Annotated in this window: 217 protein-coding genes and 1 pseudogene (2 of these 218 cut by a window edge); 94 read left to right on the forward strand and 124 right to left on the reverse strand. The window is 71.1% G+C overall.

Annotated features, from left to right (window positions below; translation table 11 throughout):
* Positions 1-2354, reverse strand: the 5' portion of a protein-coding gene (locus tag OHA89_RS14170) for an AfsR/SARP family transcriptional regulator (RefSeq protein ID WP_406366293.1). The gene continues 958 nt to the left of window position 1, outside the view; the window shows 2354 of its 3312 coding nt (coding positions 1-2354); it begins with the start codon at positions 2352-2354; the stop codon falls past the left edge of the window.
* Between the two features lie 140 nt (positions 2355-2494).
* Here OHA89_RS14170 and OHA89_RS14175 point away from each other — a divergent pair, with 140 nt between their 5' ends.
* Entirely contained in the window at positions 2495-3172 is a 678-nt protein-coding gene (locus tag OHA89_RS14175; protein WP_266615157.1) for a response regulator transcription factor, read from the forward strand.
* 49 nt (positions 3173-3221) lie between these two features.
* On the opposite strand, the gene OHA89_RS14180 is transcribed toward OHA89_RS14175, so the two are convergent.
* The 10 genes from OHA89_RS14180 to OHA89_RS14225 form a co-directional block, all read right to left on the reverse strand.
* Positions 3222-4988 (reverse strand): ABC transporter ATP-binding protein, encoded by a 1767-nt coding sequence (locus OHA89_RS14180; protein ID WP_406366295.1) that lies wholly within the window; start codon positions 4986-4988, stop codon positions 3222-3224.
* On the reverse strand, positions 4985-8179 hold the full coding sequence (locus OHA89_RS14185) for a lantibiotic dehydratase (RefSeq protein WP_406366297.1): 3195 nt from the start codon (positions 8177-8179) through the stop codon (positions 4985-4987). The genes OHA89_RS14180 and OHA89_RS14185 overlap by 4 nt, the downstream gene beginning before the upstream one ends.
* Positions 8180-8204: 25 nt before the next feature.
* On the reverse strand, positions 8205-9521 hold the full coding sequence (locus tag OHA89_RS14190; RefSeq protein WP_266615161.1) for a lanthionine synthetase C family protein: 1317 nt from the start codon (positions 9519-9521) through the stop codon (positions 8205-8207).
* Positions 9518-10618: a sulfotransferase domain-containing protein gene (locus tag OHA89_RS14195; RefSeq protein ID WP_322975527.1), complete on the reverse strand. Its 1101-nt coding sequence runs from the start codon at positions 10616-10618 to the stop codon at positions 9518-9520. The genes OHA89_RS14190 and OHA89_RS14195 overlap by 4 nt, the downstream gene beginning before the upstream one ends.
* Complete coding sequence (locus OHA89_RS14200) at positions 10563-10757, reverse strand: FDLD family class I lanthipeptide (protein WP_257554339.1); 195 nt, start codon at positions 10755-10757, stop codon at positions 10563-10565. Before OHA89_RS14200 ends, OHA89_RS14195 begins: the two co-directional genes overlap by 56 nt.
* 100 nt (positions 10758-10857) lie before the next feature.
* A complete protein-coding gene (locus OHA89_RS14205; RefSeq protein ID WP_353962583.1) occupies positions 10858-11049 on the reverse strand; it encodes an FDLD family class I lanthipeptide in 192 nt (63 codons plus the stop codon).
* 100 nt (positions 11050-11149) lie between these two features.
* Complete coding sequence (locus OHA89_RS14210) at positions 11150-12625, reverse strand: aKG-HExxH-type peptide beta-hydroxylase (protein WP_266615163.1); 1476 nt, start codon at positions 12623-12625, stop codon at positions 11150-11152.
* A gap of 84 nt (positions 12626-12709) precedes the next feature.
* Positions 12710-12847: a hypothetical protein gene (locus OHA89_RS14215; protein WP_257554341.1), complete on the reverse strand. Its 138-nt coding sequence runs from the start codon at positions 12845-12847 to the stop codon at positions 12710-12712.
* A gap of 202 nt (positions 12848-13049) precedes the next feature.
* On the reverse strand, positions 13050-14954 hold the full coding sequence (gene typA, locus OHA89_RS14220; protein ID WP_266615165.1) for a translational GTPase TypA: 1905 nt from the start codon (positions 14952-14954) through the stop codon (positions 13050-13052).
* A gap of 346 nt (positions 14955-15300) precedes the next feature.
* On the reverse strand, positions 15301-17661 hold the full coding sequence (locus OHA89_RS14225) for an ABC transporter family substrate-binding protein (protein WP_266615167.1): 2361 nt from the start codon (positions 17659-17661) through the stop codon (positions 15301-15303).
* A 349-nt stretch (positions 17662-18010) separates the two neighbouring features.
* Between OHA89_RS14225 and OHA89_RS14230 the strand changes: the two genes are divergently transcribed.
* The 6 genes from OHA89_RS14230 (at position 18011) to OHA89_RS14255 (ending at position 24769) form a co-directional block, all read left to right on the forward strand.
* The gene (locus OHA89_RS14230) at positions 18011-18244 is read left to right on the forward strand and encodes a hypothetical protein (RefSeq protein WP_257554345.1); all 234 of its coding nucleotides are present in this window, start codon (positions 18011-18013) and stop codon (positions 18242-18244) included.
* A gap of 102 nt (positions 18245-18346) precedes the next feature.
* Positions 18347-19171 (forward strand): hypothetical protein, encoded by an 825-nt coding sequence (locus OHA89_RS14235; RefSeq protein WP_266615169.1) that lies wholly within the window; start codon positions 18347-18349, stop codon positions 19169-19171.
* Between the two features lies 1 nt (position 19172).
* Complete coding sequence (locus OHA89_RS14240; protein ID WP_266615171.1) at positions 19173-21089, forward strand: fumarate reductase/succinate dehydrogenase flavoprotein subunit; 1917 nt, start codon at positions 19173-19175, stop codon at positions 21087-21089.
* Complete coding sequence (locus tag OHA89_RS14245) at positions 21086-21862, forward strand: succinate dehydrogenase/fumarate reductase iron-sulfur subunit (RefSeq protein WP_266943286.1); 777 nt, start codon at positions 21086-21088, stop codon at positions 21860-21862. The genes OHA89_RS14240 and OHA89_RS14245 overlap by 4 nt, the downstream gene beginning before the upstream one ends.
* A 51-nt stretch (positions 21863-21913) precedes the next feature.
* The gene (locus OHA89_RS14250; protein ID WP_406366301.1) at positions 21914-24013 is read left to right on the forward strand and encodes a TPM domain-containing protein; all 2100 of its coding nucleotides are present in this window, start codon (positions 21914-21916) and stop codon (positions 24011-24013) included.
* Positions 24014-24055: 42 nt separating this feature from the next.
* Positions 24056-24769, forward strand: a complete 714-nt coding sequence (locus tag OHA89_RS14255) for a PspA/IM30 family protein (protein ID WP_215146033.1) — start codon at positions 24056-24058, stop codon at positions 24767-24769.
* A gap of 39 nt (positions 24770-24808) precedes the next feature.
* Here OHA89_RS14255 and OHA89_RS14260 read toward each other — a convergent pair whose 3' ends face one another.
* The 7 genes from OHA89_RS14260 to OHA89_RS14290 form a co-directional block, all read right to left on the reverse strand.
* Positions 24809-27421: a SpoIIE family protein phosphatase gene (locus OHA89_RS14260; protein ID WP_406368493.1), complete on the reverse strand. Its 2613-nt coding sequence runs from the start codon at positions 27419-27421 to the stop codon at positions 24809-24811.
* A 158-nt stretch (positions 27422-27579) separates the two neighbouring features.
* Positions 27580-28008, reverse strand: coding sequence for an ATP-binding protein (locus tag OHA89_RS14265; protein ID WP_215146031.1), 429 nt, complete (start codon positions 28006-28008; stop codon positions 27580-27582).
* Positions 28009-28162: 154 nt separating this feature from the next.
* Positions 28163-28597, reverse strand: coding sequence for a (deoxy)nucleoside triphosphate pyrophosphohydrolase (locus tag OHA89_RS14270; RefSeq protein ID WP_215146028.1), 435 nt, complete (start codon positions 28595-28597; stop codon positions 28163-28165).
* Between the two features lie 28 nt (positions 28598-28625).
* Complete coding sequence (locus tag OHA89_RS14275) at positions 28626-28811, reverse strand: SPOR domain-containing protein (protein WP_069921775.1); 186 nt, start codon at positions 28809-28811, stop codon at positions 28626-28628.
* A 409-nt stretch (positions 28812-29220) separates the two neighbouring features.
* Positions 29221-29973, reverse strand: a complete 753-nt coding sequence (locus OHA89_RS14280; protein WP_257554354.1) for a GntR family transcriptional regulator — start codon at positions 29971-29973, stop codon at positions 29221-29223.
* Between the two features lie 137 nt (positions 29974-30110).
* Complete coding sequence (locus OHA89_RS14285) at positions 30111-31283, reverse strand: DUF4190 domain-containing protein (protein ID WP_406366303.1); 1173 nt, start codon at positions 31281-31283, stop codon at positions 30111-30113.
* Between the two features lie 140 nt (positions 31284-31423).
* Entirely contained in the window at positions 31424-32995 is a 1572-nt protein-coding gene (locus OHA89_RS14290; protein WP_215146022.1) for a S8 family peptidase, read from the reverse strand.
* A 223-nt stretch (positions 32996-33218) separates the two neighbouring features.
* Between OHA89_RS14290 and OHA89_RS14295 the strand changes: the two genes are divergently transcribed.
* The 3 genes from OHA89_RS14295 to OHA89_RS14305 all read left to right on the forward strand — a co-directional run bounded on the left by OHA89_RS14295 (position 33219) and on the right by OHA89_RS14305 (position 36142).
* On the forward strand, positions 33219-34316 hold the full coding sequence (locus OHA89_RS14295) for a pyridoxal-phosphate dependent enzyme (RefSeq protein WP_406366304.1): 1098 nt from the start codon (positions 33219-33221) through the stop codon (positions 34314-34316).
* 74 nt (positions 34317-34390) lie between these two features.
* On the forward strand, positions 34391-35194 hold the full coding sequence (locus OHA89_RS14300; protein WP_406366305.1) for an isocitrate lyase/phosphoenolpyruvate mutase family protein: 804 nt from the start codon (positions 34391-34393) through the stop codon (positions 35192-35194).
* A 12-nt stretch (positions 35195-35206) separates the two neighbouring features.
* Entirely contained in the window at positions 35207-36142 is a 936-nt protein-coding gene (locus OHA89_RS14305) for an EamA family transporter (RefSeq protein ID WP_266615181.1), read from the forward strand.
* A gap of 53 nt (positions 36143-36195) precedes the next feature.
* On the opposite strand, the gene OHA89_RS14310 is transcribed toward OHA89_RS14305, so the two are convergent.
* From OHA89_RS14310 to OHA89_RS14325, 4 genes are all read right to left on the reverse strand, one after another.
* Positions 36196-36960 (reverse strand): serine protease, encoded by a 765-nt coding sequence (locus OHA89_RS14310; protein ID WP_266615183.1) that lies wholly within the window; start codon positions 36958-36960, stop codon positions 36196-36198.
* Between the two features lie 23 nt (positions 36961-36983).
* A complete protein-coding gene (locus OHA89_RS14315) occupies positions 36984-38099 on the reverse strand; it encodes an esterase family protein (protein WP_266615185.1) in 1116 nt (371 codons plus the stop codon).
* Positions 38100-38249: 150 nt separating this feature from the next.
* Positions 38250-39413: an esterase family protein gene (locus tag OHA89_RS14320; protein WP_266615187.1), complete on the reverse strand. Its 1164-nt coding sequence runs from the start codon at positions 39411-39413 to the stop codon at positions 38250-38252.
* Between the two features lie 185 nt (positions 39414-39598).
* The gene (locus OHA89_RS14325; protein ID WP_257554362.1) at positions 39599-40036 is read right to left on the reverse strand and encodes a MarR family winged helix-turn-helix transcriptional regulator; all 438 of its coding nucleotides are present in this window, start codon (positions 40034-40036) and stop codon (positions 39599-39601) included.
* An 82-nt stretch (positions 40037-40118) separates the two neighbouring features.
* Between OHA89_RS14325 and OHA89_RS14330 the strand changes: the two genes are divergently transcribed.
* The 5 genes from OHA89_RS14330 to OHA89_RS14350 all read left to right on the forward strand — a co-directional run bounded on the left by OHA89_RS14330 (position 40119) and on the right by OHA89_RS14350 (position 43921).
* Complete coding sequence (locus OHA89_RS14330) at positions 40119-41096, forward strand: SMP-30/gluconolactonase/LRE family protein (protein ID WP_266615191.1); 978 nt, start codon at positions 40119-40121, stop codon at positions 41094-41096.
* Positions 41097-41242: 146 nt separating this feature from the next.
* Positions 41243-41629 (forward strand): CPCC family cysteine-rich protein, encoded by a 387-nt coding sequence (locus OHA89_RS14335; protein WP_406366306.1) that lies wholly within the window; start codon positions 41243-41245, stop codon positions 41627-41629.
* Entirely contained in the window at positions 41626-42357 is a 732-nt protein-coding gene (locus tag OHA89_RS14340; RefSeq protein WP_406366307.1) for a HEAT repeat domain-containing protein, read from the forward strand. Before OHA89_RS14335 ends, OHA89_RS14340 begins: the two co-directional genes overlap by 4 nt.
* A 3-nt stretch (positions 42358-42360) precedes the next feature.
* Entirely contained in the window at positions 42361-42993 is a 633-nt protein-coding gene (locus OHA89_RS14345) for a DUF6000 family protein (RefSeq protein ID WP_406368495.1), read from the forward strand.
* A 313-nt stretch (positions 42994-43306) separates the two neighbouring features.
* Positions 43307-43921, forward strand: coding sequence for an antibiotic biosynthesis monooxygenase (locus OHA89_RS14350; protein ID WP_406366308.1), 615 nt, complete (start codon positions 43307-43309; stop codon positions 43919-43921).
* Between the two features lie 160 nt (positions 43922-44081).
* On the opposite strand, the gene ychF is transcribed toward OHA89_RS14350, so the two are convergent.
* The gene (ychF, locus tag OHA89_RS14355) at positions 44082-45170 is read right to left on the reverse strand and encodes a redox-regulated ATPase YchF (protein ID WP_257554378.1); all 1089 of its coding nucleotides are present in this window, start codon (positions 45168-45170) and stop codon (positions 44082-44084) included.
* A gap of 212 nt (positions 45171-45382) precedes the next feature.
* Between ychF and OHA89_RS14360 the strand changes: the two genes are divergently transcribed.
* Entirely contained in the window at positions 45383-45823 is a 441-nt protein-coding gene (locus tag OHA89_RS14360) for a DUF6542 domain-containing protein (protein ID WP_406366309.1), read from the forward strand.
* On the opposite strand, the gene ppgK is transcribed toward OHA89_RS14360, so the two are convergent.
* Positions 45820-46593: a polyphosphate--glucose phosphotransferase gene (gene ppgK / locus OHA89_RS14365; RefSeq protein ID WP_322975528.1), complete on the reverse strand. Its 774-nt coding sequence runs from the start codon at positions 46591-46593 to the stop codon at positions 45820-45822. The two genes, OHA89_RS14360 and ppgK, sit on opposite strands and share 4 nt — an antisense overlap.
* A 21-nt stretch (positions 46594-46614) precedes the next feature.
* Complete coding sequence (locus OHA89_RS14370; protein WP_257554382.1) at positions 46615-47607, reverse strand: 4-hydroxy-3-methylbut-2-enyl diphosphate reductase; 993 nt, start codon at positions 47605-47607, stop codon at positions 46615-46617.
* Positions 47608-47693: 86 nt separating this feature from the next.
* Here OHA89_RS14370 and OHA89_RS14375 point away from each other — a divergent pair, with 86 nt between their 5' ends.
* From OHA89_RS14375 to OHA89_RS14390, 4 genes are all read left to right on the forward strand, one after another.
* The gene (locus tag OHA89_RS14375) at positions 47694-49100 is read left to right on the forward strand and encodes an APC family permease (RefSeq protein ID WP_266615205.1); all 1407 of its coding nucleotides are present in this window, start codon (positions 47694-47696) and stop codon (positions 49098-49100) included.
* A gap of 33 nt (positions 49101-49133) precedes the next feature.
* Positions 49134-50348, forward strand: coding sequence for an exodeoxyribonuclease VII large subunit (xseA, locus tag OHA89_RS14380; protein ID WP_257554384.1), 1215 nt, complete (start codon positions 49134-49136; stop codon positions 50346-50348).
* Between the two features lie 68 nt (positions 50349-50416).
* Positions 50417-50638, forward strand: coding sequence for an exodeoxyribonuclease VII small subunit (locus OHA89_RS14385; RefSeq protein WP_215145994.1), 222 nt, complete (start codon positions 50417-50419; stop codon positions 50636-50638).
* A 97-nt stretch (positions 50639-50735) separates the two neighbouring features.
* Positions 50736-51326, forward strand: coding sequence for a malonic semialdehyde reductase (locus OHA89_RS14390; protein ID WP_257554386.1), 591 nt, complete (start codon positions 50736-50738; stop codon positions 51324-51326).
* Between the two features lie 132 nt (positions 51327-51458).
* Here OHA89_RS14390 and OHA89_RS14395 read toward each other — a convergent pair whose 3' ends face one another.
* Entirely contained in the window at positions 51459-51986 is a 528-nt protein-coding gene (locus OHA89_RS14395) for a DUF4245 domain-containing protein (RefSeq protein WP_251064910.1), read from the reverse strand.
* 225 nt (positions 51987-52211) lie between these two features.
* Between OHA89_RS14395 and glpX the strand changes: the two genes are divergently transcribed.
* A complete protein-coding gene (gene glpX / locus OHA89_RS14400; protein WP_215145988.1) occupies positions 52212-53243 on the forward strand; it encodes a class II fructose-bisphosphatase in 1032 nt (343 codons plus the stop codon).
* A 109-nt stretch (positions 53244-53352) separates the two neighbouring features.
* Here the strand turns inward: glpX and OHA89_RS14405 are convergent, their stop codons facing one another.
* Positions 53353-53721: a WhiB family transcriptional regulator gene (locus OHA89_RS14405; protein ID WP_266615208.1), complete on the reverse strand. Its 369-nt coding sequence runs from the start codon at positions 53719-53721 to the stop codon at positions 53353-53355.
* Between the two features lie 134 nt (positions 53722-53855).
* The gene (locus tag OHA89_RS14410) at positions 53856-54536 is read right to left on the reverse strand and encodes a DUF1707 domain-containing protein (RefSeq protein WP_257554394.1); all 681 of its coding nucleotides are present in this window, start codon (positions 54534-54536) and stop codon (positions 53856-53858) included.
* A gap of 160 nt (positions 54537-54696) precedes the next feature.
* On the opposite strand from OHA89_RS14410, the gene OHA89_RS14415 reads away from it, so the two are divergent.
* From OHA89_RS14415 to OHA89_RS14425, 3 genes are all read left to right on the forward strand, one after another.
* Positions 54697-56361 (forward strand): fumarate hydratase, encoded by a 1665-nt coding sequence (locus OHA89_RS14415; protein WP_266615209.1) that lies wholly within the window; start codon positions 54697-54699, stop codon positions 56359-56361.
* Positions 56362-56499: 138 nt separating this feature from the next.
* Positions 56500-57111, forward strand: a complete 612-nt coding sequence (locus OHA89_RS14420) for a hypothetical protein (protein WP_266615211.1) — start codon at positions 56500-56502, stop codon at positions 57109-57111.
* Positions 57112-57228: 117 nt separating this feature from the next.
* Positions 57229-57999 carry a glycerophosphodiester phosphodiesterase family protein gene (locus OHA89_RS14425; RefSeq protein WP_266615213.1) on the forward strand — a complete coding sequence of 257 codons (771 nt, stop codon included), beginning with the start codon at positions 57229-57231 and terminating at the stop codon, positions 57997-57999.
* A 56-nt stretch (positions 58000-58055) separates the two neighbouring features.
* Here the strand turns inward: OHA89_RS14425 and OHA89_RS14430 are convergent, their stop codons facing one another.
* A complete protein-coding gene (locus OHA89_RS14430; protein ID WP_215145971.1) occupies positions 58056-59594 on the reverse strand; it encodes a ricin-type beta-trefoil lectin domain protein in 1539 nt (512 codons plus the stop codon).
* 108 nt (positions 59595-59702) lie between these two features.
* Between OHA89_RS14430 and OHA89_RS14435 the strand changes: the two genes are divergently transcribed.
* The 4 genes from OHA89_RS14435 (at position 59703) to OHA89_RS14450 (ending at position 65900) form a co-directional block, all read left to right on the forward strand.
* Entirely contained in the window at positions 59703-61106 is a 1404-nt protein-coding gene (locus OHA89_RS14435; protein WP_266615217.1) for an aspartate ammonia-lyase, read from the forward strand.
* 102 nt (positions 61107-61208) lie between these two features.
* On the forward strand, positions 61209-61916 hold the full coding sequence (locus OHA89_RS14440; RefSeq protein ID WP_257554411.1) for a DUF402 domain-containing protein: 708 nt from the start codon (positions 61209-61211) through the stop codon (positions 61914-61916).
* Between the two features lie 663 nt (positions 61917-62579).
* Entirely contained in the window at positions 62580-64397 is a 1818-nt protein-coding gene (locus OHA89_RS14445; RefSeq protein ID WP_406368498.1) for a SpoIIE family protein phosphatase, read from the forward strand.
* A 39-nt stretch (positions 64398-64436) separates the two neighbouring features.
* A complete protein-coding gene (locus OHA89_RS14450; protein WP_406366311.1) occupies positions 64437-65900 on the forward strand; it encodes a catalase in 1464 nt (487 codons plus the stop codon).
* Positions 65901-65965: 65 nt separating this feature from the next.
* Here OHA89_RS14450 and OHA89_RS14455 read toward each other — a convergent pair whose 3' ends face one another.
* Entirely contained in the window at positions 65966-68239 is a 2274-nt protein-coding gene (locus OHA89_RS14455; protein ID WP_266615222.1) for a transglycosylase domain-containing protein, read from the reverse strand.
* 229 nt (positions 68240-68468) lie between these two features.
* Between OHA89_RS14455 and OHA89_RS14460 the strand changes: the two genes are divergently transcribed.
* From OHA89_RS14460 to OHA89_RS14480, 5 genes are all read left to right on the forward strand, one after another.
* On the forward strand, positions 68469-69377 hold the full coding sequence (locus tag OHA89_RS14460; RefSeq protein WP_257554418.1) for an SPFH domain-containing protein: 909 nt from the start codon (positions 68469-68471) through the stop codon (positions 69375-69377).
* A complete protein-coding gene (locus tag OHA89_RS14465) occupies positions 69374-69607 on the forward strand; it encodes a hypothetical protein (RefSeq protein WP_215148762.1) in 234 nt (77 codons plus the stop codon). The genes OHA89_RS14460 and OHA89_RS14465 overlap by 4 nt, the downstream gene beginning before the upstream one ends.
* Before the next feature lie 90 nt (positions 69608-69697).
* Positions 69698-70222 (forward strand): PadR family transcriptional regulator, encoded by a 525-nt coding sequence (locus OHA89_RS14470; RefSeq protein WP_215148760.1) that lies wholly within the window; start codon positions 69698-69700, stop codon positions 70220-70222.
* Positions 70219-70905 carry an ABC transporter ATP-binding protein gene (locus OHA89_RS14475; protein ID WP_266615226.1) on the forward strand — a complete coding sequence of 229 codons (687 nt, stop codon included), beginning with the start codon at positions 70219-70221 and terminating at the stop codon, positions 70903-70905. The genes OHA89_RS14470 and OHA89_RS14475 overlap by 4 nt, the downstream gene beginning before the upstream one ends.
* Positions 70902-73241, forward strand: a complete 2340-nt coding sequence (locus OHA89_RS14480; protein ID WP_406366314.1) for an ABC transporter permease — start codon at positions 70902-70904, stop codon at positions 73239-73241. The genes OHA89_RS14475 and OHA89_RS14480 overlap by 4 nt, the downstream gene beginning before the upstream one ends.
* A 26-nt stretch (positions 73242-73267) precedes the next feature.
* Here the strand turns inward: OHA89_RS14480 and OHA89_RS14485 are convergent, their stop codons facing one another.
* Positions 73268-74215 (reverse strand): hydrogen peroxide-inducible genes activator, encoded by a 948-nt coding sequence (locus OHA89_RS14485; protein WP_215148754.1) that lies wholly within the window; start codon positions 74213-74215, stop codon positions 73268-73270.
* A 134-nt stretch (positions 74216-74349) separates the two neighbouring features.
* On the opposite strand from OHA89_RS14485, the gene OHA89_RS14490 reads away from it, so the two are divergent.
* Both OHA89_RS14490 and OHA89_RS14495 read left to right on the forward strand, forming a co-directional pair.
* Complete coding sequence (locus tag OHA89_RS14490; RefSeq protein WP_215148752.1) at positions 74350-74904, forward strand: peroxiredoxin; 555 nt, start codon at positions 74350-74352, stop codon at positions 74902-74904.
* A gap of 3 nt (positions 74905-74907) precedes the next feature.
* Positions 74908-75447 (forward strand): alkyl hydroperoxide reductase, encoded by a 540-nt coding sequence (locus OHA89_RS14495; RefSeq protein ID WP_406366317.1) that lies wholly within the window; start codon positions 74908-74910, stop codon positions 75445-75447.
* 60 nt (positions 75448-75507) lie between these two features.
* On the opposite strand, the gene OHA89_RS14500 is transcribed toward OHA89_RS14495, so the two are convergent.
* The 5 genes from OHA89_RS14500 to OHA89_RS14520 all read right to left on the reverse strand — a co-directional run bounded on the left by OHA89_RS14500 (position 75508) and on the right by OHA89_RS14520 (position 81197).
* Entirely contained in the window at positions 75508-76179 is a 672-nt protein-coding gene (locus OHA89_RS14500; RefSeq protein WP_266615233.1) for a hypothetical protein, read from the reverse strand.
* Positions 76163-77509 carry an AI-2E family transporter gene (locus OHA89_RS14505; protein WP_266615235.1) on the reverse strand — a complete coding sequence of 449 codons (1347 nt, stop codon included), beginning with the start codon at positions 77507-77509 and terminating at the stop codon, positions 76163-76165. Before OHA89_RS14505 ends, OHA89_RS14500 begins: the two co-directional genes overlap by 17 nt.
* A gap of 117 nt (positions 77510-77626) precedes the next feature.
* Complete coding sequence (locus OHA89_RS14510; RefSeq protein WP_215148746.1) at positions 77627-78322, reverse strand: transglycosylase SLT domain-containing protein; 696 nt, start codon at positions 78320-78322, stop codon at positions 77627-77629.
* 434 nt (positions 78323-78756) lie between these two features.
* Positions 78757-80073: a PhoH family protein gene (locus OHA89_RS14515; RefSeq protein WP_257554439.1), complete on the reverse strand. Its 1317-nt coding sequence runs from the start codon at positions 80071-80073 to the stop codon at positions 78757-78759.
* Positions 80074-80435: 362 nt separating this feature from the next.
* Entirely contained in the window at positions 80436-81197 is a 762-nt protein-coding gene (locus tag OHA89_RS14520) for an isoprenyl transferase (RefSeq protein ID WP_215148743.1), read from the reverse strand.
* 125 nt (positions 81198-81322) lie between these two features.
* Between OHA89_RS14520 and mgrA the strand changes: the two genes are divergently transcribed.
* Positions 81323-82360 (forward strand): L-glyceraldehyde 3-phosphate reductase, encoded by a 1038-nt coding sequence (mgrA, locus tag OHA89_RS14525; RefSeq protein ID WP_266615236.1) that lies wholly within the window; start codon positions 81323-81325, stop codon positions 82358-82360.
* A 131-nt stretch (positions 82361-82491) separates the two neighbouring features.
* On the opposite strand, the gene OHA89_RS14530 is transcribed toward mgrA, so the two are convergent.
* Positions 82492-83223 carry a prepilin peptidase gene (locus tag OHA89_RS14530; RefSeq protein WP_406366319.1) on the reverse strand — a complete coding sequence of 244 codons (732 nt, stop codon included), beginning with the start codon at positions 83221-83223 and terminating at the stop codon, positions 82492-82494.
* A gap of 89 nt (positions 83224-83312) precedes the next feature.
* Here OHA89_RS14530 and OHA89_RS14535 point away from each other — a divergent pair, with 89 nt between their 5' ends.
* The 3 genes from OHA89_RS14535 to OHA89_RS14545 all read left to right on the forward strand — a co-directional run bounded on the left by OHA89_RS14535 (position 83313) and on the right by OHA89_RS14545 (position 85930).
* Complete coding sequence (locus OHA89_RS14535) at positions 83313-83711, forward strand: DUF192 domain-containing protein (protein WP_266615238.1); 399 nt, start codon at positions 83313-83315, stop codon at positions 83709-83711.
* Between the two features lie 58 nt (positions 83712-83769).
* Complete coding sequence (locus OHA89_RS14540; protein ID WP_215148735.1) at positions 83770-84384, forward strand: SMI1/KNR4 family protein; 615 nt, start codon at positions 83770-83772, stop codon at positions 84382-84384.
* A 265-nt stretch (positions 84385-84649) separates the two neighbouring features.
* Positions 84650-85930 carry an extracellular solute-binding protein gene (locus tag OHA89_RS14545; RefSeq protein WP_257554444.1) on the forward strand — a complete coding sequence of 427 codons (1281 nt, stop codon included), beginning with the start codon at positions 84650-84652 and terminating at the stop codon, positions 85928-85930.
* 192 nt (positions 85931-86122) lie between these two features.
* On the opposite strand, the gene OHA89_RS14550 is transcribed toward OHA89_RS14545, so the two are convergent.
* From OHA89_RS14550 to OHA89_RS14565, 4 genes are all read right to left on the reverse strand, one after another.
* Positions 86123-86752, reverse strand: a complete 630-nt coding sequence (locus OHA89_RS14550) for a hypothetical protein (RefSeq protein WP_266615240.1) — start codon at positions 86750-86752, stop codon at positions 86123-86125.
* Positions 86753-86851: 99 nt separating this feature from the next.
* Positions 86852-87178: a nuclear transport factor 2 family protein gene (locus tag OHA89_RS14555; RefSeq protein WP_257554446.1), complete on the reverse strand. Its 327-nt coding sequence runs from the start codon at positions 87176-87178 to the stop codon at positions 86852-86854.
* 118 nt (positions 87179-87296) lie between these two features.
* Complete coding sequence (locus OHA89_RS14560; protein WP_406366323.1) at positions 87297-88136, reverse strand: polysaccharide deacetylase family protein; 840 nt, start codon at positions 88134-88136, stop codon at positions 87297-87299.
* Positions 88137-88328: 192 nt separating this feature from the next.
* Positions 88329-89933 (reverse strand): MDR family MFS transporter, encoded by a 1605-nt coding sequence (locus OHA89_RS14565; RefSeq protein WP_406366324.1) that lies wholly within the window; start codon positions 89931-89933, stop codon positions 88329-88331.
* 141 nt (positions 89934-90074) lie between these two features.
* Here OHA89_RS14565 and OHA89_RS14570 point away from each other — a divergent pair, with 141 nt between their 5' ends.
* On the forward strand, positions 90075-90653 hold the full coding sequence (locus OHA89_RS14570) for a TetR/AcrR family transcriptional regulator (protein ID WP_406366326.1): 579 nt from the start codon (positions 90075-90077) through the stop codon (positions 90651-90653).
* A gap of 21 nt (positions 90654-90674) precedes the next feature.
* Here the strand turns inward: OHA89_RS14570 and OHA89_RS14575 are convergent, their stop codons facing one another.
* Positions 90675-91100 carry a nuclear transport factor 2 family protein gene (locus OHA89_RS14575; protein ID WP_406366327.1) on the reverse strand — a complete coding sequence of 142 codons (426 nt, stop codon included), beginning with the start codon at positions 91098-91100 and terminating at the stop codon, positions 90675-90677.
* Between the two features lie 96 nt (positions 91101-91196).
* On the opposite strand from OHA89_RS14575, the gene OHA89_RS14580 reads away from it, so the two are divergent.
* The 3 genes from OHA89_RS14580 (at position 91197) to OHA89_RS14590 (ending at position 92959) form a co-directional block, all read left to right on the forward strand.
* Positions 91197-91739 (forward strand): TetR/AcrR family transcriptional regulator, encoded by a 543-nt coding sequence (locus tag OHA89_RS14580; RefSeq protein ID WP_406366329.1) that lies wholly within the window; start codon positions 91197-91199, stop codon positions 91737-91739.
* A gap of 223 nt (positions 91740-91962) precedes the next feature.
* On the forward strand, positions 91963-92541 hold the full coding sequence (locus OHA89_RS14585; RefSeq protein WP_266607814.1) for a Uma2 family endonuclease: 579 nt from the start codon (positions 91963-91965) through the stop codon (positions 92539-92541).
* A gap of 136 nt (positions 92542-92677) precedes the next feature.
* Positions 92678-92959: a hypothetical protein gene (locus OHA89_RS14590; protein WP_257554451.1), complete on the forward strand. Its 282-nt coding sequence runs from the start codon at positions 92678-92680 to the stop codon at positions 92957-92959.
* A gap of 10 nt (positions 92960-92969) precedes the next feature.
* Here the strand turns inward: OHA89_RS14590 and OHA89_RS14595 are convergent, their stop codons facing one another.
* The 9 genes from OHA89_RS14595 to OHA89_RS14635 form a co-directional block, all read right to left on the reverse strand.
* Entirely contained in the window at positions 92970-93701 is a 732-nt protein-coding gene (locus OHA89_RS14595) for a hypothetical protein (RefSeq protein WP_406366331.1), read from the reverse strand.
* A 92-nt stretch (positions 93702-93793) separates the two neighbouring features.
* On the reverse strand, positions 93794-94444 hold the full coding sequence (locus OHA89_RS14600) for a hypothetical protein (RefSeq protein WP_406366333.1): 651 nt from the start codon (positions 94442-94444) through the stop codon (positions 93794-93796).
* 68 nt (positions 94445-94512) lie between these two features.
* Positions 94513-95076 (reverse strand): type VII secretion system-associated protein, encoded by a 564-nt coding sequence (locus tag OHA89_RS14605; RefSeq protein ID WP_266607819.1) that lies wholly within the window; start codon positions 95074-95076, stop codon positions 94513-94515.
* Complete coding sequence (locus tag OHA89_RS14610; protein ID WP_406366334.1) at positions 95069-95491, reverse strand: hypothetical protein; 423 nt, start codon at positions 95489-95491, stop codon at positions 95069-95071. The genes OHA89_RS14605 and OHA89_RS14610 overlap by 8 nt, the downstream gene beginning before the upstream one ends.
* Positions 95481-97772 (reverse strand): hypothetical protein, encoded by a 2292-nt coding sequence (locus tag OHA89_RS14615; protein WP_406366335.1) that lies wholly within the window; start codon positions 97770-97772, stop codon positions 95481-95483. The genes OHA89_RS14610 and OHA89_RS14615 overlap by 11 nt, the downstream gene beginning before the upstream one ends.
* Positions 97769-98218, reverse strand: a complete 450-nt coding sequence (locus OHA89_RS14620) for a DUF6507 family protein (protein WP_266607825.1) — start codon at positions 98216-98218, stop codon at positions 97769-97771. The genes OHA89_RS14615 and OHA89_RS14620 overlap by 4 nt, the downstream gene beginning before the upstream one ends.
* A 48-nt stretch (positions 98219-98266) precedes the next feature.
* Entirely contained in the window at positions 98267-98578 is a 312-nt protein-coding gene (locus OHA89_RS14625) for a pore-forming ESAT-6 family protein (RefSeq protein ID WP_266607827.1), read from the reverse strand.
* Positions 98579-98635: 57 nt separating this feature from the next.
* Positions 98636-98968: a hypothetical protein gene (locus OHA89_RS14630; RefSeq protein WP_266607829.1), complete on the reverse strand. Its 333-nt coding sequence runs from the start codon at positions 98966-98968 to the stop codon at positions 98636-98638.
* Between the two features lie 127 nt (positions 98969-99095).
* Positions 99096-99590: an ATP-binding protein gene (locus tag OHA89_RS14635; RefSeq protein WP_266607831.1), complete on the reverse strand. Its 495-nt coding sequence runs from the start codon at positions 99588-99590 to the stop codon at positions 99096-99098.
* A 258-nt stretch (positions 99591-99848) separates the two neighbouring features.
* Here OHA89_RS14635 and OHA89_RS14640 point away from each other — a divergent pair, with 258 nt between their 5' ends.
* A complete protein-coding gene (locus OHA89_RS14640; protein ID WP_266607833.1) occupies positions 99849-100700 on the forward strand; it encodes a helix-turn-helix transcriptional regulator in 852 nt (283 codons plus the stop codon).
* A 10-nt stretch (positions 100701-100710) separates the two neighbouring features.
* A complete protein-coding gene (locus OHA89_RS14645) occupies positions 100711-100908 on the forward strand; it encodes a hypothetical protein (RefSeq protein ID WP_406366338.1) in 198 nt (65 codons plus the stop codon).
* A gap of 19 nt (positions 100909-100927) precedes the next feature.
* Here the strand turns inward: OHA89_RS14645 and OHA89_RS14650 are convergent, their stop codons facing one another.
* The 13 genes from OHA89_RS14650 to OHA89_RS14710 form a co-directional block, all read right to left on the reverse strand.
* Positions 100928-101566: an OmpA family protein gene (locus OHA89_RS14650; RefSeq protein ID WP_266607837.1), complete on the reverse strand. Its 639-nt coding sequence runs from the start codon at positions 101564-101566 to the stop codon at positions 100928-100930.
* Between the two features lie 4 nt (positions 101567-101570).
* On the reverse strand, positions 101571-101930 hold the full coding sequence (locus OHA89_RS14655) for a hypothetical protein (protein WP_406366339.1): 360 nt from the start codon (positions 101928-101930) through the stop codon (positions 101571-101573).
* A gap of 259 nt (positions 101931-102189) precedes the next feature.
* On the reverse strand, positions 102190-102801 hold the full coding sequence (locus OHA89_RS14660; RefSeq protein WP_406366341.1) for a pilus assembly protein TadG-related protein: 612 nt from the start codon (positions 102799-102801) through the stop codon (positions 102190-102192).
* Positions 102798-102998, reverse strand: coding sequence for a hypothetical protein (locus OHA89_RS14665; RefSeq protein ID WP_406366343.1), 201 nt, complete (start codon positions 102996-102998; stop codon positions 102798-102800). Before OHA89_RS14665 ends, OHA89_RS14660 begins: the two co-directional genes overlap by 4 nt.
* Before the next feature lie 110 nt (positions 102999-103108).
* Positions 103109-103795 carry a response regulator transcription factor gene (locus OHA89_RS14670; protein ID WP_266607845.1) on the reverse strand — a complete coding sequence of 229 codons (687 nt, stop codon included), beginning with the start codon at positions 103793-103795 and terminating at the stop codon, positions 103109-103111.
* Between the two features lie 3 nt (positions 103796-103798).
* Positions 103799-104689: a DUF5936 domain-containing protein gene (locus tag OHA89_RS14675; RefSeq protein WP_266612260.1), complete on the reverse strand. Its 891-nt coding sequence runs from the start codon at positions 104687-104689 to the stop codon at positions 103799-103801.
* 16 nt (positions 104690-104705) lie between these two features.
* The gene (locus OHA89_RS14680) at positions 104706-105644 is read right to left on the reverse strand and encodes a type II secretion system F family protein (protein ID WP_266607847.1); all 939 of its coding nucleotides are present in this window, start codon (positions 105642-105644) and stop codon (positions 104706-104708) included.
* Complete coding sequence (locus OHA89_RS14685) at positions 105641-107002, reverse strand: CpaF family protein (protein WP_266607849.1); 1362 nt, start codon at positions 107000-107002, stop codon at positions 105641-105643. Before OHA89_RS14685 ends, OHA89_RS14680 begins: the two co-directional genes overlap by 4 nt.
* Before the next feature lie 2 nt (positions 107003-107004).
* A complete protein-coding gene (locus OHA89_RS14690; RefSeq protein ID WP_266607851.1) occupies positions 107005-107379 on the reverse strand; it encodes a TadE/TadG family type IV pilus assembly protein in 375 nt (124 codons plus the stop codon).
* A 1-nt stretch (position 107380) separates the two neighbouring features.
* Positions 107381-107746: a TadE/TadG family type IV pilus assembly protein gene (locus tag OHA89_RS14695; protein ID WP_266607853.1), complete on the reverse strand. Its 366-nt coding sequence runs from the start codon at positions 107744-107746 to the stop codon at positions 107381-107383.
* Between the two features lie 3 nt (positions 107747-107749).
* Positions 107750-109015, reverse strand: a complete 1266-nt coding sequence (locus tag OHA89_RS14700; protein WP_266607855.1) for an AAA family ATPase — start codon at positions 109013-109015, stop codon at positions 107750-107752.
* 10 nt (positions 109016-109025) lie between these two features.
* Positions 109026-109727 carry a Flp pilus assembly protein CpaB gene (gene cpaB, locus OHA89_RS14705; RefSeq protein ID WP_215150076.1) on the reverse strand — a complete coding sequence of 234 codons (702 nt, stop codon included), beginning with the start codon at positions 109725-109727 and terminating at the stop codon, positions 109026-109028.
* An 8-nt stretch (positions 109728-109735) separates the two neighbouring features.
* Complete coding sequence (locus OHA89_RS14710) at positions 109736-110611, reverse strand: hypothetical protein (RefSeq protein WP_266607859.1); 876 nt, start codon at positions 110609-110611, stop codon at positions 109736-109738.
* 350 nt (positions 110612-110961) lie between these two features.
* Between OHA89_RS14710 and OHA89_RS14715 the strand changes: the two genes are divergently transcribed.
* Positions 110962-112656, forward strand: a complete 1695-nt coding sequence (locus OHA89_RS14715; RefSeq protein WP_406366346.1) for a chitinase — start codon at positions 110962-110964, stop codon at positions 112654-112656.
* Positions 112657-112781: 125 nt separating this feature from the next.
* Positions 112782-114116, forward strand: a complete 1335-nt coding sequence (locus tag OHA89_RS14720) for a M14 family metallopeptidase (protein WP_215150082.1) — start codon at positions 112782-112784, stop codon at positions 114114-114116.
* 72 nt (positions 114117-114188) lie between these two features.
* On the opposite strand, the gene OHA89_RS14725 is transcribed toward OHA89_RS14720, so the two are convergent.
* Both OHA89_RS14725 and OHA89_RS14730 read right to left on the reverse strand, forming a co-directional pair.
* Positions 114189-114599, reverse strand: a complete 411-nt coding sequence (locus tag OHA89_RS14725; protein ID WP_266607865.1) for a RidA family protein — start codon at positions 114597-114599, stop codon at positions 114189-114191.
* A complete protein-coding gene (locus tag OHA89_RS14730) occupies positions 114596-115375 on the reverse strand; it encodes an IclR family transcriptional regulator (protein WP_406366349.1) in 780 nt (259 codons plus the stop codon). Before OHA89_RS14730 ends, OHA89_RS14725 begins: the two co-directional genes overlap by 4 nt.
* 274 nt (positions 115376-115649) lie before the next feature.
* Here OHA89_RS14730 and OHA89_RS14735 point away from each other — a divergent pair, with 274 nt between their 5' ends.
* The 5 genes from OHA89_RS14735 to OHA89_RS14755 all read left to right on the forward strand — a co-directional run bounded on the left by OHA89_RS14735 (position 115650) and on the right by OHA89_RS14755 (position 120516).
* Positions 115650-116936 carry an amino acid deaminase gene (locus OHA89_RS14735; RefSeq protein ID WP_257554477.1) on the forward strand — a complete coding sequence of 429 codons (1287 nt, stop codon included), beginning with the start codon at positions 115650-115652 and terminating at the stop codon, positions 116934-116936.
* A gap of 9 nt (positions 116937-116945) precedes the next feature.
* Positions 116946-118556 (forward strand): amidohydrolase family protein, encoded by a 1611-nt coding sequence (locus tag OHA89_RS14740; RefSeq protein WP_406366350.1) that lies wholly within the window; start codon positions 116946-116948, stop codon positions 118554-118556.
* 22 nt (positions 118557-118578) lie between these two features.
* Entirely contained in the window at positions 118579-119589 is a 1011-nt protein-coding gene (locus OHA89_RS14745; RefSeq protein WP_266607872.1) for a YdcF family protein, read from the forward strand.
* 100 nt (positions 119590-119689) lie between these two features.
* Positions 119690-119875: a hypothetical protein gene (locus OHA89_RS14750; protein ID WP_257554480.1), complete on the forward strand. Its 186-nt coding sequence runs from the start codon at positions 119690-119692 to the stop codon at positions 119873-119875.
* 194 nt (positions 119876-120069) lie between these two features.
* Entirely contained in the window at positions 120070-120516 is a 447-nt protein-coding gene (locus tag OHA89_RS14755; RefSeq protein ID WP_266607874.1) for a nitroreductase/quinone reductase family protein, read from the forward strand.
* A 63-nt stretch (positions 120517-120579) separates the two neighbouring features.
* On the opposite strand, the gene OHA89_RS14760 is transcribed toward OHA89_RS14755, so the two are convergent.
* From OHA89_RS14760 to OHA89_RS14770, 3 genes are all read right to left on the reverse strand, one after another.
* On the reverse strand, positions 120580-120933 hold the full coding sequence (locus OHA89_RS14760; protein WP_266607876.1) for a hypothetical protein: 354 nt from the start codon (positions 120931-120933) through the stop codon (positions 120580-120582).
* Between the two features lie 370 nt (positions 120934-121303).
* Complete coding sequence (locus tag OHA89_RS14765; protein ID WP_215148310.1) at positions 121304-121780, reverse strand: macro domain-containing protein; 477 nt, start codon at positions 121778-121780, stop codon at positions 121304-121306.
* A gap of 456 nt (positions 121781-122236) precedes the next feature.
* Positions 122237-123220 carry an aldo/keto reductase gene (locus OHA89_RS14770; protein ID WP_257554482.1) on the reverse strand — a complete coding sequence of 328 codons (984 nt, stop codon included), beginning with the start codon at positions 123218-123220 and terminating at the stop codon, positions 122237-122239.
* 97 nt (positions 123221-123317) lie between these two features.
* Here OHA89_RS14770 and OHA89_RS14775 point away from each other — a divergent pair, with 97 nt between their 5' ends.
* Positions 123318-123875 (forward strand): TetR family transcriptional regulator, encoded by a 558-nt coding sequence (locus OHA89_RS14775; RefSeq protein ID WP_266607881.1) that lies wholly within the window; start codon positions 123318-123320, stop codon positions 123873-123875.
* Between the two features lie 419 nt (positions 123876-124294).
* Here OHA89_RS14775 and OHA89_RS14780 read toward each other — a convergent pair whose 3' ends face one another.
* A complete protein-coding gene (locus tag OHA89_RS14780) occupies positions 124295-124507 on the reverse strand; it encodes a hypothetical protein (protein ID WP_266607883.1) in 213 nt (70 codons plus the stop codon).
* A 349-nt stretch (positions 124508-124856) separates the two neighbouring features.
* On the opposite strand from OHA89_RS14780, the gene OHA89_RS14785 reads away from it, so the two are divergent.
* Entirely contained in the window at positions 124857-126068 is a 1212-nt protein-coding gene (locus OHA89_RS14785; RefSeq protein WP_266607885.1) for a pyridoxal phosphate-dependent aminotransferase, read from the forward strand.
* A 111-nt stretch (positions 126069-126179) separates the two neighbouring features.
* Positions 126180-126599, forward strand: a complete 420-nt coding sequence (locus OHA89_RS14790) for a hypothetical protein (protein ID WP_215148315.1) — start codon at positions 126180-126182, stop codon at positions 126597-126599.
* Between the two features lie 81 nt (positions 126600-126680).
* Here the strand turns inward: OHA89_RS14790 and OHA89_RS14795 are convergent, their stop codons facing one another.
* Positions 126681-127103, reverse strand: a complete 423-nt coding sequence (locus OHA89_RS14795; RefSeq protein WP_406366351.1) for a hypothetical protein — start codon at positions 127101-127103, stop codon at positions 126681-126683.
* A gap of 143 nt (positions 127104-127246) precedes the next feature.
* On the opposite strand from OHA89_RS14795, the gene OHA89_RS14800 reads away from it, so the two are divergent.
* Genes OHA89_RS14800 through OHA89_RS14815 form a run of 4 tightly spaced genes read left to right on the forward strand, consistent with a single transcriptional unit; the run spans position 127247 to position 131781 of the window.
* On the forward strand, positions 127247-128338 hold the full coding sequence (locus OHA89_RS14800) for a substrate-binding domain-containing protein (protein ID WP_257554488.1): 1092 nt from the start codon (positions 127247-127249) through the stop codon (positions 128336-128338).
* The gene (locus OHA89_RS14805; RefSeq protein ID WP_257554489.1) at positions 128335-129537 is read left to right on the forward strand and encodes a toxic anion resistance protein; all 1203 of its coding nucleotides are present in this window, start codon (positions 128335-128337) and stop codon (positions 129535-129537) included. The genes OHA89_RS14800 and OHA89_RS14805 overlap by 4 nt, the downstream gene beginning before the upstream one ends.
* Positions 129534-131150: a substrate-binding and vWA domain-containing protein gene (locus OHA89_RS14810; RefSeq protein ID WP_406366352.1), complete on the forward strand. Its 1617-nt coding sequence runs from the start codon at positions 129534-129536 to the stop codon at positions 131148-131150. Before OHA89_RS14805 ends, OHA89_RS14810 begins: the two co-directional genes overlap by 4 nt.
* Positions 131137-131781 carry a hypothetical protein gene (locus tag OHA89_RS14815; protein WP_266607893.1) on the forward strand — a complete coding sequence of 215 codons (645 nt, stop codon included), beginning with the start codon at positions 131137-131139 and terminating at the stop codon, positions 131779-131781. Before OHA89_RS14810 ends, OHA89_RS14815 begins: the two co-directional genes overlap by 14 nt.
* Before the next feature lie 110 nt (positions 131782-131891).
* Here OHA89_RS14815 and OHA89_RS14820 read toward each other — a convergent pair whose 3' ends face one another.
* A complete protein-coding gene (locus tag OHA89_RS14820) occupies positions 131892-133715 on the reverse strand; it encodes a phosphoenolpyruvate carboxykinase (GTP) (protein WP_215148321.1) in 1824 nt (607 codons plus the stop codon).
* 220 nt (positions 133716-133935) lie between these two features.
* Between OHA89_RS14820 and OHA89_RS14825 the strand changes: the two genes are divergently transcribed.
* A complete protein-coding gene (locus OHA89_RS14825) occupies positions 133936-134610 on the forward strand; it encodes a hemolysin III family protein (protein WP_374199329.1) in 675 nt (224 codons plus the stop codon).
* A 75-nt stretch (positions 134611-134685) separates the two neighbouring features.
* Here the strand turns inward: OHA89_RS14825 and OHA89_RS14830 are convergent, their stop codons facing one another.
* The 7 genes from OHA89_RS14830 to OHA89_RS14860 all read right to left on the reverse strand — a co-directional run bounded on the left by OHA89_RS14830 (position 134686) and on the right by OHA89_RS14860 (position 146079).
* Positions 134686-137118, reverse strand: coding sequence for a galactose oxidase-like domain-containing protein (locus tag OHA89_RS14830; protein ID WP_406366354.1), 2433 nt, complete (start codon positions 137116-137118; stop codon positions 134686-134688).
* Positions 137119-137141: 23 nt separating this feature from the next.
* Positions 137142-138332, reverse strand: coding sequence for a glycosyltransferase family 2 protein (locus tag OHA89_RS14835; RefSeq protein ID WP_266607895.1), 1191 nt, complete (start codon positions 138330-138332; stop codon positions 137142-137144).
* 6 nt (positions 138333-138338) lie between these two features.
* Positions 138339-140048 (reverse strand): glycosyltransferase family 39 protein, encoded by a 1710-nt coding sequence (locus tag OHA89_RS14840; protein WP_266607896.1) that lies wholly within the window; start codon positions 140046-140048, stop codon positions 138339-138341.
* Between the two features lie 190 nt (positions 140049-140238).
* Positions 140239-141537 carry a glycosyltransferase gene (locus OHA89_RS14845; protein ID WP_266607897.1) on the reverse strand — a complete coding sequence of 433 codons (1299 nt, stop codon included), beginning with the start codon at positions 141535-141537 and terminating at the stop codon, positions 140239-140241.
* A gap of 256 nt (positions 141538-141793) precedes the next feature.
* Complete coding sequence (locus OHA89_RS14850; RefSeq protein ID WP_266607898.1) at positions 141794-143848, reverse strand: thioredoxin domain-containing protein; 2055 nt, start codon at positions 143846-143848, stop codon at positions 141794-141796.
* A gap of 47 nt (positions 143849-143895) precedes the next feature.
* Positions 143896-145230 carry a recombinase family protein gene (locus OHA89_RS14855; protein ID WP_406366355.1) on the reverse strand — a complete coding sequence of 445 codons (1335 nt, stop codon included), beginning with the start codon at positions 145228-145230 and terminating at the stop codon, positions 143896-143898.
* Between the two features lie 72 nt (positions 145231-145302).
* Entirely contained in the window at positions 145303-146079 is a 777-nt protein-coding gene (locus OHA89_RS14860; protein ID WP_406366357.1) for a DUF4344 domain-containing metallopeptidase, read from the reverse strand.
* A 156-nt stretch (positions 146080-146235) separates the two neighbouring features.
* On the opposite strand from OHA89_RS14860, the gene OHA89_RS14865 reads away from it, so the two are divergent.
* Positions 146236-149460: a tetratricopeptide repeat protein gene (locus tag OHA89_RS14865; protein ID WP_266607901.1), complete on the forward strand. Its 3225-nt coding sequence runs from the start codon at positions 146236-146238 to the stop codon at positions 149458-149460.
* A 55-nt stretch (positions 149461-149515) separates the two neighbouring features.
* Here OHA89_RS14865 and OHA89_RS14870 read toward each other — a convergent pair whose 3' ends face one another.
* Positions 149516-149743 carry a hypothetical protein gene (locus tag OHA89_RS14870; RefSeq protein WP_215148330.1) on the reverse strand — a complete coding sequence of 76 codons (228 nt, stop codon included), beginning with the start codon at positions 149741-149743 and terminating at the stop codon, positions 149516-149518.
* 2 nt (positions 149744-149745) lie between these two features.
* The gene (gene mca, locus OHA89_RS14875; protein WP_215148331.1) at positions 149746-150627 is read right to left on the reverse strand and encodes a mycothiol conjugate amidase Mca; all 882 of its coding nucleotides are present in this window, start codon (positions 150625-150627) and stop codon (positions 149746-149748) included.
* A 120-nt stretch (positions 150628-150747) separates the two neighbouring features.
* On the opposite strand from mca, the gene OHA89_RS14880 reads away from it, so the two are divergent.
* The gene (locus OHA89_RS14880; protein ID WP_257554497.1) at positions 150748-151155 is read left to right on the forward strand and encodes a DUF4307 domain-containing protein; all 408 of its coding nucleotides are present in this window, start codon (positions 150748-150750) and stop codon (positions 151153-151155) included.
* 145 nt (positions 151156-151300) lie between these two features.
* Complete coding sequence (gene greA / locus OHA89_RS14885) at positions 151301-151798, forward strand: transcription elongation factor GreA (protein WP_215148333.1); 498 nt, start codon at positions 151301-151303, stop codon at positions 151796-151798.
* Positions 151799-151899: 101 nt separating this feature from the next.
* On the opposite strand, the gene OHA89_RS14890 is transcribed toward greA, so the two are convergent.
* From OHA89_RS14890 to ilvA, 3 genes are all read right to left on the reverse strand, one after another.
* The gene (locus OHA89_RS14890; protein WP_251065286.1) at positions 151900-152691 is read right to left on the reverse strand and encodes an ABC transporter permease; all 792 of its coding nucleotides are present in this window, start codon (positions 152689-152691) and stop codon (positions 151900-151902) included.
* Between the two features lie 89 nt (positions 152692-152780).
* On the reverse strand, positions 152781-153803 hold the full coding sequence (locus OHA89_RS14895) for an ATP-binding cassette domain-containing protein (RefSeq protein WP_215148335.1): 1023 nt from the start codon (positions 153801-153803) through the stop codon (positions 152781-152783).
* 131 nt (positions 153804-153934) lie between these two features.
* Positions 153935-155167 (reverse strand): threonine ammonia-lyase, encoded by a 1233-nt coding sequence (gene ilvA / locus OHA89_RS14900; RefSeq protein ID WP_266607905.1) that lies wholly within the window; start codon positions 155165-155167, stop codon positions 153935-153937.
* Between the two features lie 338 nt (positions 155168-155505).
* On the opposite strand from ilvA, the gene OHA89_RS14905 reads away from it, so the two are divergent.
* The 3 genes from OHA89_RS14905 to OHA89_RS14915 are packed head-to-tail and all read left to right on the forward strand — an operon-like array spanning position 155506 to position 156727.
* Positions 155506-156027, forward strand: a complete 522-nt coding sequence (locus OHA89_RS14905; protein WP_215148339.1) for a MarR family winged helix-turn-helix transcriptional regulator — start codon at positions 155506-155508, stop codon at positions 156025-156027.
* Between the two features lie 41 nt (positions 156028-156068).
* Positions 156069-156476: a sigma factor-like helix-turn-helix DNA-binding protein gene (locus OHA89_RS14910; protein WP_215148341.1), complete on the forward strand. Its 408-nt coding sequence runs from the start codon at positions 156069-156071 to the stop codon at positions 156474-156476.
* Positions 156473-156727, forward strand: a complete 255-nt coding sequence (locus OHA89_RS14915; protein ID WP_266607909.1) for a hypothetical protein — start codon at positions 156473-156475, stop codon at positions 156725-156727. The genes OHA89_RS14910 and OHA89_RS14915 overlap by 4 nt, the downstream gene beginning before the upstream one ends.
* Positions 156728-156754: 27 nt before the next feature.
* On the opposite strand, the gene OHA89_RS14920 is transcribed toward OHA89_RS14915, so the two are convergent.
* The gene (locus OHA89_RS14920; protein ID WP_257554501.1) at positions 156755-157912 is read right to left on the reverse strand and encodes a cystathionine gamma-synthase; all 1158 of its coding nucleotides are present in this window, start codon (positions 157910-157912) and stop codon (positions 156755-156757) included.
* Positions 157913-158009: 97 nt separating this feature from the next.
* On the opposite strand from OHA89_RS14920, the gene OHA89_RS14925 reads away from it, so the two are divergent.
* The 3 genes from OHA89_RS14925 to OHA89_RS14935 all read left to right on the forward strand — a co-directional run bounded on the left by OHA89_RS14925 (position 158010) and on the right by OHA89_RS14935 (position 160396).
* A complete protein-coding gene (locus OHA89_RS14925; RefSeq protein WP_257554502.1) occupies positions 158010-159116 on the forward strand; it encodes a hypothetical protein in 1107 nt (368 codons plus the stop codon).
* Between the two features lie 117 nt (positions 159117-159233).
* Positions 159234-159896, forward strand: coding sequence for a peptide-methionine (S)-S-oxide reductase MsrA (gene msrA / locus OHA89_RS14930; protein ID WP_406366361.1), 663 nt, complete (start codon positions 159234-159236; stop codon positions 159894-159896).
* A gap of 146 nt (positions 159897-160042) precedes the next feature.
* The gene (locus OHA89_RS14935) at positions 160043-160396 is read left to right on the forward strand and encodes a hypothetical protein (RefSeq protein WP_406368501.1); all 354 of its coding nucleotides are present in this window, start codon (positions 160043-160045) and stop codon (positions 160394-160396) included.
* A gap of 112 nt (positions 160397-160508) precedes the next feature.
* Here the strand turns inward: OHA89_RS14935 and OHA89_RS14940 are convergent, their stop codons facing one another.
* A complete protein-coding gene (locus tag OHA89_RS14940; protein WP_266607914.1) occupies positions 160509-161564 on the reverse strand; it encodes an NAD(P)-dependent alcohol dehydrogenase in 1056 nt (351 codons plus the stop codon).
* A gap of 162 nt (positions 161565-161726) precedes the next feature.
* Between OHA89_RS14940 and OHA89_RS14945 the strand changes: the two genes are divergently transcribed.
* Complete coding sequence (locus tag OHA89_RS14945) at positions 161727-162662, forward strand: helix-turn-helix transcriptional regulator (protein ID WP_406366363.1); 936 nt, start codon at positions 161727-161729, stop codon at positions 162660-162662.
* Here the strand turns inward: OHA89_RS14945 and OHA89_RS14950 are convergent.
* The 5 genes from OHA89_RS14950 to OHA89_RS14970 form a co-directional block, all read right to left on the reverse strand.
* Entirely contained in the window at positions 162652-163614 is a 963-nt protein-coding gene (locus OHA89_RS14950) for a GNAT family N-acetyltransferase (protein WP_406366364.1), read from the reverse strand. The two genes, OHA89_RS14945 and OHA89_RS14950, sit on opposite strands and share 11 nt — an antisense overlap.
* A 33-nt stretch (positions 163615-163647) precedes the next feature.
* The gene (locus tag OHA89_RS14955; protein ID WP_215148356.1) at positions 163648-164325 is read right to left on the reverse strand and encodes an ABC transporter ATP-binding protein; all 678 of its coding nucleotides are present in this window, start codon (positions 164323-164325) and stop codon (positions 163648-163650) included.
* A gap of 103 nt (positions 164326-164428) precedes the next feature.
* Positions 164429-165925 (reverse strand): ABC transporter permease, encoded by a 1497-nt coding sequence (locus OHA89_RS14960; RefSeq protein WP_266607920.1) that lies wholly within the window; start codon positions 165923-165925, stop codon positions 164429-164431.
* 143 nt (positions 165926-166068) lie between these two features.
* On the reverse strand, positions 166069-167337 hold the full coding sequence (locus OHA89_RS14965; RefSeq protein WP_215148360.1) for an Ig-like domain-containing protein: 1269 nt from the start codon (positions 167335-167337) through the stop codon (positions 166069-166071).
* 133 nt (positions 167338-167470) lie between these two features.
* Positions 167471-167755: a hypothetical protein gene (locus tag OHA89_RS14970; protein ID WP_257554509.1), complete on the reverse strand. Its 285-nt coding sequence runs from the start codon at positions 167753-167755 to the stop codon at positions 167471-167473.
* A 164-nt stretch (positions 167756-167919) separates the two neighbouring features.
* Here OHA89_RS14970 and OHA89_RS14975 point away from each other — a divergent pair, with 164 nt between their 5' ends.
* Positions 167920-168234 (forward strand): hypothetical protein, encoded by a 315-nt coding sequence (locus OHA89_RS14975; protein WP_266607923.1) that lies wholly within the window; start codon positions 167920-167922, stop codon positions 168232-168234.
* A 62-nt stretch (positions 168235-168296) separates the two neighbouring features.
* Here OHA89_RS14975 and hutH read toward each other — a convergent pair whose 3' ends face one another.
* The 5 genes from hutH to OHA89_RS15000 form a co-directional block, all read right to left on the reverse strand.
* Positions 168297-169838 carry a histidine ammonia-lyase gene (gene hutH / locus OHA89_RS14980; RefSeq protein ID WP_257559342.1) on the reverse strand — a complete coding sequence of 514 codons (1542 nt, stop codon included), beginning with the start codon at positions 169836-169838 and terminating at the stop codon, positions 168297-168299.
* A gap of 98 nt (positions 169839-169936) precedes the next feature.
* Positions 169937-171052 (reverse strand): diguanylate cyclase domain-containing protein, encoded by a 1116-nt coding sequence (locus OHA89_RS14985; protein ID WP_406366365.1) that lies wholly within the window; start codon positions 171050-171052, stop codon positions 169937-169939.
* Positions 171053-171161: 109 nt separating this feature from the next.
* A complete protein-coding gene (locus OHA89_RS14990) occupies positions 171162-171977 on the reverse strand; it encodes an enoyl-CoA hydratase/isomerase family protein (RefSeq protein ID WP_266607927.1) in 816 nt (271 codons plus the stop codon).
* 27 nt (positions 171978-172004) lie between these two features.
* Positions 172005-173156: an adenylate/guanylate cyclase domain-containing protein gene (locus tag OHA89_RS14995; protein ID WP_215148369.1), complete on the reverse strand. Its 1152-nt coding sequence runs from the start codon at positions 173154-173156 to the stop codon at positions 172005-172007.
* A gap of 131 nt (positions 173157-173287) precedes the next feature.
* A complete protein-coding gene (locus OHA89_RS15000) occupies positions 173288-174154 on the reverse strand; it encodes a biotin--[acetyl-CoA-carboxylase] ligase (protein WP_266607930.1) in 867 nt (288 codons plus the stop codon).
* 131 nt (positions 174155-174285) lie between these two features.
* On the opposite strand from OHA89_RS15000, the gene OHA89_RS15005 reads away from it, so the two are divergent.
* From OHA89_RS15005 to OHA89_RS15020, 4 genes are all read left to right on the forward strand, one after another.
* Positions 174286-175872 (forward strand): acyl-CoA carboxylase subunit beta, encoded by a 1587-nt coding sequence (locus OHA89_RS15005; RefSeq protein WP_257554516.1) that lies wholly within the window; start codon positions 174286-174288, stop codon positions 175870-175872.
* A gap of 18 nt (positions 175873-175890) precedes the next feature.
* Positions 175891-176100: an acyl-CoA carboxylase epsilon subunit gene (locus tag OHA89_RS15010; protein ID WP_215148375.1), complete on the forward strand. Its 210-nt coding sequence runs from the start codon at positions 175891-175893 to the stop codon at positions 176098-176100.
* 92 nt (positions 176101-176192) lie between these two features.
* Entirely contained in the window at positions 176193-176327 is a 135-nt protein-coding gene (gene mmpB, locus OHA89_RS15015; RefSeq protein ID WP_266607932.1) for a morphogenic membrane protein MmpB, read from the forward strand.
* Positions 176328-176430: 103 nt separating this feature from the next.
* Entirely contained in the window at positions 176431-177045 is a 615-nt protein-coding gene (locus OHA89_RS15020) for a nucleoside triphosphate pyrophosphatase (protein ID WP_215148377.1), read from the forward strand.
* On the opposite strand, the gene OHA89_RS15025 is transcribed toward OHA89_RS15020, so the two are convergent.
* Complete coding sequence (locus OHA89_RS15025; protein ID WP_257554520.1) at positions 177026-177478, reverse strand: hypothetical protein; 453 nt, start codon at positions 177476-177478, stop codon at positions 177026-177028. The two genes, OHA89_RS15020 and OHA89_RS15025, sit on opposite strands and share 20 nt — an antisense overlap.
* A 375-nt stretch (positions 177479-177853) precedes the next feature.
* Here OHA89_RS15025 and OHA89_RS15030 point away from each other — a divergent pair, with 375 nt between their 5' ends.
* On the forward strand, positions 177854-179614 hold the full coding sequence (locus OHA89_RS15030) for a biotin carboxylase N-terminal domain-containing protein (protein ID WP_266607936.1): 1761 nt from the start codon (positions 177854-177856) through the stop codon (positions 179612-179614).
* Between the two features lie 67 nt (positions 179615-179681).
* On the opposite strand, the gene OHA89_RS15035 is transcribed toward OHA89_RS15030, so the two are convergent.
* Positions 179682-180635, reverse strand: coding sequence for a DeoR/GlpR family DNA-binding transcription regulator (locus tag OHA89_RS15035; RefSeq protein WP_215148383.1), 954 nt, complete (start codon positions 180633-180635; stop codon positions 179682-179684).
* 165 nt (positions 180636-180800) lie between these two features.
* Complete coding sequence (locus tag OHA89_RS15040) at positions 180801-182240, reverse strand: NAD(P)H-quinone dehydrogenase (RefSeq protein ID WP_215148385.1); 1440 nt, start codon at positions 182238-182240, stop codon at positions 180801-180803.
* Positions 182241-182413: 173 nt separating this feature from the next.
* Between OHA89_RS15040 and OHA89_RS15045 the strand changes: the two genes are divergently transcribed.
* The 3 genes from OHA89_RS15045 to OHA89_RS15055 all read left to right on the forward strand — a co-directional run bounded on the left by OHA89_RS15045 (position 182414) and on the right by OHA89_RS15055 (position 185496).
* Positions 182414-182851, forward strand: a complete 438-nt coding sequence (locus tag OHA89_RS15045) for a gamma-glutamylcyclotransferase (RefSeq protein ID WP_215148387.1) — start codon at positions 182414-182416, stop codon at positions 182849-182851.
* A 156-nt stretch (positions 182852-183007) separates the two neighbouring features.
* A complete protein-coding gene (locus OHA89_RS15050; RefSeq protein WP_215148388.1) occupies positions 183008-183814 on the forward strand; it encodes a purine-nucleoside phosphorylase in 807 nt (268 codons plus the stop codon).
* A 35-nt stretch (positions 183815-183849) separates the two neighbouring features.
* Positions 183850-185496, forward strand: a complete 1647-nt coding sequence (locus OHA89_RS15055) for a phospho-sugar mutase (protein ID WP_257554526.1) — start codon at positions 183850-183852, stop codon at positions 185494-185496.
* A 121-nt stretch (positions 185497-185617) separates the two neighbouring features.
* Here the strand turns inward: OHA89_RS15055 and OHA89_RS15060 are convergent, their stop codons facing one another.
* The 3 genes from OHA89_RS15060 to afsQ1 are packed head-to-tail and all read right to left on the reverse strand — an operon-like array spanning position 185618 to position 188398.
* Complete coding sequence (locus OHA89_RS15060) at positions 185618-186256, reverse strand: hypothetical protein (protein ID WP_266607940.1); 639 nt, start codon at positions 186254-186256, stop codon at positions 185618-185620.
* A complete protein-coding gene (locus OHA89_RS15065) occupies positions 186240-187724 on the reverse strand; it encodes a HAMP domain-containing sensor histidine kinase (RefSeq protein ID WP_257554530.1) in 1485 nt (494 codons plus the stop codon). Before OHA89_RS15065 ends, OHA89_RS15060 begins: the two co-directional genes overlap by 17 nt.
* A complete protein-coding gene (gene afsQ1 / locus OHA89_RS15070) occupies positions 187721-188398 on the reverse strand; it encodes a two-component system response regulator AfsQ1 (RefSeq protein WP_063783935.1) in 678 nt (225 codons plus the stop codon). Before afsQ1 ends, OHA89_RS15065 begins: the two co-directional genes overlap by 4 nt.
* Before the next feature lie 193 nt (positions 188399-188591).
* On the opposite strand from afsQ1, the gene OHA89_RS15075 reads away from it, so the two are divergent.
* Entirely contained in the window at positions 188592-189287 is a 696-nt protein-coding gene (locus OHA89_RS15075; protein WP_215148396.1) for a SigE family RNA polymerase sigma factor, read from the forward strand.
* 134 nt (positions 189288-189421) lie between these two features.
* Here the strand turns inward: OHA89_RS15075 and OHA89_RS15080 are convergent, their stop codons facing one another.
* Positions 189422-190123, reverse strand: a complete 702-nt coding sequence (locus OHA89_RS15080; protein WP_266612265.1) for a uridine kinase — start codon at positions 190121-190123, stop codon at positions 189422-189424.
* A gap of 55 nt (positions 190124-190178) precedes the next feature.
* On the opposite strand from OHA89_RS15080, the gene OHA89_RS15085 reads away from it, so the two are divergent.
* Positions 190179-190523 carry a hypothetical protein gene (locus tag OHA89_RS15085; RefSeq protein WP_215148398.1) on the forward strand — a complete coding sequence of 115 codons (345 nt, stop codon included), beginning with the start codon at positions 190179-190181 and terminating at the stop codon, positions 190521-190523.
* Positions 190524-190618: 95 nt separating this feature from the next.
* Here OHA89_RS15085 and OHA89_RS15090 read toward each other — a convergent pair whose 3' ends face one another.
* Genes OHA89_RS15090 through deoC form a run of 3 tightly spaced genes read right to left on the reverse strand, consistent with a single transcriptional unit; the run spans position 190619 to position 193915 of the window.
* A complete protein-coding gene (locus OHA89_RS15090; protein ID WP_266607944.1) occupies positions 190619-191518 on the reverse strand; it encodes an aldehyde dehydrogenase in 900 nt (299 codons plus the stop codon).
* The gene (locus OHA89_RS15095) at positions 191511-192947 is read right to left on the reverse strand and encodes an aldehyde dehydrogenase family protein (protein WP_215148402.1); all 1437 of its coding nucleotides are present in this window, start codon (positions 192945-192947) and stop codon (positions 191511-191513) included. The genes OHA89_RS15090 and OHA89_RS15095 overlap by 8 nt, the downstream gene beginning before the upstream one ends.
* A gap of 5 nt (positions 192948-192952) precedes the next feature.
* The gene (gene deoC, locus OHA89_RS15100) at positions 192953-193915 is read right to left on the reverse strand and encodes a deoxyribose-phosphate aldolase (protein ID WP_406368504.1); all 963 of its coding nucleotides are present in this window, start codon (positions 193913-193915) and stop codon (positions 192953-192955) included.
* Between the two features lie 266 nt (positions 193916-194181).
* Between deoC and OHA89_RS15105 the strand changes: the two genes are divergently transcribed.
* The 5 genes from OHA89_RS15105 (at position 194182) to OHA89_RS15125 (ending at position 197222) form a co-directional block, all read left to right on the forward strand.
* The gene (locus tag OHA89_RS15105; RefSeq protein WP_266607946.1) at positions 194182-194871 is read left to right on the forward strand and encodes a hypothetical protein; all 690 of its coding nucleotides are present in this window, start codon (positions 194182-194184) and stop codon (positions 194869-194871) included.
* Between the two features lie 79 nt (positions 194872-194950).
* Entirely contained in the window at positions 194951-195598 is a 648-nt protein-coding gene (locus tag OHA89_RS15110; protein WP_266607948.1) for a class F sortase, read from the forward strand.
* Between the two features lie 25 nt (positions 195599-195623).
* Positions 195624-196268, forward strand: a complete 645-nt coding sequence (locus OHA89_RS15115; RefSeq protein WP_266607950.1) for a PH domain-containing protein — start codon at positions 195624-195626, stop codon at positions 196266-196268.
* Positions 196269-196393: 125 nt separating this feature from the next.
* On the forward strand, positions 196394-196966 hold the full coding sequence (locus OHA89_RS15120) for a VanZ family protein (RefSeq protein WP_266607952.1): 573 nt from the start codon (positions 196394-196396) through the stop codon (positions 196964-196966).
* Positions 196967-197021: 55 nt separating this feature from the next.
* Positions 197022-197222, forward strand: a complete 201-nt coding sequence (locus OHA89_RS15125; protein ID WP_215149346.1) for a PspC domain-containing protein — start codon at positions 197022-197024, stop codon at positions 197220-197222.
* A gap of 7 nt (positions 197223-197229) precedes the next feature.
* Here the strand turns inward: OHA89_RS15125 and OHA89_RS15130 are convergent, their stop codons facing one another.
* The 3 genes from OHA89_RS15130 to OHA89_RS15140 form a co-directional block, all read right to left on the reverse strand.
* Positions 197230-197994, reverse strand: coding sequence for a hypothetical protein (locus OHA89_RS15130; protein WP_266607957.1), 765 nt, complete (start codon positions 197992-197994; stop codon positions 197230-197232).
* Between the two features lie 127 nt (positions 197995-198121).
* Entirely contained in the window at positions 198122-198373 is a 252-nt protein-coding gene (locus tag OHA89_RS15135; protein WP_257554549.1) for a hypothetical protein, read from the reverse strand.
* A gap of 139 nt (positions 198374-198512) precedes the next feature.
* A complete protein-coding gene (locus OHA89_RS15140) occupies positions 198513-199661 on the reverse strand; it encodes an adenosine deaminase (RefSeq protein WP_266607959.1) in 1149 nt (382 codons plus the stop codon).
* A gap of 113 nt (positions 199662-199774) precedes the next feature.
* Here OHA89_RS15140 and OHA89_RS15145 point away from each other — a divergent pair, with 113 nt between their 5' ends.
* A complete protein-coding gene (locus OHA89_RS15145) occupies positions 199775-200509 on the forward strand; it encodes an alpha/beta hydrolase (RefSeq protein WP_266607961.1) in 735 nt (244 codons plus the stop codon).
* Between the two features lie 65 nt (positions 200510-200574).
* Entirely contained in the window at positions 200575-200946 is a 372-nt protein-coding gene (locus OHA89_RS15150) for a cupin domain-containing protein (RefSeq protein WP_257554562.1), read from the forward strand.
* Here OHA89_RS15150 and OHA89_RS15155 read toward each other — a convergent pair.
* The gene (locus OHA89_RS15155; RefSeq protein ID WP_266607963.1) at positions 200922-202139 is read right to left on the reverse strand and encodes an ATP-grasp domain-containing protein; all 1218 of its coding nucleotides are present in this window, start codon (positions 202137-202139) and stop codon (positions 200922-200924) included. The two genes, OHA89_RS15150 and OHA89_RS15155, sit on opposite strands and share 25 nt — an antisense overlap.
* Before the next feature lie 173 nt (positions 202140-202312).
* Between OHA89_RS15155 and OHA89_RS15160 the strand changes: the two genes are divergently transcribed.
* Positions 202313-203329, forward strand: coding sequence for a helix-turn-helix transcriptional regulator (locus OHA89_RS15160; RefSeq protein ID WP_257554565.1), 1017 nt, complete (start codon positions 202313-202315; stop codon positions 203327-203329).
* 8 nt (positions 203330-203337) lie between these two features.
* Here OHA89_RS15160 and OHA89_RS15165 read toward each other — a convergent pair whose 3' ends face one another.
* Positions 203338-204276, reverse strand: a complete 939-nt coding sequence (locus tag OHA89_RS15165; RefSeq protein ID WP_215149354.1) for a LysR family transcriptional regulator — start codon at positions 204274-204276, stop codon at positions 203338-203340.
* 98 nt (positions 204277-204374) lie between these two features.
* On the opposite strand from OHA89_RS15165, the gene OHA89_RS15170 reads away from it, so the two are divergent.
* The 3 genes from OHA89_RS15170 (at position 204375) to OHA89_RS15180 (ending at position 207629) form a co-directional block, all read left to right on the forward strand.
* Complete coding sequence (locus tag OHA89_RS15170; protein ID WP_406366372.1) at positions 204375-205667, forward strand: MFS transporter; 1293 nt, start codon at positions 204375-204377, stop codon at positions 205665-205667.
* A gap of 139 nt (positions 205668-205806) precedes the next feature.
* Entirely contained in the window at positions 205807-206499 is a 693-nt protein-coding gene (locus OHA89_RS15175) for a L,D-transpeptidase family protein (RefSeq protein ID WP_406366374.1), read from the forward strand.
* Positions 206500-206630: 131 nt separating this feature from the next.
* Positions 206631-207629 (forward strand): sigma-70 family RNA polymerase sigma factor, encoded by a 999-nt coding sequence (locus OHA89_RS15180; RefSeq protein WP_257554572.1) that lies wholly within the window; start codon positions 206631-206633, stop codon positions 207627-207629.
* On the opposite strand, the gene OHA89_RS15185 is transcribed toward OHA89_RS15180, so the two are convergent.
* From OHA89_RS15185 to OHA89_RS15240, 12 genes and pseudogenes are all read right to left on the reverse strand, one after another.
* Complete coding sequence (locus OHA89_RS15185; protein ID WP_406366376.1) at positions 207525-207866, reverse strand: STAS domain-containing protein; 342 nt, start codon at positions 207864-207866, stop codon at positions 207525-207527. The two genes, OHA89_RS15180 and OHA89_RS15185, sit on opposite strands and share 105 nt — an antisense overlap.
* A 139-nt stretch (positions 207867-208005) precedes the next feature.
* Positions 208006-209283 carry a thymidine phosphorylase gene (locus OHA89_RS15190; RefSeq protein ID WP_215149359.1) on the reverse strand — a complete coding sequence of 426 codons (1278 nt, stop codon included), beginning with the start codon at positions 209281-209283 and terminating at the stop codon, positions 208006-208008.
* 90 nt (positions 209284-209373) lie between these two features.
* A complete protein-coding gene (locus OHA89_RS15195) occupies positions 209374-209781 on the reverse strand; it encodes a cytidine deaminase (RefSeq protein ID WP_215149360.1) in 408 nt (135 codons plus the stop codon).
* On the reverse strand, positions 209778-211043 hold the full coding sequence (locus OHA89_RS15200) for an ABC transporter permease (RefSeq protein ID WP_266607978.1): 1266 nt from the start codon (positions 211041-211043) through the stop codon (positions 209778-209780). The genes OHA89_RS15195 and OHA89_RS15200 overlap by 4 nt, the downstream gene beginning before the upstream one ends.
* Positions 211040-212155, reverse strand: a complete 1116-nt coding sequence (locus OHA89_RS15205) for an ABC transporter permease (RefSeq protein WP_215149362.1) — start codon at positions 212153-212155, stop codon at positions 211040-211042. The genes OHA89_RS15200 and OHA89_RS15205 overlap by 4 nt, the downstream gene beginning before the upstream one ends.
* Complete coding sequence (locus OHA89_RS15210; protein ID WP_266612267.1) at positions 212152-213819, reverse strand: ABC transporter ATP-binding protein; 1668 nt, start codon at positions 213817-213819, stop codon at positions 212152-212154. Before OHA89_RS15210 ends, OHA89_RS15205 begins: the two co-directional genes overlap by 4 nt.
* Positions 213820-214049: 230 nt before the next feature.
* On the reverse strand, positions 214050-215102 hold the full coding sequence (locus OHA89_RS15215) for a BMP family protein (protein WP_266607981.1): 1053 nt from the start codon (positions 215100-215102) through the stop codon (positions 214050-214052).
* A 240-nt stretch (positions 215103-215342) separates the two neighbouring features.
* On the reverse strand, positions 215343-216587 hold the full coding sequence (locus OHA89_RS15220) for an amidohydrolase (RefSeq protein WP_215149380.1): 1245 nt from the start codon (positions 216585-216587) through the stop codon (positions 215343-215345).
* A gap of 137 nt (positions 216588-216724) precedes the next feature.
* Positions 216725-217894 carry a hypothetical protein gene (locus OHA89_RS15225; protein ID WP_266607983.1) on the reverse strand — a complete coding sequence of 390 codons (1170 nt, stop codon included), beginning with the start codon at positions 217892-217894 and terminating at the stop codon, positions 216725-216727.
* Between the two features lie 62 nt (positions 217895-217956).
* Complete coding sequence (locus OHA89_RS15230; RefSeq protein ID WP_257559347.1) at positions 217957-218865, reverse strand: N-acetylneuraminate synthase family protein; 909 nt, start codon at positions 218863-218865, stop codon at positions 217957-217959.
* 399 nt (positions 218866-219264) lie between these two features.
* A pseudogene (locus OHA89_RS15235) lies at positions 219265-219642 on the reverse strand (cytidylyltransferase domain-containing protein); the annotation flags it as partial.
* On the reverse strand, positions 219639-220940 hold the full coding sequence (locus tag OHA89_RS15240; protein ID WP_266607985.1) for a DUF6716 putative glycosyltransferase: 1302 nt from the start codon (positions 220938-220940) through the stop codon (positions 219639-219641). The gene OHA89_RS15240 and the pseudogene OHA89_RS15235, both read right to left, overlap by 4 nt.
* Positions 220941-221116: 176 nt before the next feature.
* Here OHA89_RS15240 and OHA89_RS15245 point away from each other — a divergent pair, with 176 nt between their 5' ends.
* Together OHA89_RS15245 and OHA89_RS15250 are read left to right on the forward strand one after the other, a co-directional pair.
* On the forward strand, positions 221117-222100 hold the full coding sequence (locus OHA89_RS15245; RefSeq protein WP_257554587.1) for a glycosyltransferase family 2 protein: 984 nt from the start codon (positions 221117-221119) through the stop codon (positions 222098-222100).
* A complete protein-coding gene (locus OHA89_RS15250) occupies positions 222100-223434 on the forward strand; it encodes an alpha-2,8-polysialyltransferase family protein (protein ID WP_257554589.1) in 1335 nt (444 codons plus the stop codon). Before OHA89_RS15245 ends, OHA89_RS15250 begins: the two co-directional genes overlap by 1 nt.
* A 20-nt stretch (positions 223435-223454) precedes the next feature.
* On the opposite strand, the gene leuE is transcribed toward OHA89_RS15250, so the two are convergent.
* On the reverse strand, positions 223455-223805 hold the 3' portion of the coding sequence (leuE, locus tag OHA89_RS15255; protein ID WP_257554591.1) for a leucine efflux protein LeuE. It continues 300 nt past the right edge of the window; the window shows 351 of its 651 coding nt (coding positions 301-651); the start codon falls outside the window, past its right edge; it ends in the stop codon at positions 223455-223457.

Here is a 223805-nt window from a genome sequence, read left to right on the forward strand (position 1 = left end):
CAGAGGCTGTTGTGGGCGGAGCTCTGGCCCTGCGTCGATCCGGTCGCACGGTAGAGCTCCAGGGCCCGGTGGTCATGGACCATGGACCTGTCGTAGTCGCTCTGGTTCAGGTACGCGCTCGACAGGCTGCGGTGTGCGGCCGCCTGGCCGGCCAGGTTCCCGTCCGCCTCGGCCGCGGCGAGGCCCGCCGTCCCGACGGCGAGCCAGTCGACCGCGTAGGCCCGCCGCATCATGTACGGGCGCAGGGCATCGGCCAGGGTCCACGCGAGCTGCCGCGGACCGTGTTCCGCGGCGCGCTGCACCAGGGCCACGGCGTTCGGCCGTTCCGCGTCCATCCACTCCAGGGCCTCACCGGCGCCGTCGAAGCCGAGCGCCTCGCCGGCGGCCTCCACGGGCAGGCGCACGGTCTCGGGCTGCAGCAGCCGCACGGCGTTGTCGGTGCTCCCCAGGTACCAGGAGTGCAGCCGGTCCAGGGCGGCCGCCTGCCTCTCCTCCCCCTCCTGTTCCCGGACCCGTTCCACGGCATAGGCGCGCAGCAGATCGTGAAAGGTGAACCGGCCGGGCGCGTGCTCCTCCAGCAGGTGGCTCCGGACCAGCTCCTCCAGCAGCCGGGCGGCGGCGGGGAGCTCCGCACCGGCCAGCGCCGCGGCGGCCCGCAGCGGGACGTCGCAACCGGGGACCATCCCGAAGAGACGGAACATCCGGGCGGCGGCCGGCGAGAGCGTGGCGAAGGACATGTCGAGCACTGCGCGGACGGCGGTCCCCTCGTCCCCCGGAACCTGCAGTGCCCCCAGCCGGTCCCCGGCCAGCCGGGCCGCCTGGTCGGCGAGGGACCGGTCCGGGTGGACGGCCAGGTCGGCCGCCGTGATCGCGACGGCGAGCGGCAGGTAGGCGCAGGCGGCCGTGAGGACGGCGGCCGCCTCGGGCTCTGCATGGACCCTGGCCGCACCGATGATGTTGAGCAGTACTTCCTCGGCCTCGCCGGGTTCCAGTGTCCGCAGCGGCAGTGGAGCCGCGCCTTCCCGTGCGACGAGGCCGGCCAGCGAGTCCCGGCTGGTGACGAGGACCAGGCACTCCGAGCTGCCCGGGAAGAGCGGGCGGACCTGATCTGCGCAGCGCGCGTTGTCCAGGACGACGAGCATCCGCTTTCCCGCGCACAGGGAGCGGTAGAGCGCCGCCGCCCGGTCCTCCTCCACCGGGATGTGCTGAGCCGGCACGCCGAAGGCCTGGAGGAAGCCGCCGAGCGCGTCGATGGACCGCAGCGGCCGGCCCGCATCGTGACCGCGGAGGTTGACGTAGAGCTGTCCGTCCGGGAAGGCGTCCCGTCTGCGATGGCCCCAGTGGACCGCGAGGGCCGTCTTCCCCGCGCCGCCCTGCCCGGTGATCAGCCCGATCCGCACCACCCCAGAAGGCACGGTTCCGGCGGCCGGCAGCATCGCGTCGAGCCGGCGCAGTACGTCCGCTCGCCCGGCGAAGGCCGGTGTGGATCCGGGCAGTTGGGCGGGCGGCGCCTGCCCCGACAGCTGCCCGGACGCCGCGCCCGCGGAGCGCCCTGCGGCCCGCGACGCGCCCGGCTCGGTCCGCGGCGCGCGCGGCTCCAGGAGTTCCGGGTCGCCGGCCAGGACGCGCCGGTGCAAGGCGGCCAGCTCCGGGCCGGGCTCCAGTCCCAGGTCGTGGACCAGCTGGGCGCGCGCCTGCTGGTAGGCGGTGAGCGCGTCGCCCCGGCGGCCCGAGCGGTACAGGGCGAGCATCAGCTGGCCGTGCAGCCGCTCCCGCAGCGGATGGCCCACGATCGCGGACTGGACGTCGATGATGACGTCCGCATGACGGCCCAGCCGCAGATCCGCCTGGACCCGGTTCTCGAAGGCGACCATCCGGGATTCGTTCAGCCGGGGCGCCTCGACCTGGGTCAGCCGGTCCGCGCGGCTCCCCGCCAGGGCCTCCCCCTGCCACAGTGCCAGCGCCGCCCGCAGCCGCGCCGACGCAGTGGCGTCGTCCCCGCGCTCCGACGCCTCGGCCGCACCACGGGTCAGCAGCTCGAACTCCCGTAGATCCAGCACTCCGTGGTCCAGCCGGAGCACGTACCCGCCGGGCTGGGTCGCCAGTACCTCACCGTCGGCGCGGCAACCGTGCAGGGCGTGGCGCAGCCGCTTGACGTAGTTCTGCAGTGTGGTGCGGGCCGTCGAGGGGGGCTCGCCGCCCCAGATCCCGTCGATCAGCTCCTCGGCCGGAACCGGACGGTCGGCGTTCAGCAGGAGCAGGGCGAGCAGATCGCGCTCCTTCGGAGCCGTGATCGCTATGGACTCGCCCGCGCGCCGGACGTCCAACGGCCCCAGGACCCGATAGTGGAACAACCCGCACCCCTCCCCCCAACGCCCGAACGGGCGTTGGGGGGAGCCTACGGGAACGCCTCGCTCATGCCTCGCTAGTAATCCGCTAGTGCCGCCCTCGCATGCTGACGCCACGTTGACCGCGCTACACCGGAGTTGCATTCATGACCAAGTCTGCGCCCGATCAGAACATTCTTCGTGTCGCCCTCGTGGAACGCCATCCGCTGCTGCGGGCGGGCATCCGTTCGGCACTCGACAGCGCGGGGGGCATCGAGGTCGTCGCGGAGGCCGGGGAGTTCGACCACGTGGTGCCCCTGGTACTGAGCGCCGCTCCCGATGTGGTCCTGATGGATCTGGATCTGCCCGGTTCCGCCTCTGTGGAGGTGTGCAGAACGCTGGTCCGCGATGCCGGGGTGAGGGGGATCCTGGGCATGACGGGCCACGGGGACGACGAGAGGCTGCTGCGGGCGGCCCTGATGGCCGGGGTCCGCGGGTACGTGTCGAAGTCGGCGGGGGCCGCCGAGATGATCGGCGCGGTGCACATGGTGGGCAACGGCTTCATGGTCGCCAGCGACAGCGCGGCCCGGCTGGTCACAGGCCTGTTGCGGGCGCCCGGCCGGGCCGCGGAGCACGATCCGCTGCCGATGCTGACCCGGCGCGAGCGGGAGATCCTGGACCTCGTGGCCCGGGGGTACGACAACCGCCGGATCGCCCGTGCCCTGACCCTGGCCGAGAAGACCGTACGCAACCACGTCTCGGCCGTCTTCGCGAAGATCGGCGTCAACTGCCGGGCGCAGGCGGTGGTGTACGGGCGTGAGGCGGGCATGGGCCTGACGGCCTGAGGTCCGTTGCGGCGGCGGGCGGGGCCGGGCGGGCCGGGGGGCGGCCTGGTCAGTGGTACCCGGCGGCCTGGAGGTCGAACAGGGAGGCGTACAGGCCGTCGGCGGCCATCAGCTCGTCGTGCGAGCCCTCTTCGAGGACCCGGCCGCCGTCCAGCACCACGATGTGGTCGGCGGTACGGACGGCGGAGAAGCGGTGCGCCACCAGCAGCGAGGTGGCCCGGGTGTGGACGCTGCGCAGTACGTCGAACACCTCGGCTTCCGCGGCGGCGTCGATGGCTGCCGTGGGCTCGTCGAGGATCATGATCGGAGCCCTGCGGACCACCGCCCGGGCCAGGGCCACCTTCTGCCACTGGCCGCCGGAGAGCTGGTGCCCGCCGGGGAACCAGCGGCCGAGCTGGGCGTCGAGTCCGCGCGGGAGCCCGGCCAGGAAGTCACGGACTCCGGCCGTCTCGGCGGCTTCCCACAGCAGCTGGTCGTCGTCCAGGGCGGACACCCTGCCGAAGCCGATGTTCTCCCGGACCGGCGCCTCGTACTGCTGGTAGTCCTGGAAGATCACCCCGATGCTGTCCCGGAGCTCGCTCAGCGCGTAGTGCGTGAGGGGCCTGCCGTCGAGCAGGATCCGGCCGCCGGTCGGCTCGTAGAACCGGGTGAGGAGCTTGAGCAGGGTCGACTTGCCCGCGCCGTTCCTTCCGACGAGTGCCACGCACGCTCCCGCCGGCACCGTGAAGGACACGCCTTCGAGTACCGCCCGCTCGTCCCCCGGGTAACGGAATGAGACGTTCTGGAACTCGATTCCCCGTCGCAGCACGGTCGGTACGGGCAGTCCGTCCGGCTCGGACGGTTCCTCCGCCATGTCCAGGAAGGCGAACAGGTGGCTCAGGAAGAGGCAGTTCTCGTAGAGCTGCACGCCGCTCGCGAACAGGCCCCGCACCGAGGCCTGGATCAGCGTGACGCCCGCGATGTATCCGGCGAGGACGCCCACCTGGCCGGTGCCCAGCGCCGAACGCACGGCCAGCAGGATCGCCACCGCGGTCGTCCCCGCGCTGAGCAGGCCGAACAGCGCGCTGAACAGGGCCCTGCGGTGCTCGATGCGCCGGTCGGTCGCGTGGAACTCGTCGACCAGGGTCCGCGACCGGCCGAGCAGCAGCGGCACCAGGCCGAACAGCCGGGTTTCCTTGTAGGTCTGGTCGTTGGTGAGCAGGTGCTCCAGGTAGGTGAGCCGCCGGCGTCCCTCCGACCGGGCGTGCTCCACCGCGTGGGTACGCCGGCTGAAGTACAGGCTCACCAGCGCGGCGGGCACCGGGGCGAGGCAGATGGCCAGGGCCACCGGCACGCTCGTCCCCAGCAGAACCGCTCCGACCGACAGGAAGGACACCGCCGCGGAGCCCACCGCGATCAGGTGCGTGAAGACCTGGAGGGGCCGGAACGCGGACTCCCGGGTGGCGCGTTGCAGGCGGTCGTAGGTATCCGGGTCCTCGAACTGGCGCAGGGACAGCCGGGCCGACTTCTCCATGACCGACAGCCCGACCGCCTCCGGCAGCCGGCTGCGCAGCAGGGCCTGCTGGTGGTCCTGGAACACCGCGAGGAAGTGGCTCACCACGGCCACACCCGCCAGACACCCGCCCGCCGTGAGCGCCGGTGCGGTTCCCGTCCCCCGGCTCACCGCGTCCACCACGGCCTGGACCATCCGCGCGGTGAAGTACACCTGGACCGCGGGGAGGAGCGCCGAGAGCAGGGAGATCACGGACACCGACAGCACCTGGCGGGGGCTGATCCCCCACAGCAGGCGCAGGGCCCGCACCCCCAGCCGGCTCACCGCCGCCCGCCCGCCGCGGGACGGCCCTGGACGGCGCGCAGCGCTAGCGCCCTCAGATGCCCGCACCGGACCTCGCGCTCCCGGTCGAGGCCCTGAAGCCGGATGGACTGCATGTGGGCGAGGCTCCCGAGGATCTCGCGCTCCGTGCCGATCAGCCGGCCGGACTCGGCGAGGCTCCGCACGAGCCGTCCCGCGTCCGCCACCGCGACCGCCTGCACGGCGAGCACCGTGCCCAGCGCGTCCGCCCACTCGCGTGCGAGCGGGTCCGGGCGTTCGTCCCACGGCGCGATCAGGTCGCACAGCGTGCGGCGCACGGTGCGGAACCGTTCACGGGTGGCCGACGGGATCTCCTTCCCAGCGAGGCCGTGGCCTCCGTCGGGGGCGGCGCCCCACTGCCGGTGGAGCGCGTCCAGTGCGTACGCGCCGACGATGTCGGCGTCCAGGCCGGGACGGCTGCGGAGCAGGCCCAGCAGCGCGGTCGCCATGTCGCTGCCCGCTTCGAAGACCGCCTCGGCGGCGTCCATCACGAGCGGACCCCCGTACCGCTCGGTCTCCCGGTCGTAGGAGACGACCGCCAGGTCCGCGGCCAGCCCCGCGTCGACCAGCCCCTTCGCCCAGCCGACGAGCCGGACCAGCGGCGCCGAGGCGTCGGCCCCGGGTGCCCGCCTCACGCGTATCCGCAGGTGCGGGTGGGGGTCGCCGTAGCGGATGAAGAACCACCGGTCGATCAGGCCCTCCTCGCGCAGCCCCCGGATGAGCTCCGGAAGGCCGCCACTGAGGATGTCCTCGTGCCGGGCGGCCGCCGCGTAGAGCTTCACGTGGGCCCAGTCGCCGCCGGCGGTCTGGCGCTTGGCACGGGCGGGGTCGGCGGCCAGTTCGCGGGCGGCCAGGGCCGCGGCCGGGGAGACGACCGGGACCGGCGTTTCCACCGCCGTCTTCCTGGCCAGCAGGGGGACGACGATCTCGTTCGCGTACGAGCGGCCGTCCGCGTCGCGCAGCCAGGACGGCTGGGCGGGATCGGCGACCGACTCCTCGAGCACCAGGGCGCCGGGGCCACCGGGTCCGTAGGAGGTACGCAGGGCACGCTGGAGCTCGTCCACGCACAGCGGGTTCTCCAGGTCGAGGAGGATCCGGTGGTCGAACAGGCTCAGGTGGACCCAGCGGGGCACCTGCCAGGTCTGCCGCCATTGCCCGAACGCGTCGAAGAAGGCCTCGCGGTCCACGGCCGCGGCGTCGGCGCAGCCGTCGGGGAATCCCGGGACGTCGGAGCCGAACAGCCAGCGGGCCGGCTTGAGTACGATCCGTCCCCTGGTCACCCGCGGCAGGAACGGCGCCCGCTCCATGGCGCCCCAGGAGAACTCGGCGAGGGGGGCCCAGCCGTCCTCCGAAGCCTCCAGCAGGAACCGGCACACGTTGGGCGCGCTGCCCCAGTTGACGAGGTGGCTCTGGGTCACGTGCAGTTGCCTGTCGAGGCGAGCCGACCGCAGGTAGAAGCGGTCGGGAGTCGCCCCCACCAGTACATCGGAGAGGTCTATCTGCTGTACGTCGCCTCCTGTGGGCGAGGCGTTGACGCAGATCTCGTAGCGGCGAACCGGCGGGTGAACGGCGACGTTTCCTCGCCGCCCCTCCAGCTGGGCGTAGTTGAGCTCGGCGAAGACCGTGGCGGTGCAGAGCTCCTCCTCGGCCGTGGCGTACTCCTGTAGCAGCTTCTGGAAGTTCTCGCCGAGCAGGTCGAAGAACCGCCCCCCGAAGCGGCCGCCGTCCCGCATGGGGCCCGTGCTGAGCACGAACTTCCAGTCTCCGCCGTCCAGTTGTCCCCGCGATCCCGCGACGACCTGCCCCATAATGTCCAGCGACGGACGGGCGTCCGGGCCCGAGCCCCCGTCGTCCCGAGGCTGCCACGCCTTGAGAAAGGCATCCGTGATCTCCACTTCACGCTTCCCTTGGTGGAGCGCTGCGGCAGCGAGGGCGGCCAGTGCCTCCTCCTGCTCCCGCCGGTCCTTCCTCGGGGAAGGAGTCAGGGGCAGTTCGCGGGGCGGATACCTGTACGTCTCGGGTGCGTCAAGGCCGGTCTCGGGATTCAGCAGGTCCAGGACGGGGACCTCCGCCCCCACGCCATAGCGCTCGAGGAATTCCCTGTGGTACACGGCGAGATGGTGCAGCCGGGGTGTCTGCTGCCCCAGTCGCAGCAGCACGTCGGCAGCCTCGGCGGCGGCGTCGGCCACCTGCGAGTGGAGGGTGGTGCCCCTCAGGTCGAGCCGTGCGTCCGCGTGGAACGGGCTTTGTGTGTGGCCGGGCACCACCACCCGCTGGTGGTCGTACAGCTCCGCCAGCAGTCGGCTGCCTTCCTCGGGCGGGGCCTGGTCCGCTGCCGCGGCGAGCTGCCGGGTGCGGCGCAGGGCCCGGCGGTAGCGGCCGGCGCCGGCGAGGCCTTCGATGCGGTCGAGGACCGCCTGCTCGGGACAGGGGTGGGTCAGGGCGGGGCGGAGGTCACTCGTCAGCATGCCCAGGTCCCACAACTGGTCCATCAGGGCCTTGATCTTCGCCGGCGGCGCCGCCGGGAACTCCCCCGCCAGCGCGGCGATCAGCTCTGACCAGCGCGGCCGGGCGGCGGCTCGGGCCAGGACGGCATCGACGGCCCGGGTGGCGCGGACGCTGCTCGACTGCTGGTCCGCCGTGACCGATGTCTGAGCCACGGCCAGCGTGATGCGGTCGCCGGTGCGCTGGAGCAGCGGGTTCAGTCCGACCGTCAGCTCGCCCCGCAGCTCCGGATCGCCCTCCATCTCCTTGACCAGTGCCATGAGCCACCCCATGTCCGCGCGGGTCCTGCCGGCCGCCGGGTGTTCACCGGTCCGCGCCAGCGTGGTGGCTTCGCCGAACTCCCCCGCCTCCACCTGCGCGAACAGACCGTACGGGGTGGGCCGGGAGCTCATTCGGGACAGGTAGCGCAGCAGTGAGCAATGCATCCGGTCGGCGGCGCGGCTGTCGGCCCCGGGGGCGCTCTTCTCCAGCTCCTCCGCAAGGCTGTGGCTGGCCACGCGCACGGCCTGTCGGACCAGGGGCTGCTCCCCCAGCGTCCAGAGGTGATCGCGGGCACCCCGGCCCCGGCCGTCGAGTGCCTCGACGTACGGGTCGACCGGCAGCGCCGGCGAGCGGACCAGGAAGAATCCGGCAGGGGTGTACAGACTCATGGGGTCACTTTCTTCCGCAGGTGGTTCAGGCGATGAGCAGGGCGCGTTGCCACCGCCGTCGGGGGGCGGGCGCGGACACGGTCCACAGCACGGCGGCAACACCGGCCGCACCGCACAGGAAGTCCGGGTTGTCGATCCGAAGGTCGGGCATCTCGAGGTTCTGCACCCCGAAGGCCAGGTCCTCGGAGCAGTGCGCGAGCAGCCGCTCCGTCAGTACGGGGAGCGCGGCCCTGGCCTGGACGCTGTCCGTCGTACGGGCGAAGACCTCACAGACCGCCAGCAGGCCCGCCAGGCCGTGGCAGATCGTGGGCGACAGGGTGTGGATGTGCTCTTCGGACCGTCGCAGCGCCGCTTCGAACGCCGCGACGGCGTAGGCCCGCAGTTCCTCGTCCTCCAGGGCGTCGGCCGCGATGAGCAGGGCGGCGGCGATCCCCGGCGCTCCGTAGCACCAGGCTGTCCTGGCGGGGTGCCGGGCCTGGGTGCGCCTGCCTTCGGGGTCCATCGCTATGCCGCTCGGCCAGTCGATCCCGAAGCCGTCCTCGACGGCGGCGGACGACAGCAGGGCGATCCCGTTGCCGATCGCCTCGCGCAGGCCGGGGCGGCGGTAGCCGGCTCGCCAGGCCAGGGACAGCGCGGCGAGCGGGCCGGGGATGCCGTGGGCGAGGCCCAGGTTGATGTACCCGTGCGGATACTCCTCCAGGTCCCTGGGAAGCAGCGGGTAGTCCTCGGGCGGGACGACCCAGCGGGACTCCGCCTCCGCCGGGGCGGGGGTGCAGAGCCGCACCAGCTCGTCGACGAGTCCGTGGACGCCGTCCCGCAGTGCGGCATCCGGTCCGGGCACGGACAGCAGGTAGCCGAGGGTGCCCGCCGCTCCCTGTAGCGCGTCGTACTCGGCGATGCTCGCATGGGAGCCGACAGCCGGCTTGTCCCGAGCGCCCAGCTGGTCGGCGAGGCGGGTGTGCAGGCTGTCGAGCGGTCGCTGGTAGCGCTGGTCGCCCGCGGCGAACTCCGAAAGTGCGAGGGCCAGGCCGGCCGACCCGCCGACGATGCCATGGCCGAACAGCGGCCTGTCGTGGGTGCTCCGCACCGCTCGGGTCAGCGTCCCGTGTGCGGCCCGGCGCCAGTGGTCACCGGATTCCGGGTCGGCCTCCGAGGCCAGGCGCAGCACCATCGCGATCCCGGCGTCACCGGCGAGCAGCGAGCTGGCGCGCCGCGCTCCCGAAGTGTTGGGGTCTGCGGTCGACGCGGCCACGCGGTCGGCGACGTACCCGGCATCGGCGAGGCGCGAGGCGATCAGGTGTGCGGTGCGGCGTACCTGCCCGGCGAGGGGGCCGGTGATCACTGTCCGGCCTCCCGCGCGTAGCCGAAGCTGTCGAGGAGGTGGCCGAACCTGGCCTCGAACCGCTCCACGTGCGCGGGGGAGAAGGACTCCCGCCAGCGTCCGGTACGGCCCTTGTTGAGCGTGAAGGACTGCGGGTTGAAGAGGCGGTCGACGACGGACTCGGGGTCGACGTCGTGGTCCAGCCAGTCCGCGACGCGCCCCACCGCGGCCAGCTGCGCCGCGCGGCTCCCGCCGCCCTGCGGGCCGACGAGATCCTCGAAGGAGACGTGGCAGACGTTCGGGTGGTGCAGAAAGCTGATGGCGGACTCGAAGTCGGACAGCAGCGGCATCTGCGGATCGGACAGCGCGTAGTCCAGCTTCTTCCCGTAGTCCTCGATCGACTCCAGGACCGGACCGAAGATGGCCGACTCCGGGTACCTCATGAACTTGAGCCCGTTGTTCCGGGAGAAGAAGTCCACGAGCGAGACGAGGACGTCCCTGGGGTCCCGGTAGTTCAGGATCACCTTGGGGGAGCCGGTGTTCACCCACTCGGCCAGGAACGAGCTGTCCATCCGCCAGACGTCCACCGAGTGGAAGATCCAGCTCACGCCGGCCGGGGTACTGGAAAACGGAGCGGTCCAGATCTCGGGGCGCATCTTCGGGCCGAAGCGTGCCTCCGGAGCCATCGCCTCGACATGGGCCAGCGGCGCCACGGCCAGGCGGGTCTGCCACGCCCAGGCCAGCTGGAGCCAGACCTCGTCCGTGGTACGGATGAAGGCGTCCCGGTCCCGCTCGTGGTCGAGTGCTTCGAATTCGGCGGGGTCGAGGAACTTCTCCGCCATCTCGAGCCGCTCGCGGATACTGAAGGCCGGGCGCCCCGCGCTCGGCGGTACCGGCTCACCGTAGATCCTGTAGCCGAGGTGCACGAGCAGTTCCTGCACCAGGTGGGTTCCGCTTTTCCGCGGAGATATGACGAAGACCCGCTCGCTTGACACTTCAGGCCGCCCTTTCACATGAGTACGGCGGCCTGCCCTGAAAGGGCAGGCCGCCTCCCGATCATTGTCAGCAGACAGCGCAGGTAATGAGCGTTGCCTCCTGGTCGCAGCAGTACGAGGCACACGTGCCCTTGCACGAGTACCAGTTGCTGAACCCGCCCTCGATGGACGGGATGTCCGAGCTCACCGCGATGCGCACATCGAGGTCGAAGTCATCGAGGCCGTGGTCCTGGACGACGGGCTCCACCAAAGAAACCGACATGTTTTCTCCCATGAGTTGATTGGGGCCGAATGGAACGAGATGATTTTCTCTCGCCATCCGTCCCGGATTCCTGATGCAAATGTCCCGACCGTGTCCCGATTCAGCAAAAACAGTGGGAGTACATAATGGGCTGCGAAACGCATTGCATGCCACACGTGCCCTTGCAGGAGTACCAGTTGCTGAAGCCGGCCTCGATGGGCGCCATGTCCGAACTCACCGCGATGCGCACATCGAGATCGAACTCATCGAGGCCGAACTCCCGGACGACCGGATCTACCAGAGAAACTGACACGTTTCCCCCTCGCAATTGGGGCCGAATGAATCGAGACGATCATCTCCCGGATTCCGTCCCGGATACCTGATCCAGATGTCCCGACTGCGTCCCGGCTTTTTCACTGCAAGAGCCCGGCCGCCGTCAATTCGGAAAGGCAGGCGTCGACCTGGGTGCGCGCGGAATCGGAATCCAGTCCTGCCCTGCGCCCGTATTCATCCCGTACGGATCCCACGTCTCGGCCGTCGCACAGCGAATAGATCAGCCATGAGCGTGCGTTGAGCCAGTGCATCGCGGCGGTGTCCGTGTTCACCACGAGCAGTTCCCCCCGCTCGGGCAGCGGCCGGGCCATCGCGCAGGCGGTACGGCCTACCACCACGCCCTCCGGCACGGCGGGCGGCTGCGCCGGGGCCACGCCTGCCACCCCCGTGGGCGGCGTGATCCCGGAGTCCTCGTGCACCAGGTGCAGCGCGTCGAGCAGCCAGCTCAGGAACCGCCGGCCGTCGGCCGTCAGGCGCCCTTCCGGCAGGCCGAGGGCGTACTCGGCCAGGTAGCGGGCCCGCTCCAGGCTCGTCCCGTAGGTGCCGTTCCGGGCCGCCTCGGTGTCCGGGCTCACCGCGTCGATGACCTCCCCCGACGGCGGATCGCCGAACTCCGCCCGGAGCGTGTCGTCCGCGTGCCGGGCGGCCTCCTGGAACACCAGCATGTGGACGTAGAAGTGGAGCGCGACGAGCACCCGTACGAGCCGCCATTGCGTCTGCCGCCACGGGATGGGCACCGACAGGTCCGCGTCCTTCAGCAGCGCGCCCGAGCGCAGCGCGTCGAAGAGCTTGAGGTGGACGCCCTCGTGCAGGAGGGTCTCGGCGGCCGTCCACGGGTCGTCGAGGCGCTCCGGGGCCATCAGGATGGCCGACGGGAGGGGGTCGCCGCCCGAGAGCGACTGCAGCGGGCCGTCCGCCGACTCCCCCCGGGTGAAGCCGACGACGGAGACGTGCCGCAGCACGCTGGGGCCGACCTGCGGCAGCAGCCGCGTGAGCAGGTCGGCTCCCCGGGTCAGCGCTCGGCACATCTCCGGGGTCGGTATGACGGGATCCGCGGCCGGACCGCCTTCGATGCTGCCGTCGTAGAGCCGGCGCAGCCGGGCCGACAGGTCCCCCGGCACCCGGTCGGCCGGGCTCATCTCGGTCCACAGCCAGGCGGGCCCCTGCTCCGGCCACGGCCTGACGTGCGGGGTGGCCATCCGCTCGCACGGCCCCAGGCCGTCCGGGTCGAGCGGCAGGCGGGCGGCCAGTTCGGCGAGGCCGAGGGCGCCGGAATGGCCGTTCTCCAGCTTGGCCATGTCGTCCTCGAAGGCGTTGCGCAGGACCGGGTCGCCGAGCAGCGGTAGCAGCTGCTCGCGGCTCAGCAGGGAGAGCCGCCGCAACGCGTCCGGGTGGCGGGCGTCCTTCTGCGCCAGCAGCTGGAGGCCGAGGACGAAGCGGGCCACGTTGCGTTCTCCGATGGCCCCGGAATCACCGAATCGGCCGTCGGCGACCAGCAGTCCGTCCGCGCGGCCGATTTTCTCTCGGGAGGAATCACGTGATGCTACAAGCGACATCGAAAACACCGTCCGGTACGGAGTGCGGGAAAAAGGGAACCGGGGGGCGCCCGGAACTGGCACCCCCCGGCTGGATGTCACGCCTCAGGCGGCGGCGGGACCGGCCCAGTAGGCGGGAACCCAGGCGCGCTCCTCGCCGGAATCCCGCCCGATCTGCGGGACGCTCTCGGCTGCCAGCCAGTTCTGCGCGATGGCCGGGAATTCGATCTCCAACTGCGGCATCAGCTTCTCCTCTCGTCCACTCCCTCTGGAATGGACTTCGTCAGGATGTCCGAATCCGGTCCTGACCTTCATGAGGCGGCTGTCCCGTACTTGTCCCGATACCGGGAAGAAATCCCGGAAGCAGGGGAAGCGGACGCGAAAAAGCCCGGCCCCGCACGGAATCCGTGCGGGGCCGGGCTTTGAACCGCTTACGCGGCTGTGACTACTTGCCGGACTTGGCGCGCGACGCGGTGCGCGAGCGGTCCTTCTGGTCCAAGACGACCTTGCGGATGCGGACGGCCTCCGGGGTCACCTCGACGCACTCGTCGTCGCGGCAGAACTCCAGGGACTGCTCCAGGGAGAGCTTGCGGGGCGGCACCACGTTCTCGGTGTTGTCCGCGGAAGCCGCACGCATGTTGGTGAGCTTCTTCTCCTTGGTGATGTTCACGTCCATGTCGTCGGAGCGCGAGTTCTCGCCGACGATCATGCCCTCGTACACCTCGGTGCCGGGGTCGGTGAACAGGACGCCGCGCTCCTGCAGGTTGATCATCGCGAACGGCGTGACCGAACCGGCGCGGTCCGCGACGAGCGAACCGTTGTTACGGGTGACCAGCGGGCCGAACCACGGCTCGTGACCCTCGTGGATCGAGTGGGCGATGCCGGTGCCGCGCGTGCCCGTGAGGAACTCCGTACGGAAGCCGATGAGGCCGCGGGACGGGACGACGAACTCCATGCGGACCCAGCCGGAGCCGTGGTTCGACATGTTGTCCATGCGGCCCTTGCGGACGCCCATGAGCTGCGTGACCGCGCCCATGTGCTCCTCGGGGACGTCGATCGTCATGCGCTCGACGGGCTCGTGGACCTTGCCGTCGACCTCCTGGGTGACGACCTGCGGCTTGCCGATGGTCAGCTCGAAGCCCTCGCGGCGCATCTGCTCGACCAGGATGGCGAGCGCGAGCTCACCACGGCCCTGGACCTCCCAGGCGTCGGGACGCTCGGTGTCGAGGACGCGGAGCGAGACGTTACCGACCAGCTCGCGGTCCAGACGGTCCTTGACCTGGCGGGCGGTGACCTTGCGGTCCTTGACCGCGGACTTGGCGTCCGCGCCCTTGCCGCTGCCGCCGCGGCCGACCATCGGGGAGGTGTTCGTACCGATGGTCATGGAGATCGCCGGCTCGTCCACCGAGATCAGCGGCAGGGCGATCGGGTTCTCCGGGTCGGCCAGGGTCTCGCCGATCATGATGTCGGGGAAACCGGCGACCGCGCAGATGTCACCCGGGCCCGCCACCTCGGCCGGCTTGCGGGTGAGCGCCTCGGTCATCATCAGCTCGGTGATGCGGACGTTGGAGATCGTGCCGTCACGCTTGATCCACGCGACGGTCTGACCCTTGCGCAGCTCGCCCTGCTCGACGCGGACGAGCGCGATGCGGCCGAGGAAGTTGTCGGCGTCCAGGTTGGTGACGTGGGCCTGGAGGGGCGCCTCGTCGTCGTACACCGGGGCGGGGACGTGCTCGAGGATCGTGGAGAAGAACGGCTCGAGGTTGGTGCTGTCCGCCGGGACGGTGCCGTCCTCGGGCTTGGTCAGCGAGGCCACGCCGTCACGGCCGCAGGCGTAGACGATCGGGAACTCGATCTGGTCCTCGTCCGCGTCCAGGTCCAGGAAGAGGTCGTACGTCTCGTTGACGACCTCGTCGATCCGGGAGTCCGGGCGGTCGGTCTTGTTGATGCAGAGGATGACCGGCATCTTCGCCTGCAGAGCCTTGCGCAGGACGAAGCGGGTCTGGGGCAGCGGACCCTCCGAGGCGTCCACCAGCAGAACGACGGCGTCCACCATCGACAGACCGCGCTCGACCTCACCACCGAAGTCGGCGTGGCCGGGGGTGTCGATGATGTTGATCGTGATCGGGGCCCCGCCGTCCTTGGGGTGATACTTCACCGCCGTGTTCTTGGCGAGGATCGTGATGCCCTTCTCACGCTCCAGGTCGTTCGAGTCCATCATGCGGTCGTCGAGGTGCTGGTGGGCGGCGAAGGCACCGGCCTGCTTGAGCATGGCATCGACGATGGTCGTCTTGCCATGGTCGACGTGGGCGACGATGGCGACGTTACGGATGTCGTGGCGCGTGGGCACTTCGGCGCTTCTCCCGGGATCGTGGATGGCGTCGCGTACGGCCTGGCACGCGCGCCTCGACCGGGCGAAAACCTGCCACGGCCTTACCCCATGGTACGTCGCGCGGCGGGAACCGCCCGCCGGGGGGTCTGTCAAGAGGCCGGACGAATGAGGACGGCCGGGTGCGGGGTGGGGTGCACCGGCCGTTGGTCCTGCCGGAAATCATGCGGGTCAACGGGTATCCACGACCTTGCCCGCCGGGGATCCGGCGGGCAAGGGACTTGAGTCACATCTGAGCTTGGAAGCCAAGGGTCAACCTGACAGGCCCCCCTTTGTCACCACTTCTTCGCCCACTCTCCTTCTGCGGCTACTGCTTCTTGTTCTTGGCCGTCGGGGGCTTCTTCCAGCCGATGTCCTGGAAGCGGGGAGCCCCGAGTCCGAAGGCGCCGGCGTTGGCCAGGGCCGGCTTGACGGCCACCAGCTCCGGGCGCTGGTAGAGGGGGACCGAGCCGGCGGCGGCCCAGATCCTGGCGTCCGCCTTGCGCATCAGCTCACGGGACTGCTCCTCGTCCAGCTCGCCGGCCGCCTGGTCGAAAAGCTGGTCGATGTGGTCGGTGCCGACCCGCGTGTAGTTCTGTTCGACGAGGAGCGAGCCGTCCGCGGCCGGCTCCGGCTTGGCGAAGATCGGCCGGGCGTCGGTGGCCGGGTAGGCGGTCGCGGGCCAGGAGTAGAGCGCCAGGTCGTACTGGCCCGAGGCGATGTGGTCCTTGAAGAAGCTCTCGTCGGCCACCTTCTTGATCTCGGTGTTCACCCCGACCTTCCGGAGCATCTGGGCGATCCGCTCGCCGACCGAGCGCAGGGCCTCCGATCCGGGGCCCGCCGGGAGCACGAAGCGCAGGTTGAGCGCCTTGCCGTCCTTGGCGAGCATGGCGCCGGAGGTACGGGTGGCCTGCTTGGCCGGGGGCGCGGTGCCCTTGGCGGGATCGGCCGGCTCGGCTGCCTCGCCGTCCTTGCCGTCCTTGCCGTCGTCGACGCTGCCCGCCGCGGCGGCCTGGGCACGGAGGAAGGCCTCCTGCCGGGCCGCGAACGGCGCCGGGGCGAGCACCGGGGAGGGCCGGTTCCGGGCCGCGCCGGGGGCGTCCGGGGCAAAGGCGTCGGCATCGACGATCTCGCCGTCGGGGCCGTACTGCGCCCCCTCGGGGAGGGCGCCGTGCGTACCGCCGTGGTCGCCGTTGCGCTCGTCGTCCTGGCCCACGATGTAGAGGCCGTCGTTGCCGGTCCCCGGGCCCGAGGGGGTCTTCGGGTCGTCCTGCGGCGCGCTCTCCGGTCCCGCCTTCGCGCCCGCCGGTTCGGTGATCTTGCCGCCGCGGCGCCAGCCCGCGTCCGCGAGCAGGGCCTGGGCCGCCTGGGTGTCCTGGCCGCCGAGGGCGTCGCTGTTGTCGGCGTACGCGCGCTGCCCGGCCAGTGCCAGGTGGCTGCCGACCGGCTTCGCGGGCAGGCCGAGCGGCTTCAGTACCATCTCGGCCAGTTCCTTGCGGTTCAGGGCCCGCGCCACCGCCCGGCGCACCCGCTCGTCGGCCAGCGGACCGGTGGCGCCGTTCATGGCGAGCTGGGTGTAGGCGGGCTCCAGGGACTTGCGGATGGTGAACCTCCGCAGGGCCTCCTGCTCGGCGGCGTACCGCGTGACCGACTCGGCGTGCTTCTTGCGGGTCTCCTTCTCCGCCTCCGCCTTCTCCTCGTCCGCGCCGAAGGCGACCGCCCAGGACATGGTGGCCTGCGCGGCGGTCATGGAGGCTGCGGGGCCGTGGGCCGGGGCCCCGCCCGCACCCGCCCCGCCGGCACCCGCGCCGCCCTGCTTCGCGTCCCGGTGGGCGAGCGCGATCCGGTCGGCGCCGGAGCGGTCGATCTCCGCCAGATCCAGCTTCCCGGCGGCCAGCGCGGCCGGGCGCTCCGCCCGGGGCACCGCCGTCAGCACCAGGGTGTCCAGCTTGGCCGGCTGGCCCCACCAGCGCGGATTGCGGGTCAGGGCGGCGGTGCCGGTCTTCTTGTCGATCGTTCCCAGGCCGAAGGGTCCGGCGGTCACCTTGAGGGCGCCTCGGGCCCCTTCGTTGAAGGCGTCCGGGGTGGCGGTGACCTGCTTGGGGTAAAGGGGGCTGAACAGGGAGCGCCAGTCGGCGTACGGCTTGGCGAAGGTGACCTTGACCTCCAGGTCGGTCTTGCCGCGCTCGATCTTCTCGATCCGTTCGTAGCCGGCGTTGCGGGCCGTCCAGAAGGCCGAGTCCTTGCCGTTCAGGGCCCGCCACTGCGCGACGAAGTCGGGGGCGCCGATCTCGCGGCCGTCGCTCCACACCGCCTGCTGGTTCAGCTTGTACAGGACGACCTGCTTGGGCTCCCGCTCGACGACCTCGGCCTTCTCCAGGTAGTCGGGATTGGCCACCGGCCGCCCCTTGGCGTCCAGCACGAACAGCTGCGGCAGCACGGCCGCGGCGATCCGGTTGGTGGTGGCGTCCGCGTCGGCCTGGAAGGTGTTCAGGGTCTCCGGAAGGGCGTCCACCGCCCAGCGCAACACGCCCCCGTCGGCGACCTTGTCGCGCGCGGTCGTCGCGATGTCCGGTCCGGCGGCGGCCGGGCCGCCCTCGTCGTCACCCGCGCCGCAGCCCGTGAGGAGCGGCAGTGCGAGGACTCCCGAGGTCAGGAGCGCCAAGGACCTGCGCCTTCTCTGGGACATGGGTGGTACCTCCGGGGCGGGGCGTGGGGGAAGCATGATCACGTTCGGCGGTATATGGAGCTGATCACACCGGTTGCCGGAACCCACTGAAATCGACAGCCCGCCACACCCCTCGCAGCCGCCTCGCGCCACGCCGCGAACCCCACCCGTGCGGACCAATCCCGCTTGCGCGCCAAAGAGGCGTTCCCTCGGAAGAGGGATGAGAATGGGGTCCAGGGAGGGGCGCACAGTTCACGCCTGCGCGCCCGCAATCGCTGCACGTCCCTTCACAACGGGGGACGTGAAGGGCGACACTCGCAGGCGCACATGAGCGTTGCCACCGCACCCTGCGGAAGTGAGGGCACAAATCATGTCCCTGCAAGACGATCTGAATGCCGTACGGCGCAACCTGGACGAGCTGACGCGCAAGGTCGAGCAGCTGGAACAGCAGGCCAAGCGGAAGGATCCGGCGAGCCCGCGGACCGGATCCGCCCCGCCGGACCCGTCCCGGATGGTGACGGTCCCCGACACCCCGTACGACAGCTCGCTGTGGACGGACACCGACGACGAGGGTCTGGGCGCCCGCGACCGCCGCGCCCCCTGACGTCCCCCGCCCCGCGAGCACCCGTACGCCCTTCACCCCATCTGGCCCGGCCGCCCACGGCGGCCGGGTCTCCTGGGCCCATCACTCCTCCCGGAGTCTCCTTTGGCCACAGGCACACAACCACCCCAGCAGCGGCCCGGCGGCGTCCACGACGCCTCCCGGGCCGCGATCGCTGCCCGGCACCTGCGGACCGACCGGTGGTGGCTGGCCCCCGCCGGCACCGCGGCCGGGCTGCTCGCCTTCATCGTCTACTCGACCTGGCGGGCCTTCGCGAACGCCGACTACTACGCGGCCCCGTACGTCTCCCCGTTCTACTCCCCGTGTCTCGCGGAGAACTGCCAGGAGATGCGCGGCGGCCCCAACTGGGACCTCTTCGGCAGCTGGTGGGTCCTGTCCCCCGCCCTGCTGATCCTGATCTTCCCGCTCGGCTTCCGGCTGACCTGCTACTACTACCGCAAGGCCTACTACCGGGGCTTCTGGGCCTCGCCGCCCGCCTGCGCGGTCGCCGAACCGCACGCGAAGTACACCGGCGAGACCCGCTTCCCGCTGATCTTCCAGAACGCGCACCGGTACTTCTTCTACACGGCGCTGCCGGTCGCGGGCATCCTCACGTACGACACCGTGCTGACGTTCCGCGACGAGCACTACGAGTGGGGCCACATGGGCCTGGGCACGCTGATCTTCCTCGTCAACATCGTGCTGATCTGGGCCTACACCGTGTCCTGCCACTCCTGCCGGCACATCATGGGCGGCCGCCTCAAGCACTTCTCGAAGCACCCGGTGCGCTACCGGCTGTGGGGCTGGGTCAGCCGGCTCAACACCCGTCACATGCAGCTGGCGTGGGCCTCCCTGGTCAGCGTGGCCCTGTGCGACTTCTACGTGTACTTGCTGGCCACCGGCACGTTCACCGACCCGAGGATCTTCTGAGATGGCTCAAGTGGAACGGCAGCAATGGGACGTGGTGGTCGTCGGCGCGGGCGGCGCCGGGCTGCGGGCCGCGATCGAGGCCCGCGAGCGCGGCGCCCGTACGGCCGTGATCTGCAAGTCCCTGTTCGGCAAGGCCCACACGGTGATGGCGGAGGGCGGGATCGCCGCCTCCATGGGCAACGTCAACGAGGGCGACAACTGGCAGGTGCACTTCCGCGACACCATGCGCGGGGGCAAGTTCCTCAACCAGTGGCGGATGGCCGAGCTGCACGCGAAGGAGGCCCCGGACCGGGTCTGGGAGCTGGAGACCTGGGGCGCGCTCTTCGACCGCACGCCGGACGGGAAGATCTCCCAGCGCAACTTCGGCGGCCACGAGTACCCGCGCCTCGCGCACGTGGGCGACCGTACGGGCCTGGAGCTGATCCGCACCCTCCAGCAGAAGATCGTCCAGCTCCAGCAGGAGGACTTCAAGGAGTACGGGGACTACGAGGCCCGGCTCAAGGTCTTCCAGGAGTGCACGGTCACCAGGGTCCTGAAAGACGGGCAGAGGGTCTCGGGGACCTTCTGCTACGAGCGCGAGTCCGGCCGCTTCTTCGTGCTGGAGGCCCCGGCGGTGGTCCTGGCCACGGGCGGGATCGGCAAGTCCTTCAAGACCACCTCCAACTCCTGGGAGTACACCGGCGACGGGCACGCGCTGGCGCTGCTCGCGGGCGCGCCCCTGCTGAACATGGAGTTCGTGCAGTTCCACCCGACCGGCATGGTCTGGCCGCCTTCGGTGAAGGGCATCCTCGTCACCGAATCGGTGCGCGGCGACGGCGGGGTGCTGCGCAACAGCGAGGGCAAGCGGTTCATGTTCGACTACGTCCCCGACGTCTTCAAGGAGAAGTACGCCGAGTCGGAGGAGGAGGGCGACCGCTGGTACGAGGACCCGGACCACAACCGGCGTCCCCCCGAGCTGCTGCCGCGCGACGAGGTGGCCCGGGCCATCAACTCCGAGGTGAAGGCGGGCCGCGGCTCCCCGCACGGCGGCGTCTTCCTGGACGTGTCCACCCGGATGCCGGCGGAGCGGATCAAGCGGCGGCTCCCCTCGATGTACCACCAGTTCAAGGAGCTGGCGGACGTGGACATCACCGCGGAGCCGATGGAGGTAGGCCCGACCTGCCACTACGTGATGGGCGGGATCGCGGTCGACTCGGACACCGCCGCCACGGTCGGGGTGCCGGGGCTCTTCGCGGCGGGCGAGGTCGCGGGCGGGATGCACGGCTCGAACCGGCTCGGCGGCAACTCCCTCTCCGACCTGCTGGTCTTCGGGCGGCGGGCCGGGCTGCACGCGGCGGAGTACGCCTCGGGGGCCGGAGCGCGCCCGGCGGTGGCCCAGTCGGAGATCGACGCTGCGGCCGCGGAGGCGCTGGCCCCGTTCCACGCCGCCGAGGGCGCGGAGAACCCGTACACCCTCCACCAGGAGCTCCAGACGACGATGAACGACCTGGTCGGCATCATCCGCCGGGCGGGCGAGATGGCCGAGGCCCTGGAGAAACTGGCGGGCCTGCGGGAGCGGGCCGCCCGGGCCGGTGTCGAGGGGCACCGGCAGTTCAACCCGGGCTGGCACCTGGCCCTGGACCTGCGGAACATGCTGCTGGTCAGCGAGTGCGTGGCACGCGCCGCCCTGGAGCGCACCGAGAGCCGGGGCGGGCACACCCGCGAGGACTGCCCGGCGATGGAGCGCAGCTGGCGCCCGGTGAACCTGCTGTGCCGCCCCGTGACTGTCGATGACGGAAACCTGGCCCCGGCGGATCCGGCAGCCGACCGGATCGCCCTCGTACGCACCCGCACCGACCCCATCCGTTCCGACCTGCTCGCGCTCTTCGAGAAGGAAGAGCTGGTCAAGTACCTCTCCGAAGAGGAGCTCTACGAATGAGTACGTACGACGCGAGCTTCCGGATCTGGCGGGGCGACGCGGAGGGCGGGGAACTGCGGGACTTCACCGTCGAGGTGCACGACGGGGAGGTGGTCCTGGACATCGTCCACCGCCTCCAGGCGACGCAGGCCTCGGACCTCGCGGTGCGCTGGAACTGCAAGGCGGGCAAGTGCGGCTCGTGCAGCGCGGAGATCAACGGCCGGCCGCGGCTGATGTGCATGACGCGGATGTCGACCTTCGAGCGGTCCGAGACGATCACGGTCACCCCGCTGCGTGCCTTTCCGGTCATCCGCGACCTGGTCACGGACGTCTCCTTCAACTACCAGAAGGCGAGGGAGATCCCGGCCTTCGTACCGCCGGCGGGGGTGGCCCCGGGCGCGTACCGGATGCAGCAGATCGATGTGGAGCGCTCGCAGGAGTTCCGCAAGTGCATCGAGTGCTTCCTGTGCCAGGACACCTGTCATGTGGTGCGTGACCACGAGGAGAACAAGCCCGCCTTCGCCGGTCCGCGCTTCCTGATGCGGGTGGCGGAGCTGGACATGCACCCCCTGGACGCGGCGGCGGAGGGGGGCCTGGACCGCAAGAGCACCGCGCAGGAGGAGCACGGGCTCGGCTACTGCAACATCACCAAGTGCTGTACGGAGGTCTGCCCCGAGGGCATCAAGATCACCGACAACGCCCTGATCCCGCTGAAGGAGCGGGCGGTGGACCGCAAGTACGACCCGCTGGTGTGGCTCGGAAGCAAGATCCGGCGGCGTTCCGACACCCAGTAGGTGCCCTGACTCCGGGTGCGGGCGGATGAAACCGCCAATAATCTCCCAAATGTGACTGCGCCGAGAAGCAAGACAGTCGTACGGGCCGGGCTCGCCCTCGCCGCCGCGCTGCTGGCGCTCGGCGGCTGGGGCGTGGCCGGGGCGCCGCCCGCCCGGGCCGAGGATCCCGTCACCCTTTCGCAGCAGGGGCAGATCACCGACCGGGTCGGCGCACTGGGAGACCGCAACGCCGCCGTCGCCGCCGCGATCGACAAGCTGTACGCCGACCGGAGGATCCAGCTCTTCGTGACGTACGTACGGGACTTCTCCGGGCGCTCCGCCCAGAGCTGGGCCGACGCCACCGCGGAGAAGAACGGCCTGGGCCAGGACGACGTCCTGCTGGCGGTGGCGACCGGGGCCCGCCAGTACGCCTACTCCGCCGCCGTCGACTCCGGATTCACCGAGCAGCAGCTCGCGGACGTCGCCCGGACGGCCATCGAGCCCGCCCTGAGGCAGAACGACTGGGCGGGGGCCGCCATCGGCGCGGCCAACGGCTACAACGCGGTCCTCGGCGGGCAGCCCGTACCCGTGCCCGCCATCACCCCCGGCCCGGCGGATCCCGGCGGCAAGGACAGCGGGGAGAGCGGGGCCGGGGACTACGTGCTCCCGGTGATCGCGGTCGGCGCGGCCGGGGCGCTCGGGGCGTACGCGTACTCCCGCCGCAAGCGCAAGGACGCCGCCGGCGGCGGTCGCGGTACGAAGACCGGGCCGGGCTGGCCCGAGGGAGCGCCCGACCGGCTCCCGCTGCCGGAGCTGGACGCGAAGGCCAAGGCGCTGCTGGTGGAGACCGACGACTCCATCCGCACCAGCATCGAGGAACTCGGCTTCGCCACCGCACAGTTCGGCGACGAGGCGGTCGCCCCCTTCAACACGGCCGTGGAGTACGCCAAGAGCGAGCTGACGCACGCCTTCCGGCTGCGCCAGCAGCTCGACGACGCCTATCCGGAGGACGACGCGACCCGGCGCCGGATGCTGGACGAGATCGTCGCCCGGTGCACCGAGGCGAGCCGGCGGCTCGACGCCGAGACCGCGGACTTCGACCGGCTGCGGGACCTGGAGAAGAACGCCCCGCAGGCCCTCGCCACCGTGGAGGCGCACTTCCGGGCGCTGACGGGGCGCACCACGACGGCCGTGGCGACCCTGACCGCGCTGACGCAGCGGTACGCGGACTCCGCGTCCGCGCCCGTCGCCTCCAACCCCGAACAGGCCGAGGACCGGCTGCTGTTCGTCACCACCCACCTCGGCGAGGCCCGTGCCGCCGTCGACGGAGGCGACAACGGCAGGGCGGCCGTGCACGTACGGGCCGCCGAGGGCGCGGTCGACCAGGCCGCGACACTCCTCGACGCGGTGGAGCGGCGGGCCCAGGAGCTGGCGGAGGCGGCGGGGAAGCTGCCGGGCGCGCTGAACGAGACGGAGACCGACCTCGCGGACGCGGGCGGGCTGCTCAGCGGCACCGCGGAGGGCACCTCGACGGCGGATCTGCGGGGCCGCATCGGCCGCGCCGAGTCGGTCCTGGCCGACGTACGGCAGGAACAGGCGGGCGGCCGGTACGACCCGATCGACGCGCTGCGCCGGGTCGAGGAGGCAGACGCGGCCCTGGACGAGGCGCTGGCCGGCGCGCGGGAGCGGGAGTCGGGCCGGCAGCGGGCGACTGCCCTGCTCGAGCAGGCCCTGCTCTCGGCGCGCAGCGCGATCGGCGCGGCCACGGACTACATCACCACCAGCCGGGGCGCGGTCGGCAGCCAGGCCCGCACCCGGCTGGCGGAGGCCCAGCGGCACATCGAGCGGTCGGTGTCGATGAGGGAGCCGGACCCCGCGGCCGCGCTGGCGGAGGCCCAGCAGGCGGACGCGTTGGCCCGGCAGGCACAGCAGCTGGCGGAGCAGGACGTACGGGCGTACCAGGACCCGTACGGGGGCCGCCGGTCCGGCGGCGGCCAGGGCGGCGCCGTACTCGGCGGGATCATCCTCGGCGAGCTCCTGCGGGGCGGAGGCGGCTTCGGGGGCGGCGGCGGGTTCGGGGGCGGGAGCCTCGGCGGCGGGGGCGGCCGCGGGCCCGGATCCTTCGGCGGCGGCGGAACCCGCGGCCGGATGGGCGGCGGCGGCCGCTTCTGAACCTCAGCGCGTACCCACATCCCTCACCAGGAGAGACCCACCATGAGCAAGCAGACCATCCTCGGCCGCGTCACCCAGCTCGCCAAGGCCAACATCAACGCGCTGCTGGACCAGGCGGAGGACCCGCAGAAGATGCTGGACCAGCTGATCCGGGACTACACGAACAACATCTCGGAGGCCGAGCAGGCCGTCGCGACGACGATCGGCAACCTCCGGATGCTGGAGGCCGACCACAAGGAGGACGTGGAGGCGGCCGCCGAGTGGGGCGGCAAGGCCCTCGCGGCGAGCAAGAAGGCGGACGAGCTGCGGGCGGCGGGCTCGGCTGCGGACGCCGACAAGTTCGACAACCTGGCGAAGGTGGCGCTGGGCCGGCAGATGCAGTCGGAGAAGGAGGCGCAGACGGCGGAGCCGACGATCGCCGCCCAGACGGAGGTCGTCGACAAGCTCAAGTCCGGTCTGGACTCGATGAAGAACAAGCTGACGGAGCTCCAGGCGAAGCGCGACGAGCTGGTGGCCCGGGCCAAGACCGCGCAGGCGCAGAACACGATGCTGGACGCGGTGAAGAACATCGACGTCATGGACCCGACCAGCGACCTGAACCGCTTCGAGGAGAAGGTGCGGCGCGAGGAGGCCATGGCGATGGGCAAGCAGGAACTGGCCGCGTCCTCCCTGGACGCGCAGTTCGAGTCCCTGGAGGACCTCGGCAAGACCTCGGAGATCGAGGCCCGCCTCGCCGCCCTGAAGGCCACCGCCTAGGCCTGTCCGGGCGACAGGACCTGGGCCCCGTCCGGCCCGCTACCCGTACATGCCCAGCAGCTGCTCCGCCGAGAGTTCCGCCACGGCCTCCGCCGCCGCGCCCGGGAGCGGGAGCTCGAACCAGACCGTCTTGCCGCGGTGGGTGCGCCGCGTGCCCCACCCGGCCGACAGCAGGCCCACCAGCTGGAGGCCCCGCCCGCCCTCGTCCGTGTCGCGGGCGCGGCGCCGCCGCGGCTGGACCAGGTTCGCGTCCCACACCTCGCACACCAGGGTCCGGTCCAGCAGCAGCCGGAGCCGGATCTCGCCCTCCCCGTAGCGCAGGGCGTTGGTGACCAGTTCGCTGACCAGCAGCTCGGTGGTGTCCAGCAGTCCCTCCAGGCCCCACGCGGGCAGCTTCGCCCGCGCCAGCTCCCGCGCCCGGCCCACCGAGCGGGCCTCGCGCGGCAGCTGCCAGTCCCCCACCGCGTCCTGCGGCAGGCCCTGTACCCGGGCCATCAGCAGGGCGATGTCGTCCTCCCCGTGCCGGGTGTCCAGCGTGTTCAGGATGTGGTCGCAGACGTCCTCCAGGGGGCGGACCGGGTCCGCCAGGGCTTCCCGCAGCCCGCGCAGGCCCTCCTCCAGCGGATGGTCGCGCGACTCCACGAGTCCGTCGGTGTACAGCGCGAGCAGCGCCCCCTCCGGCAGGTCCACCTCCACCTCCTCGAACGGCTCCCCGCCCACTCCCAGCGGCATCCCGGGCGGCACCTCCAGCAGCAGCGCGGGGCGCGGCCGCCCGGCCTCGTCCGGCGGTTCGACCAACACGGGCGGCATGTGGCCCGCGTTGGCGATGGTGCAGCGCCGCGTCACGGGGTCGTACACCGCGTACACACAGGTGGCGAGGTACACCTCCGAGCGGTCAGCGTCCCGCGAGTGCAGGGCCGCCCGCGAGGCCTGCTGGGACCCCCCGGGCGCCCCGAGGCCCCGGGCGATCTCGTCGAGCGCGGTCAGCACCTCCGCCGGTTCGAGGTCCAGCAGCGCCAGGGTCCGTACGGCGGTGCGCAGTTCGCCCATCGCGACGGCGGCCCGCAGCCCCCGTCCCATCACGTCGCCGACGACCAGCGCCGTGCGGTGGCCGGGCAGCTCGATGACGTCGAACCAGTCGCCGCCGACCTCGGTGGCCGCGTTCCCCGGCAGGTACCGGCAGGCGATGTCCAGGCCGGCCGCCTCCGGGTCGCCGGGCGGCAGCAGGCTGCGCTGCAGTATCAGCGCCCGCTCGTGCTCGCGGCGGTAGAGCCGCGCGTTGTCGATGCAGACGGCGGCCCGTGCGGCAAGCTCCACGGCGACCGCCCGGTCCCGTTCGCCAAAGGGTTCGCTGCCCTTCGTACGGGAGAACTGCGCGAGGCCGACCACCGTGTCGTGGGCGACCATCGGCACGACGAGCGTGGACTGCACGAGGTCGTCCGCGCCGCCCCCCTCGATGAGCCGCGGCCGTGCCGTGCGCAGCGCCAGCGCCCCGGGCGAGGCCGCCGGATAGCGGTGCACCTCGCCTACGGAGACCAGCGCGCCCGGTCCCGACAGCGGGGCGTCCGAGACGGCCGAGGCGAAGGCGACCCGCCGCAGCGGCGCGGACGGGGCGCGGCCCGCGCCCAGCCCGGGCGGCAGCGAGGGCACCCCGGGGCCTTGCGGCCGCGCGGGCCGGTCGTCGTCGCCGAGCAGCAGCCCCTGGTAGAGGTCGACGGCGGCCAGGTCGCAGAAGCCCGGGACGGTGACGTCGAGGAGTTCGCGGGCGGTGGTCTCCAGGTCGAGGGAGTTCCCGATGCGGTGCCCGGCCTCGTTGAGCAGTGCGAGATTGCGCCGGACCCCGGCGGCCTCGCGGGCGGCGAGGTGACGGCGCGTGACGTCGGTCCCGATCCCGGCGATGCCGATGGGCCGGCCCGTCCCGCCGTGCACGCGGTAGAGGTTGATGGACCAGTGGCGGTTGTCCCGGCTGCCGGGGGCGGCTCCGGTGATGCGGAGGTCCGTGACCGAGTCCCCGGTCTCCAGCACCCGGCGCAGGGCCTCGGCCATCCGGTCGGCCTCGTGCACCGGCAGGTAGTCGTGCACGGTCCGGCCCCGGTGCTCCTCGGCGGAGCCCCCGAAGACGGCGGCGAAGCGGCGGTTGGCCCGCTGCACGGTCAGGTCCGTACCGAAAAGGAGGAAACCGAAAGGAGATTGGCCGAATATGGCCTGTGACGCCGCCAGATCGGATTCGATGCGTCGCAGCGCGCGCACGTCGACGACGACACACAGCGCGGCCCGCTCGGCGGCTTCGGTCTGCGTGGGCATCACGTAGATCTCGGCCACGCCGTGCTCACCGTCGCCGCCCGGAATCCGGAAGGGGACGAGGCCCGTCCATTCCTTGCCGTCGAGAATCTCGGCGACCCGGCGGTGTCCGCCCGCGCGCAGCTCGGGCGGCATGAAGGCGTCGACCGGATCGCGGCCCACGGCTTGGGCCGCGGTCAGCCCGAAGAGATCCTCGGCGCGCAGACTCCACTGGTCGATGAGCCCGTCAGGACCGATCGAGAAAGAGGCGACCTTTATGTAGTCATATATCGAACCAGGCGGACTGCTGTGCCACAGGGAGTCGTGCCATGTCTCCCCGGGCACCCTGGTCTGATGTGCCTGCGCAGGTATCTCGCTCACGCGACCGTCCCCTCCAGCTCACCGCAACCGGACCGGCCATGACCGCAGTATTCAGCACCACGGCCCCGGACGGCACGGCGTTCACGATCACAAAAAGGTCCCGTTAGTTTCGAGCCACCTCGTGTGATGGTCGGCCACCCGTCACCTTGTTACTCACCAGGAAGAGCCAACTCGAACCACACAGTCTTGCCCGACTTCCCGTGACGGGTCCCCCAGCGCTGCGAGGAGACGGCGACGAGATGCAGCCCGCGGCCGCCCTCGTCGTCGGCGTGGGCGACCCTCTCCCGGGGCGGATCCGGAAGCGGATCGGAAACTTCCACGAGGAGGGCGGCGCCGCCGACCGGGCTGTCGGCGGCCGGATTCCGCCGTACCAGACGGACGCCGATGGGACCGGACGCGTACCGCAGGGAGTTGGTGACGAGCTCGCTGACCAGCAGGACGGTCACATCGCCGACGGATTCGAGGCCCCAGGCCCGGAGGGCGCCGCGCACGGCGTGCCGGGCGGTGCGGACGGCGCCGGGCTCAGCGGGGAAGGCCCACTCGGCGCATTCACCGTCTGTGTCGATCACGCCGATCACTTCCCGGGCCGGCAGCGACCCCAGTCCGGTTCGTCGGGGACGAAAGGGGGACGAGATTGGGACTAATAGCGACATACCCCCTATTTGGGGCGTCGTACCACTCGACCCCCCATGCACCGGCGCACTGTGGCGCAGACGGCCTAGAACGCGAGCGTCACGCGCCCCCGGGCGCCCCGTCGTGCAGTTTCGGGCGCTGCCCGGCGCGCAGGCGGCGCCCGGCCTCGGCGACCGCGGGCCGGTCCTGGTCGAGCCAGTCCACCGACTCCAGCTCATCCGGCCCCAGCCAGCGCAGCTCGTCGTGGTCCTCCAGAGGCGCGGGTTCACCGGAGACCAGGCGGGCGGTCCACACGTGCAGGACGAGGCCGGGCTTCAGCGGCCATTCCCCCGGGATGCGCTCCAGCGGCTCGGCCTCGACGCCGAGCTCTTCACGCAGTTCGCGCACCAGCGCCTCGGGGACGGACTCACCCGGCTCGGCCTTGCCGCCCGGCAGCTCCCAGCGCCCGGCCAGCTCCGGAGGTGCGCTGCGACGGGCGGCCAGCAGGCGCCCCTCATGACAAAGGGCTCCGCCCACGACCACTCGTACAGTCATGGGCGGAGCCTATGTCAACACTGGATGCTCAGTTCATCGTGGCGGTCTGACCGATCCGCTCGACCCAGTAGACCTGCTTGTGTCCACGGTCGTCGAGGCTGTCGACGACCTTCTGGGCCTCGGCCCGGGTGGAGTACCGGCCCACCCGGTAGCGGTTGCCGTTGTCGTCCTGACGTATGACCAGCCACGGGAGCAGGGCACCGCTGTCGTTCATCGCGTTTCACCCTCCGCCGACGCACCTGACCGGGAAACCGCATTGCGCATATGCCCGAGCTTACGCCCGGACTTTACGGAGCGGATACGGTTTTTCACGAAGAGGTACCTCGCAGGCGTACGCATCCGGCCACGCGTACGAGCGGGCCGTGCGCGCCGGTTCAGACCCGGCGTAGGGAGGGCACAGGAAGGATCACCGTGCCGCTGCGGCGGGTGTCCCCGCAGGTGGCCCCGAGGGCGCGGCCCCGTCCCGACCGGACGGGGCGGTCGGCGTCTCGCGGACCGGGCCGACGGGGGCGGGGCGAGGATCGCGAGGACTAAGGCGATCACCATCGCGCCGAAATCCGACGGGTTGACACCCCGTCACCCGCGGGCAATGCACGGCGGTTACACCCCCGCGGGCCGCGGGCTCACCTCACCGGGAGGTGGTACGCCAGGCGGTAGCGGTCCGCCGGGACGACCACGTCGGCCGTTTCGACCGCGCGGCCGGACGCGTAGTAGGTGCGGCCGATCACGAGCACCACGTGCCCGGGGACCCCGCCGAGGAGGACGAGTTCTTCCGCCAGGCCGGGTCTCGCGCCGACCTCCTCCACCACGTTGTCCACGACGACATCGATCGCGGCCATCCGGTCGACCACCCCGGAGCCCCCCAACGGCCCCTCCTCCGGCAGCATCACCGGCGTCCGGCCGGTCACGGCCAGCGGCTCCCACGAGGTCGACAGCATCATCGCCTCCCCCGCGTCGCGGAACACGTACCGCGTCCGCATCACCCGCTCGCCCGGCTCGATGCCGAGCCGCTTGGCGATCTCCGCCGGGGCCGCCGCCTGCTCGCTGTTCGAATCCCACGTGCCGCGCGCCCCGGCCTCCGACTGCTCCTGCCGGAACGGGGTCGAGGTGCGGCCCGTGCGGTAGCCGGAGCGCGCGACCCGCCGCGGCACCGGCTGCTCCCGTACGTACGTACCCGACCCGGACCGGCCCTCGACCAGCCCCTCCGCCATGAGGACCTTGCGCGCCTCCAGCGCCACGGTGTCGGAGACCCCGTACTCCTCGCGGATGCGGGCCTGCGAGGGGAGCCGGGCGTGCGGGGGCAGGGAACCGTCGACGATCTTCCGTCGCAGATCCCCGGCCACGCGCAGATAGGCCGGCTGCTCACCGAAAGTCACTGGCCACTCCCATCAGGTTGACAGACAGCTACAGCCTGGCAACCGACGGTTGTAGACCGCAAGCAAGGGCCAGAGTTTCACCCGAAGTGATGAAGCCAGGTCACCCAAACCCGTTACCGCGCGTTACGCGGACGACGTCACGCCGGCTGCGAGGAGGGGCCCCGGCCGGACCCGCCCTCCGGGGACTCCGGGGACTCCAGCAGCCACTCCGGAACCTCCGTCGACAGCCCGTACGCCCCGCGCAGCGCCTTCTCCGTCTCCACGGACATCGTGCCCAGCGCCCGCTCCCACTGCCGGTCGAAGTCCGCGACCGTCTTCGCCTGGGAGGTCCGCTGCCATGCCGTGCGGGCCGCCTCGATCTCCTTGAGCTGCGCCTGGACGGCCTTCTCAAGCCCCGGCCGGGCCTTGTCGGCCTCCAGCACCTTCGCCTCGTCGCCGAGCGCCGAGTACACCGTGCGCGCCCACGCCTGGTGCTCCGGGAGCGTGTCCTCCAGGTCCCCCTCGGGCGGCCGGCCGAGCACGAACTCGACCTCGTTGGCCACGCGCAGGAAGGCCGACTGCTCGGGCTTCAGCGATCCGGCGTCCTGGCGCAGGCTGCCGCGCCGCTCCTCCTCGGTCGTACCGATCACGCACACCAGCCGCCGGTCCCCCTGGCGCCAGGACTGGCGCGAGGGCGCGAAGTAGAACATCTCCGCGTAGGCGGGCAGCGCCCACGTGTCCATCGCGTACGCGTCCTGCGCCTTCCAGCACTCGTCCTCGGACGCCCGGTCCGCCTCGGCCGACTCGGGGACGCTCTCCGGGTCCAGGTCCAGCAGCTTGGACGCGGTGACCTCTCCATGGTGCGTCTGCGCGCAGTCGACCTTGTACGTCAGGGGCCGGTCGTCCAGCAGGTCCCCGCCCGGGACGTTGAAGCAGTCGCCCGCCCGCAGGTCGCCGAGGTCCCTGAGGTCACCCTCGACGTCGGCGAACTCGCCCATCGCGCCCATCCGGTCGCGGACCGCCGTGGCGACCCGGTCGACCGTGAGGACCATGACCCCCGTCATCACCACGGACACCGCCAGGCCCACGATCGCGAGCGCCCTGCCGCGCTGGCGCCGCTTGGCGATCTGTACGAGGGCCACGATGCCGAAGACGATGCCCAGCGGCGGCAGGCACAGCAGCCCGACCAGGAGCGAGGCGAGCGCGAAGCCGTTGAGCGCCTGCTCCGGATGCGGCTGCCCGTAGCCGGGTGGCGGCCCCCACCCCGGCTGCGGGGAGGGCGGCGGCCAGGAGTGGCCCGGTCCGGAGGGAGGGCTCGGCGGGGTGCTCACGGGCTGGGGAACTCCATCAAAGGGCGGGCATCACAAGGGGCGCGAACGAATGCGCGAATAGTACGCATCGGGGGCGACCGCCCAGTCGGTCGCCCCCGCTCGTTCATCGCGGCTCAGCGCGTGCGTTCAGTTCCGGTGCCTCAGAACTGGAGCGCCCAGGAGTCGATCTTCCCGGTGTCGATGTTCGCGTTGTCGTTCACCCGGAGCTTCCACACACCGTTGGCCACCTCGGAGGAGGCGTTGACGGTGAAGGTCTTGATGATGTTGTCGGCGCTGCCGCCGGCGCGGTTGTGCAGGGTGTAGACGGTGCCGTCGGGGGCGACGAGGTCGACCTTCAGGTCACCGATGTACGTGTGCTTGATGTCGACCGGCACGCTCAGGGTGGCCGGGGCGTTGCCGGAGACTCCGCTGACGGTGACCGGCGACTCGACGGTCGAGTTGTCGTTGATCGCGAAGTCGGCGGTGTTCTCGAACTTCGGGCCGGGCGGGACGGTGCCCCCGGCGCCCACGTTCAGCAGACGGTTCGGGGAGCCGGTGCCGGGGCTGGTCACCACGTTCGGGGTCGAGGCGCTCACCAGGCCGTCGCGGACCTGGGCCGGGGTGCTGGCCGGGTTCTGCGAGAGGTAGAGGGCCGCGGCGCCCGCGACGTGCGGCGAGGCCATCGAGGTGCCGGAGATGGTGTTGGTGGCGGTGTCGCCCGTGCCCCACGAGGAGGTGATGGAGGAGCCCGGCGCGAAGATGTCCAGGATGGTGCCGTAGTTGGAGTAGCTGGCCTTCGCGTCGGTGTTGGTGGTGGCGCCGACCGTGATGGCCTCGGCGACGCGCGCCGGGGACTTGGTGGAGGCGTCGGTGGACTCGTTGCCCGCCGCGACCGCGTAGGTGATGCCGGAGGCTATGGAGTTGCGTACGGCGGTGTCGAGCGCGGAGTCCGCGCCGCCGCCGAGCGACATGTTGGCCACGGCCGGCTTGACAGCGTTGCGCGTCACCCAGTCGATGCCCGCGACGACCTGGGCGGTCGTACCGGAGCCGTTGTTGTCGAGCACGCGGACGCCGACGATCTTGGCCTTCTTGGCCACGCCGTACGCGCCGCCGCCGACGGTGCCGGCGACGTGCGTGCCGTGGCCGTGGCCGTCCTGGGCGGTGTTGTCGTTGTCGATCGCGTCGTAGCCGTCGGAGGCGCGGCCGCCGAAGTCCTGGTGCGTCTTGCGGACGCCGGTGTCGATGATGTAGGCGGTGACGCCCTCACCGGCCTTGTCCGGGTAGGTGTAGCTCTGGTTCAGCGGGAGCGCCCGCTGGTCGATGCGGTCCAGGCCCCACGACGGCGGGTTGGGCTGGGTGGCGTCGACGGTGAAGACCCGGTTCTGCACGACCGACTTGACCGCCGGGTCGGCGGCCAGCTTCTTGGCCTGCGCCTCGGAGACCTCGACGGAGTAGCCGTTGAGGGCGGCGCTGTAGGTACGGTCGATCTTCGCCCCGTACCGCTTGGCGACGGCCTTGCCGCTGTCCGCGGTGGAGCGGGCGGCGGAGTCGTGCAGAGTCACGATGTAGCTGCCGGAGACGGTCCCGGCGGCGCCGGCGTTCTCGATGACGCCCTGCGGGCCGTTGTCGGCCGCCGAGGCGGGCAGCGCCGCGGCCGCGCCGAGCGCGAGGGCCACGACAGCGGTCGCACTGATGCCGGCGAGCTTCCGGCGGGTGTGACGCATCACGGACATGTGAGGGGTCCTCCTCATAGGCGGTGCGTTGCGGGGGGTGGGACGGATCCGTACGGGCAGACGTACGGGCATGTGGGATAGCCATGCCCATGACAAATCATTCGGCCCAACGGGCTGCCGCCTCCGAAAGGTTGACCCACCGTCGCCACCTCCCACAAGAGGCGAGGCGACGCGTAACATCCGTGCCACACGCCCGCCATGATCAAGCAAAGGCGCTCCGCACATGACGCATGCACTCCCCGGCTACCTCTGCCCCGAGGACGGCACGCGCGCGGACGTCCGTACCGCCCCGTGGTGCTGCCCCCTCTGCTCCGGCCCGTGGGACCTCGACTTCACACCGGATCCGGCCAGCGTGCTGGAACCTTCCGCCGGGCCCAACTCGCTGTGGCGGTACGCGGCCGCGCTGCCCCTGCCGGGGGCGTTCTCCGTATCGCTGGCGGAGGGAAACACTCCGATGGTGCCGCTGGCAGAGCGGGTTCACGCCAAACTCGACTTCCTGATGCCGACGCTGTCGTTCAAGGACCGGGGCGCGGTGATGCTCGCGGAGGTGGCCCGGCGGCTGGCCCCGCGGCGGGTCGTGGCGGACAGCAGCGGCAACGCGGGGGCGGCGGTGGCGGCGTACTGCGCGCGGGCCGGGCTGAATTGTGAAGTTTTCGTGCCCGAGGGCACCTCGGAGAGGAAGACCGACCGGATCCGGGCCCACGGGGCGGCCGTACGGGTCGTCCCCGGCGGGCGCGAGGCCACGGCGGAGGCGGCCCGGGCCGCGGCGGACGAGCCGGGGGTGTTCTACGCGAGCCACGTCTTCAACCCGTACTTCCTGCACGGTACGAAGACGTACGTGTACGAGATCTGGGAGGCCATGTCGGGCCGGCTGCCGGATGCCCTGGTGGTCCCGGTGGGCAACGGCACCCTGCTGCTCGGGGCCGCGCTGGCGGTGGAGGAGCTGGCCCGACGCGGGGTGCGGCCGCCGGCACTGATCGCCGTCCAGGCGGAGGCGGTGGCTCCGCTGGCGTCGGCCTTCGCCGCCGGGGCGGAGGACGCCGAGCCGGTTCCGCAGCTGCCCACCCTGGCCGAGGGGATCGCGATCCCGGCGCCGCCGCGGGCCCGCCAGATCCTGGCCGCGGTCCGCAAGTCGGGCGGCACGTTCCTGACGGTCCCGGACGAGCGGCTGCGCGAGGCCCAGCGGGACCTGGCGCGGCGCGGCCTCTCCGTGGAGCCGACGGCGGCGGCCTGCTGGGCCGCGGTGGGGCCGCTGTCCCCCGACGACCCCTTGCAGGGCCGCACGGCGGTCCTCCCCCTCTGCGGCGCGGGCCCGAAGTAGCCTGCGGCGCCGCCGCCGACTTCCATGTCGGAAACTCGCGCGCCTCGACCGGCCAGGTCTGTTCAACTGGCCCCATGACCACAGATCTGGCCCGCGCCTTCGCGGATCTGCACAGCCCGGCCAAGCCGCTGGCCCTCCCCAACGCCTGGGACGTCGCCAGTGCCCGTCTCGTCGAGGCGGCCGGCGCAGCGGCCGTCGCGACCACCAGCGCCGGGGTCGCGTGGTCCCTCGGGTCGCCCGACGGCGACGCCCTGGCCCGCGACCGCGCCCTCGACCTCATCGCGCGCGTGGCCGCCGCCGTGTCCGTCCCGGTCACCGCCGACGTCGAGAGCGGCTTCGGCGCCGACCCCGCCGCCGTCGCGGAGACCGTCTCCGGGGTGCTGGCCGCCGGCGCGGTCGGCATCAACATCGAGGACGGCACCCGCGCCCCCGCCGAGCACGCCGAGCGCGTGGCCGCCGCCCGCTCCGCGGCCGATGCCGCCGGGGTCCCGCTGTACATCAACGCCCGCGTGGACACGTACCTGAGGGGCCTCGGCGACCCCGCGACCCGCCTCGACGAGACCCTGGCCCGCGCCGCCGCCTACCTGCGGGCGGGTGCCACCGGCGTCTTCGTCCCCGGCGTCACCGACCCGGCGACCGTCGCCGAGCTCGCCAAGGGCATCGACGCCCCGCTCAACGTCCTCGTCGGCCCCGGCGCCCCTTCCGTCTCCGAGCTCGGCGCCCTCGGCGTGGCCCGGGTCAGCCTCGGATCCTGGGTGGCCGAGGCCGCGTACGCCGTGGTCCGCCGCGCCACCGAGGAACTGGTCTCCGGCGGCACGTACGGATCGCTCGCGGGCTCCCTGCCGTACGGCGAGCTGAACAGCCTGCTCGAAGGCTGAGAGGATCCAGCCATGCGCACATCAACCCCGGTGGAGAGCCGGTCCACGACCACCCCGCACCGCAAGATCAGCGGCGCGGTCTGGACGGCCCTCGTCCTGGTCTACGTCGTCTGGGGCTCGACCTACCTCGGGATCCGGATCGCCGTCGAGACCATGCCGCCGTTCCTCTCCGCCGGGGCCCGCTTCATCACCGCCGGCCTGCTGCTGGCCGGCGCCGTCGCCTGGCGGTCCGGCCCGGCCGCGCTCAAGGCCACCCGCTCGCAGCTCGGCTCGGCGGTCCTGGTCGGCCTGCTGCTGATCCTCGGCGGCAACGGACTGGTCGTCCTCGCCGAGACCTCGGTGCCGTCCGGGCTCGCCGCGCTGCTGGTGGCGGCGGTGCCGATGTGGGTGGTGCTGCTGCGCGCGGGCAGTGGGGACCGGCCGCCGCTGCGCACCCTGGGCGGGGTCCTGGTGGGCCTGGCCGGGCTCGCGGTGCTGACCAGCCCGGGGCTCAGTGGCGCGGTGCAGCTGTCCGGGGTGCTGCTGGTGCTGGCCGCGTCGGTGCTGTGGTCCCTGGGCTCGTTCTCCGGGTCGAAGCTGAGGCTTCCGGAGAATCCTTTCACCGGGAGCGCGTACCAGATGCTCGCGGGCGGGATCGGCGGAGTGGTCGTCGGCCTGCTGCGCGGCGAGCACCGCGGCCTCGACCTGACGGCGTACTCCACCGCCTCCTGGCTGGCCCTCGGCTACCTGGTCGTCTTCGGCTCGCTCATCGCGTTCACGGCGTACACCTGGCTGCTGCGCAACGCGCCGCTGTCGCTGGTGTCCACGTACGCGTACGTCAATCCCGTTGTGGCGGTGGCGCTCGGGGCGCTGATCCTGGGCGAGGCCGTGACCTGGCCGATCATGCTCGGCGGCACGATCGTCGTGGCGGCGGTCGGCGTGATCGTCAGCACGGAGCGCAAGAAGTAGCGCACAGGGACGAGACGGGACGCGGAGGGACGAGACGGAACCCGACGGGGCGCTCAGCCCCGCGCGGCCTGCTCGTACAGCGCCTTCGCGTGCTCGTCGAACAGTGCGGCCGTGGAGTCCACGTCCGTGTCCCCGCCGCTCAGCACCCCGATCAGCCGACCGGGACGGTCCGACCCGCCCCGGTCGGCGATCCAGGGGCTGCCGCTGGTCCCCGTCCAGAACCCGGCGCAGCTGATGTAGAGCATGTCCGGGTCGTCATCGTCGTGGCGGGTCTGCGTCGTGCAGGAGACGGGCTTGTTCTGCGGGTTGTGCTCGGACTCCGGGTATCCGACGACGGTCACGTCCCGCTCGTAGCCCGAGGTCCAGTCGGGCTTCGGGGTCTCGGCGCGGCCGCCGACGACCTCCTGGACGCTGCGCCCGTCGCCGTCCGGCGCGATGGTGAGGAAGGCGAAGTCGGCGGTGTCCTCGCCCCACTTCGTCCAGCGGTCGTCCACGTGGATCGAGCGGACCTTCCACGTCCCCAGCGGCTGGCTGCCGGTGCCCTCGCCGGAGAAGGCGGGGGCGAAGGCGAGCTCGCCGATGGCCAGGCCGTCGTGGGCGACCTCGCCCGGGCTGCCGTCCTCGCCGGCCGGGGCCACGCAGTGCGCGGCGGTGGCGACGACGTTGCCCCTCGGGCTGTCGACCACGCTCGCCGTGCACCAGTGCTCGCCGTTGGCCATGAGGACGCCGACGGTGGGGAAGGGATGCACCGGCCGCTCGCCGGGCGACTTCAGGAACAGGACGGCGAACACCGCCGCGATCCCCGCCGCGGCTGCCACCGATGCCCCCTTCACCACCGGGCTCACCGCACGCCGGACTCGGGTGTCGGCGCCGCCATCACCTTGCTGATCCACGCCAGTGCGCCCTCCCGCATCCCGCGTACGTACGACTTTCCGTTGTGCTCACCATCCTGGATCACTTGCAGCGTGGTGTGCACGGGGCCCTTGCCGTAGTCCTTGATGAACTGTTCGGCCTTCTCGCGGCCGGTCTCGGCGGTGCCGATCTGGAAGTTGACGTAGACGTCCGGGCCACCCTCCGTGATCAGCTTCTCGGCGAGCTTCTCGGGGTTGTTCTCGTCCATGGCCTGCGTGTTCCCCTTCCACAGCGGGGAGTCGGGGACGATGTCGACCCCGCTCGCGATGGCCGCCTTGAAGCGGTCGGGGTACTTCAGGACGTGCTTGAAGGCGCCGAATCCTCCGGCCGAGGAGCCCATGAAGGCCCACCCGTCGCGTGAGGTGAAGGTCCGGAAATTGGCCTTCGTGAAATCCGGGATGTCTTCGACCATCCAGGTGCCCATCCTGGGCTCTCCGGGGATGTCCGAGGCGTCGAAGTGGTGCTTGGTGTCGGCGTTGTGCACCGGCATGATCAGGATGAAGGGCAGGCTCGTACCGGCCTTCGCCCCGTCGCTCACGGCCTTCTGGAGGCCGAGGCCGGGGCCCGTCCCCCAGTAGTTCGTGGGGTAGCCGCGGCCGCCGGGCAGGGAGATCAGGACCGGGAAGGCGCTCTTGGCGTACTTCGGGTCGTCGTACTCCTTGGGCACCCACACCCATACGTCGCCCGTGAATCCGGACTTCGGGCCGGTGAGCGTGGTGCGGCCGATCTGGGTGCCGTCGGGCAGCCGGCTGGTGCGGACGAACTCGGCCTTCGGGCCGGTGGGCATGCGTACGCCCGGACGGGTGTCGGAGACCTTGGCGGCCTTCTCCTTCCCCTTCTCCTTCTCCTTGACGTCGACCTCGACCTTCCCGAAGGAGACCGGATCCCCTATGTCCGAGAAGAGCCCGTACTTGTACGCCGCGGCGCCGCCCCCGGCGGCGAGGGTGAGCGCGAGCCCACCGGTGATCAGAAGCAGGCGCAGGCGCTTGGGGCGACGGCCGCCCTTGGTCATGGGGCTGCCGTCGCCTTGCTGGTCATGCTGCACGGATTTGTCCCGTTCCTTATCCGGCGCTCACGAAGGAGCGCGGGCCGGACCGATCGGTCCCCCTTACACCCTTTACAGAGGTATGAACGACGGGATGGGTTGCCTGGGACGGGCGGGACGTGGCCGGCACCACGTGACGGACGGGTCAGGTCAGGCGGCGTCGGGCTTCGGGGCCTTGAGCACCTTGCTGATCCACTCCAGGGAGCCTTCCTTCATGCCCCGGACGTAGTGCCAGCCGTTGTGCTCGCCGTTCTGGATGTCGCGGACGGTCGTCTTGACGGGGCCCTTGCCGTACGTCTGCACGAACCTCGTCATCCGCTCCTTCCCGCTCTCCTTGGTGCCGATCTGGAAGTTGATGAAGACCTCGGGCCCGTTGGTGTCGATCAGCTTCTGGGCGAGCTTCTCCGGGTTGTTCGCGTCCATCTCCGCCTGGTGGCCCTTCCAGAGCGGGGAGTCGGGGACGATCTCGCCGCCGCTGGCGATCACGGCCTTGAACCTGTCCGGGTACTGGAGGACCGTCTTCATGCCGACGAAGGCACCGGAGGAGGAGCCCATGAAGGCCCAGCCGTCACGGGACTTGTACGTACGGAAGTTGGCCTTGGCGAAAGCCGGGACGTCCTCGGCGATCCAGGTGCCCATCTTGGGCTGGCCGGGGATGTCGGCGCCGTCGTAGTAGTACTTGTTGTCCGGGTTGAGCACCGGCATGACCACGATGAAGGGAAGGCTGGTTCCGGCCTGGACGCCTTCGCTGATGGCCTTCTGGAGGCCGAGGCTGCGGTCGGCCCAGTAGTTCGTCGGGAAGCCGTTGCCGCCGGGGAGCGCGATGAGCACCGGGAAGCCGCTCTTGGCGTACTTCGGGTCGTCGTACTCCTTGGGCGCCCACACCCACACGTCGCCCTCGAAGCCGGACTTCTCGCCCGTGAGGCGGGTCTTGGCGATGATCGTGCCGTCGTCGAGCTTGGCGGTCTGCTTGAAGTCGGCCTTCGGGCCCGTCGGCATGAGCACGTCCGGGTCGCCGGAGGGCGAGGGCTTGCCGGACGGGGACTGGCTCGGAGCCTGCTGGTCCGCGGCCGCCGGGGGCGGGGTGCTGGCCTTGCCGAAGCTCACGGCCTCACCGTTGCCGGACAACCAGTCGAGCTTCCAGGCAGCGAATCCGCCGCCGCCCAGTACGAGCACGAGGGCGACCACCGCGCTGATCCATATGAGGCGGCGGGAGCGCTTGGGCTCCGGCTGGTACGGGTCGTGGTGCACGAACTTCGCTCCGAACGGTCTTGACTGCCCCCGGGGGCAGAACGGCTGGGCACGGCTGGGCATCCCTTAGTCCTGATGTCCGGATCCGCGGCACAGTTCCAAATCCCAGCAAAATACCTGGCCGGAACCGGGCGGCGGTGGGCGGGACCGGGCGGAGGCGGGCGCGACAGGGCGTGACGGAGCGCGACGGAGCACGGCCGGGTGTGACAGGGCGTGACGGGGTATGACAGGGCGCGAAAAGACGGGCCTCAACGCTGGCCGTCGAGCACCTCCGCACACCGGCCCAGCAGGTGGATGAGCTGCTCCCGCTCCTCCTCGGTGAACGCGGCGGCCAGCGCCCGCTCCACCCGTACCGCACCGGCATCGGCCAGTTCCAGCGCCGCGCGCCCCTCGTCCGTGAGCCGGGTCTCCAGCACGTTGCGGTGCCACTCGTGGGGGGTCCGCTCGATGAGCCCGCGCTCCTGGAGGTTCTTCAGCACGGTGTTCATGGTCGGCGGGGTGACCCCGCACAGCCGGGCGAGCGCGGCGGCGGAGATGCCGGGCTTCTCGTCCAGCCAGAGCAGCGCGGCGTACTGCGGAACCGTTACTGCGGCCGGCTTGCACGCGGCGTTCTTCGCCGCGAGAAGCGCCTGCTCAGCGCGCTTGAGGTGCGAGCCGATGCGCTCCGCGGGGGCCATGGAGGTCATGACCGCATCCTACGGCCCGACCCTTGCGAGCATTAGAGCTCTCACATACATTCGACTACACCCGATCAGTAGAGGACACTTGATGAAGCTTCTGGCCACCGCCCTGACCACCGCCCTGGCCGGGGCCCTCACCCTGGGAGCGGCCCCGGCGGCTCCTGCTCCGGCCGCGGACGCCCGAATATCCACGGCCTTCTCCATACCCGGCGCGAAGGTCTACCCGGAGGGCATCGCCACGGATGCCCGTACCCACGCCGTCTACGTCGGCTCGTACGCGGACGGCACCGTCTACCGGGCCCGCCCCGGCCGGTCCGAGGCCGAGGTCTTCCTGCCCGCCGGCACCGACGGCCGCCGCACCGCGAACGGCCTGCGGGTCGACGCGCGGGGCCGCCTGTGGGTGACGGACTCCACCACGGGGGTCTCCGTCTACGACACCGCGACCGGTACCCGCCTGGCCCACTTCGAGGTGGCCGGCGACGCGCCCCGCTTCGTCAACGACCTGACGATCACCCCGGACGGCACCGCGTACCTGACGGACAGCATCCGCGGAGTGCTCTACCGGGTGACCCCGGCCCAGCTGGCCGCCGGCAGCGGCCCCCTCACCGAGGCCTACGACCTCACCCCCGCCCTGCGCCCCCGTCCCGCGGGCGGCTTCAGCCTCAACGGCATCGCCTCGGACCGGGCGGGCCGCTGGCTGCTCACCGTGGACATGGTCGAGGGCGACCTCTACCGCGTGGACCTGCGCACCGGCGCCGTCCGCCGGGTCGACCTCGCCGGCGCCGACCTCAAGGCAGCCGACGGCCTCGACCTCTCCCCCGACGGCACCCTGCGCGTGGCGCACAACGCGCCCAACACGCTGACGCGCTGGCAGCTCACCCCGGACGGCACCCGCGCCCGCCTGCTGCACACGATCACGGACCCGTCCCTGCAGATCCCGACGACCCTCACCCACTCCCGGGGCCGCACCCTGGTGGTCCGCTCCCAGTTCGACAAGGGCGGCCCCATGTCCCCCGGCTCGGGCACCCCCACCACGTTCACGATCGCCTCGGTCCGCGGCCTCTAGCCCTCCCCACGCAATCCCCACGAGCCGCGCACACCGGCGGAGGCCGCACGCCCAGAATCACCGCGGCCCCGCCGGGCGGCCAGTGACCGACCGGTCGGTGGAGAAATCCGTGGCACACCGGCGGGACCTGCGACGAGACTGCGCAGGTGAACGACCGCCACCCCTGCCCCTGCTGCGGACACCGCGTGCTCGACGCCATGCCCGGCTCCTACTCGATCTGCCCCGTCTGCTTCTGGGAGGACGACGAGTTCCAGTTCCGCTGGCCGACCGTGTCCGTCGGGGCCAACAGAGTTTCCCTGGTCGAGGCCCAGCGCAACTACCGGCACTTCGGCGCCTGCGACCAGCACGGCCGCCGGTACGTCCGCCCTCCGGCCGAGGACGAGCCGCTCGACCCCGCCTGGCGCCCCATCGACCTGACGCGCGACTCCTTCGAGGCCTGGGACGCGGACGAACCCACCCCGTGGCCCGACGACCGCTCGGTGCTCTGCTGGTGGCTCCCCACCTTCTGGCGCCGCGACGCCCCGGCGTCATGACCTCCCACATCGAGCGACTCGTCCAGCAGCTCGACGGCGAGGCCGGCGAGTCCTACGACGCCCGCGCGGCACTGATCTGGATCGGCTCCGCCGCCATCCCCGCCATCATCGACGGCGTGCCCTCCCTCGGCGGCTTCGGGCAGCTGACCGCCATCGAGGTCTTCCAGGAGGTGAGCGACCCACGCTGTGGCCCCGCCCTCATCGGACTGCTCGACAGCGACAACCCGACCGTCCGCGAATGGGCAGCTGTGGCCCTGGCGGGCCTGGAGATCGAGGGCGCAGCCGAGCCCCTGCGCCGCGCCTACCGCGCCTGCCTGGAACGGGCCACCCCGCCGGACTGGACCGAGCCCGACGGCATCCGCTGGGCCCTGACGGAACTCGGCGCCCGCAGCCCCGTCGTCCCCTCCCTGACCGCCCGCCTGCGCACCGCATCCGGAGCGGACAGCCCCGGCTGGCCCTCTGCCCACTTCACGGCGATCATCAACGACCTGGCCGACCACGCCCAGCTGATCCTCTACTCCCAGTTCTGGCGGGTGGACGCCGGCCGCACGTACTGCGTCTCCGGCCCGGGCCTCGACTGGCAGCTCGACTGGAGTGCGCCCTGGGAGCACCTGGTCGAAGAGGCCCGCACTTGGTCCCTCCTGGAAGCCACCGAAGCGCCGGTCGGCGAGGACGTCTTCGTCGCCCCCACCTGGATCGACCGTACCGACCTGCACCCAGAGAGGTGACCCCTGCCGTTCCAGCACCCCGAGGAGATCGGCTACGGCTACGTGGTCGAGCGCTACGTGACGAGGAAGGACTCGGAGCGCCCGCGCTATCTCGTACTGAAAAGCGGTCGCGCCCTGCGGCCCGGGTGGCCACACGCCGAAAGCTTCGCCCGTCACCTCATCGACGACGCGGCCACGATCACCGACGCCGAGCTGGAGGCCCTCCTCGGCTACGAGTGGCGCTCACGCCTCACCGCCGCCTGGCTGATCGGCGTAGGCCGGCGCGCCACGTTCCGCGAACGCATGGGCGACCTGCTCCTGGCCAGTGAGTTCTGCTTCTCCGGCAGCGCCTACTGCTTCGCCCTGGCCCGCTTCGGCACCCACGTGGACGCCGAGATCCTCACCGCCTACCTGGACCGCTACCTCCCCCGCACCGACCTCCGCTACGACCAGCCGGCCGCCCTCGGCGCCCTCCTCCGCCTCGACGCCCACCTCGGCACCCACCACGCCGACCGCTTCACGGAGCCCGACGGCCTCTGGGACCAGTGGGTCCAAGCCCTTGCGCACCTCCAGGACTCCCCGTACTTCACCCCTGCCGAACAGCGCCACTGGACCGATCTCTACTGCGACTTCGCCAACAGCTGGACTCAGCCGTAGCCGCGCGACTGCGGCTACGTGAAGTCCGAGTACGCCATAGGCGTTGAAGCGGAACGTGCACTACAGCGCTCCCACCTGCGGAAACATGCTCCCCGCCGCTCCAAGTCAGCACAGAATCAGCACCGTCACAGAGACCGCCTCACGATATTCCGACTCGTCGCCCAGGGGCTCCATAGGGAGCCACACGCGCCCAGCGACGGCCCGCCTCTTCACCTGAATGCCCCTGCCACGTTGACCCCCATCCGCCCCGGCCATCGCATGGAGTGGGGAACACGAGCCCGCGCGGGGCCACCGGAAGGCAGGAAAGGGCGCTATGTACGTTCGCACCATCTATGCAACGGGTGATCCGGCCGAGCTCGACGGGGTCGCCGAGGCGCTCCGGACCGACGGGCGTGCGCTGCTGTCGGCGCAACCGGGCTTTCGCGGGATGGGGCTGTTCGCCGACCGCGAGCTCGGCAAGCTCCTGGTGGGATCGTGGTGGGAGGACGAGGCCTCCCGGCAGGCCAGTTACGAGAACCTGAGCAAGCGGCGGGCCGAGATGATGGCGCCCTTCGCGCAGACCGTGACGGTCGACAACTGGGAAGCGGCGGTCGCCCGGCGCGCAGAGGAACTCGGGCCGGGCGCGGGGTTCCGGCTGGTCCGCATGGACGTCGAGCCGCCCGACATCGACCTGCTGGTGGACACGTTCCGCGACACCTCACTGCCCAAGGTCCAGAAGATTCCCGGACTGGCCGGCATCTCCCTGCTCATCGACCGCGATCGAGGCAGAGCCGCTGTCGGCGCGCTCTACACCGACCGCGACGCACTCGTGGCATCCCGCGGCGCCGTCGCTGCGGTCCGCGGAGAGGCCGCGACCAAGGCCCGCGTGACCACCGGCAGCCTGGAGGAATTCGAGGTGGTCCTCGCCACGGCGGTCCCCCACGCCTGACCCTGCGCCCTCTCGCGCGCCGGGCCACTCGGGCTGACACCGCGATTCCAAGTCAGCACCAGGTCAGCACGGGAATGCAGAAGGGGTCGGACTCACCAGAGTCCGACCCCTTCCGACCTGCACATTTGACGAAATCATCTAACGTGCAGTAATGAGACGATTACACGTTGAAGCGGAACTCCACCACGTCGCCGTCCTGCATGACGTACTCCTTGCCCTCCATGCGGGCCTTGCCCTTGGCGCGGGCTTCTGCGACCGAGCCGCATTCGACCAGGTCCGCGAAGGAGATGACCTCGGCCTTGATGAAGCCGCGCTGGAAGTCGGTGTGGATCACGCCGGCGGCCTCGGGGGCGGTGGCGCCCTGCTTGATGGTCCAGGCGCGGGTTTCCTTCGGGCCGGCCGTCAGGTAGGTCTGCAGGCCCAGGGTGGCGAAGCCGACGCGGCCCAGGGTGGCCATGCCCGGCTCGTCCTGGCCGACCGACTGGAGGAGTTCGAGGGCCTCCTCGTCGTCCAGCTCGACGAGGTCCGCCTCCAGCTTGGCGTTCAGGAAGATCGCCTCCGCCGGGGCGACCAGGGCGGACTGCTCCGCCTTGAAGGCGTCGTCCGTCAGCTCGTCCTCGTCCACGTTGAAGACGTACAGGAAGGGCTTGGTGGTGAGGAGGTGGAGCTCGTGGAGGAGGTCGCCCCGCTCCGTGCCCTTCGTGATGCCCTTGGAGAAGAGGGTGTCGCCCGCTTCGAGGATCTTCTTGGCCTCGACGACGGCCGCGAGGACCGCGACCTTCTCCTTCTGGAGGCGGGACTCCTTCGTCAGGCGCGGCTCGGCCTTCTCGATGGACTGGAGGTCGGCGAGGATCAGCTCGGTGTTGATCGTCTCGATGTCGTCCTTCGGCGAGACCTTGCCGTCGACGTGCACGACGTTCTCGTCCTTGAAGGCGCGGATGACCTGGCAGATCGCGTCCGACTCGCGGATGTTCGCCAGGAACTTGTTGCCCAGGCCCTCACCCTCCGAGGCGCCGCGCACGATTCCCGCGATGTCGACGAAGTCCACCGTGGCGGGCAGGATGCGCTGCGAGCCGAAGATCCCGGCCAGGACGGCCAGGCGCGCGTCCGGGACGCCGACGACGCCGACGTTCGGCTCGATGGTGGCGAACGGGTAGTTGGCCGCCAGCACGTCGTTCTTGGTCAGGGCGTTGAACAGGGTCGACTTGCCGACATTCGGCAGGCCGACGATTCCGATCGTGAGCGACACGTTGGCGACTTCCCGTAGCTGGAGGGGGCGGCGGCCCGGAGTGGGCCACCGGACAGTTTACTTTCCGATGAGTGGCAGTCGTTGTACGCGTGTCCCCACACGGATACCGCGCTCGCCCCGCCTAGCGTGGAGCCGTGGAGCAATACAGGACGCGACCGGCCCCTCACCCGCAGCGACCCCCGGCCCAGCGCCGGGGGACACGGCCCGCGGCCGTGCCCGCCCAGGGCCAGGGCGGCGGCCCGCTGCCCCCGCTCGGGCGGCGGATGCCCCGGCCCCGGCTGACCGGGCTCGGCGGCGGGCTCTTCGCCTGTGCCGGCATGCTGCTGGTCGGCGGGATCTGCTGGCTGCTGTTCGGCTCCTCGCTCTTCGTCTACGGGATGCTCTTCCTGCCCGTAGCGGCCGCCACCGCCATCTGGGTAAGGCCCGCCGACCTGATCACCGCGCCGATCACCGTCCCCATCGCCTTCGCCGCCGGAGTGTGGCCCATCTCCGGCGGCTCCGGCGGCTTCGGCGGGCAGCTGATGGGGCTCGTGTCCGCCCTGTCCCTGCACGCGGGCTGGCTGTACGCGGGGACCCTGGTCGCCGCCCTGATCGTCGTGGTGCGCAAGGCCGTGCTCATCGGCCGGCGGCGGCTGCCCCGCCGCGTCGCCTAGCCGTTCCCCGCCTGGTTCTTCCCCGCCGAAGCCGCCCGCGCCGCCATCGCCGCTCCCACGATGCCCGCGTTGTTCTGGAGCTTCGCCGGAACGATCTCGGCCCTGATGCCCTCGATCAGCGGCAGGAACTTCTCCGGCTTGCGGCTGACGCCGCCGCCGATGATGAAGAGGTCCGGGGAGAACAGCATCTCCACATGGGCCAGGTACCTCTGGACGCGGTGCGCCCAGCGCTCCCACGTGAGGTCCCCGTCCTCCTTGGCCTTCACCGACGCCCGCGTCTCCGCGTCGTGGCCCTTCAGCTCCAGGTGCCCGAGCTCCGTGTTCGGCACCAGCCGCCCGTCCGTGAACACGGCGCTCCCGATGCCCGTGCCCAGGGTGAGCAGGATGACCGTGCCGCCCCGCCCGCGCCCGGCCCCGTACGTCATCTCCGCGACGCCCGCCGCGTCCGCGTCGTTGAGGACCGTGACCGGCAGGCCGCCGCCCAGCTCGCGCGAGAGCAGCGCCGCCGCGTCGGCGCCGACCCACGCCTTGTCCATGTTGGCCGCCGAACGGGTGACGCCGCTGGTGACCACCCCCGGAAAGGTGACCCCGACCGGGCCCGACCACGAGAAGGCGCGGACCACCTCCGCGACGCAGCCGGCCACCCCCTCGGGGGTGGCCGGCTGCGGTGTCAGTACCTTGTGGCGCTCCTGCGCCAGATCGCCACGGTCCAGGTCCACGGGAGCGCCCTTGATCCCGGAACCGCCGATGTCCACACCCATGATCTGCATGGACATACCGTACGAAAGGACTTACTTGTCGGCGACCAGTTCCGCGGCTTCCGCACGCAGGTCGCGGCGCAGTTCCTTCGGGAGCGAGAAGACGATCGATTCCTCGGCGGTCTTGACGATCTCCACGTCCACGTAGCCGCGCACCGCCAGCCACTCCAGGACTTCCTCGACCAGGACCTCCGGCACCGAGGCGCCCGAGGTCAGGCCGACCGTGGTGACGCCCTCCAGCCAGGCCTCGTCGATCTCGCTCGCGAAGTCGACCAGGTACGCGGCGCGCGCGCCGGCGTCGAGCGCGACCTCGACCAGCCGGATCGAGTTGGAGGAGTTCTTGGAGCCCACCACGATGACCAGGTCCGAGTCGGCGCCCATGACCTTCACCGCGGCCTGCCGGTTCGAGGTGGCGTAGCAGATGTCGTCGCTGGGCGGCGAGACCAGCAGCGGGAACTTGGTCTTCAGCGCGTCGACCGTCTCCATCGTCTCGTCGACGGAGAGCGTGGTCTGCGAGAGCCAGACGACCTTGGACTCGTCGCGCACCTCGACGTTCGCGACGTCGTCCGGGCCGTCCACGATCGTGATGTGGTCCGGGGCCTCGCCGGAGGTGCCGATGACCTCCTCGTGGCCCTCGTGGCCGATGAGGAGGATGTCGAAGTCCTCGTTCGCGTACCGGATGGCTTCCTTGTGCACCTTGGTGACCAGCGGGCACGTCGCGTCGATCGTCGCGAGCTTGCCGCGCGCCGCCTCCTCGTGCACCACCGGCGCCACGCCGTGCGCCGAGAACATCACGATGGAGCCCTCGGGCACCTCCTCCGTCCGCTCGACGAAGATGGCGCCCTTCTTCTCCAGCGTCTGGACGACGTACTTGTTGTGCACGATCTCGTGGCGGACGTAGACCGGCGCACCGTACTGCTCGAGAGCCTTCTCGACAGCGATCACGGCTCGGTCCACGCCCGCGCAGTAGCCGCGGGGGGCGGCGAGCAGGACACGGCGGGAAGCGGGAGCAGTCATGGGCTCCATCGTACGGGGGTCTCCAGGAGGCCGGGCATCGCCCGTTCGGCAGAGACTGGGGCGAATGTCCGTACTGCCCATCCCCCGGAGGAACGATGGCGTCCGCGACGGAGCCCCGTACCGAACACACCGGGCTGCGGCGCAGCCTCGGCTTCCGGGACCTGGTCGTCTACGGGCTGCTCTTCATCGCGCCCATGGCCCCGGTCGGGGTCTTCGGCACCCTGGACGCCAAGTCGCACGGCGCCGTGGCCCTCGTCTACCTCGCCGCGACGGTCGCCATGGCCTTCACCGCCTTCTCGTACGCCCAGATGGTGCGGGTCGCCCCGCAGGCCGGCTCGGTCTTCACCTATGCCCGCAAGGGCCTCGGCGAGGGACCCGGCCTGATCGCCGGGTGGATGGCGATGCTCGACTACCTGCTGATCCCGGCGGTCGCCTACCTGTTCTCGGGGATCGCGATGAACGCCCTGGTGCCGGAGGTCTCCCGGTGGGTGTGGACCGCCCTGGCCGTCGTGATCACGACCCTGCTGAACCTGTGGGGCGTACGGGCGGCCGCCCGCGTGGGCTTCGCCGTGCTGGCCATGGAGATCCTGGTGCTGCTGGTCTTCCTGGTCGCGGCGGTGACCGTCCTGGTGCGGGACGGGGCGCAGCGCGGCTGGCTGTCCCCGCTGACCGGCGACGGCTCGCTGGGCTTCTCGACGGCCGCCGTACTGGGCGCGGTGTCGGTCGCGGTGCTCTCGTACCTGGGCTTCGACGCGATCGTCTCCTTCGCGGAGGAGGTCACGGGGGGCTCGGCGCGGGTGGCCCGGGCGGTGCTGTTCTGCCTGGCGCTGGCCGGGGTGCTGTTCATCGCCCAGACCTACCTCGTCGCGCTGCTCAGCCCGGTCACCTCGGCGGAGCTGGCGGCCGATCCGGCGCAGCAGGGGCCGGCCTTCTACAACGCGGTGGAGGCCTCGGTCGGCTTCTGGCTGCACGACCTGGTGGCGATCTCCAAGGCGATCGGGGCGGCCTTCGCGGCGCTGGCCGGGCAGGCGGCCGCCGGGCGGCTGCTGTTCGCGATGGCCCGGGAGCGGCGGCTGCCGGGCGTGCTCGCGCGGACCTCGGACGGCACGCCGCGGCCGGCGCTGCTGGTGGCGGCCACGGTGACGCTGGTCGCGGCGGTGTGGGCGGCCCGGCGTGCCGACGGGCTCGACCATCTGGTGTCGGTCGTCGACGTCGGGGCGCTGGTGGCCTTCACGCTGCTGCACGCCTCCGTGGTGGGCTGGTTCGTCGTCCAGCGCCGGGAGGGCCCGCCCAGCTGGTGGAAGCACCTGGTGGTCCCGGTGCTGGGGGCGGCGGTGACCGTCACGGTGATCGTGGAGGCCTCCCGGGAGGCGCAGGTGGTGGGGGCGGTGTGGCTGGCGGTGGGCCTGGGCCTGCTGGTGGTGCAGCGCGGTCGCCGGGATTCCGACAGCGGCGCCGACACCGGCGCCGACATCCGCCCCGACATCGGCGCCGGACCCTGAGACGCTGTCAGCGGCGCCCGTTAGCCTGCGTACATGGGACTCAATACGTCGGCCGAGGCGCCGCTGCCGGTAGGCCAGGTGTCCCGGCTCATCGGGGGCTGGATCGAGCGGCTCGGCCAGGTGTGGGTGGAGGGGCAGATCACGCAGCTCTCGCGGCGGCCGGGAGCGGGGGTGGTCTTCCTGACGCTGCGCGACCCCTCGCACGACATCTCGGTCAGCGTCACCTGCTTCCGCCAGGTCTTCGACGAGGTCGCGGACGTCGTGTCGGAGGGGGCGCGCGTCGTCCTGCTGGCCAAACCCGAGTGGTACGCCCCGCGCGGGCAGCTGTCCCTGCGGGCCACGGAGATACGGCCGGTCGGCATCGGGGAGCTGCTGGCCCGGCTGGAGCGGCTGAAGCGGTCCCTGGCCTCGGAGGGCCTGTTCGCGCTGGACCGCAAGAAGCCGCTGCCCTTCCTGCCGCAGCTGATCGGGCTGGTGGTCGGGCGGGCCTCGGCCGCCGAGCGCGACGTACTGGAGAACGCCCGGCGCCGCTGGCCGGCGGTCCGCTTCGAGGTGCGCAACGTCGCCGTCCAGGGCGTGCACGCGGTGCCGCAGGTGATCCAGGCGGTCAAGGAGCTCGACGCCCTCGACGAGGTCGACGTGATCATCGTGGCGCGCGGCGGCGGCAGCGTGGAGGACCTGCTGCCCTTCTCCGACGAGGAGGTCGTACGGGCGGTCGCGGCGGCCCGTACCCCGGTGGTCTCGGCGATCGGCCACGAGCCGGACTCCCCGCTGCTGGACCTGGTCGCGGACCTGCGGGCCTCCACGCCCACGGACGCGGCCAAGAAGGTGGTCCCGGACGTCGGCGAGGAGCTGGAGCGCGTACGCCAGTTGCAGGGCCGGGGGCTGCGCGCGGTGAGCGGGCTGCTGGACCGGGAGGAGCGCGGCCTCGCGCACGCCCTCGCCCGGCCGGTGTTCGTCCATCCGCAGCGGATGGTCGAGACCCGCGAGGACGAGCTGGAGGCCCTGCTCGGGCGCAGCAGGCGGACGCTTGGCCACCTGCTGGACCGGGCCGATTCGGAGCTCGCGCACACCCTCGCCCGGGTGGTGGCGCTGTCGCCCGCGGCGACCCTGGAGCGGGGGTACGCGGTGCTCCAGCGGGCCGACGGGCACGTGGTGCGCGCGCCGGAGGAGGTCGCGGAGGGCGAGGTGCTGCGTGCGCGGGTGGCGGAGGGAGAGTTCTCCGTACGGGTCGCCGAGGCCGAATAGCGGGCAGCAGACGGCGAAACACTGCCGCAATCAAGTCGTTGCACTACACACATAGGGTGGAAAAGGGAATGGCAGAGGCCGAAACGGCGCTGGGGTACGAGCAGGCCCGCGACGAGCTCATCGAGGTCGTCCGCAAGCTGGAGGCCGGCGGGACGTCGCTGGAGGACTCACTGGCGCTCTGGGAGCGCGGCGAGGAGCTGGCGAAGGTCTGCCGGCACTGGCTGGAGGGAGCCAGGGCGCGGCTGGACTCGGCGCTCGCGGCGCGCGACGACGCGGCCGAGGAGCAGTGATCCCGATCACCACCGGGGCCATTTAGTTGAAAGTTCACCTACTTTCGCCGTAGAGTCGGGAACATCGCTTCACCCACGTATGGAAGAAGGCTTTCCGATGTCTCTCGTTCTTGACTCCGCCGCGCAGGACCTGCTGTTCCGCGAGGCCCGTACGGCCAACTCGTTCTCCGACGAGCCGGTCACCGAGGAGCAGGTGCAGGCGATCTACGACCTGGTGAAGTACGGCCCCACCGCCTTCAACCAGACCCCGCTGCGCATCACCCTGGTCCGCTCCCCCGAGGCCCGCGAGCGCCTCGTGAAGCACCTGGCCGAGGGCAACCAGGCCAAGACCGCCGCCGCGCCGCTGGTCGCGATCCTCGCCGCGGACAACGAGTTCCACGAGGAGCTGCCGGCGCTGCTGCCGCACTTCCCGCAGGCCAAGGACATGTTCTTCGCCGAGCGCCCGGTCCGCGAGCAGTCCGCCCTGCTCAACGCCGCGCTGCAGGCCGCGTACTTCATCGTCGGCATCCGCGCCGCCGGCCTGGCCGCGGGCCCGATGACCGGCGCCGACCTGGCCGGCATCCAGAAGGAGTTCCTGGACGCCGACCACACCCCGCTGATGATCGTCAACATCGGCAAGCCGGGCGAGGACGCCTGGTTCCCGCGCTCCCCGCGCCTGGCGTTCGACGAGGTCGTCACCACCGTCTGAGCCACCCCGCACGGCAAACGGCCGCGCGCCCCGGTTTCCCGGGGCGCGCGGCCGTTTCGCGTTGCCGAACTCGCGTTGCCGAACTCGCGTTGCCGAAGGTTTCGCGCTGCCGAAGGTTTCCGGCCGAAGACCTCAGGCGCCCTGCTGGCCCTGCTTGAACTCCAGCGCCGCCGCCATCGTGCCGAGCTGCTCGAAGGAGGCCGTCCCGGTGACCACCGTGACGTAGCCCTGCTCCTGCTTCACGAGGGCGTCGTACTTCTCGCCGTCCCAGCGCTCCCAGACCGCGTCGCCCACCTGCTGCGTCTGCCCGGTGGGCTTCGCCTTCTGGGTGACCGCACCGAGGTACTTGGCGGAGGTGTCCGTGGACTGCTCCACCGACACGTACTGCCGGTCCGGGTCCTGGAAACCCAGGTGCCAGGAGTTGGAGTCCTTGCGCTGGTACGTCACCGAGGTCGCCCGCCACTCCGCCGGCAGCCCCACCGGGACGGCCACGGGGTACGGTGCGGCGCGCCGGGCCGTGAGCGTCTCCACCCGGTAGTCGACCGTGCGCGTCGGATCGGCGTTCTCGTCATGTGGGACGAAGAGGTAGATCCCCGCGACCACGACGCCGATCACCGCCAGCGATCGGACCATGTCCCAGACCGTCTGCTTGCCTTTCATACCTGCCACGGCACCATCGTCCCGCATGCGCGCGAGCGATCACCGCCGGGGTGGCCCCGGACTCCTGTGCGGCGCGCCACCGCGGTCGGCAAGACGTCCGCTCAGGCCAATCGGCTGACCGATATCCCGCTCATACGTGACCCGCCCTGCTCAATATGTCGACGTACCGATAGAGTTCCAGCACCCTCACATCCCGGCCGTCGTCGTACAGAAAGGTGCGCTCCGATGACCGAGCACAACCTGCCGCCCCAGCTCGAAGTCTCTCCCGAAGCCCCCGACCGCAACCTCGCCCTGGAACTCGTCCGGGTGACCGAGGCCGCAGCCATGGCCGCGGGCCGGTGGGTCGGCCGCGGTGACAAGCTCGGCGCGGACGGCGCCGCGGTCAACGCGATGCGGACCCTGATCTCCACCGTCTCGATGAACGGCGTCGTCGTCATCGGCGAGGGGGAGAAGGACGAAGCCCCCATGCTCTTCAACGGCGAGCGGGTCGGCGACGGCACCGGCGCCGAGGTCGACATCGCCGTGGACCCGATCGACGGCACCACCCTGAACGCCAAGGGCATGCCGAACGCCATCGCCGTCCTGGCCGCCGCCGACCGCGGCACCATGTTCGACCCGTCGGCCGTCTTCTACATGGAGAAGCTGGTCACGGGCCCGGAGGCCGCCGACTTCGTCGACATCAACGCACCCGTCTCGGTGAACATCCGGCGCGTCGCCAAGGCCAAGGGGATGGCCGTCGAGGACGTCACGGTCGTCATCCTGGACCGCCCCCGCCACGAGGGCATCGTCAAGGAGATCCGCGAGACCGGCGCGCGGATCAAGTTCATCTCGGACGGCGACGTCGCGGGCTCGGTCATGGCCGTGCGCGAGGGCACCGGCGTGGACCTGCTCCTCGGCATCGGCGGCACCCCCGAGGGCATCATCTCGGCGTGCGCCATAAAGTGCCTCGGCGGCACGATCCAGGGCAAGCTGTGGCCCAAGGACGAGGCCGAGCGCCAGAAGGCCCTCGACGCGGGCCACGACCTGGACCGGGTCCTGCACACGAACGACCTGGTGTCCGGCGAGAACGTCTTCTTCGTCGCCACCGGCATCACGGACGGCGAGCTGCTGCGCGGCGTCCACTACCGCTCGGAGACCGCGACCACGTCCTCGCTGGTCATGCGCTCGAAGTCGGGCACGATCCGGCAGATCGACTCGACGCACCGTCTGTCGAAGCTGCGCGCGTACAGCGCGGTCGACTTCGACCGGGCCCAGTAGGACCAGGGCGGGCACAGCGAGAGGGGCGGTCACCGCGTGCGGCGGTGACCCCCCCTCTCGCTGTCCCCGCGCATTCCGTACGGTGCTGCGCGCGCCCGGGGTACGGGGTTCAGCCCGCGGCGGCGATGGGCCCGGACCCGGGGGCCTGGCGCAGCTCTGCGGCCCTGCGCCGCATCCGGGCCAGGACCACCCGGCGCTCGGCGGCGGTGAGGCCGCCCCAGACCCCGTACGGCTCGGGCTGGAGCAGCGCGTGCTCCCGGCAGGCGACCATGACCGGGCAGCGGGCGCAGACGCGCTTGGCGGCCTCCTCGCGGGAGAGCCGGGCCGCCGTGGGCTCTTTGGAGGGGGCGAAGAACAGGCCCGCCTCGTCGCGGCGGCACACCGCCTCCGCATGCCATGGGCCGTCCTCAGCCCTCGCCGGCACCCGCGGCTTCGGCACGACGGCAACCTTCAGGGACTGATGCGGCGGCTGCGGCACGGTCTACTCCTGACGACGGATACGCGAGCGAGAGACGATGCACCTGTCCCTACCCGCTGTGCGTGCCCCTATGCACCGGGTACCGGCGGGCGGCGGGGGTTCGTCCGAAACGCGACCCCCGCGGGGAGCCGCTCTCAGCCGTCCAGGCGCTTGCGCATCCGGTCCGCCAGATCGACCAGCCGGGCACCGGGCCTGGGCCGTGCCTCGATGTTGCCCAGCAGGGCGAAGCCGCGGACGATCACGACCGGGGCCTGCGGGTCGGTCTCCCCGCGGCCCTCGCCGCGCACCTCGAAGTTGCCGAGGACTCCGCTTCCGTAGCCGCGCAGGGTGACGTTCTCCGGAACCAGGACCTCCACGTTCCCGAGGACGCAGGTCACGTTGATCTCGGTGACCTGCTGTTCGAAGACCGCCTCGGTGAGGTCGATGGTGATGTCGCCCATGACCGAGACCGCACGGGTGAGCGCGCCCGGCCGCCAGCGGCCCTTGCGGGCGGAGCTGCTGCACACGGCGACGACCGTCTCGGTGTAGCCCGCCGCCGTGGCGTGGGCCGCGTACGCGGGCGCGGCCGAGGTGTGGCCGGTGCCCGGCGCGGGGAGGTCCCGTACGAGCAGTTCCAGCTCGCCCACCGTCTTGACGGCGTACAGCGAGTCCAGGCGCTCGGAGTGTTCCTCGGAGGTCAGCCGGCCCTCGGCGAGGGCGTCGGCGAGGATCTGCGCGATCCGGTCCCGGTCGGCGTCGGAGGCACGCAGTTCGGCCGCCGCGGGGGCGGGAGCCGGCGCGGGGGCGGGGGCGGCGGGGTGCTTTTCCAGGTCCACGCGACCCAGCATAGCGAGACACGATAGATCGCGATACTCCCCCGTGAGCCCTAGTGAGCCTTACCTCACAGACACGGGCACCCCGGGAGGTTCTACGCTGGTGGACTGCGCTGCCAATTGGTCGCCAGCGCTGTCTGCCGAGTGAGGAATGACTGCCGTCATGCCAGAGTTTGCGTACACCGACCTGCTGCCCCTGGGCGAGGACGCCACCCCCTACCGGCTGGTGACCGCCGAGGGCGTGTCCACCTTCGAGGCGGATGGCCGTACGTTCCTCAAGGTCGAGCCCGAGGCGCTGCGCAAGCTCGCCGAAGAGGCCATCCACGACATCCAGCACTTCCTGCGCCCCGCGCACCTCGCGCAGCTGCGTCGCATCATCGACGACCCCGAGGCGAGCGCGAACGACAAGTTCGTGGCGCTGGACCTGCTGAAGAACGCGAACATCGCGGCGGCCGGCGTCCTGCCGATGTGCCAGGACACCGGCACGGCGATCGTCATGGGCAAGCGCGGCCAGAACGTCCTCACCGAGGGCGGCGACGAGGCGGCCCTCTCCCGCGGCATCTACGACGCCTACACGCGGCTGAACCTGCGCTACTCGCAGATGGCTCCGATCACCATGTGGGAGGAGAAGAACACCGGCTCGAACCTGCCCGCGCAGATCGAGCTGTACGCGACCGACGGCGGCGCGTACAAGTTCCTCTTCATGGCCAAGGGCGGCGGCTCGGCCAACAAGTCCTTCCTCTACCAGGAGACCAAGGCGGTCCTCAACGAGGCCTCCATGATGAAGTTCCTGGAGGAGAAGATCCGTTCGCTCGGTACGGCGGCCTGCCCGCCCTACCACCTGGCGATCGTGGTCGGCGGCACCTCCGCCGAGCACGCGCTGAAGACCGCCAAGTACGCCTCGGCGCACTACCTGGACGAGCTGCCCCGCGAGGGCTCGCCGCTCGGCCACGGCTTCCGCGACGAGGCCCTGGAGCAGCAGGTCTTCGAGCTGACGCAGAAGATCGGCATCGGCGCGCAGTTCGGCGGCAAGTACTTCTGCCACGACGTGCGCGTGGTCCGGCTGCCGCGCCACGGCGCCTCGCTGCCGGTCGCGATCGCCGTGTCCTGCTCGGCGGACCGCCAGGCCACCGCGAAGATCACCGCCGACGGCGTGTTCCTGGAGCAGCTGGAGCGCGACCCGGCCCGCTTCCTGCCGGAGACCACCGACGAGCACCTGGCGGAGTCCGCGGACGTGGTCTCCATCGACCTGAACCAGCCGATGGACGAGATCCTGGCGACCCTGACCAAGCACCCGGTCAAGACCCGCCTGTCACTGACCGGCCCGCTGGTCGTGGCGCGCGACATCGCGCACGCCAAGATCAAGGAGCTGCTGGACTCGGGCGCGGAGATGCCGCAGTACCTGAAGGACCACCCGGTCTACTACGCCGGCCCGGCGAAGACCCCCGAGGGCTATGCCTCGGGCTCCTTCGGCCCGACCACGGCCGGCCGGATGGACTCCTACGTCGAGCAGTTCCAGGCGGCGGGCGGCTCCAAGGTCATGCTGGCCAAGGGCAACCGCTCCCAGCAGGTGACGGACGCGTGCGGCTCGCACGGCGGCTTCTACCTCGGCTCGATCGGCGGCCCGGCGGCGCGGCTCGCCCAGGACTGCATCAAGAAGGTCGAGGTCCTGGAGTACGAGGAGCTCGGCATGGAGGCGGTCTGGAAGATCGAGGTCGAGGACTTCCCGGCCTTCATCGTGGTCGACGACAAGGGCAACGACTTCTTCCAGAACCCGGCCCCGGAGCCGACGTTCACCCACATCCCGGTGCGCGGTCCGGGTCTGTAACGCGACGGTCCGAGGGCCTCTCCCCCGTTCGGGGGAGGGGCCCTCACGCGTTTCCGCCGATCGGCAGATGGCAGGCCGGCGGGCTCCGGGCGAGGCTTTACCCGTACCCAAACAGCCCTTGGACAACGGGAGTTCACGATGAAGAACCGCACGCGCGCCCTCGCCCTCGCCGGATCCGCGGCCCTGGTGGCCACCCTGGTCGCGGCGGCCCCCGCCCCGGCGGCGCCGGCCGCCGCGGCGAAGACCGCCTCGGTGCACGGCGGCGGCACGGTGCACTACCCGTACGTGCCCGCGTCACACGACATCCGCTTCACCGTGGACGCCGAGTCGACCCCGTGGAGCCGGCCCTTCCCGGGGGCCGGGCAGGGCCTTCCGACCGATGCCCGCGGCCGGGTGACCGTCTACCACGCCCAGCCCGAGGCGGACTTCACGGGCGTGGCCGAGGCGGAGGTGGACTGCATGGTCACCGGCGGCAGGACCGCCACGATCACCGCGGTGGTCAAGAGTTCGAACGTGCCCGGCTGGGAGGGCAAGCGGATCGGCCTGAGCGTCCAGGACGGCGAACGCGGCGCCCCCGACCGGGTCGGCTTCTCCTGGGGCATCGTCAACGTCGACTTGAAGCCGGACGGCTCGGCCGCCGCGGCCACGGTGGGCACCTGCATGGCCCCGGCCCCCTTCACCGAGGTCACGAAGGGCGGCTTCAAGGTCACCCCGGCCCCGCTGGCCCCGCAGCCTGCCCCGCAGCCCTGACCGGCGACGCCCGGGCTTGGGCCGGGGCCGGGTGCCGCTGCCGCGACCGGCCCCGGGTTAACGTCGGGGACACAGGCCCGCACCTGTTCGTTCACCACGGATTGCAAGGATTTGCGCATGACAGCGACGCCGTCCCTCCGTACCGACCGCGCCGTCCGCGTGGTCGCCCATCGGGGGGCCTCCCACGAGCACCCCGAGCACACCATGGCCGCGTACCGGCAGGCCATCGAAGACGGGGCCGACGCGCTCGAGTGCGATGTGCGGCTGACCGCCGACCGGAAGCTGGTCTGTGTGCACGACCGGCGGGTCGAGCGGACCTCCGACGGGCGCGGGGTCGTCTCCGAGATGACGTACGAGGAGCTCCGCGCGCTCGATTTCGGGGCGTGGAAGGGGGCCGCGCACGCCGGGGCCCGGGTGCTGCTCTTCGAGGACCTGCTGCGGGAGGCACTGGCGGCGCCGCGGCCGGTCGGGCTCGCGGTCGAGACCAAGCACCCGTCCCGCGCGGGCGGGCGGCTGGAGGCCGAGCTGGTGCGGATGCTCCGGGAGTACGGGCTGGCCGACGGGGCCACCGGCCGCGTCGAGGTGATGAGCTTCTCGCGCACGGCGCTGACCCGGATGCACCGGCTCGCGCCCGGCCTGCCCGCCGTGTTCCTCATCGAGCGCACCGTCCGCCCGGTGCGGCCCCCGTACGCGACCCACGCGGGCCCGGGCATCGACCTCGTGCGGCGGGACCCGGGGCTGGTGGCCCGGCTGAAGGCCAAGGGGCTGTCCGTCCGGGTGTGGACCGTGGACGAGGCGGAGGACGTGGAGCTGTGCGTGCGGCTCGGCGTGGACACGATCATCACCAACCGGCCGCGGGAGGTACGGAAACTGCTGCTCGACATGTAGGCACCCGGCCGGGGTGCGCCGGCCGGGTGTGGGGGGTCGGGTGGAGCGGGGCGGGGTTACGCGAAGCGCTGGGCCGCCGAGCCGTTGCAGGTCTGCAGGCGCAGCGGCTCGTGGGCGGCGGCCACCGTCAGGCACATGCCCGGGGAGGCCGCGGGTCGCAGGGTGGCGCCGTCGCGGACGAACTGCTGGTTCGCGCCGCCGTGGCAGTTCCAGACGATCAGGCCGGTGCCGGGGCCGTAGTTGGCGCCGGGGGCGTCGAGGCAGCGGTCCTGGGTCAGTTCGATGTGGACGGACTTGCGGGCGGCGTCGTACCACCAGCCCTGGTTGCGGCCGCCGTGGCAGTCCCAGCCCAGGATCGCCGTGTCATTGGCGCTGGAGCCGCCCTTCGCGTCGAGGCAGGTGCCGGTCGCCTCGTTCTTCAGGGGCTTGAACTTGTCGTCCCAGGCCCCGGCCTGCAGGACGGGGGTGCCGGTGCTCGCGGGGTCGGCGCAGGAGGCCTCGCGCAGGCCGGAGTTGTAGAGCTGGGTCAGGCAGGACGCGAACGCGCCGTGGCCCCGGTAGTTGGGGTGGAAGGACTGGCGGGCGGTGTTCTCGTCCCACGGGAAGTGGTCGCCGAGGTCCAGGTAGAGCCCGCGGGCCCAGGTGTCCTCCATGCACACCTCGTGGCCGTGGAAGAGCCGCGAGTTGTCCAGGTAGGTGGCGCCCGAGGCGAGGGCCGCGGCGCGCATGCCCTTCTCGAAGGTGGGCACCGCGTAGTTGCGGCCCCAGGTGGCGTCGGAGTCGTAGCCGGCGCAGCCGCCGGGGAGCTTGCCGGGGAAGTTCGGGTTGTCGTTGAAGTCGGGGCCGATGGGGCTGGGGTAGCCCATGACGACGAGCTTGTAGTCGGAGTCGGCGTAGCCGGCGTCGCGCATGACCGTCTTGAGGTCCGCGACGGTCGACTCCACCTTGGGCCTCAGGCCGTCGACGCGGGCCTGCCAGCCGGGGCCGTACTTGGGCTCGCAGGTGCCCTGGCTGAGCACCCAGCGGGTGACGCAGTCGGTCATGACCGGGCCGAACTGCAGGTCGTCGTTGGCCCCGGCGACCAGCAGCACCATCTTGATCTTCGTGTTGCGGGCCTTGATGGCCAGGCTGTCGCTCTGCACCAGCTCGTCGGCGTACTGCTTGCTGCCGCCGATCCTGATGTTGCCGGTGTACCCGCCGGAGCAGGCGACGTTGAAGGTGAGGTCGGCCGGGATGCCGGTGCGGTGGATCGCCGCGTCGGGCGAGCGGTGGCACTGGTTGTTCGGCGTGTTGGTCGCGGGATCGTAGTTGCCGACGCCCTCGCCCGAGATCTCGCTGTCGCCCAGCGAGATCAGGCCGGTCTTGCGCTCGCCGAGCGGGCGGACGGCCGCGTCGCCGTAGATCTTGACGGCCTCGGCCGCGCGGATCGCCTCGAGCTCGGGCGAGAGGGGGGTCACGGCCGCTGCCGGAGCCGCCGCGGGCACCGCCGCCTGGGCCGTGGGGGTGATGGCGGTGACGCCCCCGAGGGCGGCCGCAGCCGCCGCGACGGCGGCGAAGGTAGATCTGAGCCTGGGTTTCCTGTGTGCACGTGTCATGAACGCCTCCCCTAATGCCGGTGTTACCCCCGGTATTTACTGGTCAGTAGGGGAGTTGGGAACACTTCGAACAAGACAATTGCTCAACTTTTTGAGGAGGCCACGAAAATGACCGATCAGCAGCAGGCCGAAGAGTTCCGGATCGAGCACGACTCCATGGGCGACGTACGGGTGCCCGCCCACGCCAAATGGCGTGCTCAGACCCAGCGCGCCGTGGAGAACTTCCCCATCTCGGGGCAGCGTCTGGAACACGCCCACATCGAGGCGCTCGCCCGCGTCAAGGCCGCGGCCGCCCTGGTCAACGCCCGCCTCGGCGTGGTGGAGCAGGACGTCGCCGAGGCCATCCGGTCGGCCGCCGCCGAGGTCGCGGAGGGCCGCTGGGACGACCACTTCCCCATCGACGTCTTCCAGACCGGGTCCGGCACCTCGTCCAACATGAACGCCAACGAGGTGATCGCCACCCTGGCCACCGAGCGGCTGGGCCGGGAGGTCCACCCCAACGACCACGTCAACGCCTCGCAGAGCTCCAACGACGTCTTCCCCTCCTCCATCCACATCGCCGCCACCGCCGCCGTCACCCGCGACCTGATCCCGGCCCTGGAGCACCTCGCCGCCGCGCTGGAGCGCAAGGCCGCCGCGTTCGAGCAGGTCGTCAAGGCCGGGCGGACGCACCTGATGGACGCCACGCCGGTCACCCTGGGCCAGGAGTTCGGCGGGTACGCCGCCCAGATCCGCTACGGCGTCGAGCGGCTGCGTGCGGCCCTGCCGCGGCTGGCCGAGCTGCCGCTGGGCGGCACCGCGGTGGGCACCGGGATCAACACCCCGCCCGGGTTCTCCGCCGCCGTGATCGCCGAGGTGGCCGCGGACACCGGGCTGCCGCTCACCGAGGCCCGCAACCACTTCGAGGCCCAGGGGGCTCGGGACGCGCTGGTGGAGACCTCGGGGATGCTCCGTACGATCGCCGTCTCGCTCACCAAGATCTCCAACGATCTGCGCTGGATGGCCTCCGGACCGCGCACCGGATTGGCCGAAATCAATCTCCCGGATCTCCAGCCGGGCTCCTCGATCATGCCCGGGAAGGTCAATCCGGTCGTCCCGGAGGCCGTCCTGATGGTCGCCGCACAGGTGATGGGGAACGACGCCACCGTCGCGGTGGCGGGCGCGGCCGGCAATTTCGAGCTCAATGTGATGCTCCCGGTGATGGCCCGGAACCTCCTCGAATCGGTCCGGCTGCTCGCCAACGCGAGCCGCCTGCTGGCCGACCGCACGGTGGACGGGATCACCGCCAATGCCGAGCGGGCCAGGGAGTACGCCGAATCCTCGCCCTCCGTGGTGACCCCGCTGAACCGGTACATCGGCTACGAGGAAGCGGCCAAGGTCGCCAAGAAGGCCCTCGCCGAGCGGAAGACGATCAGGGAGGTCGTACTGGAGTCCGGCTACGTCGATCGCGGCGCGCTCACCCTGGAGCAGCTCGACGAGGCGCTGGACGTCCTGCGCATGACCCACCCCTGACGAGCCTCGCGGCAGGGTCCGAATCCGGTCGTTTACCGTCCCCGCACCCCTCGGTGACCTGCACCGCAGCATCCGCGGGGGTGCCCGACCTAAGATCTGCGCATGACAGGTACCTTCAGGCCCGCGGGCGGCGCCGCGCGCACGCGTGCGCAGGGCACCCACTGGGCGCCCGGGGAGCAGATCCTCTGGCGCTACCGCGACCACGCCCCGGGGCTGAAGGGCCAGGTGCACATCTGCCGCCCGGTGACGGTGGTGCGGGACACCGAGGAACTGCTCGCCGTCTGGATGGCCCCCGGCACCGAATGCGTCAAACCGGTCCTCGCCGACGGCACCCCCGTCCACGAGGAGCCGCTCGCCACCCGCTACACCGCGCCGCGCACCACCGTACGGTCGCGCTGGTTCGGCGCGGGCGTGCTGAAGCTGGCCCGGCCCGGGGACCCGTGGTCGGTGTGGCTGTTCTGGGAGCACGGCTGGCGGTTCAAGAGCTGGTACGTGAACTTGGAGGAGCCCCGGTCGCGCTGGTCCGGCGGGGTCGACTCCGTGGACCACTTCCTCGACATCTCCGTCTACCCGGACCGCAGCTGGAAGTGGCGGGACGAGGACGAGTTCGCCCAGGCGCAGCGCTCCGGGCTGATGGGCCCTGAGGAAGCGGACCGGGTGCGGGAGGCCGGGCGGGCGGCGGTCGAGGTCATCGGGCAATGGGGTGCGCCGTTCTCCGACGGCTGGGAGAACTGGCGGCCGGATCCGGCCTGGACGGTTCCGGACCTGCCGGAGGACTGGGACCACACCCCGGCGCATATGACCTCATGAGACCCTTGATGCGCCCCCGGGGTACAAACGTAGGATCGTCCTCCGCAAGGTCGCGCGCGCGGGCGGTGCGATGAGACCCTGTGTGCGCAAGTGTCGTGCCGTACGCGGGATTTGACCGGAGGTCGACGCAGGGCGAGAGGTAACGGGGGAGACGCGGAAACGCGGGGTTATGGTGCCCCGGCCGCTGAGCGGGTATACCGCGACTGACCGAGTTGAGTGCAGCGCACATCGAGCGCAAACGGACGGAATTCCACGCGTGACGGAGTACCCCACCTCTCAGGAGGGCCCGCAGCCCGTCGCCTCCGGCGGAGGTACGGACGAGGCCGGCCACGGCAAGGCGCCCATCGCCGCAGCCGAGGCCGTACGCACGCATGCGCAGAGCCCGGGCGCGGAGCCGGGCGGCGCCCCTGCCGGGCTCCCCCGGCCCCGCGGAGCCGCCTCGGCGGACCTCCCGGCCGACGGCCCGGGCCGGGCCGGTGCCCGGCCGCGGGACGGCGCCACCGCCCGGGCCAGGGACACCGGAGCCGCGCGCAACGCGACCGCCGACGATCCGCAGGGCATCGCCGCACGGAACGCGGCCGACGGCCCGCTCGGCGGACAGGACGGCCCCGGAGCCCCGCGCTCCACCCCGCCGGAGGAGACCGGCACGGCGGCGGGACCGGGATACCGGCCGTCGGCGGCGCCGGGGACACCGCCGCGCGCCGCGAAGGGGACCGGCTGCGCTTCGTCGGCGCCGCCACCCGGCGGATCGCCCGCGGCATCGACCTCGACGAGATCGTGCTCGGCCTGTGCCGGGCCACCGTGCCGACGTTCTCCGACGCCATCCTCGTCTACCTGCGCGACCCGCTGCCGGTCGGGGACGAGCGCCCCGTCGGCCCGGTCGTTTTAAGGCTGCGCCGCACCGACCGGCTCCGGCCGATCGACGATCTCACCGATGCCGCGTCGGGCGGCACCATCGGCGCGGGCCTGGACCTCGCCGGGGCCGCGGGGGCCACCGGCGAGCTCGACTTCAGCCAGCTGCCGCTGGTCGGCCCGCAGGGTGACCTGCCCGCGGCCGAGCTGTGCGAGATCCGCTCCGGCGGCGCGCTCGCCGAGGTTCTGCGCGGCGTACGGCCCGTCTTCGGGTCCTCCGCGGCCGCCAAGGCCGCGCTGCCCGAGCTGCTGGGCGCGGACCATCCGCTGCCACGCGGCAACCGGGCCGTGCTGGCGCCCCTGCGCGGGCGCCGCCGGGTGATCGGCGCCGCCGTGTTCCTGCGCAGCCCCGAGCGGCCCGCCTTCGAGCAGAACGACCTCCTGGTCGCCGCCCAGCTGGCCACCCACACCGCGCTCGGCATCGACAAGGCGGTCCTGTACGGCCGCGAGGCGTACATCGCCGACGAGCTCCAGCGCACCATGCTGCCCGACAGCCTGCCCCAGCCCACCGGGGTGCGGCTCGCCTCGCGCTACCTGCCCGCCGCCGAGACCGCCCGCGTCGGCGGCGACTGGTACGACGCCATTCCGCTGCCCGGCAGCCGGGTCGCCCTCGTCGTCGGCGACGTCATGGGGCACTCCATGACCTCCGCCGCGATCATGGGCCAGCTCCGCACCACCGCGCAGACCCTGGCGCAGCTGGACCTGCCGCCCGCCGAGGTGCTGCACCATCTGGACGAGCAGGCCCAGCGTCTCGGCTCCGACCGCATGGCCACCTGTCTGTACGCCGTCTACGACCCCGTCTCGCACCGGATCACCATCGCCAACGCCGGCCACCCGCCGCCGGTGCTGCTGCACCTGGGCGGCCGCGCCGAGGTGCTCCGCGTACCCCCGGGCGCCCCCATCGGCGTCGGCGGCGTGGACTTCGAGGCCGTGGAGCTGGACGCGCCCGCCGGGGCCACCCTGCTGCTGTACACCGACGGGCTGGTGGAGTCCCGGCTGCGGGACGTGTGGACCGGCATCGAGCAGCTCCGGGAGCGCCTGGCGACCACCGCGCAGCTGACCGGCCTGGACCACCCGCCGCCGCTGGAGGCCCTCTGCGACGACGTGCTGGACATGCTCGGCCCGGGCGACCGGGACGACGACATCGCGCTGCTCGCGGCCCGCTTCGACGGGATCGCGCCCAGTGACGTGGCGTACTGGTTCCTGGACCCGGAGGAGACCGCTCCGGGCCGCGCCCGCCGGTTCGCCCGCCGCGCCCTGACCCGGTGGGGCCTGGAGGAGCTCCAGGACTCGCTGGAGCTGCTGGTCAGCGAGGTGGTCACCAATGCCGTCCGGTACGCGGAGCGGCCCGTGACCCTGCGCCTGCTGCGTACGGACGTCCTGCGCTGCGAGGTCGGCGACGACTCCCCGCAGCTGCCGCGCCAGCGCCGGGCGCGGGACACCGACGAGGGCGGCCGCGGCCTGTTCCTGGTGAACCGGATGGCCCGCCGCTGGGGTGCCACCCGGCTGAGCAGCGGAAAGGTGGTCTGGTTCGAGCTGGCGTTGCCGGTGGCGCACGAGCGGCGTTGACTGGGTAGCGAACCGACCGGCCCCCAGGGGAGGACGCTCGTGACCCAGGACGCGCAGAGGATTCCGTACTCGACGAACAACGCCGGGGTTCCGGTGGAGAGCGACGAGCACTCGCTCACCGTGAGTCCCGACGGCCCGATCCTGCTCCAGGACCACTACCTGATCGAGAAGATGGCCCAGTTCAATCGTGAACGGGTCCCCGAGCGGGTGGTCCACGCCAAGGGCGCGGGCGCGTACGGCGTCTTCCAGGTCACCAATGACGTCAGTCAGTTCACGAGGGCCGACCTCTTCCAGCCGGGCCGCAGGACCGAGATGCTGGCCCGCTTCTCGACGGTCGCGGGCGAGCAGGGCTCCCCCGACACCTGGCGGGACCCGCGCGGTTTCGCCCTGAAGTTCTACACCGAGCACGGCAACTACGACCTGGTCGGGAACAACACCCCGGTCTTCTTCGTGCGGGACCCGATGAAGTTCCAGGACTTCATCCGCTCCCAGAAGCGCCGCCCCGACAACGGGCTGCGCGACCACGACATGCAGTGGGACTTCTGGACCCTGTCCCCCGAGTCCGCGCACATGGTGACGTGGCTGATGGGCGACCGGGGCATTCCGAAGGACTACCGGCACATGAACGGCTACGGCTCGCACACCTACCTGTGGGTCAACGGCGGTGGCGAGCGGTTCTGGGTCAAGTACCACATGAAGACGGACCAGGGCATCGACTTCCTGACGCAGGCCGACGCCGACCGGATCGCGGGCGAGGACCCCGACTACCACCGGCGCGACCTCTTCGACTCGATCGCGGGCGGCGAGCCGCCGAGCTGGACCATGCACGTGCAGGTCATGCCCTTCGAGGACGCGGCGAGCTACCGCTTCAACCCCTTCGACCTCACCAAGGTGTGGCCGCACGGCGATTACCCGCTGATCGAGGTCGGCCGGATGACCCTGGACAAGAATCCGCCGGACTACTTCATCCACATCGAGCAGGCCGCCTTCGAGCCCTCGAACCTGGTGCCGGGCATCGGCCCGTCGCCGGACAAGATGCTGCTCGGCCGGCTGTTCTCGTACCCCGACACGCACCGCTACCGGATCGGGCCGAACTACGCCCAGCTCCCGCCGAACCGGGCCCGCTCGCTGGTGTCCTCGTACGCCAAGGACGGACCGATGCGGTTCGAGGCGTCCAACGCGGCCCGCCCGTACGCACCGAACTCGTACGGCGGCCCCGCGGCCGACGTCGCGCGCTTCGGCGAGCCGGCCGGCTGGGCCACGGCGGGCGAGATGGTCCGCGAGGCGTACTCCGCGCACGGCCAGGACGACGACTGGGGCCAGCCCGGCACGATGGTCCGCCACGTCCTCGACGACGCGGCACGCGACCGCCTCGTCTCGAACGTCAGCGGGCACCTGCGGGATGGGGTCAGCGCCCCGGTCCTGGAGCGTGCCTTCCAGTACTGGCGCAGCATCGACAAGACCACGGGCGACCGGATCGCGGCGGCGGTCTCGGGCCCCTGAGGCCCACGGGAGCCCCTACGAGAACCGCCGCCCCGCAGCCGTGAAGGCTGCGAGGCGGCGGTCTGTCAGTGGCCCTGGTTCTCACCGAACAGCGGCGGGTCCGGCGGCTTCGGGCCGCCGGTCTTGGTCGGCGTCGCGGTCGGCGACGTCGTCGGAGTCGGCGACGTGGTCCGGGTGTTGGTCGGCGTCGGGGTCGGCGTCGGGGTCGGCGAGTTCGCCGGCGGGCTGCTGCTGGCCGGCGGCTGGCTGGAGGGGCTCGGCGAGGGCGTCGGGGAGGCGCTGCGGGACGGCGCCTGCGAGGCGCCCATCTCCGCGTCCGACGTGTCGAACTCGCCCGTGTTCACGCCCTTGAGCGCCGCCAGCGTGTACGCCTTCCAGATCTCGGCGGGGAAGCTGGAACCGCCCGCGCGGCCACCACCGGCGGTGCCGGTGAGGGTGACCTGCTTGTGGGTGCCGGGCTCTTCGCCGAACATCGCGACGACGGTGACCAGTTCCGGGGTGTAGCCGGTGAACCAGCCGGCCACGTTGGACTCGGTGGTACCGGTCTTGCCGGCGGCCTCGTAGGCGCTGCTCTTGACCTTGTTGCCGGAGCCGTCGTTGACCACGCCGGTGAGCACCTTGGTGACGGTGTCGGCGGTCTGACGGCTGATGGCCTGGCTGCCGACGGCCTGACGGGGGGTGAACTCGCCGTCCTTGTGCTCGGCGCTCTTGATGATCGTCGGCGTGACCTTCTTGCCGTGGTTGTCGAGGGTCGCGTAGACGCCCGCCATCTCCAGGGTGTTGGCGCTCATCGTGCCGAGCGACATGGCCGGCTTGTCCTCGGGCCAGCCTTCGCGGTCCTTCATGCCGAGCGCGAGGGCCGTCTTCTTCACGGCGGGCGGGCCGACGTCCACGATCATCTGCGCGTAGACGGAGTTGACCGAGAAGTTGGTCGCGTCCTGGACGGTGATCTCCTTGCCGAAGTCCTTGTCGTCCTGGTTCTGCGGGTTGAACGGGATCTTGCTGCCGACTACCTGGCGCTTGCTCGTGCCGTCGTAGAGCGCGTTCGGGGTGATCGGCTTGCGGTCCTGGGTGTTGGCGTTGTTCTCCAGGGCGGAAGCGAGCACGATCGGCTTGAAGGTCGAGCCGGGCTGGTAGTCGGTGCGCAGGGCGTTGCTCGCGGACTTCTCGGCCAGGCCCTGACCGCCGTACATGGCGACGATCGCGCCGGTCTTCGGGTCCACCGAGGTGGCGCCGGCCTGGACGCTCTGGTCCTGCGGGCGGTTCTTGGTGTCCTTGCGGTCGAGCTTGGACTCCAGCTCGTCCTGGACCGCCTTCTCCAGCGCCGCCTGCTTCTTCGGGTCGATGTTGAGCACGATGTTCCAGCCACCGGCCGCGATCTGCGCGTCGGTGATCTTCTGCTCGTTCATCTCGTCGTTGGCCGCCTGGATCAGGTAGCCCTTCTGACCCTCCATGCCCGGGCGGGGCTTGGGCGCGATCGGCGGCGGGAGGGTCATGGTCTTGCGCTTGGCCGGATCCAGCTTGCCCATCTCGACCATGTTGTCGAGGACGGCGTTGAAGCGGATGTTGACCAGCCTCGTGCCGTTCGGGCCGGCCGTCGCCAGGTCGTACTGGCTGGGGGCCTGGATGACGGAGGCGAGGTACGCGCCCTGCTCCAGCGTGAGCTTGTCGGCGTCGACCCCGTAGAAGGCCTGGGCCGCGGCCTGGATCCCGTACGCGTTGCGGCCGTAGAAGTTGGTGTTCAGGTAGCCGACGAGGATGTCGTCCTTCTCCATGCGCTGGTCGACCTTGAGGGAGATCACCAGCTCCCGGAGCTTGCGCGTCGCCGACTGGTCCTGCGTCAGATAGTAGTTCTTGACGTACTGCTGAGTGATCGTCGAGCCGCCGGCCTTGCCCTTGCCGGTGACGGTGTTGAACAGGCCTCGGGCCACGCCCATCACGTCGATGCCGCGGTCCTGGTAGAAGGACTTGTTCTCGATGGCGATGAAGGCGGTGCGGACGTCCTCGGGGATCTTGTCGATCGGCACGAGCTCGCGGTTCATCTCACCGGTGCGGGCCATGACCGAGCCGTCGGCGTACCGGTAGGTGTTGCTCTGGAGCGTGGCCTGCTTGTTCGGGTCGGTGGGTTCGTTCACCGAGAAGTAGAGGATGATCGCCGCGGCCATGAGGAGCAGGATCAGCCCGAGGAACGTCCCGAGGATCTTCTTCCAGGTGAAGAAGCGACGTATGCCGGTGCGTTTGCCGGCGCCGCCCTTGTCCTTGGCGCCCTTGGCACGTCCGCTCGGCGCCCGCCGCGCACCGCGCTGCTGCTGCGCCTTACGCGCTTCTGCTCGGCCCATCGCTCCCGCTCCGCTCGATTACCCCCCGACGTCAGCTCAGAAAGCTAACACCGCAGGCTGTGACAAAGGATGGTCAACCCTTGCCAATACCGGTCAATCCGGACGTGAGAATCAGCACCCACATCACAGGAACCGACGCACACGATGCCCCAAGGGTTGCCGTACTCCGAAAAAGTGATATCACTTTGCTAAGCAGCTCGACCGGCTGCGACCACGAGAAACGGGGCAAATGATGACGAACGACGTCTCCACGCCGCAGGGCATACGGGAATTCACCGCGCGCAGCGTGGGCGGCGGCCTGGCGCTGCTGCTCGGACTGGTGGGCGTACTCGCGGGGGCGGGGCTGATCGCGCTCGGCGCCACCGCGCTCTCCTCCGCGCAGGCGGCCCTGAGCGCCGGCGGCGTGATCCTGATCCTCGCCTCCCTCCTCGCGATGAGCGGGCTCAACACGGTGGCGCCCGGCGAGGCCCGGGTGGTCCAGCTGTTCGGCCGCTACCGGGGCACGATCCGCACCGACGGCCTGCGCTGGATCAACCCGCTGACCTCCCGGGAGAAGATCTCCACCCGGGTGCGCAACCACGAGACGGCCGTCCTGAAGGTCAACGACGCCTACGGCAACCCCATCGAGCTGGCGGCGGTCGTGGTGTGGCGGGTCGAGGACACGGCGCGGGCCACCTTCGAGGTCGAGGACTTCACGGAGTTCGTCGAGACCCAGACCGAGGCGGCCGTGCGGCACATCGCGATCGAGTACCCGTACGACGCGCACGAGGAGGGCGGCCTTTCGCTGCGCGGGAACGCCGAGGAGATCACCGAGAAGCTGGCCGCCGAGCTGCACGCCCGGGTGGACGCGGCCGGGGTGGCCATCATCGAGTCCCGCTTCACGCATCTCGCGTACGCTCCGGAGATCGCCTCCGCGATGCTCCAGCGCCAGCAGGCGGGCGCGGTCGTGGCGGCCCGCAAGCAGATCGTGGAGGGTGCGGTGGGCATGGTCGAACTGGCCCTGACCCGCCTGGCCGAGGAGGAGATCGTGGACCTGGACCCGGAGCGCAAGGCCGCCATGGTCTCGAACCTGATGGTCGTCCTCTGCGGTGACCGCGCCGCCCAGCCGGTGGTCAACACGGGAACCCTCTACCAGTGACCCCGCCGGAGGAAGGTGGCCGGGCGGGCCGGCAGCCGCGCAAGCAGGTGCTGCTGCGGCTCGACCCCCAGGTGTACGAGGCGCTGGCCCGCTGGGCGGGCGAGGAGCTGCGCAGCGCGAACGCCCAGATCGAGTTCCTGCTCCGCCGGGCCCTGGCGGAGTCCGGCCGCCTCCCCTCGTCCCCCGGCCCCATCCCCCGCCGCGGCCGCCCCCCGAAGCCGGCCGACTGACGGCTGCTGGGGCTCCGCCCCAGACCCCGCACCTCGGCTATGCGCTCCAGGTATACATCGAGGGTATACACCCGGTGTACAGTCACCGGTATGTCCATCGGTCACACACTCCTCGGCCTCCTCGAGGCCGGCCCCCGCCACGGCTACGACCTCAAGCGCGCCTTCGACGAGAAGTTCGGCCACGACCGCCCCCTCGCGTACGGGCAGGTCTACTCGACCATGTCCCGCCTCCTCAAGAACGGCCTCGTCGAGGTCGACGGCATAGAGAGCGGCGGCGGCCCCGACCGCAAGCGGTACGCCATCACCGACGCCGGCATCACCGACGTCGACACCTGGCTCTCCGAGCCCGAGAAGCCCGAGCCGTACCTCCACTCGACCCTCTACACCAAGATCGTCCTCGCCCTGCTCACCGGCCGCAGCGCAGCCGGTCTGCTGGACACCCAGCGGGCCGAACACCTGCGCCTCATGCGCATCCTGACCCAGCGCAAGCGCAAGGGCGACCTCGCCGACCAGCTCGTCTGCGACCACGCCCTGTTCCACCTGGAGGCCGACCTGCGGTGGCTGGAGCTCACCGCCGCCCGCCTCGACCAGCTCGCCCAGGAGGTACGCCGATGACCCCGGCCGGTTCCCTGCTCGCCGCCACGGACCTCCGCAAGGCGTACGGGCCCACCCACGCGCTCGACGGCGCCGAGTTCTCCATCCACCCCGGCGAGGTCGTCGCCGTCATGGGCCCCTCCGGCTCCGGCAAGTCCACCCTGCTGCACTGCCTCGCCGGGATCGTCACGCCCGACTCCGGCTCCATCACGTACGACGGCCGCGAGCTGTCCGCCATGAACGACGCCGAGCGCAGCACCCTGCGCCGCAGCGAGTTCGGCTTCGTCTTCCAGTTCGGGCAGCTCGTACCGGAGTTGACCTGCGTCGAGAACGTCGCCCTCCCGCTGCGCCTCACCGGCGTCAAGCGCAAGGAGGCCGAGCGGACGGCCCTGGGGTGGATGGAGCGGCTCCAGGTGGAGGACCTGGCCCGCAAGCGGCCCGGGGAGATCTCCGGCGGCCAGGGCCAGCGCGTGGCCGTCGCCCGCGCCCTGGTCACCCAGCCGCGGGTGATCTTCGCGGACGAGCCGACCGGCGCCCTCGACTCCCTCAACGGCGAGCTGGTGATGCAGCTGCTCACCGAGGCCGCCCGGTCCGCCAGCGCCGCCGTCGTCCTCGTCACGCACGAGACCCGCGTGGCCGCCTACTCCGACCGCGAGATCGTCGTACGCGACGGCAAGTCCCGCGACATGGAGCGCATCGTATGAGCAAGCTCCGCACGTGGTCCCGCGACCTCGGCATGGGCGCCCGGTTCGCCTTCGCCGGCGGCCGTGAGGGCTGGACCCGCACCCTGCTCACCGGCATAGGCGTCGGCCTCGGCGTCTCGCTGCTGCTCATCAGCACGGCGATCCCCGGCGCGCTCGCCGCCCGCAACGAGCGCGGCGACGCCCGCAGCACGATGACCGCCACCGCCGAGCACCCCGGGCCCGACACCTTGCTCATCGCCCGGGCCAACCAGACGTACCACCAGAAGGACATCGACGGCAGCCTGGTGAAGGCTGAGGGTCCCGAGGCCCCGGTGCCACCGGGCCTGAAGAGGATCCCCGGCCCCGGCGAACTGGCCGTGTCCCCCGCCCTGAAGGAGCTGCTGGCCTCCTCGGACGGCAAGCTCCTGCGCGAGCGCCTCGACGGACGCATCACCGAGACCATCGCCGACGCCGGCCTGACGGGCCCCGGCGAGCTCGTCTTCTACGCCGGCGACGACCGGCTGCAGGTGGCGGCCGACACGATGGGCCGCGTCCAGCGGATCACCGCGTTCGGCTACGAGCGGGACGGCGAGCCGCTCAGCCCGGTCCTGCTGCTCCTGGTCGTCCTCACCTTCGTCGCCCTGCTGCTGCCGGTCGCCGTCTTCATCGCCGCCGCCGTCCGCTTCGGCGGCGAGCGCCGCGACCGCCGGCTCGCGGCCCTGCGCCTGGTCGGCGCCGACGGCCGGATGGTCCGCCGGATCGCCGCGGGCGAGGCCCTGGCCGGGTCGCTGGCCGGGCTCGTGCTGGGCACCGGCTTCTTCCTGATCGGGCGCCGGCTCGTCGGCAGCTTCAACCTCCAGCAGCGCAGCGTCTTCCCCGCCGACCTCGACCCGACGGTGTGGCTGGCCGCGCTCGTGGCGGTCGCGGTGCCGGCCGCGGCCGTCGCGGTCACCCTGTTCGCGCTGCGCGGCGTGGTGATCGAGCCGCTGGGCGTCGTGCGCACGGCCCGGCCGAGCAAGCGCCGCATCTGGTGGCGGCTGCTCCTGCCGCTGGCCGGACTGGGCCTGCTCGCACCGATGGCGGGCCGCGGCAACAACAGCGGGCGGTTCAACCAGTGGCAGGTCAGCGGCGGCGTGGTGCTGCTCCTGGTCGCCGTCACCGCGCTGCTGCCCTGGGTGCTGGAACGATTCGTCGGCCGGATGTCCGGCGGCCCGGTCTCCTGGCAGCTGGCCGTGCGCCGGCTCCAGGTCAACAGCGGCGGTGCCGCCCGGCTCGTCAACGGCATCGCCGTGGCGGTCGCGGGCGCCATCGCCCTGCAGATGCTGTTCGCGGGCGTCGAGGGCGACTACACCGCGGAGACCGGACAGGACCCCTCCCGGGCCGCCGTCTCGATCCTCCTCGACCGTGAATCCAAGGTCGACGTGGAGCAGTTGGCTCAGCAGGTCGCCGGGTCCGCCGGCATCCTCAAGGCGGTGCCGCTGCGCTCCGTCGCCGCCGCCCACGACGTCCCCGAGGACACCAAGCTCATCAACGTCACCGTCGGCAGCTGCGAGGCCCTGCGCGAGGTCGCCGCGCTGGGCTCCTGCAAGGACGGCGACGCCTTCCTCGCCACCGGCTCTCCCGACAAGAACAGCAGGTACGGCGGCACGGCCGAGCCCGGCGACAAGCTGTTCGTGGGCAACGTGATGGGCCACTCGGACGAGGTCAAGCCGGTCGAGTGGACCGTGCCCGCCACCGCTCGCACGGTTGCCAGCCGCCCGGACCCGACCGGCAATCTGCGCTCCGGTCTGCTGGTGACCCCGTCGGTCGCCCCGAAGGACACCGGCACGTTCGGCTCGACCCAGATCTTCGTACAGGACGACGATTCGGACCCGGACGGGCTGGAGCGGGCCCGGACGGCCGCGTTCAAGGCGTCCCCCCTGTCCACCGCCATGACGCTCAGGGCCACGAAGCAGGACGGCGGCTACTCGGCGATCCGCACCGGGCTGTTCTTCGGGGCCACCGCCGTGCTGATCCTCATCGGCTCGAGCCTGCTGGTCTCCCAGCTGGAGCAGCTGCGCGAGCGCAAGAAGCTGCTGTCGGCGCTGGTCGCCTTCGGCACCAAGCGCTCCACCCTGAGCCTGTCGGTGCTGTGGCAGACCGCCCTGCCGGTCGGCCTGGGGCTGGGCCTGGCCGCCGTGTTCGGGGTGGGACTGGGCGCCGTACTGATGCGGATGGCCGCCGCCCCGGTACGGATCGACTGGCTGTCGGTCGCGGGCATGACCGGCGTGGCCGCCGGTGTGGTCGCGGTGGTCACCGTGCTGAGCCTGCCGCCGCTGCTGCGCCTGATGCGCCCGGACGGCCTGCGCACGGAGTGACCCGCACACCCGCTCCCTACGGCTCGCTAGTCAGTGGGCCACACCGGGAGCGGGCGTACGGCTTCGCGCAGCGCGGCGGCGATCGCCCGGAACTCCTCCTGGCGGGCGGTCCCCGTCCGCATGGCCAGGGCGATCCGCCGTGACGGCGCGGGCTCGGCGAAGTACCCGGTGGCCAGGTACTCGTTGCGGGTGGTCTCCAGCCGCAGCGCGGTACGCGGCAGCAGGGTCACGCCCAGCCCGCCGGCGACCAGCTGGACGAGCGTGGAGAGCCCGGCGGCGGTCGTGGTGACATCCGCCCCGGCCGTCCGCCCGGCCTCCCGGCAGATGTCCAGCGCCTGGTCCCGCAGGCAGTGCCCCTCGTCGAGCAACAGCAGCTGCAGTCCGCGCAGTTCCTCGCGCGGGATGTCCTTGCGCCCGGCCAGCGGATGCTCCCGGGGCGCGAGCAGGACGAAGTCCTCGTCGAAGACGGGCAGTTCGGTGACCCCGGGCACGCCCAGCGGCACCGCGAGCAGCAGCAGGTCGAGGCGCCCGCCGGCCAGCCCGTCCAGCAGCGAGGCCGTCTGCTCCTCGTGGACCTGGAGGTCCATCCGCGGATAGCGCCGGTGGAACAGCCCCAGCACGGTCGGCAGCAGGTACGGCGCCACGGTGGGGATCACCCCGAGCCGCAGCACCCCGGTGAAGGGCGCCCGTACCGCCTCGGCCTCCTCGAGCAACCCGCCCATCGCCTCGAGCACCACCCGCGCCCGGGCCGCGATCCGCTCCCCGGCCGGGGACAGCAGCACCTTGCGGGTGGTCCGCTCCAGCAGCTGTACCCCGAGGGCCTCCTCCAGCGCGGACACGGCCCCGGACAGCGCCGGCTGGCTCATCCCGATGGCGGCGGCGGCATCCCGGAAGTGCAGATGCTCGACCACGGCCGCGAAGGCGCGCAGCTGCGCCAGGGTGGGTTGCTTCGCTCCCCTATTACCGACAGCCACTGATAGGCACCTCCGATCACCAGGCTCTAGCGTAGCTATTTCTGTAATCAATGCAGCTGTGCCAGCATGTGAGATCCGTCCAACCCTCTCGGAAAACCCCCAAAAGGGGCAATTTCCATTCTCAAGGAGAGCACGTGCTCACTGTCGGCGACCAGTTCCCCACGTACGACCTGACCGCTTGTGTCTCGCTCGAAGCCGGATCCGAGTTCGCGCAGATCGACCACAAGACGTACGAGGGCAAGTGGAAGGTCGTCTTCGCCTGGCCGCTCGACTTCACGTTCGTGTGCCCGACGGAGATCGCCGCCTTCGGCAAGCTGAACGAGGAGTTCGCCGACCGCGACGCCCAGATCCTCGGCTTCTCGCTCGACTCCGAGTACGTCCACCACGCCTGGCGCAAGGACCACGCCGACCTGCGTGACCTGCCCTTCCCGATGATGTCCGACATCAAGCGCGAGCTCTCCACCGACCTCGGCATCCTCGGCCAGGACGGTCTCCCGATGCGCGCCGTCTTCATCGTGGACCCGAACAACGAGATCCAGTTCTCGATGGTGACCGCCGGTTCCGTGGGCCGTAACCCCAAGGAGGTCCTGCGGGTCCTCGACGCCCTGCAGACCGACGAGCTGTGCCCCTGCAACTGGAACAAGGGCGAGAGCACCATCGACGCCGGCGCGCTGCTGGCCGGTGAGTGACGGATGCCCCTCGACTCCCTGAAGTCCGCCGTACCGGACTTCGCCAAGGACCTGAAGCTGAACCTCGGTTCGGTCATCGGCAACCAGGACAAGCTCTCGCTGCAGCAGCTCTGGGGCACCGTCCTGTCCTGCGCGATCGCCGCCCGCTCCCCGCGCGTCCTGCGTGAGCTGGAGCCGGAGGCGAAGGCGAACCTCTCGCCGGAGGCGTACACCGCCGCCAAGTCCGCCGCCGCGGTCATGGCGATGAACAACGTCTTCTACCGCACCCGGCACCTGCTCTCCGACCCGGAGTACGGCACGCTGCGCGCGGGCCTGCGGATGAACGTCATCGGCAACCCGGGCGTGGAGAAGGTCGACTTCGAGCTGTGGTCGCTCGCCGTCTCCGCGATCAACGGCTGCGGCCAGTGCCTGGACTCGCACGAGCAGGTCCTGCGCAAGGCCGGCGTCGACCGCGAGACGATCCAGGAGGCCTTCAAGATCGCCTCGGTGATCCAGGCCGTCGCGGTCACCCTCGACGCCGAGGCCGCCCTCGCCGCCGAGTAGCAGCACCCCGTACGAAGACCAGGGCCCCGCAGCCGTTCCCGGCTGCGGGGCCCTGCTCGTTCACTTCTTCAGCGCCACCATGAGCATGCGCATGTCCTCGATCATCGCCGCCTTGAGCGCGTCCCCGTCGGTCTCGACGTCCCCGTCCTCCCCCCACCACTGGACGGTGAGCGTGAACACCGAGCCGCCGTCGAGCACCTGGAGCTGTGGAGACCGCACCAGACCGGAGATCAGTGCCTGTTCCCCGAGCCCGGGGACTTTCTGCACGTTCACGGTCTGCACGTCCATGGACCCGTTGAGCACCGGCCGGACGCCGAACTCCGGCGCCGGGTCGGTCTTCTTGTGCAGCTCGACCAGCACCTGACCGTAGTAGGAGGCCCGGCCCTCGGTACGCAAGGTGTTGTAACTGCAGAACGACCAGTCCAGAGCGGGACTCTCGCTGTGGCTCGGCAGACCCCCCTCGAACGCACCGGCCATCCCGCCGAGCGCCCTCAGCGGCGCTTGGGCGCACAGGTCCTCGGAGTGCCGGTAGGCGATCCGCGGGGCATCGGTGAATCGATCCTGCAGAGCCAGGGTCCCCGCCCAGACAGCCGAGGCCAGTACCGCCCCGCCCAGCGCCCACCACCACGGCCGTACGGGCCGTCGTACGGGCTCACCCACCGCGTCCGGTCGTGCCGGTTCGGCCGGGTGGTCCGGGGGCCACTCCCCCTCCAGCTCAGGCTCGCTGATCATTCCCGGGCTCCCCCATGGCCGAGCCCACCGCCGTAGCCCCGTGCGGGCCCGGGCCGACCGCTCCGTGGCCCATGTGGGCCTGCTCGCGCGAGTACGCCCTCAGGTAGCCCACCGCGGTGTTGGTGACGGCGACCAGCGGTACGGCGACCACCGCTCCCCCGATGCCCGCGATCAGGCCGCCGGCGGCCACCGCCAGCACCACCGCGAGCGGGTGCACCCGTACCGCCCGGCCGAGGATGAAGGGCTGGAGCACGTGCCCCTCGATCTGCTGCACCGCAAGGACGACCAGCAACACCATCAGAGCGGTGAACACGCCCTGGGTCACGAGCGCCACGACCACCGCGAGGGCGCCGGAGACCACGGCGCCGACCAGCGGGATGAAGGCGAACAGGAAGATGAAGACGGCCAGCGGCACGGCCATCGGCACGTCCAGGAAGTAGATGCCGAGGCCGATGAAGATGGCGTCGATGAGCGCGACGAGGACGGTGCCCCGTACGTACGCGGTCAGCGTGCGCCAGGCGCGCGGACCGGCTCCCGCCACGCCGGGCCGGGCGGCGGCCGGGACGAGGCCGAGCGTCCAGTTCCAGATGCGCTTGCCGTCGTAGAGCAGGAAGAGCGTCGAGAACATCGCGAGCAGGATGCCCGTCAGCACCTCGACGAGCACCGTCACGCCCTGCAGGCCGGCGGAGGTGATCTGCTCGGTGTTGGTGCCGATGGTCTCGCTGAGGTTCTTCGCGATGTCGTTGATCTGCTTCTCGGTCACGTGGAACGGACTGTCCAGTGCCCAGAGTTTGAGTTCGTTGATGCCGTCGCGGACGCGGTCGGAGAGGTCGTCGAGGTTCTCCATGACCTGCCAGACCACGAACCAGCCGACGAGCCCGATGACCACGAAGCCGAGGATCGCGGTGACGGCGGTGGCCAGTCCCCGGGGCAGGCCCAGTTTCCGCAGCCGGACCACGAAGGGCTGGAGCAGCGCGGTGACCAGCATCGCGGCGGCGAAGGCGAGGACGACCAGGCGGACTTCGCTGATCACCTTCATCAGCACCCAGAGCATCCCGGCCAGGAGCAGCAGCCGCCAGCTGACCTCGGCGGCGACCCGCATGCCCCACGGGACCACGCTCACCGGGTCGGGGCGCTCGGGAAGCGCGGGGGCGGGCGCGGGGCCCGGCGCCACCGCGGCGGCCGCCGCCGGTCCCCGGTCGGCGGCGACGGGGTGCGGCAGGCCGCTCCTGGCCTCGGCCTCGACCTCGGCGCGCCGCTCGTCGAGCCGCGCCTCCATCCGGTTCAGCCTGCTCCCGAGCCGGCCGAGCCAGCCTTCCCTCTTCGCCATGTCGTTCCTTTCCCCCCGCCCCGCTGGTCACACCTCGAAAGACCGTACACGCGAGGAGCCCCGCACCGTAGGACGGTGCGGGGCTCTCCCGAGTTGAGCGGGATGCGGCGGTGTCGCCTAGTACCAGCCGTTGGCCTGGTGGAAGCTCCAGGCTCCACACGGGCTGCCGTACCGGTCTTCCATGTAGTTCAGGCCCCACTTGATCTGCGTGGCGGGGTTGGTGCGCCAGTCGGCACCGGCCGAGGCCATCTTCGAGCCCGGGAGCGCCTGGACCAGACCGTAAGCGCCCGAGGACGAGTTGACGGCCTTGTAATTCCAGGTGGATTCCTGGTTGATGATGTTCGAGAAGCACTGGAACTGGCCGGCCGGGACCATCTGCTGGGCGATGGCCTTGACCTGAGCGACCGTGTAGGAGCTCTGGACCGCGAAGTCGCCGGCGTCGCGGGCGGCGGAGCGGCTGGCCACTTCCTTCGCCTCGCGTTCCTTCTTCGCCTTCTCGTCGGCTGCCTTCTGCGCCTCGGCCTTCTTGGCCTTGGCGTCCTCGGCGGCCTGGATGCGGGCGGCCTCCTCGGCCGAACGCTTCGCGTCGGTGTCGGCGGCGTGGGCGATGGTGTCGGCCTGCTGCGTCAGGGACGCGCTCTGGACCTGCGCCTGGTCGCCGACCGGGATGTCAGTGAGGAGAGTCGCCCCGGAGGCGGTCGTCTCGAGGTCGTTCGAGGAGGGGTCGCCGGTGGCAACGCCCACGACTGCGCCGACGGTGGTGACCGCGGTGGCAGAAGCCACTGCGAAGCCCCGTACCGAGATCCGGCTCACACGATGTCCTTCCAGCAACGTCCGCAGTGACCGCGCGGACGCAAGAGTGCCCCTCGACACTGGCCTCCGTGGTTCTACGGTCACTGGAGACGCGGGCCCGTGGGCAACTCCCTCGCGGGGGCTGCACGTGAAACTCCGGGCGGCATACGGCAATCGACTGTGGAGTTGTGGTGCTGCGCGTACCTCACGGCTGATGCCGGAGATACAACTGTGCCGTATGCGGGGCCTGACGGAAAACAGACTCTGCCGGACCTCGACACCGCAGGGCAATTCTCCGTTGCGTGTGAAAGGTCACACCTGGGATGTTGCCTTTGGTTTCGCGAAAGACCTGTGCAGCGCGACGCCGCCCGGCTAGGCTCTCGGGCCTTTACCGGACGGCGTCAACTCACTTTCCCGCTATGGGTTTTTTGACCGTTTCAGCCCCCCTGCCGGGGTCAGAGGGTCTCCAGCATCTCGGTGACCAGAGCGGCGATCGGGGACCGCTCGGAACGCGTCAGCGTGATGTGCGCGAAGAGCGGATGCCCCTTCAGCTTCTCAACGACGGCGACCACTCCGTCGTACCGGCCGACCCGCAGGTTGTCCCGTTGGGCGACATCGTGGGTCAGAACGACCCGCGAATTCGCGCCGATTCGGGACAGAACGGTCAGAAGGACATTCCGTTCCAGCGACTGGGCCTCGTCCACGATCACGAAGGCGTCGTGCAGCGAGCGGCCGCGGATGTGCGTGAGCGGCAGGACTTCCAGCATCCCGCGGTTCAGCACCTCCTCGATGACCTCGCGCCCGGCCACGGCCGAGAGGGTGTCGAAGACCGCCTGCGCCCAGGGGCTCATCTTCTCGGAGGCGTCCCCGGGCAGATAGCCGAGGTCCTGCCCGCCCACCGCGTACAGCGGCCGGAAGACCATCACCTTCTGGTGCTGCCTCCGCTCCAGCACCGCCTCCAGGCCGGCGCACAGGGCCAGTGCCGACTTTCCGGTACCCGCCCGGCCTCCCATCGAGATGATCCCGATCTCGGGATCGAGGAGGAGGTCCAGGGCGATGCGCTGCTCGGCGCTGCGGCCGTGCAGCCCGAAGGCCTCGCGGTCGCCCCGTACGAGCTTCACGTTGCCGTCCGCCGTGACGCGGCCGAGCGCCTTGCCCCGCTCGGACTGGAGGACCAGCCCGGTGTGCACGGGCAGTTCGGCGGCCTCCTGGACGTAGAGGCGCTCCTCGGAGTAGAGGAGGTCCACCTGCTCGCCGGAGAGGGCGAGCTCGCTCATGCCGGTCCAGCCGGCATCGGTGATCGCGAGCTCCGCGCGGTACTCTTCGGCGATCAGCCCCACGGAGGAGGCCTTGATGCGCAGCGGGAGATCCTTCGAGACCACCGTGACGTCGTAGCCCTCGGCCTGGAGATTGCGGGCGACCGCGAGGATCCGCGAGTCGTTGTCCCCCAATCGGAAGCCTGCGGGCAGGACACCCGGGTCGGAGTGGTTGAGCTCGACACGCAGGGTGCCGCCCAGATCGCCCAGCGGGATGGGGGCGTCGAGGCGTCCGTACCGGACCCGGAAGTCGTCGAGCAGGCGCAGGGCCTGGCGCGCGAAGTAGCCGAGTTCGGGATGGTGCCTCTTTGCCTCCAGCTCGGTGATCACCACGATCGGGAGCACGACCTCGTGCTCGTCGAATCGGGAGATCGCGTTGGGGTCTGCCAGCAGGACGCTGGTGTCGAGGACGTAGGTCCGCCTGTCGGGCAGGCGGCGCTTTGTGCTGGTCACCACGGAAGGACGTACCCCCTCGGAAGAGGTCGGGCCATGAAGACCGGACCGGTCATCGGCACCCATGCCAGGGCCGATTCCCGGCCCTCCACTCCGACCGTGCGAACCGCACGTGCGTCCTGGTGCAAAGGGCCTCCCGGGCGGACGACCCCATGCCGTCCGCTGAGACTCGACACCCGTGGATCGGGCATCGACCTGAAAGTGGTATTCCCCGATCAGGCCAGGCCATGCCATGGCATATGACGGACGCTCGGTGAATCCTCCCCCAGCTACCGCTGGGAGGTGCCCCCAGGTGAAGGGTTCGGGAGGGAAGGGGTGCCGGTGACCGAGGGGGCGTCAGGGACCCCCGGGGGTACGGAGCGTGATCAGGACCCGTACCGCCGGTGGCGGGCCGCGTAGTCGCGCAGGGCCCGCAGGAAGTCGACCTTGCGGAAGGCCGGCCAGAAGACCTCGCAGAAGTAGTACTCGGAGTGCGCGCTCTGCCACAGCATGAATCCGGACAGCCGCTGCTCGCCGCTGGTGCGGATCACGAGGTCCGGGTCGGGCTGGCCGCGCGTGTAGAGGTGCTCCGCGATGTGGTCGATGTCCAGGATCTCGGCGAGCTCCTCGAAGGAGGTGCCCTTCTGCGCGTGCTCCAGCAGCAGCGAGCGGACCGCGTCGGCGATCTCCTGACGGCCGCCGTAGCCGACGGCGACGTTGACGAGTATCCCGTCGATGTCGTGCGTGGCCTGCTCGGCCTCCTTCAGCACGGTCTGGGTCCGCGCGGGCAGGATGTCGAGGTTGCCGACGTGGTGGACGCGCCAGCGGCCGTCCGCGGCGAGGCCCCGTACGGTGTTCTCGATGATGTTGAGCAGCGGGCGGAGCTCGACCTCCGGCCGGTCCAGGTTGTCCGTGGAGAGCATCCACAGGGTGACGACCTCGACGTCCGTCTCGGTGCACCAGCCCAGCATCTCGGAGATCTTGTCGGCTCCGGCCTGGTGGCCCTGTTCCGTGGTGCCTCCGGACGCCTTCGCCCAGCGCCGGTTCCCGTCCAGAATGACGCCGATGTGCTTGGGCGCCGCGTCATGGTCGAGGCGGCCTTCCACCCGGCGTGCGTAGAGCCTGTACACCAGGTCGCGCAGCTTCACGATCTTCCAGCCCCTCCGTGCAATGCCCCCGTGCGAATTGCGGTCCCCCGAGTGCGCCACATTACTGCGCGGCGGGATGGGGTACCCAACTCGGTCTGTCACAGCTCCGTGATAGGGAGGACAACGTGACTGATAACAATCCCTATCGGGCAGAGCCCTCGCGCTACGACTCCATGGAGTACCGGCGCACGGGCCACAGCGGCCTCAAGCTCCCCGCCATCTCCCTCGGCCTCTGGCACAACTTCGGCGACGACAAGTCGCTCGAGTCCCAGCGGGCGATCCTCCGCCGGGCCTTCGACCTCGGCGTCACCCATTTCGACCTGGCGAACAACTACGGTCCGCCGCCCGGCTCGGCCGAGCTGAACTTCGGCAAGATCTTCGCCCAGGACTTCGCGCCCTACCGCGACGAGCTGATCCTCTCCACCAAGGCCGGCTACCTGATGCACCCGGGGCCGTACGGCGAGTGGGGCAGCCGCAAGTACCTGCTGAGCTCGCTCGACGCCTCGCTCGAGCGGATGGGCGTGGACTACGTCGATATCTTCTACTCGCACCGCTTCGACCCGGAGACCCCGCTCGAGGAGACCATGGGCGCCCTGGCGTCCGCGGTCCAGCAGGGCAAGGCGCTCTACGTCGGCGTCTCCTCCTACACCGCGGAGCAGACCACCGAGGCGGTGCGCATCCTGCGCGGGATGGGGGTGCGTCCGCTGATCCACCAGCCCTCGTACTCCATGATCAACCGCTGGACCGAGGACGACGGGCTGCTGGACACCCTCGAGGAGTCCGGCATGGGCTGCATCTCCTTCGCGCCGCTCGCGCAGGGCCTGCTGACGGGCAAGTACCTCAAGGAGATCCCGGCGGGCTCGCGGGCCACCCAGGGCAAGTCCCTCAACCCGGAGCTGCTGTCGGACGAGGTGCTCCGCAGGCTCGACGGGCTGAACGGAATCGCCGCGCGGCGCGGGCAGTCGATGGCCCAGCTGGCACTGAAGTGGGTGCTGCGCGACGACCGGATGACCTCGGCGCTGATCGGCGCGTCCAGCGTGCGGCAGCTGGAGGAAAACGTGGCCGCGCTGGCGGGCGATCCGCTCTCCGAGGCCGAGTTGAAGGAGATCGACTCCTTCGCCGTGTCCACCCCCGGCACCAACCTCTGGGCCCAGCGCGGCTGACCTGCGCGTATGCCCGTGGGGCGCGGAGAACAAAAAACGGGCCGGTCCGTGGGGGGGATACGGACCGGCCCGAGGGGGGGGTTCCACCATAACCCTTCGTAAAGCGTGATGCGTGCATTGGCGCGCCACGATTACGCTCCGAAACCGCCCAGCAGCACTCCGGTGAGTGCCCCGGCGGCCATGAAGGGGCCGAAGGCGAAGCCGTCCTGGCGTGTCGCGGAGCCGCGCAGCACAAGGAAGAGGCCGTACAGGGCCCCGTAGAGGAAGCCCAGGAAGGCCCCGAAGGCCCATACCCCCCACCCGTACCACCCAAGAGCGACCCCCAGCGGAAGCGCCAGCTTGACGTCCCCGAAGGCCAGCCCGGCGGGGTTGAGCACGTGCAGCACGAGGTACGAGGCCCCGAGCGCGCCCCCGCCCAGCAGCGCGAGCCGCCAGTCGCCTCCGGCGCGGGGCAGCAGGGCGGCCGATCCCAGCCCGGCGGCGACCGCGGCGGCCAGCGGCAGGGTCAGTACGTCGGGCAGCCGGTGCACGGCACGGTCGACGAGCGCGAGCAGCACCAGCGCCGGGGCGAGCCCCACGTAGGCCACGGCCTCGGGCCGCGCGCCGACGGCCGCCCCGAGCGCGGCGCAGACCCCCGCCGTCAGTACCGCGACCGGCGCCGCCCGCCTCCCGTACGCGTGCCCGCCCGGCCCCGGGACCCGGCAGCGGGCCGGGCCCAGCCAGCCCGGCAGGGCATGCCCCTGCGGGCAGCTGTCCCGCCAGGGCTCCTCCGGCTCGACGGACAGCCGCCAGGCGGCGCGCGGCAGCAGCAGCCCCGCGGCCACCCCGTACCCGGCGGCAAGAACGATCACGACCACACCCATCCGGCGACGGTAGGCCCCGCAGCCCCGCACGAACCAGCCCCGCCTGGGCTTGAGTCCCGGTAGCGGCGCCGCACCCTAGGGTGACCCGCATGGCTCACTGGGACGACGGACACGGCACCCTCACGGTCGGGGCGGTGGCGGTGCCGCTGGAGATCGCCGCCTCGTACCGGGCGCGGACCCGGGGGCTGCTCGGCCGGGACGGCATCGCCGGGGCCATGCTGCTCACCCCCGCGGCGAGCGTGCACACCTTCCGGATGCGCTTCGCGATCGACGTGGCGTACCTCGACCGGAACCTGCGCGTCCTGGCCGTGGTCACGATGGCCCCGGGCCGGCTCGGGCTGCCCCGGCCGCGCTCCCGGCACGTCCTGGAGGCGGCGGCCGGAGCGATGGCCGGCTGGGGGCTGGGGCCCGGCACCACCGTGCGCGTGGACAGGTCCGCGGACAGGCCCGAGGACAGGTCCGTGGACGGGCCCCTGGACAGGTCCTAGTGGAGGTCCCGCCTCGGCGGTAGGTTGGGGCGGTTGAGCTGGGGTGTCAGGGGAGTGCATGACGGAGAACGCGATCAAAGCGCTGGAGCAGATCATGCCGGCGACGCACGGCGCCGACGAGGACATCGACTGGCCGAGCGCCGAGGCTGCCTGGGGCACCCGGTTCCCGGCCGACTTCGTCGCCTTCATGGGCCGCTTCGGTGCGGGCTCCATCAACGGCGAGGCCAGCATCCTGCTCCCTCTCCCCAAGCCCGGACTCCAGTGGGACCCGGCCGAGATGGCCGAGGAGACCGAGAACGCCCGCCACGTCTGGGAGGCGGAGGGCGGCCGGGCCGCCTTCGACGTGGACCCGGAGGCGATCATCGCCTGGGGCGTCACCGGCGGATCCGACATCCTGTGCTGGCTCACCTCCGACCCCGACCCTGACCGGTGGCCGGTCCTGGTGTGCGGGCGGCACACCGCCGACTCCTTCGCCGTGTACCCGTACGGCATGGCCGAGTTCCTCTACCGGCTCTGCTCCGACGAGTTCGACGTGAGCCCGGTCAGCATCACCTTCTGGGACGGCGGCCACCTCAGCTTCGTCCACTGGCGCAAGGCCCAGCGCCGGTGGCAGGAGGGCCGCAACCCCGAGACGGGTGAGCCCGACCCGTACGCGGGCGAATTCGCCGACTGACGTTCCCGTCACACCACCGAGCCCGTTCCGTGACCGGAAACGGGCTTTTCGGCATGTCTACGCGCGTCCGTTCCGTGGATCACATATCGGAAAACACCATGCGGAAAAGCCCCAGTTGGAGCATTGACCACAAGTGCCCCCCAATGGAATCAGCCACCCCACTTTCAGGAGAGAATTCCGGCCAACGGGCCATGAAGGGACACCCCAGCCCGGAGCAACTCATAAGTAGTAACGGGATCCAAAAGAAAATCAGGGGAATACACCCGTGGGACGAAGAATCTTCGGCACGGCCGCCACCACGGTCGTGCTCGGACTGCTGATACCACTGGCCGGATGTGGCGGCTCCGGAGGCGGCGCAGGTGGCAGCGGCACGCTGCGCCTCGTCGCCGCCGAATACGGCGACACTCCGGCCACCAGTTCAAAGGCGTTCTGGGACAAGGTGACCGCCGATTTCACCGCCGCGAATCCCGGAATCAAGGTCGAGGTCAAGCTCCTGCCGTGGGCCGACATCGACCGCGAGGTCTCCCGTATGGTCAAGGCGGGGAACGCGCCGGACATCGCGCTCATGGGCTCGTACTCGGACTTCGCGGCCCAGGGAAAGCTCTATTCCGCGGACGAGCTCCTCTCGGTCACCCGGGAGGCGAACTTCCTCCAGCCGCTCGCCGAGGCCGGCACCGTCGGCAGCACCCTCTACGGTCTGCCCTTCGTGGCGAGCAGCCGCCTCCTCTTCTACAACGAGGCCCTGTTCTCCAAGGCCGGCGTCAGCGCACCCAAGACCTGGGCCGACCTCAAGTCCGCCGCCAAGGCGCTCAAGGACAAGGGTGTGAAGTTCCCGTACGCCATGCCCCTGGGCCCGGAGGAGGCGCACGCCGAGGCGATGATCTGGGAGCTGAGCAACGGCGGCGGCTACGCCGACAACAGCGGCAACTACAGCCTGGCCTCCGACCCGAACATCCAGACCTGGCGCTGGGTCAAGGACAACCTGATCGCCCCCGGCCTCGTCGGCCCCACCCCGCCGTCCCAGCTCAACCGCGCCGACGCCTTCGCCGCCTTCCTGCGGGGCGAGGTCGGCATGCTCAACGGCTACCCGTCGCTCGCCCACGAGGCGCGCGCCAAGGGCATCGGCGTCGGCACCGTGTCCATGCCGGTCTCGGACACCCTCGCCAGCGGAGAGGTCCCGCCGACCGTGGGCGTGGCCGACTGGATGATGGCGTTCAAGCAGAACGACCAGCGCACCGAGATCGGCACGTTCCTGGAGTTCCTCTACCAGGACAAGAACCTGTCGGACTTCGCCAACCGCTACCACCTGCTGCCGTCCACCGTCACCGCCTCGCGCACCGCGGGCGGCGGCCTCGACAAGAACGACCAGCAGTTCCTGACCGCGCTGTACGGCGCACAGCTCTACCCGGTGAACGACCCGTCCTGGGTGACCGTCAGCGACACCATCAAGCGCAACATCGGACGGGCGGTGGAACCGAACGTCGACCCGAAGACCGTCCTCGAGGACATCGCCTCCAAGGCGAACGAGGCCTCGAAGAAGCACTGAAGAACCCCGCGACACGGGACCTTCGCCCCATGCCGCAGACCACCCCGTGCGGCAGGATGGCCACTGCGGCTCTCGATCCGAGGCCCCGGCCCCGTCGCCCGCCGAGCACCCACAAGGTGCGCAGGGCGGCCGGCCTCAGCGCTGCCCCTGCTGCCCCTGCTGCCCGTATCGCCCTTACTGCGCTTGTCGCCCTTACTGCCCTTGCTTCCCGTGGTCCGCGGCGAACGCCTTCCGGTGCTGCTCGCAGCTCGAGTTCCAGGGCAGCTTGCCCGTGAGCGTCCCGTAGCCAGAGCGCGTCACCGACCACTCCACCGTGTACTCACCGGTGTCACACGCGATCCGCTTGCCGCCCGCGACCTTCTCGCGCCCCGTCGCCGGCTTCCCGTCCAGCTTCCGGCGGACCTCCCCCGCCTTGGCCCCCTTGGCGGTGCGCAGTACGGCGTGCACCTCGATCTGGTGCGTGCCCTCCTTGGTCGTCACCGCCTTCTTCACGAGCGTCGAGTCCGACACCGACCAGGCGAACTCGTACGACGGCTGCCACTCCAGCGTCTTGGGGTCGGGGACCTGTCGTTCGTAGTCCGGGGCGCCGGAGGGGCCGGGGCGGGTGACCGTGTCGTACTGGATTCCGGTGTGGAAGCGGAACTGCGCCTCCAGCTTGTGCATCTCGTCCTTGGTCCACATCGACTTCATGGACTTCTCGCCCCCGGCCGGGTCCTGGAGGTACGCCGTCCCCTCCGCGGCGGTGGCCGGCTGTACGAGGGCGGGGGCGAGGGCCGCCGCGGTAGTGGCGAGGGCGAGAGCTGCCATGCGGGTGCGCGTCATGCCCGGTCCAACGGGGCCCTCCGGCGGGCCGGAACGACGCCGGGCGCGCTTTCACCCTTACGGGAGCGCTCACCTGCCGGAATGGCGCGGGGCTGAAATTCAGGCCTGACCCGTCTCGAAGCGGCTGATGCGGCCGTCAGGGGTGACGCGGAAGTTCCAGGCGGTGCGCATCTCGCCCCAGGTGTCGTTGCGGTAGTTGACGACCAGGTGGTGACCGCCGTCGGACTCGGACTCGACCTGCATGTGGCCGCCGGAGTCGAAGATCTCCTTGTCGATCCACTGGTGGACGTCGCGGTCCGAACCGTCGTCGGACATGGTCGCGTCGGGGGTCAGCAGTGCGAGGAAGGCGTCCTTGTCGTGGCCGTTGACGGCGGCGACGAAGGCGCCGACGACGGGGTCGGACAGCTTGCCTGGGGTGAGGGTCACAGCGGCCTCCTGGTCGGGCTTACGGGCCCACGCGCGTACGGTCGTACGCGCGTGACCAGGGAACACCCCGCGCCTGTCCGGGGCGTCGACCCTCACCCGTTCGCCGCCGGACGGCGTGTCAGGAGGGGTCGGGGGCCTCGGGGACGGTGCGGACCGGGAAGCCCGTCGGCCGGCCCTGCTCCTTCAGCCAGGCCAGCACCTGGTCGAGGGCGTCGACGGTCTGCGCGCGGTTGCCGCCGCCGTCGTGGAAGAGCACGGTCGGGCCGTTGCCGATCTCGCGTTTGACGGCGTCGACGATGGCGGCCGTGCCCGGCTTGCCGAAGTCCTTGGTGTCCACGTTCCAGCCGAGCGGGCGCATCCCGTGTGCGGCGGCCAGGCGCCGGCTGTCGGGGGTGAAGGCCCCGCCGGGGGCCCGGTAGTAGTCGACCTTCGCGCCGGCGCCCGCGGCTTCCTCTATCAGCCGCTTCGCGTCCAGGATCTGCTGTTCCTGGTAGGCGACGGGCTTCTTGTCCATGGCCGTGTCGTGGTCCATGGTGTGGTCGCAGAGCCGGTGGCCGGCTGCGACGACCTGCTTGACCAGGTCGGGATGGGCCTTGGCCTGCGGACCGATCATGCAGAAGGTGGCCTTCACGTCGTGCTGCTTCAGCACGTCGAGGACCTTCGGGGTCCAGCGGGGGTCGGGGCCGTCGTCGATGGTGATGTTGACGGCGTTTCCGCCGCTTTCGGAGTCGTGGGCTATGCCCTCGGGTATCCGCTCCGGCTGCTGCCGGCCGGGGTGGCCCGCCTGGCCGGGGTTTTCGGCTTCCTTCTCCCGGGACACGTTCCGATGCGCGGGCTCGTGACCCGATTCCACGGCGGCCGCCACGCCCCACACCGTCGCCGCCACGGCTACGGCGGAAGCCGCGACGACGGCGCGGGCCCGGATGCCCTTCTCGTTCATGCGCGTCAAGAACCCCATGTCCACTCCCCATCCGCCTCGTCCGCGTTCTGTGGATCAGGACGTTCGTCGCAGCAGGGGGGTTCCAGCCGAAGAGCCCATAAATTCCAATTAATGGGACAGATGGGATCGGTGGGACTTTAGTCCTCGATCGTCCCGAGTTCCTGCCCTTGCGCAACCGGGGTGAAACGGTTCGTCTTCCTGGTCCGCCCGTCAGGGGGAGGCGGTGACGGATTCCTGCCGGGCGGGTGCGGTCTTGCTGTCCTGGCTCGCGTCGCTCGCAGTGTTGTTGGGCGTGGGGGTGCCGCGGAGGGGGACTTCCTTGATGAACAGGGCGGCTGCGAAGCCGAGTACGGCGATGATGGCGCCGAGGAGGAAGGCGGAGTGGGTGCCGACGGCGACCGCGTACTGGTAGGCCTCGCGGATGGCGTCGGGGAGTTTGGCCAGGCTCGCGGCGTCGAGCTGGGCGGAGCCGGCGGCCGCGGCGGCCTGGGTGCCGAGCTTGTCGGTCATGGTGGTGGTGACCTGGTGGGTGAACAGGGTGCCCATCAGTGCGACTCCGAAGGCACCGCCGAGGGTACGGCCCAGGGCGGTGGTGGAGGAGGCGACGCCCATGTCCTTCATCTCGACGCTGTTCTGCGCCACGAGCATGGTGATCTGCATCAGGAACCCGATCCCCGCACCCAGGACCGCCATATAGGCACCGGAGACGAGGCGGGGGGTGGCGGTGTCCATCGTGGAGGCGAGGAACAGGCCCAGGACCACCAGGGCGCCGCCGGCGATCAGGAAGATCTTGTATTTGCCGGTGTTGGTGGTGATGCGGCCGGTGATCATCGAGACGGCCAGCATCGAGCCGAGCAGGGGCAGCAGGAGCAGCCCGGAGTTGGTGGCCGAGGCGCCCTGGACCGCTTGCAGGAACAGGGGGAGGTAGAAGACACCGCCGACGGTGACGAACCCGACGAGGAACCCGATCAGGGCGATGAGGCTGAAGTTGCGGTTGCGGAAGACGTGCAGCGGCAGGACCGGCTCGGCGGCCTTCGTCTCCACGTAGAGGAACGCGGCGGTGGACAGGACGCTGACGGCGATCAGGGTGGTGATGCGGGCGGAGGACCAGGCGTACTGGGTGCCGCCCCAGGTCGTCACCAGCACCGTGGAGGTGATCGCGGCGGTCAGCAGCGCCGCCCCCAGATAGTCGACCTTCGGACGGGCTCCTTGCGTCTTCTTGGGCAGGTGGAGGACGGCGGAGACCATGACCAGGGCGACGGCGGCGAGCGGCAGGTTGATGTAGAAGGACCAGCGCCAGCCCAGGTGATCGGTGATCGCGCCGCCGATCAGCGGGCCGCCGATCATGGAGATCGCCGAGACGGCGGCCATCATGCCCTGGTACTTGCCGATCTCGCGGGGCGGGATCACACTGCCGATGATCGCCATCGCGCCGACCAGCAGACCACCCCCGCCCAGACCCTGGATCGCACGGAAGGCGATCAGCTGGCCCATGTCCTGGGCCGCGCCGCAGAGCGCGGAGCCGATCAGGAAGATGACGACCGAGGTGAGGAACGCGCCCTTGCGCCCCCACATGTCGCCGGCCTTGCCCCAGATCGGGGTCGATGCCACCGTGGCCAGGGTGTAGATGGTCACCACCCACGACAGATACTCCAGACCGCCCAGCTCACCGACGATCGTCGGGATCGCGGTACTGGTGATCATCGTGTCCAGCGAGGCCAGCAGCATCGCGATCATCACCGACATGAGGACGACCCGCACACTGCGCGGCTTCCCGCCCTTCGAAGTCCCGGCAGAATTGACTGTGTCCACCATGTCCCCTCCCCTGACCCTGCTTGACGCGCTTCCTCCCAGGCTGCACTTACTTGCCGCCCGGCTAGTTCACCATTAAGGTAGACATGTAACTAGCCGGGCGTCAAGTAAGTACGAGTGAGCATGCGAGCCGAAGGAGATTCCATGTCCAGCAGCACTGCGCAGAGACGGCGCGGGGACACACGTCAGCGCATCCAGGACGTCGCACTGGAACTCTTCGTCGACCAGGGCTACGAGAAGACCTCGCTCCGCGAGATCGCAGAGCGCCTGGACGTCACCAAGGCCGCGCTCTACTACCACTTCAAAACAAAGGAAGACATCATCGTCAGCGTCTTCAACGACCTGACCCGGCCCATCGACGAACTCATCACCTGGGCCCGGCAGCAGCCCCCCACCCTGGACACCAAACGCGAAGTCCTGCGCCGCTACAGCGAGTCGATGGGGGCCGGCGCCTCACTCTTCCGCTTCATGCAGGAAAACCAGGCCACCATGCGCGAACTGAGCATCGGCGAGACCATGAAGAACCACATGGCCGAACTCGTCGAACTCCTGCGCACCCAGGACGGCCCCCTCACCGACCAAGTCCGCTGCGTCAGCGCCCTCTTCACCCTCCACGCCGGGATGATGTACCTCCAGCACGTGGAGGGCGACCCGGAGGAGACCCGCCTGGCGGCCCTGGAGGTCGCGACGGACCTCATCACGCAGGCCCACCAGGCGGCATAGCGCGGACAGGCGAGTTGCCACTCAGACGAGCCGGCGGTCCTCGGCAGCGATGGGGACGTCATTGATGCTGGCCTCGCGCCGCCGCATCAGGCCGTTGCCCTCGAACTCCCACTGCTCGTTGCCGTGACTGCGCCACCACTGGCCGGAGGCGTCGTGCCACTCGTACTCGAAGCGCACGGAGATGCGGTTGCCGGTGTACGCCCAGAGCTCTTTGCGGAGCCGGTAGTCCAGCTCGCGCTGCCACTTGTCGGCGAGGAACTCCCGGATCTCGGCGCGGCCGGTGAGGAAGCGGTCGCGGTTTCGCCACTGCGAGTCCTCGGTGTACGCGAGGGCCACGCGCTCGGGGTCCCGGCTGTTCCAGGCGTCCTCGGCGGCCTGCACCTTGGCGCGGGCGGACTCTTCGGTGAAGGGCGGCAGGGGCGGGCGTGGCGTGGTGGTGGCAGTCATGACGGTCCCTCTCTGACACGACACGGAGAACGTTCGTTCTCACGCTAGAGAACGTACGTTCTCCATGCAAGCGAAAACTGGATTACCCTTCCCCCCATGGACGACGAAGAGGCCCGCACCCGACTCCTGGACGCGGCGGAGGCACTGTTCTACGCCGACGGCATCCAGGCCGTCGGCATGGACCGCATCCGCGCCGACTCGGGCGTCCCGCTCAAGCGGCTCTACCGGGTCTTCCCGGCGAAGGAAGCCCTGGTCACGGCGTACCTGGAACGCCGGGACCGGCGCTGGACGACGAGCCTGCGCGAGGCGGTGACGGGCTCCCCGACCCCGGTCCTCACCGTCTTCGACTGGCTGGCGGACTGGTTCTCCGAGCCGGACTTCCGGGGCTGCGCGTTCCTGAACGCGTACGGGGAACTGGGCGCGGGCGGCCCGCCGGCGGTCCTGGACGTCGTACGCCGCCACAAGTCCGAACTCCGCGCCCTGCTGGCCGAGCTCGCCGGCCCTGACCACCCGGCCCTGGCGGACCAGCTGCTGATCCTGGTCGAGGGCGCAACGGTGGTGGCCGCCCTGGACCCGGGCCCGGAACCGGCGCGTCGGGCGCGGGAGGTCGCGGAGCGGCTGTTGGCGACGAGTCACTGAGGACGCCGCGGACCGGACCGTACGCTCGTTCGAGTGAGGGGCGAGCACTCCGCCCACCCAGCGCGCGGGCCGGCTCGTAGCGTCACGGCATGCAGCAATGGCCCGAAGCGTTGGCGACCCCGGGCAACGGCCCCGGCGGGGCAACCGCACCAGCGCTAGCCTGGGGTAAGGCACAGAGCGCAGCGAGTACACCGCAGCCGCCCGGAGGACCACGGTGACAGCCATGATCGAGCAGCCCGCGCCCATAGACGCCGACGAGGTAGGGACGCAGGGCTTCGAGCGCCTGCTACGCACAGTCGAGGAATTGGACACGCCTGACGGCTTCAAGGCCGAGCTCATCCGGGGGAAGATCGTTGTGTCGCCGTGGTCCAAGCTCCGCTACCTGCGCCCCATGCGTGCGCTGCGCCGACAGCTGGAGGAGCACGCCCCTGAGGGGCACATTGCCGACTCCACGCCTTTCCTCTTCAGCTTCCCTGTTGCAGAACGCGCTTACGGGCCGGACCTCTTCGTCGTGGAAGAGGCTGCCTTCGACGCCGAAGGGCGGCACGCCGATGCGGAGGCTCTTTCGCTCGTAGCCGAGTTCACCTCCGTCTCCACGAAGGACTCGGACTGGCACGAGAAGCTGGGCGTCTACGGGCAGCTGGTCCCGGTGTACCTCGTCGTCGACATGCAGGCTCGGGAGATCACCTGCTTCTCCGACCCCTCCCCCGGGGGATACCGCTCGCGCTGGACGGTCTCCTTCGGCGAGCCGCTCCGCGTTCCCGGTCCGTTCGACTGCGAGATCGACACCACGGCCTTCTGAGCGGCTGACCCTACGAGACGGGAACATCCGGCAGACGGCGTAGGGAGGTCCGCCACCGCTCGCTGCCGCCCGCGCGCGGACGTAGCGTCGCAGGCGGACCCCCCTCCCGCCGGATCACGGAATCGAGGAAGCCGAGATGGCAGTTCTGGTCTACAACCGGGGCGCGGACTGGACCCAGGAGCTCTACCAGGCGATGCACGACCGGGTACTCCCGGACCCCGCCAACCCGCCCGCCGGACTCCTCGCCCACATCGCGTCGCCCAGCGACAGGGGCGGCTGGCAGGTCATCGACGTTTGGGAGTCGGAAGCCGACTTCCAGCGCTTCGCGGAGGAGACGATCGCCCCTGCCGCAAAGGACCTCGGCGCCCCGCCGTTCGAGACGAAGGTGATCCAGATCTACAACCACCTGATCCCGTAGCCGGGTCGCGCTAGGCGTCGGCGATGGCCGCCGTGATGAGGGCCGCCGCCTCCATCTCGTCCAGCCACACCACCCCGAGTTCCGCGGCCTTCTCGGGGGAAGCGGGCAGCTGCGTACCGGTCGGCTCCCAGCGCAGGCTGTCCCGGCCGAACGCCTCGTCGTACGGCACGCTGCGCACCGCACGCCTCCGCAGCAGGGGGCCCTGCCGGTCGGCCGCGGTGTAGTAGGTGATGCTGCCCTTGGCATCCACGGCGTCGAGCAGCGCGGGGTCGAGGGAGCTCAGCGGGGGGCCGGCGAGGCGGCCCAAGAGAGTTCCGGGGCGCACCAGTACGCCGCTCAGGTCGAGGAAACCGCCGTTGTCCTGGAGGAATTCGCCGCCCCGCTCGTAGAAGAGCAGGAGCGGCTCGTACAGGTCGGGCAGGTCCGGAAGGGCATCGGGACGCCTCGCCCGGTAATCCGCCAGCCGTACCGCACCCGTACAGGTCCGCTTGACGGCATGGATGGCGATGATCTGGCCCAGGTACTCCTGGAGTTGTGCAGCTACTTCCGGGGGAATCGCGAATTCTGGGTCCGCGTACTCGACGACGTCGAAGAACGGCCACGCGGCCTCGGCTCCGTAGGCCTGCGCCCACATCCCCGCCCGCCGCAGATATTCGCGCATGAGCAGGCGACGGGACATGACGCGCGCGAGCACGTCGTCCCAGTCCCCGACCCACTCCACCGCCCGGAGGCGCTCAAGCACGAGTGATGCTGCCCGGTCGCTCACGTCACGATCCCAACTCGTTCACCTGCTTGTCCAGCACCGCCAGTTGCCGTTGAAACGGATACCGCCGCCTACCCGAATACGGCATCGGTGAGGTCCGGCCCACACCCGTCGATGAGGTCGGGAGCCTCGAGCCCGTAGCCCTCGGCTCGACCGTAGTACGTCGGCTCGCCGGGCTCCGCTTCGACCCCGAGCAACTGGTCGAGCTCCTGCAGGGCCGACGCGAGCCGCGGCGCGTTGTTGGCATGGATGGCGGGGTGCGGCTCGCCCCGGAAATCACACTGACCCCATACGTCGTGGTACACGGTCAGTTCCGCCGAGGGGCCGATCTCGTCGGGTGACACCATGAGTTCGGCCAGGCGGTACTCGTTGTGGCGGGTTCCGCTCGCGTCGAACCAGGCGCCGGATCCCAACACGAGGATGCCGCCCATCTCCGCTTGCGGATGGCCGCCCGGCTGGCAGGCGCGGAGGTCACCGGGCAGTGCCGGATCACCGAGCGCACGCCTGCCGAGGTCCAGGCGACTGTGGATGCCGAGGCCGCCCTTGCCGACTTGGAACCAGTTCCACTCAAGTGAGGCCGGCTCCAGCAAAGCGTGCTTCTGAAGCACCGCACCCATGCGCGCCGCGGTCCTGAGCGCGGACTCCAGACCGGGGTCCGTCACATCATCCAGATCCCAGGTCCAGGAGCCGCACTCCTTCGGAGCGCGCATCAGCATCGGCATGGAACTTCCGTACGACTCGGCGGCATTGATCGAAAGCAATGACATCGGGGCGGACGAGCGATATCCAGTCAGCTCAGCAGATCGGCGACAGGAACTTGCACGGAAACGACGCCTCCGGGGTTCAGTTTCAGGTGGGCATCGATCGGCAGACTGGCTGCGAGTCGGAGAGCATCCATCTTCCGCAGCTCGGGAGCCGTGCCGGGGGCATGACGCACATCGGTGAAGGCTTCCACGACCCCGCTACCGCCTGCTACCGCGCAATGTTCCCCAAGGCCGACGATCGAGTCAGGAATCAGGAAAACACTGGATTTCGCGAGTGCCTGAGAGATGGCAGCTTCGGGCCCGTACCCAGTGACAGCAAGCTGAATGGCCGAATCTACCGGATCGGTCGGCTCAGGCATTCCCATGGTGCGCGGCGAAGGGCGATATTTCGAGTTGCCTTCAAATTCATCGGTGATCACACCATCGTCGTCGACTTTCCAGGCACCCATGATGGCGTAGGGCGGGACCCGACCATGCGAATCGACGAACGGGTCGATCGCATAGACCCAGGAGCCAGGGTTCCTCGCCGCTTCCGCCCGCATGGATTCCGTGATCCATCGAGCCGGGTCTGGAGTCAGTGATTCACTCATGTCCCTTATTTCTCAGTCTGCGAACGAAGTCCCTCTGTTCGCCCACGTAGGCGAGCCGACCGTACTCGACGTCCGGCACTGCGCCGAAGATCCCGACAGTGACCGGCCGATCCGCAAGGGGCCAGCGGTAGGCCTTCCTGCCGCCTCCCATTTCCAGTGCCATCCTACTGGGATACACGTCACGACAGGCACCCTCGACCGCGGGCTTCAACCCTTCCCGCTCAAGACCTGAGCGAACATCCGCCAGAGCCTCGAAGAGATTCCATGCCGTAGCCTCTACGACCTTGTCGAAGTAGGAAATTCGGACCGTATATTCGGCATCCAAAAATTCCGCGACCAGCCTTCCCGGCGTGGACCCGACTTCGGAGACGAGAATGACCTCCGAGTCATGCAGCATTTCCATCTCACGGGACACGTTCAGCCTCAGGGCGATAGTTCGGGTTAGGGATCAGGTCACCCATTTCACCCGTCGCATAGTTGTACGGGCGAGCTCCCTTGATGTATTCGGGGCGAATCCCACCGGGGAAGGCGATCTCCATCTCGTAGTCGAGGGGGTGAGGCCCCATGGAGGTGTTCACATCGATGCCGCCTGGCAGATCGACCTCATAAGTGTACTTTCCGCCGAAGTCCTCACCAATGTCATCACGGTACGAGGTGCTGATGAACGCCGAGTTGTCACTCTCTTCGACATAGTGACGAAGGTCGACACTTGAGGGATCCAAGGGCTCGAAGCCGCTCTCGAAGATGTCCTCGGGCTTCCTGTTGTCGCTCCTGTACAAGGGAGCATCGTCGGTACGCCAAACGACCGGCATGCCCAGCTGGTCGAGATCGACGCTGTCGTCCGTCGCCGCCGCGAGTCGGTTCGGCTCTCCCCCGTCTGCCGCACCCGCCCCAGGTCCGCCCGCCCCGTCGCCCGCATCGCCACCACCGCCGTGGCCCCCACCAGTAGACGGGCCGTCGCCGTGGCCGCCGCCCGTGGACGGGGTGTCCGTGTGGGTGGCACCGCCCGTCGGCGTGGTGTCCGTGGCGTGGCTTCCACCGCCTGTGGGGGTGGGGTCGCTGTGGCTGTTGTGGATGCCGTTGTCGGCCATGCCGCCGGGGGCGGTGTCCGGATGGGTTCCCGGGGCGTGGTCGGCGGCGTGGACCGGGTCGGAGATGTTGGATCCGAGGTGAACGCCGTCGCCCGCGGGGCCGCCGACCGTCTCCAGGACGCGGTCCGGGACCTCGACCTTGATCGGGGTGTCGAGCTTGGGGACGTCCGCACCCGGCTTCGTGGCCGGGACCTTTTCGACCGGGCCCTCGTCGACGGTCTGGTGGAGGCTGCCGTCTTCCTTGTAGTAATTGCCGTCGCCGTCGAGGTACTTCGCCGGCCCGTCGAAGGGCAGCTTGACCGTGCCCGGCGGCAGGGTGGCGGTGCCCTCGGGGAGCTTGATGTTGCCGTCCGGGAGCTTGATCGCGCCGTCCGGGATCGCCGTGCCCTTGGGGAGCTGAATCGCCCCGTCGGGCAGCTTGAGGGAGCCCTCGGGCAGCGCGAACGCGCCATCTGCGATTTTGACATCGATGTTGCCCATGCCCTTGAGGGCGGCCATCACGTCGCCGGCCTTCGAGATCCCCGCGCCCGCGCCCTTCATGACGTACGTCATCGGGTCGACGACCCTGCCGGCCTTGCCCGCCAGCGACAGCGCCTTCGCCACCGCACCGGCCTTGCCCGCGCCCGAGACCGCACCACCCGTACCGCCCGTGGCGATGGTGGTGATCACGTTGAAGGTGACCGCGCCCGCCGCGCGGCCCGGGTTGGAACCCCACTGGTCCCAGGCGAGGAGGGCCTTGCCCGTCTCCTTCATCGCGTTGCGCGACTCGCGCAGATAGGAGGGCAGTTTGTCGTCCGGGATCGCCATGAAGAGCGGGCCCACACCCGGCATCATCGCGATACTCAGACCGGTGCCCAGTTTGGCCAGACCCGTCCACGACTGCTTGAACGTGTCCCAGCCCTGAAGCCCGACGAGGCCGCCCAGGCCCTTGAGGGTGCCCCACACGCCGTCGACGAAGAAGCCCTTGGTGAACTCCCAGCCGTGCTCCCAGAACTGCCAGCCCGGTATGGACTCCTCCACCGCGTCGCCCCACGGCAGGGACTTGGACTGCTTGAGCGCCTCCGCGTCATAGCCGTACATGCCCTCGCCGTGGGAACCGTCGTCCGTCTTCAGGGGCGTCCCGCCCACCAGCGCGACGATCTTGGCGTGAGCGGCCTTCTCGACGTTGTGGAACTCCTCCCACACGTCGGCGATCTTGTTACGGCGATCGAGGTTCTCGTCGATCAGATCGCCGTCCTCACGCCACTTCTCGTCCTTGTCCGTCTTCTCGCGGAACGCTTGCGCTTCCGCCCTCAGCTTCTCCAGCTTCTTGATCACGGGTGCGGCGTCACGCGAGTACGTGCCCAGGGCGCCGGCGATCGTGCACATGTCGGAGCTCAGCTTCAGACCCAGGTCCGAGACGGGTTTTGTGGTCGCGAACAGCTGGTCCGCTTCCGGCGCCTGGTAGAAGGCCTGGATCCCGCCGAAGCTGGTGTGGACGTCCGACGCCTTCGTCGAGACCGTCGCCCCGCCCGACGAGATCGCCTTCACCTTCTCGTCCAGTACCGCCAGATCCCCGGTGAAGACCGGTATCTCAGCCGGATCGACCGGCGCGTCCCCGCTCACTTCTTGGCCCCCGTCTTCTCACGCAGGAACTCGAGGTTCACGGACTTCGCCGCGTCCTGCGCCTCCTTGGCCTGGTCGAGATCGCCTTCCAGGTACTCGTTCGTCGCCGTCACCGCACCGAGGATGCACGCCTCGATCCGCTCCGCCATCGACTTGAACTCCGGCTTGCGGACCGTCAGATACTCGCCCAGCGCGGCCGCGACAGGGCCCAGCGCCTTCTGTGGCGCCAGGTAAGCCGAGCCAGGGGCCGGGCCCGCGCCGGGGGCCAACGGGCCCTGCGGAGTCATCCCCGACTGCGAGCCGGGTACGGCCGTCCCCGCGGCCTGAGCCGCCTCCGACATGGCTGTCAGCAGCGCGTTCAACGCCTTCTCCAGCTCGCCGGCGTTGCCGCCGACCGTCTTCAACTGGCCCTGCACACCCTGCGGCTTAATGTCCCACGACGTCATCAACGACCCCCCGTACAACCAACCAACTGACCTACGTCACCGGCCTGTTCAGCCGATCTTGTCGACCGCGGCCCGCGCCCGCTGAAGCGTCTGCTGCGCCGTCACGTCGTTCTTCTCCAGCGTCGTGTTCAGCAGCTGGATGATGTTCTTGACCTCCTGCGAGGCGTTCTTCCACCGCAGCTCCTTGGCGTGGTAGTCATCCGCCACACCATCCGCCGCGAAGTCCGTCATCGCCGCCGCCACCTGCGCCTCACGCGCCGCGATCACCTGCTCCAGCTGACCGATGACCGCCTTGATACCGCCCTGCACCTCCGTCGAGGCACCCAGGTCATACGCCCGACGATCCGTCCCACTCGCCATCACAACCACACTCCCCGCGAAGACAACTCAAAAGACCCAGAAGAAGACGAGCAGGGCTCAGCGGCCACGGAAGCGGGCGCCGTCGAAGTTCGCCGCGCCCTGCTGCTGCCGCGCGTTCTCACCCTGCTCCTGGTCACCCGACCCGAACGCCTGCTCCATCCCCGACTGACCGCCGAGAATCGCCGCCAGCGAAGCGTTCAGCTCCTTCGCGATGCCATCCGCACGCAGCTTGAACGAGTCGAACGCCACCTTGCCCTGCCCCTGGAACTTGCCCTCCAGCGGCTGCGCCGCAGCCACCAGCTGCTTGATCAGCGACCCCAGGTCCGTATTCGAATTACGCGACCCGGACATCAGGTTCGACAGAACCTGCGACCCCATGTCGAACTTCATCCCACTCCCCCGCACTCTCGGATGATCGTAAGTATGGCCATTCCGATCAACCTACATCGCTCCTGCAACGAGCAACGAGCCAGTTGTGACGCACCTATGACAAACCAACAGGTGCGCGTACGAGCCCTCAGCCCAGATAGTCGGCGGCGCCGAACCGGGGCAGGCTCGCCCAGGTCCGGGTCCCGCCGCCGGGCTCGCGGGAGTCTCCGAAGCCCCAGGCCCCGCCGCAGTCCCGGACCACCGCACCCATGAGCCGCAGGGCGGCCCGCCGCCGGGCCTCGCAGTGGGCGGCGAGCCGGGGGTGGGCGTGGGGCGCGTGGCTGTCGTAGACGGTCAGGCGGAGCGAGTCGTCGCGGTAGCGCACGGACAGGTACAGGCTCCGGCCGGGATCCAAGTGCCAGGCAGCGGCCATCAGTTCCCCGGCGACTTGTACGGCGGCGGGCGCGAGCGGATCGAGCCGGTACGCGTGCAGGACGGACCGTACGGCGGCCCGCGCGATCTGGGCGCTGTACGGGGCCCCTGGGACGGTGAGGCTGCACGCGAGCGTGTCGAGCGCGGGCGGCTCGTCCCTGCCGGCCTCGGGCGGGGACACGGGGCAGGCGGCGAAGGGGTGGCTGGACATCGCGGACTCCCTGAGGGCGGAGGTGACTACGGCGAGTTCGGCGCGCACGGATGACTGACGCGGCCAGGGAGCGTGGCTCGTCGCCGAGGCCGAGGCATGCTGCGGCGATGCACTTCAACTCCCCTGCGTGAGCGGTGCGTCACCAACCGTAGCGCGATGGTGCACATTTTTACACCGGGTCGCGAAAGTGTGGGCGCGATGGCATCGCAGGGCTCAGCGCGGCAGACTGCGAACGCACAGCCTGAGGGAGGATGGTGCATGGGGGTCAGAATGTCTCCGACGGAGCGGCAGCGCCGGCTGGGAGCAGAGCTCAAGCGGATGCGTCTCTCCGCGGACGTGTCCGCGGAGAGTGCGGCCGGGTTGCTCAGAGTCGACCGGTCCCGCCTCTCGCAAATGGAGCAGGGCTATCGCGGCATCAGCATCGACCGGTTGCGCACGCTCGCCTGCAACTGCGACTGCGCCGACGAGGCGTACGTCGAGGCCCTGTCGGCGATGGCCACGCCCAACCAACGGGGATGGTGGGACCGCTACCGCGGTTCCCTGCCTGCCGGGTTGCTCGACATCGCCGAGCTGGAGGCGCACTCACCACATCTGCGCACCGCACTCACGGTTCACATCCCCGGGCTGCTTCAGACCTTCGATCACGCCCTCGCCATCTTCGGCGTCGCCGTGCCGCAGCTACCGGAGCACGAGCTTGCGATGCGACTGGAGTTCCGAATCGAACGCCAGCAAGTACTCGAGGGCACCACCCCCGCCCGGTACACCGGCATCGTGCACGAAGCAGCTCTGCGGATGCAGTTCGGTGGAGCGCAGGTGGCGAAGGCACAACTGGAGTACCTGATGGGCAAGTCCGAGCAGGACAACATCACGCTCCTCGCCATCCCGTTCCGCGCTGGAGCCTTCCCCGGCTCCGGACAGACGTTGACCTACGCCGAAGGGCCCGTACCCCAGCTGGACACCGTCCAGGTCGACAGCACACACGGGCCCGAATACCTGCACGGTGAGACACAGTTGGCCAAGTATCGGGCACACCTGGACTGGATGGAGAAGATCACCCTGTCTCCGCAAGGCACACGGGACCTCATCCACTCCATCGCGCAGGAACTCTGAGGGAGCAGTCATGCCGGAGATCACGTGGGAAGAGCCGTACTGCGCCGAGGGAAGCGCCTGCTACCGAATAGGGGTCGACGGGGGCGGGAACAGCTACATCGCCATCGCCGGCCGGGAGGACGCGTACCTCACCGACTCGGCGGACGCCCTCCGTCAGCTGATCCGGGACATCAAGGCGGGCAAGGCCGACCACCTGCTGGCCGACTGAGCCCGCCGGGTCGCCGGTGTCAGCCGCCCGCGGTGCGGGGGAAGGTGATCTCGACTCGGCGGTTCTTCTTGCGACCTTCTTCGGTGCCGTTGTCGGCGATCGGGTAGTCCTCGCTGTAGCCGCGTACGTCGAAGACGACGCCCGGGTTGGTCACGGTCTTGGACAGCTCCGCCTGCACGGCGTCGGCGCGTTGCTTGGAGAGCTCCTTGCCGTGCTCGTAGCTGCCTTGGTCGTCGGTGAAGCCGAAGACGCGGACGCGGGTCGCCTTCTGCGTGTTGATCTCGGAGGCGATAGCCTGTATCCGGGCGGCGGCCTGGGCGTTGAACACGGCGCTGTCCTCGGGGAACAGGACCTCGGACTGCAGCGCCATCATGACCGTCTGGTTGGTCTCCTGCCGCCGCTGCTCGCCACCGAGGTCTTCGACGACCTCGGCGATGTCGAGCACCTTGGCGGGTGCGAGGGTGCCGCCCTGGGGGATCTTCAGCCCGGGCGAGCTGGAGTCGATGGGCACGGGAGCGGATGCCGATGGCTCTGCGCCGGGGGGTACCGATGGCTTGACGTCGTCGGCGTGTGCGCTGGTCGCGCCGACGAAGTGTGCCCCGGCGATGACGAGACCGACGACGGCCGTGGCGGCGGTGGTGCGGTGGCTTTTTGTCATGGGGTCACCCGGAGATTTTGATGGTCGCCGTGGCGAAGGTGGGGAGGCTGAACTCCACTTCAGCGGTGTTCGCTGGAGGCGCGGGGAACTGCACGAAGATGGGCACGGTCTGGCCCGCCGCCACGCTGGAGATCCCAGTGGTGCACAGGCACCTGCCATCGGTATCGCGGAGCACGTAGTAGCGCTTCTTACCGGCCTTGTCGACCAAGGTCGCCCCCGCTACCGACTCACCACTTGAGGTCAGTTCATTACCCCTCCACGCCGATGTGCCGACGAAGGGCTGGCTGCCGTTGTTCTTGAGCTGTCCGCTCACCGTCAGGAAGCCGCCGGCATCACGTGCGGCCGAGTTGATGACCAGGGCCATGCCGTTCGCGCCTTCAACCGTTGCGATGACTTGGGTAGGCGTCGAGCTCTGACTCTTGCTGGGGGAAGGGGTCTGAGAACCTGCCCCCTGGGACGGCGTAGCCGAAGGCTGCTGGACTCCTTTGTCATTCCCGTCGTCACCACCGCACCCGGCCAACGTAAGGGCCAGGACCGCCGCAACCGCAACGGCCGCTCCCCCGCGGGCCTTCACCGTGTGCCGCATGCTCATGTGTGCTGCTTCCTTGTCTTGTCGTTCGCGATCAGTCGGCCAGACGTACGTCGAAGAGGCTCCGCGCCAATGTGCGCCAAGGGTTGGGTTTCAGAGGATCGAAGGCAAGCTCTTTCCCCCCCTTGCACTCGATCTTGATGGGGCCGGGCGGCTTGTCTGGAGCTCCCTCAGCGGGCGGAGTCTGCCCTAGATGGCAACGCGGTTCGATCACGGCGGTGGCGTTGGCCGTCCCGTGCATGGCCTCAGTGCCCGGGATCACCGACTTACCCACCGTGCCGTTCCCCCGCACTTCGACCTCGAAGCTGAGCACCGACGGGTGGCATGTAGCTGTGGCATCGTTCCTCGCCGCGAAATCAGCGGCTGCCACACACGCACCCTGCGCGTAGAAGAACTTGCCCTCGAGGACCTTCTTCCAGTCCTGGGGCTGAAGAGCAGCGAGATCCAGCCCGGGGGTCAGATGGTCCCTGGCTTCCAGAGCTGCCGCCAGTGCCGCCGCATCAGCTGCACGTTGCGCGTTGCTGCGAGTAACGGACGCCTGGCCGACCACGAAGAACGCGAACGCGGCAAAGAGCAGTCCTGCCACCACGATGACGTAGATGGGGAAGGCCTGCCCTCGATCGCCCAACCGCTTCCACGTGGTCACGTACCGGCTTTGATATTGGTGATCGCCGTCTTGATCTTGGTAGTGATCTCCTGGCCGATGCCCGTTCCCACGATCGCCCCGATGATCACCACCACCACCAGGATGATCCCCAGGTACTCGAAGGCCGTCTGGCCGCGATCCCTCGTGCCTGTGCCCGCGTACCGCTTCCGCATCCTCGCCAGGGTGTTCTGCAACATGGGGGTTTCCTCCCGGGCCGGTGCCACTGCTGGTTTGCGGACGGTACGGCGAGTCACCAGTCGTAACCAAGGGTCCCGGGGCCCAAATACGGACCCATTGCGCACTCCGTCTACCCATGACCGGTCACTCCTGGACGGGCGGTTCCCAGCCAGCGGGCTATCGCCTCGCTGCGGGTGGTGCAGTGGAGCTTGGCGAAGATCCGGTTGATGTGGTTCTTGACCGTCTTCTCGCTGATGAAGCACGTGGCGGCGATCTGCTGGTTGTTCATCCCGGACGCGATCAGATCCATGATCTCCACCTCCCGTGAACTCAGCCCGAAGACAACAGAGTTGTGCATCCGCTCAGAAGAGGGTGCCACAGTTCGTTGCTGTTGCGAAGAGGATCGGAGTTCGGCGAGCAGTGCGCTCGCCGCCGTCGGGGTGAAGTGGGGGCGGCCCTCCGGGGCGTCGCGGACCGCGCGGAGCAGGTCGTCCCCCGTGAACTCGCCGTGGACCAGGTAGCCGCCCGCGCCCAGGAGCAGGGCCTCGCGGACGATTTCGGCTTCCCGGCTGTACGTCAGCATCAGCACCGGGGCCAGCTGCACCAAGTGCGGCAGGGCCGAGATGCCGTCCACCCCCGGCATCCGGACGTCCAGCAGGACCACGTCCGGAGCGTGCCGGCGGGTCAGGCTCAGTGCCTCGCGGCCGTCCGCCGCCTGCGCTATGACCTCGATGTCCTCGGCCGTGCACAGGATGGCCGCCAGGCCCGCCCTGATGACCGGGTTGTCGTCGGCGATGAGCACGCTCAGTCGGGCCACGGCTCAGCCACCCCCGAGCAGCGCGCCGAAGTCGACGTTCGCGCCGTAGACGAAACCGCAGACCAGCAGGATCAGCGTGCCCGGGAGCATGAACATGGTGACGGCGAACGTGGCCTTCGGGACGGCCCGGGCCGCGCGCCGACGGGCGTTCTGGGCGTCCGTACGCCTCATGTCGTCGGCGATCGCGATCAGCGTCTCCACGATCGGGGAGCCCAGTTCCTCGCCCTGCTGGAGGGCCGTGACGAACTGCGCCACCTGTTCGCTGTCGTTGCGGCGGCGCAGTTCGTCGAAGGCCTGGCGGCGGCTGACGCCCATGTCCATCTGTTGCAGGGTGATCCGGATCTCGTCCGCCCACGGGCCCTCGTACTTGTGCGCCACCCGCTCCAGCGCCTGCCGGAAGCCGAGCCCCGCGCTCACCACGACCGCGAGCACGTCCAGGAAGTCCGGCAGGGTCCGCTCGATGTGGTCGCGGCGGACGCGGATCGCCGACCACAGGCCGACCTCGATCCAGAACAGGCCGAAGGCGACCATGAGGAGTGCAGGTACGAGCTGTCCGTTGATCAGCATCGAGAAGGCGCCGAGGGCACCCAGGGCTCCGTACACCGCGCGCCGCGCCGCGTACCGGTCGATCGTCAGGCCGGCCGGGTTGCCCGCCATGTCGATCTGGCGGCGCTTGCGGGCCACCCGGCCCGGTCCCATCAGGCGCAGGACCGCCGGGGCCCAGCGGATGCCCATCCGGTCCACGACCGAGCCGACGGCGGTCGTGCGCGTGGCGCCGACCTCCAGGGCCAGTGCGAGGTCGGTCGGCAGTTTGACGTCGGCCCGGTAGAGCCGGATCCCGTGGAAGACGCCGAGGACGGACAACGCCACGGCCACGGCCAGGAGAAGAGCGATCACGCCGGCAGCCCCCTCACACGTCGATCTTGGAAAGGCGGCGGATGAGCATGAAGCCCAGGGTGAACAGGCCGAGGGCGATCAGAACCGCCGTCTGGCCGATGAAGGCACCCGTCATACGGTCCAGCGCGCCGGGCATCATCATGTCCACCAGGAGCAGCGAACCCAGGCCGATGGCCGGGACCAGGTACGCCGTCACCGTGACCTGGGAGAGCTGCGTACGGATCTCCCGGCGGGTCTCCTTGCGCTGCTCCAGAGTCACCGTGAGGTTGCGCAGGCTCTCCACGATCGTGCCGCCCGCGCGGGCGGAGAGGACGAGGGTGGAGACCAGGACGACCAGTTCCCGCGACGGGAGCCGTTCGGTGAGTTCGCCCAGGGACTCCTCGATGGAGTGGCCGACGGCGAGGCGATTGGCGACGCGCGCGAGCTCCTCGCCCGCCGGGGCCTCCAGCTCCTCGGCCGCCAGCCCGATGGCCGTACGCAGGGCCAGCCCGGCCTGGGTGGCGTTGGCGAGGATGCGGGCCAGGTCGGGGAGCTGGTTGATGAACCGCTCGGTGCGCCGCGTCCGCTGCCAGTTGAGGAAGGCGTTCGCCGCCCACAGGCCGATCAGGCCGGCCACCGGGCCGAAGAACGGGGCCAGGAAGGACGCGGCGACCAGCCAGGTGCCGGCGACCCCGGCGCACATGTAGACGAAGAACTCCCCGACGGTCAGGTCGAGGCCGGTCACCGCGAGCTTGATCTCGATGCGGCGGCCGAGCTTCGTCTTCCGCAGCCGCCGGTCGATTCCGGCGAACCGGCGCCGCCGGCCCGCGGACGCCGGGACTCCGGTCGCCGAGAGCCGTTCGATGAGCGCGGCGCGCTGGGCGCGGCCCGCCGCGTACGCGTGTACGCCGAGGACCACGAGCAGGCAGGCCAGCAGCGTGGCGCCGAGGGTGAGGAGGATGAGTGGGTTCACAGGGCGGTCCGGGTGATGCGGGGGGTGGTGAGGGGGCCGGTGAGCGGGTCGTCGGGCAGCGCGACCCCGAAGGCCTGCGGGACCGGCTGGTTGTTCATGTAGAGGCGGTCCGCGATGAACCGGGGCAGCGGGTAGTACTCGAAGTAGCCGTGCACGCGCGCGTCCGCCCCCATGGGCTGGGCCACGAACCGGCAGACCGTCGTGATCCGGAAGGGCTCGCGGCCGTGCGATTCGAGGATGGAGATCTCCGTGATGCGGCGCGAGCCGTCGCCGAAGCGGGTGAGCTGCACGATGACGTTGACGGCGCTGTTGATCTGGTCCTGGAGCGCCTCGAAGGGGATCTCGACCTCCGACATGGAGGCGAGGGTCTGCAGGCGCATCAGGGCGTCGGCGGAGCTGTTGGCGTGCACGGTGGCCAGGGAGCCGTCGTGGCCGGTGGACATCGCCTGGAGCATGTCGAGGGTCTCGCCGCCGCGGACCTCGCCGACGATGATGCGGTCCGGGCGCATGCGCAGGGAGTTGCGTACGAGGTCGCGGATGGTGATCTGCCCCTTGCCCTCGACGTTCGCCGGGCGGGATTCGAGGCGGATCACGTGCGCCTGCTGGAGCTGGAGTTCGGCGGAGTCCTCGATGGTGATGATGCGCTCGCCCTCCGGGATCAGACCGGAGAGTGCGTTGAGCAGGGTGGTCTTGCCGGTGCCGGTGGCGCCCGAGACGATCACGTTCATCTTGGCCGTGACCAGCCCCGACAGCAGCAGGAGCATCTGCTCGTCGAGCGAGCCGAGGGCGATCATCTCGTGCAGGGTGAAGGCCCGCGGGAACCGGCGGATGGTGAGGGTCGCGCCGGTCAGGGAGAGCGGCGGGATGATGACGTTGACGCGCTCGCCGCTGGGCAGCCGGGCGTCGACCATCGGATTGGCCTCGTCCACACGGCGGTTGACGGTGGAGACGATGCGCTCGATGGTCTGCATCAGCTGCTCGTGCGAGGCGAAGCGGATGGGGAGCTGCTCCACGCGCCCGGCGCGCTCCACGAAGATCTGGTCGGGGCCGTTGACCATGATCTCGGAGATCGACGGGTCTTCGAGGAGCGGTTCGAGTACGCCGAGGCCGAGGGCTTCGTCGACGACGCGGCGGATCAGCTGCGCGCGCTCGACGGTGGAGAGGACGGGCCCTTCGCGGCTGATGATGTGGCCGAGTACGCGCTCCAGGCGCAAGCGGCGCTCGGCGGGCGCGAGCGCGGACATCTCGGCGAGGTCGATCTCCTCCAGCAGCTTGGCGCGGTACGAGGAGACCAGCCGGCCGTCCTCGCGCGGACTGTGGCGGTCGTCGGGGGTGTTGACCCGGGAACGCAGGCTCATGGTCAGGGGCCCTTCGGGTCGTCGTTGGGCATGACTGCCGTGGCCGACGCCTTGTGCGCGTCGAGTCCGGGCACGATGGAGTTGGCGGTGAGGGTGACGGTGACACTGACCGCGTCGGTCGACTTGGCCCAGGCGAAACTCGCGCTCCCGGCCAGTCCACCGCTGATCGCGGCCCGTCCTGCCGCCTCACCGCCCTTGCCGTTGCGGGCTTCCACGCGCGCGGCGGTACGGGCCGCCGTGTCCGCCTGTTCCTCGGCGTACGCCACCCAGCCCAGCTGGATCCCGCACAGCGCGACGAACAGCAGGATCGGCACGAAGCCGATGTACTCGATGGCCACTTGGCCCCGTTCGGAGCGCCACTTCCGCTTCCGGTTCATGTCACTCCTTCTCCATCGCCGCGCCGCCCGTGCCGGTGATCTCGCCGAAGTTGAGCCCCGGATAGAGCACAGGGATCTTGAGCTTCACCGTCGCCTTGTAGATGTCGCCCGCCGGACCGCAGTCCGCCGTCATTCCCCATGCGGCCGAGATGTGCTCCCCCGCCGCCGCCGCACACGCGGCGGCCCCCGTCACCGCCCCCGCCCGCGCCGCCTCGTCCGCCGCGTTGCCCGCCAGGGAGAAGGCGTAGCCGATCAGGACGCACTCCCAGACCGCCGCGACGAGCAGCAGGATCAGCGGCACCGTGCCGGCGAACTCGATCGCCACCTGGCCCCGGTCCCGGTCCCGCACCCCCCTCCGCGACGGCATGCGTCAGCCCTCCCGGCCCCGGCGCAGCCGCGCCACCTGCCCCGAGGCGCGGACCGCCAGCGAGGCGCCCGACGGCTGCGGCGCCGGAGCCTCCGGGGCCGCCAGCAGGCCCAGTTCGCCCGCCAGGGTCCACAGGGCCTGCTTGACCGTCGACCGGTTGTCCAGGTCCTGGACCCGGCCCGCGTCCACCACGGCCTGGAGCTCCTTGAAGGCCGCCGGGACCGGGGTACGGGTGGCCCGGGTCTTGGTGATCTTCTCGATCAGGGCGGGCTGGATCTCGGTGTGCTTGCTCCAGCGGTTGACGACCATCGCGGTGTCCTCCGCCTTGCGCACCTGGAGCCGCTCCCACATCCGGACCATCCGCTTCGCCGCCCGCACCGCGACCACGTCCGGGGTGGTGACCAGCACCGCCACGTCGGCCGTCTCCACCGCGGCGGCGTTCGCGCCCGTCACCTGGGTTCCGCAGTCGATGACGACGAGTTCGTAGCGGGCGCGCAGGGCGCCGATGACGAGCCGGGCGGCCCGCTCGTCCACCTCCTCGCCACGTTCCCCGTCGGCAGGGGCCAGCAGCAGCGCAACGCCCGTCCGGTCTTCGTACACCGCGTCCTGCAGGACCCGCGGCGAGATGTCCTGGATCCCGGCGAGGTCGGCGATCGAGCGCCGGAACTGCACGTCGAGGTACGAGCCCACGTCGCCCGCCTGGAGGTCCATGTCGACCAGTGCGGTACGCCGCCCCGAGGCGGCCGCGGCCAGCGCGAACTGCACGGCGGTGAAGGTGGTGCCCACACCCCCCTTGGCCCCGGAGACCGTGACCACCCGCCCGCCGGGCCCCGAGGCGATCTCGGCCGCGCCCCGCCCCAGGTGGCGGCGGACGCCCACGGACCACTGGGCGGCGGCCTGGACCCGGGCCGCGAGTTCCTCGTAGGCGAGCGGAAGGCCGATCAGGCCCCGCGCGCCCGAGTCCATCGCCGCGGAGAAGAGGGCCGGTCCGGCGTCCGAGGAGACCAGGACGACACCGACCGCCGGGAAGCGCAGGGCCACCTCCCGGATGAGTTCCAGGGCCGGCACCGGGCCGATGCGCTCGTGGACCAGGACGACCTCGGGGAGCTCGTCGATCGATTCGGCGGCGAGCCGGCCCAGGGTGTCCAGCAGCGTGGTGGAGTCCGGGACCGGAACGGCCGGCTCCGAGGACGGGAGCTGGCTCAGCAGGGTCACGAGGGCGCGCGCGGCGTCCGGGTCGCCGGCCGCGGGGAGGATTCGGGTGGTCATCCGGGCCGCCTCACTTGTCCCCGTCGAGGGTGTACGTACGGTCGCTCGCGCTCGGCGCCGAGTCCGTACCGGGGGCCACCAGGGCCAGGCGCACGTGCTCCGCGAAGGATTCGGCGTACGCGACGCGCTGGGTGTCCTTGGTGTTCAGGGCGAAGGTGATCGGGACGGCCTCGGCGGGGCCCTTGCGGTCGCTGTCCTTCTCGAGGGCGGTGAGCTTGCCGACGCCCAGGACCCGGGCGTTGGCGACGATGATCACCGAGCGCGAGGGGTCGGTGTCCTTGGCGCCCTTGAAGGTGGCGATGATGTTGACCTTCGCGCCGGAGGTGATCTTGCCGGCCACGCCCGTCGCCGCGTCGATCATGATGGCGATCTCCTGCTCACCGGGCTGGAGCTGCGGCCGGTCGACGAACATGTCCGCCTGGAGCAGCGAGCCCTTCTTCAGGGTGGTCAGCGCGATCTTGTCCTTGAGCGCGCCCAGGTCGGTTATGGCGGTCTCCGACAGCCACCGCTTGGGGACCGTGACCTCCTCGAACTGCCCTGCCGTGAGCGGGCTGTACGGGGCGATGTCGCCCTTGACGCGGTACGCGACGACCTCGGACCCGACCTTGGAGTTGACGTCGCCGATCACCACGAGGACTCCGGCGAAGGCTCCCAGGGCGCACAGGACCGACAGGAGCAGCAGAATGACGCCGCGGCGCTGGCGTGAGTTCATGGGCCGTACTACCTCGCCGTTCTTCGTTCGTTCGATTCGATCAGGGTCTGGAGCGGCGCGGCGCAGAATCCGCAGCGGTCGCCGATGAGTTCGAAGCCGCACCAGCGGCACTCCTCACGGCGGACCGAGGCGACCAGCTGGTAGAGGACGGAGAGGTCCGGGATGCCGGCGGCGAACTCGACGAGCTTGGGAGTGCCCCACCAGCCGGGCGAATCGGTCGGCAGCGGGTTCTCCATGACGCCCTGCACCTGCCAGGCGGGGGCGAGTTCGGCCGCGACCCAGTCGGAGGCGAGCTGGCCGCGGGCGAAGGTGAGGTGGGTGGCGAACTCGGGCCCGGCGGGGAGGACGGTCCCGCCCCCGTGCGCCCCGCCGGAGGCGCCCAGCCTGGCCAGGTGCGGCGTCGGGTGGGCGAGTACGGCGAACTGCGCGCTCGGCGACCAGGAGCGGGCGTGCGCCTTGAGGCCGACCGGGACCCGGTCGAGTTTGGCGACCGAGCCCAGCAGGGCGCCCGCGTAGACGTAGTGGGACAGCAGCCGGGCCGCCGAGGCGAGTACTCCGGGGCTGAAGTCGCAGACGCTGAGCTGGCGGAGCTGACGTACCAGCAGAGCGGTGCCCAGGGGCGGCAGATCGACGCCGAGGAGCGCGATCCGGTCGGTTTCGAGGATGGCGCGCACGGTGTGCAGCCGCTGGACGGTGGCCCGCGGCAGCCAGGGCGGTACGACGGCCACGAGATGGCCGTGACGCTCCAGCAGGGCAGTGGTCTGGGCGAGCGCGCCCGCGAGGTCGAGCTGCTCGGGCGGGTGCAGTACGGCGGCGCCGGGCGTGTGCCGGTCGGGGGCCGGAAGGACCAGATCGGCGCTGGTGACGGCAATGGCGGTCGGCACGCGAATCCCCCCGTTCACCCCGTGCGCCACGGCCGTTCGCGTAGCCGTCACACACACGCACACTCTGCGCGACCGCAAACGATCGACGCTCTTCCCCCTTGCCTCAGCACCATATCCGCGTCACCCCTGGCGGGGCAGGGGCTTGGGAATTCCCGTGCCACCGGCACGCGTCACAGGTGGCGGGAAACCCGGACAACAGGGATCGGACGATCGAGCATTTCCAGCCACATTGCAAAGACTCTTGACACGGGGATTGGTCTGGACCAACTTGGCTCCGCCAGGCCTTTCCGGGGCGCCCCCACGTGCCCCTCGCTCTCCTCATCCCCTTTCCTCCCCCCACCGGAGCCCACGTGAACCGCATACGCTCCCTCGCCTTCCTCGCCGCCGCCACCCTCACCGCGGGCGGCCTCACCGCCCTCGCCACCGGCACCGCGCAGGCCGCGGACGTCAACGTCGCCCGAAACGGCGGCTTCGAGTCCGGACTCGTCAACTGGTCCTGTTCCGCCGGAAGCGGCGCCTCCGTCTCCTCGCCGGTCTACGCCGGGTCCGGCGCCCTCAAGGGCACCCCGGCCGGATCCGACAACGCCCGCTGCAGCCAGACCGTCACGGTCAAGCCGAACTCGACGTACACGCTGAGCACGCAGGTCCAGGGCAGTTACGTCTACCTCGGCGCGACCGGGACCGGCACCCAGGACGTCTCCACCTGGACCCCCGGCTCGGGCGCGGGCTGGCAGAAGCTCTCCACCACCTTCACCACCGGCCCCAGCACCACCCAGGTCACCGTCTACACCCACGGCTGGTACGGCCAGCCGGCCTACGTCGTCGACGAGTTCAGCGTCTTCGGCCCGGACGGCGGCGGTGGCACGGACCCCGGCCCCTCCATCCCCGGCGCCCCGTCCGGGACCGCTGTTTCCGGACAGAGCTCGAGCGGGCTCACCCTTTCGTGGAACGCGGTCAGCGGGGCCACCGGCTATTACGTGTATCAGGACGGCGTCCGCGTCCGTACGGTGTCCTCGGCGAGCGCCCAGATCACCGGACTCGCGGCCTCGACCTCGTACTCCTTCCAGGTGAGCGCGTACAACGCGGCGGGCGAGGGCCCCAAGTCCGCGGCCGTCACCGGCACCACGACCGGCGGCGGAGGGCCGAACCCGAACCCGGCCGTCCCCAAGCACGCGCTGACCGGCTACTGGCAGAACTTCAACAACGGCGCGACCGTCCAGAAGATCTCCGACGTCTCCTCGCAGTACGACATCATCGCCGTCTCCTTCGCCGACGCCACGACCACACCCGGCGCCATCACCTTCAACCTCGACTCGGCCGGTCTCGGCGGCTACACCGTCGCCCAGTTCAAGTCGGACATCGCCGCGAAGAAGGCGGCCGGCAAGTCCGTCATCCTCTCCATCGGCGGCGAGAAGGGCACGATCTCGGTCAATGACTCCACCTCCGCCACCAACCTCGCGAACTCGGCGTACGCGCTGATGCAGGAGTACGGCTTCTCCGGCATCGACATCGACCTGGAGAACGGCCTCAACCCGACCTACATGACGCAGGCCCTGCGCGCGCTCTCGGCGAAGGCGGGCTCCTCGCTCGTCATCACCATGGCCCCGCAGACCATCGACATGCAGTCCACGCAGGGCGGCTACTTCAAGACGGCGCTCAACATCAAGGACATCCTCACCGTCGTGAACATGCAGTACTACAACAGCGGCTCGATGAACGGCTGCGACGGGAACGTCTACTCCCAGGGCTCGGTGGACTTCCTCACCGCCCTCGCCTGCATCCAGCTGGAGGGCGGCCTCGACCCCTCCCAGGTGGGCATCGGTGTGCCGGCCTCGCCGAGCGGGGCGGGCAGCGGCTACGTCTCCCCGACCGTCGTCAACAACGCCCTGGACTGCCTGACCAGGGGCACGAGCTGCGGGTCCTTCAAGCCGTCCAAGACCTACCCCGGCCTGCGCGGTGCGATGACCTGGTCGACGAACTGGGACGCCAAGGCGGGTAGTGCCTGGTCCAACGCGGTGGGTCCCAAGGTCCACGGCCTCCCCTAGGCGGTAGGTGTGGGGGTGGCCGGTTCGGGTCGGCCGACAGGAGGCGTCCTTGACCTGAACATGCCACGAGAGCACGCTGTGCGCATCCGCACGGCTACCCCCACACTCCCCACCCAGGAGAACGCATGCGGCTCCACTACCGCCGAAGGGCCGCCGTCACGGCGGCCCTTCTGGCGCTCGCGCTGGGCGCACCCGCTTACGGCATGAGCGCGACGGCGTCACCACCGCCCACCCCGTCCACCGCCACCCAGGACGAGGCCATCGTCCAATACCGGATCCACGGCCCCGCCACGGCGACCGACCGCACCGCCCTGCTCCGTACGGGCGTGTCGATCGACGAGGTGGACGACCACACGGTCGTGGTCAGCGCCGACACCATGCAGGCCAAGAACCTGCGCGCGCTGGGCTACCAGCTCACCGCGCTGCCCGGCCCGCCGGACCGCACCCTGCCGGGGATCGCGGCGGGCCCGATGGACTTCCCGTCGGCGGACTCCCGGTACCACAACTACGCCGAGGCGAACGCGGAGATCGACCAGCGCATCGCCCAGTACCCCGGGATCATGAGCAAGCGGGTCATCGGGAAGTCGTACCAGGGCCGGGACCTCATCGCCATCAAGATCAGCGACAACGTGGCCACCGACGAGGCCGAGCCCGAGGTGCTCTTCACCGCACACCAGCACGCCCGCGAGCACCTGACCGTGGAAATGGCCCTGTACCTGCTCAAGGAGTTCGGCTCCAAGTACGGCACCGACTCCCGGATCACCAACGCCGTCAACGGCCGCGAGATCTGGATCGTGCCGGACCTCAACCCGGACGGCGGCGAGTACGACATCGCCACCGGCTCCTACCGGTCCTGGCGCAAGAACCGTCAGCCCAACTCCGGATCCTCGTACGTCGGCACGGACGAGAACCGGAACTGGGACTACAAGTGGGGCTGCTGCGGCGGCTCCAGCAGCAGCAAGAGCTCCGAGACCTACCGCGGCTCGGCAGCCGAGTCGGCGCCCGAGGTGAAGGTGGTCTCGGACTTCGTCCGCAGCCGGGTCATCGGCGGCAAGCAGCAGATCAAGGCCGCGATCGACTTCCACACGTACAGCGAACTGGTCCTGTGGCCCTTCGGGTACACGTACAACGACACCGCCCCGGGCCTGACCGCCGACGACCTCGCCGTCTACAAGAAGATCGGCACGAGCATGGCGGCGAGCAACGGCTACACCCCGGAGCAGTCGAGCGACCTGTACATCACGGACGGCACGATCGACGACTGGCTGTGGGGCAACCAGAAGATCTTCTCCTACACCTTCGAGATGTACCCGGCGAGCTCGGGCGGCGGCGGCTTCTACCCGCCCGACGAGGTGATCGACCGCGAGACCGCCCGCAACAAGGACGCGGTGCTCCAGCTCCTGGAGAACGCGGACTGCATGTACCGCTCGATCGGCAAGGAAGCCCAGTACTGCACCTGATCCCTGCACGGTCCCTGCACGAACCGGGGCGCCCCACCGCCAGGGGGGCGCCCCGCCGCATGCTCAGCCCGCTCAGCCCAGGACGGCGAGCGCGTCGATCTCGATGAGCAGCCCGGCCGGCAGGCCGACGTACACGGTGGTGCGGGCGGCGGGGGCCTCCTTGAGGCCCTGCTCCTCGAAGTAGGCGTTGTAGAGCTCGTTCATCTCGGCGAAGTGCGCGGTGTCGGTGAGGTAGACGCGGATCATCATCACGTCGTCCCAGCCGGCGCCGCCCGCCTCGAGGACCGAGCGGACGTTCTCCAGCGTCTGGAGCGTCTGCTCGCGCAGCGTCGGTCCGGCGGGGGTGGGCGGCTGCCCGTCGACGTGCGGGAGGAAGGCGACCTGCCCGGCGACCTGGAGGATGTTCCCCTTGCGCACGCCGTGCGAGAACCGCGCGGGCGGGGTGGTGTGGGTGTCGGGGGTGATGGCGGTCTTCTCGCTCACGATTCCTCTTCCTCTTGTTGGTCCTGTTGCGGGTCCTGTGATCCTGAATAGTCCCGGCTGACGGCGTCGGCGGTACCCCGCACCAGCGGCAGCAGTTCGACGAGCCCCTCGGCGGTGACGACCACGCTGGGCGCGGAGACGGACAGCGCGGCGACGACCCGCCCGTCGGGCCCGCGCACGGGGGCCCCGACGCAGTTGATGGACTCCTCGTGCCCGCCGAGATCGGCGGCCCAGCCCTGCTCCCGTACGAGCTCCAGCTCGCGCAGGAACGCGGCGGCGTCGGGGGTGGAGCGGGCGGTGTAGCGCGGATAGTCGATCCGCGCGGCGAGGCTCCTGCGCTCGCCCTCGGGAAGGTCGGCGAGGAGCAGCTTGGCGACGGCGGCGACGGTGAGGGGCACGGGCTTGCCGATACGGGAGTACATGCGGACCGGGTACCTGCTGTCGACCTTGTCGATGTACACGACCTCGTCGTCCTGGAGGAGGGCGAGGTGGACGGTGTGCCCGGTGGCCTTGTTCAGCGCGACCAGGTGGGGGTGCGCGATCTCCCGTACGTCGAGGTTCTCGACGGCCTCGGCGGCCAGCGCGAACAGCTGCGCGCCGAGCCGGTAGCGGCCGTCGGCCTGCCGGTACACGAACCCCCGCTCGTGCAGCGTGCGCAGCAGCCGCAAGGCGGTGCTCTTGTGCACCCCGAGCTCGTCGGCGACCTCGCCGAGGCCGGCGGGCCCTTTGGCCAGCAGCGGCAGGATCCCGAGCGCCCGCTCCACGGACTGGCTCATCCTCGTCCTCTCGTACGGGTCACGGCAATCACCGGCTCCGCCCGGACCCGCGCCTCAAACGCCGGCGGGGCTGGATTTGGCTGGTGCCGTCCACCGCGCGAAACCCAGCCCCGCCGGCGTTTGAGGCGTGGGGTTTGGGGCGGAGCCCCAGCAGCGGCGCCGCGCCCGGGCCCTCGGGTCGGCGTTGACCCACCGTCACCCGGGATGTTAGACAGCAGGCAGCGACATACGCAACGACCGTTGCATACAGCGCAACTCCCCGGGAGGGCACCGCATGGCCAGCGACCCCGTCAAGGACCTCGCCGACGAACCGGTCGACCACCGGTTCAAGGGCCTCCCCCCGGACGCCCACGCGGCCGGCCTCACCGTAGGCGAGCTCACCGCGCAGCGCCGGGACCTCCACACCGGCGGGTTCACCACCCCCGTCCTGACCCTCGACGCGGACGCGCTCGAGCACAACCTCACCGCCCTCGGCACGTACGCCGCCCGCCACGCCCTCGCCTTCGCCCCGCACGGCAAGACCTGCATGGCCCCGCAGCTCTTCCGCCGCCAGCTGGACCACGGCGCGTGGGGCATCACCGCCGCCGTCCCCCACCAGGCCCGCGTCTACCGCGCCTTCGGCATCCAGCGCATCTTCCTCGCCAACGAGCTCGTCGATCCCGCCGCCCTGCGCTGGGTGGCCTCCGAGCTCGCCGCCGACCCCGGCTTCCGCTTCGTCTGCTACGTCGACTCCGTGCGCGGCGTCCATCTCATGGACCGCGCCCTGCGCGACGCGCCCGCCGTCATCGACGTCGTCGTCGAGCTCGGCGCCGGCGAGGGCGCCCGTACCGGCGCCCGCACCGACGACGACTGCCGCGCCGTCGCCGACGCCGTCGCCGACGCCGCCACCCTCCGCCTCGTCGGCATCGCCGGCTACGAGGCCGAGGTCCCCGACGCCGATCCGGACCGCGTCCACGCGTACCTGCGCCGCCTCACCGGCCTCGCCGTCGAGTTCGACAAGGCCGGCCGGTTCGCCGCGTACCCGGACCTCGAGGAGATCATCGTCAGCGCCGGCGGATCCGCCTGGTTCGACGCCGTCGCCGACGTCTTCGCCGAACTCCCCGAACTCTCCCGCCCCACCCTCAAACTGCTCCGCTCCGGCGCGTACGTCTCCCACGACCACGGCTGGTACACCCGCCTCACCCCCTTCAACCGCCACCCCGAAGAGGGCGGCCTGCGCCCCGCGTTCCGGCTCTGGACCCAGGTCGTCTCGCGCCCCTCCCCCACCCAGGCCTTCGTCAACGCCGGCAAGCGCGACATCGCCTACGACCTCGGCCTGCCCACCGCCGAGCTGGTCCGCGACGCCCTCACCGGCGACGAGCGACCCGCCACCGGAGTCCGCGTGGTCAAACTCTCCGACCAGCACGCCTGGCTGGAGACCGACTCCGCCGACGACGTCCAGGTCGGCGACTGGGTGGCCCTCGGCATGTCCCACCCCTGCACCATCTTCGAGAAGTGGCCGCTGATCCCGGTGGTGGAGTCCGACGGCACGGTCAGCGACTACGTCCGCACGTTCTTCTAGGTCCCGGCCGTGGACCTGGTCATCCGCGGGGCCCGCGTCGTCGACGGCACGGGCGGGCCCTCGTACACCGCTGACGTCGGCGTGCACGAGGGCCGGATCGCCGAGATCGGCCGCATACCCGGCGGGGGCCGCAGGACCCTCGACGCGCACGGGCTGGCCCTCGCCCCCGGCTTCGTCGACATGCACGCCCACAGCGACCTCGCGCTGCTCCGCGACCCGGACCACAGCGCGAAGGCCGCCCAGGGCGTGACCCTCGAAGTCCTCGGCCAGGACGGCCTGTCGTACGCGCCGGCCGACGACCGCACCCTGGGCGAGGTACGGACCGCCATCGCGGGCTGGAACGGCTCCGGCGACGACATCGACTTCGACGGTCCCGACGGCTTCGACTGGCGCACGGTCGGCGGCTACCTCGACCGCCTGGACCGAGGCGTCGCCGTGAACGCCGCGTACCTCGTCCCCCAGGGCACGGTCCGCGCGTACACCCTCGGCTGGGACGACCGCCCGGCGAGCGCGGCCGAGCTGGACCGGATGCGGCAGCTGGTCGCCGACGGCCTGGCCCAGGGCGCCGTCGGCATGTCCTCCGGCCTGACCTACACCCCCGGCATGTACGCCTCCGGCGCCGAACTGACCAAGCTGTGCCGCGTGGTGGCCCGGTACGGCGGCTACTACTGCCCCCACCACCGCTCGTACGGCCACGGCGCCCTGGCCGCCTACGCCGAGATGGTCGACCTCACCCGCGAGGCCGGCTGCGCCCTGCACCTCGCGCACGCCACCATGAACTTCGGCGAGAACCGGGGCCGCGCCCCCGAGCTGCTCGCCCTGCTCGACGCGGCCCTGGCCGACGGCTGCGACATCACCCTCGACAGCTACCCGTACACCCCCGGCTGCACGACCCTCGTGGCCCTGCTGCCCAGTTGGGCGAACGAGGGCGGCCCGGAGGCGGTCCTGGCCCGCCTGCGCGACGACGCCGAGGCCGCGCGGATCCGCCACGCGCTGGAGGTGACGGGCGCCGACGGCTGCCACGGGGTCCCCGTCGACTGGTCGACGATCGAGATCTCCGGCACCGCCGATCCCGCCTTCGCGGGGTACGTCGGCACGCGCCTGGACGGCTGGGACACCGCCCGGCGGCTGCTGCTCGGGGACCGGCTCGCGCCGACGGTCCTCCAGCACGTCGGCCACGAGGAGAACGTCCGGGCGATCATGCTCCACCGCGTCCACACCGGCGGCTCCGACGGCATCCTGCAGGGCGCGAAGCCGCACCCGCGCGCCTACGGCACCTTCCCGCACTACCTCGGCCACTACGTCCGCGAGCTCGGCGTGCTCTCCCTCGAGGAGTGCGTCGCGCACCTGTCCGGCCGCCCGGCGGCCCGCCTGCGCCTGCCCGACCGGGGTCTGGTCCGCGCCGGCCACCGGGCCGACCTGGTCCTCTTCGACCCGGACACGGTCGCCGCCGGGTCCACGTACGAGAACCCGCGCACGCTGCCCACCGGCATTCCGCACGTCCTGATCGACGGGCGCTTCGTGATGCGCGACGGACGGCGCACGGACGTGCTGGCGGGCCGCTCCGTCCGCCGCACTCCCCACGCTGCCGGCGCTCCCCGCACTCCCCCGGCGTCGTGACAGGGACATTTACGATGAACCGATGGTCGCCTTCGCCCTCGCCGCCCTGTTCTTCCTCGCCTTCGGCATAAGTGCCCGACAGGACCGCCGCGGCTTCCGCAACGCGGTGCTGTTCGGTCTGACCTTCATCACCTTCTCGTTCGCCCTGCTCCTCCAGGTGCCCGCGCTGCCGCACTGGCTGGCCATGCCCGTGGTCCTGCTCGTCTTCGCCGTCCCCACGCTCGGCACCCTGGCGCTCGGCGTCTTCCTCGTCGCCAACGGCCTGACGATGGTCCGCAAGGAAGGCAGCCGCCCGCCCAACCTGCTGTCGATGGTCGCGGGCCTCGGGATCTTCGGGATGATCGCGCTGCTGCTCCTCGTGGGCCGGTACGGCTCCACGGTCGCGCACGGCATCGCGGCGACCCTCACCCTGGTCGTCGCCTACGTCTCCTTCATCTTCCTGTGCTTCCTCGGCTACGCCTTCCTGTACGGGCGGATCAAGGTGCGCGGCGACGTCGACCACGTGGTGATGCTGGGCTCGGGCCTGGTCGGCGGCGACCGGGTGCCGCCGCTGCTGGCCTCGCGGCTGCGCAAGGGGCAGGAGATCTACGAGACCCAGCTGGCCCGGGGCGGCCGCCCGCCGGTGCTCCTCGTCTCGGGCGGCAAGGGCTCGGACGAGCGGGTCTCCGAGGCCCGGGCGATGGCGGACTGGCTGATCGCGGAGGGCGGCGTTCCGGCGGAGCACGTCCGGCTGGAAGACCGGTCCCGGACGACGGAGGAGAACATGCGGTTCTCCCGCGAACTGATGCTGGCGGACGACCCCGGCTACCGGTGCGTGGTGGTCACCAACAATTTCCACGCCTTCCGGGCCGCAATGATGGCGCGCAAGGCCGGGGTGAACGGGCAGGTGCTCGGCTCGCCGACCGCGAGGTACTTCTGGCCGAGCGCCACGATCCGCGAGTTCGTCGCGGTGTTCTGGGAGCACAAGGCCGTGAACCTGGGAATCTGCGGCCTGCTCGTGGCCCTCGGCGCCCTGGTGACGATCACCGTCTGACCTCGTCCGTTCGGGTCAAGGTGCGTTCATGGAGCTGCCGCCGGAGGATGGGGCCAGGGAACACCGGGGGACACCCGGTGTGCACCGGAGGAGGTACGCGATGGACAGTGAATCGGACCAGCAGCCCACGCGGTCGGACCGGCTCTTCACGGGCGGGGAGCGACCGTACGACCCCGAGGACCTCGTGATGGCGACAGGCCACGACCCGACTCCGGAGCGGGTCGAGAAGGCGCGCCAGCTGATCGAGAAGGAAGGCCCGCAGGTCATCGAGCGCTACCTGCCGTAGCGCTCTGTTCGCTCCGTTCGCATGCTGCTGAAACCCCGGTCTGAGGTCGCACCTCGGGCCGGGGTCGTTTCGTACTCGTACTCGCGCTCGTGCTCGCGCTCGTGTCGCACGCGGGGGCGGGCAGGGCGGGGCCGCATCCAGAGCCGGTGAATGCTCGTTAGCGGTCCGGGGGACACAACCCTAAGGACAGGTGAATGCACGCTCTCGATGTCGATTGGGACCGCCCCACGGACCCGCGCCCCGGCCCGCGGCTCGACCACGTCCGCGCGTACGTGAGCACGGCGGGCGCCGACGGACACCTGTGGCACGGAGTGCCCACCCTGCTGCTCACCACCGTCGACCGCGCCACCGGCCGGACGGTCCGCACCCCGCTGATCTACGGCGAGGACGCGGACCGCCTCGTCGTCGTGGCCGCCGGGTACGGCGCCCCGGAGCACCCTGCCTGGTACCGGAACCTCGCCGCCCACCCGGAGGTCCGCGTCCAGGTCGGCGCCACCGTCTCCCGGGCCGTGGCGCGCACGGCGACGCCGGAGGAGCGGGAGACGTACTGGGACATGATGACGGGCTTGTGGCCGGCCTACGAGGACGACCAGGCCTCCGCGGCGCCCCGCGAGATCCCGCTGGTGATCATCGAGACGTGACGGTGGCAGAAACGGTTGGGCGGACTGGTGTGCCCGTTGGGACCGCTGGAGTCGCCGGGGTCGCTAGTCGTTGACGTCGAAGCGGACCGAGCGCACGAGCAGCCATTCGGTCGCCGGCCGGCCGTCGGGCCGCAGCCGCCAGTCGGGACCGTCGCAGTCGGCGCCGAGGTAGACGGTCACCCAGGAGTCGGTCCGGTTGTGCGGGGCGTAGCCGGGATCGGCGTCGTCGGAACCGACCTCTTCGAGGTTGATGCACCTGTCGCTCTCCGGGTCGTGCAGGGTGCCGGCCTGCTCCACACCGTTCTGGTCGCGGTACTTGTAGTGGAAGTCGCCGGTGGCGGCGAGAGCCGACGCGGGGAGTGACAGGACCAGCGCGAAGGCGGCGACGGCAGCGGCGGCGGTGTTGCGGAGCTTCATGACGGGGTGAATCCCTTCCGGGGGCTGAAGCGTTCGGGGCTTGTGCGGGCACGACCCTAGGAGGCCTCGGAAGGGCGAATCGATCCTCCGGAATCCCTCGGCGTGGCGGGCCGCGTTCCTGACCACCGCCGCCACCCGTTCGGGTCACCGATCACCGAAACGGTGGCCTGACCCCTCCCCGATCGGCTACCAACGGGGCGGGAAGGGGGAACAGTTGAACGCACACACCCATGAGCAGGGCCGGAGCCGCGACAACGGGCCGTTCCTCCTCGCGAAGGTACTGGCGGACGCCCTCGTCACCATCGGCCGGCCGCGGCCGCGCGAGGGGACCTCCTCCGCCGCCGCCTGCCCCTTGTGCGCGGCGCCGTCGTCACGCGTGGTCGTAGACGGTGACCTGCACGTCGCGCGCGCAGAGCGCGTCGGTGATGAGTGGTTCGATGCGTGACCAGGTGCCGCCGGCGAGTCCGCACCCGATGCGCGGCATGTGGACGGTGGCGCCCAGCTCGACGGCGTGATCGGCCAGGGCGGCGAGGCAGCGCGCGACGGCGTCGTAGCGGATCGGCGGGCCCCCGCTTCCGGTGCGCATCCCCCGCTGACCGACCATGTTGGCCACCCACACGTCGGGCTTCACCCGCACCAACTGCACGGCCCCGAGCCCGAAGTCGTTACCGCTGCGCCCCCGATGCCAGGCCCGGTACTCGGCCTCCGGCTCCGACCACCGCCGCGAAACGGCGAGCACGAACCCCTTCCCCCACCCCCCGAGGTCGTTGCAGACATGAGCGATCACCTTGGGCCCCTTGGCCTGCGGACTCGTCGCATCTCCAGCGATGATCTTGAGCGGCTTCATACTCGAAAAGGTATGCGAGACCACTGACATCGGGGGGAGGTCGGGGGCGGTGGCTTCGGGGGTCGGGGTCTCAGCGGGGCGGGATCAGAGAAGGTTTGGGGGTTTCCCGTCAGTCCCACTGTCTCCCCGGGTCGGGCCGGTCTGTAAAGGGTGCTCCCTTCGGTCGCGTCGCTTCGCGATGGCCTTCGGCCACCCTTGACCGACCGTCCCGCCCCGGAAAGACAGGACTGTCGGGAAGCCCCCAAAAGAACGGTCCACTGGTTCCATGAATGAGCAGGGGCCATCAGGGACCGGCTCCAGGGGTTCCGTGCGGCAGGGTTTGCGCCCGGGCCCATAGGGAGGGGATCCGGGCCGGGGGCGGCCCAACCCGCACGAGACAGCGACCAGAAGCCCCTCGGGAGCCGCCGGCGCGTCAGATCGCCACGTGCTCCCCGTTGATTGGCGGCTACGGGGGGGTCAGCCGTTCAGGGACGTCATCAGCTCGGGGGCGTAGCGGTCGCCCGAGGCAACGCCGTGGGGGGCCACGGCGTCGATGGCGGCCAGGTCCGCGTCACTGATCGTCACAGCGGTGGCGGCGATGTTCTCCTCCAGGTAGCGGCGGCGCTTGGTGCCCGGGATGGGTACCGCGCCCTGGCGCAGGGTCCACGCCAGAGCGAGCTGCGAGGGCGTGACGCCCTTCTCCGCGGCGAGGCGGCGCACCTGGTCGACGACGGCCAGGTTGCGGTGGAAGTTCTCGCCCTGGAAGCGGGGGTCGGTGCGGCGGAAGTCGTCGGCGGCGAAGTCGTCGGGGCTGGTGATGGCTCCGGAGAGGAATCCCCGGCCGAGCGGGGAGTAGGCGACGAGCCCGATTCCGAGCTCGCGCAGGGTGTCGAGGACACCGTCGTGCTCGATGCCGCGCTCGAAGAGGCTGTACTCGGTCTGTACGGCGGCCAGCGGGTGGACGGCGTGGGCGCGGGCGATGGTGGCGGGCGCGGCTTCGCACAGGCCGATGTGTCGGACCTTGCCGGCGGCGACGAGCTCGGCCAGGGCGCCCACGCTCTCCTCGACGGGCACGTTCGGGTCGATGCGGTGCAGGTAGTACAGGTCGATGTGGTCGGTGCCCAGGTGGCGCAGGGAACGGTCGACCGAGTGGCGGATGTACTCGGGGGTCGCGTTGTGGCCGCGGAAGGCCCCTTCGTCGGTGAACTCGACGCCGGTCTTCGTGGCGATCACGGCGGCTTCGCGGCGGCCGGCCAGCGCCTTGCCGAGAAGCTGTTCGTTGAGGAAGGGCCCGTAGCCTTCGGCGGTGTCGAGGAGGGTGACGCCGAGCTCCAGGGCGCGGTCGATCGTGGCCAGCGACTCGACCTCGTCCGTGGCTCCGTAGTGGGCACTCATGCCCATGAGCCCGAGCCCTTCGGCGCCGACCTTCAGTCCCTGGCTGCCCAGTGCGCGGATGTCCATCGTGGTCCCCTTCGAAGTAACTAACTGGATAGATAGAGCATGCATCGCACCTGCGGCCGATGTCAATAACCAGATAGTTACTTGCTAGCCTTGAGGCATGGCACGGGATTCCAGCGCGACCAAGGCGCGCCTGCTCGATGCGGCCTTCTCCGAGTTCGCGACGTACGGCATCGCCGGTGCGCGAGTCGACCGCATCGCCGAGGCGGCACAGGCGAACAAGCGGCTCATCTACGTCTACTACGGCAACAAGGAGCAGCTCTTCGACGCCGTGCTCCAGCGGGCACTGGAGACGGGCTCGGAGTCCGTTCCGTTCAACGCCGACGACCTGCCCGGCTACGCGGGCGCCGTCTTCGACCACCTCACCGAGCGGCCGGCCCTGATGCGTCTGGTGCTGTGGAAGCAACTGGAGCGTCCGGGGACCACGGACACGGAGGCGGCGTCCTACCAGGGCAAGATCGCCGCAGTGCGGCAGGCGCAGGAGTCAGGCCGCATCGACGCCGGGATGGACGCCACCGATGTACTGACGCTGGTGATCGCCATCTCGCAGGCGTGGTTCGGTGCGGTCGGCACCGACTGGGCGCCGGAGCAGCTCGCCCGCCACCGCGCGGCGGTGGTGGAGTCCGTCCACCGGATCACCACCCCGTCCAGCACCTGACCCACGACGAGCGTGGGCGGCTCACGTCCAACCCCAGACGGCCGTCAGCCGCCAAACAATGAGCAACCGCGTAGCGATCTGACGCGCCCACCGACCCCGGATCCCCTCCAGATAGGCCCGGGCTCAGACGCCGCCCCAGGGGCCAGGGAGCCGGTCGCTGATGGCCCCTGCTCATTCATGGAACCAGTGGACCGTTCTTTTGGGGGCTTCCCGACAGTCCTGTCTTTCCGGGGCGGGACGGTCTGTCAAGGGTGGCCGAAGGCCATCGCGAAGCGACGCGACCGAAGGGAGCACCCTTTACAGACCGGCCCGACCCGGGGAGACAGTGGGACTGACGGGAAACCCCCAAACCCTCCCTGATCCCGCCCCGCCGAGACCCCGACCCCCGAAGCCCCCGCCCCGCCCCTCGGACCTCCCCCTCACAAGTACTCGCGCGCGAACTCCACCGCCCACTCCACCGCGGCCACCGGGACGCTCCCCGCGTGCGGGTCCAGGCTGAGGCGGGCCGTCTCCCAGCCCTGGCCGTGTTCGCGGTGGATCGCGAAGCACCCCTGGTCCGTGCCGGCCGGACCGGACACCAGGAACTCGATCGCCCGATCATCGCCGTCCGTGCCGACCGTGGTGATCGTCATGTCACCGACTACGAACTCCACTGCCCCACGCCCCTCGGTAGCCGCCGTTCCGGATCTCCAGCCTCCCCCCACCACCGGCCCGCCGCATGAGCCCGCGTACTCAGCCCGCGTACTCACCCACCCCACCCCAGCCCGCCCCCAGCGTGACGAGCGCAACACCCCCAACTCCCCCGCACCCGCCCACCCCGCCTCCCCACCCATTCCGCAGGCCGTACCGCGACCCCAGCCCCGCATTCCAAGGGTGGACCGCACCAGCACCCAAGCATTACCCGAAACAGGACATATCGCCCGCCACCCCTCCCGCCCAAATGGCGCGCCACGGCCGCACCCGGCCCCGTAAGCTCCCGTCATGCAGGTGATCCAGTCAACGAAACTCGCCAATGTCTGCTACGAGATCCGCGGCCCCGTCCTCGAAGAGGCGATGCGGCTCGAAGCAGCAGGTCATCGCATCCTCAAGCTCAACACCGGCAACCCCGCGGCCTTCGGCTTCGAGTGCCCGCCGGAGATCCTTGAGGACATGCTCCGCAACCTGGGCAACGCCCACGGGTACGGGGACGCGAAGGGGCTGCTCTCCGCGCGCCGCGCGGTCATGCAGCACTACCAGACCAAGGGCATCGACCTGGACGTCGAGGACATCTACCTCGGCAACGGCGTCTCCGAGCTGATCCAGATGTCCATGCAGGCGCTGCTCGACGACGGCGACGAGGTCCTCGTCCCCGCGCCGGACTACCCGCTGTGGACCGCCTCCGTCTCGCTCGCGGGCGGTACGGCCGTGCACTACCGCTGCGACGAGCAGGCAGACTGGATGCCGGACCTCGCCGACATCGAGCGCAAGGTCACCGACCGCACCCGCGCCATCGTGATCATCAACCCGAACAACCCGACCGGCGCCGTCTACGACGACGAGATGCTGCGCGGGCTCACGGACATCGCGCGCCGCCACAACCTGGTCGTCTGCTCGGACGAGATCTACGACCGGATCCTGTACGACGGCACGACGCACACGAACACCGCCACCATCGCGCCGGACCTGCTCACCCTGACCTTCAACGGGCTGTCCAAGAACTACCGCGTCGCCGGCTACCGGGCCGGCTGGATGGCGGTCTGCGGCCCCAAGAAGAACGCCTCGTCGTACATCGAGGGCCTGACGATCCTGGCCAACATGCGACTGTGCGCCAACATGCCCTCGCAGCACGCCGTCGCCACCGCCCTCGGCGGCCGGCAGTCGATCAACGACCTGGTGCTTCCGGGCGGGCGGCTGCTGGAGCAGCGCGACACGGCGTACGACCTGCTGACGCAGATCCCCGGCATCAGCTGCGTGAAGCCCAAGGGGGCGCTGTACCTCTTCCCGAAGCTCGACCCCTCCGTCTACAAGATCAAGGACGACCGGCAGATGGTCCTCGACCTGCTGCGGGCCGAGAAGATCATGGTGGTGCACGGTACGGGCTTCAACTGGCCCGAGCCCGACCACTTCCGGATCGTGACGCTGCCGAACGCCAAGGATCTGGCGGACGCGGTGACCCGGATCGGGAACTTCCTGGACGGCTACAGCCAGCCGTAGCCCCCGATAACCCCGCCCCCAGGGGCCTCGCTCGAGTTTCGACAGGATTCAGCTCAACTTTAGAATGATTCCAATGTAGGATGGTCTCCTGACCACGCAGGAGGCCACCTCATGTACGAGCCGATCCGCACCAAGTCGGTCGTCCACCGCATGGGCGCCGCCCCGGCCGACTATCCGCACCGCAGTCGCAGCGAGGCCCTGGACATCCAGCTCGCCGGGCACCTCGCGGCCCTGCTCGCCGTCACCGACGAGCTCGGGCTCGACGAGGCCGCCGCCCGGATCGCCGCGCAGGTCGCGCGGCTGCGGGGGGCCCAGCCCACCCGTGCCCCGCAGTCGCCGTCGCCGTCGTACGACCCTGCCGACGGCACGGACACGACCACGGCCCTGCACCAGCGTGCGCACGACCTCGCCGCCCGCGCGCTCCTCGTCGCCGCGTCCCGCGCCGACACCACCGTCGCGATCCTCGCCGCCGAGCGCATGGACGCGCACGCCGCCGCCCTCACGTCCCAGGACCTGGCCGGCGCCCTCTGACGGCCCCGGTCCGGGGCCGCGGAGGCTCCGGACCGGGCGCCATAAACCCCTGCTGCACCCCTGACCGCGGCCGGACACGTCCTACGGCTCGGGGCTGAATTCCGCGTCCGCGACCCCGCACCACGGGACCGTCGCGACCGGCCAGACCGGGCCGACCGCCTCGCCGTACTCGGTCGCCCCCAGGGCCACGCCCGGGATCTTCACCAGCGCCTGGGCGGCCCGCCCTCCCGGCACCGGGTCCGCGGATTCGCGGAACTCCACGGTCACCACGTACGCGCCCGGCCCCTGCGGCCTGCCCGCGGCCGTCACCGCGGCCACCACCCGCCGGCTGGCCGGATCGATGCGGCACCCGGTCACCCGTACGTCCTCCGCCGCGGCCCGCGGCGCCGCCTCGCCGGCCGCGCCGCCACTGGCCCACACGTACAGCCCCAGCGGGGCGAACACCAGCAGCCCGGCCAGCGTCACCAGACCGACCAGCCAGCCCTGCCACTTCAACGCGCTCACGCCCATGCCCAGATCCTCCTCGGCAGCAGCCCCTCCCACCAGCACCCACGGGCTCACACAGCATTTCGAAGTGGGACCGCCTGGACACCTGACGTTCATTCAACTCGTCGCGGAATGTGGGTTTCCGCGAGCACTCTGCACTCGTGAGACGCATCCTAGGAATCGTCCTGGGCCTCCTCTTGATCGGCGGCGTCGTAGCAGTCGCCCTCGTCAACGGGCAGGACCCGGAAACGCCGGCAACGAAGACCGTGCGTGGCGTCATCGGCTCGGAGAAGTCCGAATTCTTCCGCGACCCGGACGTCGTCAAGGCCCTTGCCGCCAAGGGCTACACCGTGAAGACGGAGACCTCGGGCTCCTGGGCGATGGACCAGCTCGCCCTCAAGGAGTTCGACTTCGCCTTCCCCAGCAGCAGTGAACCCGCCAAGGAGGTCGAGGCCGCGGCCGGGGTCAAGGGCGCTCAGGAGACCAAGCCCTTCTACTCCCCGCTCGTCGTCATCGCCCGCTCCAACGCCGCCAAGGTCCTCGCCGACAACGGCCTCGCGAAGATGACCGGCAAGAACTCCGGGACCCTCCTGATGGGCCCCTTCCTCAAGGCCGCCGGCGAGGACCGCACCTGGCAGCAGCTGCCCGGCTCCTCCGCCCACGCCGAGCTGACCGGCACGGTGTTCATCAAGACCACCGACCCGTCCACCTCGAACTCCGGCGCCCTCTTCCTCGCCGCCACCTCCAACGTGGCGAACGGCAGCAACGTGGTCTCAGACGACGCCGGAATCGCCCGCACCGCACCCCTGTTGCACAAGCTGATCTCCGTACAGGGCGCCCTGGAACCGAGCACCGACGACCCGTTCCGGGCCTTCATCAGCGGCAGCGGCGAACCGCTCATCCTGGTCTACGAGTCCCAGGTGGCCGCCCTGCTCCTGCAGAAGCAGGATCCCGGCGACATGGTGGTCCTCTACCCGGACACCACCGTCAACACGGCGCACACCTTCGTCCCGCTCGGTGACAAGGCCAAGGAACTCGGCACCCTCCTCGCGACCGACCCGAAGCTGCGCGAGCTGGCCCTGCGCCACGGGTTCCGGCCGCAGGACGGCGTGCCCGAGTTCACCGCCGCGACCGCCCCGCACGCCGCCTACCTCAACCCCGCGCTGACCGGCATCCGCCAGGTCGGCACACCCACCGTAAAGATCCTGATGGCGCTCGCCGCCCGCGCCAAGGGCCAGGGGGACACACCGTGACACTGACACCTCCCGAGACACCTTCCGACGACCGCGGCCCGCTCGTCCTCACCGCGCCCGAACCCGTCGCCCCCGTCCGCAAGGAGCAGGCCGCCGGACTCGTACCGCTCCAGGACGGCGTCCGCGACGAAATGGCCCGCCGGGCCGGGGAGTACGTCGGCTCGCTCGCCGGGATCGACACCCGCTCCCCCGAGTTCGCGCAGCGCCTCGGCGAGATCGCCGGGCTCGGCTCGGCCGACATCCGCTCCGCCGCCCAGCAGTCCAACCGGATGCTGGACCGGGCCGTGCGCTCCCTCGGCTCCGACGGCGGCGGGGACGCCCAGGCCCGGGTGGCCGGCTCCCTCGTCGAGCTGCGCCGCACCGTCGAGGACCTCGACCCGCGCGACACGCCCGCCAAGGGCTTCGGCAAGCTGCTCTCGAAGCTGCCGGGCGGCAACAAGTTCCGCGACCACGTGGCCAAGTACGCCTCCTCGCAGGCCACCCTCAACAAGATCGTCGGCTCGCTGCGCAGCGGCCAGGACGAGCTGCGCCGAGACAACGCGGCCCTGCACACCGAGCGCGCCCGCCTCTGGGAGACCATGGGCAAGCTCCAGGAGTACGCGGTCCTCACCGAGGCCCTGGACTCCGCCGTCGAGCAGCGGATCGCCGAGGCCGAGCACTCCGATCCGCAGGGAGCCGACGCACTGCGCGCGGACATGCTGTTCCCGGTCCGGCAGAAGCACCAGGACCTGCTGACCCAACTGGCCGTCTGCGCCCAGGGATACCTGGCGATGGACGTGGTCCGGCGCAACAACGACGAGCTGATCAAGGGCGTCGACCGGGCCGCGACCACCACCGTCTCCGCGCTGCGGATCGCGGTGATGCTGGCCTCGGCCCTCGACAACCAGCGCAAGGTCATCGAGCAGGTCAACACCCTGCGCAACACGACGGAGGACCTGATCCGGGGCAACGCGGAGATGCTGTCCACGCAGAGCGGCGAGATCCAGCGGATCGCGGCCGATCCGGCGGTGGGGGCGGAGACCCTGCGGACGGCCTTCGCGCAGATCTACCAGACGCTCGACGCGATCGACACCTTCAAGGTGCAGGCCACCGAGAACATGGCGGCGACCGTGGAGTCCCTGACCGGGGAGCTCCAGACGGCCTCGGCGTACCTCGCGCGGACGCGGACCGTCAGTGCGCTCGAGGGCGGTGCGCTGTGAGCGGGCCGCTGCGCGGTGGCCGCCGGCGAGGCTGGGCGGCGGGATTCGCCCTCGCCGTGCTCGCGGCGGCGACGGGCTGCACCTCCGAACAGGCCGACAGCCCGAAGCCGCCCGCGTACAAGGAGGGCACCCTGCGGGTGCTGGCCTCCAGCGAGCTGGCCGACATGCAGCCGGTGCTGGATCAGGCCAGGAAGGCCACCGGGGTCACCGTGAACCTGACCTGGTCCGGCACGCTCGACGCCGCCGAGCAGGTCGCGTCCGGGCAGGCCGACGGCAAGTACGACGCGATCTGGCTGTCCTCCAACGACTATCTGCGGCTGCGGCCCGAGGCCGCCGGGAAGCTCGCCAACGAGACCCCGGTGATGTCCTCGCCCGTCGCCCTCGGCGTACGGCCGGAGGCGCTGGCCCGGCTCGGCTGGAAGCCCGAGGAGGTCACCTGGTCTGCGGTGCACGAGGCCGTCACCGGCGGGAAGCTCACGTACGGGATGACCGATCCGGTGCGCTCCAACTCCGGTTTCTCCGCCCTGGTCTCGGTGGCCTCGGGCCTGTCGGGCGCGCAGGCGGCGCTGACCGACGCGGACGTGAAGGCGGCCGCGCCGCGGCTGAAGGAGTTCTTCGCCGGGCAGAAGCTGACCTCGGGCTCCTCCGGCTGGCTCGCCACCGCCTACGCGCAGCGCGCGGACGTGGACGCGCTGGTGAACTACGAGTCGGTGCTGCTGTCGGTGAACCGGGACGCGAAGTCCCCGCTGACGGTGATCCGGCCGCGCGACGGCGTGATCACGGCGCACTACCCGCTGACCCTGCTGACCTCGGCCCCGGCCGGGGCCCGCGAGTCGGGCCGGGCGCTGACGGAGTACCTGCGCGGCGCCGAGGCGCAGCAGGCGATCACCGAGAAGACCTTCCGCCGGCCGGTCGCGGCCGGGGTGGCGCCGGCCGCCGGGCTGGGTACGGACAAGCGGCGCGAGCTGCCGTTCCCCGGTTCGCTGGCGGTCGCCGACGGGCTGCTGGCCTCGTACGAGAACGAGCTGCGCCGGCCCTCGCGGACGGTGTACGTGCTGGACACCTCGGGTTCGATGTCCGAGGAGGACCGCATCGGGCGGCTGAAGGCGGCGCTCACGGAGCTGACGGGCAGCGGGAGTTCGGGGGTCGGGCAGCGGTTCCGGGACCGCGAGGAGGTGACACTCCTGCCGTTCGGGTCCAAGGTGAAGAAGGTACGGACGCACGTCGTCGAGCCCGGTAATCCGGGACCGGCCCTGGACGGGATCCGGGGCGACGTGAAGTCCCTGGCGCCGGAGGGGGGCACGGCGATCTACAGCAGCCTGGAGGCGGCGTACGAGCAGCTCGGCAAGGGCGGCGCGGACGCTTTCACCTCGATCGTGCTCATGACGGACGGCGAGAACACGGAGGGCGTCGGCGCCCAGCACTTCGACTCCTTCTACGCCGCGCTGCCCGAGGGGCAGAAGCACACGCCGGTGTTCGCGGTGCTGTTCGGCGATTCGGACCGCAAGGAGCTCACCCACATCACCGAACTGACCGGCGGGCGGCTCTTCGACGCCACCGGCGGGAACGGTTCGCTGAACGGAGCCTTCGAGGAGATCCGTGGCTACCAATAGAGCCGCCAAGTCGCTCGGTACGGGCTTTCTCACCACAGGTTTTCTCAACTACCTGGAGTCGAAGAAGAACCTGGCCGGCTCCGCGTGCGGGGTGGCCGGGCTGGGCCTGGGCTTCGCCGGGGTGGGCGGCTCGTACTGGCCGGTGGTGGTCGCCGGGCTGTACGGTGCGGGCGCGCTGATCGCCCCGCCGGAGCGGGTGCCTCCGCCGCACTATCCGGACGTCGCCGAGCAGCTGGGCGTCGTACGGGAGGACTTCGGGCGGCTGCGCGAGTACCTGGCCGAGGTGGACCTGCCGCCGGCGGCCGGCGGCAAGCTGGCCGAGCTGATGGAGCTGTACGCGGCCCTGCTCGATCCGGGATGGGTGGCCGATGCCCTGGCCGCCGACCCGGAGGCGGTGCACTCGCTGTCCCGGGCGATCCGGCTGGACGTGCCGGAGTGCGTGGACACCTACAACCGGACGCGCTGGTGGACCCGGCTGACGCCGGGCGGCGAGTCGCCGGAGCGGCACCTGGAGCGGCAGTTGACGGTCCTGTACGACGAGGCGGAACGCGTGACGGCGAGCCTCCGCGAAGCAGAGGCCCGCCGTCAGCAGACGCACACGACCTATCTGGAGGAGCGCGGACGCTCCTGACAGGTCACGTGCTGCGGTGGGAACCGCTTGGTCGGGGGCTCCCACAGCGGTGGGACGCCGCTTGGTCGGGGGCTCCCACGTTCATTGGCCCCGGTCATCGGGGCGGGCGGTCAGCCCAGGCGCTTGACGAGTGCGTGGTACTCGTCCCACAGCTCCTTGGGCGTGTGGTCGCCGTAGGTGTTCAGGTGCTCGGGGACCAGGGAGGCCTCCTCGCGCCAGACCTCCTTGTCGACGGTGAGGAGGAACGCCAGGTCCTCGGCGGGGAGGTCCAGGCCGTCGGTGTCGAGGGAGCCCACGGTCGGCAGGATGCCGATGGGGGTCTCGACGCCCTCGGCGGTGCCCTCGAGGCGCTCGACGATCCACTTCAGGACGCGGCTGTTCTCACCGAAGCCGGGCCACACGAACTTGCCCGCGTCGTTCTTGCGGAACCAGTTCACGTAGTAGATCTTCGGGAGCTTGGACTGGTCCTTGTCGGCCGCGACCTTGACCCAGTGGGCCATGTAGTCGCCCATGTTGTAGCCGCAGAACGGCAGCATGGCGAAGGGGTCGCGGCGCAGCTCGCCGACCTTGCCCTCGGCGGCGGCGGTCTTCTCGGAGGCGATGTTCGAGCCGATGAAGACGCCGTGGTTCCAGTCGAAGGACTCGGTGACCAGCGGCACGGCGGAGGCGCGGCGGCCGCCGAAGAGGATCGCGGAGATCGGGACGCCCTTGGGGTCCTCCCACTCGGGGGCGATCGTCGGGCACTGGGAGGCCGGGACGGCGAAGCGGGCGTTCGGGTGGGCCGCCGGGGTCTCGGACTCCGGGGTCCAGGCGTTGCCCTTCCAGTCGATGAGGTGGGCGGGCGCCTCTTCGGTCATGCCCTCCCACCAGACGTCGGAGCCGTCCGGGGTGAGCGCGACGTTGGTGAAGACGGTGTTCGCGTACATCGTCTTCATGGCGTTGGCGTTGGTGTGCTCGCCGGTGCCGGGCGCGACGCCGAAGAAGCCGGCCTCGGGGTTGATCGCGTACAGGCGACCGTCCTCACCGAAGCGCATCCAGGCGATGTCGTCGCCGACCGTCTCGACGGTCCAGCCGGGGATCGTGGGCTCCAGCATGGCGAGGTTGGTCTTGCCGCAGGCGCTCGGGAAGGCGGCGGCGAGGTACTTCGCCTCACCCTGCGGCGGGGTGAGCTTGAGGATCAGCATGTGCTCGGCGAGCCAGCCCTCGTCGCGGGCCATGACGGACGCGATGCGCAGGGCGTAGCACTTCTTGCCGAGCAGGGCGTTGCCGCCGTAGCCGGATCCGTAGGACCAGATCTCGCGGCTCTCGGGGAAGTGCGAGATGTACTTGGTGGTGTTGCACGGCCACGGCACGTCGGCCTCGCCCTCGGCGAGCGGAGCGCCGAGGGTGTGGACGGCCTTGACGAAGAAGCCGTCGGAGCCGAGCTCGTCCAGGACGGGCTTGCCCATGCGGGTCATGGTGCGCATCGCGACGGCGACGTAGGCGGAGTCGGTGATCTCGACGCCGATCGCGGAGAGCTCGGAGCCGAGGGGGCCCATGCAGAAGGGGACGACGTACATCGTCCGGCCCTTCATGGAACCGCGGAAGATGCCCTGCTCGCCCGCGAACAGCTCCTTCATCTCGGAAGGGGCCTTCCAGTGGTTGGTCGGGCCCGCGTCCTCCTCCTTCTCGGAGCAGATGAAGGTCCGGTCCTCGACGCGCGCGACGTCGGAGGGGTCGGAGGCGGCGTAGTACGAGTTCGGGCGCTTCGTCTCGTCGAGCTTCTTGAACGTTCCCTTGGCGACGAGCTCCTCGCACAGGCGCTCGTACTCGCCCTCGGAGCCGTCGCACCAGACGACGCGGTCCGGCTGGGTGAGGGCTGCGATCTCGTCCACCCAGGAGATCAGCTCCTGGTGGGTCGTCGGGATGGTGGGAGCCGCGTTGTCGCGCGCCACGATTGCTCCTTGTTGAGGGGTTTGTTTGGTGTAGGCCCCGTGGGGGCTGCGACCCGGACGCTTCGCGCTCCGCTCATCCGGTGTCGACCGCACTCATCTGATCATCCGGTGCATGTGCGCATATGTCCAGGGGGCCTCTCACGTGAGCATCGCCACGTCCGTCAATCTTCCGTAAAGAGGACTAACGGAAACCTACGGACCCGTAGGTACCATGTGGGCCATGACTTCTGACGCCGCCGCCCCGGCCGTCCCGGCCGCTCCGGAGGCCAAGCCGCTGATGCGCGGCTGGCTGCACCTCGGGATGTTCCCCGCGGTGGTGGTCGCGGGCCTCGTGCTGATGGCCTTCACCGACTCGACCCGGGCACGCGTCGCCTGCGGGATCTACATCCTCACGGCCTGCCTGCTCTTCGGCGTCAGCGCGGTCTACCACCGCGGCACCTGGGGCCCCCGGGGAGAGGCCATCCTGCGGCGGCTCGACCACGCCAACATCTTTCTGATCATCGCGGGGACCTACACCCCGCTGACCGTCCTGCTGCTCCCGCCCTCCACCGGCCGGACCCTGCTGTGGGCGGTGTGGCTCGCGGCCGCGGCCGGCATCGCCTTCCGCGTGTTCTGGGTCGGCGCACCGCGCTGGCTGTACACCCCCTGCTACATAGCGATGGGCTGGGCGGCCGTCTTCTTCCTCCCCGACTTCATGCGCACCGGCGGCATCGCCGTGCTGGTCCTGGTGATCGTCGGCGGCCTGCTCTACAGCGCGGGAGGGGTCATCTACGGGATGAAGCGCCCCAACCCCTCCCCCCGCTTCTTCGGCTTCCACGAGGTCTTCCACTCCCTGACCCTCGCGGCCTTCGTGGCCCACTACGTCGGCATCTCGCTGGCCGCGTACTCGCACTAGCCGCCGCGCGCACCGGACCACGGTGCGAAAGGACCCCGCCACGCCGGAGCGTGGCGGGGTCCTTTCGCTCGAGGATCAGCAGGCGTGGCCGTCGCCGTCCTGGTCCAGGCGCAGCGGGTCGCTGCCGTTGACCTTCATGCGCTTCGGGTACTGGTGGGCGGCCAGCCAGTCGCAGCGGGCCTTCGGCGTCTCCTTCACCTCCGCCGGGAAGCGGGTCGGCACGCACACGCTGACCGTCCCGTAGTGCCGGTCGCAGCCGGCCACGGTCGGGGCCACGGGTACGGAGTCCCGCTTCGCCCCCTCTTTATCGGGCACAGTCGGCTTCGGGGCCGCCAGATCGTTCGCGAAGTCGTGCTCGTGCGCGGACGGCGGCTCCGCCGTCGCCGCCAGCGCCGACGGCCCGCCCAGGTGCACCCAGGTCGCGATCGACGGGACGCCGTTCGCGTCGACCGCGAAGAGCATGTACCAGCCGGGCGGCGCCAGGTTCGGGTTGCTGGTCACGTTCAGGTCGATGTTGTTCCCGTCCACCGTCATCGGCAGGTCCACGAACCGCTGGTTCGGGTCCGAGGAGTGCGTGACCGCCGCCGGACGGATCAGCTCCGCCTTGGCGACGGGCCGGTTGACGGTGATCCGCTGCGTGTCCCCGTACACCCACTGCGTGTCGATCACCGAGGTGATCTGCGGGCGCGCGCCCTTGAACAGGTAGGGCGGGGTGTAGATCGACACGTTGTGGTTGTAGGTCCCGTTGCCCGGGTTGTCGCCGACCGACATGACCCGCCCGTCGGGCATCAGGAACGACGCCGAGTGGTAGGTCCGCGGGATCGGGTCGGTGGCCAGGCCCGCCTGGTAGGTGTTGGTGGCCGGGTCGAAGAACGAGGCCTCGAACACCGGGTCGGCCCGGTCGTGCAGCCCGCCGCCGGTCTCCAGGACCTTGCCGTCCGGCAGCAGCACGGCGGACACGTACATCTTGCCCTCGGCCCCGGTCTGCGGCCGCTTGCCCGTACCCGTGTCCACCAGCCCCTGCGGAAGGTCCGGGCCTGCCGTGTAGGCGGGGCTCGGCTTCTTCAGGTCGATGATGTCGGTGATCCGGTTCGCGGCCGGGTTGGTCTCGTTGTTGCCGCCGCCGATGGTCAGCACCCGCTGGTCCTGCGCCGGAGGCAGCAGCACGCTCGCCGACTCGTCGCGCTGGTCCTTGTTCCGCAGGCCCGGCACGTCGGTGACGGTGTTCGCGTCGTAGTTGTAGATGGACGCGCCGGTACCGGGGGTGCCGTTGCCGAAGGTGTGGCTGCCCGAGTAGAAGAGCCTCCCGTCCTGCATGAGGATCATCGACGGGTACAGGCCCCAGTACGACCAGGTCTGGTTGACCTCGTTCATCGGGAGCCACTTGTTCTGCGCCGCCGAGAACTTCTCCGCGGTCACGTTGCCCGTCGAGTCCTCCTTCAGACCGCCGAAGGAGATCACGTCACCGTTGCCGAGGATCGTCGCCGACGGGTACCAGTGCCCGCCGTTCATGTCGTTCGTCTTCGTGTACGCCTCGGTCGCCGGGTCGAAGACGTAACTGTCCTTCAGCCCCTGGTAGCCGATCTTGCCGTCTCCGGACGGATAGCCCTTGTTGCCGCTCATCACCAGCACCCGGCCGTCGGCCAGCTGCACATGGCCCGAGCAGAACATGTCCACCGGGGTCGGGATGGTCTTGAACGACCCGTTCGCCGGGTCGTAGACGGCCGAGGTGAAGGTGCCCGCGTTGAACTGGGCGATGTCGTTGCCCGAGCCCGCGATCAGCAGCACCTTCCCGTTCTTCAGCACGACCGCGTGCATCGAACGCACCGGGTTCTTGGCCGGGATCACCTGCCACTTGCCCTTGGCGCACTCCTCCGCCGTACCCGAACAGGTGGGCTGCGGCGGCACCGCGCCCACCTGCTCCAGCGTGTAGTCGTCGGTGGTGAGCGTGCCCACCCCGTACACCGACAGCCCCCACGCGATCTTGTCGGTGCCCGGCGGGACGACGGGCGTACGGACCTCCGTGCGCGCCCATCCGGCACTGACCGGGGGATTCTGCAGATCGGTCCAGTACTGCCAGGCCCCCGTCGCGGCCTCCCGCCGGAACACCGTCACCGACACGTCCGGGGTGTTCGACTTGTACCAGGCGGACAGGTCGTACTGCTTGCCCGGCGTCACGGCCGGAGCGCAGGTGCTGTTCTCGGTGACCAGCGCCTTGCGGTCGCCTTCCACCCGGCGGGTGAGGGAGACCTTCATCGCCTTGGTGCCGCTGTGCGCGTCGGGGACGGTCGCGAAGGTGAAGTCGTTGTCTCCCCAGCCCGATTTGGACCAGCAGGACGGCATGTCGGCGCCGGGCGCGCCGGCGGTTTCGAAACCGGGATTGGAGAGCAGATTGGGCGGTCCGGCCGTGGCCTGCTGGGGTGCGGTGAGCAGCAGGCCCGCGGTCAGCGCCCCGACGGCCAGCAGGGCGGCACGCCGCCCCGACCTCCGCCGGATCTTCAGACGCATGGAAAGGTTCCCTTCTGTGCGGCTCAACTCCTGGTGTGACGCCCTGCCTTGCGCGAGGTGCGCGGCAGGTAGACGAGGGCCTCGGTGGCGGCGAACCGCAGGACGAAGGTGGTGACCAGCGCGAGGGCGGTGGCGGGCAGCACGTCCATGCCGAACTTGGCGACGAACACCGCGATGAGCGGGATCCGCAGCAGCAGATCGGCATTGGCGAGCAGCGCGAAGCGGCCGATCCGGTCCGCCCAGTGGCGGTGGCGGCGGCGGTCGCGGAAGAGCAGGGTCTCGATGAGGAGGAAGTTCCACAGGACCCCGGCCTGGTTGGCGACGATCTCGGCCGGCAGGTAGTGCATCCCGGCGTGCGTGAGCAGCCAGAGCGCGGCCAGGTTCGGGACGAAGCCGGAGAGCCCGATCAGGCCGAAGCCGATCAGCCGGGCCAGCGGGGTCGCGGAACGCAGCGAGGCCAGGTGCGCCAGGAAGCGCATGCCCTCGCGGGCGGTGGACTTCGACTCGCCTGAGTAGCGGTCCTGGAAGACGAAGGGCACCTCGGCGACCTTCGCGGGCCGGCAGCGCACCGCCAGCTCCAGCAGGATCTTGTAACCGAGCGGTTTGAGGGTCTCGGCGGTGACCACCGAGCGGCGCATCGCGAAGAAGCCGCTCATCGGGTCGCTGATCCCGCGCAGAGCGCGCGGGAAGAGCCCCTTGGTGAGCCAGGTCGCGCCGCGCGAGACGGCGATGCGGTAGCTGCCGGCGAGCCCGGCCCGGCTGCCGCCGCTGATGTAGCGGGAGGCGACGACGAGGTCGGCGCCGGTGCGTATCCCCTCGCCGACGAGTTCGGGCACCAGGTGGGGCGGGTGCTGGAGGTCGGCGTCCATGACGACGATCCAGTCGGTGTCCGCCCGCTTGACCCCCGCGACGACGGCCCCGCCGAGGCCGCCCTCGGCCACCTCCCGGTGCAGGACGGACACCGGGAAGGGGTGGTCGGCGGCCGCCTTCTCGATGACGGCCGGGGTGTCGTCCGTGGAGTCGTCCACGAACAGCACCTCGCACGGCAGGTGCTCGGGGTCGGGCAGTGCGTCACCGAGCCGGCGCAGCAACTCCGCTACGTTCCCCGCCTCGTTGAAGGTCGGGATGATCAGGGTGACGCTGCCGGTCACCGCCTGCGGAACAGTGAGGTCCGGATCGATCGGGGCATGGAGGGACCACAGGTCCTCGCTCATGGTGACTCAGCTCCCACTCTGACGGTCGGCGGGGTCGGTCCGGTCTGCGGGGGCGGTCCGCACCGCGGGGTCGGTCCGGTCGGTCCGGCGGATCTCGATGCGGTCCTCGCCCTCGCCGAAGACGGCGACCGCCGTCGAATGCTCCAGCGCGGCCTTCACGTTCGGCAGGTCCACCGCGTCACGGCGCACCGTGGGCGAGGAGACGACGTAGTCGATGTCCTGCCAGCCCCGCGGCAGGGTCTTGGTGACGGCCGGGTCGAGGTCCGCCTTGTAGAACCAGATGGCGCCGAGTCCGGGCTCGAACCCGTGGTGCACCGCGTCCAGCCACAGTGCGTCGTCCAGCAGCACCCGGGTGCGCGCCGGGTCGTCGACCTCGCTGCCGAGCCAGGCCGCGGCCTGCCGGTACGGGGCGTTCGCGTCGACCGTGAGCGCCGTACGGTTGCCGTCGTACCAGCGCGGCAGCACGTACACCGAGGCCGCCGCGGCCAGTACGCCGACCAGCGCCCAGCGCGCGTACACCAACTGCCTGCGCTCCCCCGGCGAGCGGCGGCGGCGCAGCACGGCGTGCGTGACGCTGGCCGCGCCCCCGGCCAGCACCAGGGCGAGGAACGGCAGCGCCTGGATCACGTACATCGCCGGGAGGTAGCCGGAGGGCCGCATCGCGACGAGGGCCAGGATGACCGCGGCGAGGGCGGGACCGGCGAGCGCGCGGGCGGTGACCGACCAGCGCAGGGTCACCAGCAGCAGGACGGCGCCGGCCAGACCGCCGAGGGGCAGGACGGTGTCGTAGTACAGCCAGGACCGGAAGACTCCGTTCGAGCCGGAACCGGGGTCGAGGATGAAGCCGGATCCCTCGCGGCCCATCTGGTAGGTGATCCCGTCGATGAGCGAGACGTGCCCGGAGCCGGGCAGCAGCTCACCGTTGAGCAGCGCGAACAGCGGATAGGCCAGCCCTATGAGCGTGCAGGCGGTGATGGCTCCGGTGACGGCGAACTTGCGGGTGTCGCGGTGGCTGTGGCGCCACATCGTCACCAGCAGCGCCGGGAGCACCACCAGCATCGTCTCCTTGGTCAGGACGGCGGTGGCGGCCGCCAGCCCGGACCCGAAGTGGTGCCACAGGTGGCGGCTGGGGGACGCGGCGAGGCAGAAGGCGAGCAGGATCCACATCACCGCGAGGTTGTCGAGGAAGATCTCCCGCTGGAGCACGACCGAGAGCGGGGAGAGCCCGAAGAGGCCCATCGCCAGCCCGGCCGCCCAGCGCGGCAGCCACAGCCGGCGCGCGAGCACGTAGATCAGCACCGCGCTGGCGGCCGAGACGACCAGCATCGAGAACCGCATCGACGCGACGGTCATCGAGTCGGGCACGAAGAGCGAGGGCAGCCAGGTGAGCCCCGCGATCTGGATCCAGCCGAGCGGCGGGTGGTCGTACCAGTACGTGTAGTGGGCCAGGCCGTCGCCCTGCTGGACCGCCCAGGCCTGGGCGAGGTAGGTGCCCTCGTCGTCGCTGAGGGTCGGGAACTCGGTGATGTTCCAGCCCTGCACGAGGAGGATCACGAGCAGCAGGGCCCCGCACAGCAGCAGGTCCGGGCGGGAGGAGCGGAAGCGCACGAGCGGTCGGGCGGGCACGGACGGGCGGACGCCGGTGGCGCTGCGCTGGGCGGGGATGGCGGCCGTCGCGGGCTGGGGATCAGTGGCCGTGGGCAGAGTGGCCGTCACCTGGACCTCCGGATCGGGTATGGTGCTGATGACAGTGCGTAGCGAGGATCAAACACGCTGTTCGCTCTTCGCATTGCTCTGTTCCGGGCTGGTCTCAACCCGGCTGGCGTTGATCGTGGAAGACCTGACGGGCCGCCGGTCCACCAGGCAGCGTGAGCCAGGAATCCCCCTTCTTCGGGCGGGGGAGGATTCAATGGTGGCTGTCCTCTCTCATCCCGGAGGACGCTGAGAAGTCCGGCTTGACACCGGCCCCGCCGAGGTGGGCGCCGGTGTGGCTGGTCAGTTCCCACTCGCTCTGGCCGCGCTGCTCGCGCCAGACCGCACGGATCGCCGCGCCCGCGAGCATCACCTGGTAGAACGGGCCGCCGACGACGAGCTTGACGTAGTGCACGAAGCGGATGCGCAGTCCGTACTGGCGGCCGAAGTCGTGCAGGCCGACGATCTCGAAGACGAACGTCACCATCGCCGTGATCATGGGGAGGAAGGTGATGATCGCGATGCCGACCGGCACGTCGAGGAAGACCGCGACGGCGAAGTTGAGCGGGATGATCACCCCGGACGCGGCCTGCATGAACGGGGTCATCAGCGTGTAGCGGGCGAGCCAGCGCTGCCCGCGGCCGGGCAGCTGCTGCCAGTCCTTCTTCCGGTAGACCTGGAGGAAGCCCTGGTTCCAGCGGGTGCGCTGCTTGAGCAGGCTCACCAGGGAGCCGGGCGTCTCCTCGCGGGTGACCATGTCGGAGTCGTACGCGACGACCACCTTCTTGCCGACCGACGAGAGCCGCACGCCCAGGTCGCAGTCCTCGGCGAGGCAGTTCTGGTCCCAGCCGCCGGCCTCGCGGAGCACCTCGGTCCGCACGAAGACCGTGTTCCCGCCGAGCGGGATGAAGCCCTTCTCGGCGTGCAGGTGCAGCCGGGAGCGGAACCAGAAGAAGTACTCCAGGCAGTTGCGCAGGCTGTACCAGCTGGAGTGGAAGTTGATGAGCTGGACGCCGCCCTGGACCACGTCCGCGCCGGTGGAGCGGAAGGCGTGGTCGACGTGGGCGAGCAGCTCGGGGTGGACCTGGTCCTCGGCGTCGAAGACCCCGACGATGTCGCCCCGGCAGGACGGGAGGGCGGTGTTGAGAGCCTTCGGCTTGTTCTTGGTCTCGTGGTGGTCGACGACGACCCGGACGCGGGCCGGATCCTTCGCGGCGGCGCGCTCGGCGACGGCGGCGGTCTCGGGGTCGTCGTGCCCGACGATCACGATGATCTCGTAGTCGTTGTGGCTCGACTCCAGGAGCCGGTCGATGGTGTGCTCCAGCACCGCCTGCTCGTGGCGGGCGGGCAGCAGCAGGGAGAAGGCCAGCCGGCCGCCCCCGTCGGGGCGGTCGAATCGGGTGGACGCGAGCACCTCCGGCGTTCGCCAGGCGTGCATCTGCCACCAGAGCGTGAAGGCGGCAATCCCGAAGAGTGCCAGCGAAATGACAGAAATGAACACAGAAGTGTACAAATTGTCCCCCCGGACATGCCGCAACCCCCGGCGGCAATCGTCAAACCCCCCGGAGGCTCACGGCGGGCCCCCCGGCCCGCCGCCTCCGCTTCCCCTTGCGCGCACCCCCCAGTGCGCCATCTCGGTGTCTCCCGAAACAGTGACTCCCGAACGACCTGAGGTTAGACAGTGAACATGACAGTCAGGCGCAGCGGAGATAAATGACGTGTTTCTGAACTGATATACGGCAACCGGAATTGACGGTACTCCGGGTACTTCAGGGACGAACCACCCCCAACTGCTCTGCCAGTTCGACCGGATCGGTCGTAGGCCGCGCGCAGACGAAATGTCGACACACATACGCCGTCGGGAGGTCGTGCACGAGTGTGCGCTCGGCCAGCAGGGGGAACTCCGCGCCGCTGCCGTCCTCCGCGAGCGCCAGGCCGGTCGCCACCACCGCCCCAGGAGCCGTCCCCAGCAACGCCGTCCGGTGCAGCGCCGCCCGCGCCGGGTCCTCCGGATGCCCGACGACCGCCACCTCGCGCGGGCCGTCCAGCAGCGCCTCGGCCACCGCCAGCCCGTGCCCGATGAAGCGCGGAGCGCGCGGCCCGAGGGCGTGCACCACCCCGAGCGCCCGCTCGGCCGCCGTACGGTGGGCCTCCGAACCGGTGTGCGCGGCGTACGAGAGCAGCGCGCCCGCGGCGGCGGTCCAGCCGGACGGCGCGGCCGTGTCGGTCGGGTCCTGCGGCCGGCGGATCAGCTTCTCCGCGTCGTGCGCGGTGTCGTACAGCGAACCGTCCTCGGCGGTGAACCGGTCCAGCACCAGGTCGACGAGGAACCCGGCGAACTCCAGCCAGACCCCCTCCCCCGTCACCGACGCCAGCGCGAGGAACCCCTCGGCCACATCGCCGTAGTCCTCCAACACACCTGCGTTGACGCCCACTTGACCGTCCTTGCTGGTCCGCGCCAGCCGGGCCCGGCCGTCCATGTGCACGCGCACCAGCAGATCGGCCGCCTCGGTGGCCCGCTCGATCAGGTCGGGCCGCTCGAAGAACGCCCCGCACTCGGCGAGCGCGGCGATGGCGAGCCCGTTCCAGGCGGCGACGACCTTGTCGTCCCGCCCGGGCGCGGGCCGCGTCTGCCGCGCCGCGAACAGCCGCGCCCGGATCGACGCGATCCGCTCGGCATCGGCCGCCGGGCCGTCCTGGGGCAGCTGGAGTACGGACTTCCCGTGCTCGAAGGTGCCTTCCTCCGTCACCCCGAAGTACGCGACGGCCAGCTCCCCGTCGCCCTCCCCGAGCACCTCCCGCAGCTCGGCCGGCGTCCAGGCGTAGTACGCCCCCTCCACGTGCTTGCCGCTGACCGGGTCCTCACTGTCGGCGTCGAGCGCGGAGGCGAAACCGCCCTGGTCGGTGCGCAGCTCCCGGACCATGAAGTCGGCGGTCTCCAGGGCGACCCGGCGCGCCAGATCCGATCCCGTGGCCCGCCACAGATGCGCGTAGACACGGCAGAGCAGCGCGTTGTCGTACAACATCTTCTCGAAGTGCGGCACGACCCACTCCCGGTCCACGGAGTACCGCGAAAACCCGCCGCCGAGCTGGTCGTAGATCCCGCCCCGGGCCATGGCCTCACACGTGTCGGCGGCCATCTGGAGCGCACCCTCGGACCCGGTCCGGGCATGGTGGCGCAGCAGGAACTCCAGCACCATGGACGGCGGGAACTTCGGCGCCCCGCCGAATCCGCCGCGCGTGGCGTCGTACTCCCGCGTCAGCCCGAGCAACGCCTGCGCCAGCTCCTCGGGCCCGGGCGTGCCGGCCTTCCCGTAGTCCAACTGCCGCCCGGCCAGGTCCCGTACGATCCGCTGCGCCACCTCGGCCACTTCCTCGGGCCGCCCCACCCACGCGGTCCGCACGCCTTCGAGCACCTGCATGAAGGAGGGCATCCCGTGCCGGGGCTCGGGCGGGAAGTAGGTCCCGAAGTAGAACGGTTCGGCGTCCGGGGTCAGGAAGACGGTCATCGGCCACCCGCCCTGCCCGGTGGCGGCCTGCACGGCCTCCATGTAGACGGCGTCGACGTCGGGGCGCTCTTCCCGGTCCACCTTGATGTTGACGAAGTGCTCGTTCATATAGACTGCCGTTAGTTCATCTTCGAAGCTTTCGATGCTAAATACATGGCACCAATGGCAGGAAGAGTAGCCAACGCTCAGCAGCACGGGCACGCCCCGCTCCCGCGCCTCGGCAAACGCCTCGGGCGACCACGGCCACCAGTCGACGGGGTTGTCGGCGTGCTGGAGCAGGTACGGCGAGGTCTCGTTCGCGAGGCGGTTCGGCATGGGGACATCCTGCCGCACCGCCCGGCGTGCGGCTCATGACCCGGCCATCAGGCCGCCGTTTCGGCAGTCATGATGCGATCAGCCCACTTCCATACCGGGACCACACGGGAGTAGTCCCAGGTGCCGCAGCCCTTCCGCCCCGGCTTGATCACGAGATGGGTGAAGACCGAGGCGATCACCTTCCGCTTCTCCTCGAACCCCATCTCGCCCGACTGCCACCGCAACCGAATCGGCTCCGGCAACCGGACCCTGCCCTGTCCCTCACCGGGAAAGAGCAGCCTTTCCATGGCCTCCTCCACGAGGGGACCGCTGATGGCACACCGCCCGCAGCCACGGCCGGAAACGCACATGTAGTTGTACGGGCTCTTCCGGCTGGCGCTCTTGCCGCCGCCCATGAGCTGATCGCACTCGCCACCACCGGCAAGCTCTGCCCCGCAGCGCAGGAAACCGCTGGCGAGATACTTCGGGCCGGCCTTGCGGTCAGTCAATCGCGGGCTGAGAGGGCCCCGGTGCATGTACAGGCTCCCGGCCGAGAACGTTGCGCATACGGCCGTCCACTGCTCAGGCGTGACGACGGCCTGCCATGCCCCGACCAGTGGGCGCTCCGTACGGGGATCGATCAGCAGCTCTCCGCGGTTGGCGCGGAAGCCGCACACCCTCGGGGCGGTGATGATCTGTGTGACCGTCTGCGGGTTCGGGCGGCCCCCGCGCGTTCCCGTGACACCCAGCGCAGCCCACTCCCGCGCCACCTCACCCATGGAACCACCTGCGATCCGGTGCTCGATGGCCTTGCGGACGAGCTCCGACTCCACCGGGTGCAGGGTCTGCCGGTCCCCCAGCCATCCGAAAGGCCGCGGCCCGCTGTGCGGTAGTCCGTCCATGGCGCGCGACCAGTGCCAGTCCTGGACTCGCCGGCTGCGCATCTGCCCCTCCGCGACAGCCCCCTGGAGCGAGCCGACACCGTCCAGGAGACCAGCCTTGGTGTACGGATCGCGTAGGCCGTCCCTGTCCACGTACACACGCCCCGGCGCCGAGGTCAGCGCGGCCATGAAGCGGATGAAGTCCTCGGGCCTGCGGTAGAGACGGTCGTCCGCGACGGCGACCACACCCCGCAGCGGCCCGGCGGTGAAGGCGTGGCCCCGGTGGAGGTCGGCGAGGAGGTGGGCGAAGGCGGGCCGGTCCCGGTCCTCCTTGGTCGCGTTGCGTGCGTTGTCCGTGTAGGTGGCGACGACGACGCAGCCGTGTTCCCGGGCCGTACGTTCGTTGATGCGGTGCTGGTGACGCACGCCGCGCGCGTCGCGCTGCGGAGTGTCCTGCGAGGTACGTGCGTACGAGGCGACCGGGATGAGGCCGCCCTCGCTGGTGTGTGGCGTGTCGCCCATGACCCGCTCCCCCTTCGAGCTTTCGTCCGATGCTCGTGTCAACGGACGAACCGACAAGCGGGTTACGCGGAGTCAGCGCCGAAGGAGCGGGGACAGGTCGTGCGTCCAGGTGTCGCGGGTGCGGGCCCAGGTGGCGGGGCAGTCGGCGCGGGGCGGGGTGGCGAGGTCCGGGTGGCGGTCGGGGGCCGCGCCGCGGACCGCGCAGCGGTGGGACTCCGCGCGGGCGGCGGGCGGGGCGTGCTCGTCCGTGGGGTCGGGGGCGGGGTCGGCCGCGGCGGCGAGGTCGTAGGCCCGGGCGGCGGTCAGGAGGGTCCGACCGCCCTCGGGGTCGCGGAGCAGGAGCATCACCTGGGCGAAGCGGTCGGCGGCGTCCTCCTCGGCGCGGTCGCCCCCGGGCCGGAGGTCCAGCGCGTCCACGAGGGCGTGGCCCGCCTCGTGGTGGAGCGTCTCGCGGACGACCTCGGCGAGCGGCTCGTCCGGCCGCGGGTCCCCCGCCCGCTCGAACAGCTCGCGCTCCTCGGTCAGATCGTCGTAGCAGAGCTCGACGCGGAGCTCCTGCGGGTCGTAGCCAGTGCCCTCGCCCGCGCAGGAGCGGGCGACGACGGTGACGCGGTACGGGAGGGCGAGGTAGTCGTTGAGGTCGGCGAGGACGGACTCGGCGATCTTCCGGTCCTGCAGGAAGCGGGAGTTCTGCCGGTCGGCCGCCGCGGGCTCCTCGTAGCGCAGGACGAACCCCTTGTCGGGCAGCTCCTCCTCGAATCCGGTCGTGGCCCACACGAGCAGCGCCCCCGCCGCACATCCGGCGAGGACCGCGGCCACCCCAGCCGTACGGATCCCTCGCGCCGTCACCGGGTCCCCCGTTCACCTGAATTGGATCAACGAGAGACGACTATAGGAGGTTGCCGGTGCCCAACTCCCTCTGAACTACCTCAGATTCCCTCGCGCTCGCGAGCGTCCCGACGGACACTTGTGGCACGTTGCCGGAGCTCTCTGAGGGGGATGCCGATGCGGGACAGCCATCGCAGTGAGGCCGAGCGGCTGTTGGGGCGGGCCGTCGACGAGGAGACGCGGCGGGCGGCGGCGGGCGCGCCGGTGGACAAGGCGGCACTGCTGGCCCGGGCCCGGGAGGCGCTGGACGCGCTCGCCGCGAGCGCGGCTCCGGAGTACGAGGCGTACGTACGGGCCCTGGACGAGGCGGCGGCTGGGGAGCAGTCGCTCGGCGAGGCCTTCAAGCGCGGCAACACCTCAACGGCCTTACTCGTCACGGCGGTCGCGGCTGCCGCGGCCGTCGGGGCGGACCTGGCGCTCGGTGTCGCGGCCGGTGCGGCACTGACCGCGGGGGCGGTGACGGGTGTCGCGGGAGCGGTCGCGACGGTGGCGAAGGTGACGGCCCTGCACCTGCCGGCGGCCAACCGGCGGGCCGGGGAACGGGGCCGTCCGGGCGGGCCCGAGCAGCTGAAGCTGCAATGGCTGTCGGCACTGGAGGTGCGCGGCATCCGGCCCTTCCTGGAACAGCAGCGCGCGGTCACCGCGGCCGCGCGGGCGCCCCGTACGGCTCCCCGGAGCACGCCGCAGCTGCGCGGGACGGACCGCAGCGCGGAGGCGCGGCGGCGCAGCGCCCTGGAGCAGTCCTTCGGGCAGCTTCCGGAGCCGGCGGGGCTGTTCGCGGGCCGGAAGGCGGAGCTGACGCGGATCGCGCAGTGGGTGCAGGCGGCCCGGGCCAGTACGGAGACCCGCCCGGTCGTGGTGGTGCTGCACGGGGAGCCGGGGGTGGGCCGGACGGCTCTGGCGCTGCGGGCGGCGCACGGGCTGCGGGACCAGTTCCGGGGCGCGTGCGTGGTGGACCTGCGGGGCGGTTCGCCGCGGGGCGAGGCCCCGTTGTCGACACGGGAGGCGTTGCTGCACCTGCTGAACCGGCTGGGGGCGCCGCGCGAGCAGTTGCTGTTCCGGGAGGGGGCTTCGGCGGATCAGCAGGTGCGGCGGCTGGGCGAGCTGTACCACCAGCACCTTCAGGGGCTGCCGGTGACGGTGGTGCTCGATGACGCGGTGGACGCGGCGCAGGTACGGATGCTGGTGCCGGAGCGGTCGGAGAGTCTGGTGCTGGTGACGGCGCCCGAGCCGCTGGAGCTGCCCGCGGACCTCGCGGCGTGGGTGCACCAGCTGCCGGTCGAGCGGCTGGCGGAGGCGGACGCGGCGGAGCTGGTACGGGCGGCCGCGCCGCCCCGGGACACGGACGCGGCCGCCGTGGTGGAGCGCAGCGGCGGGCTCCCGCTGGCGCTGCGGATGCTGACGCCGCTGGCCCGCGAGGGCCTGGTGCCCGATGCCGGGCCGGGCCACCCGGTGGAGCTGGCGCTGCGGGCCGCCGATGCCCGCCTCGACGGACCGGCCCGGCTGCTGCTCAGGCGGTTGTCGCTGGCCGGGCGGGCCTCGCTCGGCGGTGCGGCCGCGGCCGCGCTGGCCGACGTACCCGAGCAGTCGGCGCTGCGCGCGCTGGAGGAGCTGTGGGAGGCCGGGCTGATCGAGCGGGTGCGGGGCCAGCGGTTCCGGATGCACGACGCGGTGCGCGGGTACGCGGCGGAGCGGCTGGAGGCGGAGGAGGACCGGGCTGAGGCGGCGGCCGCGCACGAGCGGCTGATCCGGGTGTACGCGCAGCTGGCGGACTCGGTGATCCGGATGGTCGACGGGAAGATGTCGACGCGCGCGAATCAGTTCGGCGGGCACGGCTTCACCTCGCTGGACGCGGCCCTGCGCTGGCTGGACGACGAGTCGAGCTTCATCACGGCCGCGCTGCGGCACTCGGAGGGCGTGGACCAGCAGGCGGTGCTGGACCTGCTGGGCGCGCTGTGCGACTTCTGTCTGCTGCGCGGCGACCTGTACCGGCTCGGTGAGATCAACGAGCTCACGCAGGCGGTGGAGGCCAGCCGGCAAGGGGGTGAGCAGGGGCGGCTGGTGCGGTCGGTGCAGTGGCGTACCGGTATCGCGGCCCGGCAGCTGGGTGAGCTGGACAAGGCCCGTACGACGCTGACCTCGGTGGTGGACCAGTACATGGAGGCCCATCAGGACGCGGGGGCGGGCATGGCCCTGATCTCGCTGGGCATCACCCTGCACCACCAGGGCAATCTCCCGGAGGCCGCGGCCCGCATCCGGGAGGCGCTGGTGCTCCAGGAGTCGCCGGAGCTGGCGGGCGACCGCGCGTGGGGGCTGCACGCGCTGGCGGCCGTGGAGCGGGACCGGGCGCAGCTGGCGGAGGCGATGGCGCTGCTGGAGCAGTCCCTGGCGCTGCACCGGGAGAGCGAGAGCGTGCACGGTGAGGCGTGGGCGCACTTCCAGCTGGGGCAGGTGTTCCTGCGGCTGGGGGACGTGAAGCGGGCGGAGGCGGAGCTGCGGCTCGCCCTCGAGCTGTACGGGCGTACGCGCGATGACCGCGGTGAGGCGTGGGCGCTGACCCAGCTGGGCCGGGCCCGGGTGGTGGACGGGGATCCGGGGCCGGCGCTGGAGCGGCTGCGGGAGGCGCTGGCCCGGCACCGGGAGGCGGAGGACGCGCGCGGGGAGGCGTGGACGCTGTACTACCTCGGGCAGGCGCTGGAGGAGGGCGGCGAGCGCGATCAGGCGGTCCGGGAGCTGGAGCGGGCCCGGACGATGTTCTCGCGGATGCGGGACGTGTACGGGCTGGCGCACGCGCGGCACCACTCGGGGCGGGTGACGCGGGACCAGCGCGCGGCACAGACGGGGAACCTGAAGAACTCCGGTTTCGCGCGGCAGCTGCTGGTGGACGCGCGGGCGGACTTCCGGCGGATCGGGCTGGCGCACGGCGAGGCGTGGACCTGCCTGGAGCTGGCGGTGGTGGACGCGGGCAACGCCAAGGTGTCGCAGGCACTGGGCCTGTGCGAGGAGGCGGTACGGCTGTTCATCTCGTACGGGGACCGGCGCGGGGAGGACTGGGCGCGGTTCCTGCGGTGCACGCTGCTCCCGTACACCCACTTCGCGGACCTGACGGTGCCGGGAGCGCCGGAGGAGGCGCGGGCGGAGCTGGACCGGCTGGCCGGGGCGCCGCATCCGGCGCGGGACGGGCGGCTGGAGGACTGCCTGGAGACGTACGCCGTGATCCTGGGCCGCGGGGTGGACCCGGCGGAGGGCTGGCAGGCGTGGCGGCTGGGCCTGGTGCCGAACCTCCACTCGCGGGAGATCATGGGCGTCCCGCTGCCGCCGCCCGCGGCCGAGCCGGTGTGACGCGCGGAGACCGCCGCCCCGCCGGATCGACGGGCGGGGCGGCGGTCTCCGTCGGCTAGGTCCTGTCCGCGGACGGGGAGGGGGCGGCGGCGCCCGGCTCCGGGGCCTCCTCGAAGTCGACCCGGCCCATGTGCCGGTTCATCGACTTCATCAGGCCCCACACCCCGATGGCGAGGGCCGCGAACACGATGAAGCCCAGGATGCCGGGCGTCACCTTGTTCTTGTCGAAGGTGTCACCCGCCAGCGGGAGGAGCTGGGTCAGTGCTGCCTGCGTAGCGCTCATAGCTACGCATTCTCCCGGATGCCCGCGAAGAGGTCGGACTCGGGGAGGGAAGTGTCGACGAGCGACTTCGCGAGCTCGTACTCCTCCGTGGGCCAGACTTCCCGCTGGACGTCCATGGGGACGCGGAACCAGCCGCCGTCCGGGTCGATCTGCGTGGCGTGGGCGACGAGCGCCTTGTCACGGATCTCGAAGAAGTCCGCGCAGGGCACGTGGGTGGTCAGGGTCCGCTCGGTGCGCTCGAACTCCTTCCACCGCTCCAGCCACTCCCCGTACGGGGACTCCATGCCGCGCGAGAGCAGCGCCTCGTGCAGGGCGATGGTGCGCGGCTTGTTGAAGCCCTGGTTGTAGTAGAGCTTCTGCGGCTGGTACGCCGGGCCGAACTCGGCCTCGGGGTACTTCTCGGTGTCGGCCGCCCCGTCGAAGGCCACCATCGAGATCTTGTGGGTCATGATGTGGTCGGGGTGCGGGTAGCCGCCGTTCTCGTCGTAGGTGGTGACGACCTGCGGCTTGAAGGCGCGGATCTTCTTCACGAGGCGGCCGGCGGCCTCGTCCACGTCCTCCAGTGCGAAGCAGCCCTCGGGCAGCGGGGGCAGCGGGTCGCCCTCGGGCAGGCCGGAGTCGACGTAGCCGAGCCACTCCTGCTCGACGCCGAGGATCTCGCGGGCCTCGTCCATCTCCTTGCGGCGTACCTCGTGGATGTTCTCCTCGATGTACTTGTCACCCTGGAGCTTGGGGTTCAGCACGGAGCCGCGCTCGCCTCCGGTGCAGGTCACGACCAGCACGGGCACCCCCTCGGACACGTACTTGGCCATGGTGGCCGCGCCCTTGCTCGACTCGTCGTCGGGGTGGGCGTGGACGGCCATCAGTCGAAGCTGCTCGGTCAAGACGGGATCCTCTGCAATTCGGCGTGACAGTCGGCTTCTATAGTGACCGAATCGGGGGACGGAAAATTCCGGGGGTGGGTCCGCATGGATCCGGCCCCGCCCTGGCGGAAGGAACGATCGATGAGCGCGGTGCGCGAGGGGCTGCCCGAGGGTCGTTATGGCCGGTCGGCGGACGAGCGTGCGGACCGGAAGCTCAAGATCGTCGGGTCCGTGCTGGGGGCCCTGCTGCTGGGTGTGGTCGGCTGGATCGGCTGGGACTACGTCGCGGGGCAGAGCGTCAGCGCCGAGGTGATCAAGTTCCAGGTGGAATCGGACACCGAGGTGAAGGTGCACCTGGAGGTCCGCAAGGAGTCCTCGGTCACCGGGGTGTGCACCCTCAGCTCCCAGGACAAGGAGCACGCCGAGGTGGGCCGCGCGGACTTCACGTTCGCACAGGCCGAGGCGCGTGTGGACGAGGTCGTCTCGCTCAGGACGACGAGCCGCGCCACAATGATCGAGCTGGTCGGCTGCCAGCCGGCGGCCCGCTGAGGACACGGCCCGGGACAGGGTACGGACCACGGACGGCGGGCAAACGGACTCGCGGGTCCTCCCCCTTTTCTTCCCGAATTGTTAGGCTCGTGGTTTCGTCCGCCGCTGGCGGCCTAGTAGTCCCCTGTACCGACGAGGAGCACCCGTGACCCAGACGAGCGAAAGCGTCACCTGGCTGACCCAGGCGGCGTACGACCAGCTGAAGGCAGAGCTGGACTACCTCTCTGGTCCCGCACGCACGGAGATCGCCACGAAGATCGCAGCCGCCCGCGAGGAGGGCGACCTGCGTGAGAACGGCGGTTACCACGCGGCCAAGGAAGAGCAGGGAAAGCAGGAGCTCCGCGTCCGACAGCTGACGCAGCTCCTGGAGAATGCCAAGGTCGGGACCGCGCCCGCGTCCGACGGCGTGGTGGCGCCCGGCACACTCGTCAAGATCGCCTTCGATGGCGACGAGGACGACACCATGGAGTTCCTGCTGGCGTCCCGCGAGTACGCGTCCTCGGACTTCGAGACGTACTCGCCCCAGTCCCCGCTGGGCAGCGGCGTGCTGGGCAAGGCGATCGGCGAGGACGCCCAGTACGAGCTCCCGAACGGCAAGAAGGCCTCCGTCAAGATCCTTGACGTCAAGCCCTTCACCGGCTGATCACCCCCCTTCATACACACGCTGATGCCCGGCCGGGAGAACCCGGCCGGGCATCGGTGCGTGCAGCGTGCGTACGGGCGGGCGGGCGGGCGCGTACGGGCCTACGCGGTCGCCGAGCGGTACTTGCGGACCGCGAGGCTCCGGAAGACCACGATGATCAGCAGCGACCAGAGGACGGACGCCAGGATCGGGTGCTGCATCGGCCAGGCCTCCGGGACCGGGTAGCCCTCCGGGAGGTTGCCGAAGAGCACGCGGGCCGCCTGGACGGTGGCGCTGAAGGGGTTCCACTCCGCGATGGTCCGCAGGAACGGCGGCATGTTCTCGGAGGGGACGAAGGCGTTCGAGATGAACGTCAGCGGGAAGAGCCAGATCAGCCCGCCCGAGGTGGCCGCCTCCGGGGTGCGCACCGACAGGCCGATCAGGGCGCCGATCCAGGAGAAGGCGTAGCCGAGCAGGAGCAGCAGGGCGAAGCCGGCGAGCACCTCGCCCATGCTCGTGTGGGTGCGCCAGCCGACGAGCAGGGCCACGATCGCGAGGACCACGAGGGTCAGCGTGGTCTGGACGAGGTCGGCGAGCGTGCGGCCGGTGAGGACCGCGCCGCGGGCCATGGGCAGTGAGCGGAAGCGGTCGATCAGGCCTTTGTGCATGTCGTCCGCGATGCCCGCGCCCGCGCCGGCGGTGGCGAAGGTGACGGTCTGGGCGAAGATGCCGGCCATCAGGAACTCGCGGTAGGCGGCGGGCGAGGTGTTGCCGCCGACGCTGATGGAGCCGCCGAAGACGTAGCTGAAGAGCACGACGAACATGACCGGCTGGATCACACCGAAGATGATCATCTCGGGGATCCGGGACATCCGGATCAGGTTCCGCTTGGCGATCACCAGGGAGTCGTTCATGCCCTGGACGATGCCGCCGCGCGGGCGGGGTGCCGCGAGTTCCCTGATCGGGGAGGAGCCCGGGGTGCCCGGGGTCGGGGAGGTGATGGTCACTTCGCCTTCTCCTTCAGCGCTGTCTTGCGGCCCTTGGCGTCGGCGGCGGGGGCGCCGTCGCCGTTCTCGTCGGTGGCCAGTTCGGCCGCGTGGCCGGTCAGGGAGATGAACACGTCGTCGAGGGTCGGGCGGCGCAGCCCGATGTCGTCGATCTCGATGCCACGGCCGTCCAGCTCGCGGATGACCTCGGCGAGCAGCTTGGCGCCGCCCGAGACGGGCACGGTGAGCTTGCGGGTGTGTTCCTCGACGGTGGTCTCGCCCTTGCCGAAGACGGCGAGCACCTCGCGCGCGGTGGCTATGTGGTCGCGCTCGTGGACGACGACCTCCACGCGCTCGCCGCCCGTACGGGCCTTGAGCTGGTCGGAGGTGCCGCGCGCGATGACCTTGCCCTGGTCGACCACGCAGATGTCGTGCGCGAGGTGGTCGGCCTCCTCCAGGTACTGGGTGGTGAGCAGCAGGGTGGTGCCGCCGGCGACCAGTTCCTGGATGATCCCCCACAGCTGCTGGCGGTTGCGCGGGTCGAGTCCGGTGGTCGGCTCGTCCATGAACATCACGGGCGGGCTGACGACGAGGGCGGCCGCGAGGTCGAGGCGCCTGCGCATGCCGCCGGAGTAGGTCTTGGCGGTGCGGTCGGCGGCGTCGGCGAGGTTGAAGCGCTCGAGGAGTTCGTCGGCGCGCGCCTTCGCCGCCTTGGCCCTCATCTGGTAGAGCTGGCCGACCATCTGGAGGTTCTCGCGGCCGGTGAGGTACTCGTCGACGGCGGCGAACTGGCCGGACAGGCCGATGGCCCGGCGGACCTCGTTGGGGTACTTGAGGACGTCCAGGCCGGCGACGACTGCCTTGCCGCTGTCGGGGCGCAGGAGGGTGGTCAGGACGCGCACGGTCGTGGTCTTGCCCGCGCCGTTGGGGCCGAGCAGGCCCAGGACGGTGCCTTCGGGGACATCGAGGTCCACGCCGTCCAGGGCCCGTACGTCGCCGAAGGACTTGACCAGGCCTTCGGCGTAGATCGCGCCTGGCATACGGATTCTCCCAGTGTGATCGGACCAGCAGAAATCGGGGCGTTCCTAGGCAAAGCTTATGGGCGCCGGACATCCCTCGCCCGGCTCAACGGGGGACGTACCACCTCCGCTTCCCGGCTCGTCACACAGCGCTAGCTCATCACCTTGTACCCCGCGCTGTGCAGCGACCGCGCGACCTCCGCACAGTGCTCCGGACCCTTCGTCTCCAGGTGCAGCTCGACCTCCACCTCCGTGAGCCCGAGCCGCGGGTCGGTCCGTACGTGGCTCACATCAAGTACGTTCGCATCGACCACTGACAACACGCCCAGGAGCCCGGCCAGGGCCCCCGGCCGGTCGGCCACGCGCAGCCGCAGCGACAGGTACCGGCCCGCCGCCGCCATGCCGTGGCGCAGGATCCGCTGGAGCAGCAGCGGGTCGACGTTCCCGCCTGACAGGACGGCCACCACCGGACCCCCGCCGTACCGTTCGGGCTCGCTCAGCAGCGCGGCGACCGTGCTGCACCCGGCCGGCTCGACCACCAGCTTGGCCCGCTCCAGGCACAGCAGCAGGGCACTGGAGAGCGCGTCCTCGGAGACCGTACGCACGTCGTCGAGGAGCTCGCCGATGATTTTGAAGGGGACGTCGCCGGGGCGGCCTACCTTGATGCCGTCCGCCATCGTGTTCGGGTTGTCGATCGACACCGGGTGCCCGACCTTCAGCGAGGGCGGGTACGCGGCCGCGCCCGCCGCCTGGACGCCGATCACCTTCACGTCGGGGCGCAGCGCTTTCACGGCGACCGCGACTCCCGCGGCGAGACCGCCGCCGCCGATGCCGACGAGGATCGTGCGCACCTCGGGGCACTGCTCCAGGATCTCCAGGCCCACGGTGCCCTGGCCCGCGATGATGTCGGGGTGGTCGAAGGGGTGGATGAACACCGCCCCGGTGCGGTCCGCGTAGTCCTGGGCGGCGGCCAGGGTCTCGTCGACGACGTGCCCGTGCATGCGCACCTCGGCGCCGTACTCCTGCGTCGCGGCCACCTTGGGCAGCGGCGCCCCGACGGGCATGAACACCGTGGAGCGGACCCCGAGGAGGGAGGAGGCCAGCGCCACGCCCTGCGCGTGGTTGCCGGCGCTGGCTGCCACGACACCCGCGGCCCGCTGCTCGGGCCGCAGGCCGGCGATGCGCACGTACGCCCCGCGCAGCTTGAAGGAGCCGGTGCGCTGGAGGTTCTCGCACTTGAGGTGGACCGGGGAGCCGGTGAGCGAGGAGAGGTGCCGGCTGCCCTCCATCGCGGTGACCCGGGAGACGCCGGAGAGCATCTTCTGAGCCCCCCGGATGTCGTCGAGGATGACCTGCGGGACGGGCTCGGGCACGCGGTAGTTCATGCCGCCAGTCTCGCAGCCCGCGCGCGGCCGGGCTCTGCGCGGCGAAGGGGGCGGAAAGGTGACGGGAAGAGGGCGGGAAGAGGGCGGGAACGAAACAGGAAGGGGGCGGGAAAGGGCCGGAAGCGGCTCTCGGGAAGGGTGCGCGAGCCGGCCGCGAGGAGGGTGCGCGGGCGGTGCGAGAGGGGTGCGAGAGGGGCGAAATCAGGCCAACCGGGACGGCTGCGGAGCGGCTGCGCTGACGGGCCGTACCAGTTCTCGTACGAGCCGTACGAGGCGCCGTACGGCCGCGTACTCTGTCCCCCATCCTTGTCGGACCCATGCGAAGAGAGCCCACGGCCATGCCTTCATCCCCGGCCAATTCCCATCTGCCCGTGGCGGGCGAAGCGCCTGCCGGAGCGGGTCTCCTCGACGCGCTCCAGCACCAGGTGGCCGTCTTCGCACGCCGCGCCGAGCAGACCCGCCTGGGCGGCGTCGGCCAGGCCCGCAACTCGATGGACCGGGCCGCGTACCTGCTGCTGAACCGGCTCGACCTGGAGGGGCCGATGGGCGTCAAGGCGCTCGCCGGCGGCATGGGCATCGACTCGTCCACGGTGACCCGGCAGGTCGCGCCGCTGGTCGACACCGGTCTGGTCAAGCGGACCTCGCACCCCGAGGACGGGCGGGCCGTGGTCCTCGCGCTGTCCCCGCGCGGGCTGGCGCGGCTGGAGGAGGTGCGCTCCTCGCGGCGCGAGCTGATGGCGCGCGTGACGGACGAGTGGAGCGAGGAGGAGCGCGAGTCCTTCACGAAACTGCTGACCCGGTTCAACGTGTCGCTGTCGGAGCTGATGGCGGCCGTCGCCGACGCCGGTCCCGCGTCCTGACTCTTGACCTGGACGGACCCGCTGCCCGCACTATGTGAAGCATGCGGGCGGTTGACCAACGGGCAGGCTCCTACACGGAGTTCCAGGCCTTCGTCGCAGGCGCGGCGGGGCGGCTGCTGCACGTCGCGATCCTGCTGACCGGTGAGCCGGAGCCCGCGCGCCGGCTGCTGGCGGGCGCGCTGGCCCGTACGTACGCGAACTGGCAGCGGCTGCGCGGGGACGACCCGTACGACTTCACCCGCCAGGAGCTGTGCGCCGCCTTCGCCCGCACCGGCCGGCGCCACCAGGGCGGGACAGGGGTGCTGGCCCGGCTGAGCCCGCTGGAGCGGCTCGTACTGGTCCTGCGGATCTACGAGGGGGTCGCGGAGGAAGTCACGGCGGCGCAGCTGGGGCTCCCGGCCGAGCGGGTCCGCGTGCTGTGCAACCGGGCCGTGGCGGAGCTGCGGTGAGCGGCTTCCCGGACCGGAAGGAAGCCCGGGTCAGACGGCTCCTGGAGGGCCCGTACCCGGTGGTCCCGGCCGATCTCGCGGCGGGCGCGGCGGCCCGCGGCGACCGTCTGCTGCGCCGCCGCCGGATGCTCCGCGGGTTCGGCTGGGCGCTGCTCTTCGCGGCGGCGGTGGCCTTCACGGTCTGGGCCGCCCTGACCCAGCCGTGGGTCACGCCCCCGGCGGACATCTCACCGCCCCTGGAGGGCTGGTAGCCCCAGCCCTCCAGGACGGTGACGCGGTCAGCCCAGAGCCTGGGTCAGGTCCGCGATGAGGTCGTCGGCGTTCTCGATGCCGACCGAGACGCGGATCAGGTCCGCGGGAACCTCCAGGGCCGAGCCGGCCACCGAGGCGTGGGTCATGCGGCCCGGGTGCTCGATGAGCGACTCGACGCCGCCCAGGGACTCGGCCAGGGTGAAGATCTTGGTGCGGCCGCAGACCGCGACGGCCTCTTCCTCGCCGCCGGCGACCCGGAAGGAGATCATCCCGCCGAAGTTGCGCATCTGCTTGGCGGCGATGTCGTGGCCGGGGTGCTCGGGCAGGCCCGGGTAGAGGACCTTGGTGACCTTCGGGTGGCGCTGGAGCACGTCCACGATCTTGGCCGCGTTCTCCGCGTGCCGGTCCATCCGTACGGCCAGGGTCTTGATGCCGCGCAGCACGATCCAGGAGTCGAACGGCCCGGCCACCGCGCCCATGGCGTTCTGGTGGTAGGCCAGCTCCTCGCCCAGCGCCGCGTCGGCGGTGACCAGCGCGCCGCCGACCACGTCGGAGTGGCCGCCCATGTACTTGGTCAGCGAGTGCACGACCACGTCCGCGCCGAGCGCGAGGGGCTGCTGGAGGTAGGGGGACGCGAAGGTGTTGTCCACGACCAGCCGGGCGCCGGCCGTGCGCGCGATGTCGGCGACCACGGCGATGTCGGTGATGCCGAGCAGCGGGTTGGAAGGGGTCTCGACCCAGATGAGCTTGGTCTTGGGGGTGATGGCGGCGCGGACGGCGGCCGCGTCGGAGGTGTCGGCCACCGACCACTCCACGCCCCAGCGGGAGACGACCTTCGCGAAGAGGCGGAAGGTGCCGCCGTAGGCGTCGTTGGGGATGACCACGTGGTCGCCCGGGGAGAGCATCGTCCGCAGCAGGCAGTCCTCGGCGGCGAGCCCGGACGCGAAGGCGAGCCCGCGCCGGCCGCCCTCCAGCGCCGCGAGGTTCTCCTCCAGCGCGGTGCGGGTCGGGTTGCCGCTGCGGCTGTACTCGTAGCCGCCGCGCAGACCCCCGACGCCGTCCTGCTTGTACGTGGAGACCTGGTAGATCGGCGGTACGACCGCGCCGGTCAGCGGGTCCGCCGTGTTGCCCGCGTGGATCGCGCGGGTCTCGAAGCTCTGGTGCTCGTGGCTGTCGTCGCTCATGGGCAGAGCCTAAGCCCCGCATGGGGATTGCTCCTCTCCTGGCCTGCCGTTGGAAGGCCATTGGCCTGTGCACCCCTCGGTCTGGTTCGCTTGGGGCATGGAGATTCTGTTGTTCCTGTTCGCGATCCTCATGATCGTGTTCGTCGTCAGTCCGTACATACGGCGCAAGCGCGGCGGTATTCGCCTGGTCGCCCCGGGCAGCCCGGACGCCGCCGACCCCGCGAACTACGGATTCGACCGGCAGGAGGATCTCGACATCCGGATCCCCGGGCCGGACCGGGACCTGATGGACGCCCTCGACAACGTCCGGTCGACCGGCCAGTGGCAGGCGGCCTCCCAGCTGCTCGCCGGGACCCCCAAGGACGGCGAGCAGCGCTGGCAGCGCGTGCAGGCCTTCGGTGGCGCGGCCGCGCTGGAGCTCGTACAGCAGCCGGGTGTGGGCGCGCAGTGGCTGAAGGCGTGGCGGCTGGAGGCGGAGAAGGACGCGGCCGGCGCGCAGGTCCACGCAGAACTGCTGGTGCAGCAGGCGTGGCGGAGCTCGGGCGGGGTCGGCTCGCAGGACCACCGGATCATCCTGGAGGAGGCGCGGGAGGCGTGCCGCAAGGCGGCGCTGCTGTCGCCGGGTGACCCGGTCCCCTACATCACGGAGCTGGCGATCGCGCGGGGGCTCGCGTACTCGGAGGCGGAGTTCGACACGCTGTGGGCGAAGGTCATCGACCGGGCCCCGGCGCACATGGGCGCGCATCTGGCGGCGCTGCACTACTGGTGCGGGAAGTGGCACGGCTCGCGGGAGCAGGCGGACGCCTTCTCGCACGCGGCCGCGGCCCGCGCCCCGCAGGGCTCGCTGCTGGCGGCGCTGCCTCTCTTCGCGCTGTACGAGAACCTGCCGGACGTGGTCCTGGTCGGGAGCTTCTACCAGGGCGCGGTCGTGACGCGGGCGGTGGAGGGCGCGCTGTACGCGGTCCACACGGCGCGCCAGGACGACCCGATGCTGGCGCACGTACGGCATCTGCTGCTGCTGTTCCTGGTCAACATGGAGCGCTGGGCGGAGGCCATGGAGCAGGTCCGGCACGTGGACGGCTACGTGGGAGCCCTGCCGTGGTCGGCCTCGGAGGACCCGGCGGCGCAGTACGCGGTGTACCGGGCGCTGGCGGTCGCGGGCTACGAGGCGAACGGCGGCTCCCCGGCGACGCTGCCGCACTGACGGGCCGACGGGCCGACGGGCCGACGGGCCGGGATCTTACGCAGGCCTTACGGGTCCGACGGGCCGGGAATCCCCGCCCGCCCTGGCCCGTTGTCATGCGTACAAGGAGGGAATTCCATGTTCTCGTACCGCCGCACGCCCGAGCTCCCCACCCGCGAGGAGGCCCTGAAGGGCCGCCCTGAGCCTCTCTTCGCCCTGCCCGCAAAGCACACCGTGCTGGGCAACCCGCTGGCCGGCCCGTACCCGGAGGGCCTGGAGGTCGCCGACTTCGGTCTGGGCTGTTTCTGGGGTGCGGAGCGCAAGTTCTGGCAGACCCCGGGGGTGTGGACCACCCTGGCCGGCTACCAGGGCGGCTTCACCGAGAACCCGACGTACGAGGAGGTGTGCTCGGGCCAGACCGGCCACACCGAGGTCGTCCGCGTGGTCTTCGACCCGGCGCAGGTCTCGTACGAGACCCTGCTCAAGCTGTTCTGGGAGTCCCACGACCCGACCCAGGGCTTCCGCCAGGGCAATGACGTGGGCACCCAGTACCGCTCGGCGGTCTACACCCACTCCCCTGCCCACCAGGCGACGGCCGAGGCCTCCCGCACGGCCTACCAGCAGGTCCTCACCGCCTCGGGCCACGGCGAGATCAGCACGGCCGTCCTCCCGGCGACGGACCGCCCGTTCTGGCCGGCGGAAACCCACCACCAGCAGTACCTCGACCGCAACCCGGGCGGCTACTGCGGCATCGGCGGCACGGGCGTGAGCTGCCCGATCGGCGTGGCCCCCGCGCAGTAACGGCCCGCCCGACCCCGGCGGGAGCGGCGCCCTGCGCGGCCGCCGCTCCCGCCTTGCACGAACGGCTCACCCGTTCGGGTGGGGGCCCACTCATTGCGGTGGGTACGCTGGCGCCGGGGCCCAGAATCTCGCCCATGGGAACAACCGTGACCACGTCCGCCGCCGGGCAGCCGCTCATCCCGCAGCCGCCGGCCACCGTGACCGCGCTGCGGCAGGCCATCGCGCAGGTCGCCCCGGCGGCCCTGCCCGCGTTCACCCGCGAGCTGGACGAGGCCGCGGACCAGTCCCGGCAGGGCTCCGACCTCGCCCCCTTGCAACGGTTCATTGCCCAATGGGCGGCATACGTGCACATCCAGCGCCAACCACACCTGGCCGAGCGGTTGCGCCGCTGGGAGGACGCGGCAGCCACCGGCGACGCCACACAGGCCCGGCGGGCAGCCGCCGAGATCGGCAGAATCCTCGACGCGGCGCACACCGCCCTGGACGTCCACCGGCCGTGAGCCACGACTGGCGCTGGGAGTACGACCCCGATCACGCGCACGTCGCAGGAGGCATTCCCGCCCATGTCGTGGTCCGTATCGTTCCGCCCTTCAACGCCCTGTAAGCCGCGGCTCAGATGGTCGAGGCGTCGATCACGAAGCGGTAGCGGACGTCGCTCGCCAGTACGCGTTCGTACGCCTCGTTGACCTCCTCGGCGCGGATCAGTTCGATCTCCGAGCCCAGGCCGTGCTCGGCGCAGAAGTCCAGCATCTCCTGGGTCTCGGCGATCCCGCCGATCATCGATCCGGCGAGGGACTTGCGGCCGCCTATGACGGAGAAGAGGTTGAGCGCGACCGGCTCCTCCGGGGCGCCGACGTTCACCAGCGCGCCGTCGACCTTCAGCAGGGCGAGGTACGCGTCCAGGCCGAGCGGCGCGGAGACCGTGGACAGGATCAGGTCGAAGCTGCCGGCGAGCTTCTCGAAGGTGGTCTCGTCGTTCGTGGCGTAGTAGTGGGTGGCGCCGAGCCCCAGGCCGTCCTCCTTCTTGCGCAGGGTCTGCGACAGCACGGTGACCTCCGCGCCCAGCGCGTGGGCGATCTTCACTCCCATGTGCCCGAGGCCGCCCAGGCCGACGATGGCGACCTTCTTGCCGGGGCCCGCCTGCCAGTGGCGGAGCGGGGAGTACAGGGTGATGCCGGCGCACAGCAGCGGGGCGGCGATGTCGAGGGCGAGGCCGTCGGGTATGCGGACGGTGTAGTTCTCGTCGACGACGATGTGGCTGGAGTAACCGCCGTACGTGGGCTCGCCGTTCTTGTCGATGGCGTTGTACGTGCCGGTCATTCCCTTGGCGCAGAACTGCTCCTGGCCGCGCAGGCAGTACTCGCACTCACGGCAGGAGTCGACGAAGCAGCCGACGCCCACCCGGTCCCCGACCGCGAACTTCGTGACGCCCGGGCCGACTTCGGTGACGACACCGGCGATCTCGTGCCCGGGGACCATGGGGTAGATGCCCTCGCCCCAGCCGTCGCGGACCTGATGGATGTCGGAGTGGCAGATTCCGGCGTACTTGATGTCGATGAGGACGTCGTGCTCGCCGACGGGGCGGCGCGGGACCGTGATGCGCTCCAGCGGGGCCTTGGGGGCGGGGGCCGCGTAGGCGGCGACCTGGGTGATGGCGGTGACGGACATGGGGGTGCTCCTCGGCGGTGACGCTGGTGTGTTCGGATGCCAGCCTGCCGGGCCGGGCGGCGCCCACCCAGCCCCCTGTCCTGCCTAGGACTGCCGGACCTACCCTTGGCGGGGTCAGGAACACCGCCGCGCCGCGGGCGGGCTCCCGGCGATACTGGCGGTATGGACCAGCGTGATCAGCGAGCCGAGCTCGGCGAGTTCCTGCGCAGCCGCCGCGCGCGGCTGCGCCCCGAGGACGTGGGCCTGCCCGACTACGGGCGCCACCGGCGCGTCCCCGGGCTGCGCCGCGAGGAACTGGCGCTGCTGGCGGGGGTGTCCGTCGCGTACTACACGCGCCTGGAGCAGGGCAGCGGGCACAACGTGTCGGCGGAGGTGCTGGACGCCATCGCGCGGGCGCTGCGCCTGGACGGCACGGAGCGGGCGCACCTGACGCATCTGGCGCGCCCGCAGGCACGCCGGCGCCGCCAGAGCCACCGTCCGCAGCAGGTCCGGCCGGAGCTGCGGACACTGATGGACGCGATGGAGGGCGTACCGGCCTACCTCGTGGGCCGGCGGCAGGACGTACTCGGCTGGAACCGGCTCGCGGCCGCGGTGTTCGGGGACTTCGGGGCGCTGCCCGTGCAGGAGCGGAACCTGGTGCGGCTGGTGTTCCTGGACCCGGCGACGGCCGAGCTGTACGCGGAGTGGGAGTGCCGGGCCTGCGAGGTGGTGAGCAATCTGCGGATGTACGCGGGCCAGCACCCGGACGACGAGCAGCTGACGGCGCTGGTCGGGGAGCTGTCAGTGAAGAACGAGGAGTTCCGGCGGCTGTGGGCGGCGCACACGGTGGCCGACAAGACGCACGGGGTGAAGAAGCTGCGGCATCCGCTGGTGGGCGAGCTGGACCTGTACTTCGAGAGGCTGGAGCTGCCGGACGATCCGGCGCAGTTCCTGGTCACCTTCCACGCGGCACCCGGGTCCCCGTCCGAGGACGCGCTGCACCTGCTGTCGTCGTGGTCCGCCCCGTCGGAGCAGGCCGGAACCGCCACCGGAACCGCGGCCGGAGCAGCCGGGGCGGCCGGGGCCGGGGCGGACCGGGACCCCGCCGCTACAGCTTGAGCTGGTAGTACGCCGTGTCGCGTTCGTGGCGGTAGCCGAGGGCCTCGTTCACCGCGCGCATCGGAGTGTTCTCGTCCGCGACCGTCGTGGCGATCTGCCGCAGGGCGGGATACCGGTGCGCGGCCAGCTCCATCATGCGCAGCTTCACGGCGCGGCCGAGGCCGTGGCCGCGGTGGGCGGGGACGACGACGGTGTCGTACTGGAGGGCGCGGGCGCCGGCGGGATCCGGCAGGACCAGTTCCGTGTACGCGGCCACCTCGCCGGATCCGGTGACCGCGGCGACCGTGGTCAGCTCGCCGCCCCGGTCCAGGATCAGCCTGTGCGCCGCGTGCAGCCGCTCGGCCGTCCAGGTCTCGATCCTCTCGTCCACGTCCCCCATGGGCGCGTCCTCCATCGCCCCGTGGGCCCTGGCCACCGCCGCCGCCCGGTCGTCCGGCACCAGGCCGTGCCAGGCGTGCAGTTCGTACCCCGGCGTGGCCGGGACGGCCGGCCGGTCCTGCTGCCGGGTCACGTCCTGTGCGTACCAGGCCAGGGGCAGGACGTTCTCGAACCCGAGCGACTCCGCGAACGCCTGCCCCGGACCTCCCAGGTCCACCATCGCCGCGACCGAGGTCCGCCCCTGCGCGAGCAGTTCGTCGCGGACCCGCTGCCACAGGGCGGTGCCGACGCCCCGCCGGCGGGCGTCCGGACGTACCGTCAGCACGTCCAGGAACGCGGTGTGGCTGTTGGCCTCGTCCGTGAACAGGAGCAGGCCCGCCACGCCCTGTGCCTCGTCCGCCGCCCAGAGCACGGCGTGGCCGCGGGCGGGCGCCACGCACAGCCGCCCGGCGACCTCCAGCCGGGAGGGCGCGGGCAGCTGCGGCAGGTCGGCGGCCGAGGCGGCGACCAGGACCGCCCACCAGTCGTCCACCTGGGTGTCGGTCGGGGGCACGGGCAGCGCTCTGATCGTCATCCCCCGAGCCTAAGCAGCGTCCGCGGCCTCTGGTCAGGCGTTTTCGGTCACCGTCACCCGTCCGCGGCGAATTGTCGCCACCCGCGGCGCCCGCTTCGCCAGCGCGCTGTCGTGCGTGACCATGACGAAGGTGAGCCCGTGCTCCGTGCAGAGCCCTTCCAGCAGGTCCATGACCTCGTCGCGCATGGACTCGTCGAGGTTGCCGGTCGGCTCGTCGGCCAGCAGCACCTTCGGCCGTTTCACCAGCGCCCGCGCGATCGCGACGCGCTGCTGCTGACCGCCGGACATCTCCCCGGGCAGGTGGCCCATGCGTTCGCCGAGCCCCACCGACTCCAGGGCCTCGGCGGCCCGTTCGCGCCGTACGCGGGCCTTGAGGCCGAGCGGGACCAGGGCCGTCTCGACGTTTTCCTGCGCCGTGAGGGTCGGGATCAGGTTGAAGGACTGGAAGACGAAGCCGATGTTCTCCGCCCGGACCCGGGTGAGCCGGGCCTCCGAGACCGTGGCCAGGTCCAGGCCGTCGAGGACGACCTGGCCCTGCGTGGGCCGGTCGAGGGCGCCGAGCATCTGGAGCAGGGTGGACTTGCCGCCGCCCGTGGGGCCCTGGATGACGAGCCGGCCGCCGTCCTCGATGGTCAGGTCGACCCCGGCGAGCGCGTCGATGGATTCCTTGCCGCGCCGGTAGCGCTTGGTGACACCGGTGAGTTGGTACATGTCGTTCGTTCCCTCGGTCGCTGGGTGCGGACGGGCGTACGGGCGGGCGTACGCGCGCGGGTGTTGTACGGGCTGATGGGCGGGCTGATGGGCGGGCGCGCGGCTATTCGACGCGGCGCAGGGCGTCCGCCGGCCGCAGCCGGGAGGCGCGCCAGCCGCCGAAGCCGCCCGCGACCAGTCCGCCCAGGACGGCGAGGCCCACGGCCAGGCCGATGGTGGCGAGCGAGACGGGCGCGGTGAGCGCGACGTCCAGGGCCTTGCCGGCCGCGTCGCGGGCGCCCCGCGTCATCGCGGCGCCGCCGCCCGGACCGGCGGCCCGCATCAGGCCGCCGCCACCGCCCGCGAGCTGCGCGGTGAGGGTGGGGCTGACGGCGGTGATCAGGTAGGCCGCGCCGAGGCCCAGGCCGATGCCGAGGACGCCGCCGATCAGGCCGTTGACGAGGGCTTCGCCGGCGACCTGGCGGGTGACGCGGCCGCTCTTCCAGCCGAGCGCCTTGAGGGTGCCGAACTCGCGGACCCGGCGACTGACGGCCGAGGAGGTGAGGAGGCCCGCGACGAGGAAGGCGGCGGCGAGGACGGCGTACGAGAGCCAGGTGCCGACGGTGGAGGCGAGCGAGGCGGCCGTGGACAGCGACCCGGAGACGGTGTCGGCGAGGTCGGCGGAGGTGGTGACGGTGGTGTCGGGGACGTTCTTCTGGATGGCCTGCTTGACGTCGGCGAGGCCCTGGGAGTCCTTGGCCTGGACGTAGACCGTGGTGATCTTGTCAGGGGTCTCGGCGAGGGTCTGGGCCTGCTTGAGCGGGACGTACACGTTGGCGGCGGCGTCCCCGCTGTCGGCGGTGGCGATGCCGACGACCTTGAACACGGTCTTCTTGACGGTGATTTCGGAGCCGACGGCCAGCTTGTTCTTGGTGGCGTAGGCGCTGTCCACGACGGCCACGGCCGCGTCGGTCTCGCCCGCCTCGAAACCGCGACCCGAGGTGATCTTGGAGGTGGTGAGCGGGCCCAGCTTCGGCCGGGTGACGTCCGCGCCGTAGACGGTGAAGGAGTTGACGTCGAAGTCGGCGCCGCCGCCCTCGACAGTACCGCCGGAGCCGGAGCCGGAGCCTGCGCCCGCGCCTCCCGTGGCGCCCGGCTTGGCGGGCGTAGCCCCCTCGACGCGCTTGAACTCGCCGCGCTTGAACTGCCCGTTGACCTTCATCACCTGGAGGCTGAGGCCGCCGACGGCCTGCGCGACCCCGTCCTGTCCGGCCACCTTGGCGACGGTGGCGGCGTCGAGGGTCTGGAAGCCCTGGGGCAGCACCATGTCGCTGCTCTGCTCGGTGCCGGCGTCCTCCTCCCCCTCGCCCTTGGCGTCGAACTGGAAGCGGGGACGGGCGGCGGTACTGCCTTCCTCCGGCGGGGTCTGGGCCTTGGTGACGGTCATGTCCGTACCGAGTCCGTAGAGGGACTGCAGGACCTTGCCCTGCGCCTGCGTCATACCCGCCGAGACGGAGGTGACGACGATGACGAGGGCGATGCCCAGGGCGAGTCCGGAGGCGACGACGAGGGCGGCCTTCCGGCGGCGGCGCAGCTCGCGCCGGAGGTAGGTGAGGAACATGCGGCCGAAGCTAGGCAGCACCCGTGATGGCCGGATAAGCCGCGGGTGAGAGTCACATGAAAAGGCGGACGGCCGGGAACCCGAGGGGGTTCCCGGCCGTCCGCCGGATGTACTGCGAGGTCAGAAGGTCTTCACACGGTCCGTCAGACGGCCGCGCCCGCCTTCCACTCCGCCCAGTTCATGTTCCAGCCGTTGAGGCCGTTGTCCGGCGTGATGGTCTTGTCCGGGGAGTTGACCACGGTGACCACGTCGCCGATGAGCGAGTTGTCGTAGAGCCAGGCGGCCGGCTGGTTCGGGTCGCCCGCGCCCTTGGCGTCATTCAGGCCGACACAGCCGTGGCTGGTGTTGACGCTGCCGAAGATCGAGTCCGCGCCCCAGTAGTTGCCGTGGATGAAGGTGCCGGAGTTCGACAGCCGCATGGCGTGCGGGACGTCCTTGATGTCGTACTCGCCCTTGCCGTCGTCGTCCGTGAAGCCGACGGTGGCGCCGTTCATCCGGGTCTCCTTGAACTTCTCGGAGATCACCATCTGGCCGTTGTACGTCGGGTTCTCCGGGGAGCCCGCCGAGATCGGGATGGTCTTGAGGACCGCGCCGTCCCGGGTGACCGTCATCTTCTTCGTCTTCGCGTCGACCGTGGAGACCTGGCTGCGGCCGATCTTGAAGGTGACGGTCTTGCTCTGGACGCCCTGGACGCCGGGCGCGCCCTGCACGCCCTCCAGCGCCAGCTTGAGCGTGACGGTGGAGTTCGCCTGCCAGTACTGCTCGGGGCGGAAGTCGAGGCGCTGCGCGCCGAACCAGTGGCCCACGACTTCCTGGCCGCTGCTGGAGGAGACGGAGATGGCCGCCTGAACGGCCTTCTTGTCCTTGATCGCCTTGTTGAAGGTGATCGAGACCGGCATGCCCACGCCGACGGTCTGGCCCTCGTCCGGGACGAAGGAGCCGACGAAGCTGTTCTCCGGGGAGACGGTGGTGAAGGAGGCGTTCTCGTGCGCCTCGCGGCCGTCGGCGTCCTTCGCGGTCGCCGACAGGGCGTACTTGGTGGAGCGCTTGAGCGCGGCGTCCGGCTTCCAGCTCTTGCCGTCCGCGGCGATCTTGCCGGCCACGGCCGTGCCCTCGGCGCTCTTCAGCTCGACCTGGGTGAGCGTGCCGTCGCTGACGGCGACGTTGGCCGAGTCGTTCAGGCCGACGTTGGTGGCGCCGTCCTTCGGCGTGATGGCTATTCGGGCCTTGGAGGCGTCCTTGGCCGCCGCCGCGTCGACGTCCGCCTGGGACTTGCTGCTCTCGCTCGCGTTCGGCTTGTCACCGCCCCCGCCGTTGCACGCCGAGAGCACCAGTACGCCGCCGAGCACGGCGGATACGGCCACCAGGGACCTTCTCCGTCGCTTGCTGTCCGTCCTCACACGCCACTCCATCGTTGCCGGAAACCCCGAGGCTGCCGTCCCGGGGTTGGCCGGGCAGGGGGACATGGCCCCCTGCCTCGTCCTGACAACGCGTTAACGTCGCGGATCGGTTCCACATTCCGTTGGGATGTGGGCAACCACACGGTCAGGCGTTGTCGGTTTCTTCGTCGAAGGCACCATCTTCCTCGTCCATGTCCCACTCCATGGACTCGGGGTCGTATTCGACGGGCTCGCTGCTCCAGGAGGCCTGCGCCAGCTCCACGCCGGGGATGTCGGCGACCAGGTCAGTGGGGTCGACCAGATAGGCGAGGGCCTCCGACTCGTCCTCCCGCACTGCGGACTCGGCGTGGCCGCGCTCCTCGTCCGGCATGAACTCGTCGGCCTTGATGTGCGCGAGCGCGGCTCCCGTGAGTGCTTGCGAGTCCGGCACCTCGAGGATCAAATCAACCCGAAGCCGTACGTATCGTGATGTCTCAGAAGAGTTCATACGACGGAGAGTAAGCCCGGGGAACCCCTGACTTTCCCACGACCCGCCCCTTTCCGTAGCATCACCGCACACGGCCAATTCGCTGCTGCCACAAGGGGGATCGCACCGTGTCCGCACGCCGACCGCTGCTCACCGCTCTCGGAGCGACCACCCTCCTCGCCGCCCTCTGGTTCGTCCCCTCGGCCAACGCCACCGCACCGGAGCACGCCGCGGGCCACTCTGCGGTGCCCGCCGCCGCGAACGCGGCCGATACGGTCGCACACGCGGACGCAGGGCCCGAGGCGCAGGCACAGGCGGCGCCCCTCACGCTCGCCGACACCGGCTCCGTCGACACCACCCCCTACTTCCTGGGCGGCATGCTCTGCCTCGGCGCCGGGGCCGGGTTCGTGACCTTCTCCGTACGCCGCTCCCGCGCCCTGTAAGCGCCTGTAACTGCACGAAGGGCCGCCCCGGCGGGGCGGCCCTTCTCATGCCTCGGTGTACGTCAGGCCAGCGGGCCCGTCACGGACTCCACCGCGTCGACGAGGGCGCCGGAACGGACGAACGCGTCGGCGGCGGCCAGGTCGGGGGCGAGGAAACGATCCGGCCCGGGACCCTGCACACCCGCCGCACGGGCGGCCTCGATCGCGGCCAGGCTCGCCGGTGCGGCGGTGAGCCCGTGGCGCAGCTCGATGGCCCGGGTGGCCGCGTACATCTCGATGGCGATGATCCGGGTGAGGTTGTCCACGGCGGTACGGAGCTTGCGCGCGGCCGACCACCCCATCGAGACGTGGTCCTCCTGCATGGCGGAGGAGGGGATGGAGTCGGCGGAGGCCGGCACCGCGAGCCGCTTCATCTCGCTGACCAGGGCGGCCTGCGTGTACTGGGCGATCATCAGACCGGAGTCCACACCGGCGTCGTCCGCGAGGAACGGCGGCAGGCCGTGCGAGCGGTTCTTGTCGAGCAGCCGGTCGGTGCGCCGCTCGGCGATGGAGCCGAGGTCGGCGGCCGCGATGGCCAGGAAGTCCAGCACGTACGCGACCGGGGCCCCGTGGAAGTTGCCGTTGGACTCCACGCGTCCGTCGGGCAGCACCACCGGGTTGTCGACGGCGGCGGCCAGCTCGCGGGAGGCGACCAGGGCGGCGTGCGCCATGGTGTCGCGGCCGGCGCCCGCGACCTGCGGGGCGCAGCGCACCGAGTAGGCGTCCTGCACGCGCGGGGCGGACTCCTCCTGGAAGTGCCCGGTGAGCCCGGATCCCTTCAGCACGGCGGCCATGTTGGCGGCGGAGGCGCCCTGGCCGGGGTGCGGGCGGATGGCGTGCAGCTCGGGCTGGAGGACCTTCTCCGTGCCGAGCAGCGCCTCCAGGGTGAGGGCCGCGGTGATGTCGGCGGAGGTGTACAGCTTGCCGAGGTCGGCGAGGGCCATGACCAGCATGCCGAGCATGCCGTCGGTGCCGTTGAGGAGGGCGAGGCCCTCCTTCTCGCGGAGCTCGACGGGCTCGATCCCGGCTTCGGCGAGCAGTTCCCCGGCGGGGCGGACGGTTCCGTCCGGACCCTCGGCGTCGCCCTCGCCCATCAGCGCGAGCGCGCAGTGGGACAGCGGCGCGAGGTCGCCGGAGCAGCCGAGGGAGCCGTACTCGTGGACGACGGGGGTGATCCCGGCGTTGAGCACGTCGGCCATGGTCTGGGCGACGGAGGGCCGTACGCCGGTGTGCCCGGAGGCGACGGTCTTGAGCCGGAGGAACATCAGCGCGCGGACGACCTCCCGCTCGACGCGCGGGCCCATGCCGGCGGCGTGCGAGCGGACGATGTTGCGCTGGAGCTGGGCGCGCAGCTCGGGGCTGATGTGCCGGGAGGCCAGCGCGCCGAAGCCGGTGGACACCCCGTAGACGGGCTCGGGCTTGGCGGCGAGCGCGTCGACGATCCCCCTGGCGCGGGCGAGCGCGTCGAGCGCCTCGCCGGACAGCTCGACGCGCGCGTTGTGGCGGGCGACGGCGATGACGTCCTCGGCGGTGGTCCCGGACGTCCCCACCACGACAGTGTGCATATCCATATTCAGCACCCTACGGATTGAATCGCTACATGTCACTAGGCGAAACTGTCACGATCACGCGCCAGGAGGGCCCCTTACGGCCCGAGCGGCGGTCACTGGCGGCCGCGGAAGCGGCGCCGCTCCCCCGGAGCCTCCTGTGCGGCGGCGTCCGCGAGCCGCACCACGGCGGTGTCCCGGCCCGCCACCACCGGCTTCGGGGAGCGCGCGGCCTTCGCCTTGTACTGGGCGGCGTCCGCGAGCCGGAACAGCCGCCGGGAGGACTTCACCAGCCCGATCGGGTCCCCGGTGGAGGCCACCCCGCAGGCCACGCCCTCGCCCAGATCCAGCTCGGCGGCCCGGACGCACAGCTCCTCGGTGACCCGCACCACCTCGTCCGCCGTCGGCCCCACCCCCAGCAGGCAGAACTCGTCGCCGCCGAGCCGCGCCACCAGCGCGCCGGGCAGCATGGCCCCGCACAGGCTCAGCACCGACCCGAACCGCTCCAGCAGCCGGTCGCCCATGGCGTGGCCCAGGGTGTCGTTGACCTTCTTCAGCCCGTTCAGGTCGCAGACCACGAGGCTGACCACGACTCCGGTCCGCCGGTGTTCCTCCAGGGCCTCGTCGAGCCGCATGTCGACCGCCCGCCGGTTGGCGAGGCCGGTCAGCGGGTCGGTGAAGGCGAGGCGCCGGGCCTCCTCCAGCCGTTCGTTCTGCGCGAGCCCGGCCGCGACCACGGCGGCCAGGACGGTCGCGAACTCGGCGTCGTCCTCGTCGAAGTCGGGCAGCCCCTCGTCCCGGGCCACGTACAGCTCGCCCCAGGCCCGCCCGCTGAGCACGATCGGCGCGACCACGCAGGTGCCGCGCCCGCGCCGGCGCAGGGCCTCGCCGCGCCGCCCCGGCCGGTCGCCGACGGCGCTCTCGACCCAGGCGTGCGGGCCGCCGCCGCCCACCCAGCGCTCGTGCAGGAACTCGGTGATCTCGGGGAAGTCGTGCACGGGATAGGACTCGTCCTCGGGGAACTCCTCCTCCCCCCGCCGCCGCTCCCCCTCGTTCACGAGCACCCGCAGGCGCCCCCGCTCGCGCTCCCACGCGGAGATCGCGGCGAAGGAGCCGTCCAGCGCCACCCGCGCTCCCCGCGCAGCCGCCCGCACACTGTCCCGCGGCGCGCACGCCGCGGCCATCGCCTGCGCGAGGCCCACCACGGCTCGCAGCCGCCCGTCAACTCCCATCACCCCAGGTTAGGGAGTTTTGTCTGATTTGGTGATAATTGGCGCGACTTTCGGTGACGGCGAGATCACGAAGGGCAACGGCCGAGGCGGCGACAGTGACGCGGTCCGGCTACTGCCCGGGCCAGTTCGGCTTGCGCTTCTCGTTGAACGCCGCCACGCCCTCGGCCCGGTCCCCCGAGAAGGCAACCGTCCGCCAGGCCGCGTCCTCGATCTCCAGACCGGCCGCCAGGTCCATCCCGTGCCCCAGCCGCAGCGCCCGCTTGGCCGCCCGCAGACCCACCGGGGAGTTCGCCGCCATCCGGGACGCCAGGGAGAGCGCCTCGGCCGTGTCCTGCCCGGCCGCGACCACCGAGTCCACCAGCCCCAGCGACAGCGCCTCGGCCGCCTCCACCCGCCGCGCCGTGAAGATCAGCTCGGCCGCCCGCGCCGCACCCACCCGGCGCGGCAGCAGCTGCGTGCCCCCGCCGCCCGGGATCACCCCCACCGACACCTCGGGCAGCCCGACCACCGCCGTCTCATCGGCCACGATCACATCGCAGGCCAGGGCCAGCTCGAAGCCGCCGCCCAGGGCGAAGCCGTGCACGGCGGCGATCGTGGGCATCGGCAGCTCCAGTACGCCCCCGTACGCACCCCGCGTGGTCGGCCGCTGCCGCACCAGCTCGGCGTCCGACAGCGAGTTCCGCTCCTTGAGGTCCGCCCCCACGCAGAACGCCCGCTCCGCGGCGGAGGAGAGCACCACCACCCGTACGGAAGCGTCGGCGGCCAGCTGCGCGCAGGCCGCCCCGATGGCGCGGGCCATGTCCGTCGACACCGCGTTCATCGCCTTCGGGCGGTCCAGCACCAGCTCGACGACCCCGTCGTCACCGTGCCGACGTACCGAAACGAACTCCGACTCGAACGCGGACTCGGACGCGGACTCGGACATAGGACAGACCCTCCCGGTTAACGAACGTTACCCGGGGATCTTAGGCTTCCGCCGCGTCAGCGACCAGGGCTCCACGACACCCAGACCACGCACCGGCCGCTGCCACATCGGCTGGAGCGCGAAGCGGTACGCGCCGCCGCCCTCCGCCTCGGCCTCCTTCTCGGACACCGGCGCGGCCCCGGTCCGGCCCAGCTCCTCCGCCATCGCCCCGTCAACCAGCACCGCGTCCTTCGGCGCTATGGACGTCAGCCGGCTCGCCAGGTTCACCGTGGTCCCGAAGACATCGCCCATCCGGGTCGTCACCGTGCCGAAGGCGATCCCGACCCGCAGCTCGGGCATCTGCGGATCGGCCTCCATCGTCTCGATCAGCCGCAGCGCGATCTCCGCCGCCGTCGCCGCGTCGTCGGCGGCGTACAGCACCTCGTCGCCGAGCGTCTTGATCAGCCGGCCGCCGTGCGCCGCGACCAGGTCCGCCGACGTCGTCTCGAAGGACTCGACCAGCTCGCCGAGCTCCTCCTCCTCCAGCCGCCGCGTCAAACGGGTGAAGCCCACCAGGTCCGCGAAGCCCACCGCGAGCCGCCGGTCGACCATCTCCTCGTCGTCCGCCACCTGCACGACGCGCCCGGTCGCGGCCGCCAGCTGGCGCCGCCACACGTAGACGAGGAACTCCTCCAGCTCCGGCAGCAGCAGCTCGACCAGGGGGTACGTGACCTCCGTACGGGTCATCCCCGGCTCCGGCGGCTCCGTCAGCCCCTCCAGGAACGAGTCGATCTGCCACTCCGCCAGCCGCGCCGTGGTCTGCCCGGTGGACCGCGCCACCTGCACCGCCATCGGCTCGGACAGCAGCCCGGCCTCCACCAGACCGGCCAGGCGGCGCAGCGCCAGTACGTCCGCCTCCGTCAGGGCCTTGGCCTGGCCGATGTCCGCGAAGCCCATGGCCCGCCAGAAGCGGGAGGCGAGCTCCATCGAGACACCGGCACTGCGGGCGGCCTGGAAGGGGGTGTACCGGCGCTCGGCGCCCAGGATCAGCTGCTCGAGCCGGATGGCGAGGGGGTCGGCGGTGGGCTGGGCCGTGTGGTCCACCTCGTGGTGCGGGTGGTGCTGGTCACGCCCGATCGGGTGGGCCGGACCCGTGGGCCCGTGGGCGGACGCGCTGGACGTAGAGTCGTCGACGGTCAAGGGCCGCCTCCTGTCCATTCCGTGCGCGCACTGCCCTGCCGAACCGGGTGATCACCACGAGTACCGGGATCGCCTAAACCATACGGCAGGTGTGCCGTAGCTCACTCCCCCTCCCCTGCTTTGAACGGGGGTCAGTGCACGGACCGCAGATGCACCACGTCGCCCGCGCCCACCGCCTCGTGCTCGTCCGCGGCGGTACGGATCAGCAGGCGGCCGTCGGCATCGATCGCTTCGGCCGTTCCGGTGAGCGTGCGGCCACCGGGGAGCTCCGCGCGGACGTGACGGCCCAGGGTCGCGCAGCCCGCCGCGTAGGTCTCCTGGAGGCCGCTCGACGCCGGGTCGCCACCGGCCGCGCGCCAGTTCCCGTACCACTGCTCGAGCGAGCGCAGTACGGCCCTGAGCAGCGGATCCCGGTCGGTCACGGTGGCCTTCGCCAGCGCGAGGGACCCGGCGGCCGGCACCGGCAGCTCGTCCTCCGTCAGGGTCACGTTGAGCCCGATCCCGATGACGACCCCGTCGGCGACCCGCTCGGCGAGGATCCCGCCGGTCTTGCGTTCCTCGCCGTCCACGGTGACCAGCAGGTCGTTGGGCCACTTGAGGCCGGTGTCCACTCCCGCCGCCCGGGAGAGCCCGCTCGCGGCGGCCACCCCGGCCAGCAGGGTCAGCCACCCCCACCGCTCCTGCGGCACGGCCTCGCCCGGCTTGAGCAGCACGGAGAAGAACAGCCCCGACCGGGCCGGCGCGACCCAGCTCCGGTCGAGCCGCCCGCGCCCGGCGGTCTGCTCCTCGGCGACGAGCACGGCCCCCTCGGGCAGCTGCGCCGCCCGGGCCGCGAGGTCGGTGTTGGTGGACCCGGTGGCGGCGACCACCTCCAGGGAGGTCCACAGCCCGCCCTCGGTGACGAGGGCCCGCTGGAGCGCGGCGGCATTGAGGGGCGGCCGGTCCAGGCTCGACCAGCGACCCGCGGAAGCACCTGCTGAGGCATCTGATGGCGTCATGCAACCCACAGTAGGTGTGTCAAACGCCGCACTGCCGAGCGCCATGCCCGCCGATACGCTACGCACCAGTAGCCAGCAGTAGTCAATCAATTGACCAGGCAGTTGACACCACGCAGGGAGCCGCGACCCCGATGTCACAACCGTCAGAGCCGATCGACATGCACACCACCGCGGGCAAGATCGCGGATCTGCAGCGCCGCATCGACGAAGCCACCCACGCAGGATCCGAGCGTGCCGTGGAGAAGCAGCACGCCAAGGGCAAGCTGACGGCGCGTGAGCGGGTGGCCCTGCTGCTGGACGAGGGTTCCTTCGTCGAGCTGGACGAGTTCGCCCGGCACCGCTCCACCAGCTTCGGGCTGGAGAAGACCCGCCCCTACGGCGACGGCGTCGTCACCGGCTACGGCACGGTGGACGGCCGCCCAGTCGCGGTGTTCTCGCAGGACTTCACCGTCTTCGGCGGGGCCCTCGGCGAGGTCTACGGCCAGAAGATCATGAAGGTCATGGACTTCGCGCTGAAGACCGGATGCCCGCTCGTCGGCATCAACGACTCCGGTGGCGCCCGCATCCAGGAGGGCGTCAGCGCCCTGGGCATGTACGGCGAGATCTTCCGCCGCAACGTCCACGCCTCCGGCGTGATCCCGCAGATCAGCCTGATCGTCGGGCCCTGCGCGGGCGGGGCCGTGTACTCCCCCGCGATCACCGACTTCACGGTGATGGTCGACCAGACCTCGCACATGTTCATCACCGGCCCGGACGTCATCAAGACGGTCACCGGCGAGGACGTGGGCTTCGAGGAGCTGGGCGGGGCCCGGACGCACAACAGCACGTCCGGCGTCGCGCACCACATGGCGGGCGACGAGAAGGACGCCATCGAGTACGTGAAGTCGCTCCTCGCGTACCTGCCGTCGAACAACCTCTCCGAGCCGCCTGCCTTCCCCGAGGAGGCGGACACCGAGGTCACCGACAGCGACCGCGAGCTCGACGTACTGATCCCGGACAGCGCGAACCAGCCGTACGACATGCACACCGTGATCGAGCACGTGCTCGACGACGCGGAGTTCCTGGAGACGCAGTCGCTGTTCGCGCCGAACATCCTCACCGGCTTCGGCCGGGTCGAGGGCCACCCGGTGGGCATCGTCGCCAACCAGCCGATGCAGTTCGCCGGCTGCCTGGACATCAACGCCTCCGAGAAGGCCGCGCGGTTCGTCCGGACGTGCGACGCGTTCAACGTCCCGGTGCTGACGTTCGTGGACGTACCGGGCTTCCTGCCGGGCACGGACCAGGAGTACAACGGAATCATCCGGCGGGGCGCGAAGCTGATCTACGCGTACGCGGAGGCCACCGTCCCGCTGATCACCGTCATCACCCGCAAGGCCTTCGGCGGCGCGTACGACGTCATGGGTTCCAAGCACCTCGGTGCGGACCTCAACCTGGCCTGGCCGACCGCGCAGATCGCCGTCATGGGCGCGCAGGGCGCGGTGAACATCCTGCATCGCCGCACCATCGCGGAGGCGGACAATGTGGAGGAGACCCGGGCCCGGCTCATCTCCGAGTACGAGGACGCGCTGCTGAACCCGTACACGGCCGCCGAGCGCGGTTACATCGATGCGGTGACCATGCCGTCCGAGACCCGGGCGCACGTGGTGAAGGGGCTGCGGCAGCTGCGCACCAAGCGGGAGTCCCTGCCGCCGAAGAAGCACGGCAACATCCCCCTCTAGCCCCTCCAGGAGGTCTCTGTGGTGATCAAGGTCGTCAAGGGCAATCCGACCGCGGAGGAGCTGGCCGCCGCACTGGCGGTGGTCCAAGCGCGCGCGGCGGCGCTGGCCTCGGTGCCGTCGGGCGCGCCCCGGGTGGCGGACGAGTGGTCGACGCCCGCCCGGGTGGCGCGGCGCCGGCTGCCGCGGCCGGGGCCGCGCGCGTGGGGCCGTACGTACTGGCCCGGATAGGTCCCCCCCAGGCGGAATATGACGCGAACGGACGGTGACGCCTGAGTACGGGTACTCAGGCGTCCCGCCCGTCCCGGGGACAGGATCGGACCATGCTCTGGTCCGATCCTGAGAACAAGCCGCCGAAGGACATGCGCGACGTGCAGGCGATGGTCCGGCGCATGACCGTGGTGATCGCCATCGCCATGCTCGTGGGGGTCTACGTCCTGGGCGTGGGCCGCTTCTAGGGCACGGCCGAAGGCAAGCCCGCAGGCACGGCCGTGCGCAGGTCCGGCGCACGTCCGGGGCACGTCGCATCCCGGACGGGGGCTGCCCCGTGGCGCCCCTACGATGGCGGGCATGACTGTCGAACCGCGCTCGCTCGTCCTCGCCTCCGCCTCCCCCGCCCGCCTGAACCTGCTGCGGCAGGCCGGGCTCGCCCCGCACGTCATCGTCAGCGGTTTCGACGAGGACGCGCTGGACCACGACGAGCCCGCCGAGCTGGCGCTGGCGCTGGCCGAGGCGAAGGCGGGCGCCGTGGCGGCCCTGGACGAGGCCGCGGGCGCCCTGGTGATCGGCTGCGACACCGTGCTGGAGCTGGACGGCGAGGCCCTGGGCAAGCCGGCGGACGCCGAGGAGGCCACGGCCCGCTGGAAGGCGATGCGCGGGCGGTCCGGGATCCTGCGCACGGGCCACTGCGTGATCGACACGGTCGGCGGCCGTCAGGTCTCGGCGACGGCCTCCACGACGGTCCGGTTCGGCGAGCCGACGGACGCGGAGGTCGCCGCGTACGTGGCGAGCGGCGAGCCGCTGCACGTGGCGGGGGCGTTCACGCTGGACGGGCTGTCGGCGCCGTTCATCGAGGGCATCGACGGGGACCCCGGCAACGTGATCGGGCTGTCCCTGCCGCTGCTCCGCTCCCTGCTGGGCGAACTGGGCGTGTCCATCACGGATTTGTGGGCTTGAGCTCCCCGAGCGGCGGCGGGGCGTCCTGTACGCCGGTCTCGCGCGGGGCGGCGTAGAGCATCAGGGTGAGGACCAGCAGGCACAGGATCAGCATCATCGCCACGAAGGCGCCCCAGCCGACCAGGACGACGGACAGGATGCCCAGCACCCCGTGCGTGACGGCGGCGCCGACGAGCACGGCGCGGGCGAAGCCGCCGGGCGCGCGGTCGCGGACCGCCGCCAGGGCGGCGAGCACGGCGCACAGCAGGAGGAAGGCCCCCATGCCCGCCCCGAGGCCGTAGGTTGCCTTGGACATGACATCCGGATCGCTGCCCGCGATCGACATCGACTGGTTCGCGGTGGTCCGGCCCAGCACGATGTGGACGAACACGAGTACGACCGCTTCCGCGACCAGTACGATCGCGGCCAGTCCGGCCACGAGTCTTCGCAGCACGACGTCCCCACCCCCCACGCGTCACAAGCCTGTTCGACGCCTGGAGGCTACTAACGGGTAAACGTGCGGACAAGGGGTGCGGGCCGCTTCGTTACGGGAGCGGCCGCGCACAGTGATCACGCGAAGAAAAAGTGGGCCGTTCGTAGGGACTCGACAAAGAATCACCCGGGGCCGCTGACCGGCATGACAGAGACCCGGGCTGTAATACGGGGTTACTGTGCAGTCGGGGATCCCCCTGACCTGGGGCGCCATAAGGGTTCCCCAGTAGAGCGAGCCTCGAATCACACTCTGTGTGGGCAAGCTCACCACTGGGGAAGGGTCGAAAGGCCGTGTGGGCTGTCCCTAAACTCAGCTTGTTTCAAGGAGGGAGCCATCGTGCGCAAGGTGCTCATCGCCAACCGTGGCGAAATCGCTGTCCGCGTTGCTCGGGCCTGCCGGGACGCCGGGATCGGGAGCGTAGCCGTCTACGCCGATCCGGACCGGGACGCTCTGCATGTCCGCGCGGCAGACGAAGCTTTCGCGTTGGGCGGTGACACCCCGGCCGCCAGCTACCTGGACATCTCCAAGGTCCTCCAGGCCGCAGCCGATTCCGGTGCGGACGCCATCCATCCCGGATACGGCTTCCTCTCCGAGAACGCCGACTTCGCGCAGGCCGTGCTCGACGCGGGCCTGACCTGGATCGGCCCGCCGCCGCAGGCCATCCGCGACCTGGGTGACAAGGTCGCCGCCCGGCACATCGCCCAGCGCGCCGGTGCGCCGCTGGTCGCCGGTACGCCGGACCCGGTCTCCGGAGCCGACGAGGTCGTCGCCTTCGCCAAGGAGCACGGCCTGCCCATCGCCATCAAGGCGGCCTTCGGCGGCGGCGGCCGCGGCCTCAAGGTCGCCCGCAACCTCGAAGAGGTGCCGGAGCTCTACGACTCCGCCGTCCGCGAGGCCGTCGCCGCCTTCGGCCGCGGCGAGTGCTTCGTCGAGCGCTACCTCGACAAGCCGCGGCACGTCGAGACCCAGTGCCTCGCCGACAGCCACGGCAACGTGGTCGTCGTCTCCACCCGTGACTGCTCCCTCCAGCGCCGCCACCAGAAGCTGGTCGAGGAGGCCCCCGCGCCGTTCCTCTCCGAGGCGCAGAACGCGGAGCTGTACGCCGCCTCCAAGGCGATCCTGAAGGAAGCCGGCTACGTCGGCGCCGGTACGGTCGAGTTCCTGGTCGGCACGGACGGCACGATCTCCTTCCTGGAGGTCAACACCCGCCTCCAGGTCGAGCACCCGGTCACCGAAGAGGTCACCGGCATCGACCTGGTCCGCGAGATGTTCCGCATCGCCGACGGCGAGGAGCTCGGCTACGGGGACCCCGTCCTGCGCGGGCACTCCTTCGAGTTCCGCATCAACGGCGAGGACCCGGGCCGCGGCTTCCTCCCGGCCCCCGGCACGGTCACGAAGTTCGCCCCGCCGAGCGGGCCCGGCGTCCGCCTGGACGCGGGCGTGGAGTCCGGCTCGGTCATCGGCCCGGCCTGGGACTCCCTCCTCGCCAAGCTGATCGTCACCGGCGCCACCCGCGAGCAGGCGCTCCAGCGCGCCGCCCGCGCGCTCGCCGAGTTCGAGATCGAGGGCATGGCCACCGCCGTCCCGTTCCACCGCGCCGTCGTCGTCGACCCGGCCTTCGCCCCCGCGGAGGGACCCTTCACGGTCCACACCCGCTGGATCGAGACCGAGTTCGTCAACGAGATCCCGGCGTTCACGGCCCCGGCCGCGGAGGACAGCGAGGACGAGCCGGGCCGCGAGACGGTGGTCGTCGAGGTCGGCGGCAAGCGCCTCGAGGTCTCGCTGCCTTCGTCCCTGGGCATGACCCTGGCCCGCACGGCCGCCGCCGGTGGCGCCAAGCCCAAGCGGCGCGCGGCCAAGAAGTCCGGCCCGGCCGCCTCCGGCGACACCCTCGCCTCCCCGATGCAGGGCACGATCGTCAAGGTCGCGGTCGAGGAGGGCCAGCGCGTCGAGGAGGGCGAGCTGATCGTCGTACTCGAGGCGATGAAGATGGAGCAGCCGCTCAACGCGCACCGCTCCGGAACGATCGTCGGCCTCACCGCCGAGGTCGGCGCCTCCCTCACCTCGGGCGCCACGATCTGCGAGATCAAGGACTGACGTCCGCAAAAACGCCGACGGGGCTGGATGGCGCTGAGCGCCACCAGCCCCGTCGGCGTCGAGCGGCCTAACGGCGCCGCATGTCGGCGACCCGCGCCCGCTCCCCGGCCTGCTGCTCCAGCAGCCCGGCGGGCGCGCTGCGCAGTTGAGCCGTGGGCCCGCCGCGCCTCTGCACCGGCAGGGGCGAGTCGCGCCGCGGCCGCCGGCCCGTCATGCCGTCACCGCCGCCGGAGGCCGCGGTTCCGCCGGCCACGGTGATCTGGACGCCCTGGTCGGCCAGCGCCTGGAGTTCCGTGGCGGCGCGGTCGTCGTGCGGTGGGGGCTCGTCCGTCACCAGGCGGGTCATCACATCGGTCGGCACGGTCTGGAACATGGTGTCCGTGCCGAGCTTCGTGTGGTCCGCCAGGACGACCACCTCGGCCGCCGCCTGGACCAGCGCCCGGTCCACGCTCGCGGAGAGCATGTTGGACGTGGACAGGCCGCGCTCGGCGGTCAGGCCGCTGCCCGAGAGGAAGGCGCGGGAGACCCGGAGCCCCTGGAGGGACTGCTCGGCCCCGCTGCCCACGAGGGCGTAGTTGGACCCGCGCAGGGTGCCGCCGGTCATCACCACCTCCACCCGGTTGGCATGGGCCAGCGCCTGGGCGACGAGCAGCGAGTTGGTGACGACGGTCAGTCCGGGCACCCGGGCGAGCCGGCGGGCCAGCTCCTGGGTCGTGGTGCCCGCGCCGACGACGACGGCCTCGCCTTCTTCGACGAGGCCGGCCGCGACATCGGCAATGGCGGTCTTCTCCGCCGTCGCGAGATGGGACTTTTGCGGAAAGCCGGACTCCCGCGTGAAACCGCCCGGCAAGACCGCACCGCCATGTCGGCGGTCGAGGAGTCCTTCTGCCTCCAGTGCCCGCACGTCCCGCCGTACGGTCACTTCGGAGGTCTGGACGACGCGGGCGAGCTCCCGGAGCGATACCGCTCCGTTGGCCCGCACCATTTCGAGGATCAATTGGCGACGTTCTGCAGCGAACACGAAACTGACAGTAACCCCAACGACCGTCTGGTTTCAGCTCCTTGCGCCGGAATACCGAAGTTGTCCGTACGGCGGGGCGACTAGTGGTATACGCGGTCGGTTGGTTGTGTGAACGACCGGCCACGAGGCGGCGCCCCGCCCCAAACCCCTTGCGGCAGGCGGGGGTTAAGCCTCCCCGGCGGTCTTCCGCGTGTGGAGCTGGCGGGCCACCTCGGCGATCGAACCCGACAGGGAGGGGTACACGGTGAACGCGTTTGCGATCTGCTCGACCGTCAGGTTGTTGTCGACCGCGATCGAGATGGGGTGGATCAGCTCGCTCGCGCGCGGGGAGACGACCACGCCGCCGACGACGATGCCGGTGCCCGGGCGGCAGAACAGCTTCACGAAGCCGTCCCGGATGCCCTGCATCTTGGCGCGCGGGTTGCGCAGCAGCGGCAGCTTCACCACGCGGGCGTCGATCTTTCCGGAGTCCACGTCGGCCTGGGTGTAGCCGACGGTCGCGATCTCGGGGTCGGTGAAGACGTTCGAGGACACCGTCTTGAGGTTCAGCGGGGCCACCGCGTCGCCCAGGAAGTGGTACATCGCGATGCGGCCCTGCATGGCCGCGACGGAGGCCAGCGCGAAGATGCCGGTGACGTCACCCGCGGCGTACACGCCGGGCGCGGAGGTACGCGAGACCTTGTCGGTCCAGATGTGCCCGGAGTCCTTGAGCCGGACCCCGGACTCCTCCAGGTTCATGTCCTTGGTGTTCGGGATCGCGCCGACCGCCATCAGGCAGTGCGTGCCGGTCAGCACCCGGCCGTCCGAGAGGGTGACCTCGACCCGGTCGCCGACGCGCTTGGCGGACTCGGCGCGGGAGCGGCCGATGACGTTCATGCCGCGGCGCCGGAACACGTCCTCCAGGACGGCGGCCGCGTCGGGGTCCTCGCCCGGCAGCACGCGGTCGCGGGAGGAGACCAGCGTGACCCGGGAGCCGAGGGCCTGGTACGCGCCGGCGAACTCGGCGCCGGTGACGCCGGAGCCGACCACGATGAGCTCCTCGGGGAGCTCGTCCAGGTCGTAGACCTGGGTCCAGTTCAGGATGCGCTCGCCGTCCGGCTGGGCGTCCGGGATCTCGCGGGGGTGGCCGCCGGTCGCGATCAGCACGGCCTCGGCGGTCAGGATCGTCTCGGTGCCGTCGGCGGCCGTGACGATGACGTCCCGGGTGCCGTCGATGCCCTGCGGGCCGCCGAGCTTGGCGCGGCCCCGTACGACCCGGGCGCCGGCCCGGGTGACGGAGGCGGTGATGTCGTGCGACTGGGCGAGGGCGAGGCGCTTGACGCGCCGGTTCACCTTGCCGAGGTCCACGCCGACGACGCGCGCGGCCTGCTCGATGTGCGGGGTGTCGTCCGCGACGACGATGCCGAGTTCCTCGTACGACGAGTCGAAGGTCGTCATGACCTCGGCGGTCGCGATGAGGGTCTTGGAGGGTACGCAGTCGGTCAGGACCGAGGCCCCGCCAAGACCGTCGCAGTCCACGACGGTCACCTCCGCGCCGAGCTGGGCCCCCACCAGGGCCGCCTCATACCCGCCGGGTCCGCCGCCGATGATCACGATCCGGGTCACGAAAAGTCCGCCTCACGTCTACCCGGCCGGCTGCCGCCCCGGCCGGTGTTCCGGGGGGTCTCCCCGGGGGATGCATTCCGTGCCCCATTGTCCCGCACGCTTCAAGGTGCTTCGCGCACAGTCCCTCCATCCGGGAGCGCGGCCACCGCCGCCCCTCCCGTACCCTCGACCTCATGTCGCTCTACGCCGCGTACGCCGGCAACCTCGACCCGCGGCTGATGACGCGCCGCGCACCCCATTCGCCGCTGCGCGGCACGGGCTGGATCAACGACTGGCGGCTGACCTTCGGCGGCGAGCAGATGGGCTGGGAGGGCGCGCTCGCCACGATCGTCGAAGCCCCGCGCCACCAGGTCTTCGTCGCCCTGTACGACATCGCGCCGCTGGACGAGGACTCGATGGACCGCTGGGAGGGCGTCGGGCTCGACATCTACCGCCGGATGCGGGTGCGCGTGCACACGCTGGACGGCGAGGAAGCGGCGTGGGTGTACGTCCTCAACGGCTACGAGGGCGGCCTGCCCTCGGCGCGCTACCTGGGCGAGCTCGCCGACGCCGCCGAGTCCGCGGGCGCTCCGCACGACTACGTGATGGAACTGCGCAAGCGGCCCTGCTGAACCCCGGCGCCGCGGGCGCCACGGTCGGCCCTGGAACCCCAGGAACCCCATGGGGGTATGTCGGGGACATTTGGTCGGAAACGACAAAGCAACGATCCGAAGACCGTGAGCTGTGCCATCTACGCGCGTAGGCAATGAGCGGCTACGCTCTTCCGCGTGAACGCATCTGTTACCGACCCCTTCGCCGCCGCCGACGCCGCAGCCGCCCGCCTCCGCGAGCTGACCGGCGCGGAATCCCACGATGTCGCCCTCGTCATGGGCTCCGGATGGGCCCCCGCCGCAGAGGCGCTCGGCGCCCCCGAGGCCGAGTTCCCGGTCACCGAGCTGCCCGGCTTCCCGCCCCCGGCCGTCGAGGGCCACGGCGGCAAGATCCGCTCGTACAAGATCGGCGACAAGCGCGCGCTGCTCTTCCTCGGCCGGACCCACTACTACGAGGGCCGCGGCGTCGCCGCCGTCGCCCACGGCGTGCGCACCGCGGTTGCCGCGGGCTGCAAGACCGTCGTCCTCACCAACGGCTGTGGCGGCCTGCGCGAGGGCATGAAGCCCGGCCAGCCGGTCCTGATCAGCGACCACCTCAACCTGACGGCCACCTCGCCGATCGTCGGCGCGAACTTCGTGGACCTCACCGACCTGTACTCGCCGCGTCTGCGCGCGATGTGCAAGGAGATCGACGAGACCCTCGAAGAGGGCGTCTACGTTCAGTTCCCCGGCCCGCACTACGAGACCCCGGCCGAGATCAACATGATCCGCGTCATGGGCGCCGACCTGGTCGGCATGTCCACCGTGCTGGAGGCCATCGCCGCCCGTGAGGCCGGCGCCGAGGTGCTGGGCATCTCCCTGGTCACCAACCTGGCGGCGGGCATCTCCGGCGAGCCGCTGAACCACGAAGAGGTGCTCCAGGCCGGCCGTGACTCGGCCGCGCGCATGGGCAAGCTGCTGACCCAGGTCCTCGCCCGCATCTGAGGCACCGGGCCCGTACGAGAGGTAAGGCGGAAGTAGTGCAGGAACAGGACGACCTGATCACCCGGGCGCAGGCCTGGCTGGCGGAGGACCCGGACCCGGAGACGGCGGCCGAGCTCGCCGCGCTCATCGAGGCGGGCGACACGGCGGAGCTCGCGGACCGCTTCGCCGGCACGCTCCAGTTCGGCACCGCCGGACTGCGCGGCGAGCTGGGCGCGGGCCCGATGCGGATGAACCGCGGCGTGGTCATCCGGGCCGCGGCGGGCCTCGCGGCCTACCTGAAGGCCCAGGGCCACACCGGCGGCCTGGTCGTCGTCGGCTACGACGCGCGCTACAAGTCGGCGGACTTCGCCCGCGACACCGCGGCCGTCATGACCGGCGCCGGACTGCGCGCGGCCGTCCTGCCCCGCCCGCTGCCGACGCCCGTCCTCGCGTACGCCATAAGGCACCTGGGCGCCGTCGCCGGCGTCGAGGTGACCGCGAGCCACAACCCTCCCCGGGACAACGGCTACAAGGTGTACCTCGGCGACGGCTCGCAGATCGTCTCCCCGGCGGACGCCGAGATCGCGGCGGAGATCGGCCGCATCGAGACGCTCGCCTCCGTACCCCGCCCGGCGGACGGCTGGCTGCAGCTCGACGAGGAGGTCCTGGAGGCCTACCTGGCGCGCACGGACGCGGTCCTGACCCCCGGGGGCCCCCGGGGCGTGCGGACCGTCTACACGGCCATGCACGGCGTCGGCAAGGACGTCGTCATGGCGGCCTTCGCCCGGCACGGCTTCCCGGAGCCGGTGCTCGTCGCCGAGCAGGCGGAGCCGGACCCGGCCTTCCCGACGGTGGCCTTCCCCAACCCGGAGGAGCCGGGCGCGATGGACCTGGCCTTCGCGAAGGCCGCCGAGGTCAACCCGGACATCGTGATCGCCAACGACCCGGACGCGGACCGCTGCGCGGTGGCCGTGCCCGCCGGGGACGGCTGGCGGATGCTGCGCGGCGACGAGGTCGGCGCGCTGCTGGCGGCCCACCTGGTCCACAAGGGCGCGCAGGGCGTCTTCGCGGAATCCATCGTCTCGTCCTCGCTCCTGGGCCGGATCGCGGAGGCGGCGGGCGTCGGCTACGAGGAGACCCTGACGGGCTTCAAGTGGATCGCCCGCGTACAGGGCCTGCGCTACGGCTACGAGGAAGCGCTCGGCTACTGCGTGGACCCCGAGGGCGTCCGCGACAAGGACGGCGTCACGGCCGCCCTGCTGGTGGCGGAGCTGGCCTCGGAACTCAAGGAGCAGGGCCGCACCCTGACCGACCTGCTGGACGACCTGGCGATGGCCCACGGCCTGCACGCCACCGACCAGCTGTCGGTCCGCGTCTCGGACCTGTCGGTCATCGCCTCGGCGATGGCCGCACTGCGGGCGGAGCCGCCGGTCTCGCTGGCGGGCCTGCAGGTCACCTCGGCGGAGGACCTGACCAAGGGCACGGAGTCCCTCCCGCCCACGGACGGCCTGCGGTACTACCTGGACGGCGCCTACAAGGCCCGGGTGATCGTCCGCCCGTCGGGCACGGAGCCCAAGCTGAAGTGCTACCTGGAGGTCGTGGTCCCGGTGGCCGAGGCCTCCGACCTGGCCCCGGCCCGCGCGCGCGGCCAGGAGATCCTGGACGCGATCAAGAAGGACCTCGCGGCCGCGGCTGGCATCTAGCCCGCCCCACCAGTTCGACGGCCCCCCGAGCCCCGTCCGGCCCGGGGGGCCGTCGCCGTCCCGGGGCCGTTGCGCACCGAAGGATGACCCGGCGGGGCATCGTTCCGGCGGACGGAGTCCGTCAGGAAGGTGTGGCTGTCGGGCGGACGATCTCGCCCAGGGTCGGGATCGACTCCGGGCGGGAGCGGACCGTGTCCGTGCACTCCCACGCCCGCGGCGGATCCGCGTCCGGCCCGCCCAGAACCACCGGTCCCGGACCCGCCGACACCGCTTCGCTGCCCGCCAGCGTGCACACGATCTGCGACAGGGCCACGGGCGGCAGGTCCTCCGGCTTACGGCTCAGCCGCACCGTGCCCGCCGGGTCCGACGGCCTCGGCGCTCCCGCCGTGAGTCCCGCGGGCACCCCGGTGGTGAACCCGGCATCCCGCTCCTCCCCGGACGGCGTCTTCTCCAGTGCCTCCAGCAGCGCCTGCACGACCAGTGCCACGGGGTCTCGCAGCGGCCTCTTCTCCGGTACCGGCACCACCCGTTCCACGCCCACCAGCTGCGATCCGCAGACCAGCTCCACCGTGGCCCGGAAGCCCTGCACACCGCCCTGCCCGCTGGGCTGCGCCGGGGTGTCGCAGGACACCCGCGAGGGCGCCGCGCCCACGTCCACCGGCACGGTCGTCGCCCTGATCCCGCATCCGGACAGTGCCGACAGGGTCAGCACCGCCAAGCCCGCCGCCAGCGCCCTGCGCGTCCTACGCGTCCTGGTCACCCGCGATCACCTTCCCCACGTCCACCGGCAGCCGCAGCGTGAACAGCGCGCCGCCCTCCGGCCCGTTGGCGGCCGTGATGTCACCGCCGTGGATGTGCGCGTTCTCCATGGCGATCGACAGGCCCAGCCCGCTCCCGTCCGACTTCGGCCGCGAGGCACTCGCCTTGTAGAACCGGTCGAAGACGTGCGGCAGGACGTCCTCCGGGATGCCCGGCCCGTTGTCCTGCACCGCGATCACCAGCCACTCCCCCTCCACGAGCACCTTCACGCGCACCGGCGAGCCGCCGTGCTTGAGGGCGTTGCCGATCAGGTTGGCCAGGATCACGTCGAGGCGGCGCGGGTCGAGCCGCGCCACGATGCCCCGCTCGGCGTCGAGTTCGACCGCGTCCAGCCAGGCCCGCGCGTCGATGCACGCCGTGACCTGGTCGGCGACGTTCACGTCGTCCAGCACCAGCCGGGCCGTTCCCGCGTCGAAGCGGGTGACCTCCATCAGGTTCTCCACCAGGTCGTTGAGGCGCCGCGTCTCGCTGACGACCAGCGCCACCGCCGGTGCGATCATCGGATCGAGGTCGTCGACCTCCTCCTCCAGCACCTCGGCGACCGCCGTCAACGCCGTCAGCGGCGTGCGCAGTTCGTGCGACATGTCCGCGACGAAGCGCCGGCTCGACTCCTCCCGCGCGCTCATGTCGGCGACCTTCTTCTCCAGCGCCTCCGCCGTCTTGTTGAAGGTGTGCGCCAGATCCGCGAGTTCGTCGGTCCCCGACACGTCCAGCCGGTGGTCGAGTTCGCCCTCGCCGAGCCGCCGCGCCGCGTCGCCCAGCCGCTGCACGGGCTTGAGCACCGTACGCGCCGCGGCCTGCGCCAGCAGCGCGGAGCCGAGCAGCGCCAGGCCCGTCGCGATCGTCAGCGACCAGGCCAGCGCGTTCAGGTCGTCCCGCTCCTGCGCGAGCGACTTGTACATGTAGCCGGTGAGCCCGCCGCCCACGATCCGCGTCCCGCCGACCAGGTACGGATTGCCGCCGGGCTTCGTCCGCTGCCAGTACATGTGGTACTCGGAGTCGTTCGCCGCCGTCATCTTCTGCCGGTCGTCGACCGCGTCCCGCAGGGACTTCGGTACGTCGCCCAGCCCGAAGGCGTCGGGCCCCGCCGCCCCGGACACCAGGCCGTCCTTGCCCTCCTGCACCAGCAGCACGCTGTAGCCGGGGCTGCTGCCCGCCATCAGTTCCGCGGTGCGCTGGATCTCCTGCGCCGTCGGGTCGGCGGGCAGCGCCGCGGCCCGGTTCTGCATCTCCTGCCGGAAGTCGCCGAGGGCCGCGTCCTGGGTACGGGTGAGGACCGCCTCCCGGTTGAGCCAGTACGCGATCCCCGAAGCGGAGACCGCGGCCGTCAGCGCGACCAGCGCGAACACCACGAGGAGCCGCAGCCGCAGGCTGGTCCAGCGCCGGCCCGCGAACAGAGCTCTGATCACTGCGGGGAGTCCAGCCGGTAGCCGACGCCCCGGACCGTACGGATCAGGGTCGGGGAGGACGGCACTTCCTCCACCTTGGCGCGCAGCCGCTGCACACAGGCGTCCACGAGCCGCGAGTCACCCAGGTAGTCGTGCTCCCAGACCAGGCGGAGCAACTGCTGGCGGGAGAGCGCCTGTCCGGGACGGCGGCTCAGCTCCAGCAGCAGCCGCAGCTCGGTCGGGGTGAGCTGGAGGTCCTCGCCGTTCTTCGTCACCGTCATGGCGGCGCGGTCGATGACCAGGGAGCCGAAGCTCGCCGAGTCGCTGGACTCGCGTTCGCCGCGGCGCAGCACGGCCCGGATGCGGGCGTCGAGGACCCGCCCCTGGACAGGCTTGACCACGTAGTCGTCGGCACCGGACTCCAGGCCGACGACCACGTCGATGTCGTCGCTGCGCGCGGTGAGCAGGATGATCGGCAGCTGGTCGGTGCGGCGGATCCGCCGGCACACCTCGAAGCCGTCGATCCCGGGCAGCATCACGTCCAGCACGATCAGATCCGGCCGCTGCTCGCGCAGCAGTTTCAGGCCGTCCTCGCCCGTCGCCGCGGTGGCCACACGGTGGCCCTGGCGAGACAGGGAGAGTTCGAGGGCCGTGCGGATGGCGTCGTCGTCCTCGATCAGCAACAGGAAAGGCACGGGGTCATTCTGTCCCATCGGCAGTCGGGAGTTCGACCGGCGGGGGCACGCGATCTCGCCGGGCCCCGGCGGAGGTGGCTGTGACAGGCCTGTGACAGTCGACGGACACCCCGGTTAAGTCGGCCGGGCAGGCTTCTACCAACACCGAAGCACAGCAACGGACCGAAGCAGACTCCACGACGGGGGGCGCGAGATGAACACGCTGCACAGCACCACCACCAGCGCGGTTGTCACGCGGCTGCACGATGTGAACCGCCGGGCGGGTGTCCGTACGGTTGCGGTCGCCCGCCCCCGGCCTTCACATGTCGTAGCCATTGACGCGAAGCAGTACCAGGCGGTTCCCGCACAGCACACCCCGTCCTCCACGTCCGAGGCGGAGTTCACGGCGTACGTCCAGGAGCGCCGGGCCGCCCTGTACGCGACGGCCTTCCACCTCACCGGCGACCGCCACGAGGCCGAGGACCTGCTGCAGAGCGCGCTGTTCTCCACGTACCGCGCCTGGGACCGGATCACCGACAAGGCGGCCGTGGGCGGGTACCTGCGCCGCACGATGACGAACCTGCACATCAGTGCGTGGCGCCGGCGGAAGCTGAATGAGTACCCGACGGAGGAGCTGCCGGAGACGGCCTCCGACACGGACGCGATGCGCGGTACGGAGCTGCGCGCGGTGCTGTGGCAGGCGCTGACCCGGATCCCGGAGCCGCAGCGCACGATGCTGGTGCTGCGGTACTACGAGGGCCGCACGGACCCCGAGATCGCCGAGATCCTGGGGATCAGCGTCGGCACGGTGAAGTCGAGCATCTGGCGCTCGCTGCGGCGCCTGCGCGAGGACGAGGCGCTGAGCTTCGGCCGCGACGAGGCGGAGTCCTTCGAGGAGCTCGTCGCGTAAGTCGCGTAACAAGAGCCATCGGGCCAGGGGGCCCGTCCTACGGGGGTGGGACGGGGGCCGCGGGGGGAAGAGGCGGGATCAAGCGGCCGGGGGTCCGCCTGATCCCGCCTTTTCACATCCGCGGGTCGATACGCCTAGGCCGGGGCCACTGCCGCGCGGTGGCGGCCCGCCGCGGCGGCCGCCAGGCGGCCGAGGGCCTCGTCGCGGCCACAGGCGTGTGCCCCGAGGGCGGTGTGCCGGGCCACGATGCCCCGCTCGGCACGCATCAGCCGGTACCCCCTGCGCAGCAGGAACAGCACCGACTTGCGGCCCTCGCGCAGATCGCGCACCAGCCGGCGCCGGAACGTCGTCGAGGGGCGGCCCCGCAGGCAGATGGCATCGGCGAGCAGCCCCAGCTCCTGGCACCGGGCGACGATGTCGGCCGCGAAGATGCCCTCCGCGATGAACAGCGGCGTCCGGGAGATGTCCAGCGCCTCCGTCCCGGTCCGGGAGGACGTCGCGATGTCGTAGACGGGGACCTCCGTACGGCCCGCCGCGCACAGCTCCTCGATCGCCGCGACAGCGGTGTCCGCGTCCCAGGACAGCGGAGAGTCCCAGTCGATGTCCGAGCTCCCCTCGACCAGCGGAAGGGTCGGGTCGTCCCCCTCCTTGTAGAAGTCGTCCAGGCGCAGCACTGGCAGGCCCGAGCGGGCCGCCAGCGAGGACTTGCCGGACCCCGAGGGCCCGGTCAGCAGCACGACGCGCGTAGGCAGGGGAGAAGAACAGCTCACGGGACACCAGTCTGAACCATTAACCCCTGTAGGGGATCCCTCCGGTGGCCGGTTGGTATCCAGGATCACACGTCAACTACGCTGCGTGCGCACGCGACTACGACCACAGGCGGGAACCCCCATGGCACGTCACGCAGCTTCACACACCTCCACGCTGCGCTCCGCAGGCCTCACCCTCTCGATGGCCGGCGCCGCGCTGGCGATGGCCGCGGGCGGTGCCCAGGCCGGCGAGCTCGATGTCCCGGCGGCGCTGGCCGGGGTCACCGACCCGATCGCGAACCTCAAGGTGAACCCGCTGGCCCACACCGGCGTGGACCCGCTGGACAACGGGATCGCCACCAAGGTCGCGGACTTCCCGGCCGTCGGCACCGGCATGGTCACCGGCGTCCTGACCCAGGGGCCCTCCGTCGGCGAGCTGCCCACCGCCGCCGTCACCTCGCTGCTCGGGCCGGTCCTGCCGAAGTAGGTGTCCTGCCCAAGCAGGGATCCTGCCGAAGCAGGGGTACGCGAAGGCCCCGGCAGCACGGGGGTGGGCTGCCGGGGCCGGTTCGCGGGGGCCTTCTAGTACGAGGACCCGCCCGAGCCCAGCGAACCCGTGGGGTGCCAGACCGTCTTGGTCTCCAGGAACGCCGTCATGCGGTGCGTGCCCGGGTCGGCGGTCCAGTCGTCCACAGGCTGTGGACGAAGAACGCGCTTGAGGTTGTCCGCCGCCGCGATCTCCAGCTCCTTGGCCAGCGCCGTGCCGGCGCCCGCCAGGTCGATCGCGTTGACGTCCTGGTGGGACGCCAGGTGCGGGCCCATCTCGCCGGCCTTGCCGGACAGGATGTTGACCACGCCGCCGGGCAGGTCGGAGGTCGCCAGCACCTCGCCCAGGGAGAGGGCGGGCAGCGGGGACTTCTCCGAGGCGATCACGACGACGGTGTTGCCGGTGGCGATCACCGGGGCGACCACCGAGATCAGGCCCAGGAAGGACGAGTCCTGCGGGGCGACGACCGTGACGACGCCGGTCGGCTCGGGGGTGGAGAGGTTGAAGAACGGACCCGCGACGGGGTTGGCCCCGCCGACGATCTGGCCGATCTTGTCGGTCCAGCCCGCGTACCAGACCCAGCGGTCGATGGCCGCGTCCACGACCGCGCCGGCCTTGGACTTGGACAGGCCCTCGGCCTCGCCGACCTCGCGGACGAACTGGTCGCGGCGGCCCTCGAGCATCTCGGCGATGCGGTAGAGGATCTGCCCGCGGTTGTAGGCGGTGGCGCCGGACCAGCCGCCGAAGGCCTTGCGGGCGGCGACGACCGCGTCACGCGCGTCCTTGCGGGAGGACAGCGGTGCGTTGGCCAGCCAGTTGCCCTTGGAGTCCGTCACCTCGTACACCCGGCCGCTCTCGGAGCGGGGGAACTTGCCCCCGACGTACAGCTTGTAGGTCTTGAAGACGCTCAGACGCGCCGTCGACGACTCAGACATCGAGGTAACCCTCCAGGCCGTGGCGACCGCCTTCGCGGCCGAAGCCCGACTCCTTGTAGCCGCCGAAGGGCGAGGTCGGGTCGAACTTGTTGAACGTGTTGGCCCAGACGACACCGGCGCGGAGCTTGTTCGCGACCGCGAGGATGCGCGAGCCCTTCTCCGTCCAGATGCCCGCGGACAGGCCGTACTGGCTGTTGTTGGCCTTGGCGACGGCCTCGTCGGGCGTGCGGAAGGTCAGCACGGACAGCACCGGGCCGAAGATCTCGTCGCGGGCGACGGTGTGCGCCTGGGTGACGTTCGTGAAGAGCGTCGGGGCGAACCAGTAGCCGGCGGACGGCAGCTCACAGGCCGGGGACCAGCGCTCGGCGCCCTCGGCCTCGCCGGTCTCCGCGAGCGCGGTGATCCGGGCGAGCTGCTCGGCGGAGTTGATCGCGCCGATGTCGGTGTTCTTGTCGAGCGGGTCGCCCAGGCGCAGCGTGGAGAGGCGGCGCTTGAGGGAGTCCAGCAGCTCGTCGTGGATCGACTCCTGGACCAGCAGGCGCGAGCCCGCGCAGCAGACCTGGCCCTGGTTGAAGAAGATGCCGTTGACGATGCCCTCGACGGCCTGGTCGATGGGGGCGTCGTCGAAGACGATGTTGGCGCCCTTGCCGCCCAGCTCCAGGGTGACCTTCTTGTCGGTGCCGGCGACGTGGCGGGCGATCTTCTTGCCCACGGCGGTCGAGCCGGTGAAGGCGACCTTGTTGACGTCCGGGTGCTCGACGAGGGCCGCGCCCGCGTCCCCGTACCCGGTGAGGATGTTGACGACGCCCTTGGGCAGGCCCGCCTGGCGGCAGATGTCCGCGAAGAACAGCGCGGAGAGGGGGGTCGTCTCCGCCGGCTTCAGCACGACCGTGTTGCCGGTGGCGAGCGCCGGGGCGATCTTCCACGCGAGCATCAGGAGCGGGAAGTTCCACGGGATGACCTGGCCGGCGACGCCGAGCGGGCGCGGGTTGGCCCCGTAGCCCGCGTGGTCGAGCTTGTCGGCCCAGCCCGCGTAGTAGAAGAAGTGCGCGGCGACCAGCGGGAGGTCCGCGTCGCGGGTCTCCTTGATCGGCTTGCCGTTGTCCAGGGTCTCCAGGACGGCGAGCTCGCGGCTGCGCTCCTGGATGATCCGGGCGATGCGGAAGAGGTACTTGGCGCGCTCGGAGCCGGGCAGCGCGGACCACTTCTCGAAGGCCTTGCGGGCGGCCTTCACGGCACGGTCCACATCGGCGGCGCCCGCCTGGGCGACCTCGGCCAGGACTTCCTCGGACGACGGGGAGACGGTCTTGAAGACCTTGCCGTCGGCGGCGTCGGTGAACTCGCCGTCGATGAAGAGCCCGTAGGAGGGGGCGATGTCGACGACCGAGCGGGACTCGGGAGCCGGTGCGTACTCGAAGAGGGATGCCATGGTGATCAGTCCACCGTCACGTAGTCGGGACCGGAGTAACGGCCGGTGCTCAGCTTCTGGCGCTGCATCAACAGGTCGTTGAGCAGGCTGGAGGCGCCGAAGCGGAACCAGTGGTTGCTCAGCCAGTCCTCGCCCACGGTCTCGTTGACCAGGACCAGGAACTTGATCGCGTCCTTGGTGGTCCGGATGCCGCCGGCCGGCTTCACGCCGATCTGGATTCCAGTCTGCGCCTTGAAGTCGCGGACGGCTTCGAGCATGAGCAGCGTGTTGGCCGGGGTGGCGTTGACGCCCACCTTGCCGGTCGACGTCTTGATGAAGTCGGCGCCCGCGAGCATGCCGATCCAGGAGGCGCGGCGGATGTTGTCGTACGTCGACAGCTCGCCGGTCTCGAAGATGACCTTGAGGCGGGCCGCGCTGCCGTCGGGGCGGACGCAGGCCTCCTTGATGGCCTTGATCAGCTCGTACGTGTCGAGGTAGCGGCCGGCGAGGAAGGCGCCACGGTCGATGACCATGTCGATCTCGTCGGCGCCGGCGGCCACGGCGTCGGCCGTGTCCGCGAGCTTGACGGGCAGGGCCGCGCGGCCGGCCGGGAACGCGGTGGCGACGGAGGCGACCTTGACGTCGGCGCCGTTCAGCGCCGCCTTCGCGGTGGCCACCATGTCGGGGTACACGCAGACCGCGGCGGTCATCGGCGTCGTACGGTCGGTCGGATCGGGGTTGACGGCCTTGGCGGAGAGCGCCCGGACCTTGCCCGGGGTGTCCGCGCCTTCCAGCGTCGTCAGGTCGATCATCGAGATGGCCAGATCGATGGCGTACGCCTTGGCCGTCGTCTTGATCGAGCGGGTGCCGAGGGCGGCCGCGCGGGCCTCCAGTCCGACTGCGTCGACGCCGGGCAGCCCGTGCAGGAAGCGGCGCAGCGCACTGTCGGACGTCGTCACGTCAGCGAATGCGGTGAGGGTGGTGGGCATGGTCACCACATGAGCATATCTACGCGCGTAGCGGCCTGTCACCCCCTCCCCCGGATTCGGCCGGTTCCGGTGCGGAATCGACACCTCCGCTCGGACACGCGTTCGCTGTTACGCGGCCATGACAGGACCGGGATCGTCCGCCAGCACAAGATCCATAGATTTCTCTTCAGCAGCCCGCCACACCTGACCCGGTGAAACAGACCGAACAGACTCAACGCGGCATGCGACTCTCCTCCACTCTCCTCACCCACGCTTCAGGAGTCGTTATGCGTACCGCCCTCCGCACCTCGATCGTCACCGCCGCCCTCGCCGGCCTGTTCCTGGCGCCCGCCGCGACCGCGTTCGCCGCGCCCGGCGCCCAGAACGCGACGCCGGTGTCGGCCGCGGCTGCGAGCACCCCGGGCGACGACCGCTACGACGGCGAGGTCGTCCTCGTGGGCGAGGGCCGGATCGCGGTGCTGCGCAACAAGTCCGAGGGCCCCGAGGTCTGGATCCGCGCCGTCGCCCCGGACTGGAAGCCGGCCGACGGCTGGGCGGGCCGCGTCCTGGCGAAGCTCGACCCCTCGAAGCCGCGCGCGGTGGTCGACGGCGTCGAGTACACCCTCACCAAGACCGACGGCGGCCGCTACGGGCTCAACGTCCACGTGGTGGGCGAGGGCGCCTCGAACGGCTTCTACCTGCTGCCGAAGGCCACGACGACCCCCTCGGGCAAGGGCGGCACGGCCACGCCGAAGCCCACCGCCTCCCCGGCCGTTGCCCCCGCCCCGAAGGCGCAGAACGCGGGCCAGACCTCGGTCGTGCCCAAGGGTGCGGTGGCCGCGGGCGCCGAGATCCCCGCCGCGGCGGCCGAGGACACCGACAACGGCACCACCGTGGCGGCCGGCGTCGGCCTGATCGCGATCTTCGGTGCGCTCGGCGCCAGCGTGGCCCTGCGCCGCCGCCGCGCCCAGGTCTGATACACCCCATCAGCCTCGTCTCGCCTCCGGCGGGCCACCATCCCGGGGGCCCGCCGAAGCCCGTTCCCGGAGCGTCCCCATGGCCCACCGCGCCGCCGACCGCGCCGCCCGCCGCGCCGCCCGTCCGCTGCTCGCCGCCGTCTTCCTCGCCGCCGCCCTGACCGGCTGCGGCACCGCCGCCACCGCCACCCCGCCCGCGGACGCGGCACCGCCCGCCGCCCCGCCCGCCGTCACCCCCACGGCCGCCCCCGCGGCTCCGGCATCGGCCACCCCGCTGCCCGCCTCCGCGCCCGTACGCGTACGGATCCCCGCAGCCGGGGTGGACGCCTCGCCGCTGCTGACGCTGGGGCTGGCCGCCGACGGCACCGTCGAGGTGCCCTCCGTGGCCGACGGGGACAAGATCGGCTGGTACGGCAAGGGCGTCACCCCCGGCGAGACCGGCCCCGCCGTGCTGATCGGCCACTTCGACACCGTCCGCGGACCGGCCGTGCTCAAGGACGTCTCACGCGTCCGCACCGGCGACGAGATCACGGTTTCCCGGGCGGACGGGAGCACCGCCGTCTTCCGCGTCCGCGAGCTGGAGCAGGTCGACAAGAAGCGGTTCCCCACCGACAAGGTCTACGGGGACACCGCGCGTCCGGAGCTTCGCGTCATCACGTGCGGCGGCCGGATCACCGACGGCCACCGGCCCGACAACATCATTCTGTACGCCGATCTCGTGGGGTGAGACGGCGTGGGGCAGAATCGGGCCCATGAGCAGCCAGCACCAGCCGACCGACGAGCCCGTCTACGACGACCGGGTCTACCGCTCCTCCATGGCCGTGGTCACCGGGGTGCTGCTGCTCGCGCTGACCGCGTGGCTCTGCGGGGACGCCGTGGTGCGCGGCTCCGGGAACACCCCGTGGATCGCCCTCGCGCTGGCGCTGTTCGCCGTACCGCTCGTCGTGGCCTTCACGATCCGCCCCGCCGTCTTCGCCAACGAGGACCGGATGCGCGTGCGGAACCCCTTCCGGGTCATCGAGCTGCCCTGGGCGGCCGTGGACGCGGTGCGCGCCGGGTACTCGGCGGAGGTGCTGGCCGAGGGCTCGAAGTACCAGCTCTGGTCCGTCCCCGTCTCCCTGCGGGAGCGGAAGAAGGCGAGCCGGCAGCAGCTCAGCCGCCGCAGCGGGCTCACCGGCCGGGGCATGTCCGCCGCGGACGCCGAGAAGCCGGGCGCACCGGCCGGACCGCAGCGGGCCGGGGCCGACAAGGTCGTGGACGAACTGCGGGAGCTGGCCGAGCGCGGCGCCTCGCGGGCCGGCGCCCAGGGCAGCGTGCGCGTGCAGTGGTCGTACGAGATCATCGCGCCCGCCGTGGCCGGCGCGGTGCTGCTGATCGTGCTCCTCGCCACGGGCTGACGGGGCCCGTAGGCGCCCTCGTCCGGCACCCTCGCACGCACCCCCGCCCGCGCCCTCGTACGTGCTCCCCACCACACCCCTTCCGGGGCGGAACCAGGGCTACCGGACGCTGCGTCCTCGCAGGTGTGCAGCGTCATGAGGCCGGCGGCAGCGCCGCCACCGCCATTCATCTCCGGTTCCGGCTCCTGGGCGGCGCCCTGCTGGCCGCCCATCTCCTCGTCGTCGGCTTGCTGACGCTGCGACCACTGGACGTGCCCTGGGCCGCGGCCGCGAACCTGACCCCGCTGGAGGGGATCAGGGCGGACCTCGCCTACGGGCCTCTGGAGGGCGCCCGCCGGATCGGCGAGGGACTGGCGCTGCTGGCCCCGCTCGGGGTGCTGCTGCCGCTGGTCAGCGGTCGGCTCGCGCCGTCGGCGCTGTCCGCGTGGTCCTCGCTGGCCCGGACCGCGGCGGCCGGCGCGCTGATCTCGGTGTGCATCGAGATGCTCCAGACCGCCGTGCCGGGCCAGGTGGTCGACGTGGACTCGGTCCTGCTGAACACCGTCGGCGTGCTGCTCGCCCACGCGGCCGTCGTACCGGCGCTGCGCGCCCGGATGCGGCGCTCACACAGCGCTTATCAGGGACCCACCCCGAGAATTACCAGGGTCGGGCTCGGTCCGTGGACCGAGGTTCTTTCGGCGGTTCCCCGCGAGTATTGAGGCATCGAACGCAGTGCTGGTTTCACAGCGCCGATCTCAATGTGAGGAGAACCCCATGAGCGCCCTTGTCCGCCCCCGTGACGGTCGATGGATCGGCGGCGTCTGCGCCGGACTGGCCCGGCGTTTCGGAATATCCGCCAACACGATGCGCGTCATATTCGTCGTCTCGTGCCTGCTGCCCGGCCCGCAGTTCCTGATCTACCTGGCGCTGTGGCTGCTCCTGCCGAACGAGAAGTCCGCCTCCACCGCCTGGTAGGGCGGGGTCAGCCGGCCCGCTGGACCTTTTCCAGCTGCTTGTCGGCGACTTCCTGCGGCACCTGCGTCTTCTGCTCGGCCGCCGCCACGTTGAGGGCCATCAGCCGCACGATGGTGTCGCCCTCGCGTACGACGACCAGGTGGACCTGGGCGGAGACGCCCTGGGCGGCCGCGGTCGTGGTCCAGCTGACGCTCTCGTCGCCGGTCGTGCGGTAGTCGGCGGCCCGCACCTCGCGGTAGGTGCCGGACTGCTTTTCGACCGTGGCGGTGAAGCCCGTGGCGCAGGCGGGCACGGCGGCCTTGAGGCGGGCGATCAGCGCCTTGGCGTCGCTCTCGGCGTAGGTGCTGACGGAGGCGGAGACGGCGAGTCCGACCTGCTTCTGGGAGCCGATGCCCCGGTTTACGGTCTCGCGCGCGGCCGGGTCCGGCTTGTCGCCCATGATGTCGGCCAGCGGCTGACAGGCCTTCTTGTCGGCCTGCGGCTGGCCGTCCGGGGCGTTGGGGTTCTTGCCCTCCGCGGAGACCTGGTAGCCGGGCAGGTCGCCCTGTTCCAGCGCGGACCGTTCCGCCTTGCTGCCGCCGGTCTTGGGCGTGGCGGATCCGCCGGTGGCGGTGGCCGCGGGGGCACCGGGCGCGCCGGAGGCGCGGCTCGCGGAGCCCTTGGGGTCCGGGTCCTTGCCCGTCGGGGACGTGTCCGTACTGCTGCATCCGGCCGCCGCGAGCAGCAGGGCGGGGACCAGCGCGACCACGGTCGCTCGTACCTTCATGCGCATGACCAATAACCTCATACCGCGTACGTCGGCGGGCAGTTGGTGGTGATCGTGACACACCGCACGGCGGCACACACACCTCGTCGAAGAGGTGTGCGACCGCCGTGCACGCGTTCGTGTCGCGGCAACGTCAGCCGTTGAGGGCGCCGGTGACCGGGCCCAGCAGACCCGTGACCGCGGCGGTGGGGTCGCTCGGCTGTCCGCCCTCTTCGGAGGCCGACTGCTGGCTGGTGACACCCTGGAGCGCACCGGTGGCGCTGCCCAGCGCGTCGGTGAGACCGACGGCCGGGAGGGCCGCGGCCGAGGCGGAACCGGCGGCGACGGCGGCGAAGGCGGCACCCAGAGCGGCGGCACCGATGATCTTGGCAGCTGACTGCTTCATGAAAACGTGTCCTTGCGACGGGGAATTGAGCGGCTCCGCAAACTAGTCACTTCAAACCGCCGCCCGCAAACATCCGTAAATATGAGAAAGCGCCCGGGAATTGCTCCTCCCGGGCGCTTTCAGTACGTCATGCCATGGCCTAAGCCGAGACAGAACCGCTGGTGGAAGCGGTCTGCTGGAACAGCCACTCCGACTTCAGCTCCGCATAACCAGGCTTGATGACCTCGTTGATCATGGCCAGTCGTTCATCGAAAGGAATGAACGCGGACTTCATCGCATTGACGGTGAACCACTGCATGTCCTCCAGCGTGTAGCCGAAGGTGTCCACCAGGTGCTCGAACTCGCGGCTCATGCTGGTGCCGCTCATCAGGCGGTTGTCGGTGTTGACCGTGAGCCTGAAGTGCAGCTTCCGCAGCAGGCCGATCGGGTGCTCGGCGTACGAGGCGGCCGCGGCCGTCTGGAGGTTCGACGTCGGGCACATCTCCAGGGGGATGCGCTTGTCCCGGACGTACGAGGCCAGGCGGCCCAGCGTCACCGAGCCGTCGGCGGCGACCTCGATGTCGTCGATGATCTTCACGCCGTGACCGAGGCGGTCGGCGCCGCACCACTGCAGGGCCTGCCAGATCGACGGCAGGCCGAAGGCCTCGCCCGCGTGGATCGTGAAGTGGTTGTTCTCGCGCTTGAGGTACTCGAAGGCGTCGAGGTGGCGGGTGGGAGGGAACCCGGCCTCGGCACCGGCGATGTCGAAGCCGACCACGCCGTTGTCGCGGTAGCGGTTGGCCAGCTCCGCGATCTCCAGCGCGCGGGCGGCGTGGCGCATCGCGGTCAGCAGGGCGCCGATGCGGATGCGGTGGCCGTTGGCCTTCGCACGCCGCTCGCCCTCGCGGAAGCCGTCGTTCACGGCCTCGACGACCTCTTCGAGGGTCAGGCCGGCTTCCAGGTGCTGCTCGGGGGCGTAGCGGATCTCGGCGTACACGACGCCGTCCTCGGCCAGGTCCTCGGCGCACTCGGCGGCGACCCGGAAGAGGGCCTCCTTCGTCTGCATGACCGCGCAGGTGTGCGCGAAGGTCTCCAGGTAGCGCGGGAGGGAGCCGGAGTCGGCGGCTTCCCGGAACCAGATGCCGAGCTTGTCGGCGTCTGCCTCGGGGAGGCTCTCGTAGCCGGCCTCGCGGGCCAGCTCGATGATGGTCCCGGGGCGCAGTCCACCGTCGAGGTGATCGTGCAGGAGCACCTTCGGGGAGCGGCGGATCTGATCCGGGGTCGGCAGGTTGGGGGTCTCGCTCGTCATCTGGGCACTCTAGCTCCTACGCGCGTAGAGCGGGTGACGGCCGCGAGCGCCGATATGTAACAGAGACCGCACGGACGGATGTCGTACACCTCGGCGTCTGAGACTGTTCCGCCATGGCACAGCATGCGCCGCCGGCGCGCGGGGCCCGCCTGGGGCGGGCAGCCGGCGCGAGAACCGGCTCGGGTTCGACGGAAAGCCCGGTCAACGGGGTGGTGCTCCTTCTTCCCGGAGCGTCCAGATTCTCCCCCGGTCCGCTGCGTCCGCTCGGGCGGGCGCTGGCCCGGGCGGGCGGGGCGGAGGGGCTGGTCGCGCACACCGTGATCCACGGTGGGGACGCCTCCCGCGAGGAGCAGGCGGGGTGGGCGGCGGACGAGGCGGTGCGGCGGTACGGGGACGTGCCCGTGTGCCTGGCCGGCTTCGGTGCGGGAGGCCTGGCCGCGCTGCGGGCGGCGGGCCACGACGCCGTCAACTCGGTGGTGTCGCTGGCCCCTTGCCTGGGAGAAGCGGTGGCGGCGGACTCGCCTGAACCGGTGAAACAGCTGTCGGGGCGGCAGGTGCTGATCGTGCACGGCACGAACGACGCGCACAGCGACCCGGAGGCATCGTTTCTGCTGGCGGCGCGGGCCAAGAAGGCGAATCGTTCCACGTGCCGGTTCGAGGTGCACTCGGACGGTCACGGGCTGCGCGAGCACCAGCCGGAAGTCGTCGCACTGGCCGTGGACTTCGTCCTCGGCGCGGTGTGCTCGAGGCGGTACTCGCGGCCGGTGACGGACGCGCTGGCCGCTCCCCCGCCGCTGGGTCTGCGGATGCCGCTGGCTTCGGGGTTCGGGCGCTCGCTCCGGCGGTGAACCGCGGCTGTCGCGCGTACCGTGAGGAGTGAACTCGGGGCCTTTCCTCCCGGAGGCGATGGGCTATGGCCGGATTGACGTTCCGGAATTTCGACAAGCCGGACGAGACACGACCGTTCCCGGACGGCAAGGGCAGGCTGGACGTCTTCAACACTGGGGGCGGCGCCGTCGGCCGTGCCGTGTTCGAGCCGGGCTGGCGCTGGTCGGAGCACATCAAGCCGCTGGCGGGCACGGAAAGCTGCCAGTCCGCTCACACGGGGTACGTCGTGAGCGGCCGCATGAAGATCGTCATGGACGACGGGGAGAGCGGCGAGATCGGTCCGGGCGACTTCATCGAGATCGCGCCCGGGCACGACGCCTATGTCCTCGGTGACGAGCCCTGCGTAGCGCTGGACTGGACCGGCTACGGCGACTACGCGAAGCCGGTCTCCGGCTGACGCAGCTGACGCGTCCACCGTCCCGGCACGCCCTGTCCGAGCAGACCCGCGGCCCGGTCCAGGGTGCGGGCCAGCGAGCCCGCCGTCGGGGCGGTGGCCAGGACGTACGCGTGGTGCAGACCGCCCGTCGGGGCGCGCCGGACCGTGGCGCCCGGCGGGATCTCCAGCTGGACCCGGATCACTCCCGGCACGGCCCGCGCCGCGGCGATCCCCGGGCGGACCCCGCCCGGGCCGCGGCCGGGCGGGAAGTCCACGTACCGCAGCCCGGCGTAGGCGGTGCGCGGGCTGCACACCGGGTCGGGCAGGTCCAGGGCGGCGGCGAGCACGAGGCCGAGGACGTCGGTTCCGTGGGCGGCCCGGAGCAGCCGGCTGAACTCCTCGGCGCCGGGGCGGGCGTGGGCCTCGACGAGGCGGGGGCCGTGCGCGGTGAGGATGACCTCGGTGTGGGAGGGGCCGTCGTGGTGTCCGGCGAGGTCGAGGACGCCGCGTACGAGGGCCCGTACGGCCTGCGCGGTCCCGGGATCCAGGGCGACCGGCAGGTCGTGGCCGGTGGCGGTGAGGCGGGGGCCGGTGCGCCTGCGGGACCAGCCCAGGATGCGGTGGTGCCCGGCGCGGGAGAGGGCCTCGACGGTGAGCTCCGGGCCTTCCAGGTACTCCTCGACGAGGAGGTCGGTGACCTCCGGATAGCCGTGGGCGGCGGCCCGCGCCTCGGTTTCGTCGTGGACGAGCCGGACCCCTTCGCCGTCGGCGCCCGCCCGGGGCTTGATCACGCACGGGTAGCCGATGAGGGTGGCGACGAACGGGAGGGTTTCCGCGCGTCCGCAGCGGGCGAAGGAGACGGGCCGGGCGGGGTGCAGGGTGTTGGAGCGGGCGCGCAGGGCGGCCTTGTCCATGAGGGCGGTGACGGCGGCGGTGGGGGTGCCGGGCAGGCCCAGTTCCTCGTTGGCGCGGGCCGCGGCGAGGGCTCCGGCGGCGTCGAAACCGAAGACGGCGGCGCGGCCGCGGCGGACCGCCTCCATCCGGCCGACGGCCCCGACGAGGTGCCGGTGGTCGCGCCAGTCCGTCCGTACCCGCCGCTCCGCCCCCTCACGGTCGGATGGCACCGATGGATCCGGCGCGACCACCACGGTGCGGGCACCCGCACGGCGGGCGGCCGCCACCACGGCGGGTCGCGGGCTCAGCAGGACAGCCAAGGGCCCCCGTTCTTCCCTGGGTGTCCGCTGTCGCATACCGCGCTCCCCCCTCACGCCGTGTGACCACTGTGCCGCTTCGGCATATGCCGAAAGCCGCCGGACAGGGGTCGTCTTGTCGCCTTGCGGGAATACGAGGGGTTTACGAACAGACACACTCCGGGACGAATAGGCATATGCCAGCCGATCAAGCCGAAGATCTGAGCCCCGCGGCCCGGCGCCTCTACGCCTACGCCGTCGAGCGGCACGCCTTTGATGCGGGCGAGGCCACCGAGGCCCTGGGCGTGCGCGCGGCCGCGGCCATCACGGAGCTGGCCGCCGCGCACCTCCTCCAGCGGGCGCCCGGCGGCGGGCCCGACCGGTGGAGCGCCGTCGCACCCCGGGCGGCGGCGGCGCGGGCGCTCGCCCCGCTGGCCCTGCTCGTACGGGAGACCCACGACGAGATGGACCGGCTGCGGGGGCGGCTGGAGACGCTGGTGCCGGCGTACGAGGCGGGGACCGCACACCGGGACCTGAGCGGGTCGGGGCGCCTGGAGCTGGTGACGGACCTGGGCGCGGTACGGGGGCTGATCACGGAGCTGGTCGCGGCGTGCGAGCGGGAGCTGCTGACCTCGCAGCCGGGCGGGGGCCGGCCGCTGGAGACTCTGGAGGAGTCGATCGGGCGGGACGAGTCGCTGCTGACGCGCGGGGTCCGGATGCGCACGCTCTACCAGCACACGGCCCGGTACTCGCGGCCCACGGCGGCGTACGTCGAGCGGGTGACGGCGCTGGGCGCGCAGGTACGGACGCTGGGCGACGGGCTGATGCGGATGCTGGTCTTCGACGACCACACGGGCCTGATGGAGGTGCCGGAGCGCAGCGGGGCGGCGCTGGTGGTGCGCGAGCGGAGCGTCGTGCACTTCATGACGTCGGCCTTCGAGCGGTCCTGGCTGGGGGCGGAGCCCTTCCCGACGACGGTGAGTCCGGAGGCGGCCCGGTCGATCTCGGACGAGCTGCGGCAGACGATCGTACGGCTGCTGTCGGAGGGGCTGGAGGACAAGGTGATCGCGCGGCGGCTGGGCATGTCGGAGCGGACCTGCCAGCGCCACATCGCGGAGATCATGCGGGCCGTCGGCGCCAAATCCCGCTTCCAGGCCGGGTACTTGCTGTCCTCGCAGTCACCGCCCCAGGCGGACGAGCAGCCGGGCGACTAAGCGGGCGACTAGGCGGGCGGCTCCAGTTCGGGGATCAGGCGGCCGCGGCGGGAGAGCAGGAAACGCTTGAACTCCGCCACCGGAGGGGTGTCGGGGTGGCCGTCGAGCCAGGCGACGCCGATCTCGCGGACGGCGCGCGGGGCGGTCACCGTCAGCTCGACGACGCCCGGGCGGGCCACGGCCGGCGGCGGCAGCAGGGCCACGCCGAGACCGGCGGCTACCAGGCCGCGCAGGGTCTCGGCCTCCTCGCCCTCGAAGGCGACGCGGGGGACGAACCCGGCCTCCGCGCACAGGTCGTCGGTGATGCGGCGCAGGCCGTAGCCGGGCTCCAGCGTCACGAAGGTCTCCTCGGCGGCCTCGGCGAGGCGGATGCGCTTGCGGCCGGCCAGGCGGTGGTCGTCGGGGACCACCAGGCGCAGCCGCTGTTCGTCGAGACGGCGGGCGACCAGGTCGGGGGCGTCCGGGACGGGTGAGGTGAGGCAGAGGTCGAGTTCGCCGGACCGGAGCTTCTCCAGCATGGCCTCGCCGTAGTTCTGGACCAGGGAGAAGCGCACGCGCGGGTGGTCGGCGCGGAAGGCGCGGATGAGGCCGGGTACGGTCTCGGAGCCGAGGGTGTGCAGGAAGCCGAAGGCGACCTTGCCGAGGGCCGGGTCGGCGTCCTGCTGGACGGATTCGGCGGCGCGGGCGATCCCGTCCAGGGCCTGTTCCGTGGAGGCCAGGAAGGTGCGGCCCGCCGTGGTGAGGGCGACGGTGCGGCCCTTGCGGGCGAACAGGGTGACGCCGAGATCCTGTTCCAGGCGGACCATGGCCCGCGACAACGTCGACTGGGGAACGCCCAGTTCGTGGGCGGCGCGGGTGACGTGCTCGTGCCGGGCGACGGCCGCGAAGTACGCCAGGCGCGGGGCCAGCAGACGTGTCACGGCCATGTCTTCTTCGTAACGGTTCATCGACGTGCGCCGCCCTGAGCTGTGCTGATGCGTGAGTGGATCGATTATCGCGATTCTGTGCATTGGACGCATCAAAAACACGGGCCTACCTTCGACGTATGCCTCCCGTTCATACCGGGGCACCCGTCATCCCGGGTGCCTCCACCTCGTTGTTTCCGCAGCCCAACCGCCCCGAGCTCCGAGCCCCCGGCCGCCCCGGCTACCGCCGGATGAGCCTCGCGCTCTTCGCCGCCGGACTGGCCACCTTCGCCCTCCTCTACTCCACCCAGGCGCTGCTGCCCGCGATCTCCGACGGGTTCGGGGTGACGGCGGGTCAGGCCAGCTGGACGGTGTCCGCGGCCACCGGCGCGCTCGCCCTGTTCGTGCTGCCGCTCAGCGCGCTGTCCGAGCGGTTCGGGCGCACCCGGATGATGACCTGGTCGATGGCGGTGGCCGTGGGCGTCGGCCTGCTGGTGCCCTTCGCGCCGAGCCTGGAGTGGCTGGTGGTACTGCGGGCCGTACAGGGCGCGGCGATCGCCGGGATCCCGGCCTCCGCGATGGCGTACCTGGCGGAAGAGGTCAAGCCGAAGGCCCTGGTCGGGGCGATCGGCCTGTTCGTGGCGGGCAACTCCATCGGCGGCATGAGCGGCCGCCTGGTCACCGGATGGGGGGCGCAGCTCGGCGGCTGGCGGGCGGGCCTGCTCACCGTCGGGCTGATGTCGCTGGCCTGCGCGGCGGCCTTCCTGGTGCTGCTGCCCCGGGCGCGGTTCTTCCGCCCGGCCTCGCTGAACCCGCGCGCGGTGGGCCGTACCGTGGCCGGTCACCTGCGCGATCCGCTGCTGCTGCGGCTGTACGGGATCGGCGCGCTGTTCATGACCGTCTTCGGCTCCGTGTACACCGTCATCGGCTACCGGCTGGTGGACGAGCCGTTCTCGCTCGGGCAGGGCGTGATCGGGTCGATCTTCCTGATCTATCTGGTGGGTACGGTCTCCTCGGCGGCGGCCGGGCAGCTGGTGGCCCGCACGGGGCGGCGCGGCGCGCTGTACCTGGCCGTGACCACCACCGCGCTCGGGCTGCTGCTGTCGCTGTCCGATTCCCTGGCCGCGATCCTGGCCGGGCTGATCCTGATCACCGCGGGCTTCTTCGCCGGGCACGCGGTGGCCTCCGCCGCGGTGAGCCGGACGGCGCGGACGGGCCGGGCGCAGGCCTCGGCGCTCTACCAGTCGGCGTACTACCTGGGCTCCAGCGCGGGCGGCACCCTGGGCGCCCTCGCCTACCACTCGGCGGGGTGGGCGGCCACGGTGGGCATCGCGCTGCTGGCCGTGCTCGGCGTCGTCTCGATCACCCTGTACGGGTCCCACGCGGCCCGCGCGGAGCGGCGCATGCCCGCTTCGGCCGCGGCCGCGCGCTGAGGAACTCGTCGGGAAAATCGGGAAATACGTCCCCCCTACAGGCAACTCGCGCTGGTTTTCCGGGCATTCAACACGGAGAACGAATGCAGGGCGAGCAGGGGAGGACGCGATGGGGACGCCTGTGAATCGGACGACGCGCATGCGCGCAGGGCGGCGGGCGGTGGTGGTGTTCGGGGGTGCGGTGGCGCTCGCGCTGCCGCTGGTGGTCGCGGGGGGCGGGGCGGCGCAGGCCGCCTCCTGCAACCTCGGCACCGGGCCGTACCAGCGGCAGGTCGAGCAGTTCCTGGGGCGGCCGGTGGACGGCAGGCAGTCCTCGGCCGACTGCACGGCCATCAGGTCGTTCCAGGCGAGCCACGGGATCACCCCGACCCAGGGGTACGCGGGGCCGCTGACCTGGCAGACGATGAGCACGATGCTGGCCCAGCGGGCGGCGGGCAGCACCCCCGACAAGGCCGGCAACTGCCCGGTGAACCGGGGGCGGATCGCCTGCGTCGACCTGACGCGGCAGCTCAGCTGGATCCAGGACGGCGCCACGCTGAAGTACGGCCCCGTCCCGGTCCGCACCGGCAAGGACGGCACGGAGACCCGGACCGGCCTGAAGAAGATCTACTACCGCAGCATCGACCACTGGTCGACGATCTACGACGTCGCGATGCCTTACTCACAGTTCTTCGACGGCGGCATCGCCTTCCACTCGACCACCAAGAGCATGTGGAACCCGCCCGGCTCGGGCGGCTGCGTGAACATGCGGCCCGCCGACGCCAAGGCGTACTGGAACCTGCTGGGCAACGGCGAGGACGTCTATGTCTACGGCCGTAAGCCGGGCACGTAAGGCCTCGCCACACCTCGCTCGCGGCCGTTGCGGCCGTTGCGGCCGTTGCGGCTGTTGCGGCCGTTCGGGCTGCCGTTGTCAGACCCCTCCGGTAGGTTCCGAAGGAGTGGACCTACCTGGGGGCGACAGCCATGAGTGACCTCGCGACGACACCGCCGGACCTGGATGCCGCGCTGGACCGCTACCGGGTCGAGCTGACGGGCTACTGCTACCGGATGCTCGGCTCGTCCTTCGACGCCGAGGACGCGGTGCAGGACACGTACATCCGTGCCTGGCGCAGCTACGAGAAGTTCGAGGGCCGCTCCTCGCTGCGCTCGTGGCTGTACCGGATCGCCACCAACGTCTGCCTGGACCTGCTGAACGCGGGGAACAAGCGGGCCCGCCCGATGGACCTGACCGCCCCGCAGCACCAGGCCTCCGCCGTGCTCAACGAACGGCCCGAGGTGACCTGGCTGGAGCCGGTCCCCGACGGCCGGGTGCTGCCGCAGACCGCGGACCCGGCGGAGATGGCCCTGGCGAAGGAATCCGTGCGGCTGGCGTTCGTCGCGGCCCTCCAGCACCTGCCGGCCAAGCAGCGGGCGGTGCTGATCCTGCGCGAGGTGCTGGCCTGGAAGGCCGACGAGGTCGCGCAGCTGCTGGACACCACGGTGGCTTCGGTGAACAGCGCGCTGCAGCGGGCGCGGGCCACGCTGGCCGGCAGCCGGATCCGCGAGAGCGAGGCCGCCGATCCGCTGGACGCGGACCAGGCGAAGCTGCTGGAGCAGTACCTGTCCGCCTTCGAGGCGTATGACATCTCGCGGCTGACGACGCTCCTGCACGAGGACGCGGTGCTGTCGATGCCGCCGTTCGACCTGTGGCTCCAGGGCCACGAGGACATCGCGGCCTGGCACCTGAACCAGGGCATCGGCTGCAAGGGCTCGCGCCTGATCCCGACGACGGCGAACGGGATGCCGGCCTTCGGCCAGTACCGGCCGGCGGCCTCCGGGAAGGGCCACACCCCGTGGGCGCTCCAGGTCCTGGAGGTCTCAGACGGCAAGATCGTCGGGCTCAACGCCTTCCTGGACACCGCCCGGTGGTTCCCGCTCTTCGGGCTCCCCGAGCAGCTCGACGAGGCCCACGAGGTCCAGTAGGGCCCGCAGGGCGGGGCCGGCGCCGATGACGGCGAAGCCGGCGCCGTGACCTCGGGCGGTCAGCCGCAGCCGGGCCAGGGTCTCCACCTCGACCAGGCCGGGCGCGGTGACGGCGGTGGCGTCACACACCACGGCGGTGGCCCCGTCCTCGTACAGCCGCGCCAGCCGGGCGCACAGTCGCGCCGTGTCCTGCGCGTCGGGTCCGGGTCCGGGCAGCACGAGTCGTTTGATCTCCACGAGGGGATGACTCCCCCACCGCCCGGAACTCATCGGGCGCGGGACGGGGCGCGGGACGGGGGAGGCCCTTCCGGGCCTGTGAAAAGACGTCGGCGCGGCTCCGGACGGGGAGCCGCGCCGACGGGACCGGGGTCCGGGATCAGGCGATGCGATCCAGGACGATCGGGGTGGCGGAGAAGGCCGTGCCCGCCGGGGCGACGTCGTACGAGCCCTCCAGGGAGGCCAGGGCGTAGTCGAACTTCTCCGGGGTGTCCGTGTGCAGGGTCATCAGCGGCTGGCCCGCGGTGACCGTGTCGCCCGGCTTCGCGTGGAGCTCGATGCCCGCGCCCGCCTGGACCGGGTCCTCCTTGCGGGCACGGCCCGCGCCCAGGCGCCAGGCGCCGACGCCCACCGCGTACGCATCGAGGCGGGTCAGGACGCCCGACGCCGAGGCGGTGACCACGTGCTGCTCGCGGGCCACGGGCAGGGCCGCGTCCGGGTCGCCGCCCTGGGCCGCGATCATCCGGCGCCAGTGGTCCATGGCGGAGCCGTCGGCCAGGGCCTTCGCCGGGTCGGCGTCCTTGATGCCCGCCGCGTCCAGCATCTCCTTGGCCAGGGCGATGGTCAGCTCGACGACGTCAGCGGGCCCGCCGCCGGCCAGGACCTCGACCGACTCGCGGACCTCCAGGGCGTTGCCGGCGGTCAGGCCCAGCGGGGTGGACATGTCCGTCAGGAGCGCGACGGTCTTGACGCCCGAGTCGGTGCCCAGACCCACCATGGTCCGCGCCAGCTCGCGCGCGTCCTCGATGTTCTTCATGAAGGCGCCGCTGCCGACCTTCACGTCGAGGACGAGGGAGCCCGTACCCTCGGCGATCTTCTTCGACATGATCGAGGAGGCGATCAGCGGGATGGCCTCGACCGTGCCCGTCACGTCGCGCAGGGCGTAGAGCTTCTTGTCCGCCGGGGCCAGGCCGTCGCCCGCCGCGCAGATGACCGCGCCGGTGGTGTCCAGGACGTGCAGCATCTCCTCGTTGGACAGCAGCGCACGCCAGCCGGGGATGGACTCCAGCTTGTCGAGGGTGCCGCCGGTGTGGCCGAGCCCGCGGCCGGACAGCTGCGGCACGGCCGCGCCGCACGCGGCGACGAGCGGGGCCAGCGGCAGCGTGATCTTGTCGCCTACTCCGCCGGTGGAGTGCTTGTCGGCGGTGGGGCGGGAGAGGGAGTCGAAGTTCATGCGCTCGCCGGAGGCGATCATCGCGGCGGTCCAGCGGGCGATCTCGGCCCGGTTCATCCCGTTCAGCAGGATGGCCATCGCCAGTGCCGACATCTGCTCGTCGGCGACGACACCGCGGGTGTACGCGTCGATGACCCAGTCGATCTGCTCGGGGCTCAGCTCGCCGCGGTCCCGCTTGGTCCGGATGACGGAGATGACGTCCATGAAGTGCTTCCTTCTACGCGCATAGAGAGAGGGGTGAGAGGAATTGCGACGGCCCTCCGCCCCACAGGGGGCGAAGGGCCGTCGGCACGGCTATCTCAGGTGGTCGGGCCCGAAGGCCTGGGGCAGCATCGCCGCCAGCGGAAGGATCCCGTCCGGGGTCTCCACCAGCAGCTCCGGTCCGCCGAACTCGAACAGCAGCTGGCGGCAGCGCCCGCACGGGACGAGGATCTCGCCCTTGCCGTCCACACACGTGAAGTGCGTGAGGCGGCCGCCTCCCGTGGCCTGGAGCGAGGAGACCAGCCCGCACTCGGCGCACAGGCCCAGCCCGTAGCTCGCGTTCTCCACGTTGCAGCCGGTCACGACCCGGCCGTCGTCCACGCGGGCCGCGACCCCGACCGGGAAGCCCGAGTACGGCGCGTACGCGTGGGTCATGGCCTCCCGGGCCGCGACCCGGAGGGCTTCCCAGTCCACGGCCTGGGCTGCCGGAGCCGAGGTCACTTGCCCTGGCCCTTGCGGTACGGCAGACCGTCCGCCTTGGGCATCCGCAGCCGCTGCGCCGACAGCGCGAGCACCAGCAGGGTGGTCACGTACGGAGCCGCGTCCACGAACTGGCTGGGCACCGAGTCGGTGAGCGCGTACCAGAGGCACAGCAGCGCGGCGCAGACCGCCGAGATGCCGGCCTGGAGGTACTTCTTCTTGTACAGCTGCCAGGCGCAGACCAGCACCAGCAGGATCGCGATCAGCAGCAGCATCGCGTGGACGTTCGTGGCGCCACCGCGCAGCTTGAGGCTGTCGATGAAGCCGAACAGGCCCGCGCCCAGCGCCATGCCGCCCGGCATCCAGTTGCCGAAGATCATGGCGGCGAGACCGATGTAGCCGCGGCCGCCGGTCTGGCCCTCCTGGTAGATGGGGCTGGCGACCTCGGACAGGTACACGCCGCCGAGGCCCGCCAGGGCGCCCGAGACGATCACGGCGACGTACTTGTACTTGTAGACGTTGACGCCGAGGGACTCCGCGGCGGTGGGGTTCTCACCGCAGGAGCGCAGCCGCAGACCGAAGGAGGTCCGCCACAGCACCCACCAGGTGCCCGGGATCAGCAGCAGGGCGACGATCGTCAGCAGCGACAGCTCGGTGACCAGGCCGCCGATGACGCCGGCGAGGTCCGAGACGAAGAACCAGTGCTTGGCCTGGAGATCGGCCATCCAGTCGGACAACCCCGGCACGGTGATCTTGTAGATCGGCTCGACCTGCGGCGACTGCTTCGAGGAGCCGCCCGGCGCGTCGGCGAAGGTGAAGTTCGACAGGTACTGGGTGAAGCCCAGCGCCAGGATGTTGATGGCCACACCGGAGACGATGTGGTTGACGTTGAACGTGACGGTCATGATCGCGTGCAGCAGGCCGCCGGCGGCGCCGCCGGCGATGCCGACCAGCACACCGGTCCACGGACCCCACTGGTAGCCGGCCCAGGCACCGAACCAGGTGCCGAGGATCATCATGCCCTCGAGGCCGATGTTGACGACGCCCGCGCGCTCGGCCCACAGGCCGCCGAGGCCGGCGAGGCCGATCGGGACGGCGAGGGAGAGGGCACCGGAGACCTGGCCGATGGAGGTCAGGTCGTTCGCGCCGCTGATCAGGCGGACCAGCGAGAGCAGCGCGAGGCCGCCCGCGATGATCAGCAGGATCCAGGGCAGGGTGAGCTTCTTGCGGCCGCCGGACTTCTTGGGGGCGGCAGCCGTCGCGGAGACAGTGCTGGTGCTCACGCCGCGACCTCCTTGTCGGTCTTGATGGCGTGCCCGGCGGCGAGCTCCTCGCCGACCTTCTGCTGCTGGCGCCGGATGCCGTAGCGGCGGACCAGTTCGTACGAGACGACGACCGCGATCACGATCAGGCCCTTCATGATCGTGCCGATCTCCTTCGCGTACCCGGCCTGGTCGAGCGAGGCCGAGGCCTTGTCGATGAAGGCCATCAGGAACGCGGCGAAGAGCATGCCGACCGGGCTGTTGCGGCCGAGCAGCGCGATGGTGATGCCGGTGAAGCCGACGCCGACCGGGAAGGCCAGGTTGTAGGTGTGCGTCTCGCCCAGCAGCTGCGGCATGCCGGCGAGACCCGCGACCGCGCCGGAGATGAGCATCGAGGTGATGATCATCTTCTTGGCGTCGACGCCGGAGGCCTGGGCGGCGGACTCACTGGCACCGGTGGCGCGCAGGTCGAAGCCGAAACGGGTCCGGTTGAGCGTGAACCAGTAGACGATGCCGAGGGCGAAGGCCACGAAGGTGAAGCCGTAGAGCTCCAGCCCGTCGCCGAGGGACACCGCCGGGAACCAGCCGGACTCGGCGATGTCGCCGGTCGTCAGGTCGTTGGAGCCCTCGATCTGGACGCCGAGGTTCTTCGTCAGCATCAGCCAGGCGATCAGGCTGGTCGCGATGGCGTTCAGCATGATCGTGGAGACGACCTCGCTCACCCCGCGCTTGGCCTTGAGGACACCGGCGATGCCGGCCCAGAAGGAACCGACGAGCATCGCCACGAGGATGATCAGCAGCAGGTGCAGCGGGCCCGGCAGGGTCACGGCCGCACCGACCACGGCGGAGAGCATCGCCGCGAGGCGGTACTGACCGTCGACGCCGATGTTGAAGAGGTTCATCCTGAAGCCGATGGCCACGGCCAGGGCCGCCAGGTAGTACGTACCGGCCTGGTTCACGATGAGGACCTGGACGTCCTCGTAGCCGGCGTTCTCCACCATGAGGCGCAGCGGCTCGATCGGGTCGATGCCCGTCGCCGCCAGCACGATCATGGTCAGCAGGAAGGCGCTGACCAGGGCGAGTGCGGGTCCGGCGAAGCCGAGGAGCAGCCGGTCCTTGTCGAATTGCTTCATCGGGCCTCGTCCTCCGGTGCATCGGTACCGGGCGCGGTACCGGCGGCGGAGTGGTTGTCGGTTGCTTCCAGGTGCCCGGAGGCGGCGCCCGTCATGGCGGTGCCGAGCTCCTCCGGGGTGACGGTCGCGGGGTCGGCGTCCGCGACCAGGCGGCCGCGGTAGATCACGCGCAGGGTGTCGGACAGGCCGATGAGCTCGTCCAGGTCCGCGGAGATGAGCAGGACGGCCAGGCCCTCGCGGCGGGCCTCGCGGATCGCGTCCCAGATCTGCGCCTGCGCACCGACGTCCACACCGCGGGTGGGGTGGGCGGCGATGAGGAACTTCGGGTTGTGGCTCATCTCGCGGCCGACGATCAGCTTCTGCTGGTTGCCGCCGGAGAGCGAGGACGCGGTGACCTCGATGCCGGGCGTGCGGACGTCGTACTCGCGCACGATCCGCTCGGTGTCCTTGCGGGCCGCCTTCGTGTCGAGGATGCCGCGCTTGGAGTTGGGCGCCTCGGTGACGTGGCCGAGGATGCGGTTCTCCCACAGCGGGGACTCCAGCAGCAGGCCGTGCCGGTGGCGGTCCTCGGGGATGTAGCCGATGCCGCCCTCGCGGCGCTGGCGCACCGGAACCTTCGTGATGTCCCGGCCGTCCAGCGTGATCACGCCCGTGTCGGCGGGGTTCATGCCCATGAGGGCTTCGATCAGCTCGGTCTGGCCGTTGCCCTCGACACCGGCGATGCCGAGGATCTCGCCCTTGTGGATGGTGAAGGTGACGTCGTCCAGCAGGAGACGGCCGGCTTCGACGTGCTCGTGGAGGGTGGAGTCCTCCGGGGCCTGGCGCACCAGGATCTCCGGCTCGGCGATGACGGAGTCGTCCGCGGTGCGGGTCAGGCCCGCCACCTTCAGCATCGGGACGTCCGTCACGGTCGACTCGCGGGTCTCCGGCGAGGGCAGCTCCGCGCCGACCATCAGCTCGGCGAGCTGCTTGGTGGTGGCGGTCTTCGGGTCGGCGGTGCCGACCGTGGTGCCGCGCCGGATGACGGTGATGTCGTCGGCGACCTTCAGCACCTCGCCCAGCTTGTGCGAGATGAAGATGACGGTCAGGCCCTCGGCCTTGAGCTCGCGCAGGTTGTCGAAGAGTGCGTCCACCTCCTGCGGCACGAGCACGGCGGTCGGCTCGTCGAGGATGAGGATCCTGGCGCCGCGGTAGAGGACCTTGAGGATCTCCACGCGCTGGCGGTCTGCGACACCGAGGTCCTCGACCAGGGCGTCGGGACGCACGCCGAGGCCGTACGCGTCCGAGATCTCCTTGATCTTCTTACGGGCCTTGGCGCCGATGCCGTACAACTTCTCGCCGCCGAGAACCACGTTCTCCAGGACGGTGAGGTTGTCGGCGAGCATGAAGTGCTGGTGCACCATGCCGATGCCGCGGGCGATGGCGTCGCCGGGGCTGTGGAAGGAGACCTGCTCGCCGTCGATGGCGATGGTGCCCTCGTCCGGCTTCTGCATGCCGTAGAGGATCTTCATCAGGGTCGACTTGCCGGCGCCGTTCTCGCCGATCAAGGCATGGACCGTGCCCTTGCGGACGGTGATCGCGATGTCCTTGTTGGCGACGACGCCGGGGAAGCGCTTGGTGATGCCGTGCAGTTCTACGGCGGGGGGCGGGCTGGACGCGTTGATGACGCACTCTCCTTGGCGCGGAAGGAGCGGAAGGCAGGGGGGGACAGGGCGGGGAGTGAAAGTATCGCGTCCACGATGCTTCTACGCGCGTAGCACTGTCGGAAGTGAAAACTTGCGGCCACACAGGCCGCTCGATCACTGGTGTGAATTCAGAACGCGGCTCGGGGCCCGGGAGCGATAGAGACCGCTTCCCGGACCCCGGAGACCGCGACTGAGTGTCAGAGACGACCTTACGGGGCGGTCTTGACGTTGATCTTCTTGGCGATGATTTCGGCCTTGGCCTTCTCCACCGCGGCGATGACGTCCGTCATCTCCTTGTACTTCGGGTTGGAGTCGGCCAGGCCGACGCCGTCCTTGTCCAGGCCGTAACGGATCTCACCGGTGGTCGGCTTGCCGTCCTTGACCGACTTGATCAGGTTGAAGACCGAGTCCTCGACGTCCTTGGTGACCGAGGTCAGGATGGCGTCCTTGTACTTCGACAGACCGGCCTGGTTGTACTGGTCGGAGTCGACGCCGATGGCCCACTTGCCCTTGGCCGAGGCGGCCTCGATGGCACCGGAGCCGGCCAGACCGGCGGCGGCGTAGACCACGTCGGCGCCCGCGTCGAGCTGACCCTGCGCGGCGGCCTTGCCGAGGTCGGGCTTGGCGAAACCGTCGAAGTTCGGCGGCTGGGTCAGGTACTGGGACAGCACCTTGGCGTTCGGGTTGGTGTCCTTGACGCCCTGCGTGAAGCCCGCCTCGAACTTCTTGATCAGCGGAACCTCGACACCGCCGATGAAGCCGACCGTGCCGGTCTTGGACACCTTGGCGGCGGCGACGCCGGCCAGGTAGGAGCCCTGCTCCTCGTTGAAGACGAGGTTGGCGATGTTCGGGCCGGTCACCGAGGTGTCGTCGATGATGCCGAACGTGGTGTTCGGGAACTTCGGCGCGACCTTCTTGATGGCGGGGGCATAGGAGAAACCGACGCCGATGACCGGGTTGTTGCCCTTGCGGGCCAGCTCGGTGAGGCGCTGGACCTTGTCGGCCTCGCCCTCGCCGTCGGTGGGCTCCGCCTCGGCGCCCTTGATCTTCAGCTCCGACTCGGCCTTCTGCAGGCCGGCGTAAGCGGCGTCGTTGAACGACTGGTCGCCGCGGCCACCGATGTCGTACGCGATGGCGGTGCTGGCGTCCTTCGAGTCCGAAGATCCGGTGTCCGACGAGTTCTTACCGCCACAGGCGGTGGCCGAGAGGGCCAGCGCAGCGGACGCGAGGCCCACGGTGGCGATCCTGGTGATCCGGCGCAAGGGGAGGCTCCTTCAAAACCTGACCGAAGCGCCACGACCGGCGCTGGTTTCGCGGCGATCGTAACGCGCGTAGATGTCAGTTAAAGGCCCGTTCATGAGTCGTTATCGGATCGTCGCGAACCGGACAGTGACCGATCGGTAACTCCTCATGTGCCCAGCCCTTGTGTACCAAGGGCTGGACACCTCCGCCGCGAGATGCGCGAATGTTGTACCGGATTTTGGGGCGGCGGGCCCTTGCCCTTACCTGACGGCTCCCGGGCGCCGCCCGTCCAGCAGGGCGGCGGCCGTGAAGAACTCGACGCCGACGGCGATGGCGGACTCGTCCACGTCGAAGTCGCCCCGGTGCAGGTCGTGCTTGGCGGTGTCCCCGGGCCGGCGCACCCCCAGGCGGGCCATGGCACCCGGGACATGCTCGAGGTACCAGGAGAAGTCCTCGCCGCCCAGGCTCTGCTCGGTGTCCTCGACCGATCCGGCGCCGCAGCGGACCGTCATCGCCTCGCGCAGCAGTTCCGTGATCACCGGGTCGTTGACCACCGGGGGCACCCCGCGGACGTGGTTGATCTCGAACTTGGCCCCGTGCATCGTCGCGACCTCGTCGATCGCCGCGTGGATCATGTCCGGCGCCTCGTGCCAGGCGTTCAGGTCCAGGCACCGTACGGTTCCGGACAGCTCGGCGTGCATCGGGATCACGTTGCAGGCGTGCCCGGCCTCGATCCGGCCCCAGGTGACCGACATGCCCGAGCGCGCGTCCATCCGGCGGGTCAGCAGCGCCGGGACGTCCACGGCCACCCGGGCGGCGGCCGTCACCAGGTCGGTGGTCAGGTGCGGGCGGGCGGTGTGCCCGCCGGAGCCGGAGAGGGTGACCTCCAGCCGGTCGCACGCGGAGGTGATGGGGCCGGGCCGCAGCCCGATCCGCCCGGCGTCGACCCGGGGGTCGCAGTGCACGGCGATCATCTTCCCCACGCCGTCCAGGACCCCGGACTCGATGGCGTCGGTGGCCCCGCCCGGGAGCACCTCCTCGGCGGGCTGGAAGAGCAGGCGCACGGGGCGGGGCAGCAGGCCCTGGCGGTCGAGCTCGGCGAGGACCAGTCCGGCGCCGAGGACGATCGCGGTGTGCACGTCGTGGCCGCAGGCGTGGGCGCGGTCCGGGAAGGTCGAGCGGTACGAGACGTGCGTTTTGGCATCCGGGATGGGCAGGGCGTCGATGTCCGCGCGCAGGGCCAGCATCGGCCGTACGCCGTCCCAGGTCCCCACGTCACAGACCAGGCCGGTTCCGGACTTCAGCACCCGTGGGCGCAGGCCGGCTTTTTCGAGCCGGGCCTTGATCGCCGCCGTGGTGCGGAATTCCTGGTGTCCGAGCTCCGGGTACATGTGCAAGTCCCGGCGGAAGGCGATCAGTTCGGCACGCAGGTGGTCCGGAAGCTTGCCGGGCAGCTCGGGCCGCTCGGACACGGCGGGCTGGGCGGTCTGGGACTCGCGGGACATCAACTGGTTCACCCGTTGAAGGGTAGGCGCACCAATGGCCCAACTGGCTGAGGATCACGAAAAGTTCATGCCGTTAGGGGAAAGAAACCCGACCTCTGGACGCATGACCGGCTGCACCCGGGGGTACACTCGCCCGCTCATCCGGCCGCGGAAGCCGCCTGAGCGGGGAGTCTGCGGACATCGCGGGCCGTGTCGGTGACCCCGGCGAGGAAGCCGCGGGCACGGGGCGACGCGGACCCGGTGAGCCAGTCGGGGTCGATATCGCATACAGCGACGGTGACTCCGGTGCCGGTCAGCGCGTACGGCAGGGTGTGGACGACGGTGGACGGAAAGCTGACGATCGTCCGGCCGACCGGTCCGCGCCGCGCGATCAGCTCCAGCGGCAGGTCCGGGCGTACGATCTCCAGCCCGGTCGCCTCGCTGAGCGCGCGCAGCTTCTCCGGGGACTCGCGGCGGTGCGCGAAGTAGCGGGTGGCGCCGTGCACGCGGGTCAGGGTGCGCACCGCGTCCAGGTAGCAGGCCGGGTCCACCACGCCCGTCTCCACGAGCGAGGTGCCGACCAGGTCGGTGCCCTTGGTCAGGCGCGGCGGGCCGAAGCGGGCCCGGGTCCAGGCGAAGTCGTTGACCCGCAGCGTCATCGTGCCGTGGGCGGTCACGGGCATCGAGCTGAACACCTCGACGCGCCGGGCTGCTTTTGTGCCGGTGGCCTTGGCGGCCTTGAAGCGGCGCCGGGCGGTCGCCGAGACCGGTGCGTACGCCAGCTCGCGCACCCGGCCGGCCGGCCCTCCGCCGCCGACGCGGTGCCAGCGGACCAGGCGTTCGCCGCGGGCGGTCTGGGCGATGAACTCCATGGTGGCGGTGCCGTCGTCGACCACGACGAGCTGCTCGGCCCGTACCAGGGTGAGCAGCAGCTGGACGTAGCGGGAGAAGGGGTCGCCGACGACGACCGTGCGCGCCGCGCGCACGTCGCCGGCCAGGGCGGCGAGCGCCCTCAGCGGTGCGAGCCGGCCCCCGCGCGCCTCCTGCCAGCGGACCTCGTGCCCCTCGTCGCGGGCGAGCGCCGCCATCCGGCGCAGCTGGCCGCGGGACATGGGGTCGGTGGGGGGCAGGACGACGATCCGCATCCGCGCCGCCGGCGTACCGCCCGGACCGGCCGGTCCGCCCGTGCCGCGGCCCGGCTGGCTCGGAACGCCGTCGAGCAGCGGGACGGACTCGCCGGGCGCACTGCCGGAGTACGCCCACTCCAGCACGTTCAGGAGCTGGACCGGGCTCTCGACGAACGCCAGGGTGGGGGCTGAAGTGGGCATCACGTACTCCTCGACAGGGGACGGATCTCGTACGCGGCGGCGGAGCGGGGGCCGGACCGGGGTCAGACGGCGGCGAGCTCGCCCTGTACGCGGCGGAGCTTCTTCATGGGGCCCAGCTCGGACTCGTAGACCCGCTTGACGCCGTCGCCGAGGGCGGTCTCGATGGTGCGGATGTCGCGGACCAGGCGGGCGAGGCCGCCGGGCTCGACGGAGGCGGCCTGGTCGGAGCCCCACATCGCGCGGTCGAGGGTGATGTGCCGCTCGACGAAGGTGGCGCCGAGGGCGACGGCGGCCAGGGTGGTCTGCAGGCCCGTCTCGTGGCCGGAGTAGCCGATCGGGACGTTGGGGAACTCGTCCTGGAGGGTGTTGATCACCCGCAGGTTGAGTTCCTCGGCCTTGGCCGGGTACGTCGAAGTGGCGTGGCAGAGAAGGATGTTGTCGCTGCCGAGCACCTCCACCGCGTGGCGGATCTGCTTCGGGGTGGACATGCCGGTGGAGAGGACGACGGTGCGGCCGGTGGCGCGCAGGGCGCGCAGCAGCTCGTCGTCGGTGAGCGAGGCGGAGGCCACCTTGTGGGCGGGGAGGTCGAACTTCTCCAGGAAGGCGACGGCCTCGGTGTCCCACGGGGAGGCGAACCAGTCGATGCCGCGCGTGGTGCAGTACTCGTCGATGGCGCGGTACTCGTCCTCGCCGAACTCCACCTTGTGGCGGTAGTCGATGTAGGTCATGCGGCCCCAGGGGGTGTCGCGCTCGATGTCCCACTGGTCGCGCGGGGTGCAGATCTCGGGGGTGCGCTTCTGGAACTTCACGGCGTCGCAGCCGGCTTCGGCGGCGGCGTCGATCAGGGCGAAGGCGTTGCCGAGGTCGCCGTTGTGGTTGATGCCGATCTCGCCGACGACGTACACGGGCTGTCCGGGGCCCGCGGTGCGCGATCCGAAGCTGCGGAGGCGGGTGTTGGGGGAGGCGGTCATGACAGGTGACGTCCTTCGGTGCGGGGGTACGAGAGCGGGTGTTGCGGGTGTGGCGGGTGCTGCGAGGGGTGTGAGCTGCGGGTCGGGTCGTACGTCGAGCAGCGGGGCGAGCAGACGGGCGCGCTCCAGGTCGTGCGGGTCGTCGATCTCCAGGACCCGCGCGGGGTCGGTGGCGACCGGGAGCGTGCGTCCGAAGAAGCGGTGGCGGGCGGCGCGGAAGCCGACGGCGTCCATGGCGTAGGCGGCGCCGGTCTCCAGCAGGTCCTGGGGGCGGTCCTGGCGCCGGGGGCGGTACGCCGTCTCGTGGTTGACCCCGGTGCCGAAGCCGTCGGGGTCCTCCCGCCAGAGGAAGCCGTGGAAGGGGGCCACGGTCAGGGCCGAGTCGGCGGCGCCGGAGGCGACGGCCGCCGCGACGGACTCCACGTCGGAGGCGGCCAGGAAGGGGCTGGTGCACTGGACGAGGAGGACCACGTCCACGGTGACGGAGTGCAGTTCCTCGAAGGCGGTGAGGGCGTGCAGGAGGGCGGCCTCGCTGCTCGCGGTGTCGCCGGAGATCGCGGCGGGGCGGGTGATCACGTCGGCGCCCGCGGCGCGGGCGGCGGCGGCGATCCCCTCCGAGTCGGTGGAGACCACCACGTCGGTGACGGTCGGCGCGGCGAGACAGGCCCGGACGGCGCGGGCGACGAGCGGGATGCCGGCGACCTCGGCGAGGTTCTTGCCGGGGACCCCCTTGGAGCCGCCGCGCGCCGGGATCACGGCGAGGACGCGGGGGCTCACAGCTCCCCCATCCGGCGGATCACCGGGGCCACGCGCTGCACCCCGTGCCGGTAGGCCCCGCGGGCGGCCTCGCGCAGGTGGGCGCGGAGCTTGCGGCGCAGCCGGGACTGCCCCGCCGTCTCGCGGACCGCGCCGGGCAGCGGGCTGCCGTCGGGCGCGAGGTGCTGCCGGGCGAGGATCCCGGGCAGGTACCGGGGGGCGGTGGTGAGCGTGTAGTACGGGGCGGGGGCCGGGAGCCGGTCCCGGTCCGCCAGCTCGGCGACCTTCGCGCGGGCGGCGGCGTAGGGGTCCCCGCCTCCGGCGACCCCCTGGGCGGCCAGCCAGTCCGGGTGCGCCTTCGGCAGCAGCCCGGCGTCGAGCTGGTCCCACGAGGCCAGGCAGCCGGAGCCCAGGAAGTGGTGGTTGCCGAGGGCTTCGCGGATGCCGAGGTCGGTGAGGACGGCCGTCGGGATGGAGCGGTGCAGGGACTCCAGGGCGGCGGTGGAGGAGACGGTGACCAGCAGGTCGGTGCCGTCCAGCACCTCGCCCATGTTCCCGTACACCAGCCGGCAGTTGGGCGGCAGCCCGCCGGGGAGCTTGGCGGCGAGCCGCTGGTACGGCTGCTCCTCCAGGTGCGTGGTGTGTTCCCCGGGGCGGCTGCGCAGCTTGATCAGCACCTCGCGCTCCGGGTGCAGCCGCGCGTGCCCGGCCGCCCGCTCCAGCAGGTACGCGCGGTCGGCGCGGCTGTCGGGCACGGAGGGCTGGACGGCGAACACGACCGTGTGGGTCCGGGATCCGGCCGGCTCGTACGCGGCCCCGCCGAGGAAGGGCAGTGCGGTCTCGGTGACGGCGCCCGCGTCCGCGCCGACCCCCTCGTACACGGCACGGAACCGCTCCGCGTCGTGGCGGGAGTTGGCCAGGACGAGGTCGGCGCCGTGCCGCAGCAGCAGCCCGTCGGCGAGCTTCTCGTATACGACGCCCACGTACCCGGTGACGAGGACGGGGCGGCGCGACGGCTCGGGCCACAGGGCGCGGGCTCCGTGCAGGACGGCCTGGACGGCCCCGCCGACGAGGGAGAGGACGACCACGTCGTAGTGCTCCCGCCCGATCTCCGCGAGGAATTCGGCGCAGGTCACCTCGGCCGGCCGGTCACCCTGGACGCCCACCTCACCGAGCTGGCGCGCGGTGGGTGTGGCACGTCCGCGCAACAGGAATCCGGTGAGCTGGTGGTCGGGCACGAGACGGCGGGCGGTGAGTGCGCCCCATTTCCATCGCGTGTCGGAATCTGCGATTACGGCGACGCGTTTGCGTTCTGGCACGCGGCAGAAGCTATTCCGCAAATTCGGTGATCGGCCCAACGAACGCACAACAGCGGGTTAACAACGCGTCGACGGAATGCGAAAGCGCGCGGGTTAACGCGCCCGCCCCGCGCCGTTCATGTGGAATCCGCATCGGGGTCACAGTGAATGCCGGACGGCGTCCTAATGTCTCACGGGTGCCCAAGCTCTCTGTTGTCGTGCCGTTCTACAACGTGCAGACATATGCACCGGATGCCCTGAAGAGTCTCGAACTCAACGCCCGGGACGATTTCGAGTTCCTTCTCGTCGACGACTGCTCGACGGACGGGACGCCCGGCCTGCTCGAGCGGGCGGCCCGCGAGCTGCCGGGGGCGGTGCACCTCAGACACGAGCGCAACGGCGGCCTGGCCACCGCCCGGAACACCGGTCTGGACGCGGCGCGCGGCGAGTACCTCGCCTTCCTGGACGGGGACGACTGGCTGGCCCCGGGCCACCTGGCCCGGACCCTGGCCGCCATCGAGGCCCTGGGCTGCGATTTCGTCCGTACCGAGCACGTGAAGTGCACCGGCAGGTCGCGGAGCGTGCAGCGCGTCCCGTACGGCCCGCAGTCGGTCGTCGCCGATCCGCGCACCGCGATCCTGCCCGCCGACCGGGCCACCTCGGTGGACTATCCGTACGCCTGGGCCGGGATGTACCACCGGCGGCTGCTGGACCGCGGGCTGCTGCACTTCACCGACGGGCTGCGGACGGCGGAGGACCGGCCGTGGATCTGGCGGCTGCACCGCGAGGCGGAGTCCTTCGCCGCGGTCGGACTGCCCGGAATCTTCTACCGGCGCGGGGTTGCCACCTCACTGACCCAAATCGGCGACGAACGGCAGCTCGATTTCATTCGCGCATTTGATCAAGTGCTCTCGGATACCGCCGCAGACGTAGAATCGGATCTGCTGCTCCCGAAAGCCGTCCGAACATATTGCGCGATTATCGCGCATCATTTCGGATCCATCGAGAGGTTCGAACCGGACGTGGCCAGAAAACTCCGTTCCATGAGCACGGCCGCGCTCGGCCGCATGCCCCAGGACGTGCTGGACCTGGTCCTGGACTCGATGGACGTGGAGCGCTCCACACTGCTGCGCCGCGTGCGCGGCCGCCGCCGCACCACCGCCTCGGGGGCGAACGCCTGATGCCCACCCAGATCTTCCTGGCCTCCACCCTCTACGGAGCGGCCACCCTCGCCGCCGGCATCGACGCGGGCGCCTTCCCGCCCGCCGCCCGCCGGATCCTGCTGACCAGCAACCACGCCGTCACCGCCGAGGTCAGCCCCGGAGTCGCGGACATGCCGGGCTTCGACGCCCTGCGCCCCCGCTTCGACGAGGTCCTCGACTGGAACCGCGTCATCGAACCGCAGCACCCGAGCACCTGGGCCCCCCGCGCGGAGGACGTCCCTCTGTGGGAACGGCAGCTGCGCACCCTGTGGGGCCTCGGCGAGGACCGCGTCGAACTGATCGTGGAGTCCATCCAGGTGGCGCCCGCCCAGACCCTGTGCCGGCTCTTCCCGGGCGCGGCCGTCGACGTCTACGCCGACGGGCTGATGAGCTACGGGCCCACCCGCATCCGCCTCGACCCGCAGCTCGGGATGCGCGTGCGGCGCGTCCTGCACCTCGACCTCGTACCGGGACTGGAGCCGCTGCTCCTGACCGAGTTCGGGGTGCGGGTCGAGCTGGTGCCGACGGAGGCCTTCCTGAAGGTCCTGGCGGAACTGCCCGCGCAGGACTCCGCCCTGGACGGCATCGGGGAGTCCCCCGCCCTCCTCCTCGGCCAGTACCTCTCGGCGCTCGACCTCATGACCCCGGAGCAGGAGGAGGAGCTCCATGTCTCGATGGTCCGCGGCGCGCACGCCCTGGGCCACACCGAGCTGGTCTTCAAACCGCACCCCAGCGCCCCGGCCGCCTACTCCCGCCGCGCGGAGGAGGAGGCCGAGCGGCTCGGCGCCCGCATGACCGTCATCGACACGCCGTTCCTGGCCGAGACCCTCTACCAGCGGCTGCGCCCGGCCCTGGTCGTCGGCTGCTTCTCCACCGGACTGCTGACCGCCGCCACCCTGTACGGGCTCCCGGTGGCCCGGACCGGCACGGACGCCATACTGGCCCGCCTGACCCCGTACCCGAACAGCAACCGCGTGCCGCTGGCCCTGGTGGACGCCCTGCTCCCCGACCTGGCGGACGCGGAGGCCGTGCGCACCTGGACTCCCCCGACGCCCGAGCGCGTCCGGGCCGAGCCGGCCGGGCTGCTGACGGCGGTCGGATTCACCATGCAGCCGCAGATCCTCGCCGCGCGCCGGCTGATGGCCGAGGCCTACCTGACCCGGCATCTGACCGACCGCACCTGGCGGTACTTCACCCGCCGCCGGCTGACCGCGCTCGGCCTGCCCGGCGGCATCCCCGCCCAGCTGTCGTTCCTGCCCCGCAGCAGGGCGGTGCGGCGCATGGCCCGGCGGCTGCGCCGCGTTCTCAGCTGAGGGGCCTCAGCCAAGGGGTCTCAGCTGACGGCGAGCTTGGCCGCGAACCCCAGGAACAGCACGCCCGCCGCCGAGGTGGCCCCGGCGGACAGCCGCTTGCGGCGGCGGAACGCGGCGGACAGCCGGGTCCCGGTGAAGATCAGCGTCGACAGGTACAGGAAGCTCGCCAGCTGCGACAGCGTGCCCAGCAGCAGGAACGACAGGGCGGGGTAGGCGTAGCCCGGGTCCACGAACTGCACGAAGAACGACAGCAGGAACAGGATCGCCTTCGGGTTGAACAGGCTCACCACCAGCGCCCGCCGGTACGGCCGCTCCATGCCGCCGGCCGGCTCCTCACCGGTGAGGATCTCCTCCTGCCGCGCCTTCCGGTC

This window comes from Streptomyces sp. NBC_01546, from assembly GCF_045208355.1.
GTDB lineage: Bacteria > Actinomycetota > Actinomycetes > Streptomycetales > Streptomycetaceae > Streptomyces.

Excerpts from the sequence above, each read along its gene's own strand:
- OHA89_RS14835 (WP_266607895.1), bottom strand. The coding sequence starts at position 138,332 with ATGAGCGAGGACCTGTGGTCCCTCCATGCCCCGATCGATCCGGACCTC.
- OHA89_RS14600 (WP_406366333.1), bottom strand. The coding sequence starts at position 94,444 with ATGCCGATGCTGATGCGCGCTCCGAAGGAGTGCGGCTCCTGGACCTGG.
- OHA89_RS14300 (WP_406366305.1), top strand. The coding sequence starts at position 34,391 with ATGACCACAGATCTGGCCCGCGCCTTCGCGGATCTGCACAGCCCGGCC.
- OHA89_RS15140 (WP_266607959.1), bottom strand. The coding sequence starts at position 199,661 with ATGACGAGCGAGACCCCCAACCTGCCGACCCCGGATCAGATCCGCCGC.
- OHA89_RS14735 (WP_257554477.1), top strand. The coding sequence starts at position 115,650 with ATGGCCAGCGACCCCGTCAAGGACCTCGCCGACGAACCGGTCGACCAC.
- OHA89_RS14330 (WP_266615191.1), top strand. The coding sequence starts at position 40,119 with ATGAAGCTTCTGGCCACCGCCCTGACCACCGCCCTGGCCGGGGCCCTC.
- deoC (WP_406368504.1), bottom strand. The coding sequence starts at position 193,915 with ATGCCCACCACCCTCACCGCATTCGCTGACGTGACGACGTCCGACAGT.
- OHA89_RS14760 (WP_266607876.1), bottom strand. The coding sequence starts at position 120,933 with ATGAAGCTCCGCAACACCGCCGCCGCTGCCGTCGCCGCCTTCGCGCTG.
- OHA89_RS14960 (WP_266607920.1), bottom strand. The coding sequence starts at position 165,925 with ATGTTCCTCACCTACCTCCGGCGCGAGCTGCGCCGCCGCCGGAAGGCC.
- OHA89_RS14925 (WP_257554502.1), top strand. The coding sequence starts at position 158,010 with ATGGAGATTCTGTTGTTCCTGTTCGCGATCCTCATGATCGTGTTCGTC.
- OHA89_RS15110 (WP_266607948.1), top strand. The coding sequence starts at position 194,951 with ATGGCCCACCGCGCCGCCGACCGCGCCGCCCGCCGCGCCGCCCGTCCG.
- OHA89_RS14210 (WP_266615163.1), bottom strand. The coding sequence starts at position 12,625 with ATGTCGCTTGTAGCATCACGTGATTCCTCCCGAGAGAAAATCGGCCGC.
- OHA89_RS14530 (WP_406366319.1), bottom strand. The coding sequence starts at position 83,223 with ATGGGTGTGGTCGTGATCGTTCTTGCCGCCGGGTACGGGGTGGCCGCG.
- hutH (WP_257559342.1), bottom strand. The coding sequence starts at position 169,838 with ATGCACACTGTCGTGGTGGGGACGTCCGGGACCACCGCCGAGGACGTC.
- OHA89_RS14340 (WP_406366307.1), top strand. The coding sequence starts at position 41,626 with ATGACCTCCCACATCGAGCGACTCGTCCAGCAGCTCGACGGCGAGGCC.
- OHA89_RS14590 (WP_257554451.1), top strand. The coding sequence starts at position 92,678 with ATGGCAGTTCTGGTCTACAACCGGGGCGCGGACTGGACCCAGGAGCTC.
- OHA89_RS14665 (WP_406366343.1), bottom strand. The coding sequence starts at position 102,998 with ATGTTGCAGAACACCCTGGCGAGGATGCGGAAGCGGTACGCGGGCACA.
- OHA89_RS14255 (WP_215146033.1), top strand. The coding sequence starts at position 24,056 with ATGAGCAAGCAGACCATCCTCGGCCGCGTCACCCAGCTCGCCAAGGCC.
- OHA89_RS14395 (WP_251064910.1), bottom strand. The coding sequence starts at position 51,986 with ATGAAAGGCAAGCAGACGGTCTGGGACATGGTCCGATCGCTGGCGGTG.
- OHA89_RS15075 (WP_215148396.1), top strand. The coding sequence starts at position 188,592 with ATGAACACGCTGCACAGCACCACCACCAGCGCGGTTGTCACGCGGCTG.
- OHA89_RS14435 (WP_266615217.1), top strand. The coding sequence starts at position 59,703 with ATGACCGATCAGCAGCAGGCCGAAGAGTTCCGGATCGAGCACGACTCC.
- OHA89_RS14605 (WP_266607819.1), bottom strand. The coding sequence starts at position 95,076 with ATGAGTGAATCACTGACTCCAGACCCGGCTCGATGGATCACGGAATCC.
- OHA89_RS14985 (WP_406366365.1), bottom strand. The coding sequence starts at position 171,052 with ATGGGAGTTGACGGGCGGCTGCGAGCCGTGGTGGGCCTCGCGCAGGCG.
- OHA89_RS14890 (WP_251065286.1), bottom strand. The coding sequence starts at position 152,691 with ATGAACGACTCCCTGGTGATCGCCAAGCGGAACCTGATCCGGATGTCC.
- OHA89_RS14535 (WP_266615238.1), top strand. The coding sequence starts at position 83,313 with ATGGCTCACTGGGACGACGGACACGGCACCCTCACGGTCGGGGCGGTG.
- OHA89_RS14780 (WP_266607883.1), bottom strand. The coding sequence starts at position 124,507 with ATGACGATCACCACGGTCGGCACGGACGGCGATGATCGGGCGATCGAG.
- OHA89_RS14775 (WP_266607881.1), top strand. The coding sequence starts at position 123,318 with ATGGCACGGGATTCCAGCGCGACCAAGGCGCGCCTGCTCGATGCGGCC.
- OHA89_RS14620 (WP_266607825.1), bottom strand. The coding sequence starts at position 98,218 with ATGACGTCGTGGGACATTAAGCCGCAGGGTGTGCAGGGCCAGTTGAAG.
- OHA89_RS15145 (WP_266607961.1), top strand. The coding sequence starts at position 199,775 with ATGGCACAGCATGCGCCGCCGGCGCGCGGGGCCCGCCTGGGGCGGGCA.
- OHA89_RS14240 (WP_266615171.1), top strand. The coding sequence starts at position 19,173 with ATGGCTCAAGTGGAACGGCAGCAATGGGACGTGGTGGTCGTCGGCGCG.
- OHA89_RS14855 (WP_406366355.1), bottom strand. The coding sequence starts at position 145,230 with ATGGGCGACACGCCACACACCAGCGAGGGCGGCCTCATCCCGGTCGCC.
- OHA89_RS14390 (WP_257554386.1), top strand. The coding sequence starts at position 50,736 with ATGTCTCTCGTTCTTGACTCCGCCGCGCAGGACCTGCTGTTCCGCGAG.
- OHA89_RS14460 (WP_257554418.1), top strand. The coding sequence starts at position 68,469 with ATGATGACGAACGACGTCTCCACGCCGCAGGGCATACGGGAATTCACC.
- OHA89_RS14635 (WP_266607831.1), bottom strand. The coding sequence starts at position 99,590 with ATGTCCAGCCACCCCTTCGCCGCCTGCCCCGTGTCCCCGCCCGAGGCC.
- OHA89_RS14200 (WP_257554339.1), bottom strand. The coding sequence starts at position 10,757 with ATGTCGGTTTCTTTGGTGGAGCCCGTCGTCCAGGACCACGGCCTCGAT.
- xseA (WP_257554384.1), top strand. The coding sequence starts at position 49,134 with ATGGGACTCAATACGTCGGCCGAGGCGCCGCTGCCGGTAGGCCAGGTG.
- OHA89_RS14175 (WP_266615157.1), top strand. The coding sequence starts at position 2,495 with ATGACCAAGTCTGCGCCCGATCAGAACATTCTTCGTGTCGCCCTCGTG.
- OHA89_RS14895 (WP_215148335.1), bottom strand. The coding sequence starts at position 153,803 with ATGCCAGGCGCGATCTACGCCGAAGGCCTGGTCAAGTCCTTCGGCGAC.
- OHA89_RS14990 (WP_266607927.1), bottom strand. The coding sequence starts at position 171,977 with ATGTCCGAGTCCGCGTCCGAGTCCGCGTTCGAGTCGGAGTTCGTTTCG.
- OHA89_RS14505 (WP_266615235.1), bottom strand. The coding sequence starts at position 77,509 with ATGGCGAAGAGGGAAGGCTGGCTCGGCCGGCTCGGGAGCAGGCTGAAC.
- OHA89_RS14475 (WP_266615226.1), top strand. The coding sequence starts at position 70,219 with ATGACCCCGGCCGGTTCCCTGCTCGCCGCCACGGACCTCCGCAAGGCG.
- OHA89_RS15095 (WP_215148402.1), bottom strand. The coding sequence starts at position 192,947 with ATGGCATCCCTCTTCGAGTACGCACCGGCTCCCGAGTCCCGCTCGGTC.
- OHA89_RS14455 (WP_266615222.1), bottom strand. The coding sequence starts at position 68,239 with ATGGGCCGAGCAGAAGCGCGTAAGGCGCAGCAGCAGCGCGGTGCGCGG.
- OHA89_RS14745 (WP_266607872.1), top strand. The coding sequence starts at position 118,579 with ATGGTCGCCTTCGCCCTCGCCGCCCTGTTCTTCCTCGCCTTCGGCATA.
- OHA89_RS14965 (WP_215148360.1), bottom strand. The coding sequence starts at position 167,337 with ATGGAGTGGCGTGTGAGGACGGACAGCAAGCGACGGAGAAGGTCCCTG.
- OHA89_RS14650 (WP_266607837.1), bottom strand. The coding sequence starts at position 101,566 with ATGACAAAAAGCCACCGCACCACCGCCGCCACGGCCGTCGTCGGTCTC.
- OHA89_RS15165 (WP_215149354.1), bottom strand. The coding sequence starts at position 204,276 with ATGAACCGTTACGAAGAAGACATGGCCGTGACACGTCTGCTGGCCCCG.
- cpaB (WP_215150076.1), bottom strand. The coding sequence starts at position 109,727 with ATGAACTCACGCCAGCGCCGCGGCGTCATTCTGCTGCTCCTGTCGGTC.
- OHA89_RS15090 (WP_266607944.1), bottom strand. The coding sequence starts at position 191,518 with ATGTCTGAGTCGTCGACGGCGCGTCTGAGCGTCTTCAAGACCTACAAG.
- OHA89_RS14750 (WP_257554480.1), top strand. The coding sequence starts at position 119,690 with ATGGACAGTGAATCGGACCAGCAGCCCACGCGGTCGGACCGGCTCTTC.
- OHA89_RS14825 (WP_374199329.1), top strand. The coding sequence starts at position 133,936 with ATGACTTCTGACGCCGCCGCCCCGGCCGTCCCGGCCGCTCCGGAGGCC.
- OHA89_RS14560 (WP_406366323.1), bottom strand. The coding sequence starts at position 88,136 with ATGGGGTTCTTGACGCGCATGAACGAGAAGGGCATCCGGGCCCGCGCC.
- OHA89_RS14470 (WP_215148760.1), top strand. The coding sequence starts at position 69,698 with ATGTCCATCGGTCACACACTCCTCGGCCTCCTCGAGGCCGGCCCCCGC.
- OHA89_RS15225 (WP_266607983.1), bottom strand. The coding sequence starts at position 217,894 with ATGCCCACTTCAGCCCCCACCCTGGCGTTCGTCGAGAGCCCGGTCCAG.
- OHA89_RS14950 (WP_406366364.1), bottom strand. The coding sequence starts at position 163,614 with ATGACGATCAGAGCGCTGCCCGTGCCCCCGACCGACACCCAGGTGGAC.
- OHA89_RS14730 (WP_406366349.1), bottom strand. The coding sequence starts at position 115,375 with ATGAGCCAGTCCGTGGAGCGGGCGCTCGGGATCCTGCCGCTGCTGGCC.
- OHA89_RS14270 (WP_215146028.1), bottom strand. The coding sequence starts at position 28,597 with ATGACTGTACGAGTGGTCGTGGGCGGAGCCCTTTGTCATGAGGGGCGC.
- OHA89_RS14580 (WP_406366329.1), top strand. The coding sequence starts at position 91,197 with ATGGACGACGAAGAGGCCCGCACCCGACTCCTGGACGCGGCGGAGGCA.
- OHA89_RS14290 (WP_215146022.1), bottom strand. The coding sequence starts at position 32,995 with ATGTCCGTGATGCGTCACACCCGCCGGAAGCTCGCCGGCATCAGTGCG.
- OHA89_RS14230 (WP_257554345.1), top strand. The coding sequence starts at position 18,011 with ATGTCCCTGCAAGACGATCTGAATGCCGTACGGCGCAACCTGGACGAG.
- OHA89_RS14695 (WP_266607853.1), bottom strand. The coding sequence starts at position 107,746 with ATGCCGTCGCGGAGGGGGGTGCGGGACCGGGACCGGGGCCAGGTGGCG.
- OHA89_RS14320 (WP_266615187.1), bottom strand. The coding sequence starts at position 39,413 with ATGCCCAGCCGTGCCCAGCCGTTCTGCCCCCGGGGGCAGTCAAGACCG.
- OHA89_RS14920 (WP_257554501.1), bottom strand. The coding sequence starts at position 157,912 with ATGAGCGACGACAGCCACGAGCACCAGAGCTTCGAGACCCGCGCGATC.
- OHA89_RS15180 (WP_257554572.1), top strand. The coding sequence starts at position 206,631 with ATGAGTGACCTCGCGACGACACCGCCGGACCTGGATGCCGCGCTGGAC.
- OHA89_RS14690 (WP_266607851.1), bottom strand. The coding sequence starts at position 107,379 with ATGAACCGGAAGCGGAAGTGGCGCTCCGAACGGGGCCAAGTGGCCATC.
- OHA89_RS14755 (WP_266607874.1), top strand. The coding sequence starts at position 120,070 with ATGCACGCTCTCGATGTCGATTGGGACCGCCCCACGGACCCGCGCCCC.
- msrA (WP_406366361.1), top strand. The coding sequence starts at position 159,234 with ATGTTCTCGTACCGCCGCACGCCCGAGCTCCCCACCCGCGAGGAGGCC.
- mmpB (WP_266607932.1), top strand. The coding sequence starts at position 176,193 with ATGCTCTGGTCCGATCCTGAGAACAAGCCGCCGAAGGACATGCGCGAC.
- OHA89_RS14550 (WP_266615240.1), bottom strand. The coding sequence starts at position 86,752 with ATGACGCGCACCCGCATGGCAGCTCTCGCCCTCGCCACTACCGCGGCG.
- OHA89_RS14565 (WP_406366324.1), bottom strand. The coding sequence starts at position 89,933 with ATGGTGGACACAGTCAATTCTGCCGGGACTTCGAAGGGCGGGAAGCCG.
- OHA89_RS15005 (WP_257554516.1), top strand. The coding sequence starts at position 174,286 with ATGTCACAACCGTCAGAGCCGATCGACATGCACACCACCGCGGGCAAG.
- OHA89_RS14440 (WP_257554411.1), top strand. The coding sequence starts at position 61,209 with ATGACAGGTACCTTCAGGCCCGCGGGCGGCGCCGCGCGCACGCGTGCG.
- OHA89_RS14720 (WP_215150082.1), top strand. The coding sequence starts at position 112,782 with ATGCGGCTCCACTACCGCCGAAGGGCCGCCGTCACGGCGGCCCTTCTG.
- OHA89_RS15045 (WP_215148387.1), top strand. The coding sequence starts at position 182,414 with ATGTCGCTCTACGCCGCGTACGCCGGCAACCTCGACCCGCGGCTGATG.
- OHA89_RS15085 (WP_215148398.1), top strand. The coding sequence starts at position 190,179 with ATGGCACGTCACGCAGCTTCACACACCTCCACGCTGCGCTCCGCAGGC.
- OHA89_RS15205 (WP_215149362.1), bottom strand. The coding sequence starts at position 212,155 with ATGAAGCAATTCGACAAGGACCGGCTGCTCCTCGGCTTCGCCGGACCC.
- OHA89_RS14305 (WP_266615181.1), top strand. The coding sequence starts at position 35,207 with ATGCGCACATCAACCCCGGTGGAGAGCCGGTCCACGACCACCCCGCAC.
- OHA89_RS14905 (WP_215148339.1), top strand. The coding sequence starts at position 155,506 with ATGCCTTCATCCCCGGCCAATTCCCATCTGCCCGTGGCGGGCGAAGCG.
- OHA89_RS15130 (WP_266607957.1), bottom strand. The coding sequence starts at position 197,994 with ATGCGCATGAAGGTACGAGCGACCGTGGTCGCGCTGGTCCCCGCCCTG.
- OHA89_RS15000 (WP_266607930.1), bottom strand. The coding sequence starts at position 174,154 with ATGACGCCATCAGATGCCTCAGCAGGTGCTTCCGCGGGTCGCTGGTCG.
- OHA89_RS14245 (WP_266943286.1), top strand. The coding sequence starts at position 21,086 with ATGAGTACGTACGACGCGAGCTTCCGGATCTGGCGGGGCGACGCGGAG.
- OHA89_RS14540 (WP_215148735.1), top strand. The coding sequence starts at position 83,770 with ATGACGGAGAACGCGATCAAAGCGCTGGAGCAGATCATGCCGGCGACG.
- OHA89_RS15135 (WP_257554549.1), bottom strand. The coding sequence starts at position 198,373 with ATGAAGCAGTCAGCTGCCAAGATCATCGGTGCCGCCGCTCTGGGTGCC.
- OHA89_RS15105 (WP_266607946.1), top strand. The coding sequence starts at position 194,182 with ATGCGTACCGCCCTCCGCACCTCGATCGTCACCGCCGCCCTCGCCGGC.
- OHA89_RS14215 (WP_257554341.1), bottom strand. The coding sequence starts at position 12,847 with ATGCCGCAGTTGGAGATCGAATTCCCGGCCATCGCGCAGAACTGGCTG.
- OHA89_RS14570 (WP_406366326.1), top strand. The coding sequence starts at position 90,075 with ATGTCCAGCAGCACTGCGCAGAGACGGCGCGGGGACACACGTCAGCGC.
- OHA89_RS14420 (WP_266615211.1), top strand. The coding sequence starts at position 56,500 with ATGAAGAACCGCACGCGCGCCCTCGCCCTCGCCGGATCCGCGGCCCTG.
- OHA89_RS14425 (WP_266615213.1), top strand. The coding sequence starts at position 57,229 with ATGACAGCGACGCCGTCCCTCCGTACCGACCGCGCCGTCCGCGTGGTC.
- OHA89_RS14430 (WP_215145971.1), bottom strand. The coding sequence starts at position 59,594 with ATGACACGTGCACACAGGAAACCCAGGCTCAGATCTACCTTCGCCGCC.
- OHA89_RS14275 (WP_069921775.1), bottom strand. The coding sequence starts at position 28,811 with ATGAACGACAGCGGTGCCCTGCTCCCGTGGCTGGTCATACGTCAGGAC.
- OHA89_RS15250 (WP_257554589.1), top strand. The coding sequence starts at position 222,100 with ATGCCCACCCAGATCTTCCTGGCCTCCACCCTCTACGGAGCGGCCACC.
- OHA89_RS14910 (WP_215148341.1), top strand. The coding sequence starts at position 156,069 with ATGCGGGCGGTTGACCAACGGGCAGGCTCCTACACGGAGTTCCAGGCC.
- OHA89_RS14375 (WP_266615205.1), top strand. The coding sequence starts at position 47,694 with ATGGCGTCCGCGACGGAGCCCCGTACCGAACACACCGGGCTGCGGCGC.
- OHA89_RS14940 (WP_266607914.1), bottom strand. The coding sequence starts at position 161,564 with ATGTCCGTCACCGCCATCACCCAGGTCGCCGCCTACGCGGCCCCCGCC.
- OHA89_RS14685 (WP_266607849.1), bottom strand. The coding sequence starts at position 107,002 with ATGAGCCTGCGTTCCCGGGTCAACACCCCCGACGACCGCCACAGTCCG.
- OHA89_RS14385 (WP_215145994.1), top strand. The coding sequence starts at position 50,417 with ATGGCAGAGGCCGAAACGGCGCTGGGGTACGAGCAGGCCCGCGACGAG.
- OHA89_RS14185 (WP_406366297.1), bottom strand. The coding sequence starts at position 8,179 with ATGAGTCTGTACACCCCTGCCGGATTCTTCCTGGTCCGCTCGCCGGCG.
- OHA89_RS14585 (WP_266607814.1), top strand. The coding sequence starts at position 91,963 with ATGATCGAGCAGCCCGCGCCCATAGACGCCGACGAGGTAGGGACGCAG.
- OHA89_RS14790 (WP_215148315.1), top strand. The coding sequence starts at position 126,180 with ATGTACGAGCCGATCCGCACCAAGTCGGTCGTCCACCGCATGGGCGCC.
- OHA89_RS14945 (WP_406366363.1), top strand. The coding sequence starts at position 161,727 with ATGGACCAGCGTGATCAGCGAGCCGAGCTCGGCGAGTTCCTGCGCAGC.
- OHA89_RS14325 (WP_257554362.1), bottom strand. The coding sequence starts at position 40,036 with ATGACCTCCATGGCCCCCGCGGAGCGCATCGGCTCGCACCTCAAGCGC.
- OHA89_RS15230 (WP_257559347.1), bottom strand. The coding sequence starts at position 218,865 with ATGACCGCCTCCCCCAACACCCGCCTCCGCAGCTTCGGATCGCGCACC.
- OHA89_RS14880 (WP_257554497.1), top strand. The coding sequence starts at position 150,748 with ATGAGCGCGGTGCGCGAGGGGCTGCCCGAGGGTCGTTATGGCCGGTCG.
- OHA89_RS15115 (WP_266607950.1), top strand. The coding sequence starts at position 195,624 with ATGAGCAGCCAGCACCAGCCGACCGACGAGCCCGTCTACGACGACCGG.
- OHA89_RS14495 (WP_406366317.1), top strand. The coding sequence starts at position 74,908 with ATGCCCCTCGACTCCCTGAAGTCCGCCGTACCGGACTTCGCCAAGGAC.
- OHA89_RS14500 (WP_266615233.1), bottom strand. The coding sequence starts at position 76,179 with ATGATCAGCGAGCCTGAGCTGGAGGGGGAGTGGCCCCCGGACCACCCG.
- OHA89_RS14870 (WP_215148330.1), bottom strand. The coding sequence starts at position 149,743 with ATGAGCGCTACGCAGGCAGCACTGACCCAGCTCCTCCCGCTGGCGGGT.
- OHA89_RS15220 (WP_215149380.1), bottom strand. The coding sequence starts at position 216,587 with ATGTCCCGCGAGTCCCAGACCGCCCAGCCCGCCGTGTCCGAGCGGCCC.
- OHA89_RS14765 (WP_215148310.1), bottom strand. The coding sequence starts at position 121,780 with ATGAAGCCGCTCAAGATCATCGCTGGAGATGCGACGAGTCCGCAGGCC.
- OHA89_RS14630 (WP_266607829.1), bottom strand. The coding sequence starts at position 98,968 with ATGAAGTTCGACATGGGGTCGCAGGTTCTGTCGAACCTGATGTCCGGG.
- OHA89_RS14830 (WP_406366354.1), bottom strand. The coding sequence starts at position 137,118 with ATGCGTCTGAAGATCCGGCGGAGGTCGGGGCGGCGTGCCGCCCTGCTG.
- OHA89_RS14655 (WP_406366339.1), bottom strand. The coding sequence starts at position 101,930 with ATGGCCCTGGTCATCAACTCGGCCGCACGTGATGCCGGCGGCTTCCTG.
- OHA89_RS14415 (WP_266615209.1), top strand. The coding sequence starts at position 54,697 with ATGCCAGAGTTTGCGTACACCGACCTGCTGCCCCTGGGCGAGGACGCC.
- OHA89_RS15150 (WP_257554562.1), top strand. The coding sequence starts at position 200,575 with ATGGCCGGATTGACGTTCCGGAATTTCGACAAGCCGGACGAGACACGA.
- OHA89_RS14955 (WP_215148356.1), bottom strand. The coding sequence starts at position 164,325 with ATGTACCAACTCACCGGTGTCACCAAGCGCTACCGGCGCGGCAAGGAA.
- OHA89_RS15160 (WP_257554565.1), top strand. The coding sequence starts at position 202,313 with ATGCCAGCCGATCAAGCCGAAGATCTGAGCCCCGCGGCCCGGCGCCTC.
- OHA89_RS15020 (WP_215148377.1), top strand. The coding sequence starts at position 176,431 with ATGGCGGGCATGACTGTCGAACCGCGCTCGCTCGTCCTCGCCTCCGCC.
- OHA89_RS14370 (WP_257554382.1), bottom strand. The coding sequence starts at position 47,607 with ATGGAGCCCATGACTGCTCCCGCTTCCCGCCGTGTCCTGCTCGCCGCC.
- OHA89_RS14700 (WP_266607855.1), bottom strand. The coding sequence starts at position 109,015 with ATGACCACCCGAATCCTCCCCGCGGCCGGCGACCCGGACGCCGCGCGC.
- OHA89_RS15190 (WP_215149359.1), bottom strand. The coding sequence starts at position 209,283 with ATGGACGTCATCTCCGTCATCCGGACCAAGCGGGACCGCGGCGAGCTG.
- OHA89_RS14295 (WP_406366304.1), top strand. The coding sequence starts at position 33,219 with ATGACGCATGCACTCCCCGGCTACCTCTGCCCCGAGGACGGCACGCGC.
- OHA89_RS14645 (WP_406366338.1), top strand. The coding sequence starts at position 100,711 with ATGCCGGAGATCACGTGGGAAGAGCCGTACTGCGCCGAGGGAAGCGCC.
- OHA89_RS14850 (WP_266607898.1), bottom strand. The coding sequence starts at position 143,848 with ATGCCGAACCGCCTCGCGAACGAGACCTCGCCGTACCTGCTCCAGCAC.
- OHA89_RS14625 (WP_266607827.1), bottom strand. The coding sequence starts at position 98,578 with ATGGCGAGTGGGACGGATCGTCGGGCGTATGACCTGGGTGCCTCGACG.
- OHA89_RS14575 (WP_406366327.1), bottom strand. The coding sequence starts at position 91,100 with ATGACTGCCACCACCACGCCACGCCCGCCCCTGCCGCCCTTCACCGAA.
- OHA89_RS14770 (WP_257554482.1), bottom strand. The coding sequence starts at position 123,220 with ATGGACATCCGCGCACTGGGCAGCCAGGGACTGAAGGTCGGCGCCGAA.
- OHA89_RS15170 (WP_406366372.1), top strand. The coding sequence starts at position 204,375 with ATGCCTCCCGTTCATACCGGGGCACCCGTCATCCCGGGTGCCTCCACC.
- OHA89_RS15175 (WP_406366374.1), top strand. The coding sequence starts at position 205,807 with ATGCGCGCAGGGCGGCGGGCGGTGGTGGTGTTCGGGGGTGCGGTGGCG.
- OHA89_RS15125 (WP_215149346.1), top strand. The coding sequence starts at position 197,022 with ATGAGCGCCCTTGTCCGCCCCCGTGACGGTCGATGGATCGGCGGCGTC.
- glpX (WP_215145988.1), top strand. The coding sequence starts at position 52,212 with ATGACCGAGCACAACCTGCCGCCCCAGCTCGAAGTCTCTCCCGAAGCC.
- OHA89_RS14640 (WP_266607833.1), top strand. The coding sequence starts at position 99,849 with ATGGGGGTCAGAATGTCTCCGACGGAGCGGCAGCGCCGGCTGGGAGCA.
- OHA89_RS14480 (WP_406366314.1), top strand. The coding sequence starts at position 70,902 with ATGAGCAAGCTCCGCACGTGGTCCCGCGACCTCGGCATGGGCGCCCGG.
- ppgK (WP_322975528.1), bottom strand. The coding sequence starts at position 46,593 with ATGCAGATCATGGGTGTGGACATCGGCGGTTCCGGGATCAAGGGCGCT.
- ilvA (WP_266607905.1), bottom strand. The coding sequence starts at position 155,167 with ATGAACTACCGCGTGCCCGAGCCCGTCCCGCAGGTCATCCTCGACGAC.
- OHA89_RS14865 (WP_266607901.1), top strand. The coding sequence starts at position 146,236 with ATGCGGGACAGCCATCGCAGTGAGGCCGAGCGGCTGTTGGGGCGGGCC.
- OHA89_RS14225 (WP_266615167.1), bottom strand. The coding sequence starts at position 17,661 with ATGTCCCAGAGAAGGCGCAGGTCCTTGGCGCTCCTGACCTCGGGAGTC.
- OHA89_RS14350 (WP_406366308.1), top strand. The coding sequence starts at position 43,307 with ATGTACGTTCGCACCATCTATGCAACGGGTGATCCGGCCGAGCTCGAC.
- OHA89_RS14785 (WP_266607885.1), top strand. The coding sequence starts at position 124,857 with ATGCAGGTGATCCAGTCAACGAAACTCGCCAATGTCTGCTACGAGATC.